Here is a 220810-nt window from a genome sequence, read left to right as displayed (position 1 = left end):
CGGCCGGCGCCCCGTCGGTCACCGTGCGCGAGATGTGCATGAACTCGCTCAGCGGCGGCGCCGTCGCACGCGCCGCGAAGCTGCTGCATGCCAGTGCCAGCAGGAAGGCTGTCAAGTACAGCAGGCGGCCAATGCCGGGGCGTGGAGTCAAGAGGTTCAGTCGAAAAGCAGTGAATGCTTGCAGGGCAAGGCCAGCGCCAGCGCGCCGAGGCTGCATTGTCCCCAATGCCGCGAAAGGCCTGCCACACTGCTGGCAAAGCACTGTCCGAACGACGCATGAACAAGCATCCCTGCACCCCACCCGCACCCGGCGACAACATCGCCGCCCTGCTCACGCCCGCCCTGGTCGTGGACCTCGACGCGATGCAGCGCAACCTGCAGTGCATGGCCGATTTCGCGCGCCAGCACCGCCTGCGCCTGCGGCCGCACGCGAAGATGCACAAGTGCGCCGCCATTGCCAAGCTGCAGGTCGCCGCCGGGGCGGTCGGCGTGTGCGTGCAGAAGCTCTCGGAGGCCGAAGCGCTGGCGGCGGCCGGCATCACGGACCTGTTCATCAGCAACGAGGTCATCGACCTGGCGAAGCTCGCGCGCGTGGCCGAACTCGCCGGCCGGGTGACGCTGGCCATCGCCGTCGACTCGAAGCTCGGCGTCGAGCGGCTGGCGCTGGCCATGCAGTCCGCCGGCAGCCAGATCGACGTGTTCGTCGAGGTCGATGTCGGCCAGGGCCGCTGCGGCGTGGCGCCGACTGCCGCCGGCGCGCTGGCGCAGCAGGTCGTCGCGCACGCTTCTGCAGGCCTGCGCTTCGCCGGCCTGCAGGCCTACCACGGCCGCGCGCAACACCTGCGCAGCGCCGCCGAGCGCGAGGCCGCGATCCACCACGCCGCCTCGCTGGCCCGCGCCGCACAGGCCACGGTCACCGCCGCCGGCATCCATTGCCCGCTCGTCACCGGTGCCGGCACCGGCAGCTTCACCTTCGAAGCCGCCAGCGGCCTGTGGGGCGAACTGCAAGCCGGCAGCTACCTCTTCATGGACCGCGACTACGCCGAGAACCAACTCGCCCCCGGCGCCCCGGTCTTCGAGCAGGCGCTGTTCATCAAAAGCCAGGTCATCAGCCGCGGCGCGGCCCACGCCGTCGTCGACGCCGGCCACAAGACCTACGCCATCGACAGCGGCCTGCCAACGGTCTGGCAGCGCAGCGACCTGACCGTCACCAACGGCGGCGACGAACACGGCATCCTGCATCCCGCGCCGCATGCTAGCGCCGATGTGCTGCCGCAGCTCGGCGACATCGTCTGGCTGGTGCCGGGCCACTGCGACCCGACGGTCAATTTGCATGACCACCTTGTCGCTGTGCGCGGGGGCTTGAGCGACGGGGTGGTCGAGGCGGTGTGGGCGGTGGATGCGCGGGGTTGTGTCACCTGATCCAGTACCTGAGCCGGGGCGCGCTTCGATGCACGGTCAAATGCTAAGAATCGTGAATTAATGCGCGACTTGGTGATTTTCTAGGCAGCCACCTCCCCAAAGTATGGGGGGCATGCCGCAAGCGCCGCCGCAGCGCCGATGCTAGATTTCGCCGCGCGCAGCCGTGCCGACACACAAAAACAACGGGTCAGAAAGCGCGCATTCATTCAAAAGGGGATGCCCTGCACTGCGTGTGCCATGGGCTTTGAGGGAGTTGAGATGAAGAAGTGCCTGTGGGCATGGCTGCTGTGCCTGCCGATGTTGTTGGTCGCCTGTGGCGGTGGGGGAGGTGGTGGGGGAACGTCCGCGCCCGCTGCGGTGTTGAGCATCAGCGCCCAGCCGATCGATCAGGCCGTCACCGAGGGCCAGCCAGTCCAGTTCAGCGTGACGGCCAGCAACGTGCAGGGCTATCAATGGCAGGTCAATGCAGGCCAGGGGTGGACAGACCTCACTGGCGCGAGTTCTTCGAGCTATCGGGTAGACAGCGCCACGATGGCCATGAACGGCCAGCAGTACCGCGTGACACTTACGGGACGCGATGGGCAACTGATCAGTTCCGCCGTGACGCTGCGGGTCAATGCAGCAGCGGTTGCGCCAACGGTCCTGGTGTCGCCCCTGCCTGCAACCGTTGTCGAAGGGCAGGGCACCACGTTCAACGTGACGGCGACCGGTACGTCTGTCTCCTATCAATGGCAGGTTTCCGCTGGCGCCGACGGCTGGACGCCGGTGAACGGCGCCACAGGTGCGCAGTTGCAGCTGGTGGACGTGACACTTGGCCAAAGCGGTGCGCTGTATCGCGTGGTGGTCAGCAACGTGCTGGGGACTTCGACGAGCGATGCAGCGTTGCTCACGGTGACGCCATTGCCCGTGGCGCCGAGCATCACTTCGCAGCCGGCCAGTGTGTCCATCAATGCTGGGCAGACAGGCACCTTTACGGTGGTTGCTGCCGGCACGCCAGTGCCTGACCTAGGCTGGCAAATCAGCACTGATGGCGGAAGCCATTGGACGAACATTGCTGGCGCTACTGGCGCCGCCTATTCACTGGCGAGTGCGACGCTGGCTGATGACGGCAAGCAATTCCGCGCCGTGGCCAGCAACAGCGTTGGCCAGTTGGCGAGCCAGGCTGCGGTGTTGACGGTGAAGCCAGTCCCGGTCGCTCCCACGTTCACACGTCAGCCCGAGAACGTTTCGGCATCGATCGGGAGCAGCGTGAGTCTGTCGGCCGAGGTTGCCGGCGCGCCATCGCCGTCCCTGCAGTGGCAGACCAGCGGCGATGGCAGCAACTGGTTCAATGTGAATGGCGCGACGAGCGCCAGCTATGCGCCGCCGACTCTGAGCGGCGCCGATAACGGTCGGCTGTATCGCCTGGTCGCGACGAACGGCACAGGAAGCAGCATCAGCAGTGTTTCTGCGTTGACGGTTGCTTCCTCGGCCAGCGGTGGTCCGGCCCTGTCCTTGTTCGCCGGCGCAATGGGCGGCTCAGGAGGGCTGGACGGTGCTGGCCCAGACGCGCGCTTGATCAGCGTGGCCGGTTTGGCCGTGACTCCGGGCGGCGAGGTGTTAGTGGCGGATGACTTCGGGCATACCGTGCGCAAACTTTCTTCCTCCGGCATGCTGAGCAGTTGGCTTGGTGTGTACAACCAGCCGGGGTACTTGGAAGGTGTCGGCGCTGCTGCCCGCTTCAATGCGCCCCAAGGACTGGCCATGGACTCGGCGGGCAATGTCTACCTTGCTGATCTCTTCAACAGTTCGATCCGCAAGATCACAAGTGCAGGGAGGGTGTCCACATTGGTCAGTGGTATCAGCGTCAGCTCGGTGGCCGTTGATGCCTCGGGTGTGCTTTACGCCGCTGGCTTGCAGGGCATCAATCGAGTGGCGCCTGATGGCAGTGTGACCCTGGTGCGAGGCAACGCCGTTTTCGTGGGGGGCATCGCGGGCATCGCCGTGGCAAAAAACGGCGATCTTTGGGTGACAGACAGCAGCGGCCACACCGTTCAGCACTTGACGGCTGCGGGCAATGTGGTGGAAGTGTTCGGTGCTCCGGGTATCTCCGGCAGCGCTGATGGCAACGCCGGCATGGCCCGTTTCGATCTCCCCCGGGCCATTGCTGTGGACAGTGCAACGGGCAGTGTGTTCGTAACCGATGCGGGCAACTGCACTGTTCGCAAGATCACTCCCATCGGCAATGTGAGCACCGTTGCTGGCCGCGCAGGGGTCGATGGCATTGAGGATGGGGCTGGAAGCGACGCGCACTTCAGTACCAACATGGGGGCACTGGCAGTTGCACCTTCCGGCGACATTTACGTGGGTGATGGCAATGCTGTCCGGAAACTCGGCGTTTCGGGAGGCTTGTATGTGGTGAGCACCGTGGCGGGTGCACCGCGCTACGGGGCTTCGTCGCCCATTGGGGTGGTTTCGGATGGTGCCGGCAATGTCTATGTTGCGGACAGCATGGCCCACGTCGTTCGCAAGTACACGCCGGACGGTGGCGAAGTTCTCGGCTTCGCGGGGAACGGCGTCGAGGGATCCACAGACGGCGCCAACACCAGCGCATCTTTCAGCGGTCCGAGTGGCTTGGCGGTCGATGTGGCTGGCAATCTCTATGTCGCCGACACTGGCAATCACACCATTCGCAAGGTGACTCCTGCGGGTGTGGTGAGTACGCTGGCCGGCCTCGCTGGGCAGGCGGGTGCTACGGACGGCATTCGCACTGCGGCCCGGTTTGCATCACCGGTGAGCGTGGCCGTCGACACGGCTGGCAATGTGTACGTCGCGGACGCGGGCAACCACAACATCCGCAAGATTCTGTCCAACGGCACGGTGAGCACTTTCAGCGGTGTGGCGGGGCAATCTGGCTACGCTGATGGCACGGCCCAGCAAGCGCGATTTGCCAGTCCCAATAGCATTGCGATAGATGGCGCCAATCGCGTTTTTGTCGCCGATGAAAACCGCGTGATCCGGCAACTCGATGCGAACGGCAAGGCCACAACGCTGGCTGGCCAGCCGTTGCCTTCCGGCAGTGTGGATGGCGTTGGCTCTGAGGCTCGCTTCGGGCGCAACCTGCAATTGGCTGCGGCGGGCAGCACGCTCTATATCGCAGACAACGACAACGGTCTGGTCCGCAGCTTGGACAGTTCGGGCAGGGTCTCCACCGTCGCGGGCCTTGCCGGGCAGGTTGGCATGCGCCTGGGAACCGATCCGCGCTTCAACTTCATCAGCGGGATGGCTGCGACAGGCGCTGGGAAGTTGCTGCTGACCAGCACCACCGAGCAGTCGGTGTTCGTCCTGGCGTTCTAGTCCTGCTGTCGGCGCTGCCGGGCTTTCGGGCGCGCTACCCCGAGATCGAGCTGGACCTGGGCGTGAGCGACCGTTCTGTGGACTTGATCGGTGAAGGGGTGGACTGCGTGATCCGCGCTGGCGCGCTGCCCGATTCATCGCTCATTGCGCGCCACCTGACCGACCTGGCCTGGCACCTGCGCCAGCCCGCGGTACCTGCAGGCGCGTGGCACGCCGAAGCATCCGTCCGAGCTGCTGCCAGCCGCCGCTGCACCGCGAGCGCTGGCTGGACATGGCGTGGCCGGCTACAGGGCCGCGCCCTACCTGCAGAGCGGGCAATTGCGCGAGGTGCTGGCGGACTGGAGCCGCCCGCTCACGCCGCTGCACCTGGTCCATCCCGGCAATCGCCAGCTGAATGCGAAGCTGCGTGTGTTCGTGGATTGGGCGGTCAAGATTTTTGCCGGGATGGACGTCGCCACACGCTGAAAAAAGCGGCAACAACCGTCCACAGCCGCTGTGGACAAGCTTGTGTCCAAGCCGTGACCAGTGGCGCCAAGTCCTTGTGGCTGTGGCGTTTTCCTTGCCGTGCTCCCGGTTTGAGCAGGGTCAGCTCGACACGTCCTTGGTTCGTGTGCGCGAGACGGCCGACATGATGCCGATGCCCAGCACGATCAGGCAGGTGATGCCGATGTACAGCGGCGCAATGCCCACTGCGACCATGCCCCAGGCCACGCCGGCCACCAGCAGCACGAGCCCGATCAGGAAGATTGCAAACGACATGGGGAACTCCTTTGAACGCCGGGGGCAGGGCACGGCTTGGACTTGCGCACTTTAGGGGCCCGCTCCCTGGCCGCGCATCAGCCAAGCGCGGAGGCTGGCGTAGGGCCCGACCTACGGCGGGCCCTCACTCGTCCTTGAAGCCGCTGGCCTTGACCCCGCCGGTCCAGCGCAGCGCCTCGGCCTTCACCAACCGGCCGCCGCTACCGTGCCTGGGCGCTTTCCCGCAATCGCAACCACAGCGCCACCAGCAGCCCGGCCGCCGCAGCCAGGCAGCCCACCAGGTACACGCTGGACAGGCCGGCGCTGTCCGCCAGCAGCCCGGCCAACGGCCCGGTGAGGCCGTAGGCCAGGTCCTGGAAGGCCGAGAAGCCGCCCATGGCCGTGCCGCGCAGCGGCGGCGCCACGCGCTGCACCACCTCGCGGCCCATGGCCGGGAAGATCATCGAGCAACCCAGGCCGGTCAGGAAGGCGCCGGCCAGCGCCAGGGCCGGCGTGGTGGCCTGCCAGATCAAACCCTGGCCCAGCGCTTCCACCACCAGCGAACCGATGGCCACTGGCAGCCCGCCGATGCGGTCCGGCAGCCGGCCGAACAGCACGCGTACCAGCACAAAGCCGGCACCAAACGCCGTCAGCCCCAGGCCGGCATGCGGCCAGTGGCGGTCCAGGAAACTCAGGCTGAAAAACGCGCCAATGGCCGCAAAGCCAATGCCCTGCAGGCAGACCACCAGGCCGTGGGCCCAGATCTGGCCCAGCACCTGGCGCAGCGAAGGCCGCTGCGCAGCGGACGGCACCGCCACCACGGGCAGGCCACGCACCGCCAGCCAGCCCAGTGCGGGCAACAGCGCACTCGCCGCCATTGCGCCCGCAAAGCCCACCTGCTGCTGCAGCACCAGCCCCAGCGGCCCGCCCACGGCCAGCGCCGCATAAATGGCCGCACCCACCAGCGCCAGCACCTGGCCCGAACGGGCCGGGCCGACGAGGGCGATGCCCCAGGCGATCACGCCCACCGCGACCAGGCTTTCGCCCAGCCCCAGCAACAGCCGGCCGGCGACCAGCACCGCGAACGCGCCCACGGCAGGCAGCGAAGCCATGCCGGCCGCCATCGAGGCCAGCGCACCGGCGATGTAGAACAGCAGCCCGCGCGACACCGCGAGCTTGGCGCTGCGCCGGTCCGCGATGCTGCCGGCGTGGCCGCGCGTCAGGATGGTCGCGAGGAAGGCGATGCCCACGGCCAGCCCGGCCCAGGCATGGCCGAGGCCCAGCCGGCCGGTAACAAAGACCGGCACCACCGGCAGGGCCATGCCCACGCAGAGGTAGGCCACGAAGAGCAGCGCGGTGAGCAGCAGCAGCTGGCGCTGCGCGGGGGCATCGGTCGAGAAAGAAGAGAAACGCATGGCATGCATGTCCAGTGGGTCTCGCGTCGACGGGATGCAGCAGGTGAAAGCACGGGCAAGCGCACACCCCGATCAGCGAGATCGGTGAGTGCGTTGACTGACGTGAACGCTTACGGCCAAGCTGGCTGGCGGCTGTCGATTTCCCTCGGCGCTGCAAGGGGCAGGAAGGTGGGTGTGACCGTGACGGTCTCCTTCGTCATGGCGCCGAGTGGCGGAATAATATGAAGAAACATTCAAGTTTTCCATTCGCGTTTGGAGCCATCGCCATGACCACCCGCCCCAGCGCCCCTATCGCCTCGCGCAGGCAGCCCAAGCAGGCCCGCTCGAACGACCTGGTTGCCGCCATCCTCGAAGCGGCCCTTCAGGTTTTGGCCAAGGAAGGCGCGCGCCGCTTCACCACCACGCGCGTGGCCGAGCGGGCCGGCGTCAGCATCGGCTCGGTCTACCAGTACTTCCCGAACAAGGCATCCATCCTGTTTCGCCTGCAGAGCGACGAATGGCGGCAGACCACCGAGATGCTGAGCCGCATCCTGGAAGGCACCCGGCAGTCGCCGTTGGAGCGCTTGCGGGTGCTGGTGCATGCCTTCATCCGCTCGGAGTGCGACGAGGCCGAGGTGCGCACCGCGCTGGCTGCCGCCGCGCCGCTGTACCGCGACGCACCGGAGGCGCACGAGGCCCGCGCGTCCGGCAACCGCACCGTGCAGCGCTTCATGGCCGAGGCACTGCCAAGCGCATCGAAGGCCACGCGCACGCTGGCGGCAGAGCTCATCACCACCACGCTGGGTGCGGTCGGCAAGGAGTTCTCGGAAAGCCCGCGCACGCCGAGGGAGATCAAGTCCTACGCCAACGCGATGGCCGACATGTTCTGCGCCTACCTGGGCCGCCTGTGAGCGGCTGATCTGGTGAAGACCATGACTTGACAAGGCCGAGGCCCTGGCTAAAACTAAACCAAATGGTTAACAGTGAAGCCGCCCAACTCGACCTGGTCTTCGCCGCGCTGTCAGACGCGACGCGGCGCAGCGTGCTGGTGCAGCTGGAGCGCCTGGCGCAGCAAGGCGAGGTCAGCTGCAGCGTCAGCGAGCTGGCGCAGCCGCATGGCATGTCGCTGCCGGGGTTCATGAAGCACCTGGCCGTGCTCGAAGCCGCGGGCCTGATTGCCCGCGCCAAGGCCGGGCGTGTGGTGCGCTGCGAACTGGATGCCGCGCCCATGCAGGCGGCGGCGCGCTGGATCTCCCGCTACGAGCGTTTCTGGACCGAGCGCTTCGACGCGCTCGATCGTTTTCTCCACCAACAGGAAGCATCGACGCCATGCCCGCTGCCCAGCCCCAATCCCGTGCCGCCGTCCTCGGCGAAGCCCCAGGCCAAGTCAGCCTCACGCGCCGCTACCGCGTCCCGCCCGAAAAAGTCTGGCGCGCCTGGACCGAGGCGCAAGCGCTGAGCCAGTGGTTCGGCCATCCGGGCGAGGACCGCGCGCCCACCGTGGCCGAGATCGACCTCAGCGTGGGCGGGCGCTACCGCATTGCGTTCGAAGGCGCCAACGGCGAGATGAACGAAGTCTCGGGCGTCTACCAGGAAGTCGAGCTGCACAGCCGGCTGGTCTTCACCTGGGCCTGGCAGAGCACGCCCGAGCGCGTCTCGCGCGTCAGCGTCACGCTGGCCGCGGTGGATGGCGGCGCAGGCACTGAAATGCATTTCGTGCACGACCGCTTCTTCGACGCCCAGGCCGCCACCAACCACGAGCGCGGCTGGCAGCCCGCCTTCGAGGCGCTGGGCGCCTTCCTGCAACGCAAACCTCAGGAGGCATGACATGCCCAGCACCGTGTACCAGGCCAGCTGCCACTGCGGCCGCATCAAGTTCGAGGCCGAAGGCGAGCTCACCTCGGTCATGTCCTGCAACTGCTCGATGTGCCAGCGCAAGGGCGTGCTGATGTGGTTCGTGCAGCGCAGCGCATTGCGCCTTTTCACGCCCGAGGAGGATACCAGCGTCTACCTCTTCAACAAGCACGTGATCCAGCACCGCTTCTGCCCCACCTGCGGCATCCATCCGTATGGCGAAGGCAAGGCGCCGAATGGCGACGAGATGGCGGCGGTCAATGTGCGCTGCATCGAAGGCATCGACCTCGCGGCCTTGCCTGTCACACACCACGACGGCCGCGCGATGTGACCATGTGAGCTTGCGAGCGCGCCTGCCTCAGGTGCCAGCGGCCTGGCGTGCCCGGCTTCGCGAGGCGTTCACCGCGAGCCAGATCGCCGAGATGAGGAAGTAGACGGCCCCCACGCCCGCGTAGCCCGCGAGGGTCACGATGGGCGGTGCCGACAGCGCGAACGACTGCTGGATGAAAAACGCGCCGGCCAGCGCAGATTGCGCGCCGCTCAGCACCGAGGCCCACTGGCCGCTGTGGCTCTTCCACCGGCGAACCGCGGTGGCGAGCTGCAACACGCCCGCGCCAATCGCCCAGGCGCCGAAGATCGCCAGCACCCAGCTTTGGCTGTGCTGCACTGCCGCGATCACCAGCAGCGTCGTCAAGGCGCTCACGGCGACATTGATCGCCTGCGTCGGGTTGCGCTTCAGGCCACCGCTGCGGATGGCGTCCAGGTAATTCGCCGCCGCATCCCAGGCGGGGTACAGGCACAACAGCACGGCGGCGATCATCGCGTCGTGGCGCCCCAGCGCAATGGCTGCGGCGACCCAGGCGAACGAGAACGCGGCGCGGGTGAAGCTGTAGAGGGTCAGCCAACGGGTGTCGGCGGCTCGCATGGACGGGGTAGGCATGAGGCTAGGTCTTTCGAGTGAAGGGCGTGCTACGCCGAAGGCGTGAGTCGCTGGAGGTGGGAGGACATGACCCTGCCGAACAGGCTGGGCTCGCCTGCGGCACGGGCGGTGAGCAGCGCCCCATGCACGGCGGCCATGAAGGTGTGGGCTTCCACTTCGATGGGTTGGCTCAGCCGCAGCTGGCCGCCGGCCGCGCCGTCCTGCAGCGCGGCCTGCAGCCATGCGACCAGGGCCTGGAAGTGGCCGCGCACCTCTGCCGCCACTTCCGGTGGCAGCGAAGGCAGCTCCGCGGCCAGCAGCGCGCAGAGGCAGAAAGGGTCGGTGTCCGTCGCCACGCAGCGTTCCCAGTAGCCTACGTAGGCTCGCAGCTGTGCGGCAGGATCCGCCACGTTGGCGCGAATCGCCGCCAGCCCGGCAGCGGCCGCTTGCCGGTAGTTCGCCACCAAGGTGCGCACCAGGGCCACCTTGCTCGGGAAGTGATGGTGGATGCTGGGCTTGCGAATGCCGACCTGGTCCGCCACGTCGGCATAACTGAAGCCATGAAAGCCGCGCTGCAGGATGAGCTGGTGCGCGGACCGAAGGATTCGGTCGAGGGTGGAATCGTCAGCCATGAATTGCAGTCTACCGACTAGTTGGTAGGTTGTCAATTTGACGCCGGGCTTTCCCTTGTCCAGCGATGAGCAAGCACGGCCGGAAGACGGCCTTGGCTTTGGTGGGTTGGTCTTATCTGATTAACCTACTGAAACTGATTCGTGGAGATTTCGCCGTTTCTTAGGGGATAACGCCATTAATTTGATTTAGTCATTGAAATAAATTTCGCTACGAGGCGACGCAGGCGCGGCGCCTGAACCTCATCGTTGGAGCCCTCGCCATGCGATCTTTTCCCTTTCTTGTCCTCCCCTCGCTGCTGGCCTCGGCCACGCTGTGTGCCTGCGGTGGCCGTGACCGTCCGATCGCGCGTTTGAGCCCGGCCAGCGCCGGCACGCTGAGCCAGTGCAGCACGCTGGTGGCCAGCTTCGGTTTTGCCAACACCACCCTGACCGCGGCCACCGATGTGGCGGCCGGGACCCTGACCGTGGCGGGTCAGCCCGTGCCGGCGCATTGCCTGGTCACTGGCACGATGAACGCCCGCACCGGTACCAACGGCAGCTATGCCATCGGCTTCGAGCTGCGCTTGCCAGTGGCCTGGAATGGCCGCTTCTATTACCAGGCCAATGGCGGCCTGGATGGCGCGGTGGTCACCGCGTTGGGCGGCCTCGGCGGCGGTCCATTGACCGGCGCGCTGCTGCAGGGCTTTGCGGTGCTCAGCTCCGATGCGGGCCACAGCAATGCGCAGAACGCGCCGGGTGCCGCCAACTTCGGCAATGACCCACAGGCCCGGCTGGACTATGGCTACCAGGCCGTGGGCACGCTCACGCCGATGGCCAAGCAACTCGTGCAGGCCAGCTATGGCCGCGCCCCCGACCGCGCCTACATCGGCGGCTGCTCCAACGGCGGCCGCCACACCATGGTGGCTGCGGCCCGCGATGCCGAGCAGTACGACGGCTACCTGGTAGGCGACCCAGGCTTCCACCTGCCGCGCGCCGCCATCGCCAACATCGCCGGCTACCAGCAGTACCTCACCCTGGCCAGCACCAGTGGCGATGCGTCCACCGGCTTCTCCCAGGCCGAACGTGCGCTGGTCAGCAATGCCGTGCTGGCCAGGTGCGATGCATTGGATGGCGCGACAGATGGTCTGGTGCAGGACGTGGCGGCCTGCCGCGGCGCCTTCAGCCTGGACCGCGACGTGCCCACCTGCGCCGGCACTCGGGACGGCACCTGCCTCAGCAGCGAACAGAAGGCGGTGATCGCGCAACTATTCGCTGGCGCCAAGGCGGGCGACGGCAGCCTAGTCTACGCGGCCTGGCCGTACGACGCAGGCCTGGCCACCAACGGCTGGGCCTCATGGAAGTTCTCTGCGCCCGCCACCCGCGATTCCGTGGCTGTCGGCCAGGTCTGGCAGGCCCCGCCAGAAGACGCCGCGACCTTCGTGCCCACCACCTTCGCCGCCACGGGCAGCATCGACCAGATGCTGGCCCGCGTGATGGCCACCACGGCCATCTTCACCGAGTCGGCCTGGCACTTCATGGTGCCGCCCAACGAGACCGAGCTGTCCACGCTGAAGTACCGTGGCGCCAAGATGCTGGTCTACCACGGTGCCTCCGACCCCATCTTCAGCCACGACGACACCTTGAACTGGTACCAGGCACTGGCCAAGGCCAACGGCGGGGACGCCAGCGATTTCGCACGGTTCTACAGCGTGCCCGGCATGAACCACTGTTCCGGCGGCCCGGCCACCGACCAATTCGACATGCTTTCGCAACTGGTGACCTGGGCGGAGCAGGGCCAGGCGCCGGGCGCCATCACCGCCACTGCGCGCGGCCCTGGCAATGCCGGCGGTGTCAACGCCGACGTGCCTGTCACCTGGTCCGCGACCCGCACGCGACCGCTGTGCCCGTCGCCCCAAGTTGCCCGCTACCAGGGCAGCGGCAGCCTGGATGACGCCGCGAACTTCAGTTGCCAGTGAGGCGCAAAGGGGGCGCAAAGGGGGCGCCGGCGCAAGAGGCCTGGAAGCCCGCGCGGCAGTCGTCGGTCCGCCGCTTCAGCCTCGCGCCCCCAACCTCATCACCACCGCCAACCCGCCTTCAGCAGGCGCATGCGCCTCGATGCGCCCGCCATGCGACTCGATCGCCCGCTTCGCAATCGTCAAGCCCAAGGCCGAAGCCTTCGAGGGGCGTCCTGGTGATTGGCGTGTGTGTTGCGTCCTGCAAAGTGTAGACATCGCTGCAGGAACCCTCTATGCGCACGAGCGTCGTGATTGACGAAAGGCTGATGGCGGAAACGCTGAAGGTGACAGGCATCTAGACCAAGCGCGAGGCCGTGCAGCAAGGCCTTCGAACGCTGTTGCCCCTGAAGCAGCAAACCGAATTGCGCAAGCTGCGCGTCAAGTACGAGCGGGAAGGCGACCTTGACGCCATGAGGCGTGACAAGTGAACCTGGTTGATTCCCGCGTCTGGATCGACTTCTTCCGCAACCAGCCGACGGTGCAGGCGGAATGGCTGGACCGGAAGTTGCGCAGCCGAGGCGTGACGATTCGCGGCACCGTCGACCTGCTCATTGCAACGCGATGCCTGAACGACGGCTTCCGCCTGCAGCACAGCGACCGCGACTTCGACGCCTTCGAGACCCATCTCGGGCTGCAGGTGGTGGATTGCGCAGACTGAAGCGGTGTGCCCCCACGTCGAATTTGGCAGGGGCATCGACCGTTGCTGACTCAAACTTCCGCCTCAAAGCGGCGTGCCGATGGCTGTATGCCGCAGTGACCAGGAGAGAGCCGAACCACACAGTCACCTGCCGGATTCAGGCCTAGGTCTGTACCTGGGCCAGTGCTTGCTCGAATGCCCAGATGCAGCCAGCGCGAAGCTCGGGCTCCTGGTCTTCGGCCGTTAGCCAGGACGCCATTGACTCAGCGTCAAGTTGCCACTTCCCTGGGCTCAGCGTTGCGGTGATCTGAGCATAGATGCGGTGATGGATTTCGTTGAGGATGCGCAGCGCCGATGGGTCGCGCACCCCCGGGGCTTGGAATTCATAGGCACCCCTGGCCAGGACGGTGAGCCAATGGCCCGCGAGCGCAAGGAAGCGCACGGACTCGTCGGGTGACATTGCTTCCAGTGCGGCTTCGCATTCGGCTTGTGTCAGGGGCATGGACGACGATTTTTGGACAGAGGGGGGTTGAGGTCACGACGCTCGCCGGATTTGTCCGCGTCATTGGTTTCAACAAAATGGACGAGCGCAAAACGTCCCCGAACCAGGGCACTGACACACCGAGTTCCAGAGATTCCGGCCACTGGCACCGGCTAGCTCGTCGACATTGCGGAGCGCAACTCCTGGAGAAATGCCTCGCCCATGCCCCGGATGACACCTGCAGCCAAGCTGTCTGCCCACACGGCGGGCGCCGACGCGAAGCTGGGCGCGGAGACCTGGGAGACGTAGGTCCCACCTTCACATTCGAGGAAAAAGGTGAACAGCGGCATTCGTGAAGACACCTCGTGGTTTGCCGTGGCCAATTGCATCGAGTTCGCTCGAAGCCTCAACCCGCGCCCGCTGGTTCGACCCAGTAGAGTTGCTTGTGACCACGGCCTTCGTACAGCGCCTGGTAATAGTTGGCGACACGTGGACTCTCGTAGGTGTGGATCAGAAACTTGTTGCCGTTGTCGTCCAGGCGAAAGAGCTGAGTGGGATTCAAGTCCTTGAAGAATGCCGGGCATCGGGTCCGCAATAGCTCGACCATGCCAGTGTTCAGATGGTAGGTGTGCCCTCGAAGATTCAGGTAGTCCAGTACCGCTTCCACTTCGAGTCGGTCCATGTAGATGTTCAACACGGGCACAGACAGATGGCACTCCAATGTGATTTGGAGACCCCAGGGCAATTCGTAGAACCAAAGCTCGACGGGACCAGGCGCGTCCCAGTCCGCAGGTTGATCCAGGTGCCGCGCACCAAACTTCTCGATGACGGCACCATGGGCCAGGTCCACCGACAGCACGATCTCGCCGACCTGGATGTCTTCCCGTGTGATTTGACGCATCGGGTGCGCTGGATTGAGTGGTGTCATTTCGTGGAGCGCCGGAGGAAATTGAGTGCTGCAACCGTGGCTTCAGTCCCACCATGTCACGACGGCCTGATGAAGACCAGCCGCGGCCGCGTAGAAATGCATGAGTGCCTTGGCGTGCCGCTGGATGTACACGGCGTAGTCGCCCGGAATTTCTTGGTCTGGATGCCGTGATCGGACCGCTGTTTCGGTGAGGCTCATCTCGGTGACGGGAAGTGCTTCGAGTGCCTCCGCGATTTGTACGACGACATCGGGCTCGTGGCTCCGAATGTCGTCGTAGACGAAGTACCCGTCAGCACCGGTCGGGAAGTCCGGGTTCAGCAGTTCGCCGCCGCACAGCGCCTGCGCCACTGTGGAAGCAAGGTCGACCTGTGCCAGCGCGAGCAATGCTCGCTCCAGGAAGACTGGCGACCAGTCCAGGTCTTCAAATGCTTCCTGAGCATCCACCTCAAAGGAAATGATGGACATCAGGGCATTCGCGTCCGACTTGGCGGCGCTGAATCGTTGAGCGCTGATGCGGGCAAGCTGTTGTGTGACGGCCATGCGCTCAGGTCGATTCGATTTGGCCACCCAAGACAAGGATCTCGTGATACCGCGCATAGGACATCCCTGCCGCGGCTTCATGCGCAATGGCATGGTCCAAGCCCACCTCGAATCCGATTCGTGGTCGTTGGGAACTGGTGCGGAACTGGATCCGCACAGGCAGCCCCAGCGTCGTGCCGTATGCCTTGATGTCGTTGGCAAGCCTGCCGCCCACCGTCGGTTCCTGCGTGCCGTCCGCATCGTAGAGCTGCACATAGCGTTCGAAAGCCGGCCGTTCAACTTCTGCCCAGGCGCCCCAGCCGTAGTAGTCTGGCTGATCGGTAAACGAAACCTGAAGGATGCAGCGGATGAAGAATCGCTCGCCCATCACACACAGGTCGTTGCCGAACTTGGCCTGCTCCGCGCGTTGGTCTTCCGGCAATGCCCAGACCACGTCGGGCAACGTGTAGCCGGTGTCCGTGGGTAGGCTGTCATGTGTGCCGCCGCAGCAGGAGCAGACGAAGGATGGCATTCGGGGCGTCCGTTCAAGTGAATGAAGCGCGGGGAACGATGCTGGTTTCTCCGTCGCAACGCGCCATTCTGCTTTGGGCCAGCGCCTCAGCCCACCCCCAAGCGCATCACCACCGCTAACCCCCCACCTTCCGGCGCATGCGCCTCGATGCGCCCGCCATGCGACTCGATCGCCCGCTTCGCAATCGTCAAGCCCAGCCCAAAGCCCTCGACGCCGGCCTCGCCCAGGCGCTCGAACGGTTCGAACATCCGGGTGCGGGCTTCTTCGGGGACGCCGGGGCCCTGGTCCTGGACGGTGATGAGCAGGGCGGTGCTGCTGGCTTCGGCGGTGACTTGCACGCTGGTGGCTTCACGGGTGAACTTGACGGCGTTGCGGACGACGTTTTCGAAGGCGCGGCAGAGCAGTTCGGCGTTGACTTCGGCGACGAAGCTGCCTTGGGCGCTGAACTGCAGGTCGCGGTGGGCTGCGCGGGCCTCGAAGCGGGCGTCGTTGCAGACCTCGGCCATCAGCGCGACCACGTCGATGGGCAGGCGCGGCGGCTGGGCCTGCGTGGTCTCCATGCGCGCGAGCGTGAGCACTTCGCCAACCAGCGCGTCCAGCCGCATGCATTCGCGCTCCACCCGCTCATGCATTGCCGGCATGCGCTCGGGCTGCTGGCGCGCCAGGCCGATGGCGGCCTGCATGCGCGCCAGCGGCGAGCGCAGCTCGTGCGACACGTCGTGCAGCAGCCGCTGCTGTGCGCCGACCAGCTGCTGCAGTTGCTGCGCCATGCGGTTGAAGTCCGCGCCGAGCTGGACCATTTCGTCGTCGTTTTCGGGACCGCGGCGGCGACGATGGCGACGACCTTGCGGCATCGGCACCCGCGTGTCGAGCTGCCCGTCCGCCAGGCGGCGGAAGGCGGCCTGCAGCGTGTGGATGCGATGCGACACATGCCAGGCGGCAAACGTGGCGAACAGGGTGCTGATCAGCAGCGTGGCCAGGATCGGGATCCACACCGGTGGTGGCGTTCGCTCCAGCGGTCCTTGGGTCGAACGCAGCGTGTCGGCCGGCATGAAGACGGTGATGGCCTGGCCGGAAGCGGTGGGCGTGTGCTCGATCAGGCCCAGGCTGTCGCCGCCATGTTTCAGGTCGGTCTGTTCGGGGGCGGCCAGGACCTTGGCCACCAGCTGCGGGTCCAGCGTGCGGCCGAGCAGGTCGTGGCCTTGTGCGTCCAGCAGATAGGGCGGCGGTTTGCCGGCGCGCTTGAAGAGTTCGGCCACGCGCTTGAGCCCCTCGGTGTCGTGCGAGGCCAGCAGCCCGCTGGTCACGCTCAGCACCACCTCCGCGCGCCGCGCCTCGGCAGCCGAGACGGGAATCAGGTCGAACCAGCGCGCCAGCCACACCCCGGCGGCCACCGAGCCCGCCACCGTCACCAGCGCGATCCAGAAGCCCAGGAAGAACTTCCAGAACAGCCGGCCCATCGCAACCTGCATCGCTTCAGTCTCGTGTGAGTTGATAGCCCATGCCGCGCACCGTCCTGATGGGGTCGGCGCCCGGCTGGCAGCTGGCCAGCTTCTGGCGGATGGCGCTGATGTGCACATCGATGCTGCGGTCGAAGCGCGCCAGCGGGCGGCCCAGTGCGCGCTCGGAGAGCTCGGCCTTGGTGACGAGCCGGCCGGCCTGGCGCATCAGTTCGGCCAGCAGGTTGAACTCGGCGCCGGTCAGGCTCAGCGGCTGGCCGGCCCATTCGGCGCTGCGCCGCTCCGGCCACAGCACACCAGCGCCCACGCGCAGCGCGGGTGGGCCGCCGGCCGCCTCGGCCACAGGGTGCAGCCGGCGCAGGATGGCGCGCAACCGGGCGGCCAGCTCGCGCGGCGAGCAGGGCTTGGGCACGTAGTCGTCGGCGCCCAGCTCCAAGCCCAGCACGCGGTCGATGTCGTCGCCGCGGGCCGTGAGCATCAGCACCGGGATGCGGCTTTGCGCGCGCAGCCGGCGCAGCACCTCGATGCCGGTCAGCCGCGGCATCATCACGTCCAGCACCACGATGTCGTGCTGCTGGCTCAGCGCCGCGGCCACCGCGCTTTCGCCGTCATGCGCCATCGAAGTGCGAAAGCCGTCCTGGCGAAGGTAGTCGGCCAGCAAACCGACGAGTTCCACGTCATCGTCGACAAGCAACACGCTGGGGGTCATGAAAGGCTCCGGCGAGGGAGCAAGGCAGGGCGGAACACGGCAGGCATCAACAGGTTGAGGGCTCGCATCTTCGCGCCGGGCCCGCGTGGCCGCGCACTTCCTTACGTTTCTTTAGACTTCCCGGACGCAGCTTGTCGGAGCCGCACTGCAGCATGGCGACATCGTCATCATGCCTTGCCCGATGCCTCCGGCCACCGTTTCTTCCCCTGCCTCTGCGAACCTCTGCCCCCGCTGGTTGGCGCGCAGCGTGACGGGCTTCACAGCCTTGCTGCTCGCAGCCTGCGCCGCGGTCGGGCCGGACTACCTGGCCCCGTCGCCGGACGACCTGACCGTGCCGGCTGATTGGCAGGCCGCGTTGCCGCACGGTGGCAGCACGGCTGGGCTGAAAGACTGGTGGTCCCGGCTCGGGGACCCGCTGCTGATCGAGCTTCAGGCCCAGGCGCTGAAAAGCAATCCGTCGATGCAGAAGGCCGCCGCGCAGATCGGCGCGGCGCGCGCCGCTTTGGCCAGCGCCGAAGCGGCCGAGGTACCCAGCCTGACGCTGGCGGGCAGCGGTTCGCGAGCCAAGGCCATGGGCGCGACCGGGGCCACCAGCGTCACCAACAGTGCCAGCCTGGCGCTGGACGCCAGCTGGGAGCTGGACCTGTTCGGCAGCGTGCGGCGCAATGTCGAGTCCGGCCAGGCCACGGCGCAGGCGCGGCTCGCGGACTGGAACGATACCCGCGTGTCGCTGGCGGCCGAGGTGGCCACCGATTACATCAACTACCGGGCCTGCGAAGCCACGCTGAAGCTGGCCCGGGCGGACGCTGCCTCGCGCGAGGCCACCGCCCGCATCACCGAGGGCAGCTTCCGCGCCGGGGCCAATGCCTCGTCTGACGTGGCGCTGGCCAAGGCCAGTGCCGCCAGCGGACGGGCCACCGTGTTGTCGCAGCAAGCCGAATGCCAGATCGACGTGAAAGGCCTGGTGCCACTGGTCGGCCTGCCTGAAGCCAGCTTGCAACAGTTGCTGGACCAGGGGGCAGCGCAGCCGCTGCAGCCGGCGCTGTTCGAGGTGCAACGGCTGCCGCTGGCGCTGCTGAGCCAGCGGCCAGACCTGGTCGCCAAGGAGCGCGCTCTGGCTGCGGCGAGTGCCAGCGTGGGCGTGGCCGAGGCCGGGCGTTACCCACGGCTGTCGCTGGCGGGCTCCATTGGCCGCAGCGGCGCCGACCTCGGCGGCGCCTCGCTGCTCAGCACGCCCTGGTCCTTCGGCCCCAGCTTGTCGCTGCCGGTGTTCGACGGCGGCGCCGCGCGCGCCAACGTGCGCTCGGCCGAGGCGAACTACGAGGTCGCGCTGGCGGCTTACCGGGACGCCGTGGGCACGGCGGTCAAGGAAGTCGAGCAAGGCCTGGTGCGGCTGGGCAGCGCCGAGGCCCGCGAGGCCGACCTGCGGCGCAGCGCCGAAGGCTACCGCCGCGTGGCCACCGCCACCGAAACCGCCTGGCGCGCCGGCAGCGAAAGCCTGCTGACGCTGGAGCAGACCCGGCGCGATGCGATCTCGGCCGAGCAGGCCCTGCTCGCCGTGCAGCGCGACCGCCTGCTCTACGGCGTGGCCCTCTACAAGGCCGTGGGCGGCGGCTGGGACACCAGCCTGCCAGACCCGCAAGCCACCACGGCAACGCTTACCCGTTGATTCCCATGCAGTTCACAAGACGACATCTCTCGATCACCGGTGCCACGCTGGTGCTGGCCCTGGTGGCCGCAGCCATCATGCTGTGGCCGTATGCCAACAAGGCCGAAGCCGCCAACCCACCCAGCGCCGCGGTGCCGGTGCTGGCGGTGGAAGCGGTGCAGGCCCAGGCCCGCGACTGGCCGGTGGACCTGAGCGCCTCGGGCGGTATCTTTGCGTGGCAGAGCGCCAGCGTGGCCAGCGAAGTGAGCGGCCCCCGCATCGAGGCCTTGCTGGTGGACGTGGGCAACGTGGTGCGCAAAGGCCAGCTGCTGGCCCAGCTTGCCAGCGACAGCCTGGGCGCCCAGCTGCGCGCCCAACAGGCCAGCGTGGCCGAGGCGCGGGCCAAGCTGGCCCAGGCCGAAGCCGAGGCCCAGCGTGCCCGCGTGCTGCAGGACAACGGCACGCTGTCCGAACAGAAGGTGCTGGACTACCAGGTCAGCGCGCAGACCGCCAGGGCCGCGCTGGACTCGGCACTGGCCACGCTGGACAGCCAGCGCATCCAGTTCGCGCACACCCGCATCGTCGCGCCGGACGATGGCGTCATCACCGCACGCAGCGCCTCGCTGGGCCAGGTCGTCAGCACCGGCACCGAGCTGTTCCAACTGGTGCGCCAGCAGCGCCTGGAGTGGCGCGCCGAGCTGAGCGGGCGCCAGCTCGGCCAGCTGCGCGTGGGCCAGCGCGCCGTGCTGCATTTGCCGGGCGGCCAGCCGGTCGAGGCCAGGCTGCGCCTGGTGGCGCCCACGCTGGACGCCAGCTCGCGCATTGGCCTGGCCTATTTCGACCTGCCGGCCGATGCGATGAAGCTTGGTGCCGCGCCCGGCCTCTACGTGTCCGGCGAGATCCACACCGGTGCCGCGCGAGCGAATGTGCTGCCGTCTTCAGCCATCACGCTGCGCGACGGAAACAGCTACCTTTTCGAGATTGGCGCCGATGCGCGCGTGCAGCAGCGCCAGGTGCAGACCGGCCTGCGCGTGGGCGACATGGTGCAGGTGCTGGACGCACTGCCGGCCGGCGCGCGCTTCGTCAATGGCGGCGGCAGCTTCCTGAAGGACGGTGACGTGGTGGAGGTCCGCGTGGCTTCCGCAGCACGTCCAGCTTCGGCCGGGAGCGCGCCATGAACGTTTCCGCCTGGTCCATCCGCAACCCCGTCCCGGCGCTGCTGCTGTTCCTGGTGCTGTGCGTGGCCGGCATGCTGGGCCTGCGCCAGCTCCCGATCCAGAACTTCCCGGACTTCGACACGCCCACCATCTCGGTCACCGCCACGCTGGAAGGCGCCGCGCCCAGCCAGCTGGAAACCGAGGTCGCGCGCAAGCTGGAAGACAAGCTGGCGACGCTGGGCCACATCGAGCACATCAGCACCACCGTCACCGACGGGGCCGTCAGCATCACGATCAACTTCGAGGCCGACACCGACCCCGAGGAAGACCTGAGCGCCGTGCGCAACGCGGTGGACAGCGCCCGCGCCGACCTGCCCAGCGACGTGGCGCCACCGGTCATCGCGAAGGTGACCCGCGCCGGCGACCCGCTGATCACCTACACCGTGCAAGCGCCGCACCTCAGCGAGGCCGACCTGTCCTGGTTCGTGGACAACGACCTCGGCAAGGCGCTGCGCGGCGTCAGGGGCGTGGGTGCGTTCACCCGGCTGGGCGGCGTGGAGCGCGAGGTCCATGTGCAGCTGGACCCGGCTGCGCTGGCCGGCATGGGCCTGAGCCCGGCCGACGTGTCGGCGCAGATCGCCGCAGTGCAGACCGATGCCTCCGGCGGCCGCGGCGAGATCGGCCGCAGCAACCAGAGCATGCGCACCATCGGCCGGCTGGAGACGCCCGGCGAACTCTCCGCGCTGGCGATTCCCGTCACCTCGGCCAGTGGCCACAAGTCCTCGGTGCGGCTGGACCAGATCGCGCGGGTGAGCGACACCACCGAGACCCGCTTCGCCTACGCCGCGCTGAACGGCACGCCCACCGTGGGCTTTCGCATCGAGCGCCTGCGCGGCGCCAGCGAAGTCTCGGTGCGACACGACGTGCGCGAAGCCGTGAAGGCGTTCGCCGCCGCGCACCCGCAGGTCAGGCTGACGGAAGCCTACAACTCGGTGCAGCCCACGCAGGACAATTACGACGCGTCCATGCACCTGCTGTTCGAAGGCGCGTTGCTGGCGGTCATCGTCGTCTGGGCCTTCCTGCGCGACTGGCGGGCCACGCTGGTCTCGGCCGTGGCGCTGCCGCTGTCCATCATCCCGACCTTCGCGGTGATGAGCCTGCTGGGCTACTCGCTGAACCTGATCACGCTGCTGGCGCTGTCGCTGGTGGTGGGCGTGCTGGTGGACGACGCCATCGTCGAGGTCGAGAACATCGTGCGCCACCTGCGCATGGGCAAGAGCCCGATGCAGGCCGCGCTGGAAGCGGCCGACGAGATCGGCCTGGCCGTCATCGCCACCACCTTCACGCTGGTCGCGGTGTTCCTGCCCACGGCCTTCATGGCCGGCGTGCCGGGCAAGTTCTTCAAGCCCTTTGGCGTGACCGCCTCGGTTGCGGTGCTGATCTCGCTGCTGGTCGCACGCCTGCTCACGCCGATGATGGCAGCGTATCTCCTGAGGCCGCATGTGGACCGGCACGCGGCAGGCGAGGACGGGCGCGTGATGCGCACCTACCTGAAGGCCGCGCGCTGGTGCCAGCAGCACCGCAAGACCACGGTCGCGCTGGCGCTGGTGTTCTTCATCTCCACGCTGGGCCTGATCGCGCTGCTGCCCACCTCCTTCGTGCCCGCGGCCGACCGCAGCCTGACCACCATCGCGCTGTCGCTGGAGCCCGGCACGCGGCTGGAGACCACGCGCGACATCGCCGAGCGCGCCACCTGGCTGGCGCGCCAGGTGCCGGAAGTGCGCCAGGTGTTCACCGTGATTGGCGACGCCGAGAGCGACGCCAGCAGCAGCGAAGTCAACAAGGCCACGCTGGTGCTGAGCCTGGTGCAGCGCGAGGAGCGCAGCCGCAAGCAGCCCGAGATCGAGCAGCAGCTGCGCACGCTGCTCAAGGGCCTGCCCGGCACGCGTGTTTCGGTACTGGGCATGGGCAACGGCCAGACGCTGGACATCACGCTGGCCAGCGACGATGCCGCCGCACTCACCAAGACCACGCAGGCCGTGCTGAAGGAGCTGCGCGGCATCCCGGGCATTGGCAATGTGTCCGACAGTTCGGCGCTGCAACGCCCCGAGGTTCAGGTGCACCCGGACCCGGTGCGCATGGCCGAGCAAGGTGTCACGACCGAGGCCATTGGCAAGGTGCTGCGCGTGGCCACGCATGGCGACTATTCGGCGCAGATGGCCAAGTTCAACCTCGCGCAGCGGCAGATCGCCATCCGCGTGCAGGTGGGTGACGGCACCCGAGACAGCCTGGAGGCACTGGGCCAGCTGCGCGTGGCCGGGCGCTACGGCGCGGTGCCGCTGTCCTCGGTGGCGGACCTGTCCATGGGCGGCGGGCTGGCGCAGATCGGCCGGCTGGACCGCATGCGCAATGTCACGCTGAGCATCGAGCTGGGCAAGTACGCCACCGGCGACCTGAACAAGCGGGTGCAGGCGCTCCCGTCCATGCGTTCGCTGCCAGCTGGCGTGCAGCAGCTTCAGACGGGCGACGCCCAGCGCATGGCCGAGCTGTTCACCAGCTTCGGCATCGCGATGGCCATTGGCGTGTTGTGCATCTACTGCGTGCTGGTGCTGCTGTTCCACGACTTCATGCAGCCGGCCACCATCCTGGCTGCCTTGCCGCTGTCCACCGGCGGCGCCTTTCTCGCGCTGTGGATCACCCGCAGCGGTTTCTCGCTGCCTTCGGTGATCGGCCTGTTGATGCTGATGGGCATCGTCACCAAGAACTCCATCCTGCTGGTGGAGTACGCGGTGGTGGCCTACCGCCAGCAAGGCATGAGCCGGCTGGACGCGCTGATGGACGCCTGCCACAAGCGCGCCCAGCCCATCCTGATGACCACCATCGCGATGGCCGCCGGCATGCTGCCGGTGGCGCTGGGCATTGGCAACGACAACAGCTTCCGCGGCCCGATGGCCATCGTCGTCATCGGCGGCCTGCTCACCTCCACCGTGCTCAGCCTGCTGGTGGTCCCGGTCGTCTTCACCTATGTGGACGACTTCCTGCTGTGGCTGAAGCATTTGGCCCAGCGCATGCACCTGATCGGCGCGGCCACACCGCCGTCCGCCACCGGCGCTTCTTCCCACTCTGCTACCTTCACCTCATGAAACCTCTGATCTGTCTCGCTGCCGTCATCGGCATGGCCGCACCCTTGCAAGCCGCGTTGGCCCAGGACATGCCTGGCGAACGCGACCCGAACACCACGCAGTGGGGCCTCGGCCTGGGCGTCGGCGTTGAAAACCGGGCCTATGAGGGCGCGGACCGCAAGGTGCGCGCGCTGCCCTTCCTGCTGTTCGAGAACCGCTACGTGCGCATGGCCGGCCCAGGCATCGACCTGAAGCTGCCGGACGCCGGCCCGGTCTCGTTCGCCCTCAGCGCGCGCTACATGGGCGCTGCCTACAAGAGCGGTGACGCGCCCATCCTCGAAGGCATGGAAGACCGCAAGGGCGGCGCCTGGCTGGGAGGGTCGGCGCGCTGGCATGCGCCCGAGTTCGAACTGCAGGCCGAGCTGCTGCGCGATGTGTCAGGCAACAGCGAAGGCCTGCAGGCCAGGCTGATGCTGTCCAGGGAATTCCGCGCCGGCCGCTTCATGTTCACCCCCGGCGTGGGCGCCACCTGGCTGGACAAGAAAGTGGTGGCCTACGACTACGGCGTGACGGCCGAAGAAGCGCTGCCGGGCCGCCCGCAGTACGACGGCAAGGCCACCGTCAACCTGGACCTGAACCTGCGCACCGCCTACCTGCTGGCCCCGCACCAGATGCTGCTGCTGGACGTCGGCGGCACGCATCTGGGCAGTGGCATCACCGACAGCCCGCTGGTCGGCCGCAACAACATTGCCCGCGCCAGATTCGGGTATCTCTATCGGTTCTGAAAGTCCGCCACCATCTTGCCTGGCGCGTGGCCCATCTGATTGCGGGCAATGGCTGCGGGAATCTCGGCAAAGCCCACCACCTCGGCCACCGTCGAGCGCAGCTGGCCAGCGGCAACCGCTCCGGCCAGCTCGGCCAGCCGTGCCGCGTCCGGCGTCATCATGAACCAGAGGCCACGCTGGCCGGCCGGGGCCCGGGCCGTCACATCCGGCGCCGCGGTGCTGACGATGGCGCCCCCGGCCGCCAGCACCTGCCACGAGCGGTCCAGCGTTTCACCGCCCACCAGGTCCAGCACCAGGTCCACGTCGCGCGCCACGTCCTCGAAGCGCTGCGCGTGGCGGTCAAACACCTCGTCCGCGCCCAGCGCCAGCACATGCGCCCGGCTGCCGGCAGAAGCGGTGGCCAGCACCGTGGCGCCGGCCGCCTTGGCCAGCTGCACCGCCATGCCGCCCACGCCGCCCGCCGCGCCGTGGATCAGCACCCGCTGCCCGGCGCGCAGCTCGCCGGTGGCGCGCAAGGCCTGCCAGGCCGTGAGCAACACGATGGGCAGTGCGGCAGCCTGCACGTCGCTCAGCGCGGCCGGCGTCAGCGCCAGCTTGGCCTCGTCTACCGCGACGAAGCGGGCATAGGCGCCCAGCCCACCCAGCGGGCCCATCACCCGGTCGCCCGGCTGGAAGCGCGAAGCGCCTGGGCCGACAGCCGCCACCACGCCCGCCAGCTCGATGCCCAGCGTGGCCGGCAGCGCCAGCTTGAAGACATCCTGCACATAGCCGGCGCGCACCTTCCAGTCCAGGCCGTTGATGCCGGCAGCCTTCACCGCCACCAGCACCTGGCCAGGGCCGGGCACCGGCGTGGGCACCTCGTCCTGCTGCATCACCTCCGGGCCACCGTAGGCATGGATGCGCATCGCCTGATTGGTCGTTTGGTTGATCGATTGTTGGGTCGTCATGTCGCTGCTCCTGAAAGAGAGTCAAAGGGGTGAAGTCAATGTAGGTCGTCCCATCAGCGAGCGAAAGCCATTGAAAATGGACAGGCTGTCTCACGGATGGATCAGTGAGTCGGCAACAACCGAAAGCCCGGCTCATGGACTGGCTCGCCCTCACCGACTTCAAGCAGGTGGCCCAGCACGGCGGTTTCGGCAAGGCCGCGCAGGCCAGCGGCCGACCCAAGGCCACGCTGTCGCGCCGCGTGATGGCGCCGGAAGAGAGCTTGGGCCTGCCGCCTGCTGGAGCGCGGCAGCCGCGCGTTCCGGCTGACCGAGGAAGGCCAGGCGCGCTACGCCCGCACCGAGCACCTGCTCGGAGAGATCGCCGAGATCGGCAAGGGCCTGGGCGGCGCGCAAGGCCGGCTGCGCGTCAGCCAGAAACCCTGCCCGACACGCCCACGCCAATGCCCGCCGTGCTACTGACTACCCGGCGCGAGCCAGGCGAATGGCGCGTGCAAGACGCCCAAGGCACCGAGCACCGCTTCCAACCCCAACCCCTGCTGCGCCTGTCGTCCATGCTCATGCAGCGCGACGCCGCCCGCGCCGCGCTGCTCCCCCAGTCCATCGCAGCCGAAGACCTGGCAAGCGGCCTGCTGGTGTACTGGGGCACCGTGCCGGGCAAGCCGGTCGAAGTCTGGGCGCTGCACACCTCCCGGCGGCTCGTCAGCGCGAAGGTGACGGCGTTTGTGCAGTGCCTGTGCGAGAGCTTTCCGGGTGGGACGCTGGCGTAGCGGCGGGAGCGGCAGATGGAGACTCGTGTTGCGGCAGATTGCCTGCAATGTCCGAGCTGCCGAAGGTGTGGGCGCTAGACTGGAAGCGGCCGAGCCGCTGGTTGCGAGCGACGGCGCTCGTTGACCAAAGACCTGCGCAGCCTTTGAGCCTCACACGCAATCGAGCTCACATATGACGCCTGTTGAATCTCCCATTGTGTTTGCCTCGTTTGCCGACTCTCGTGGCGTGAACATTTCGCGTTGCACTCCGCGACAAGGCATCGAGCTGATGTTTTCCTTCTACCAGTCTGTGAGGCCTCTCGGTTGCGCAGATCCCGACGGCGACATGCTTCTCTTCCAGTGGGGAACCTACGACTGGGGAACAGGACGTCACTTCAGTCTCAACATCACTCGGCAGTTCATGGAAGCGGGTCTTCAAGACGACGACGCGATCAGTCAGCTGCGGCTCGACTTCCGTTTCGAACCCAATGCAGAGTTGGAGGCTCTTGGCGCGGGCAATCGATGGTGCGATGGGCCGACAGAATTCGCCATCGTCAAAGAGTTTGCGTTGTCGTCGCCGTCGTTTCTAGCCGTGGCGGATCAAACCGTTGGCGTAGTCGAGCTTGATCATTCTTATGTGTAGGATGCAGCCATCCAACCCGTCATTCGAGCGCATACCTTCGGCGCCGCCGGACTCCTTCATTGAGGCATCTTTTTTTGAAATTCTCTTCACCTTGACGAACTTCCGATTCGGGTCGAGGAGCCGACAGCGGGTCAGAGTTCGCGCGCGGTGATTTTCGGTCGATAGCCGAAGGGCGTCTACGATCCTGATTTGGACATCAGTCGGCGACGTTCGCCGCCCGCCGGAAACCTCGCCGACCCCGCCTCCAGCGGCAAATCCAGCGCATTCGTCAGGTAGCTTACCGTGCGGTAGAAGCCGGGCAGCATCAGCACTTCCAGGATGGCCTCTTCGCTGAACCCGGCGCGCAGTGCTTGCCAGGCGGCAGCATCCAGCAATCGTCCTGCGGGCTGCGGTGCACGAGGGATACGGTCTGCGCTGCGGTGAAGCCAGCGTGCGGGCCGAAGGCGGTGATGTGCACGCCCCATTCGTACTCGGAGCCGCAGCGCGCGGTGATGCGGCAGATCGCGATTTCGCGTTGGCGCAGGGTGAGGTGGCCGGGGTCCAGCAGGCCGCCGGCGAAGAACTTGTGGAACAGCCGGTCCAGCCAGCCGGCCAGCGGCAGCACCAGCACCAGCCGCTGGAGAGAGTGTCCATGGCAGCGGCAGTGGCGGTGCAAAAGAGGGGCGACATTCGGTGGTCTTGTGATTTGAAAAAACAGCGTTGAAGTGCACTCAAGTGCGGCTTTTACGAAGTGAGGTCGGCATGCTGAATTTCCGCCATTTGTACTACTTCTGGGTCGTCACCAAAGAAGGCGGGTTCGCCCGCGCCGCGGAGCGGCTTGAAATGGCCGTGCAGACCATCAGCGCCCAGGTGCGCGAGCTGGAGAAGGCGCTGGGTCACCAGCTGCTCAAGCCCGCCGGGCGAGGCGTCGCCTTGACGGAGGCGGGCGAGGTCGCCTTCGCGCGTGCCGAGGCGGTCTTCCACATCGGGCAAGCGATTGCCGAAGAAGTGCGGGAGGCGGCCAATCACAAGGTGGTGCGCTTGTCCGTCGGCTTTTCGGATGGCATCTCCAAGCTGGCGGCGCATGCGATGCTCGCGCCGATTCTGGCCACGCCGTCGCTGCGGCTGGTCTGCCACGAAGGGGAGGTGAAGCAGTTGCTGGCCGAACTGGCGATGCACCACCTGGACCTGGTGCTGGCCGGCCAGTCCGCCCCCAACAGCTCGAACTTGCGGTTGACCAGCGAACGCCTCGTGCAATCGCCGGTGGCGTGGTATGGACCTGCCGCGCTGGTCCGAAAAGCCGAAGTGGCCGAGTTTCCGGAGTCACTCGGCCGGCTGCCGGTGCTCTTGCCAACCAGCCACTCGGCGCTGCGCTTCAGCCTGGACCGCTGGTTTGAAACCGAGGGCCTGCGGCCCCGGATCGTGGGCGAATTCGAAGACAGTGCACTGATGGCCGTCTTCGCAGCGCGTGGGCTGGGTGTGTTTCCTGTCAGCCAGCTTGGCGCCTCGGATCTGGCCCTGATGCACGGCTTGCGCTTGCTGGGCCACTCTCCTGGCGTGTCCGAGGAGATCCACGCGATCAGGTCGCGCCGCGGCCAACACCACCCGCTTGTCGTGCAACTGCTGGACAGCGCGCGCGGCTGACGGCGCCGGGGGGCACAGCCTGGGTGCAAATGCCGCGGAAGCGGCTTGTTCTTCAGGAAATGTGCTGCGCTGCGGGTTCGGTTTTTCCGAACTTCGCCTCACTGATTTGCTGCTTTTTCTGGATGGCAATGCGCCTTATCTTCGGTTCACACCTGAACCAAAGGAGCGCCGTGATGCAGGTTTTATTCAAATCCCGAGATCCGCAAGCCGACGAACTGCGGGATGTGGCGCAACGCCGTGCGCGCTTCGTCTTCCGTCGCCTCGGCTGGCTGGCACCAAAAGCCATCGTGCAGTTGTCAGATGTGAATGGCCCGCGCGGCGGCGTCGACAAGCGCTGCCAGGTCGAAATCCGGAGCGGGGTCGCCGGCACCGTGGTGGTGGCATCCGTGGCGCATGACTGGCGTACCGCCCTGGACAACGCCTTGTCGCGCGCTTTGCGCTTTCTCGTGCGCCAGTGGCGACGCGGGAATGACAAGAGAGCGCTGCGCCCACGCGCCATTTTTCTGAACCACGCTGAAGAGCAGCGTGGCTGAGTCAACGACGCCCGGAAACCGTGAAGGAGAAAGCATGAAGTGCCCTGTCTGTCCTGATTCCACGCTGCTGATGAGCGATCGCCAAGGCATCGAGATTGATCATTGTCCGCACTGCCGGGGTGTCTGGCTCGATCGAGGAGAGCTGGACAAGCTGGTCGAGCGGTCCGCCTATGCGGCACCTGCCAGAAGCGCCGGGATCGACCACGAGAGACAGCCCCGATTCGTCGACTCGGACCATGCGCATGGCCGAAGCCGAAGCCACTCCCGAAGGAAGTCGTGGCTCAGCGACTTCTTCGACTGAGCCCCATGCCCTCTTTCCCCCGGATGAACAACATGCGCTTCTATCACCCTGACAGTCCGCAGGCCGCCGCCCGCATCGTGGCATTGGCCGTGCTGGCAGACCGGGACATCGGCAGCTCCGAACTGGAACTGTTGGACCGCCTGGCTGTTCATGCACAGCTCGGCCTCGACCGCAACGAGTTGCACGCGGTGCTGGACAAATTCTGCGAAGACCTCTTGTCCAGTGAGCAACTGCAATGGTCCGACACCTGCCCGGTGGATGAGCGCACCTTGGCCGGCCTGATGGGCGACATCGAAGACCCGGCCTTGCGTCGAAAACTGCTGCACCTGTGCGTCGAGATCGCCGAGGCCGACACGAGAGTGACCGATGGCGAGGCGATCGTGCTGAAGGCCGCGGTCGAGCACTGGGGCCTGCACCGCGAGATGCTCAGGTGACCGGGTGGGGCGTGTTGTCCACCGGGGATATGGAAGCGCGCGTCTGCTGCATTGACATGGACAGAGGGATTGGAAGATGAAACGCGTTGCCTTGTTCTTGCTGACCAACCTGGCCGTGATGCTTGTCCTCGGTCTGGCCGTCAATGTGCTGGGCCTCAACCGGTTTCTCAGCGCCAACGGCCTGAGCGTGACGGGGCTTCTGGGGTTTGCGCTGGTGATGGGTTTCGGTGGCGCATTCATCTCGCTGTTGATCAGCAAGCCAATGGCCAAGTGGACCACCCGGCTGCAGGTGATCAACGGATCGACCGACCCTGAGCATGCGTGGCTGGTGGCCACGGTCGAACGATTTGCGCGGCAGGCGGGTGTGAAGACACCGGAGGTCGGCATCTACGAGGGCTTGCCCAACGCATTTGCCACTGGCGCATTCAAGAACTCGGCCCTGGTGGCGGTGTCCACAGGGTTGCTGGCGTCGATGCCGCGTGATGAGGTCGAAGCGGTCATCGGCCACGAGGTGGCGCACGTGGCCAATGGCGACATGGTGACGATGGCGCTGATTCAAGGCGTCATGAACACCTTCGTGGTCTTCTTGTCGCGAATGATCGGCTATGTCGTCGACAAGCTTGTCCTGCGCAACCAGAACGAAGGCCCGGGCGTGGGCTACTACGTCACGACCCTCGTGCTGGACCTCGTGCTGGGCGTCGTCGCTGCGTTGATCGTGGCCTGGTTTTCTCGGCAACGTGAGTTCCGCGCCGACGCCGGCGCCGCACGGCTCATGGGGCGCAAACAGCCGATGATCGATGCGCTCGCCCGGCTGGGTGGGATGGATCCGGGCGAGATGCCCAAGGCCATGCGCGCCATGGGCATCAGCGCCCGGCCGGGTGGCATGCTGGCCCTGTTCTCCAGCCACCCGCCCATGGCACAACGCATCGAGCGGCTGCGCCGCGCGGATTGAACGCGGGGTTGGCCCTCGTCAGCCCAGCGCCTCGATCGGCTGCAGCGCCAGCGCCTGGCGCACATGCCGCAGCGCGGACAGCGCGGTGACCAGCACGGTGGCCGCGGCCGCGCCCGCCAGCGGCAGGCCCAGCCCCAGCGCCAGGCTCACGCTGTCCTCGAAGCCCGAGAGGTAGAGCCAGCCCAGCCATGCGGCCAGCGGCAGCACCAGCAGTGCAGCAGCCAGCAGCGGCACGGCGAACTCGCGGGTGACTTGCCGGGCGATGGCGGCGGTGCCCGCGCCATGCAGCCGGCGCAGGATCAGTTCGGTGCGACGGCGGCGCAGCGTGTCGGCCACCAGTGCGTAGGCGCCCAGCATCGCCACGCCCACGGCCAGCAGCGAGACGGCCGCCACGGTGGTGGTGAGCTGCGCGTCCTGGCTGTAGACGGCGGCGCGCTGCTCGTCTGCCGTCTGCGTCTGGTGCAGCAGCGCCGGGCCGTGGGCTTTCCAGATGTCTTCCACTGCCTGGCGCAGCGCGGCCATGTCCGGCCCGTAGACGGTCAGGTCCCATTGCGGCTGGTCGCTCAGCAGGAAGGCCTGCGGCATGGCTGGGTCGCGGCCGGACTCCATCGTCACGTCTTTCACCACGCCCACCACGCGGCGCTGTTCGGTGCCGGCCTGCAGGAAACCGCCGCCGCCCAGCAGCACGCTGCCCACGGCGGCCTGCGGCGTGGCGAAGCCGAGCAGGCGCGCGGCCTTGGCGTCAATCACCACGTGCCGCTCGCCTGGCGAAAACTGCGGGCTGCCGGCCAGCAGCGTCATGCCCCAGGCGTCGAAAAAGCCGGGCGAAACGGTGGTCAGGCGCAGCACCTGGCGCTGGCCGCCGGGGCTCACATGCAGGTCGTTCACGCCTTCGGTGTCGCGCGCTGGCCGGGCGCTGCTGTAGGCCCAGTGCGTGATGGCCGGGTGCTGGCCCAGCGCGGCGGTGAACGGCGCCATGTCGGGCACCTGTTCGGGGTTGACCATCACGCCCAGCCACAGCCGGTTGTGGGTGTCGAAACCGCGGTCCACATGCAGCAGGTGCTGCTGCTGCACCGCCATCACGCCTGCCATGGCCAACAGCAGCAGCGCGCCGCCCAGCTGCAGTCCTAGCAGGCCCTGGCGCACGCGCCGGCCCCACGGGCCTTCGCTGGCGGTACGGCCTTGCAGCGCGGTGGCGGGTGTGCGGCGCAGCGCCGTCCAGGCCGGCAGCGCGAGCGTGAGCACCAGCAGCACCAGCACGCAGGCGGCCAGGCCCGCCAGCGCCGCCAGCGGCAGCGGGTCGGCCACCGGCTGGTTCGGCGGCAGGTCCAGCCAGTTGGCCACCGCCGGTGCGGCCCACCAGGCCAGCAGCAGTGCGCCGGCGGCGCTGGCCAGCAGTGGCAATAAGGCTTCCAGCGTCCACAGCCTCAGCAGTTGCGCGCCATTGGCACCCAGGCTGCGGCGCAGCGCGGTTTCGCGCTGGCGTTGCAGCAGGCCAGCGGCCTGCAGGTTCATCGCGTTGAACGCGGCCAGCACCAGCAGCAGCCCGCTGGCCGCGGCCACCACGCCCAGCATCTGCCACAGCAGCGCCTTGTCTTCCCCTTCGAACGGCAGTTCGCGCAGCGTGATGGCGCGGAAATACGCGGCCTCGCGGCCGGTGGTCCATTCGGCCGGCAGCTTGGCGTACAGCGGGCTGGCCTTGAAGGCTTGCTGCATCCAGCCACCCACCTGCTCGGCGGAGGTGCCCGGCCGCAGCCGGGCGAAGACCCGGCCGTTGGCCAGGAAGATGGCCTGGCGCTCTTCGTCGCTCATTGCATTGGCCTGCGAGTCGAAGCCGGCGATGACCAGCGAGCGGCCGACCATGGGGTTCGCGTCTCCGGCGCCAGGGCTGCGCGGATCGGCGTTCGGCACCACCGCGGTCACGGTGTAGGTCTTGCCGTCGACCTGGATGTGCTGGCCCAGCGCCTGCGCCAGCGGCAGCTCGCCCCAGAGCTTGCGCGCCAGGTCGGTCGAGACGGCCACCGCGTCGCGCTGGCCCAGCGTGGCCCGCAGGTCACCGGCCAGCGCCTGCAGGCCCAGCAGCGGCACCAGGTCCGGGTCGGCCAGCATCAGCAGCGCGGGTTGCAGCCGGCCGTCGATGTGGATGTCCATGCCGCCCAGGCTCGCCCGGCTGATCAGGTCCAGCGGCACCTGGCGTGCCTTCAGCATCTCGGCAAAGGCGACCGGCGAGCGGGTGAACCACGGGCTGGGGTGGCCGGGCGGGTTGCCGCGGAAGTCCAGCAGCACGACCTCGTCCGGGTTTGGAATCGAAGGGTCCGGCTCGGCCAGAGCGAGCATGAACAAGCCCACCAGCAGGCAGGCCGCCTGGGCCAGCATCAGCCCCAGCACGGTGACCGCGGTGGCGCGGCGCTGGCTGCGCAGGTGGCGCAGCGCGTCCATCCACATGGCCTTCATGCGAGCTGCTCCGCATGGGCGTCCACCAGCACGCGGCCGTCCAGCAGCCGCACGCTGCGCGAGGCCAGCGCGGCGTGTTCGGCGCTGTGGGTCACCATGACCAGCGTCGTGCCCTCGTCGTTCAGCTCGCGCAGCAGCCGCATGACCTCCTGGCCGTGGGCGCTGTCGAGGTTGCCGGTGGGCTCGTCGGCCAGCAGCAGGGCGGGGCGGGCGGCAATGGCCCGGGCAATCGCCACGCGCTGCTGCTGGCCGCCGCTGAGCTGGCTGGGGTGGTGCGCGGCGCGGTGCGCCAGGCCCAGGCGCTCCAGCACCTCGGCCACGCGCTTGCGCTGCACCTTCTCGTGCAGGCCGCCGTAGCGCAGCGCGAGTTGCACGTTGTCCTGCACCGTCATCTCGTCGACCAGGTTGAAGCTCTGGAACACAAAGCCGATGCGCCCGCGGCGGATGGCCGCCAGCTCGCGCTCGCTCTTGCCGGCCACGTCTTCGCCCTGCAGCTTGTAGCGGCCGCTGGTGGGCCGGTCCAGCAGGCCCAGCAGGCCCAGCAGCGTGGACTTGCCGCAGCCCGAAGGCCCGGTGATGGCCACGTATTCGCCGGCTTCGATCTGCAGGTCGATTGCGTCCAGCGCGGTGGTCTCGATGTCGCCCGCACGGTGGCGCTTGGTGAGCTGTTGGAGTTCGATCATGGCAAGGCAAGCCGCTCGGCGTCGGCTGGGGGTTGGGAGATGAGGACTTCCTCGCCAGCGCGCAGGCCGGCGAGCACTTCGACCAGGCCGGCGGCGCGCCGGCCCAGTTGCACCGCGCGGCGCCGCAGCACATGGCTGCCGTCGCCTTCGCGCACATAGAGCTGGCTCTGCACGCCCGGCCCTTCGGCCAGCAGCAGCGCAGGGGCGGGCGGGCTGAGTTGCAAGCGCAGGTCTACCGCCTGGCCGGGCCGCAGCGCGGCGGGCATCGCAGCTTCAGGCCAGCGCAGCAGCACGCGCACCTTGCCGGCCTGCACCTGCGGCAGCGCCTGCGCCAGCCGCAGCTCGCCGCTGGCGCTGCTGGCCACCTGGCCGACCTGCAAGCGCGGCAGGTAGAACTCGTCCACATCGACCACCAGCTGCACGCCGCTGGCCGGGTCGTCGATGCGGCCCAGCCGGTCGCCCGGCCGCACGCTGGCGCCCACCTGCAGCTGGAAGCCGCTGAGCTGGCCGGCCATCGGCGCACGCTGCTGCAGCCGCTCGCGGCTGCGTTCCAGCAGTTGCAGGCCGCGCTGCAGGCCTTGCACCGCGCGACCCATCTCGGCCAGCGACTGGGCGCGGATCTCTGCTTCCACCTTCTGGTCCGCCTCGGCCTGGGTGAACAGCCGGCGCGCAAGGTCAAGCTGGCGCCGGGACTGGTCCAGTGCCGAGGCCGACACAAAGCCTGCCGCGGCCAGTTGGGTTTGCCGCTGGTGGTCGGCTTCAGCCTGCTGCAGCGAGGACTGCAACTGCGCCAGCTCGCGCCGGTTCTGCGCCAGGCTGGCTGCCTGCGCGCTGCGTTCCACCGACACGTTGACCATCTGCTGCGCCACCTCGGCGCTGCGCTGCATCAGCAACTGCTCCTGCTCGGCGCTGCGCAGCCGGTACAGCGGCGCGCCCGCGGCCACCAGTTCGCCGTCATGCGCCTGCACTTCTTCCACGCTGCCGGCCTCGGCCGCATCCAGCTGCACCGAGCGCAGCGGCTCCACGCGGGCGCGCAGCGCCAGCTCGTCCCTGAACTCGCCGCGCTGCACCGTGGCCAGCTGGGCCGAGTCAACCACTTTCAGCCGTGGTGCGCGCTGCGAGGCGAACAGTCCCGCAGCCAATGCCACGGCGGCCAGCGCAGCCGGCAACAGCCAGCGACGGCCGCGCGGCGGCAACGCGCGGTCCATTGCGGCACCGCTGGTCGTCGGCTGGGGAGGCAGGTCGTCTGGCTTCACGCTTCGCAGCTTCGCGGCCCGTGCGGCTGGCGCCAAGCCTGCTGTCCGCTTCCGGACAGTCCCCTGGTGCCCGCGGGCACGAGGCTGCGAAGATGGCGGCTGTGCCTGAAGCCGCCATCCTCCTGCTCGACGACGACCCTGACGTGGGCCTCGCCGCCCAACTGCTGCTGCAGCGCCGCGTGGCGCCGCTCAGCTGCCTGCGCCGCCCGGCCGAACTGCCCGCGGCGCTGGACCAGCTGCGCCCGGCGCTGCTGCTGCTGGACCTGAACTTTGGCCCTGGCCGCACCGACGGCGCGCAAGGCCTGCGCCTGCTGGCCGAAGTGCTGGCCCGGGCGCAGCCGCCAGTGGTCGTGGTGATGACGGCCTATGCCGACATCGAGCTGGCGATCCAGGCCCTCAAACGCGGCGCCTTTGACTTCATCACCAAGCCCTGGGACAACGTGCGCCTGGTCGCCACCTGCCGCGAGGCGCTGCAGCGCGCATTGCCGGCCGCGGAGCGCGAAGCGGCGCCCGCGGCGGTGGCCGAGCCCGCGCGCTCGCTGGCCGCGCAGGAGCGTGCCGCCGTGCTGGCCGCCATGGCCGAGGCCGAGGGCAACCTCAGCGCCGCGGCGCGGCTGCTCGGCCTGTCCCGCGCCGCGCTGTATCGCCGGCTGGACAAGCATGGCCTCTGAAGCGGGTCGCCTGCTTGCTGCCGCCGTGCTGTGGCTCGCGGCCGGCGCCCTGGCGCATGCGGCGGGCGCATCGGCCCGCGGCCTGTCTGGCGGGGTGTTGCTCGCGCTCGCCGGCGTGTGGGTCGCCTGGCCCTTGACCCGTCGGCGCGCATCGCCTGCACCGCAGCCCGAACCCGCACCGCCACCGGACACGCGCCAGCTCGCGGTGCTGCAGGCCCAGGTCGAGCTGCTGCCGGTGGCGGCCTGGGTGCTGGAGGCCGACCGCCTGCAGGCCCTCACCAGCCGTGCCCGCCGCCTCGCCGCACCCGGCGGCGCACGCGACCTGGCTGCGCTGCACACGCTGCTGCGCAGCGCCCAGCGCAGCGGCCCGGTGGTGCTGGAAACCGAGCGTGGCAGCGAGCGCTGGCAGCTGCGGCGGCAGACGCTGGCGCTGGACGGCCGCGAGCAGGCGCTGCTGGTGCTGGTGCCGCTGGAAAACGAGCTGGAGGCCGAGTCCCTGCTGGCCTGGCAGCAGCTGGTGCAGGTGCTGACGCACGAGATCATGAACTCGCTCACGCCGATCAAAAGCCTGAGCCAGCTGGCCGTTTCGCTGGCCGACGAACAGGGTGCTGAAGCTGAACTGCACACCGCCTTGGACGCGATTGCCCGCCGCGCCGAAAGCCTGGCGGGTTTTGTCGCCACCTACCGCCGCGTCAGCCAGTGGCCCGCGCCGGTGATGGCACCGGTGGACCTGGGCCCGTTGCTCGCACGCCTGGCTCAGGCCGTGAGCCCTGGCTGGGCGCAACGCGGCGGCCAAGCCAGCTTCGAGCTCGCCTCGCCCAGCCTGCGCCTGCAAGCCGACGAAGGCCAGTTGGAGCAGGCCTTGCTGGCGCTGCTTCGCAATGCCGAGCAGGCCACAGCCGACCAACCCGCGCCACGCCTGTGGGTGCAGGCCCGCCAGGGCCGCGGCGGCCGGCTGCAGATCAGCGTGCGCGACAACGGAAGCGGCGTCCCGCCTGGCCTGGAGCGGCAGATCTTCCTGCCGTTTTTTAGCGCCCGCGAAGGCGGCCAGGGCATCGGCCTCACCGTCGTGCGCCAGCTCGTCAACGGCATGGGCGGCCGCGTGCGCCATGTGCGGCCGCTGGAGGGCGGGGCGGCGTTTGTGTTGAGCTTCTAGCCAAGGGCGAACGCTTGCGGCGCAGCACCGGTCCGGTTTGCCCGCACGAATCCGTACGTTGAATCAAGGACCTTCCGCCAGCGGCGGGGCGTGTCCGTCGGTTCACCGAACAGAGGATTCGAGATGCGTGGATTCATCGTCATGTTGCTGGTGGTCGCGGTCCTGGCTTTCTCGGGCTACGCCACCTTCGGCGAGACCGGACCCATCGGCTGGCTCAACGCCGCGCAGGCCAGCCGCGACGGCAGCTATTCGCGCGCGATCAGCGCCATCGTCCTGCTGCTGGCGATCTGCCTTGTCGTCCTGGGCGTGCTGCAGGTGCTGACCTTCTTCCAGAACATCTGGCGCGCTCGCAGTGGCCAGGCCGCGCCGCCTGCTGTGCCTGCCCCGGTTCGGATTGCTCCCGCTCCCGCTGCGGCAGCCGCCGCGCCAATGGCGCCCGTGGTGCCGAAGCCGGCACCCTCAGGCTGGCGCATGGGCTTGACGGTGTGGGCCGCCTGCATCGCATTGACCTGGATCTGCGTCTTCGCCTGGTACGGCTGGGACTGGCACTTGCGCCGGGCCGACGTCGTGAGCGCGTACGCCCCGCTGCAAATGAGCCGCGGCGGGGACCCGGTGCACCCGGGGAGCGGCAGCCACCTTGCGCTTCAAGGGGGCCTGCTGTGGGATCACGCGCTGACGCGCCGCTCCAGCAAAAGCGGCGGTGCGGTCCAGGCGATCTTCGTGCCGGTGGCCGCCGCCGACTGGCGCCAGGGCGACCGGGTGGATTTCGTCGCGCAATTCGACAGCACCCAGCAGCTCTACGACTTTCAGCGCAGCTCCGGTGCTGCTGACTCCTCCGTGCTGGTGCGTGTCGACGGCGCGGTGCCCGCTGCGACGCGGCCCGTCTTCGAACGCGATGGCGTGCTGGTCGCGGACAACGCGGTGCTGGTGACCGCCGTCGCGTCGCAAGCCGGCCGGCCGGCCGAAGCGGATCTGGCCTTCAACTGGACCTACACGAACCTGATCGGCGGCATCGTTTCGGGCTGTCTGACCTTGCCGCTCCTTGCCGCGGTGCTTGGCCTGAAGCGGGAGGCGTGGATGGAACGCCGGCGCGCGGCGCGAGCGGCACGCAAGTCGAGCTGAACCGCCTTCGGTGCGCAAGGCCCGCGCTCTTCAATGGCATGCTGGGGCTACAACCGCTTCCCGCTGGCCTTGATGGCGTGTCCGGAGGCTTGTGTCGCGGTTCAACGAATTCGGACACCGAAGCAGGGTGACCTTGCCTCGCGAACCATCGTTCGGGTCGGACCTCTCGGTCGGTGTTGCCGAGATCTCGGTGGGGCGGGCGAGTCCGCTACTTGCCCTGAAGCGCCTTCGCTGCCTGAGCTCGCTGAACGTACTGCTGATACGCCGGCAACGCAATCGCCGCCACCATGCCGATCCCCAATACCGCCCAAATTCCGAAGGCTGCGATCTTGACGCCGATGCCATTGGGCGGCGGCGGCGGGCCAAATTCGTTCGCAGTCGCGTCGCCAGCCTTGAAGACCCAGATCAATCCCGCCAGCGGAATGATGGCCAACAGCACGCTCCAACCTGGCCAACCCATGTCGTGCGAACGCCGGATCATGGTCATGACCCAGAACACCATGTAGGGAATGAAAGAAACCCAGAAGACGATGCCAAGCAAGGCGGCGTTGCGGTTGTGAGAGATGGCCGACGGTATCGCGATGGCGCTGACCAGCAGCATGAAGACGAGGTACGCCACGGCGCCATACGCCAGAAAACGCAGACGACCCAAACGGCCTCGCCATCCCCAAATCCTCATCTCCTGGAATGCGCCCTGATGGGCGTTGTCTACGTCCGCGACCTCGGCCTGAGGCGCGGTGTACGGATTGCTGATTGCCATGCGGAAACTCCCTCTGTGTCTTGGCCAAATTGTGGTGCCGAAGGATGATCGTCCTTCGGCGAAAAATGCTGCTGAGTCGCACCCGGCGGTCGACGAACCAAACAGCCCCTCAGACGCTGCGCACGCCCTTGCAAGCCGGGTAGGCTTCACAGCCCCAAAACTCCCGCCCTGCGTTCGCGCCCTTGCGCGCCGTGCGCCTGAGCATCGGCTTCGCACAGGCCGGGCAGGGCGGCGTGGCGGTCGCTGGCTTCTGCTGCAGCTGAGCTTGCGGGGCCGGCGGCAGCGGCATCGTCGCGGAAGCGCCCCGAACGTTCGCCGCCCCACGTACCGCACACGCTTCCTTCCGCGCCCGCTCCACCTGCCGGATCAAGCCCTGCAGCTGCAGCCCGTCGACCAGCCGAACATTGCGCCCTTCGGCAAACGCCTCCGCCTCGCGGCTGAAGTGGCCGGACGTGACGACGAAGCCGCCGGCGGCGCCCTGGGCGGCCATCACGCCGTAGAGCTCGCGCACCACGTCCACGCCGACCTTGTAGGCCTTCCATTGCTTGCACTGCACCAGGTGCTTCTCGCCGCTGCGGCGCAGCACCAGGTCCACGCCGCCGTCCGGGCCGCCGCGGCCGGTTTCCTGGACATTGAAGCCTTGCAGCCGGAAAGCTTCGCCGACCAGGCGTTCGAACTGTTGCCAGCTCATGCCGTTCAGCGCGTCGGCCGACGCGCTTTGGGTGACCTGGGTGACGAGCTTGCGGCGCTCGTGCTGCTTGAAGGCGGACATGGCCGCACCTACCAGGCAGATGAAGGGCAGCAGGTACTGGCCGATGGTGGCGGCGCTTCTGCCCAGCGAGTGGGCGACCGCCTGGGTGACGTCTGCGGGCTTGGCGACGACGGCCGCCGCACCGGGCTGTGCCAGCGTGTGCAGCACCAGGTAGAAGCCCAGCGCCGCGGCCACGCCGGCCCACCAGGGCATCAGCGAAACCAGATCCGCCAGATCGTCCATCGCGCTGCGTTTGCCTCTGCTTCTGGCCATGGCTGCGTCTCCCGAGGTTGATTGTTCTGTGCATTCGGCCTGCGCGATGCGGCCTCGCCAACGAGCCAGGCCCGTCGCCCCACGCGATCCATTTTTCGCGTGGGGTTCGCTCGCGGTTTGTGACTTCTGCACGTTTGCACAGCCGGAACCGGGTGCTGGATGTGAATTTGTTGGCACTTGGTGCGCGGGCGCACGCGGGCAGGTGGTTGTGGATGGTGGATGTAGGTGGTGGATGTGGGGGTGGCGGCGCCTGCCGTGTTTGTCGCCTTGTGCAGCGAGCTTGCCAGGCCCACACTGGCGATGCAGTCCGCCAGCGCGCACATCGCCGCCGGCCTCGCGTTGCAGCGCCACGGCCTGCAGCGCCGCGGGCCTGGCCGGGGCTGTGCACCTCGACAACGAAGTTTTCACCAAGGGGCCAACCAACATGGGCCGAACTTTCGAAGTTGTGCGTGCGCGCTGCCGCGTGCGCCTTGTCGCACCACTGCTGCTGATGGCGGCCGCGTGCACCGTCGCCACCGGGGCCTTGGCGGCCGGCAGCTACCGCTTCACGGCGCTGGCGCCCATCACCGGGGCCAGCCAGAGTTTTGGCGTGGCCTTGAATGACCTGGGCGTGGCGGCCGGCACCAGCGATTCGGGCGAAGGCGGCGGTCCCAACGGTGCCACCGTCTGGCTGCGTGGTGTGCCCACTGCGCTGCCGCCGCTGGGCGGGCCGGGTGCCTACAGCAGCGCGCAGGGCATCAACAACCTGGGCCAGGTGGTGGGCGACAGCACCACGACGGAAGGCCCTGGCCATGCCACGCGCTGGACCGGCGGCACGCCGGTGGACCTGGGCACGCTGGGCGGCGGCCACTACAGCATTGCCTTGGCGATCAACCACCGGGGCCAGGCCGTCGGCTACAGCGACGTGCTGGTGGGCGGTGTGAGCACCACCCATGCGGCGCTGTGGCAGGGCACGACGGTGACCGACCTTGGCACGCTGGGTGGCAGTTACAGCTCGGCCCGCAGCATCAACCGCTGGGGCCAGGTCGTGGGCAGCAGCACCGGGCCTGGCAATGCCAGCGTGCGGGCCGTGCTATGGCAAGCCGGCAGCTTGACGGACCTGGGCAGCGGCTACGCACTCTGCATCAACGACGCCGGCCAGGTCGTGGGCACCGACGGGCAGGTGGCCACGCTGTGGAGCGATGGCGTGCAGACCAGCCTGGGCACGCTGGGCGGCTCGCTCAGCAGTGCCGCGGGCATCAACAACGCCGGCCTGATCGTCGGCAACAGCCTGCTGGCCGGTGACGTGACGGGCCATGCGGCGATGTGGCAGGGTGGCGTGGCGGTCGACCTCAACACCTTGCTGGACGATGCGACCCGCGCCGCCGGCTGGGTGCTGCTGGACGCCAACGGCGTCAACGAACGCGGCGCGATCATCGGCACCGCGTACAACAGCGTGACTGGCGAGCAGCGAGGCTATGTGCTGCGGCCGCTCGGCAACTGAGGGCACGGGGGGTTTCAGACCATCACCGGCGTCAGGTCCGGTGGCACAAACGAGGCTTCGGTCGTGTACTGCTTGAACAGCTCGGCTGCCTTGGTGTTGTCCATGCCCATGTGCACGCTCAGCGCCAGGCCTTCGAGCTTGCTGTTCAGGTCATGGGCCTTGGCCAGGTTGGCGCTCAGGTTGTGGGTCTTGTGCAGCGTGGTGGAGATCAAGGCAAGCAGCGAGCACAGCATGGCGGCCAGGCACAGCAGGCGCCAGATGGACGAATCGCTCTGCGCGCCGACCAGTTGCCGCATGAACTCGGTGAACTGCTCGCCCCCAAAGGCCGGCGCAGCGGTGAAGGCGGCGGCCACGGCGCTGAAGATGATGCCCTGGTTGGTCAGGCGCACCGAGCGCGGTTCCATCTTGCGCAAGAAGGCCGAAATGCAACGGCGCTTGCCTTCGATTTGCTGCACCAGGTATTGACGCGATTCATCATCGTGCGACATTTCGCTCCTCCGCAGGCAGGCGTGCGCCGTCACCTTTGAACAAGGCAAACAGGGCGGGACTCTTTGGCTTCGGGCTTGGCCTGTCGGGCGCCGCGGCATGGGCGGGGACCCTGGGCCGGTGCGCAGCGTACTCTCCTGCAAACCGGCGTCAAGTGGGCGGTCGAGAGGCGGCCGAGGGCTTTGGGCGTCGGTCGGAAATGGAATCGGTTCCGTTTGGCGGGCCGATGCCGGCGCGGTGGCTTCGGTGGGCGAGGCGATGGGTTTGGTCCGGCCTAAACTCCCCCGATGATCAATGCCAAACCGCGTGGCGGCGCCTCCGCCGCGCCCAAGCCCAGCCCCGGGCAGTGCGCCCACGTGACGGCCGTGGCCTGCCACCGCGTGAGCACCTTGACCATGCGCGACGACGCGGTGGTCGTCGTCAAGCAGGGCCGCAAGACGCTGCTGGCGGCTGGCGCCGAAAGCGTGGTGGCCGAGCGCGGCGACGGCATGCTGGTGGCGCGCGGCACGCATTGGGACGTGATCAACGACCCCGCGGGACATGGCCGCTACGAATCGCTGGCGCTGTTCTTCGGCGACGAGCTGGTGCGAGAGCACCAGGCCCAGGCCACGCCGGCTGGTGCTGCGGTGCCGGCCGCGCAGTTGCTGGTGGTGGACGAGGAGCTGCGGGAGGCGATGCAGCGCGCGGCCTCGTTCCTGCAGGCCAAGGCGGTGTCGGTTGCGGTGCAGCGGCACCGGCTGCTGGAGGTCCTGCTGCTGCTGGCCGAACGCGGCCACCACTTCCGCGCGGTGGACGAGCTGGGCTGGGACGAGCGGGTGCGCCGGCTGGTCGCGCAGCGCCCGCATGCCGACTGGAGCGTGGACGCTGTCGCCTCGGCCTTCCACATGAGCGCTTCGACGCTGCGCCGCCGCCTCAGCGAAGCCGAGGGCGACCCATCGCTTGCGGCGCTGGTGCGCGAGGTGCGGCTGGAAACCGCGCTGGGCCTGCTGCAAACCACCAAGCTGCCAATTGGCGAGATCGCGCAGCGCTGCGGCTGGGAGTCCCACAGCCGTTTCTCGGCGATGTTCCAGGAGCGCTGGGGCTTCGTGCCTTCGGTGCTGCGCGCCGGCATGACGCAAAGCGCGCAACGAATGGCGCAGGGCGGCTAACGCGCCAAGCTCCCGCGCGGGGACCATGCAGGCATTGCCAACGAACTGGAGCCGTGCCATGAAACACCCCCGTCCCTTGATCCTCTGCGCCACCTTGCTGGCCTTGCCGCTGCTGGCTTCGGCCGCGGGTTTCGAGCTCAGCAGCCCGGACATCGCGCCCGGCGCCAGACTGGCAGAGGCCCAGGTGTTCAAGGGCTTTGGCTGCGACGGCGGCAACCGCTCGCCCGCGTTGAGCTGGCAGGGCGCGCCAGCCGGCACGCAGAGCTATGCCGTGACTGTCTATGACCCGGACGCACCCACCGGTTCCGGCTGGTGGCACTGGGTCGTCTACAACCTGCCCGCCGCGACCACCAGCCTGCCCGCCGGCGCGGACGACACCGCCAAGCCAATGCTGCCAGCCGGCGCCACGCAAGGCCGCACCGACTTTGGCAGCACCGGCTTTGGCGGCGCCTGCCCGCCGCCCGGCGACAAGCCGCACCGCTACATCTTCACCGTGCACGCACTGGGCGTGCCGAAGCTGGCGCTGCCGGCAGACGCCACAGCGGCCATGGTCGGCTACATGATCCAGGCCAACCGGCTGGGCAGCGCGACGCTGGAGGCGACCTACGGGCGCTGAGCCGGGGCTCGCCACCCAGGCCACCGGCGCTTCTCGATCAAGCCACCTTCTTGACCGACACGCCGCTGGCAGCGAGCGCCTTGAGCGTGCGCGCAGGCGTGGCGGCCGGCACCAGCAACTGGCTGATGTCGGCCAGCGGCGCGACCAGGAACGGTGACGCGGTCATCAGCTTTTCGCTGGAAGCCAGCACCACGGTTTCGGCGGCGCGGGCATGCAACGCGCGCTTGACAGCAGCCTCTTCATCGTCACCGGTGCTCAGGCCTGTCTCGGGATGCACGCCGGTCACGCCCATGAAATAGAGGTCGGCCCGCAGCCGGGACGCGGCCTCGATCACCGTGGCGCCCACGTTCACGCCCGAGTGGCGGAACAGCCTGCCGCCCAGCATCAGGATCTCCACCAGCGGCTGCTTCGCGGCTTCCAGCGCCACGGCCGGGCTGTGCGTGACGAGGGTGGCGCGCAGCGTGGGCGGCAGGTGGCGGGCGAGCTGCAGCGCGGTGGTGCCGCCGTCGAGGATCACCAGCTGGCCGGGCTGGATCAGCGCGGCGCCGGCCTTGCCCAGCGCCACCTTGTCGTCAGGCGACAGCGCGGCGCGCGCCTGCAGGTCGCCCATGGCCGGCGAGGCCGGCAGCGCGCCGCCGTGCACGCGCTGCAGCCTGCCGGCCTGGGCCAGCTCGCGCAGGTCGCGGCGGATGGTGTCTTCCGAGGTGCCGAGTTCGGCCGCCAGGTCCTTGGCGACCAGGTGGCCATCGGCCGCGAGGCGGGCCAGCAGCAGCTGCTTGCGGTGCGTGGTGAGCATGTGGGCGGGATTCTGCAGGGGCTTGCGGGCATTCGGATATTTGCATGATACTGCACGAAATTGCATGAATTGAGAAAGGCCCGAATGAACCCGATGCTCTCCGCCACCACCCGCCCGCCCGACAGCGCGCAGGTCCGCATCGTTGAGCAGCGCGTGCTGGCCGACGACTGGTTCGTGCTGAAGAAAACCAGCTTTGAATACCGCCGGCGCGACGGCAGCACGCAGATGCTGAACCGCGAAACCTATGACCGCGGCAACGGCGCGGCGCTGCTGCTGTTCAACGCCGAGCGCGGCACCGTGGTGCTCACGCGCCAGTTCCGCTTCCCGGCCTATGTGAACGGCTGCGCCGACGGGCTGCTGGTCGAAGCCTGCGCCGGGCTGCTGGACGGCGAGGATGCGGAGGCCTGCATCCGTCGCGAGGCGCAGGAGGAAACCGGCTTTGTGGTGCGCGCGCCGCGCAAGGTCTTCGAGGCCTACATGAGCCCCGGCTCGGTGACCGAGAAGCTGCACTTCTTCGTCGCCGAATACGAGGACGCCGACCGCATCTCCAACGGCGGCGGTGAGGTGGCCGAAGGCGAGGACATCGAGGTGCAGGAATGGCCGCTGGCCGATGCGCTGCAGGCGATGGCCGACGGCCGCATCCAGGACGGCAAGACCATCATGCTGCTGCAGCACGTGGCGCTGGCCGGGCTGCTGCGATGAGCCAGGCCCGGAACGCCGCGGCGGCCGGCGGTTCGGCCACGCCATCACGCGCCACCAGCGCATAGGTGAACGGCGAGCGCAGCGTGTGCCGCGGAAACGGCGCGAGCAGCGTGCCGGCGGCCAGGTGCTGCGCCACCATGGGCTGCGCCGCCAGCGCCACGCCCACGCCGGCCAGCGCCGCTTCGATGGCCAGCGTGGAGTTCGAGTAGCGCCGGCCTGGCGCCAGCACAGGGTGCGGCACGCCGGCCGCTGCCAGCCAGTGCAGCCAGCCGCCGGCTTCGCCGCCGCGGCCGGCGCCGGCCAGGGTTTCGTCGTGGATCAGCGTGGCGCAGCACAGGTCGGCCGGCTCGGTCAGCGGCGGGGCAGCTTGCAGCCAGCCGGGTGCGCAGACCGGCAGCAGCTCGGGCACCAGCAGCGGCGCCACCCGGTGGCCGGCATAGCGGCCGCTGCCGTAGACGATGGCCAGCACGCTGCCGGCGTGGCCGCTGGCATTGGGAGGCGGATCCAGCGCGGCCAGCACGGTGGCGGCGCCGGCCTGGTCCACGGCCTCCGGGCTGCTGACCAGCCGCAGGTCCACGGCCGGGTGCAGCGCATGGAAGGCCGGCAGCCGCGGCACCAGCCACTGGCTGGCAAAGCCGGGCGGCGCCCACACGGTGAGCTGGTCCTGCGCTTGCTGCGCCGTGCCGGTCCTGGCCAGCTGCACGCCGCGCGCCAGCGCCTCGAAGGCTTCGCGCACGGGGCCGCGCAGGGCCTCGCCTTGAGGCGTGAGGCGCAGCGCGCGCGTCAGCCGCTCGAACAGCGGCTGGCCCAGCTGGTCTTCCAGCGCCTTGATCTGCTGGCTGACCGCGGCCGGCGTGACATGCAGCTCCGCCGCCGCGAGCTTGAAGCTGAGGTGGCGGGCGGCCGCTTCGAAGCTGCGGAACAGGGGCAGGGCGGGCAACCGGTCTTGCATGGTGAAGCAGAGCTAATGCATCGCATCATAAAGACTCGTTTGTCGACCGCCGGGCTGGCGGCCTAGAGTGCGCGCGCCGCCGGGCTGGTCCGGCAGGCATCCTTTTTCCGCCGCAGCCCCATGCCACACGACAGCCGAATCCTCCATCCCGCCCTGCGTGGCCGCCTGATGTGTGCCGACGATGCCGCGCGGCTGATCCTGCCGGGCGACACCGTGGGCATGAGCGGCTTCACCGGCGCGGGTTACCCCAAGGCGGTGCCGGCCGCGCTGGCGCGCCACATCTCGGCGGCGCATGCGGCCGGCCAGCCGTTCAAGGTCAGCGTGTGGACCGGCGCCTCCACCGCGCCCGAGCTGGACGGCGCGCTGGCCGCGGCGGACGGCGTGGAGCTGCGCCTGCCCTATCAGTCCGACCCGGTGTGCCGCCAGCGCATCAACGACGGGCGCATGGAATACCTGGACATGCACCTCTCGCACGTGGCGCAGTTCGCCTGGTTCGGCTTCCTGGGCAAGCTGGACGTGGCGGTGGTGGAAGTGGCGGCCATCCTGGAAGATGGGCGGCTCGTGCCCTCGACCTCGGTGGGCAACAACAAGACCTGGCTGGACCAGGCCGACAAGATCATCCTGGAAGTTAACAGCGCTGCGCCGGCCGGGCTGGACGGCATGCACGACCTCTACTACGGGACCCAGCTGCCGCCGCACCGCAAGCCCATCCCGCTGGTCCGCCCGAGCGACCGCATTGGCGAGCCCTACCTGCGCTGCAACCCGGACAAGGTGATCGCCGTGGTGCAGACCGACGCGCCCGACCGCGACACCCGCTTTGCCGCGCCAGACGAAGCCTCGCGCCGCATCGCCGGCCACATCCTCGAGTTCTTCGCCCACGAGGTGGCCAAGGGCCGGCTGCCGGCCGAGCTGCTGCCCTTGCAGTCGGGCGTGGGCAACATTGCCAATGCGGTGCTGGCCGGGCTGGGTGACGGCCCGTTCGAGAACCTGACCGCCTTCACCGAGGTGCTGCAGGACGGCATGCTGGACCTGCTGGGCAGCGGCAAGCTGGCCTTCGCCTCGGCCACCGCGCTGTCGCTCAGCAGCCAGGCCCGCGAGGCCTTCAACGCCGATCTCGCGCGCTACCGCTCGCGCATCCTGCTGCGCCCGCAGGAGATCAGCAACCACCCGGAGCTGGTGCGCCGGCTGGGCGTGATCGCGATGAATGGCATCATCGAGGCCGACCTCTATGGCAACATCAATTCCACGCATGTGATGGGCACGCAGATCATGAACGGCATTGGCGGCTCGGGCGACTTCGCGCGCAACGGCTTCCTGTCCATCTTCATGACGCCTTCCACCGCCAAGGGCGGCAGCATCTCCTGCATCGTGCCCATGACCCCACACGTGGACCACACTGAGCACGACGTGCAGGTCGTCGTCACCGAACAAGGCCTGGCCGACCTGCGCGGCCTCTCGCCCAAGCAGCGCGCCAGGCTCATCATCGAGCGCTGCGCCCACCCCGACTACCGCCCCGCGCTGCGCGACTACTGCCAGCGCGCGCTGGACGGCTCGCCAGGCAAGCACACGCCGCACCTGCTGGAGGAAGCCCTGTCCTGGCATGTGCGCTACCTGCGCAACGGCAGCATGGCGGCGCAAGCCTGAAGCGATGATCGTCCGACCCCGGCCGCACTGGCTGCGCCTGCTGTTCGTGCGGCGGGGCTCGCTGATCCGTCTCATCCTGCCCCAGCAGCTCTTCACCGTCGGCCTGGCCTGCCTGGTGGTGCTGGCGCACGGCCAGCTGTTCCACTGGAAGGTGACGCTGACCGCCAGCCCGTTTTCGCTGATGGGCGTGTCGCTGGCCATCTTCCTGGGCTTTCGCATCAACGCCAGCTACGACCGCTACTGGGAAGGCCGCAAGCTCTGGGGCGCGCTGCTGGTGGACTCGCGCAACCTGGCCCGCCAGGCCCTCACGCTGACGGCGCCCGGCACCGACGTGCGCCCCTTCGTGCTCGGCCTGGCCGCGTTCTCGGCCGCCACGCGCAACCAGCTGCGCGACCAGGCACCGGAAACCGGTCTGGCCGGGCTGCTGCCGGCGGAGGTCCTGGCGCAGGTCACGCAGCGGCGCGGCGTGCCGGTGGCCATCGCGCTGTGGCTGGGCGGGCTGATGCGCGAGTGGCGCGAGCAGGACCGCCTGGTCCCGCAGCTGGCCGAGCGCATGGAACAGTCGCTGGACCAGCTGATGGCCGCGCTCGGCGGCTGCGAGCGCATTGCCAACACGCCGCTGCCCTTCACCTATTCGGTGATCCTGCACCGCAGCGTCTACGGCTACTGCATGCTGCTGCCGTTTGGCCTGGTCGACACCATCGGCTGGATGACGCCGCTGGTGGTGGCCTTTGTCTCTTACACCTTCTTCGCGCTGGAGGCGCTGAGCGACGAGATCGAGCAGCCCTTCGGCCTGATGCCCAACGACCTGGCGCTGGACGCCCTGGCCGCCGGCATCGAAGCCAGCTTGCGGGAGATGCTGGGGGAAGTACCGCCGCCGCTGCCCGTGCCCGACGCCGACTTCCAGCTGCGCTGAAAAAGCTTCAGTGGCCCGCGGGCTGCGGGCCGGGGTGCAGGCCCTGGCGCAGCACCTCGCCCATGCCCTGGCTGGGCAGCGGGTGGCTGAACAGGAAGCCCTGGTATTCGTTGCAGGCCAGCTCGTCCAGGCTGGCCCGCTGGCCCTCGGTCTCCACGCCTTCGGCGGTGACCTGGATGTTCAGCGTGCCGGCCAGCGCGACGATGGCCGCGGCAATCGCCGCGTCCTCGCTGTTGTGCGCAATGCCGCTGACGAAGCTGCGGTCGATCTTCAGCTTGGTGGCCGGGAAACGCTTCAGGTGGCTGAGGCTGGAAAAGCCGGTGCCGAAGTCGTCGATGGCGATGCCGAAGCCCAGCGCGCGCAGCTCGCCCATCAGCGTGGCGGCGCGCTCGGGGTCGCTCATCAGCATGCTCTCGGTCAGTTCCAGCTCGATGTGGGCCGGGTTCACGCCGGCTTCGAGCGCAATGTCGCGCACCTGGGCCACGAAGTCGGCCTGGCGGAACTGGCGCGCCGAGACGTTGATGCCCATCACCCCGGGCTGCAGGCCTTCGAGGCGCCAGGCTGTGTGCTGTGCGCAGGCCGTGCGCAGCACCCAGGCGCCCAGCGGCAGGATCATGCCGGTCTCTTCGGCCACCGGAATGAAGTCGCACGGCCCCACGGCGCCCAGCTCGGGGCTGTGCCAGCGCAGCAAGGCTTCCATGCCGACCGGCTGCTTGCTCCGGGCCGAGACACGCACCTGGTAGTGCAGCGTGAACTCGTTGCGCTCGATGGCGTGCCGCAGCGCGTGTTCGATCGCCAGCTTGCTGCGCGCCGAATGGCCCATGCGCTCGGAGTGGAACTGGAAGCCGTTGCGGCCCTCGGCCTTGGCGTGGTACATCGCGAAATCGGCCTGCCGCATCAGCTCGCCAATGTCGGCGCTGTCGCGCGGCGCAATGGCAATGCCCAGGCTCAGCGTGCAGTGCAGCTCGGCCGTGCCCACCTGCAGCGGCAGCCGGAATCCTTCGACCAGTTTGGCGGCGATGGTGGCCACGTCTTGGACCTGCTCGATGTCTTCGAGGATCACGGTGAACTCGTCGCCCCCGATGCGCGAGACCACGTCGGTCTGGCGCAGCAGCCCGGTCATGCGTTGCGCCACCTCCTGCAGCACCCGGTCGCCCACTTCATGCCCCAGCGAATCGTTGATGGACTTGAAGCGGTCCAGGTCGACAAAGATCAGCGCCACCAGCTTGCCGGTGCGGGTGCCGCGCTGCATCGCATGCGCCAGCCGGTTCAGGAACAGGCTGCGGTTGGGCAGGCCGGTCAGCGGGTCGAAGCGCGCCATCTGTTCGAGCTGGCGTGCCATGCGCAGCCGTTCGGCCAGCTCGCCATCCAGCCGCTGGTTGGCTTCCTGCAGCAGCGCGGTGCGCTCCTGCACGCGCTGCTCCAGCCCGTCGTGCGCCGCCTGCAGTTGCTGCTGCGCAAGCTGGCGCTCGGTCATTTCCTGCTGCACCGCAGCTTGCGAGCGGGCCAGGTGGTCCACCATGCGGTCGAACGAACGCGCCAGGTCGCCGACCTCGTCCTGCGTGTACTCGCCAATCTTCGCGCTGTGCTGGCCGCTGGCCAATGCCGCGGTGGCGGCTTGCAGCCGGGCAATGGGCCGCAGGATGCGGCGCGCTCCCCAGGCCGAGGCCCACAGCAGCAGCAGGCCGACGGGCAGGGCGAGCAGCAGCAGCGTGTGCGCCGCGCCGTCGGCGACACCCGCCATCTCGTCCAGCAGCGAGGTGTATTCGAGCACCAGCGCGCCTACGCTGGCACCGTTCGCGGACTTCAGCGCGACGACGGTCTGGTGGCGGCCCGGTTCACCGGCCTTGCCGGGTTCGACGAAGTAGCGCGGCTGGCCGTCATGCAAGGTGGCGGCCACCGCGGCGCCCATGTCGCCTGCCAGCGTGTGGCCGATGTCCTTGTGGTCCGCGTCGGCCACGATGCGCAGGTTCGCGTCCACCAGTTCGAGGTCACGCCGCCCCTCGCTGTGGATGAAGTCGACCAGCTGCTGGGCGGCAAGTACGGACAGCGGCGTGTCGCCTGGCAGCTGGGCATGGCTGGCCTGCTGGATCTGCAGCGCCAGCGAGGACGCCACGTGCGCGGCCAGCAGCCGGGCCGCGTCGGCCGAGGCGCCATGCAGCCGCACGATGCTGAGCACCATGATGCAGACCGCGGCCACGAAGCCAGCCAGCGCCAGCCCGGTGAGCTGCAGGCGCAGCGAGGGCCTGGCCCAAAGCCGAAGCTGGGCCGCGGCAGACAGCGGCGGGCGGGGCGGGTTCATGCAGGCTTCCGTGCGGCACCGGGCGGGGCGCGGCCACGAAGCGAGGACGCGAGCAGCGCGATCCGGCGCCTTGCTGTGTTATCGGCCAGCCCCGGCGCAACCTGATGGCGGGTGAGCTCAGGGTTTGCCGGGCAACACCAGCACGGCAGGCAACGGCGTCAGCGGGCCCTGGGTGGCCCAGCCGGCGGCCAGTGAACCGGTTTGCACCGCCTGCACCCGGGCCTCGGTCAACGGATGGCTGCGCAGCAGGGCAAATGGCACCGCGTTGGCTTCGGCGCTGTCGCGCAGCCGGTCGAACAAGGCCTTCACGCCGGCGGTGTGGCCATAGAGTCCGGCCACGGCCTTCAGCGCGTCGGCATCGGCCTGCGACTCCTGCTCGCGGTTGTAGCCCAGCATCACCACGCCGGCCGTCTGGCCCAGCATGGCCTGCACGGCGCGGGCGCCCGCGTCGGACGACAGCAGGCTCAGCAGCAAGGCCATCGACAGGCCCTGGCCCAGGTTGGCCGCCACGTGGCGGTGCTGCACGTGGGCGATCTCGTGGGCCAGCAGCGCGGCCAGCTCGTCTTCGCTGCGCAGCCGCCGCAGCAGCCCCTCGTGCACGCGGATCCGGCCGCCCAGCGTGGCATAGGCGTTGACCAGCTCGCTGGCGTCGCTGCGCACCTGCAGCGGCATGTCGGCCGGCAGGCCCATCTGCCGCGCCACCCGGTCGGCCAGGGCTTGCAGCGCGGCGGAGCGTGCGGCCCGGCCCGTGTCTTTTTCGGGTGGCTCTGGCAAGCGGTCTGCCAAGGCCAGCTCGGCCGAAAACGGCACATGCGGCGCCAGCCAGCGCGAGGCCCAGCCCAGCAGCAGCGCCACCAGCACCAGCGCAGCCACGCTGGCGCCGACCACCCAGGCGAACTCGCGCAGCGGGTGCTCGGTGCTGCTGTTGATGCCTTCGGCGGGCAGCCGGTTCTCCAGCGTCGGGCCGGCAGGGCGCGGTGGTTCCGAAGACTCGGTCATCGGCAGCTCAGTCGGCGCGCGTGTCCAGCGCGGTGCCGTAGGCCATCACTTCCATTGCCGGGGTCTGCCTGCCGGCCACGCGCGTGGTGTGGAAGCGCACGCCAATGACCAGCGTGCAACCGGCGTCACGGGCTTGCTGCTTCATGCGCAGCAAGGCTTCGCGCCGCCCACGTTCCAGCAGCGACTCATAGCCCCGCATGCGCCCGCCCACCAGGTTGCGAAAGCCGGCCACGAAGGTCTTGAAATGGTCGGACGAAACGACCACGCCACCGCTCACAAGCTGCGAGCCATGGGCCTTGACGCCTACCGGCACGAAGCGCGTGTTCAGCGCGATGACACCTTGCAGCGCGCGCTCGCGTTCACGGATCGACGCATAGTGGCGTTGCTCCAGCGCCCGGCCAACGACGTAGCCGATCACGATCAGCAAGATCGGCAGCCCCAGGTTGAGGATGAGGTCCAGCGGCATGGGCTCAGATCCGCTCTATCGTCACCGCCGAGCCGTAGGCCAGGATCTCGGCCGCGCCGGTGGTGATGGCCGTGGTGACGAAGCGCACGTTCAGCACCGCGTTGGCGCCCATGCTACGGGCTTCGTCGGTCATGCGCTTGATGGCCTCTTCCCGCGCTTCCTGCATCAGCTCGGTGTAGCCCTTCAGCTCACCACCCACGATGTTCTTCAGGCCAGCCATCAGGTCCCGTCCGGCGTGCTTGGCCCGCACCGTGCTGCCCTGCGCCAATCCCAGGTGAGCGACCACTCGGTGCCCCGGCGCCATTTCCAGATTGCTGACCAACATCCGATTTCTCCCTCTGTGTTGCGATATTTGTGGATTGGAATCGGCGCCATCATTTCACATCCCGGATGACACCCGACCGCGGCGCCAGGCACCGTTGGGTTTGCGGTGCCGCACCGCCTGTCGGCTCCAGCTCAGTGCCCCGGGATGCGCTGCATAACATCGCGCCTGCACGTTGGGAATGAACAAGAGATGAGCCTGGAAGTACCTGAAGACCAGCGCCGCCGGCGGCTGCTGGGGTTTGCATTTGCCACCGCGGCCGTGATGGCCGGCTGTGGTGGTGGCGGCGGCGGGGGTGACACCAGCCCCGCGCCACCTACAAGCCCTGGCTCACCGCCGCCGGCATCCCCACCTCCTCCGCCACCCCCACCACCCGCGCCGGCCACCAAGAGCGCCAAGCGCGGCCTGGCCTATGACCTCGTGTCGGACGCGGACCTCGCTGCGCTCGCCCCCGGCGTGAGCTGGTGGTACGACTGGAGCCTGAACCCTTCCGCCTCGCTGCCGGCTGACGCGCAGACCACGCACGCGATGGACTTCCTGCCCATGCTGTGGAACGGCAACTTCGACGACGCGCAGGTCACCGCCAAGCTGCTGGCCGACACGTCCATCAAGTACCTGCTGCTGATGAACGAGCCCAACCTGACCGACCAGGCCAACCTCACGCCGCAGCAGGCCGCGGACCTCTGGCCACGCTACGAGGCCATTGCCACGGCCACCGGCGTCAAGCTCGTCGGCCCGCAGATCACCTGGGGCACGATGAGCGGCTACGCCGACCCCGTCGCGTGGCTGGACGCCTTCTACGCCGCCTACCAGGCCGCCCACGCCGGCCGCTCACCACAGATCGACTACCTCGGCTTCCACTGGTACGACTACGGCCTGGCCGACCAACTCGACCGCCTCGCCAAATACGCCAAGCCCTTCTGGGTCACCGAAATGGCCAACTGGCACAGCCAGACTGACGGCGCCCAGATCGACACCCTGGCCAAGCAGCAAGCCCAGATGACCGAGATGGTCGCCACCTGCGAAACCCGCAGTGACGTCTTCCGCTACGCCTGGTTCACCGGCCGCCTGAACACCGACCCGCACTACAGCAGTCTGCTGGCGGGTGATGGGGTGTTGAGTGGGTTGGGGCAGACCTACATCGCGTTGCCTTACTGACCTTCTGGTTCTTCGGCCTTTGTCAGCCCGAGGAAGTGATCCAGCATGTGGAAGTGGTCGTCGTGGAACTGGTCTTCCATTGAGGTGAGGTCGGCGATGGGGACCCAGGCGACGGATTGGGCGTCGTCGTCGGCGCAGACTTCGGGGAGTTCGCGGTCGCCGAGGTCGAAGTGGTGGGCGTGGGTGATCGTTCGGCCGCGCTGGCTGCGGTCGGGGTGGTCGAAGACGGCGCTGGCTTTGAGGGCCTGCTGCATCGTGGTGTCCAGCAGGTGCAGGTGGGTCTCTTCGGCGAGTTCGCGCAGCGTGGACTGGTAAGCCGTTTCGCGTTGTTCGATGAAGCCGCCGGGCACGGCCCACAGGCCGACGCCGGGTGGGTGGGCGCGGCGGATCAGCAGCACGTGCTCTGCGCACTGAACCACGGCGTCCACCGTGACGAACACCGGTGCATACGGTGCCTGGGACCAGGCTTCGTGGTAGCGCTTGAGCGCAGCCCATTCGGCGGCCAAGGCGTTGAAGAAGGGCAGCGAGATCCAGCTGCGCAGGAAGGCCAGGGTGCTGTGCGGCAGCACGGCGGTCAGTGCACCGAGTGCAGCGCGGCGGTCGTCTGCGCTGGCCAGTTCGGCGCTGGCGAACAGTGCGTCGCGCACCTGCTGCGCGTCCGGCGTGCCGGGTGCGCGTTCGGCGGCGATCAGCTGCCAGGGCTCGAAGCGGCGCAGGTAGCTGCTGGTGGCGTCCTTGAAGTGGCCGATCAGTGCGACGGACGGGGCCTTGCGGTCTTCTGCGGTTGCCAGCAGCCTGGCCACGCCGGCCTTGACTGCGGCGACCCAGCGCGTCTCGTCATAGAAATCGCGCAGCGGCAGGAACTGGATGCGCGCGGCATCCGCCTCGCCTACCGCCAGGCGGATCAGCTCGGCGCGTTCTTCCCAGGTGAACGGGTTCTTCGGCGTGCGCGCCTGGAAGCTGGAGCCGAGCACGACGATGACCCGCGGCGCGGTGGCCAGCGCCTGGCGCAGCAGCACGAGGTGGCCGTTGTGCAGTGGCTGGAAGCGGCCGATGAACAGCGCGGCTTCGTGTGTGGTGGCAGGGATTTCGGGCAGGGTTCGCATGAGGTGCTGGGTGGGGTTCAGTCGGGATGCACGGCGGCGATGGGCATGCGGCGGCCGCTGCCAAAAGCCTGGGCGCGCAGGCGGATGATGGGCGGCGCCTGGCGGCGTTTGTACTCGTTGCGCCAGACCATGCGGCGGATGCGGGCGATCAGCGCCGCGCCCTCGGGCTGCAGCTGCAGCGCAGCGACCATCGCGCTGGCCTGCGCCTGTTCTTCGGGCGAGAGGCGTTCACCCTCGATCATCAGCTTCAGCACCTCGTCCAGCACGGGGTAGGGCGGCAGGCTGTCGCTGTCCTGCTGGCCGGGCGCGAGTTCGGCAGAGGGCGGTTTGTCGATGATGGCCCGCGGGATCAGCTCACGGCCGGCGGCTTCGTTCAGGTGCCGCGCCAGCGCAAAGACTTCCGTCTTGTACAGGTCGCCGATCAGGCCCAGGCCGCCATTGGTGTCGCCATACAGCGTGCAGTAGCCCACGGCGATCTCGGACTTGTTGCCGGTGGTCAACAGCAGCTGGCCGAACTGGTTCGAGTGCGCCATCAGCACGGTGCCGCGGATGCGGGCCTGCAGGTTTTCCAGCGCCAGGCCTTGCAGCGGCGCGCCGGTGCTGGCTTCGAACTGCGCCGCGTGCTGGTCCACTGTGGCCTGGATGGGATACGTCAACAGCTTCACGCCGAGGTTCGCACACAGCGTGGCCGAGTCGTCCACCGAGCCTGTGGACGAGTGCCGCGATGGCATCGTGATGGCGAGCACGTTCTCCAGCCCCAGCGCCTCGGCGGCAAGGGCGAGCGTGACGGCGCTGTCGATGCCACCGGACGCGCCGACGACAGCCTGGCGGAAGCCGCAGCGGCGCGCATAGTCCTGAAGGCCGAGCACGATCTGCGCGCGATGGAAGGCGGGCGCGGTCATGGCTTGTGCGACCGGCGGCAAGGCGCCGCCATCGGCCGCGCAGAAGCGGCCCTGGTCGAAGCCCAGCGTGCAAAGGTCCTCGGCGAAACGGCGGGCCTCGAAGCACACGCCGCGTTGCGGCTCGGCGCAGAAGGAGGCACCGTCGTAGACCAGCTCGTCATGCCCGCCGACCTGGTTCACATAGACCAGCGGCAGGCCATGGCGCTGGGCCGCGGCGGCCACCACCGCATGGCGGCGCTGGCGCTGGCCCAGGTCCGAAGGGCTGGCGTTGATGGACACCACCAGGTCCGGCGCGGCTTCGCGCATGCGGGCAAACGGGTTGACCGCATAGGCTTGGCCGTCGTCGTTCCAGCCGTCCTCGCAGATCAGGAAGCCGACGCGTGCATCGCCCACGCGCAGCACCGGCGCGGCGTCCGGGCCGGGCTCGAAATGGCGCTTGTCGTCGAAGATGCCGTAGGTGGGCAGCAGCTGCTTGGCGTAGCGCAGCAGCACTTCGCCGTTGCGCAGCACCAGCAGCTGGTTGTGCAGCGGCTTGCCAGTGCCGGACCGTCGAACAGGTGCCCCAATGACCCAGGCCAGCTGCGGCAGTTCGCGCGAGGCTTGAAGCAATGCTTCGATGCCCGCTGCCACCTGTTGCAGGAAGGCCGGCTCGGCCAGCAGGTCGCCGGGGAAATAGCCGGTGAGCGACAGCTCGGGGAAGACGACCAGCTGCGCGCCTGCGTTGCGGGCCTGGCGGGCCGCGCGCCGCATCGCGGCGACATTGCCTTCGATGTCGCCCAGCGTCGGGTTCAGCTGGGCAAGGGTCAGGGTCAACATCATTGCTGCACCTCTGGCGGCTGGATGTGGAAGACCTGGCGCAGGTAGGCGAGGAAGGTCTCGTCGTCGCACAGTGTCTTGCCAGGTGAGTCGGACAGCTTGGCCACCGGCTGGCCGTTGGCGGCGGTGAGCTTCATCACGATGTTGATCGGCGTGAGGCCCACGTCGTTGGTCAGGTGCGTGCCGATGCCAAAGCCCAGCTGCGTGCGGTCGGCGAAATGGCGGTAGAGCGCAAATGCGGTCGGCATGTCCAGGCCGTCGGAGAAGACCAGGCGCTTGGTGTGCGCATCGATGCGCAGCCTGGCGTAATGGGCCAGCGCTTTTTCGCCCCAGGTGATGGGGTCGCCGGAGTCGTGGCGCAGGCCGTCGAAGAGCTTGGCGAAGTAGAGGTCGAAGTCGGCCAGGAAGGCGTCCATGCCGACCACGTCGGTCAGCGCAATGCCCAGGTCGCCGCGGTATTCCTGCACCCAGTCTTCGAGCGCCGCCTGCTGGAAGTGCTTGAGCCGCACCTCGTGGGCCTGGAAGGTCTGCAGGTACTCATGCGCCATGGTGCCGATGGGCACCAGGTTCAGCGCCTTGGCCAGCATCACGTTGGAGGTGCCCTTGAACCATTGCGAAAGCTCGCGCTGGAACGCGCTGACGACCTCGCGCTGCCAGGCGCCGGAGAAGCGGCGTCGCACGCCGAAGTCGAAAAACTCGAAGGGATGGGTGCGGGCCGGCTCGGTGCCGAACGCTTTCACGGCCTCGATCTTGGCCTGCAGCCGGCGGCGGCCTTCGGCCAGCGCCGGTTCGGCGTCGAAGCGGCGGAAGTACAGCTCGTTGACGATGGCCAGCACGAAGATCTCGAAGCCCGTCACATGCACCTGCGGGCCGTGGGCGACGATCTGCAGCGTGTCGCCCGCTGTGCTGACCTCGATGAAGGCGCGCTGGAACTGGAAGATGCGCAGGAAGTCGATGAAGTCCGACTTCATGAAGCGCAGGCCCTGCAGGTAGCTCAGTTCTTCGGAGGCAAAGCGCAGCTGGCAAAGCGCGTCCAGCTGCTGGCCCACTTCGCCGGCCAGCTCGGCCAGTGGATAGGCCGGTGTGTTGCGGCAGACGAAGCGGTATTCGGCCTGGGTGGACGGGTGCCGGTGCAGCATGGCCTGCCACATCGTGAACTTGTAGAGGTCGGTGTCCAGCAGGCTGGTGATCACGGGGGTCATGGTGGGTTCGAGCCTTCACTGGAAGTTGGCGGTGAGCAGCGGCAGTGCCTGGTCGCAGGTGGCCAGTTGCACGCCGCGGGAACGCATGTCGGCCAGGAAGCCTTGGGCGTTCGCCTCGAAGCCGCCCACCGGGCTCATCGCATCGGTCAGCAGCATGACACGCGTGGCGGCCTCGGCCGGCAGGTTCGCGACGATGTGTTCGGTGGTCGCCTTCACGCAGTGGCTGCTGGCCTGGCCGGCGATCAACAGCAGGTCGGCCTGGGCGAGCTCGGCCAGCAGCGAGCGGTTCAGCTCGGTGGCCGGGTCGGTGCCGTCCGGCACTTCGGCCTGCATTGCGCTGTAGTGCTCGGTCCACGGGTTGCTGCCCTTGAGCACCAGGTTCAGTTGCGTCAGCTGCGTGGTTTCCCAGTCGCCCAGCGCGGCCTTCAGGTCGGCATGCAGGTTGTGGCCCCAGGTGCCGATCTCGCAGTGCACCGGCCAGACCATCAGCGTGTAGCGGCCGCGGGCTTCGAGCTCGTCCAGGTAGGACAGGGTTCTTGGCAGCGCGGCCGGGTCGCGTGGCGCGAACTCGCCGGCGCGCACCTGCTGCGCGGTGATGGGCGTGAACGGCGCGACGGCGCTGCCGTCGCCTTGCTGCCAGAAGCCGGGGTGGGCGATGTCGATGCGGTGGTGCGAGTCCAGCGTCACGGTGATCTGGCCGATGCCCTGGCCGCCGGCACGGACCAGCGCCGCGACGCGTTGCAGGTCGGCATGGGCGCCGGTGACGGGCAGGGCCGGGGCGGTGCGCTGGCCGCTGACCGGGTTCAGCGGCCACCAGTCTTGCGGCAGGTCGCAGAAGTCGTTCTGCGGGTCGATGATGAGCAGCTGGATCTTCTGGCGGGTCATGGACTTCCTCGGGTCTTGAAGCATCGATGAGCCGCACTGTAGATGACTTTGTTTAACGTTGCAACTATCTATTCCGCACGGCCGGACGGGCTTGGTTGCTAGACTGAACAAAGTCCTTCCCCTCACCGAGTTCGTTTTCTTTCATGGCCCTCAAGCCAAGCTCCCCAGCTTCCACGACCGAGTTCCCCGCCGTGATCTGCACTGTCGACGTGGTGCTGCTGACGCTGAAGGACCAGGCCCTGCACGTGGTGCTGGTGGACCGCGACCGGCCGCCGTTTGCCGGCGTGCCAGCCCTGCCGGGCGGCTTCGTGCATGTGCAGGAGGACGCGACCGCCTGGCATGCAGCGGCGCGGGCGCTGCAGGAAAAGGCCGGCATCGTCAGCCCCTACCTGGAGCAGTTGGCGACCTGGTCCGGCGCGAAGCGCGATTCGCGCGGCTGGTCGGTGTCCATCGTCTACTACGCGGTGGTCGCGTTTGAACTGCTGCCGGCGGACCGGCCAGGGCTGCGCACCGCGCCCATCGACAGCCTGCCCAGCCTGCCGTTCGACCACGGCGAGATGGTGGCGACCGCAGTGGCGCGGGTGCGCACCAAAAGCCAGTATTCGTCGCTGCCGATCTACCTCTGCGGCGAGCGCGTGACGCTGCCGCAGCTGCAGGCGGTGTACGAGGCGGTGCTGGGCGAGCCGATCAACAAGGTGAGCTTTCGCCGCAAGATCGAGGAACTGGGCATGCTGGAGCCGATTGCCGGCGAAACGACGATGGCCGGCGCGCACCGTCCGGCCCAGGTCTACCAGCTGCGGCCGCAGTACCGCCGCAAGCTCTCGGTGGTGCCGCGCGGCATCAACGCGCTCGGTTAGCGCTTTCGTCGGCGCATGAAAAAGGCCGGCGTGTTGCCGGCCTTGTGTCGTCGCGAAACAGTCTGTCGTTTCAGGCGAAGCGCGCGGTCGTGGTGGCCAGGCGCTGGCCGAAGGCCTTGGCGGTGGCGATGTCGCCCGGAACCATTTCGTCGGCCGAAGCGTCCGACGGCGTGGCGGTCATCAGGCCGCCGAACGAGGCGACGTAGTTGATGTCGTTGCGCGTGGCGGCCTTGCTGTTGGACGGCATCATGCCGGTGCCCACCCACAGGCCGCTGTGCTGCATCGCCAGCGTGGTGAGGTAGTGCAGCGTGCTGAGCTTGTCGCCGTTCATCGAGGCCGAGTTGGTGAAGCCGGCGAACAGCTTGTCCTTCCAGCCTTGCGTGAACCAGACCTTGGAGCTGGCGTCGGCGAACTTCTTGAACTGCCAGCTCACGGTGCCCATGTAGGTCGGCGAGCCGAAGACGATGGTGGTGGCCGCGGCCAGCTGTTCCCAGCCGCCTTCGGGCAGGTTGCCTTCGGCGTCGATGGCCAGCAGGCTGGCGCCGCTGCCAGCGCCTTCGGCGACGGCCTCGGCGATCTTCTTGGTGTGGCCGTAGCCGCTGTGATAGACGATGACGATGGATGCAGACATGGCGAGCCTTGGGGCGAGGGGTTGAGGGAGTCAGCAGAAGCGCTGGATTGGGCTCGATTTTGAGAACCCCCGGGGCTCGCGTGGTTCATGCGCTTCGACTGCATCGTTCTGCGGATTCGAATGGTCAGCGGTGTTTCGAGTCAGGAACAGTCAACGGTCCGGCGATGTTTCGGCAATGTGCGCCAGCAAGCCGCTTTGGCCCGGCGCCACTTGTTCGGCCAGCGCGTGCCCGTCCGGGTAGTCGCCGCCGTTCTGCGGGCGAAAGGCGATTGGCGCGTCACTGAACAGGCCAGTCAGTCGCGCTTGCCAGGCCAGCCGGGCCGCGGCGACACGCGCCTCGTCCATCCGGCCGGTGCCGTAGACCGCATGCGTGGGCAGCACCGCCATGCCGGGGAAAAACAGCGTGCCATGCGTGATGGGGAACAGCAGCTGCTCCAGCGGACCGTTGATGCCACGCGGCGCGTAGTCTTCGACCGGCCCGCCGACGGTGACCGACAGCAGCGCGCGCTTGCCCTGCAACCCGCCTTCGCCATAGCGGTAGCGGTTGCCAGCGCCCTGCCAGCCATAGGCCAGGCCGTAGGCGAACACGCGGTCCACCCAGCCCTTGAGGATGGCCGGCATGCCGAACCACCACAGCGGGAACTGCAGGATCAGCGCATCGGCCGCGAGCAGCTTGCGTTGCTCTTCTTCGACGTCCGCCGTCTGCAGCCCGTTCGCAAACGCGTGGCCGGATTCGGCGATGAAGTCCAGCCGCTCGGCGTTGGCCCGGCTGGGGAAGTCCTGCGCGTCGAACACCGCCTTCCAGCCCATCGCATGCAGGTCCGACTGCATCACCTCGTGGCCTTGCTGTTGCAGCGTCGACACCGCCTCGTCCACCAGCTGGCGGTTCAGCGAGCGGGGCTCGGGATGGGCATGGACGATCAGCACGCGGCGGCTCATGGGGATGGCTCCTGAAGGGGGAAGGCCGCCAGTCTGGCCGGCCTCGAGCCATCCGTGAAATCACCAGATCGATTGGCTACCATCCACCGCATGGATGGCGAAAAGCGACTCGACCTGAACCTGCTGGCCACGCTGGAGGCCTTGCTGGCCGAGCAGAACGTGACCCGGGCCGCTGCGCGGCTGCACCTGAGCCAGCCGGCGGTCAGCGCCCAGTTGAACCGGCTGCGCACGCTGTTCGACGATCCGCTGCTGATCCCCGCGCCGCGCGGCATGACGCCCACCGCCAAGGCGCTGGAGCTGGTGGCGCCGCTGCGCCAGGCGCTGGACCAGGTGCGCCACACGGTGGTCAGCCACCGCCATTTCGACCCGGCGACCGCCAGCCTGACCCTCGCCATCGCCTGCACCGACTACATGCAGGTCGCGGTGGTCAAGCCGCTGGCCATTGGGCTGCGCAGCCTGGCGCCCGGCGTGCGCATCGCGCTGCATCAGCTGGACGCACCGCAGCTCGAAGCGCAGATGGCGCGCGGCGATGTGGACCTGGCGCTGATGACGGCGCACAGTGCGCCGCCCGGCCTGCGCAGCCGGCTGCTGTTCGACGAGCACTATGTGCTGATCGGCCGGCACGGCCATCCGAAGCTGCGGCGCGGCCTGTCGGTCGCGGCGTTTGCGAAGCTGGAGCATGTCGTCGTTTCGCCGAATGGCGGCGGCTTCAGCACGCCGGTGGACGATGCGCTGGCGGCCCTCGGACACCGTCGCCGGGTGGTGCTGTCGGCCGCGTCCTTCCTGTTCGTGCCGGAGATCGTCGCGCAGTCTGACTTCGTCGCGCTGGTGCCTGAACGGCTGGTGCGCGACCGCGCGGGCCAACTGCAACTGCTGGACTGCCCGTTCCCGGTCGAAGGCTTCAGCGTTCGCATGCTGTGGCACGAGCGCGGCCACGGCCACAGCGGCCAGCGCTGGCTGCGCGAGCGATTGCTGGCGCTGGTGCAGGCGGGCCACGGCGAGCCGCCGCATCCCTAAAGCGAAGCTGCGCGCAGCGCAGGCGGCGGCGTCAAATCCGCGTCACCTTGCAGGCTCAGGATCGGCTTTCCGATCCCAGCCCGCTTTTCCTTGCCTGCCCGCCGGAGTACCCCATGCAAAACGATCACGACGACCCGTCTTCTGCGTCCCCCCAGGATCCGCAGCGCCGTCGCTTGCTTGCGGGCATGGCCGCCTCGGGTGCTGCCACCACCGGCGCGCTGCTGGCGCAGCCGGCGTTGGCGGCGTCCGCCGAGTCTGCCAAAGGTCCGTCCACCCAGCCACTGCCGGCGCCCGAGGACTGCGGCATCGACCACTTCGTCATCGTGATGATGGAGAACCGCTCGTTCGATCATTTCCTCGGCTGGGTGCCCGGCGCCGAAGGCCGCCAGGCGGGCCTGAGCTTTGCCGACACCGCGGGCCACTGGCGGCAGACGCACGACCTCGCGCCCGACTTCCAGAACTGCAGCAGCGCCGATCCCGACCACAGCTACGGCGCCGGCCGCGGCGATGTGAATGACGGCGCGATGGACGGCTTCCTGAAGCCGCAGCCCGCGGGCGACACCTTTCCCATCGGCTACTACACGGCAGGCAGCCTGCCCTTCTACGCCGGCTGCGCCCAGCACTGGACCATCTGCGACCACTACTTCAGCGGCATCCTGTCCTGCACCTTCCCGAACCGCATCTACATGCACGCCGGCCAGACCGACCGCGTGACCAACACCTTTGCGATCTCCAAGCTGCCCACCATCTGGGACCGTCTGAAGGCCGCCGGCCTGCGCGGCCGCTACTACTTCAGCGACGTGCCGGTCACCGCGCTGTGGGGCGCCGCGCAGCTGGACATTTCGCGCCGCTTCAGCGAGTTCAAGCGCGACGCCGCGGCCGGCCGGCTGCCGGCGGTCAGCTACATCGATCCGGCGCTGCTGGGCACCGGCATGGGCATCTCGCGGGACGACCATCCGTATGCCGACATCCGCGACGGCCAGGCCTTCCTGAACGACATCTACGACACGCTGCGCGCCAGCCCGAACTGGGAACGCACGCTGATGATCGTCAACTACGACGAGTGGGGCGGTTTCTTCGACCACGTCGCGCCGCCCTTCGGCCCGGTCTCGCCCGAGGAGTTTGCCGCCACCGGCAATGATGGCCGGCTGGGCATTCGCGTGCCCTGCGTGGCCATCGGCCCGAAGGCGCGGCGTGGGCATGTCGAGTCGACACCGTTCGACCCCAACGCCATCCTCAACATGCTGGCCTGGCGCTTCGGCTTCGAGCCGCTGGGCGTGCGCGGCAGCACCTCCACCAACTTCGCCCACGCGCTGGACTTCAGCGCCCGGCACCACGCCGCGGCGCCTGCGTTCGACGTGCCGCCCGGCCCGTTTGGCACCGCCTGCGTGCTGCAGCAGCGCGGCACCGGCCCGGGCGCGGACAAGGGCTTCGCCGAAGTCGTGCGCCGGCGCGACGAGCACCTGGCCGAGCTGCAGCAGCTGCGCGCGCTGGCGGACCGGCACGGGTTCCGCTGATCAGCCGCGCGGCGCTGGAAAGACCACCGCCTGCTGGCTTGGCAACTTGGTCATGCAGGCGGCGAAAAGCGCGCTGTCCAGCCAGGCGGCCAGCCAGGCTTGCAGCGCCGGCCAGGGCTGTGCGCTGAACCACTGCGGTGCCACGGCCGCGAACTGGCGCACGAACGGAAAGATCGCCAGGTCGGTGGCACAGGGCTGTTCGCCACCCAGCCAGCGCTGGTCCTGCAGCCGAGCCTCCAGCGGCAGCAGCAGGGCCGCCACCGCATCGGCGCGCACGGCCTCGCGAGAGCGAGGCTCATCGAGGAAACGTTCGGGGTACTTGTAGCGGTCCAGGTCGCGCTTGAACACACCGTCATTGCACTGCAGCAGCGCAAGGTTGGGCGGCGACTGGGCTGCCTGCCACCAGTGTGGGTCGTCCGCGGTCGCCAAGGCCCACCGCATGATGTCCCAGCTCTCGTCCAGCACCTCGCCACCTGGCAGGCGCAGCACCGGCACCGTGCCCTTGGGCGACAGCTGCAGCAGCGCGGCCGGCTTGTCGCGCAGCACGATCTCGAAGGCCTCGAACGGCCGCCCGGCCTGCAGCAGCGCCATGCGGGCGCGCATCGCATAGGGGCAGCGGCGGTAGCTGTAGAGCAGGGGCAGGGGTGACGGTGTCATCTGGCCAAAGAGGGGTTGGCGTGTAGGCGAAGGCTGGCTGCGCGGCGGCGCGCTTCGCAGTATGGTGCCGAGCGTCCCCACCGCGTTTCAATCCTCCAGGGAGTCCCCGCATGAGCCAGAACCCATTGCAGATCGCCGTGATCCTCGGCAGCCTGCGCAAGCAGTCCATGAACCGCCAGCTTGCCACCGCGCTGGCGCGGCTGGCGCCGGTGGGCGTCGAGTTCAACCAGCTGGAGATCGGCGACCTGCCGCTGTACAACCAGGACGACGACGCCCAGCAGGCCGCCACCGTGCAACGCTTCAAGGCCCAGGTCAGCGCGTCGCACGGGCTGCTGTTCGTCACGCCGGAATACAACCGCTCCATCCCCGGCGTGCTGAAAAACGCCATCGACCACGGCTCGCGCCCCTATGGCCACAACAGCTGGACCGGCAAGCCCGCCGGCATCGTCGGCCTGTCGCCCGGCAGCACCGGCACCGCCATGGCCCAGCAGCACCTGCGCAACGTGCTGGTCGCCGTTGGCGTGGTGACGCTGCCGCAGCCCGAGGTCTTCCTTCAGCACAAGGAAGGCCTGTTCGACGCCAACGGCGACGTCGGCGAGGCCAGCAAGGGCTTTCTGCAGGGGTGGATGGCGACCTACGTTGGCTGGGTGCGGCAGTTCACGGGTTGAGTGGCGCCGCGGTGTCCCCAGATCAGGCGATGCGACCGCGCCGTGCGAGGTGTGACCGTTGCCGCGCGGGGGGGGCCGGCGTATAAGCCTCGGCAGCCCTACCACCACTGCGCCGGGAGCTTTGTCGATGCGCATGTTGACGTCTCGCCGTGACCTGATCTGCGCGTTGCTGGGCATGCTCTGGTTGGGATCCGCGTGTGCGGCGAAGTCTTCGCCGGGGCCGCTCAGCAGCCCGGCCGCCAGCGGCGCTGCGTCCGACGCTTCGGCGCCGGTGCTGTTGAACTGTGGGCAGCAGACCGGCCCGCGCAAGCCGACCGTGGTGGTGGGCACCAAGCAGGTTCAAGTGCAGGTGAGTTGTGCGCCACCGGTATTGCCCCCCGGTGCCGCGTCCGCTGCCAGCCAGCCGGGATCGCCGGCTTCCGCAGCGGCTTCCGCGCCGCCTGGCGATGCAAAGCCCAAGGACGCCAAGGTCGACGTGCCAGCGGTGGCCAACGCTGCGCCGTCGACCGTGCGCGACCAGTTGCTGCTGATAGCAGGCCTCGTCGCCTGTTTGCTCTGCGTGGCTGGCCTGGGCTGCGTGCTGGCAGCGCTTGGACTGTGGCCCTTCTTGCCGTCCTTGCCGGGAAACCGTCTGCAGGCCAGCCAGGCGCCACCCGAGTTGCGAGCGCCGCGCAACGAGGGCTTCAGCTTCCGCCGTCACTGGGGCAGCTTTGGCAGCGAAAGCACGGGCTGGAACCTGTCACCCGCGCTGATGCGCCTGCTGATCGGCTTGCTGTTGCTGTGCATGGGCCTGTGGTTGCTGCTTGGCTTGCTGGGAGGCCCGGGGCCATCAGGTTTGGAGCCGGCCACGCCGGGGCCTGCTGACAAGCCTGCGTCCGCCGCTTCGGCTTCGGCTGTGGCTTCAGCCAGCGCCAAGGGCTGAAGGCCGCCATGGCGCTCCGCATCCGCCGTGCCCCGGACCCGCTCAGCGACCAGTCGGCCGCGCTGGGAGAGGAAGGCCGGGTCTACACCGCGCAGTCCAGTGCCAGTCGCATCCTGAAGCAGGAACTGCGGCGCTATTGCGACGGCCACATCCAGGGTCGCTCGTTCCTGATCTCGGGTCACCGCGGCGCCGGCAAGACGACGATGGTGGCCGACGTGCTGAGCAGCGTCGTCAAGCTCAGCCTGGGTGGTGAGGTCGGCCTGCGGCCCTTGCCGGTGATGCTGCATGGCCCCAGCCTCTTCCGCGCCTTGCCAAGCGACGTGCGGCGGGCCGAGGCGAAGCAGGCCAAGGCCCAGGCGCCGGCCGCGCCAGTTGCGACTCCGGCGCCGGCTGCCGCAGCGCCCGCGCCCGCGCCCGGCCGGCAGGCTGCAACACCGGCAGTTGCAGCAGCCCCTGCAGCGCCTGCGCCGCCAGCGCTGGACCAGGACAGCAAGGTTGAGTTGCAGGCGCAACTGGCGCTCAAGCAGATCATCCTCGGGCTGCATCGCGCGGTGTTGCGCGAATACGCCTCGGCCTACCGGCGCGCGCTGCTGTCCGATGCCGGGCTGGGTCAGGCGATACCGCTTGAGGAGCGTGGTGAGCTGGCGGCACAGTTTGAACTGGAACTGATGGAAGACCCGCCGGCTTCACGGCTGCGCGAGCTATGGGACCGCATCGGCGCGCTGGAGCGCGGCGTGTTGCAGCCTGTGCGTGCGCCCGTGGACCAGGGCAGCCGCGAGCTGGTCGCGCTGAATGGCATCTGCAATGCGCACCAGCGCATCTCGGGGGAACTCAGCGGCGAGACCAAGCAGAGCAGCGAGACCGGCCGCAACACCGAACAAAGCAGCGGGCTGGACGCGAAGTTTGCCGACGCCTTGAAGCCGGCTGCGGCGCTGTTGTCCGGTGCTGCGGTGGCCGGCGGTACGCTGGCCAGCGGGCCTGGCCATGGCGCGAGTGCACTGGCGCTGGGGCTGCTCACGGCGATGGCCTCGTCGTTGGCCTTCAAGCGCACGACCAGCAACACCGGCAAGCGCCAGCGCCATGTCGACAAGACCTTCATCCCTGACCTCAGTCTGCGCACGCTCGACCGAGTGCTGCCGACGCTGCTGGAGCGGCTGCGGGCCGCAGGCTTGGCGCCGGTGTTCGTGATTGACGAGCTCGACAAGGTCGACGGCTTGTCCGAACGCATCATGGCGATGGTGCACTACCTGAAGAAGCTGGTCGCCGAGAGCGTCTTCACCTGCTTTCTGACCGACCGCGGCTACATGGAATTCCTGCGCCTGGCCGCGCGCGAGAAGGCCTACGGCGTGGCCTCGTCGTATTTCTCGCACCCGTTGCTGATCGCCTATGAACCGGCCGACCTGGATGCTTACCTGGAGCTGGTGCTGGAACTGCCGCCCGTTGTGCCCGGCAGCAATGTCTCGAATGCCGACGCCGCCGATAAAGAGATTCTGAAATGGGTGCTGCGACACCGCTCGCAGATGCACGCGTTGAACCTGACACGTGAACTGGCTGCGCTGCGCACCGAAGCCGGCGATCTGAACCTGCTGCCCGGCACGGTGCGCGACACCGTCTTCTACCGGATCGACGTGACGCTGCAGGTTGTCATCGAATACTTCCTCAACACGCCGCGCGTGGTGGGTTGGTCGCTGCAGCGGCCGGACATGCGCCAAACCCTGCTGGATGCGCTGTACTTCATCACCCGTGAATGGCTGCTTGGCAAGACCGAGCTGGACCTGCGGGATGCGCAACGGGAGGAGTTCCGCAGCGCGCTTTACCAGCGCATGAACCTGGGCGAGGTCTTTGTCTGCGAGGAGGATCCGGACGGCGAACCCGGTCGTGCGACCGGTGTACCGGTCGATGCGGAGGACAAGCTGGTATCCAAAGACGATCTGGTGCTGCTTTTCGGCACTGTGAACGAGATGGCCGCATTGCTGGCTGGCAGCGAGCTTGTGCAGCAGGTGGAGCAACGCTGGCCGCTGAATCCTCACGAGCGGGTGGGCGCACCACGCACACCCAAGCCCGAGCAGGCCGTGCGTGAGGTACTGCTGCAAGGCGGCTTGTCCTTTCTGGAGCCGCGAGAGGGCATGGCTGGCGTCTATGATTTTCGCTACTGGCAGTCCGGCGAGACGCGCGCGCCGGTGGTTGCAGCTGCCAGCCCGGCACCGCTCGACCCAAAGGCCTCGCACGAGCAAGCCAAGACTGCGCTGGACCTCGTGACGACGCTGGAGATCGATCTGGCCAGCGTGCTCGCCGGCAGCCCGCACCTGCCGTCGCCTACGCATGCCGATCTGCAGCTGCTGATCGATGAAGCCCTGGTGTTGCCGCAAAGCCCGCCATGGCAGCAAGCCATGGAGTCGCACCAGGCTCTCTTGATGGCGCGCGACGGCACGGGCAACGTGGCCGAACTGGCGCGACACTTGGTGCGGCTCGAAGCATTTGCGCAGATGCTGCGCGACAGCGCGCCCGCGTTGGCGCCTGCGCTGCAGATGGCGGGCTTTCTCGCGGGCCTCGTTCCAGGGCCGCAGCCCGATCCCCGGGCGGCAATGGCGCAAGCCTTGCGCTTGCTGGCCCAGGGCCTGGGTTTTGCGAGACTCAAGCCAGAACAGGTGCGCAGCGTGTTGGAAGGATTGCGGGTGCAGATCGAACCGTTGCTGGCCGAACCCCTGGCCGCAGCGCCCGAATTCCGATGGTCAAACGACGGCCGGCTCCGGCCGTTGACGGACGCGCTGCAGCGTGTGGCCCAGGTGCGTTCTCAGGGCGCGCGACTGCGCATCTCGCACGACTGGGCGCTTCGTGAAGCGCCGGCCTGGAAACAGTTGCTGGCCCGGTTGGATGCGCAGGATCGCAGGCAACCCGAGGTTGCTGCCGGGCCGGACGAGATTCTGTGTGCGATGCGGGGCGTCGGCCCAGAACGCTTGTTACCCGGAATGGCGGGGCTGGCCACACTGGCGCATTGGAGCCACCTGCTGGCCTTGTTGTTGTCGCCGGGCGAAGAAGGGCCGGGCGCCCTGTTGCTGCTTGACCCTGCGCTGCGGTTCCCATTGCTGCGCTCGGTCCTGCTTCGGCTTGGCCTGGGTCGCGCCGAGCCGCAGTGGTTGGGAGGCTTTTGCGAGGGTGTGCAGCGGTTGACCCAGGCGTCCGACGAAGCCCGACATCAGCTGCAGCGCGAGCTGCAGGAATTCGGTGCGCTGTACCCTACGAGCAGCGCGCCCAGTGGTTGCCTGGTGGTCCTGCCCAAGGCCCGCGGCTCAGTCACTGCGGCGTGGACCGACGCGCCGACCCGCGCCCTATGCCTGGTGCTGGCACCGGAAGACCTTGGCGTGCGGCACCGGCGTGCGCCGCAGCACAAGGCCGTAACCCCTGAGTTGGCAAAGCCTCCCCATTGGCTGTCCCTGCTCCCGTCGCCACTGCACCTGGTCTGGGAAGACGAGGCAGAGCCGCCGCCGCGCCAGCTCTACCAGTTCGCGCAGGACACCGGGCAGACCGTGCTGCCGCTGGACAAGCTGCTGCCCCCATCGGCTCGCAGTCAGGCCTTGTACGGTGCGCGAGGCGCCGACGAACTCGTGGCCCTGCTGCGTGACCGCGGTTCGGGCATGGCTTGAAGGGGCGACCCGGCTGGATGTCGGGAGCCGCCCAGCTTCCTGCTCTGGCACCTTCATAGCGACTTTGATGTGATACCCACCAGGATCGATGAGGAAAGCAGCTTGGCAATTCGGGCTGTAGTGCAGCCGCATGCCGGGCGCGCCATTGTCCGGTCCGCCCACCGCCAGGGCCGCCGGGATCGCGGCAACGATGGTGCGGCAGTCAGCCCCTCGCTTGCTGCAACAACGCCCGCACCTCCTCATCCTCCGTCTGCCCGAAGCCCTCGTACCAGCGGCTCACGCTCTGGAAGTCTGGCGGGGTGCTGAGGCAGAGGACTTCGTCGGCGCGCTGGCGCAGCGCGGCCACGGCGTCTTCGGAGCCGACGGGGACGGCGACGATGATGCGGCTGGGCGGGTGTTGCTGGGCGGCGAGGGTCTGCACGGCCGCGAGCATGCTGCTGCCGGTGGCCAGGCCGTCGTCGACGACGATGACGGTGCGGCCGGCGAGCGAAGGCAGGGGGCGGCCGCCGCGGTAAAGGGTTTCGCGGCGGGCGAGTTCGCGCTGCTCGGCGTCGATGACTTCGGCGACGGCCTGGTCCTTGACGTTCATCAGCTGCAGGATACGGCGGTCCAGCACCTGCACCGGGCCGGCGGGGCCGCTGGCCAGCGCGCCCATCGCGTACTCCGGTCGACCTGGCAGCCCGAGCTTGCGCACCACCAGCACGTCCAGCGGCGCGCCCAGCGCCTGCGCCACTTCGAAGCCCACCGGCACGCCGCCTCGCGGCAGTGCCAGCACGGTCACGTCGCTGCGCTGGTGGTAGGCATACAGCAACTCGGCGAGGGCCAGGCCGGCCTCGCGGCGGTTCTTGAACACGGTTTCCATCGCACGCTCCTCGGGGGTGAGTGGTTGGTAGCAGACTGCGGCAAGCCACGTGCCCTTGCCAGCAGACAAACCCGGGTGGCGCTGCACAGCCGCGGCGCTGCGCTTCTACAGCGCAACGGGGCGCCCTGCGCGGGCCGGTGGGCTTGGTCGCATGCGGACCAAGGGCTTTGGGAGGCGGACACGGCACTGCGCGGCGGCGGAACAGAATCGAACTGGTTTTGCCTCCTCATCGAAAAGCACATCTGCCATGACCGCACTTGCCGACTACCAGATCACCCACAAGTGGCCCGCCCAGCACCCCGAGCGGCTGCAGCTGTATTCGCTGCCCACGCCCAATGGCGTGAAGGTTTCGATCCTGCTGGAGGAACTGGGCCTGCCTTACGAGCCGCACCTGGTGAACTTCGCGACCAATGACCAGCTGACGCCGGAGTTCATGTCGCTGAACCCGAACAACAAGATCCCGGCCATCATCGACCCGGACGGCCCTGGCGGCCAGCCGCTGGCGCTGTTCGAATCCGGCGCGATCCTGGTCTACCTGGCCGAGAAGACCGGCCGCTTCATTCCCGCCGATGCCCACGGCCGCTACCAGACGCTGCAGTGGGTGATGTTCCAGATGGGCGGCATCGGCCCGATGTTTGGCCAGCTCGGCTTCTTTCACAAGTTCGCCGGCAAGGACTATGAAGACAAGCGCCCGCGCGACCGTTACGTGGCCGAGAGCAAGCGCCTGCTGGGCGTGCTGAACCACCACCTGGCCGGCCGCGAATGGCTCATGGGCGACGAGTTCACGATCGCCGACATCGCCACCTTCCCGTGGATCAACAACCTGATCGGCTTCTACGGCGCCGGCGAACTGGTGGGCTTCGACGAGTTCACCGAAGTGCAGCGCGTGCTGAAGGCCTTCGTGGCCCGCCCGGCCGTGGCCCGCGGTTTGCAAATCCCTGCGCGGCCGGCAGCCTGATCCTTTTGGCTGATCGGGTTTGATTGCATGGCCGCGGCGGCGGCGCTGGTCACAATCGTGGCTTCCTTTCGCGCTCCGGGCCTTGCATGCACCTGTTCTCCCGTCTGCTGTGCGCCGTGGCGATGTGGGCCACGGCAGGCGCCTTCGCCGCACCGGTGGAAGACAGCATGGCCCAGCGCGTGCAGGCCTGCACCGGCTGCCACGGCGCGCAGGGCCAGGCCACGCGCCAGGGCTACTTCCCGCGCATTGCCGGCAAGCCGGCCGGCTACCTCTACAACCAACTGCTGAGCTTCCGCGCCGGCACGCGGCACAACGAAGCGATGGGCTACCTGCTGGCCCAGCTGTCGGACGACTACCTGCGCGAGATTGCGGGCCACTTCGCTTCGCTTGACCTGCCGTACCCGCCTGCGCCGCCCATCCAGGCGACGGCCGCCACGCTGAGCCGCGGCGCGGTGTTGGCCACGCAAGGCGACGCGGCGCGCGGGCTGCCGGCGTGTGCGGCCTGTCATGGCGCGCAGCTCACCGGTGTGCAGCCGGCCACGCCCGGCTTGATCGGCCTGCCGCGCGACTACCTGGTGGCCCAGCTTGGCGCCTGGCAAAGCGGCCAGCGCCAGGCCCTGGCGCCGGACTGCATGGCCAGCGTGGCGCGCAAGCTGAGCGTCGATGACCTGAACGCCGTCTCGTCGTGGCTGGCCACGCAAAGCCCGCCAGCGCATGCGAAGCCGGCCGCGGCATTGGCAGCGCCCGCGCCGCTGCGCTGCGGGAGTGGCGCGCCATGAAACGTGTCGCATGGCGGATCTTGCTGGCGCTGTTGGTGTTGAGCGTCAGCGGCGCGGCACTGGTCGCCTGGCTGAACCAGCGCGGCGAGGCACCCGTCTCCAGCGAACGCCCGGCCACGCTGGACGCCGCCCTGGTCGCGCGCGGCGCCTACCTGGCGCGCGCCGGCAATTGCGTGGGCTGCCACACCGAACGCGGCGGCGTTGAATATGCTGGCGGCCGCCGCGTGGACACGCCGTTTGGCGCGCTGTTCGCACCCAACCTCACGCCAGATGACCAGACCGGCCTGGGCCGCTGGTCCCCTTCCGAATTCTGGCGCGCGCTGCACCATGGGCGCGGGCGAGACGGTCGCTTGCTCTACCCGGCCTTCCCGTACCCCAGCTACACGCAGGTGACGCGCGAGGACAGCGATGCCTTGTGGGCCTACCTGCAAAGCCTGACGCCGGTGCGCCGCGCGAACACGCCGCATGCGCTGCGCTTCCCGTACAACCAGCAGGCGGCGCTGGCTGTGTGGCGCGCGCTGTACTTCCGCGCCGAAAGCTTCGTGCCCGACACGAACCGCAGCGCCGAATGGAACCGCGGTGCCTACCTGGTGCGCGGCCTGGGCCATTGCGTGGCCTGCCACGCCGCCCGCAACGTGCTGGGCGCCAGCCGCGGCGAGTTCGAGCTGGGCGGCGGGCTGATCCCGATGGAGAACTGGTACGCGCCATCGCTGGCCGCGGCCGACGAAGCCAGCGTGGCCTCCTGGCCCGCCGCTGACGTGGTGGCGCTGCTGCAGACCGGCGTGGCACCGCACGGCCTGGCCACCGGGCCGATGGCCGAGGTCGTTTACCGCAGCACGCAATACCTCAGCGCGCCTGACCTGCAGGCCATGGCCGGCTACCTGCAGGCGCTGCCGCAGGAAGCGGCCGACCCCACGCCGGCGCCGGCCGCCGAGGCCACGGTGCTGCGCCAGGGCGAGCAGCTCTACGGCCAGCATTGCGCCAAATGCCATGGCGAGCAGGGGCAGGGCGTGGCCGGCATCTACCCACCGCTGGCCGGCAACCGTGCGGTCACGCTGCCGGCTTCGGTGAACCTGATCAAGAGCGTGCTGCATGGCGGCTTTGCGCCAGCCACCGCGGGCAACCCGCGGCCCTTCGGCATGCCGCCGTTTGCCCAGCAGTTCAACGATGCCGAGCTCGCCGCGCTGCTGAGCTACCTGCGCCAGGCCTGGGGCCACCAGGCCTCGGCGGTTTCGCTGCTGGACGTGCAGCGGGCACGCTGAACTGGACGCGCCGCAGGCAGGCTGATAGCGTCGCTCGCCGCGAGGCCCGCTTCGGCCGCGCCATGCGAGATGCCAGCCCCTGCACCTTCCCCCGCCTCCGCCGCCGCGCCCGCCTACCGTTTCCAGCCGCACGAGCGGCCGTTGATGCCGGGCTCGCCCGCCACGCCTTCGCACCCGGTGGCGCGGCGCGTCGCCTACTTCCTGATCGGGGCGCTGCTGGCGCTCACCAGCGGCTTCAGCAACGCCTTGCTGGTGGCCAACCTGCCGCAGATCCAGGGCGCGCTCGGCCTCACCAGCGTCGAAGGCGCCTGGCTCACCGCGGCCTACTCGATGAGCAACATCTGCATGAGCCTGTTGCTGATCAAGCTGCGCCAGCAGTTCGGCGCCGGCTGGTTCATCCGCCTGTTCCTGCCGGCTTTCGTGGGCGTGGCGCTGCTGCAGTTCTTCGTGCACAGCTATTCGCTGGAACTGGTGGCGCGCGCGCTCAGCGGCGTCACCGCCAGCGCGCTGTCCAGCGTGGCGCTGTTCTACGTGATGCAGGCCATGCCGGCCTCGGCGCGGCTGGCCGGCATGGTCATCGGCACCGGGCTGTCGCAGGTGGCGCTGCCGTTGGCGCGCGTCATCTCGCCCACGCTGCTGGAGGGCGACGAGGTGCAGCTCCTGTTCCTGCTGGAGCTGGGCCTGTCGCTGCTGTGCATGGCCGCCGCCGCGCTGCTGCGCCTGCCGCCCAGCGAGACGGTGGACGCCTTCGAGCCGCTGGACTTCGTGACCTTCCTGCTGATGGTGCCGGGCATGGCGCTGCTGTGCGGCGTGCTGTCGGTCGGGCGCATCGTCTGGTGGCATTCGCCGTGGGTGGGCTGGTCGCTGGCGGCGTCCATCGTGCTGGTGGCCGCGGCCTTGCTGATCGAGCACCACCGCGCCAACCCATTGCTCAACACGCGCTGGCTGGGCAGCAGCCAGATCCTGCAGTTCGGCTTGATGGCGGCGGTGATGCGGGTACTACTGTCCGAGCAGGGCTTCGGCTCCCTCGGGCTGCTGACGGCCGTGGGCATGGGGCAGGAGCAGCTGGTGACGCTGTACGTCGTCGTCACGCTGGCCACGCTGGCCGGACTGGTGGCCAGCGTGCGGGCGATGAACCCGAACGACCTGCTGCGGCCCATCCTGGTCTCCACGGTGCTGATCGCCATTGGCGCGTGGATGGACTCGGACGCCAGCAACCTCACCCGCCCGGCCCAGTTCTACATCAGCCAGGCGCTGATCTCGTTTGCCGCCATCCTGTTCCTCGGGCCGCTGATGATGGTGGGCATCGTGCGGGCGCTGGCGCAAGGGCCCAGCCACATCGTCAGCTTCTCGGCCATTTTCGGCATTGCGCAGACGCTGGGCGGCCTGGGCGGCTCGGCGCTGCTGGGCAGCTTCCAGATCATCCGCGAGCGCTGGCATTCGGAAGTGCTGACGCAGAACCCGCTGGCCGGCGACCCGCTGGTCAGCGGGCGCATCGACGCGCTCAGCGCCTCGTACGGCCGGGTGTTGGTGGACGCCGCGCAGCGCCGCCTGCAGGGCAACACGCTGTTCGGCCAGCAGCTCACCCGCGAGGCCAACATCCTGGCCTACAACGACGTCTTCCTGCTGATCGCCGTGCTGGCCGCGCTGGCCAGCCTGATCGTCGGCGCGCGCTGGCTGTGGCTGCGCAGCCGCGGCATCAACCCGCTGGCCGCCGAACTCGCCGCGATGGCCTCGATGCGCGCCCGCCAGGCCGAAGGCAAGTGAGCCCATGAACCTCTCCACGCACAGCATCCCATGAGCGAAGCCCCGCCACCCGCCGCCCCCGTTCCTTCGCCGGCTCATGCGGAGCGCCTGAGCGACCCGGTGGAGCTGCGCGATCCGGGCGCCTTGCCCGGCGGCGCGCCGGCAGCTGCAGGCCCGCCGCCGGCCGAACCACCTGCCACGCCAAAAGGCTGGGCGCCTCCCACCGGCGGCCTGCGCAGCACGCTGATCTTCGCCGCCATCGCCGTGCTGGGCGCGCTGCTGGTGCTCTACGTGTGGGACCTGCCGCCGTTCTCAGGCGCGGTGCAGGCGACCGACAACGCCTATGTGCGCGCCCAGACCACGGTCATCAGCCCGCAGGTCAGCGGCTACGCGAACGAGGTGCTGGTGCAGGACTTCCAGGACGTCAAGCAGGACCAGCCGCTGGTGCGCATCGACCACCGCATCTACGAACAGAAGACGGCCCAGGCCCGCGCCGCGCTGGCTTCCGCCCAGGCCAGCCTGGCCAACTTCACGCAGAGCCAGCGCAGCAGCGCGGCTTCCTTGCAGGGTCAGGCGGCAGCGGTGAGCAATGCGCGCGCGCAGCTCACCCGCGCCCAGGCCGACATGGCGCGGGTGAACGAGCTGGTCGAGCAGCGCTCGGTCTCGCTGCGTGAGCGTGACCAGACGCTGGCCGCGCTGCGCCAGGCCGAGGCCGCGGTGCTGCAGGCCGAGGCGCAATACCGCGTGGCCGACGAGCAGACCCGCAGCGTGGACGTGGGCCGCGCCGGACTCGAGGCTGCAGTGGCCAATGCCCGCGCCGCGCTGGCGCTGACCGAGATCGACCTGGCCAACACTGAGATCCGCGCGCCGCGCGACGGGCGCATTGGCGAGGTCAGCGTCCGCCAGGGCCAGTACGTGACGGCCGGCACGCAGCTGTTGTTCCTGGTGCCACCCACGCTGTGGATCGTTGCCAACTTCAAGGAAGCGCAGACCTCGAAGATGCAGCCCGGCCAGCCGGCGTGGATCCTGGTGGACGCGCTGGACGGCGCCCGACTGAACGGCCGCATCGAGCGCATTGCGCCGGCGACAGGCAACGAGTTCGCCGTCATCAAGCCCGACAACGCCACCGGCAACTTCGTCAAGGTCTCGCAGCGCCTGGCCGTGCGCATTGCGCTGGACCCGGGCCAGCCGCTGCTGTCGCGGCTGCGGCCCGGCATGTCGGTGGTCGCGCGAGTGGACACGGCCAAACCCGGCCAGGCGCCGGTGTTCGTGCCGGTGGCCGCACCCTCGCAGCCGCAGGCGGCCAGCGTGCCAGCGTCAGGGAGTTCGCAGTGAGGCGTGTTGCGTGGATGCTGGCCTTGAGCGTGATGGGCGGTTGCGCGCAGCCGCCGGCCGTCTCGCCGGCTGTCACCGAGGTGCCGCTGCCGCCCGCCTGGCAGACCGTGTTGAACAGCCCAATGGCCGCCCAGCAACAGGACTGGTGGCGCCAGTTCCAGGACCCGGTGCTGGTCGACTGGGTGAACCGCGCACTGGCCCGCAACACCGACCTGGCCACTGCCGTGGCACGGCTGCGCGAGGCGAGGGCGCAGGAAAACCTGGCCCGCGCCGCGCTGTCACCCACGTTGGACTTCTCGTTGCCGGCCCAGCGCGCACGCAGCGTCAACGCCTTTGGCCAGGGCAGCACCAGCAGCGTGGTCCAGCCGCAGTTCCAGGCCGCCTACGAGCTGGACCTGTTCGGCCGCGTGGACCAGCAGGTGCGCGGCGCGCAGGCCAGCACGCTGGCCTCCGAACACGCGCTGGCGGCCATGCGCCTGAGCGTGGCCGCGGCCACGGCCAGCGGCTATCTCACGCTGCGCACGCTGGACGCGCGGCTGCTCATCCTGCAGGACACGCTGGTCTCGCGCGCCGAGGCGCTGAAGCTGGCCCAGGGCCGCGCGCAGGCCGGCTACACCTCGGACCTGGAACTGCGCCAGGCCGAGGCCGAATACGAGGCCACCGCGCAATCCATCCCGCCGGTGCAGACGGCCATCGCGCGCCAGGCGCACGCGCTGAGCCTGCTGGCTGGTGAGCCACCCGGGCCAGCCGCACGGGGGCTGGCGCTGGCCGCGCTCGTGGCCCCGCCAGTTCCCGAAGGCCTGCCCAGCGAGCTGCTGCGCCGCCGGCCCGACATTGCCCAGGCCGAGGCCACGCTGGCCGCCAGCGACGCATCGCTGGCCGTCGCGCGCGCCCAGTTCATGCCGCAGTTCCGTCTCACCGGCAGCGCCGGCCGGGTCTGGTCCAACCTGCTGGATGCGCAGGTCAACATCTGGTCCCTGGGCGCCAGCGTGCTCGCGCCCATCTTCGAAGGCGGCCGGCTGCAAGCCCAGGCCGAGACTGCGCTGGCCCGCCGCGACCAGGCGGCGCTGGCCTACCAGCGCAGCGTGCTGGGCGCGCTGCGCGAGGTCGAGGACGCGCTGGTCAGCCTGAGCCAGCTGGCCGACCAGCGCGCCCACCTCGAAGCCCAGCGAAGGGCGCTGGCCGAAGCGCTCAAGCACGCCACCAACCGCTACCACGCCGGCTACAGCCCTTACCTCGAACAGCTGGATGCGCAGCGCAGCCTGCTCAGCACCGAGCTGTCGCTGGCCCAGACCGTGGGCGACCAACTGACGGCTGCGGTGGCGCTGCAGCAGGCCATGGGCGGTGGTTGGGAAGGTGATGCTCGGCGCTGAGCTTGGGTGTTGCCGGGGTTCAGCCTGCGAGCAGCAATAGGCCAAACACCAGCGAAAGAAACCCGGTTATCAGTTGGAGCAGCACCAGGAAATGCTTGATCTCTCCGACCTGATGGCCGTCCCGCAAGACCACTTGCTGAACCCACGGTGAGCTGCGTGTCGCCGTGGCTGCAGCGAAGGCCAGCAGCAGGGCCAGCAAGGCGCCAGCGCTGGGGCCTGGCTGCGGAGGTTTGAACTCGAACGAAGACGACCCTGACAGGAACAACACGTTCCAGAGCACGACCGCGGCGACCAGAACACGCCACTTCACCGCAAAACCGGGTGGCCGTTTGGCGGTCTCGCCTTGGGGCTCGAAGCCATTGCGCCGGATGCCGTCCAGCACCTTTTCCCGGCTGCCGAGGCACCAAAAAATCATGGTTTCCGGGTAGTCCATCCGGTTATGCCCGATGCGGATGCCGCGGGCCAGGACCGGGATTGAACCGTGCGGCTCGATGGTCACCACGTCCTCAGGTTTGAAGGTGTAGCTGCCCAGGCAAGTCAGTGTCAGTTGCCGGGCCTCGACGCTGAGCTTGCCGAAGGGCCAGGAGGCATTCACCCAACCGATTTTTGCGCCACCTCTGAATGACTGCAGTGTCATGGAATGATTTTGGTTACCCAAGCATCAGCGCTTCTCGCCTCGCAGCGTCGCCACTATCTTGTCTGCGTGTTCCTCGATCAAACCCCTGGACGTGAACAGCGCCGTGGGGTTTTTGGACTCCACTTTGAATTCCGACAGGACTTTTCCGGTTGCGGTGTCCTTGAGCCTGACCGTGCTCTGTATGTTGTCCGAGCCGGCCATCACCCCCACCAAGGCTCTCGCAGCACCGTTGCTGCAGCTTCTGACCTACCCGAAGCGACGAGCTGTTCAACTCAGGTCGAGCTCGCCGCCTTGGTCCGCGTCGAATGCAGGAAGGCCACGCGCCAGCCAGTGGCGTCGCGGCGCAGCAGCACGCTTTCCAGCCAGGTCAGTGGGGTTGGTTCTGCACCCGCGGTTTCGGTGATGCCGCCGACGTTCACATAGACCACCGCGCCGAAATCGCCGCTGAGTTCGACGCGGGGTTCGGTGACGGACCAGCGCATGCGCTTGCCCTCGGCGTAGTCGCCGCTGAGCAGGTCCCAGAGTTCGTCGCCGGGCATGTGCACGCCGTTTTCGAACACGTGGAAATCCGGGGTCAGCATGGCATGGACGCCTGCGCGGTCGTCGATGCTGGCGGCTGCGTACATCGCTTCGATGGCGGCGACCATCGCCTGGGCGTCAGCGTTCATGTCGGCTCCTTGGGGTGGCCGATTCTGAGCGCAGGCATGGCGTGGAACCAACAAGATTCTGCGGGCCGCGGCGTCGCTGTCATGTGTTCGTCATCAAACCGTCGCACATTGCGAAGCAGGAAGAGAGGATTCACACTCAACACAACCGAAGGAGGCAAACATCCCAAATCAGAACCCGCGCGATTCGCGCAGTTCGTCAAGCAGTTCGAGTTCTTTCCCGCCGGCCAGCAGGCGCAGTCCTGAGCCGGCGATGCAGCCACCCACCGACCGGGCCCGCGGTTGGCCGATGCCGTCGCCCGCATGGGCACTGGGCCTGGGGCTGGCCGGCGGCTTGGTTCTCATGGCCTTGCGCCATCCCGGTGCCGGCATGGTGCTGATCGCCCTTGGCCTGGTGCTCTACGGCTGGCTGCGAAGCCGCCTGGCCCGCCGCCGCGCGCTGGTGCTGGCGCAACCGCTGCCCAGCTTCCTGCGGCGCAAGCTGCAAGCCCACTATCCGCATCTGAACGAACGCCAGTTGGCGGACGTGGAGCGCGGGCTGAAGCAGTTTTTCAAGGCCTGCCTGAAGGCCAGGGGCCTGCACGTGGCCATGCCGTCCAAGGCGGTGGACGCGCTGTGGCACGAGTTCATCCTCTACACCCGCGGCTACGAGCGCTTCTGCCAGCAGGTGTTTGGCAAGACGCTGCACCACACGCCGGCCGAAGCCATGCCGCCAGAGGCGCAGCGCCAGGGCACACGTTTCCACGGCCTGCGGCGCGCCTGGCGCTGGGCCTGTCTGGATGAGTCGCTGAACCCGCTGAAGCCGGCAAGGCTGCCGCTGCTGTTCGCGCTGGACGGCCTGCTGGCCATCGAAGGCGGCTACCGCTACGGCCTGGATTGCACCAAGCCGGGCGCAGCCTCCCTCGCCAGCGATGCCAGCTTCTGCGCCACCGACTTCGACCGCAGTTCGTCAAGCGGCTGCGGCTCTGGCGGCTGCGGCAGCAGTGACGGTGGGGACGGCGGCGGCAGCGATGGGGGCTGCGGCGGGGACGGCGGCGGTTGCGGCGGGGGATGTGGCGGCGGAGGCGACTGAGTCGCCTGGCCGCTCACATGCTCAGCTCAGCTTAGCGACGATTGCCGCCACCGCTGGGCGGCGGGCCCGAACGGTTCAGGTGGCGGAAGGTGATCCGGCCCTTGCTGAGGTCGTAAGGCGACAGTTCGAGCGAGACCTGATCGCCGGCCAGGATGCGGATGTGGTGCTTGCGCATCTTGCCCGCGCTGTAGGCGACCAGCTGATGGCCGTTTTCCAGCGTCACGCGGAAACGCGAATCCGGCAGCACTTCGTCTACCTTGCCCTTCATTTCGATCAGTTCTTCTTTTGCCATGCGGGGTTCTCTCAGGAGGATGTGTGGGACATGCAGCGCGAAGCGGCCGGGGTGCGTTCGTGCACCCAGGCCAGGCCTTCGCGGAGGGCATAGGACAGCGCGTCGTCGCTGCTGTTGAACAACGGGAGCAGGCGCAGCACGCGGTCGTGCGTGGCGCGGCCCTGGCCGCTGCGGATGGAAACGGATGCGGTGTAGCGCGCGTCAGGCGTGCGCTTGCTCAGAGGCGATACGAGGTATTTGCCGATCTCGAGCGAGGAAGTGGAACGATTGATACAGACTTTCAGGTCCGGCCGAAATTGGGAAGGCCGGGTGGCCTTGGAGGCGCGAGGCCAGGCCGGGAGAAGGCGATCCGCCACACTGGGCAGGGCGCCGGGGCCTGCCGGGCGGCTCACCATGGGTGGGCTGCGGGCAGGAAACGGAGGTCAAACAGGAGAAAAGACAGGTGGCGGGCGCAGGCCAAGCCAGTGTCTCGTGGACCGTCCGCAGCGCACATGGTACAGCTTTGTGCGAGGCCTTCGGTTTTGCGGGCCCTTGGCGCGGCAGGCAAGCCGGGCAAAAGTCCGTTCTGGACCGCGCTTCAGAACCGGATTGCGGATCACCCGAATCGGCATTTGCGGGCGGCAACGGCATATGCAAGCCGTTATTCCTTCGACGCCAACCCGGCCGCGGCTGCCTAGCATCGCTGCATCCTGCTCTCCGAAGGTGTCACGATGCCCGCTGCACAAACCGCTCTCGACGACGACTTCCAGCACCTGCAGGTGCGCCGCATTGCCGGCCGCATCGGCGGCGAGGTGCTGGGCCTGACGCTCACGCCCGACCTGGACGCGGCCGTGATCGCCGACATCGAGGCCGCGCTGGTGCGCCACAAGGTGCTGTTCTTCCGCGGCCAGGTCCAGCTGGACGACGAGCGGCACCAGGCCTTTGGCGCGCGCTTTGGCCGCACGGTGGCCCACCCGACCGTGCCCGCGCGCGAAGGCACCAAGCTGTTCGAGCTGGACGCTTCCAAGGGCGGCGGCCGGGCCGATTCCTGGCACACCGATGTGACCTTCATCGAAGCCTTCCCGAAGATCTCCATCCTGCGCAATGTGATCGCGCCAGCCTACGGCGGCGACACCGTCTGGGCCAACACTGCCGCGGCCTACCAGCACCTGCCCGAAGACCTGAAGCTGCTGGCCGACCGGCTGTGGGCGGTGCATGGCAACGACTACGACTACGGGGCAGAGCGCGCGCAGGTCGAGGAGCAGCGGCTGCGCCACCACAAGGAAGTCTTCGTCTCGGACGTCTTCGAGGCCGAGCATCCGCTGGTGCATGTGCACCCGGTCAGCGGCGAACGTGCGCTGCTGCTGGGCCACTTCCTGAAGAAGATCATCGGCCTGTCCAGCACCGAGTCGGCCCGGCTGTTCGAGCTGTTCCAGAACCGCGTGACGCGGCTGGAAAACACCGTGCGCTGGCAGTGGCAGGCTGGCGACATCGCGATGTGGGACAACCGCGCGACCCAGCATTTCGCGATCAACGACTACGGCAACCAGCCGCGTCTGGTGCGCCGCGTGACGATCCACGGCGAGGCCGCGGTTTCGGTGGACGGCCGCCGCAGCCGCACCCGCATCCGCCCCGAGGCTTCGAACGACGGCCAGCTGGACGCGGTGATCGCTGCCAGCCGCTGAGTCAAAACCGCAGGCTGCCCGACACGCCCGCCCACCAGGTGCGCCCTGGCGCCGGCTCGAAGAAGCGGCTGTTGCCTTCGTTGACGATCACCGAGCCGACGTAGCGGCGGGCAAACAGGTTGTCGATGCGCGCGAAACCGTCCAGCTGCCAAGCGCCGGCTGTCACGGCATAGCCAGCGTTGACCGCTGCCGTCGCATAGCCTGGCGCTGCGTCGCTGTTGGCATCGTTGACAAACACGCGACTCACGTAGCGGGCCTCCGCGCCGCCATGCCAGCCTTGCAAAGGCGCCCAGCTCACGGCGGCAAACGCGGTGTTGCGGGCCAGGCCGGGCAGCCGGTTGCCTGCGGGGATCTGCAGCGTGGCGCTGCTGCAGGGTGTGGCGGCGCAGGTCGCAAAGCTGTCGCGGTAGCGGGCGTCCAGCGTGCTGAGCGCCACCTGCGCGCGCAGGTCGCCGAAGAAGCGTTGCGACCAGCCCAGCTCCAGCCCGCGGCGGCGCGTGGCGCCGGCGTTCTGGTAGGTCGCGCGGCCGCCCTGGTTGGTCTGCGTGACGATCTCGTTGGACGTGCCGGTGCGGAACAGCGCGGCGGTGAACTCGCCAAGCCCATCCACGCGCGCCTTCACGCCAGCCTCCACGCTGCTGCTGCGCGCCGCGCCCAGGCCGAAGTTCAACCCGGTCTGGCCGCCGCTGCGATAGGCCAGTTCGTTGAGCGTGGGCGTCTCGAAGCCGCGGCCGGCGGTGGCGTAGAAATGCAGCTGCTCGCTGGCAGCGAACATCAGGCCCAACACCGGCAGCGTGGCCGTGTAGTTGGCGCCGCCGCTGTCGTCCGGGTTCGTGCCGCCGATGTAGTCGTCCCTGGATTCGAAGCGCACCCGGCTGTGGCGCAGGCCGGCGTTCAGCGTCCAGCTCGGCGCAAAGCGCCAACTGGCCTGCAGGTATTCGTCGAGGTTGTTCACGTTGTTGCGCTCGTCGCGCCGCAGCGCACCACGCACGCCGGTCACCAGGTCGTCGCCGCTGCCGGTGAAGTTCTGGTAGCCCTGGCGGTGCTCGGCCAGCGTGTCGTAAGCCAGGCCGGCCACCAGGCTCAGCGGCCCGCCCAGCGCCTCGGTCTGGTGGGTCCAGCGCAGGTCGCCGCCGCGGTAGTCGCGGCCGAGTTCGATCACACCGCCCGGGTGCAACGGGTTGGCCTGCGTGGCGACCGGAATGGACTGGAACTGCTCGGTGCCGCGGTGGCCCAGGTAGGCCATCAGCTGCAGTGCGTTGGCCGGGTCGATGCGCTGTTCGTAGGTCAGGCCGCCCTGCGTCTGGTTCATGCGCTTGCGCGTGTCGAAGCTGAGCGCCACCGGGTCCACACCACGCGGGTCGGCCTCGTACTGCGCCCGGGTCATCCCCAGCGGGTCCTGCGCCCGCGGCAGCGCCACGCTGTTGAGCACCAGCGTCAGCTTGCGGTCCTGGTCCGGCTTCCAGCTCAGCTTGGCATTGCCCAGCAGCCGCTCGGTGGCGCTGTGCTCGCGGTAACCGTCGGTCGTGAAGCGGCTGGCGCCCAGCACGTAGCCCAGCGTGCCCTCGGACCCGCTGGCCGACACGCCCACGCGCCGCGCGCCATCGCTGCCCGCACCGGCTCTGAAGCCCACGCGGGGCGGCCCGGCGCCGTCGTCGGTGAAGACGTTGATCACGCCGCCTGCCGAGTTGCCATACAGCGCCGAAAACGGCCCGCGCAGCACCTCGATGTGGCCCACCGAGCCCAGCTCCACATTGCTGATCTGCCCCTGTCCATCGGGCAGCGTGGCCGGAATGCCGTCCACATACAGCCGCACGCCGCGGATGCCGAAGGTCGAGCGCGCGCCAAAGCCGCGCATCGAGATCTGCGTGTCCTGCGCATAGTTCTGCCGGTCCCGCGCCTGCAGCCCCGGCACCGCGCCCAGGCTTTCCGACAGGTTCACCTGCGCACGGCCCAGCCGCAGGCCATCGCCTTCGATGCGGTCGATTGATGCAGGCACGTCAAACGGCCGCTGCTCGGTGCGCGTCGCGGTGATGACCACCGTTTCAACCGGCGCAGCAGGCATGGCCTCGGTCACCTGTTGCGCCAACACTGCGACCGGAGCGGTGGCCAGCAGCCAACCGGCATGTCGGGGGAAATTCGGACGCAGGGCTCCACGGCCCGCAAGCAAGTGACGAGGCATCGCGCCATTGTGCCGCTGAGTCGCTCAGCCGCCCAGCAGCGTGTCAGCCAACAGCGCATCCAGTGGTGCGAGCGAGCGTTGCACCAAGGCTGGTTGCAGCTCGGCCATGCTGGTCAGCATGCGGTCCATGAAGGCATTCAGCATGGGTCGCGCCGGCAGCCAGTCCTGCTCGCCGGCCTGGCGCTTGAGCACCAGCAGTTCGGCAACCTCGGCACGCAGGGCCGCGTCGGGCACCATCGCCTCGAATAGCGCCTCGAAAGCCATCGGCGGCGCATCGTCATGCGTCAGCACCCATTGCGCGGCCAGCAAGGGCCTCAGCACGTACAGGTATTTCTTCGCCCGCACCAGGTCACCGTGCAGGTAGTCGCGGTAGTTGCCGCGCGCCATCGCGTGGTAGTGGTGGAAGGAGCGCACCGGCTGGTAGACCGCGGCCGCCGCTGCTCGCAGCCGCTGCACGAACGCTTCGTCCTGCCGGTACACCACCGGCGAGCTCAGCCATTCGACTAGCGTCGCATTGCCCTTGGCCAGCAACTGCAGCGCCTTGCGCAAGTCCCAGCCGTTCACATCGAACACCGGCCCCGGCACCTCCTCGATCACGTCCCGCGGCTGCGCCAGCTGCAGGTAGTCGCGCACCGGCCGCGCGTAGACGAAGCGCACGTCGTAGTCCGAGTCCGGCGAAGCGAAGCCCCAGCCCCGACTGCCGGATTCGCAGGCATACAGCACCCGCACGCCATGCTCGGTTTCAACCGCGGCCAGCTTGGCCATGATCTGCTCGCGGATCAGCGGGTCGATCGGATGGGAGTTGTCGGGCAAGGGCAAAGGCATGGTCGTGGGACTTGAGTTGTCGCGGGGTGGCGCTGTGGGAGACTGGCCGGCGGCATGTGCCAGCAGGCTTTCCGGGAGCGGCATGATCAAACCGATTTTGATGGCAACGCTGGCAGCAGCGACGCTGGCGGGCTGCGGCAGCGCGCAGCTTGCCGTCGCGCCTCAAGTGCAAACCGTGGTGCCGGCACCTCAGCCCTACGCCGCCATCGTCGAGCGCCATCGCCTTGCGCATGGCTTCAATGGTGTGGTGCTGGTGGGGCAGGGCACGCAGGTGCTGGCGCTGGTGAGCACTGGCGTGGCCGACGCGGAAGCTGGCCTGCCGGTCACCGCGCAGACGCGCTTCGAGACCGGCTCGATGTCCAAGTGGGTCGCGGCCATCGTCGTGATGCGGCTGGTGGACCGCGGGCTGCTGTCGCTCGATGCGCCGATTGCCCGGTACCTGCCCACCTACCGGCCGGACACCGGCGCACGCCTCACGCTGCGCCACCTGATGAGCCACAGCAGCGGCGTGCCGAACGACATCGCGGCCGCGCGCAAGGCCGATCCATCGGTGGCCACGCAGGTCATGACGCAGGCCGAAGCGGTGCGCCGCTATGCCAGCGGCGACCTGGCCTTCGCGCCCGGCACCCAGTGGGACTATTCGCACTCGAACTGGCTGATCGTGCAGGCCATCGCCGAGCAGGTCGGCGGCAAGCCATATCCGCAACTGGTGCGCGACGAACTCACCGGCCCGCTGGGCTTGGAGGGCAGCGGCATCTTCTCCGGCGACTCGGCCCAGGTGCCCGGCATGGCTCGTGGCTACAGCGCCTTGAAGCCCGGGCCGCAAGCGCGCATCAATCCGATTCCCGCCTACATGGCCATGGCCGGCGGCTTCTACAGCACCGCGCCCGACCTGCTGCGACTGCTGCAAGGCGTGCTCGCCGGCCCGCTGCTCAGCCCTGAAGCTCGCCGCACGCTGATGACCACCCAGATGCCCGATCAGCACTACGCCCTCGGCGGCCGCATCCGCACCGAAACCATTGCCGGCCAGCCCCGCGAAATCGCCTGGGAAGACGGTTCCAACGGCGGCTTCCGCGCCATCGCCCGCCGCGTCATGGCCGATGGCCACAGCGTGCTGGTGCTCAACAACAGCAGCGATGACCATTTGCTGCTGGGGCAGATGGCCGACGAACTGCTGGCGCAGAGCTACGCGGCAGCGCCCTGACGCAAGGGTGCTGGAAGACTCACAAGGAAACGCCGGGCCGTCCCAAGTTTCCTTGACCCCTCGAGGGCATGACGCGAAGTCGCAGGTCTGAAGGCGCTCACAACGCCGAAGGCATCAGCACCGCCAGCGGCCAGTCTCCGAATGCCACTGGCAACTGGATTGCTGCGGGTCCATCGTCTGCTGACGGCGCGGTCAGCGTGGCATCCGGGATCAGGCGGCCGGTGATGGCGTCTTGCCAGGTGCTCGGGGGCTTCAGCGTGGCGGGGAGGTGGACGGAGGTGGCTTGCCAAAGGGCAGGCGCCAGCTTCGCCGGGTCTTCTCCAGCCAGGCCACACAGCAGCCGCGGTGCCAGCACGATGAGGGTGTCGCCATCCAGTTGGCGGACGAAGGCAGTGACGTGGTTGGCCGCCGGGCCTGTGACATCCAGCGGCAGGTAGTGGCCGCGCTCGAACAGCAGCGGGCGGGCGTCGCGCAGCGCGAGCAGGCGCTGGGTCAGCAGCATCTTCAGGCGACCGTCCGGCAGGGTGGCGCGCATCGCGGCGGCGGCGGTGGGTGGGAGCTGGCCTTCGATGAAGGCTTCTCGGACCTGTGTCAGCAAGGCTTGCAGTGCATCGAAATCGACTGGGCGGCGGTTGTCGGGGTCGACCAGGCTGAAGTCCCAGCGTTCCTGGCCTTGGTAGATGTCCGGCACGCCGGGTGAGGTGAGTTTGAGCAGCAGCTGGCTCAGGCTGTTCCAGCAGCCGAAGGCCTGCACCGGCGCGAGCCAGGCCTGGAAGTCGCTGAGGAAGGGGTTGGGATCTAGGGTGCCCAGCAGCAGGTCCACGAAGCGCGACAGCCTGGCTTCGTAGGCCTCGTCGGGTTGCAGCCAGCTGCTGTGCTGCTTGGCTTCGCGCACGGCCTTCTGCATGTAGGCCTGCATGCGCTGGCGCAGCTCGGCCAGCCGAATGTCGTCGAGCGCCTCCTCAAGCGGCCAGATGCCGACCAGCGTCTGGTAGAGCAGGTACTCGTCGTTGCGCGAGATGGCGGCCTCGGCGCGTTCGGCGCGCGGGCGGTTCAGCGCGGCCCAGCGCTCGGCGGCGGCGCCCCAGCGGGCCGGCATTTCGGACAGCACGGCCAGCCGCGCGCGCACGTCTTCCGAGCGCTTGGTGTCGTGCGTGCTGGTGCCCAGCAGCGTGTGCGGATGGTGGCGCGCGCGGGCCTGGTTCGCGGCGTGGAAGGCGGCCACCGAGCTGCCGAAGTGGCGCGGGTCGCCGCCCACGTCGTTCAGCGAGACGAGGCGGTGGTAGCGGTAGAACGCGGTGTCTTCCATGGCCTTGGCCATCACCGGCGAGGTGAACTGCTGGAAGCGTGAGGCGAAGGCCAGGGCCTGCGTGCGGCGTGCCGGGTCCGGCAGCGTGGCTGCATCGAGCAGCACCTGGCGCAGGAAATCGATGGTGTTCTGTTCGGCCGTGGGGCTGTGGCGGCGCGCATCGGCACAGGCCCAGTCCAGGTGCTGGCGGTCGGCGTCGCTGGGCGGGTTCGGGCCGATGTAGGTGCGATAGACCGGAAAGCCGGCGGCCACTGCCATCAGCGCCTGGCGCAGCCCGTTGCGGGTGAAGTCGCAGCTGCGCCGGTCGGACTGGGCGATGCGGTGCAGGGCCTCGGTGAGCCACTGCAGGTCACTGGCCAGCGAGCGGGTCATGACCAGGCGCTTGGCCTCGCGCAGCGTGCGCTCGAAGTCCTGCGTCTGGCCGGTGAACTCGTCGTAGAGCTGCGTGAACGCCGCTTCGTTGCCGCTGTCCACGCTGAGCTGATGGACCTGCACGGCGAAGCGGTAGCCGGTGCCGCCGTGCACGCGCCAGTCCTCCGGCAGGTGCTCGTGCTCAGCGAGGATCTTCTCGACCGAGAGGTACAGCGCGCGCGGCGGCAGGCCTTGCTGCTGGCGCAGCTGCTGGTAGCGGCGCTGCAGGCGCTCGAAGTAGCCGCGCGGGTCGCTCAGCCCGTCCGGGTGGTCCACGCGCAAGCCGGACAGCCGGCCCTCGCCCAGCCAGCGCAGCACCAGCGCATGCGTGGCCTCGAACACGTCCTCGCGCTCCATGCGCAGCGCGGCCAGCGTGCTGATGTCGAAGAAGCGGCGGTAGTTGATCTCGTCACCGGCCACGCGCCAGAAGGCCAGGCGCCAGGGTTGCTGCTGGATCAGCAGGTCCAGCGCGTCGAAGCTCGCGGGCTCGCCGGGCTTGCCGTTGAGGCGCTGCAGCTGGTGCTGGATCCAGGTTGCCAGGCCAGGATGCCGCGCCGCAGCGCCGGCCAGTTGCTGCTGGTAAAGCAGCTTCTCGCGCCGGCGGATGGCGATGCGCGCCGGCTCGCGCACGTCGCGCGGCGGCAGTCGGGCGAGGTCGTCCAGCAGGCCGGACAGCATGCTGGCGGCGGCGGCCGGCATGGCGTCGGCCGGCGGCGCGGCATGGCCCAGCACCTGCGGATAGGTGCGCGGATCCAGCGGGAAGCGGTGGTCGAAATAGGCCAGCTCGAAGCGGCCGTGCGCGGCGTCGAACTGCAGCTGCAGCTCGTCGGCTTCCAGCACCCGGCCGTAGTGGTCGCCCAGCACCGGCAGCAGCAGCTTGCCGGTCAATTCCGCGGCCTGCGGCTGCCAGTCGATGTCGAAGAACTGTGCATGGGGCGACGCGCCGCCGCATTCCAGCACATCCTGCCACCAGGCGTTTTCGGAACCCGGCACGCCCGTGAGCACGCCCATGTGGTTGGGCACGATGTCCAGCAGTTGCTGCAGGCCGTGGTTGCGCAGCGCGGTGCAGAGCTGGTCGAACTCCTGCGGGCTGCCGATCTCCGGGTTCAGTTCGCCGTGGGCGATCACGTCATAGCCATGCGTGCTGCCAGCGCGCGCCTTCAGGTAGGGCGAGGCATACAGGTGGCTGACGCCCAGCGCCTTCAGGTAGGGCACGCGGCGCGCCACCTCGGTGAAGCGCATGCCGGCGTGGAACTGGATGCGGTAGGTGGCGCGCGGGATCTCGGCGCTGTCCAGCGGCGGCAGCGCGAGGTCTTGCACCAGCGCTGGCGCGGTGCTGGTGGGTTGCAGCGGCCTGGCCAGGCGCAGCAGCCTGGCCACGGCCTGCCAGTGCGGGTCGTGCGCCAGTTGTTCCAGCGTCAGCGGCAGCTTCACGCGCCAGTTCGGGCGCTGGTCCTCGGTGCTGCCCGGCACGTTCACAGCCTGCAGCTGCTGCATCACGTCTTCCCAGGCCACGCCCACCAGCTGGGTGCGGCTGCGGGCCAGCCAGGCGTAGACGGCTTCGAGCAGGCGCGGGTCGTCGTCGGCCAAGTCGTTGGGCGACAGGCGCGGCGGCAGCAGGCCGGCATCGGCCAGCGCCGTGAGCAGCTGGCGGCGCTGCAGCGCGCGGCGCTGGTGCGCGGCTGCCATCAACGCGGCCGTGGGCGACAGGCCCAGCTCGGCTTGCGCCTTCAGGTCTTCGCCGCGCCACCAGGCGCGCAGCGTGGGCAGGTCGTGCGTGCCGGCTACGGCCAGCGCCTGCAGCATGCCCTTGTTGGGTGGCGGCAGGCCGGTCGCATCGTCGAAATCGAAATACATCGGCCGGTACGAGAGTACGCCGCCGGCCTGCAGCCGCTCGCGCAGGCCATCCGGCACATTGCCCAGGTCCTCGGCGATGACCAGGCAGCGCTGGCGCACGCTTTCGAGCGCCAGCAGGCTCAGTTGGTCGTCCAGCGGGTAGTCCACATAGCTGCCCACCGGGACCTCGCCCGTCGTGTCGGGCAGCACCCAGAACAGCCGCTGCAGCGCCATGCCGTGGTCCAGCCGCAGCGCGCCGGCGTGGCGCATGTTGGCGCGCAGCAGCGCGATGAAGCTGGCGTAGCCCTGCTGCTGCAGTTGCGCCGGCAGCGGTGGCGCCAGGCCCCAGCTTTGGCCGCCGGGGTACTGGTCTTCCGGCGGCGCGCCGATGCTGGCTGCCGTGCTGTGCAAGTCGCCTGCGGCCCAGACTTCGGCCGAATCGGCCGGTGCGCCAACTGCGAGGTCGCGGTACAGGCCCAGCGGCATGCCCAGCGCGCGGGCACGTGCAGCGGCGGCGCCGAGTTGCTGGTCCGCCAGCCACTGCAGGTACTCGGCCTGCTCGACGGCTTCGATCTGCTCTGCCGCGAACAGCGCCAGCTCGGGGCTGCCGGGCGGTGGCATCGGCGGCGCGTCCGCCTGCGCAGTCCACACCTCGTGCACCGCCAACTGGCGCAGCGCCGCGCCGCTGCCACGCTGGAAGGCCCGGAAGGACAGCGCACGCGCGGTGGCGCGGGCCAGCTCCTGCGAGCGGAAGCGCTGGTACAGCAGGGCCAGCACCTCACGCTTGGCGGCGGCCACGCCGCGGTAGTCGACCAGCGGCGCATCGCGCAGCTGCTGCAGCCGCAGCTGGAAATCCGCCCCGCGCACCAGTTCGCGCGCGGCGCTGCAGTGCGCGAAGTCGGGCACGGCCTGCACGTCCAGGTACAGCGGGTTCAGCCAGCGCCGGCTGGTCGGGCTGTAGGGGCTGGCGCGTTCGGGTTGGCCGGGGGGGAGTGCATGCAGCGGGTTCAGGCCGACAAAGGCCGCACCTTGCGCAGCGGCCAGCGATACCGCGTGCATCAGGTCGCTGAAGTCGCCAATGCCCCAGTTGCCGGCCGAGCGCAGCGCGTAGAGCTGCAGCGTCACGCCCCACCAGCGCTCGCCTTGCGCAAGGCCGGCGGGCGCGAAGCCGCGCGGCGGGCAGACGGCCACGGTCGTCTCGCCCGCAGGCAGGCCGCGCACGCGCAGCCGGTGGTAGCCCAGCGGCAGCTCGGGCGGCAGCGCGATCAGGCCGTGGCCTGGCGTGGCGCCGGCCAGCACCACGCCGCGGAAATGCTGCCCGTCTTCGGCCAGCAGTTGCCAGCCCATGCCCACGCTGCCGGGGTGTTGCAGGCGCAGTGGCGAAGGAGCCGATTGTTGGACGACGTGCATGGCCGGCAGCACCTGGCGCGCAGCCTCGTCGGCCAGCCGCTGTCGCGTGGCCTCGGCCTGCGTGTCGTCCGCCGCGGGCAGGCCCATCGCGGCGAGCAGCGCGCGCAGTGCAGCGTCATCCAGCGGCTGGGTCTTGTGCCAGTAGTCCTGGTAGGAAGTGGCGAGTCCCGCGCGTTCGCACAGTGCCAGCAAGACTTCGCTCATGTCAGCCCCTCGTCCGCGGAGTACCGCAGACCATCCCCCGAGGGGATGCGGGCCGGCTTGGGAGCGGCCCGGCGCTCGGCCCGCTCAGTGTTTTCAAGGGTGGATGATTCATTCGGTCTCGTCATGCGCCCAGCGCCAGCGGCCGGCCCAGGGGCCGAGCAGGGTTTCGGTTTGTTCGCCCAGCGTGAAGCCGTCGCCGGCGTAGTGGTTGTCGCCCAGGGCGGCAATGGGGGGCAGCGCCAGCGGCACGGCGCCGAGGTTGGCGGCCATCAGCAGCTCGGCACCGTCGTCGAAGCGCCAGCGCAGCAGCAGGCCCTGGCCGCCGAGCAACTCTGCTTCGTGCTCGCCATGGCGCAACTGCGGCAGGCGCGGCGTGAGCACGCGGGCGCGCCAGGCCAGCAGGCGCTGGTGGAACAGCCACCAGGCTTGCGCGGCGGGCTGCTGCGGCACGGCGGCCGGGTCCAGCTGGCAGCGGCGCGGCGTGGCTTCGTCGCAGGGATCGGGAATGCGGGCGCGGGTCGCGGCGTCGGCAAAGGCGGAGAAGTGCGCGAACTCGCGCCGCCGGCCTTCGCGCACGATGTCCTGCAGCTCGCCCTGCCAGTCGGCGAAGTAGAGGAAAGGCGTGTCGCTGCCCCATTCTTCGCCCATGAACAGCAGCGGCACCGGTGGGCTCAGCAGCAGCAGCCCGGCGGCCAGGCGGCGCGCGGCTTCGTCCGGCACCAGCGTGGCCAGGCGCTCGCCAAAGGCGCGGTTGCCGATCTGGTCGTGGTTCTGCAGGAAGTTGACGGTGGCCGGCAGCGGCACCGGCTCGGTCGCGTCGCGCCGCGGGTTGGCAGCGCGTGCCTCCTCCGCATTCAAGTGCGGCTCGCCGACGCGCGCAAAGCCCAGCGACAGGCAACGCGCCAGCTGCGTCAGCGGCTTGTCCTTGTACTCGGCGTAATAGCCCTCGGTCTCGCCGGTCAGCAGCACATGCAAGGTGTGGTGGAAGTCGCCGCTCCACTGGCCGTCGTAGGTGCCGGGCTGCGGCAGGCCGGGCAGGCGGCGCGCGTCATTGCTGTCGTTCTCCAGCACCAGGTGCACCTGCCGGCCGGCGAACTGCTCGCGCACGCGCAGCGAGAGTTCTTCGAGGATGTCGGGCGAGCTGTCGTCCTTCATCGCGTGCACCGCGTCCAGCCGCAGGCCGTCGAGGCGGAATTCTTCCAGCCAGTAGAGCGCGTTGTGGATGAAGAACTCGCGCACCGGGCCGCTGTCTTCTCCGTCGAAGTTGATGGCCTTGCCCCAGGCGTTGTGGTGGCGCTCGGTGAAGAAGCCGGGCGCGTACAGCGGCAGGAAATTGCCGGAGGGGCCGAAGTGGTTGTAGACCACGTCCAGCATCACCATCAGCCCCAGCGCGTGCGCAGTGGCGACGAAACGCTTCAGCGCCTCCGGCTCGCCGTAGGTCGGGTGTGGCGCATACGGCAGCACGCCGTCGTAGCCCCAGCCAAAGCGGCCGGGTGCGCTGGCCAGCGGCATCAGCTGCACGCAGCTCACGCCAAGCGACTGCAGCCGCGGCAGCTGCGCCGCGGCGCTGTCCAGCGTGCCTTCGGGCGTGAAGCAGCCGGGGTGCAGCTCGTAGCAGACGGCCTCGAACCACGGCCGGCCGCGCCAGTCGGCCTCGGTAGCGGGCCAGTCGAAGGCCAATGGGTCGCACAGCACGGAGGGCTCGAACACGCCTTGCGGGTTGCTGCGAGAGGCCGGGTCGGGCACGGCCTGCTCGCCGTCGTCCGCACGCACCAGCCACTGGTAGCGGTCGCCGGCCTGGGCCTCGGGCAGCACCAGCTCGCGCCAGCCGTCGGCACTCACCGGTGCGGCCACGCGCAGTGCCGCGGCCTGGCCTTCGAAGCGCAGCGAAACCTCCAGCGGGGCCGGTGCCCAAAGCCGAAAGCGCGCGCCACCGTCCGGCAGCAGGTTCGCGCCGAACGGCATGCTGTGTTCAAACCCGAGGCGAGGCTGCGCCGCCGGCCCGGGTGCCGTGTCAACTCGGGTGTCGTCTTCGATCATGCCGGCCGGCGGAAATGGCCACGCGGCACCACCACCACGCCGCTGGGGCTGACGTGGAAGCGCATGCGGTCGTAGGCTTCGTCATGGCCGATGCGCTCGCCCGGCGGGACGTGGTTGTCCTGGTCGACGATGACCCGGCGCAGCGAGGCGCCGGCGCCGATCACGCAGCGGTCCATCACGATGCAATGGTCCAGCTCGGCGCCGGGCTGCAGGTGCACCGCGCGGCGCAGCGTCGCATGGTCCAGCCGCGCACCGTCGACCACGCAGCCGGAACCGACCACCGAACGGCGGATCAGCCCGGCCTCGATCTGGGCCGACTCCGACGCATCCTGCGAGCCGTAGATCGGCCACTGCGGATTGGTCATGCGAAAGCGCGGCTGCACGCCCAGCGTGTCCAGGTGGGCTTCGAAGTACGCGTCGATGGTGCCCACGTCGCGCCAGTAGGCGGGCTCCTCAAAGGCGTGCGTGCCGGGCACCTGGTTCTCCGCGAAGTCGTAGGCCAGCAGGCGGTGGCCCTTGACCAGGCGCGGCAGCAGGTGGGTGCCGAAATCGGTTTCGCCGGCTTCTGCGCCGCGGCGCAGCTCACGCAGCAGCACCTCGGTGGAAAACAGGTAGTTGCCCATCGAGGCCAGCGCATGCGTGGGGCGGGAGGCCATGCCGCGCGTCTGCTGCGGTTTCTCGCGGAAGTCGGTGATGCGCAGCTGCGCGTCGGTCTCGACGATGCCAAAGCCGCTGCAGTGCTCGCACGGCACCGGCACGGTGGCGACCGTCACGTCGGCCCGGTCGCGCACATGGGCGTCTAGCATCTGGCGCAGGTCCATGCGGTAGACGTGGTCGGCACCGAACACGGCCACGTGATCCGGCGCGGCCTCTTCGATCAGGCGGATGTTCTGCCACACCGCGTCAGAGGTGCCCAGGTAGCCGTGTTCGCTGGTCGGCGCCGGCGGCACCAGGTTGACGAAGTGCGGCGGCAGGTAAGGCGCCGAGCTCCACGCCTGGCGCACATGCTCGACCAGCGACTGCGCCTGGTACTGCACCAGCAGGTGCACCGAAGTCAGCCCGGAGTTCAGCAGGTTGCTGAGCACGAAATCCACCAGCCTGTGCTTGCCGTTGAACGGCACCGCCGGCTTGCAGCGCTCATGTGTCAGCGCATGCAAGCGCGTGCCCTGGCCGCCAGCCAGGACAATGCCCAAGGTCTTGTGTATCGATGCCATGTCGCTCCCCGCGAGGGCCGTTGAAAGAAAGGGGGTTTCAACGGAGACGGCAATCGGCATGCCGTTACAAGTGGGCGGCCTGCGGGCTTCCTCAAACAGGGTGAGCCTGTGACGTTCGGCGCTCGGCAGGTCGCTACTACACTTCGCCGTCGCACCTGTGCGTGTGCCCCAACCTTCGGACCCTGCATGCTCAAGATTCTCTTCACGGCCCTGGCTGCGTTGCTCTTTGCGGGTCATGCCGCTGCCCAGAATTCGCGTGGATTTGACGACAGCGCATCCAACCTGATGGTGGTACTGCGTGAATCGCAGGGCCAGTCCAGAGCGGAGGATTCGCTGATGCCTTTTGGCAAAGGCAAGGTCAAGCTGCAGGATGGCAAGGAGGTCGAGGTCGACCCAGGTTGGTTTACCTACATCGGTGACTTGCACATTCGCTTTGTTTTCGACACGCCTACGAGCATGCCGGGGGCTTCGCCGCAAGATTTGGAACGCCTTCGCCTGACGCCTGAGGCGGCTGTGGCACTGGCTGTCCGGAACATCAAGCGCGTCTACGGCGAGCCGACGGTGAAGGCCTGGGATGACTGGCTGCAGGTGGAAAGCAAATCGCCCGACCTCATCAGCAGCTATTTCCTGGACAAGGACTTCTGGCGTGCGCAACTCAAGCGTTACCCGGAAGGGGTGGTGGCCATGTTGCCAAAACGCGGTGCACTGGTGTTTGCGCCACTGGCCGACACCAAAGCCATTGAAAGCATGAAGAGGTCGGTAGCCGCGCTGTTTATCAGCAGCAAGCAACTGCGGGTGTCCTCGGCTTTGTACCTTTTCAAGGACGATCACTGGACGCTGTTCCAGCAGCCCGTGGGCGCGCCGAAACAGACCTGAGGGCAGCGTTTTCGCGTTCGGCTTCAAGTCTGCAGCTGCCGCGCAGGGCGCTGCTCAGCGTTGACTGGCGGTGGAAGCGCCCAGCGCGCGTTGCGCCAGCAGGTAGGTCGCGGCATTCCAGCTCTGGCCCAGCATGCCCATCGGCGCCAGCGTCTGGCCGTGCAGCCATTCGGTGAAGCGCCAGTCGTCCATGCGGTTGACCTCGGCCAGGCGGACCAACGCATCTCGCGCTGCCGAGGCCTGGCCGAGCTTGGCCAGGGCCATGACCCAGAAGCCACCGACGAAGGGCCAGATGCCGCCGTTGTGGTACTGGTGCGGGTGGTTCTGCTGGTGGCGGCCCATGTAGGCGCGCCAGAGTTCGTCGTCTTCGGCAATCGGCGTGGTGACCACCCGAACCGGGTACGGATCGGCCACGCCGGCCTGCTGCAGCGCGCGCAGGATTTGCTGCGCCATTGGCCGGTTGGCCAGGCCGTACAACACGGCCAGCAGGTTGCCGAACACGTCGCCCTCGTCACCGGCAAACGAGAGGTTCACGAAGCTGAGGTACAGCTCGGGGTGCTGGCGCTCGCGCCGGGCGTAGTGGCTCAGCAGCCGGGCGCGGCGGTAGTCCGGCAGGTCGCCCTGCTGCGGGTGGAACAGGTGGTTGAAGTGGTAGCGGGTTTCACTCAGTTGCGGCAATCCGTACAGCGTCTTGACCTGGAACCACAGGGCGTTGGTGTACAGCACGAAACCCGAGCGCGGCATGATGTCGGCCCAGTCGCTGGCCTCGTTCTGCTGCAGCAGGAAAAAGCGCTGGTGCTCCTGGGCCTGCAGCCACTGGATGGCGAGTGCGACCTGCGGCGCCCAGGCCTCGGTCTCGTGTGCCAGCGGGCTGGTTTGTCGCACATGCTGCAGCGCGATCAGCCACCACAGCGTGGCGTCGATGCAGCCGAGGTACCAGAAGTCGGCGTCCCGGCCTTCCGGGTCCACGTACTTCGGGATCTGCCCGTTGGGCGCCTGGAACTGCACCAGCGAGGCCAGGCTGTCCACAGCGGCGCGCTCCAGCGCCGGCAGGCCGCTGCCGGCCATGGCCAGCACGCAGATGGCGGCGTCCCGGCCGAAGATGCGGGTGTAGCTGCGCGCCTCGGCCGCGGCGGTGCGGCTGGCTGCCAGCACGCCTTGCGGCGACAGGTTGCGTTCCAGCAGTTGCCACGAGCGGCGAGTGCCTTCATCGATCAGTGCGTGGCCGGTGAGCGGCGGGGACGGGCTGGTCGTGAGCAACACGGGGGCGGTCCTTTCGTTGAGCGGCCTGTCAGCCGGCCGAAGCTTGTTCGACCAGGCCCAGCATGCCTTGCAATGGGATGCAGGCCCAGTCGGGCCGGTGGTCCAGCTCGTAGCGCAGTTCGTAGAAGGCTTTCTCCAGCTCGTACAGCCCGAGCAGGCCCTGGCCGGGCAGCAGCGCATGGTCGTACAGGGTCAGGCCGCCGGCCGAGGTGCTGGAGCGGGCCGCTTCATCGTAGCCGGCCAGGAAGGCGGTGCGGGCTTCGCTTTCCCATTGTTGCGAGAGCGGCGCCAGCTGGGCCATGTGTTCGCTGGTGGTGGCTGCGGCGCGCAACGCGGCCAGGCGGGCGTAGCTGAACGAGCGCAGCATGCCGGCCACGTCGCGCAGCGGCGAGTCCTTGGCCCGGCGCTCGTCCACGCTGCGACCGGGCTCGCCTTCGAGGTCGGTGATGACGAAGTCGTCCTTGGTCAGCAGCACCTGGGCCAGGTGGTAGTCGCCGTGGTAGCGGGTCTTCCATGCTGCGGGCGGCTGGGTGGCATGGGCCGTGAGGCGCTCCAGCAGGTGCTCGCGCAGCGCCAGCACGCCGGCCACCTCGTTGCCGCAGGCGCCGGTGAGTTCGCCCTGGCGCGCCTGCAGCTTGTCCAGCACGGCTTCGCCTTCGGCGGCCAGGCGCTGCACATGGGCCTGCAGGTCCGTGGCGGTCAGCGGCTCGGGGTCGAAGGCCGGGTCGCCGGTCGGTTTGGCCAGGGCCTGGTGCAGCTCGGCCGTGCGCTGGCCCAGCGTGCGGATCAGCGCCAGGTAGCCGGCGTGGCCTTGCGGCGGCTCGCCGCTGGCCATGCACAGCTCCAGGTAGCGCTGCAGGTAGTGGGTGCTGTAGGCCCAGCCGTCGCCCTGGTTGACGACGTAGGCCTGCAGGCAGGCCAGCGTGGTGCAGCGGCCTTCGCTGTCCACATGCTCCAGCGTGCCGGCCAGCGGCACGCAGTTCGGGAACTGCGCGACCTCGGTCAGGAAGCGGCCCATCTCGACTTCCGGGTTCTGCCCGGCGCGCGCGCGGCGGTAGCCCTTGAGGAACAGCCTGTCGCCCAGCGTGACGATGGTGTTGCTGGTCTGCGCCTTCACGCGGGTGACGGCCAGGCTGCCGACTTCCTCGCCGCCCAGTTCGGCAAAGGCGCGCGTGGCGCGGAAGCGGAACTCGCCCACTTCGCCGGCCGCGTCCAGCCCGGCGCCCATGGCCGCGACGACGGCGCGGCAGAAGCCTTCGTCGGCATAGGCGTCTGCCATCACGCCGACGCGGCCTTGCTGGCGCACACGGGCGATGGCGGCGGGTGACAGCTGGCGCCAGCGGTCTTCGTCGCCACCATCTTCCCAGGCCAGCGACAGCGGCACGAAGTAGCGCGGCGGTTCGGCTGCGGTGGCCGGCTGCGCGGCACTTTCCACCGTGACCAGCGGCAGCAGCCAGCGCTCGCCGCGCGCCACCAGGGCGGCCACGCCATCCGCCGGGCCAGGCGCCCAGACACAGCGTTCGGCGAGCTTCGCGCTGGCAATGGCCTCGCCATGCGCGGCGTACCAGCGCTGGCCTTCGATGTAGCGCGGCAGCGTGTCATTCTCCAGCCGCGCGCGGATCTTCTGGGCCAGGCCGGTGCGCGAGGGCAGCACCTGCTCCGGGAACAGGCTGCGCCAGCCATCGAACATCACCAGCAGCGGCCGGTCGTCCGACAGTGGCGTGGTGTGCCAGGCGGGCACCGGTGCGTTCTCGGCCAGGCGGAACCAGAAGAAGCCGTAGGCCGGCAGCGTCAGCAGGTAGGGCAGGTCCGAGACGGGCGGGAACGGCGTGCGGCCTATCATCTCCACCAGCACGCGGCCGCGGTACTTCGCGAGGTCCAGCTCCACCGGCTGCGCGCTGCGCGCCAGGTTGGCCACGCAGAGGATGGTCTCGCCTTCGTACTCGCGCAGGTAGGCCAGCACCTTGCGGTTGCCCGGCGTGAGGAAGACCAGCTCGCCGCGGCCGAAGGCGCGGGTGCTCTGGCGCACGCTGAGCAGGCGGCGCATCCAGTTCAGCAGCGAGGAAGGGTCGCGCGTCTGCGACTCGACGTTGACCGCCTGGTAGCCATAGATCGCGTCCATGATGGGTGGCAGGTACAGGCGCTGCGGGTCGGCTCGGCTGAAGCCGGCGTTGCGGTCCGGGCTCCATTGCATGGGGGTGCGCACGCCGTTGCGGTCGCCCACGTAGACGTTGTCGCCCATGCCCAGCTCGTCGCCGTAATAGATGATGGGCGAGCCGCGCATCGACAGCAGCAGGCTGTTCATCAGCTTGATGCGCTCCTGGTCGTTGTCCAGCAGCGGCGCCAGACGGCGGCGGATGCCGACGTTGATGCGCGCCCGCGGGTCGGCCGCGTAGGTGCTGTACATGTAGTCGCGTTCCTTGCTGGTCACCATCTCCAGCGTCAGCTCGTCGTGGTTGCGCAGGAAGATGGCCCACTGGCAGCTGTCGGGGATGTCCGGCGTCTGCTGCATGATCTCGACCACCGGGAAGCGGTCTTCCTGCGCGATGGCCATGTACATGCGCGGCATCAGCGGGAAGTGATAGGCCGCGTGGCATTCGTCGCCGTCGCCGAAGTATTCGCGCACGTCCTCCGGCCACTGGTTGGCCTCGGCCAGCAGGAAGCGACCGGGGTAGTCGCGGTCAATCGCCGCGCGCAGCTGCTTGATGATGGCGTGCGTCTCGGGCAGGTTCTCGCTGGTGCTGCCTTCGCGCTCGACCAGGTAGGGAATCGCGTCCAGCCGGAAGCCGTCCACGCCCAGGTCCAGCCAGAAGCGCATGATCTTCAGGATGGCTTCCAGCACGGCCGGGTTGTCGAAGTTCAGGTCCGGCTGGTGGCTGAAGAAGCGGTGCCAGAAATACGCGCCGGCCACCGGGTCCCAGGTCCAGTTGGAGGTCTCGGTGTCGGTGAAGATGATGCGCGTGCCGAGGTACTTCTGGTTGGTCTCGCTCCAGACGTAGAACTCCCGCTCGGGCGAGCCGGGCGGCGCACGGCGCGCGGCCTGGAACCAGGGGTGCTGGTCCGAGGTGTGGTTGATGACCAGCTCGGTGATGACTTTCAGGTCCCTCTTGTGAGCCTCGGCCAGCATCAGCTTGAAGTCGTCCAGCGTGCCGTATTGCGGGTGCACGTCGGTGTAGTAGGCGATGTCGTAGCCGTCGTCGCGCAGCGGCGAGGGGTAGAAGGGCATCAGCCACAGCGTGTTGACACCCAGCTCCTTCACATAGTCCAGCCGGCTGGCCAGGCCGAGGAAGTCGCCCACGCCGTCTTCGTTGGAGTCGACGAAGGCCTTGACGTTGAGCTGGTAGACGACCGCGTCCTTGTACCAAAGCGCCGGATCGGTCGGCACCGGGGTGATGGCGCCAGCGTCCAGCGTGGCGGTGCCGGCCGGGACCAGCGCGGGCTGGGCCGTTTGCTGCAGGTCCGGGGTGTCGAGCTTGGGGGTCAGCGGGGCGTTCATGCGAAGTCCTTGAAGTCCAGCTCGTTGCGCGGATGCGGGCGGACATGGAACACATGGGCCGGTGTGCGCGCCGGGTCCAGGATCACGAAGTTGTGCGGCCCTTGCCACAGGAAGTGCTGGTCGTTGAGCAGGTCGTCGACACGGAACGGCCTGTCCGCGGCCAGCTGCATTGCCGCCAGGTCCAGGTCCACCCAGCCGACCTGGATCTGCTGCGGGTCCAGGTTCAACACCACCAGCATCAGGTCGCGCCGCGCGTGGTCGTGCTTGGACCAGACGAGCAGCTTGTCGTTGTCGCTGGCGTGGAAGCGCAGGCCGGCGTTGTCCTGCAGCGCGGGGTGCTCGCGGCGCAGGCGGTTGAGCCTTGCGATCAGGTTGCGCAGGCTGTCCGGTGCGTCGAGCTGCCAGTGGCGCAGCTGGTATTTCTCGGAGTCCAGGTACTCTTCGCTGCCGGGTTTTGCGGGGCGGTTCTCCAGCAGCTCGTAGGCCGGGCCGTAGAGGCCATAGCTGGCGGCCAGCAGGCTGGCCAGCACCAGCCGCAGCGAGAACATCGCGCGGTTGGCGCCGTGCAGCTGCTCGCTGAGGATGTCCGGCGTGTTGGGCCACACGTTGGGCCGGAAATAGTGGCGGCCGGGGCCTTGCGAGAGCTCGGTGAAGTAGTCGGTCAGCTCCTGCCGGCTGTGGCGCCAGGTGAAGTAGGTGTACGACTGCGTGAAGCCCAGCTTGGCCAGCCGGTGCATCACCTTGGGCCGGGTGAAGGCCTCGGCCAGGAAGATCAGCTCGGGCCGCGCCTGGCGCAGCTCGGCGATCACCCATTCCCAGAAGGCAAACGACTTGGTGTGCGGGTTGTCGACGCGGAAGATCGTCACGCCTTGCGCGATCCAATGCTCGAACACGCTTTTGAGCGCCTGCCACAGGCCGCGCCAGTCCTGGCACTCGAAGTCGAAGGGGTAGATGTCCTGGTACTTCTTGGGCGGGTTCTCTGCGTATTGCACGCTGCCGTCCGGGCGGTGGCGGAACCAGTCCGGGTGTTCGGCGACCCACGGATGGTCCGGTGCGCACTGGAAGGCGATGTCCATCGCCAGGTCGATGCCGCGTTCCTTGGCGGCGTTCACCAGGCGGCGGAAGTCGTCCGCCGTGCCCAGGGCCGGCAGGATGTCCAGGTGCCCGCCTTCGGCCGCGCCGATGGCCCAGGGGCTGCCCACGTCGCCGTCCTCGGCCTGCAGCGTGTTGTTGCGCCCCTTGCGCCGCTCGCGGCCGATCGGGTGGATGGGCGGCAGGTACAGCACGTTGAAGCCCATCTCGGCGATGTAGGGCAGGCGGGCTTCGACGTCGGCAAACGTGCCGTGCCGGCCCGGCTCCGGCGAGGCCGAGCGCGGGAACAGCTCGTACCAGCTGCTGTAGCGGGCGCGCAGCCGGTCGGCCACCAGCGGCAGCGGTTCGGCGGGGTGCACGAGCTGCAGCGAACGGTCGGGGTGGCGGTCGGCCAGCTGGGCCAGCGTGGCATCCAGCGCCAGGGCCTTCAGCGCGACCGGGTCACTGGGCGCGGCGCCGCCGGCCTGCAGCGCCTGCGCGCTGGCGAGCAAGGGCGCCACGTCCGGCCCTGGGCCGGCGCGCTCGGCTGCGTCGGCCAGCAGCCGGGCGCCGACGCGTGCCGCGGCCTGGATGTCTTCCGGCTCCACGCGCCGGGCCAGCTCGCGGCGCCAGGACTGCAGCGCGTCCACCCAGGCGGCCACGCGGTAACGGTAGCGGCCGGGTGCGGGCGGCACGAAGCAGGCGGTCCACTCGTCGTTGCCGGCGGCGCTCATTTCCACTTCGCGCCAGGCGCCGCCGTCGTCCTGCCGTTCGGGCCGCCATTGCAGCCTGGCGCGTACCTGGTCGTGCCCGTCAGTGAAGACGTGGGCGCTGACCTCGAAGGGCTCGCCGGCCACGCATTTGGCAGCAAAGCGGCCGTCGTCGATGCTGGGTTGCACCGCGGCCATGACCACGCGTACGCGGCCATCGGCCGGAAGTTCAGGGCCAGCAAGGAAACGGGTTTCGGCGGCAACATCGGACATGCCGCCGGTGTCGGCAATCGGCATGCCGATGCGCCCCCGGCGGCCGGTGCCGCGCCGCAGGGCAGGGGCTCAGGCGCTCACGGCACCGAAGGTGCTGGCCGCACGGGCAGCGTGGATCGCCGGCATCCTGCCGCCTGTGTTGGCACGCTTGGGCGGGTCCTGTTTCAAGACACCCCGTGCCAGCAGGCAGCGCATCAGCGAGGTGGACACGCTCGCCACGCCCGGCCCCGCGTCGTCCACCCAGCGCAGCAGCATGCGGCGCTGGCTTCGCTCCAGCGTGCAGGGGCCGGCGGGGATCAGCAGCATTTCCTCACCCGCGCGCTCTTCCAGCCCCAGGCTGCAGGTGAGCAGGGCCTTGGTGCTGGGTGGCCGGCGGGTGCGCTGGGCCGGCGCGAGAGCGAGGGCGGGGGCGGGCGTCTGCAACACGACAGGGGCGAGGGCGGACAGGTCGATCATCACGGGGCACTTTCCTGCCCGCAGCGCTTGGGCATGACTTGGACAACAGGGCCTGCCGCCCGAAAACCTCGGGACTGCAAGCCACTGAGTCCGCCCTGGCAATCGGCGTGCCGGCGGCCGCGCCAGCCCACGCCTCCGGCGCAGGCTGGCGCGGCATTCATCAGCGTTGCTGATCGTCAGAGCCGGGCTGGCGCTTGTCACCTTGCTGGTTGGCATTGTTCTGGTTGCGCTGTTGCGGGTCCTTGGGGTTTTGCTGGCCCTGCTGGCCCTGGGTGCCGCTGCGTTGCTGCTGTTGCTGCTGCGGGTCCAGCGGGCGTTTCTGGCCGCTGCCCTGGCCTTGCTGGCTGGCTTCCTGCTGCTTTTGCTGCGGTTCGTTGGGGCGGTTTTGTTGACTCATCATGGTCTCCTTGGATGATGGCTTCGATACAAACGCCGACGGTGTGCCGACGCCGCCTCCGCGGCAATCACCGTGCCCAGGCAGCCCTCTGCAGGCAGGCCGGCGGGGCCCCGCGCCGCGCGCTGCAGAAATTGCCGCAGCGGTGACCGCCGCGCCGCGGATGTAACAGGCTTCGTGCCACCCCTCATTTCCGCCGAAGACACGGAGCAGGCTGGCCCTAAGGTTGCGTGCAATGCGTCGTGGAATGCCGGAGATGCCTGTGAAGCAGTCTTTGTGGGCCCGGGGGTGGGCCATTGTGAGCCTCGGTCTTGTGCAGAACCTGGCAGGCTTGCCGGTCGCTGCAGCGGAGCTGACGGCCCTGGAAACCAGCTGGATGAAGGCTGTATGGCCGGTCGTTGCCTTTGCCAAGGAAAGCCGGCTGCCGCTGGACATCGTGGTGCAGCCGCAGCCCGGTCCCGGTGCGGCGCCGATCGCGATGGCTTTTGTCGAAGGCCGCTGCAAGCTGGTCTTCACGCTGCGCGGCAACCCCGAAGCCCAGGCCACGCTGGACCGTCTGGCCCCCGAACTGCAGAACCCCGCGCTGGAGCTGATGGCCGCGCACGAGCTGGCCCACTGCCGCCGTCACCTGGACGGCGCCTGGTACGGCCTGCCCGCAGGCCTGTCGTGGCAGGAGCCGCAAGGCCTCGCGCCGGAGCTGCAGGCCGACTACCGCGAGATGAAGGCGGTGCGCCGCGAGGAAGGTTATGCCGACCTGGTCGGCCTGGCCTGGGCCCAGCAGCACCATCCCGAGCTCTACGTTCGGCTGCACACCTGGCTGATGACCGAACGCTCGACCGACCGCGTGCCCGGCACCCACCACGACACCGTCGCCTGGCTGCGCCTGGCCAGCCACGACGCCGGCCCGGCCGACCGCTCGATCTTCGTGGCGCCCGAGGCGCTCTGGGAAACCGGGCTCAACGCCGAACCTTGAGCGAGACGCCGAGAACGGCATGCGCTCAGGGCCTTTCGGGGCCCTGAGCGCATGCCCGGGGGTCACGCGGGGCGCAACGCTCAATGGGCCGCGCCAGCCTGGGCTTGCGGCGACAGCTTGAACACCGCCACGGCCTGCACCAGTTGCTGTGCCTGGGCCTTCAGGCTCTCTGCGGCAGCGGCGCTCTCTTCGACCAGCGCGGCGTTCTGCTGGGTGGCCTGGTCCATCTGGCTGACGGCCATGCCCACCTGCTGCACGCCATGGCTCTGCTGCGTGCTGGCCGACGTGATCTCGGCCACGATGCTGCTGACGTGCTGAATGGCGCTGACGATCTCGCCCATGGTCACGCCGGCCTGATCGACCTGAACAGTGCCTTGCTCGACCTGCGCCATGCTGCGACCGATCAGGGACTTGATCTCCCTGGCCGCCTCGGCGCTGCGCTGCGCCAGGCTGCGGACTTCGGAGGCCACCACCGCGAAGCCGCGGCCCTGCTCACCAGCGCGGGCGGCTTCCACCGCCGCGTTCAAGGCGAGGATGTTGGTCTGGAAGGCAATGCCGTCGATCACGCCGATGATGTCGCCGATCTTGCGGCTGCTGTCGTTGATGCCCTGCATCGTGGTGACGACCTGGCCGACGACGTCGCCGCCTCGCGCGGCCACGGCACAGGCGCCATGCGCCAGCTCATGGGCCTGCTTGGCGCTGTCGGCGTTGTTGCGCACGGTGCCGCCAAGCGCTTCCATCGTGGAGGCGGTCTGCTGTAGCGCGCTGGCTTGCTGTTCGGTGCGGCCCGACAAGTCCTGGTTGCCCAGGGCGATCTGCCCGCTGGCCGTGGCCACGCCTTCGGCCGAGCTGCGGACCATCGCCACGGCGTTCGCAAAACTGGCGGTCATCTGCGTCAGCGCGGCCATCACGCTGCTCGAATTCGCCTTGCCATGGATGGGGCTCAGGATCAGGTTGCCCTGCGCAATGCTGTTCATCGCGCCAACGACGGCATCCGGCTCGGCACCCAGCCGGCGCTGGATCCAGGACCGCGCGTAGAACAGGGAACCGATTGCCGACACGATCACCAGCGCAAGGCTGGCCAGCGCCGCTGCGTACCAGCGCTGGCGCAAGGCGTTGGCGTCAGCCACCGCCGCCGCCGTGCGCTGGTCCAGCATGCCGAAGAACTCGTCGACCGGCTTCATGATCTTGGCCTTGTAGCGGTGGTAGTCGGCGTTGTGCATCAAGGCCTGGGCCTGCGCCCGGTCGGGCTCGCCGGTCTTGCTGAAGCCGCCATTGCCGTCCGCGTATTGGCCCTTCACCATGTTCATCGCGATGGTCTCTGTCTTGACCAGGTCGTCAGAGTTCGCCGCGGCTTCCTTGAGCTTGGCGAACTCGGCTTGCGTGAAGCCAGCCGCTTTCATGCTGTCCAGCAGTGGCACGCTGGTGCCGCTGCCTTCATGGCCCGGCCCGGAGGGCACGATGCCGGCCGCGCGGAAGTCCCAGTAGATTCTTTCGTAGCCGGGCGGGCGCGGCTTCTTGCCATTGCGGATGTCCAGCACTTCGAAGTACTGCTGTTCCCACATCGGGTCGCCGCTGACGACGTAGGTGCGCGCCAGGCGGGTCAGGTCATCGGAGCTTTGACGCAATTCGTCGGCCAGCAGTGCAGACACGTGGCGCGACTCGTGCGCGGCCGACAGCCTGTCGCTCGCTGCGCCCACCTGATAGATCGACATGACGAGCAACAGCGTGGCGATGGCCGTGCTGATCAGTGCGGTTCCGAACAACTGCTTGATGGATCTCATTCTGCTTCTGCCTTGTGACGTCTGGAATAGACACACTCACGCTTGGGTGAGCCCTCGGCAGTGATATCGGAAAGCGCGCAGCAAAGTTGACTGGCCTGTTCCTTCGTCGTTCAGGCCGCCGAGGCCGGCAGGCCGAACACCGCGTCGAAGGCCCAGTTCATCAGGTAGGTGTAGACCAGGAAAAAGGCGATCAGGCCGACTTCCAGCGACACCGCGTGCCAGAAGCTGATCTGCAGCAACAGCATCATCACCGGCACCAGCAGCAGCGTCAGTCCACCTTCGAACAGCACCGCGTGCGCCGCCCGGCGCGCAAAGCTGCGGCCGCGTGTTGTCTGCCGCGCTTCCCAGCGCTCGAACAGCGTGTTGAACACCATGTTCCACAGCACCGCCGCGACCGAGGCCGCCACCGCCACGGCCCCAGCCGCCGGCAGCGGGTGGCCCAGCGCCCGCATGATCAGGCTGTTGGCCGCGATGGCACCCACCTCGAAGAGGGTCACGTAAAGCACCCTGCGGCGCAGCCCTTGCAATCCTGGCCCATTCATCGGGGCACCTCTTCCAACATGCGAAAAGCCGCGAGCGTAGTGTTGCCGGCTGAAAGCTGCCAGTCGGCTGCTGTCAGTTAAGCTGACAGCATGTTCAACAGCGAAGCCGTGCGCGTGTTCCTGGCCGTGGTGGATCACGGCTCGTTTTCGGCCGCGGCCCGCGCTTTGGGCCGCATGCCTTCGGCTGTCAGCATGGCTGTTGCCCAGCTGGAGGCCGAGCTGGACCTGCAGTTGTTCGAGCGCCAGCCTCGCAGCACGCCGCTCACGCCGGCCGGCCGTGCGCTGCTGCCGCAGGCCAGGCTGGCCGCCAGCCACCTGCAGCGCCTGGCCGCGCAGGCGCTGACGCTGCACGAGGCGCCACAGCCGCGGCTGTCATTGGCCATTGCGCCCGAGCTGGTGGGGGCCCGCTGGCATGCGCCGCTGGCTGCGCTGGCCCAGGCCTTCCCGCCGCTGGAGCTGGACGTGCGCGTGCTGCCCCAGGCCGAGGCCATGGCCTTGCTGCGCGAAGGCGAGGTGCAGCTGGCGTTGGTCTTCGAGCGGCATGCGCTGGAAGCCTGGGAAGGCTTCGAGGAGCTGGGCTGCGAGGTGCTGGTGGCCGCGGCCTCGCGCAGCTGGCTGGCGGGCCTGGACGGCAGCGCCCCGCTGCGCAGCGAAACGCTGCAGGAGACGCGCCAGATCTTGGTCGGCAGCAAGGCCGGCGGCCACGACCCGCGCCTGGTGCACTCGGCCAACCGCTGGGAAGCCGGCAGCCACATGGCGGCCGTGCGCTTGGTCGAAGCCGGCCTGGGCTGGGCCTTCCTGCCCCGCTCCATGCTGCCGCCCGCCGGCCAGGGCGAACTGGTCGAGCTGGCCTTCGACAACATGAGCAACCAGGTCTCGCTGTGGGTGGACGTGGTGTGGCACCGCGAGCGCCCGCTGAGCAGCGTGGCGCAGCGTTACCTGGCGCTGCTGCGGGACGGTCTGCGGAGCGAGCCGCCCCTATGATGCGACGCTTCTGTCGCTTCACCGGTCCGCCTGATGTCGCCGCTGCACGCCCTCGAAACCGCCGCCTTCGCCGCCTGGCCGAGTCTCGAACACGAGGACGTATTCGGCTGGCACTTGCGATACGCCCAGGGCTACACCAAGCGCGCCAACTCGGCGAATGCCACGGCCGCTGCGCAGGACCTCTCACCCGCGCAGATCGAAGCCATCGAGGCGCGATTCACGGCACGCGGCCTGCGCCCCATCTTCCGCCTCACGTCGTTCGCCGCGCCTGAAGACACGGATTCAACCCTCGCCAGCCTCGGCTACCAGTTCACCAACCTTTCGCTGGTGATGACCATTGCCGGCAACCTGCCCGCATCTCCCAGCGCCGGTCCGCTCACCCTTACTGACCCCACCACTTGGCTCACCGCCTTCCAGCAAATTTCCAGCAAGCTCGGCCCGGACCAGGCCGTGCACCTGCAGATGCTGCAAGCCGTCCGCCACCCCAGCGCCTTCGCCGTGCAGGCCAACGCGGCCGGCGAGCCGGTCTGCTGCGGCCTGGCTGTCCTGGTCGATGGCCAACTGGGCCTGTTCGACCTGGCCACCCACCCCGACCACCGCCGCCGGGGCCTGGCCGCGTCGCTTTGCCATGCGCTGCTGGCCTGGGGAAGTGAGCGAGGCGCGTCCGGTGCGTACCTGCAGGTGGTGGGGGCCAACGTGGGCGCGATTCGCCTTTACGAAACGCTGGGGTTTCGAAGGGCGTATCACTATTGGTATCGGGTGAGGGTGTGACCGCAGGGGAGTTGAGGCCAGGCTTTTCCGCTTCGAAGGCGTGCATCCGAATACGGGCAAGCCTCGGAACTTGGGCACAGTGAGAGTGAGGCTTCAGCACGATTACATTCCCGTCACTCCCATCCTGTCTGAGTCCACCTGTACTGCGGGCTCAGATTCAGCCTAGAGCTTCTGGCATCGTGAAACATCACTTCATCCAATCGCTGCTCGCCTTCGCAGTCATGGCCTTTTCTGGATGCGCCAGCATTGCGCCGCCGCTTGTTCCGACGGCTTCGCCGGAAGAGTCAATGGGCTACATCGCGGGTGCGTTCAGCAGGCAGGGCGGCGGTGGTTTTGCGTTTGTCCTGCTGAACCTGGAGACGAAGCGCGAATACGGCCTGTCTCTTGGCGAGGATGTCCTTCTGTCGAGGGATGTGGGCGATCAGGTGAGCATGATCAAAGTACCGCCGGGCCGGTATGTGGTGGCCAACTGGTATACCTACGGCACCTTGAACAAAGCGAAGAACGGCACCTTTCCCATCCGAAACCAGCGCCTCGCCCAGCCTTTTGAGGTCGGCGCGAAGTCGGTCGTCTTCCTTGGGAAATTTGCCGCATTGACCACCGTTCAAGGCACCGTGATCAACTGGTCCATCAAACCATGGCCGATCACTCCCGCCGAAGCCAGCCAGGCACTGTCCGCCACGTATCCATCCTTCACTGGCCTTGACCTCCAATGCCATCTTTGCTCGATCTGATGGTGACCACGACTGGCGCGCGTTGCCTCATGCGCTCGCTTACCGGAGACAGGTCATGCCCAGAACGTTGTCACCCAATCGCTCCATCCCCGACGCCGCGGTGATCCCCATGCTGCACCATCCCAGCGTGCCGGAGGCCATGGCCTGGCTGTGCAGCAATTTCGGGTTCACCGAGCGGCTGCGGATCGGCACACATCGCGTGCAATTGAATGCGCCGATGGGCTCGGGCTCGGGCGTGGTGGTGGGGGCAGATGGGGAGTACGTGGAACCGGAGACGCGCCAATGACTTTGCTCGCCATCATGTCTGGCCTGGTGGCTGTTCTTGCCGCGATCGCCTTGTGGATTCTTGCGATCGCGAGTCAACGCGAGGTCATGCAGAGATCCCCGGATTACGGTGAGCAAATCTACCGACCACGGCGACCTGTCTTCCAAGAAGGACCTGTCCGCGTGTTTCGCGTCATGCTGGTGCGAGCACCTGTGGAAGCGGGTCCTGTGGCGCAAGTCATGAGGGCGCTCGCTGCGGTGAGCTGCCTTGGTTCACTGGCCGCTGTCATCTTCAGCCTGCTTTCATGAACGGAAGGCACTGATTCTGCGAGTCGTTGGTGACGCTGCTGCGCTGCCGGGCGGCTCTTGAAACGCCCGGCGTGAAGCTTCTGGTCTGAGGGGGCGTTCAGCGTTTGCCGATGACACGGTACACACCGGCCCCGATCAGGGCGCCAGCGATCGGGGCGAGCCAGAAGGCCCACAGTTGCTCGACTGCCCAGCCGCCCACAAAGAGCGCCACGCCGGTGCTTCGCGCGGGGTTGACCGAGGTGTTGGTCACGGGGATGCTGATGAGGTGGATCAGGGTCAGGCACAGGCCGATGGCGATGGGTGCGAATCCCTTGGGTGCGCGTTCGTCGGTGGCGCCGAGGATGACGATCAGGAACAGGGCCGTCATGACCACTTCGCACACCAGCGCGGCGAACAGGGAGTAGCCCCCTGGCGAGTGCTCGCCGAACCCGTTGGATGCGAAGCCGCCAGCGACGTCAAAGCCGGCCTTGCCGGACGCGATGAGGAACAGCACGCCGCCTGCGACCACGGCGCCCAGCACCTGGGCCACGATGTAAGGCATCAGCTCGCGCGCCGAGAATCGGCCGCCCGCCCACAGCCCGATGGAGACGGCCGGATTCAGGTGGCAGCCGCTGATGTGGCCGATCGCATAGGCCATCGTCAACACCGTCAAACCGAAGGCCAGCGACACCCCCAAGAGCCCAATGCCCACCCCTGGAAACGCGGCAGCCAGCACCGCACTTCCACAACCGCCCAGCACCAGCCAGAACGTGCCCACAAACTCTGCGGCGTACCTTTGCATATCGACCTCCTCAATGAATTTCACGGATGACTTGCCGCAACCCGAATGGGCAGCAAGGGTGCGGTTTGTAGCTGCAGGCCGCCTGCGTTTGGTGGTTCAAAAAGCAGTTGCGTGACCCATCGCACGATCACCGTCACCCATTGGAAGCAAGCCAACAAGACCGTGAACCAGTTCACGGGCTGGCGCCACCCTCCGCCCACTGTGTGCGCCGCATCGAGGCGCCTGCCGGGATGGTTGGATTTGGCAGCATGCGAGATCCAAGGGTCAGGTGGTGCTGCCGACAGAAATGCGTCGCCGGCTCGGGCTCAATCCTGGCGCACGTTTGGAAGTGACGGAGGAAGCCGACGGTCTCCGGCTGCGTGTGCAGCGCGCCGTGCCGCAGGGCGCTGTCTGAGGGAACTGACCCGCCTCTACCGAATGGCATTCATGCACATCAATTCCACCGCCATGAACCCGAATTTCTTGTGCGGGCCGAAGCCGAAGCCCACGGACTTGTAGTCGTCCTTGAACAGGTTTTCGCGGTGGCCGCGGGTGGGCACGCCGTCGTCCACCACGAATTGGATGACGACGTCGCGCGGCGTGGGCATGCCGTAGCTGATGTTTTCACCGCAGTAGGCGGTGCCGGACAGGTGGCGGGTGGCGCGGTCCGAAGGGCTGGCACCGTTTGCGCTGTAGTGGCCGGTGGCGCCTTCGGGGCCTTGTTCGGCCACGTGGCCTTGCGCGGCGTTGGACAGGCAGTTCGACAGCACCAGTGGCTTGACCGGCTGTGCCTTCCTGAGGAACGCGATGGTTTCCGCCACGGCGGTGCGGCCTTCCACGCTGGCGTAGGACACGCCCTCCGATTTGTAGAAGCCCTGCGCGTCCATGTTGCGCAGCCGCTCCTCGACGAATTTGGCGTATTCCCTCGGGTTGGTGCGTAGGAGGTTCACCTCTTCGAGCAGCGGCTGGGCCATGGGGCCGGGCTTTCCTCTTTCTGCACAGCTGACGGTGATGTCCTGGGCTCGGGCTGGGGCGGTGAGGGTGGCGCAGAAGGTGAGTGCCGCGGTGGCCAGGAGGCGGGGATGGAGGCGCATGTGATCAGCTGGGGGACTTCGGATGTGGGTGCGGGGCGATTGTCGATTCCCCCGGCGCCGGGCGGGTGTTGCTGTTCGAGAAGGATGTAAGGGACCTTGGCGTGATCGCGGCGCCGTCCTACGTCCGGCCCTTTGGCGGAAGACTAGGCTGGCGCAGTTTCACTGCCGAGGAGCCGCGCATGACTTTGCCTGCCGCTGCGCACGCCACACACGATTCGACGCTGGATGACCCCAAGCTGCCGGATCCGTTCACGCTGCAACCGTTGCGTTACCAGCCCTCGTTCGAGTTCCTGGAAGAAGACGAGGAGAAGACCGGCGAGGCGCTGGTCGCGGCGATGCGCGGCATCAGCGAGAAGGTGCTGAAGGATGAAGGCCACGCGTACCGCTCGGTACATGCCAAGAGCCACGGGCTGCTGCTGGGGGAAATGGAAGTCCTGGACAAGCTGCCGCCGGCTTATGCACAGGGCGTGTTCTCACAGCCGGGGCGCTATCCGGCGGTGATGCGGCTGTCGACCATTCCGGGCGACCTGCTGCATGACGCAGTGTCCACGCCGCGCGGTTTTGCGCTGAAGCTGGTGGGCGTGCCGGGGGACCGGGTGCCGGGCTCGGAGGGCGACACCACGCAGGATTTCCTGATGGTCGACAGCCCGAACTTCAGCGCCAAGAGCGCGCGCCAGTTCCTGCGCAGCGTGAAGCTGGTGGCCGCCACGACCGACAGGCTGCCCAGCCTGAAGCAGGCGCTCTCGGTGGTGTTGCGCGGGCTGGAGCGCTGGGCCGAGAAGGCCGACACCGAGCTCAACTCGCTCAAGGCGCTGGGCGCGCATCCGCCCACGCACCCGCTGGGTGACCGCTACTACGGCCAGTTGCCGGTGCTGTGGGGCCCTTACATGGCCAAGTTCTGCCTGGTGCCGGTGGACGATTCGCTGCTCGCGCTGCGCCAGCACCCGGTCGACCTGGACGCCCACCATGACGCGCTGCGGCTGGCGGTGGAGGCGCATTTCGCCCGCGAGGGCGGCGCATGGGAGCTGCGCGTGCAGCTGTGCACCGACCTGGCCCGCATGCCGCTGGAAGATCCGTCCGAGCCGTGGTCCGAGGTGCTGAGCCCGTATGTGCCGGTGGCCATGCTGCGCGCCGGGCCTCAGCCGGGCTGGAGCCGGGAACTGTCGGTGGCGATCGACGATGGCATGTCCTTCAGCCCCTGGCATGCGCTGGCCGCGCACCGGCCGCTGGGCGCCATCATGCGCATCCGCCAGGCGGCCTACCGCATGGCCGCCGAATTCCGCGCGGCGCACAACCCCACACCTGTCGTCGAGCCGCGTTCGCTCGCGGCGCTGAAAGCCCTGCTCGGTGAAGCCGGCCAGCAGGCCTGGCCGAGCGAAGGCATGGCGTTGCGTGGTGCCGAGCCGCCGGGAAATTTTTCGCGGCCGGTGGAATAAACCCCGCGCCGGGCCCGTCTGCGTCAAAGTGAGCGGCTGCCGCGCCATGGGGGCGGGGCGGTTCACTCACCGATGGGAGACATTCTGATGACGCAGATTCGCATGCAGACCACTTGGCGCCTGGTGTTCACGACCGGGCTGATGAGCAGCCTGATGGCGTTGGCCGGCCTGGCCCAGGCGGCCGCACCGGCTTTCAGCAAGGGCGCGCTGGTCGGCCCGAACGGCATGACGCTCTACACCTTCGACAAGGACACCGCCGGCAGCGGCAAGAGCGTCTGCAACGGCCCTTGCGCCAAGCTCTGGCCGCCGCTGGTGGCCGCAGCAGGCGACACGCCCAGCGGCGACTACACGCTGGTGACGCGCGACGACGGCGCAAAGCAATGGGCCTTCAAGGGCAAGCCGCTGTACTACTACGAGGCCGACAAGGCCGCCGGCGAGCGCAGCGGCGACAAGTTCAAGGACGTCTGGCACATCATTCCGGAATGATCCTGGACGGCCGCGCCCGCACGTGCAGCACGACGACCCGCAGCAACTGCTGACCTGGCTGCCGCGCCTGCGCCGCTATGCGCGGGCGCTGGCCGGCAACCGTGACGATGCCGACGACCTGGTGCAGGACACGCTGGAGCGTGCCTGGGCCAAGGCCGGGCTGTGGCGCGGCGTGGCCGACATGCGGGCCTGGCTGTTCAGCCTGATGCACCACCTGCACGTGGACGGCCACCGCCGCGGCCGGTTGAACATCGTGGCACTGGCCGAAGGCGAGGCGCTGCCGGAGCAGGCCGAGCCAGCGCGTCAAACCGAAGGCCTGGCATTGCGGGACCTGGCGAGCGCGCTGGCCCAATTGCCGGCCGAGCAGCGCGAAGTGCTGCTGCTGGTGGCGCTGGAAGACATGGCCTATGCGGACGTGGCGCAGGCGCTGGGCCTGCCGATGGGCACGGTGATGTCGCGCCTGTCGCGGGGCCGCGAGCGGCTGCGGCAGCTGATGAACGAACCGGTGCTGTCCGCGGCTGCTGTCGCGGGTCGGCCCACCTTGAAGGTCGTCAAATGAGGCCCGAAGACGCGGACACGCCGGTCACCGAAGCCGAGCTGCACGCCTGGCTGGACGGCCAGCTGCCGGCCGCACGTCAGCGGGAGATCGAGGCCTACCTCGCCTCACGCCCGGAAGAAGCCGCGCGCCTGGCGGACTACCGGGGCCAGAAGGCCGCGCTGCGCGCGCTGTTCGACCCGGTGCTGGACGAAGCCGCGCCGGCCCGGCTGCTGCGCGCTGCGGCGCCGCGCCAGCCTTGGTATGCGCAGCGCTGGGTTGCGGGCCTGGCGCTGCTGTTGCTGGGCACCGGCGCCGGCTGGGGCATGCGCAGCGCACTGCCGGCAGGTGGCGATGCGACCGCGCTGGCGCTGGCCGCCGCCCGTTCGCCCGAAGGTTTCGCCCGCCGCGCCGCGGTGGCGCATGCCGTCTTCAGCCCGGACCAGCGCCGCGCTGTGGAGCTGGACGCTGCGCACGAGGAACAGCTCAGCACCTGGCTCTCGCGCCGCATGGGCGCGGCGATGAGGCCGCCGCATCTGCAGGCCCAGGGCTACGCGCTCGAAGGCGGCCGGCTGCTGCCCGGCGGGCAGGGCCCGGTCGCGCAGTTCATGTACCGCGACAGCGAAGGCCGCAAGCTCACCGTCTACGTCTCCAACGAACTCGGCCCCGCCGGCGCGGCCTCGGCGCCGGCTCACGCCGGTGTGCCCGCCAGCGCCATGTCCACCACTGCCTTCCGCTTCGCCCGCGAAGGCAGGGTCAATGTCTTTTACTGGGTGGACGGCGCCTACGGCTACGCGATCACCGCCGACGCCGGCCGGCAGGTGCTGGCGGATGTGTCGAATGAGGTGTATCGGCAGCTGGTGAGTGAGTAGACCCGGGGGCGCGAGTTTCTTGGGTGCGTGGCACCTTCGCCAATCTACGCAAATGGGGTCAGAGTCAATTTATCTCGGCACACGTGCGACTTCGCATTGAGGTATTTCAAGATAAATTGACTCTGACCCCATTTGTTTGCTGACCCCATTTGTTTGCCGGATCAAACGGGTGCTGCTGCCGCCGTTGGTGGCGGGCCGGCCTTGGCCAGCGACAGGCAATAGTCAATCAGCGCATCGATCTCGTTGGACTTGTCGAACACCCGGTCGGCGCCGAGTTTCAGGCACTCGCGCCGCATGTCCGGCGTTGCGTAATTCGTCAGCACCACACAGCGCGCATGCCGGCCCGGGCCCTTGCCGCAGGCCGCACGCAGGACACCCAGACCCGAGCCTTGTTGCAGCATCAGGTCGATCAGCACCAGGTCCAGTTCATGGTCTGCCGGCGCGGCGCTCAATGCCGCCAGCGACGCGACCGCCTTGGACTCACCCTCGGCCCAGCCCACGATCCTCACCGCCGCCATTTCTTCGAGGGCAGCCGTCAGGTTCTCGCGGATCAGGCGGCTGTCCTCGACCAAATAGGCGTTCAGGGTGTGGGGCATGGTGGGCAGTGCGGGCTGCCCTAGGCACCCTGATCCCAGTGTGGCAAAGCGGGGGCCACCTCTGCCAGGGATCGGCAACCCGGCCTGCTGTAAGACCTGTCTGACAGGGCGATGAGCCGAACTAGAAGCCGATCAGGTCGCCATGCAGCGGCATCACCCCTCGCATGCCGACCGGGTGGTCGAGTGAGGCGTCCTTCGACAGGTCCAGCATGTCGCCTTCGCTGCCTCGGCCCGTCAAGGTGAAGCGCTCGAAGACAAACGGCAACCCTTGTGACGGGGCGAATCCCGCCGAGCTGGCCACCTGGAAATGCAGATGGGGCGCCCCGGCACTGCCGGACACGCCCAGCCGTGCCAGTGGGGCGCCCCGCTTGATGCGTTCGCCGGTCTTCACGCGCAGGCTGCCCTGGCGCAGGTGCGCGTAGTGCACGAAGACGTGGGGTGCAATCTCCAGGATCACGAAATTCCCGTACAGCGCCTCCGCCGTCATCTCGGTGGGCTGTTCCATCGGCGCCAGTGGCCGGTGGTCCGGCACGCCGTCGCGCGCGTTGCGCACCACGCCGTCTGCCACCGCCACAACCTCCGTATCGAAGCCGGTCCAGTCGCCAGGCAGGCTGCTCGCCAGCTTGTCTGACGGCACGGTGATGGCGTGGCCCTTGGCATCCAGGCCGAAGAAGTCGATGGCATGGCGTTGAGGAATCGTCAGGCGCCCGTTTTCCGCCACCAGGCTGCCCCAGTGGTGCGACTGCGCATGGCCCGGGCCTTCATCGACCAGCCACTGCACGGCCTTGGCGTTGGACCGCAGCGGTGCCCCGATCACGACCGGCCGCGTCGAGTTGACTGCCACCGGCACGTCCGTGGCCACCTGCGTCTGGCCTTTTGCAGTCTTGAACACCAGGCGGTGCTGCAGCAGCGCCGGCAGGGGTTGGGTCTTGGGCAGCGTGAGCCAGACGAAAAGCACGGCATGCATGCCGGCCTCTATGGGCAGGCTGTTGTCGGCGTCCAGTGCCTTGCCCGGGCCCAGCAGCCCGGCCAGCGCTGCGCCGCTGAAGCTGGCCAGGGGCTTGCTGGCCCCGTTGGCAAAGACCTCCAGCAGGCCGAGATTCAGCGGGCCGGTGCCGGCATAGAAGTTCGTGACATCCAGCTCATAGGCCAGGTGCACAAAGCCATCGCTGCCCGGCACTGCCTGCGGCGTGAACACTGCGTGCGCCTCTATCGGTGCGGGCTCCTCCGCTGCCGTTGCGGCTGCAGCCAACAGCAGCAACGAACTCCAGGCCATCACCACTGACATCCGGCGTCGCCAGGTCCGCACCGGGTGCGCGCTGGGGTGGGAGCTTCTCATTCGATCCTTTCGGGTGTGGGCGCATCGGCAGCGCCGCGCGGTCTTCGGCGCGGAGTTTAGCCATGCGCTTTCGTAGGTCCTGGCCTACGCCAGCTCTGCCGCTAGGCCGCTGGCGTGTGGCGCCGGCCTTGGCCAGCATGCAGGCTCTGGGGCCGCACTGGCCGCTGCACGGGCCCCGTCGGCCCCTGAGGAGCTTGGCATGGCACGGGTGATCTGGAAAGGCGCCATCAGCTTCGGGCTGGTGCATGTACCGGTGGGGCTGTACCCCGCCTCGCGCGAAGACGACATCGACTTCGACTGGCTGGACAAGCGCAGCATGGACCCGGTGGGCTACAAGCGCGTCAACAAGCGCACCGGCCGCGAGATCAGGAAGGAAGACATCGTGCGCGGCGTCAAGCTGGAAGACGGCGACTACGTGCTGCTGTCCGACGAGGAGATCCAGGCCGCCTACCCTCAGAGCACGCAGACGATTGCCATCGAGGCCTTTGTCACCGCGGTCGAGATTCCGTTCCTTTACCTTGAGAAGCCGTATTACCTGGCGCCCATCGGCAAGGCTGGCAAGGTCTATGCGCTGCTGCGCGAGGCCATGCTGAAGGCCGGCTGCATCGGCATTGCGCGCGTGGTCATGCACGCCAAGGAGCACCTGGCCGCGCTCATTCCCAGCGGCGAGGCACTGATGCTCAACACGCTGCGCTGGCCCAACGAGATCCGCCCGGCCGAGGAACTGGCCTTTCCGCCCGAAGGCGCGGCGGCCAACAAGCTGGCCGCCGGCGAGATGAAGATGGCCGAAGCGCTGATCGCCGACATGACGATGAAGTGGAAGGCCGAGGACTACGCCGACCAGTTCCGCGCCGCGATCATGGCGCTGATCCAAAAGAAGTCCGAAGCCGGCGACACCGAGCGCGTCACGCCGCTGGAAGCGGCTGCCGACAGCAGTGCGCCGAGCAACGTCGTGGACCTGACCGAACTGCTCAAGCGCAGCCTGGGCGGGCGCGGCAAAGCAGGCGAGAAGGCGAAGGCCGAGGCCGAGGCCGAGGAAACCGCGGCCGCCAAGCCCAAGCCAAAGCGCGGCGCAGCGGCCAGGCCAAGCACCAAGTCTGTCGCCAAGCCCGCGCGGCGCAAGGCGGCCTGAGAGGTTGTTCATGGGCGACGACCAACACCGCAGCGACCCGCTGCAGGACTACCGCAAGAAGCGGGACTTCGAGCTGACCCGCGAACCCTCGGGCGAGCACATCCCGCGCGCGAAGCAGGTCGCGCTGCCCTTCGTGATCCAGAAGCACGCCGCCCGCGCGCTGCACTACGACTTCCGCCTCGCGCTGGACGGCACGCTGAAAAGCTGGGCGGTGCCCAAGGGTCCCAGCCTGGATCCCCACGACAAGCGCATGGCCGTGCAGGTCGAGGACCATCCATTGGCCTACGCCGGCTTCGAGGGCACCATCCCGGCAGGCCAGTACGGTGCCGGCAGCGTCATCGTCTGGGACCGTGGCAGTTGGACCCCGGTGGGCGACGCCCGTGCCGGCCTGCGCGAAGGCAAGCTCAAGTTCCAGCTGCACGGCGAAAAGCTCAGTGGCGGCTGGACGCTGGTGCGCCTGCGCGGTCGGGCCGACGAGACCAAGGCGCCGTGGCTGCTGATCAAGGAACGCGACGATGCGGCCCGGCCCGCGGCCGAGTTCGACGTGGTCAGCGAGCAGCCCGACAGCGTGCTGAGCGGCGATGCGGTGGGCGCTGGTCCCGCACCTGCGGCCAAGGCGGCTACGAAGAAGATCACCCGGGCCGCCAAGGCAGCGGCAACGGAGTTGCCGCTGTCCCTCGCGCCGCAGCTGGCCACCTTGGCCAGTGCCGCGCCAACCAGCGGCGACTGGCGCTGGGAGATGAAGTTTGACGGTTACCGCCTGCTGGCCCGGCGGGACGGCGACGATCTGCGCCTGTTCACCCGCAGCGGCCACGACTGGACCGCCAAGCTGCCCCACCTGAAGCGCGCGCTGCTGAAGCTGGACCTGGCCAGCGGCTGGCTGGACGGCGAGATCGTGCAGGCCGCGGGCGAACACGGCGCACCGAGCTTCCAGGCGCTGCAGGACGCCTTCGAGTCGCGCAAGCTCGGCGAGGTCGTCTACTACCTGTTCGACGCGCCATTCCTGAATGGCGAAGACTTGCGCGCGTTGCCGCTGCTGCAGCGCCGCGAGCGCCTGCGCACGCTGCTGGCCGGCCTGCCTGGCGACGGCCCGCTGCGCTTCAGCGAGGACTTCGACGCCGCGCCTGGCGAACTGCTGCACACCGCCTGCCAGCTGCGCATGGAAGGGCTGATCGGCAAGCGGGCCGACGCGCCGTATGTCTCGCGCCGTTCGGCCGACTGGCTCAAGCTCAAGTGCACCCAGCGCCAGGAGTTCGTCATCGTCGGCTACACCGACCCGCAGGGCAACCGCAGCGGCTTCGGCGCGCTGCTGCTGGCGGTGCACGACCGCGAAGGCAGGCTGCAATACGCCGGCAATGTCGGTAGCGGCTTCAACACCGCCACGCTGAAGAAGCTCGCCGCGCAGCTGCAGGCCCTGGAAAGCACGCGTTCGCCGCTGTTGCTGAGCGCGGCCGAGTTGAAAGAGGCGGGCATCAAGGCCGGTGTGCACTGGGTGCGGCCCAAGCTGGTGGCCGAGGTCTCGTTCAGCGAATGGACCGGCCAGGGCCGGGTGCGCCACGGCGTGTTCCACGCGCTGCGCAGCGACAAGCCGGCAGGCGCCATCGTGCACGAGCAGCCGGTGGCGGTGAAGGGCGGCAAGCTGGCGGCCGCTGCGCCGGAGAAAACCTCCGAGCTGCCGCCACCAGCCAGTGGCCGTGCCTGCGGGAAGCTGCCTGCCGGGCTGAAGCTCACGCATGCCTCGCGGGTGATCGACGCCAAGAGCGGCACCACCAAGCAGCAGCTGGCGGAGTTCTATGCCGCCGTCGCGCCGCGACTGCTCAAGCTCTGCGAGGACCGCCCGCTGGCACTGGTGCGCGGCCCCGAAGGCGTGGGCGGCCAGCTGTTTTTCCAGAAGCACGCAGCCGGCCTGAAGATCCCCGGGCTGACCCAGCTGGACCCGTCGCTGGACCCGGGCCATGCGCCGCTGGTGACCATGGCCAGCGCCCGCACCTTGCTCGGCGCGGTGCAGATGAACGTGATCGAGCTGCATGCCTGGAACGGCCGCGTGCGCAGCGTCGAGGGCCAAGCTTCCATTGCCCAGCCGGACCGCCTGACTTTCGACCTCGACCCCGGCGAAGGCGTGGCCTGGCCGCAGGTTCAGGAAGCCGCCCAGCTGGTGCATGCCATGCTGGACGAATTGAAGCTCACCGCCTTCCTGAAGACCAGCGGTGGCAAGGGCCTGCACGTGGTCGTGCCGTTCCAGCCGGACCTGGGCTGGGAAGCGGTCAAGGCCTTCTCCAAGGCCATCGTCCAGCACCTGGCCAGCACCCTGCCGCAGCGCTTCGTCGCCAAGAGCGGGCCGAAGAACCGCGTCGGCAAGATCTTCGTGGACTACCTGCGCAACGGCTTCGGCGCCACCACTGCCTGCGCCTGGTCCGCCCGCGCCCGGCCGGGGCTTGGCGTGTCGGTCCCCGTCGACTGGGAAGAGCTGCCGACCTTGACCGGCGGCGACCACTGGACAGTCCCCACCATCGCCGCCCGCCTGAAGGCGCCGGACCGCTGGGCCGGCATGGCGCGGCACGGTCGGCAGAAGCTGCAGCCGGCGATGCAGGTGCTGGGGCATTTGCCGTGAGGAGCGGCCTGTGAAAGACCCGCCTTGCCGCTGTCAAAACCTGCTCGTTCATGCATGACATGCATAATCAAGGCACGGCTGCGATGACGCGGCCTTTTTTTGTGTCCACGGAGCAGAGCATGCAAGACGACAAAGGGCTGGCGTGGGTACTGCGCCAGCACGAAAGCAAGATTCTGCAGGACTGGACTGGCGCGCTGCAGGAAGTGCGGCGTCATGGCAGTCCCGGCAGCGGCGACACGCAAGCGCAAGCGCGCAGCTTCCTCGCCGCCTTTGCGGCGGCCATCCGCAGGTCCAGCGACGCCGACATGGCGGGCACCGAATGGGACGACGTGCGGGCGCTGTTGACCGACCTGTCGCGTGACCGCGCCGTGGCCGGCTTCAGCCCCACCGAAACCGCCACCTTCGTCTTCTCGCTGAAGCAGCCCTTGTTCGTGGCGCTGCGCGAGTCGCTTGCGGACGACCCGAAGCGGCTCAGCAGTGAACTCTGGGCCGTCTCGCTGATGCTGGACAAGCTGGGCCTGTTCAGCATCGAGGCGTACCAGAACGGCCGGGAGCAGGTCATCGAGCGGCAGCACCAGGAGCTGCTGGACCTGTCGACGCCGGTGGTCGAACTCTGGCAGGGCATCCTCGCGCTGCCGCTGATCGGCACGCTGGACAGCGAGCGCACCCAGACCGTGATGGAGAGCCTGCTGGAGGCCATCGTCGAGAAGGAAGCGACCGTGGCGATCCTGGACATCACAGGCGTGCCGACCGTTGACACGCTGGTCGCCCAGCACCTGATGAAGACGGTGGCGGCCGCCCGGCTGATGGGGGCCGAATGCATCATCAGCGGCATCCGCCCGCAGATCGCGCAGACGATTGTTCACCTCGGGGTCAACCTCGACGGTGTCATCACCAAGGCCACCCTGGCCGGCGCGCTGCAGACGGCCTTGCGCAAGACCGGGCAGAGCGTGCAGCGCGCCGAGCCGCTGAAGGCCGGCAACTAGAGGCCGCGCCCGGTGGACCACATTCCCATCCTCAAGGTCGACAGCTTCCTGCTGGTCTCCATCCAGGTCGAGTTGCACGACGAGCTCGCGATGAGCCTGCAGGACGACCTGACCCAGAAGCTGCTGAAGACCAACTCGCACGGCGTGCTGATCGACATCTCGGCGCTGGAGATCGTCGACTCCTACATTGGCCGCATGCTGTCGCAGATCTCGGCCATCGTGGGCATCATGGATGCCACCATGGTGCTGGTCGGCATGCGACCGGCCGTGGCGATCACGCTGGTCGAACTCGGCATGACCATGGCCGGCGTGCGCACGGCGCTGAACGTGGACAAGGGCCTGGCACTGCTGCGGCGTTCTCTGGACGAGCCCGGAAGGATCGTCGCCGCACCGTGACCGACGCTGTCGTGGTCGAGATCCGCACGTCTGAACAAGTCAGCGCGGCCCGCAGGTTGGTGCAGGCGCGTGCGATGGCCATCGGCCTGTCGACGCTGGAGATGACCAAGTTCGTCACGGCGGCCAGCGAGCTCGCGCGCAATGTGCTCGTGCATGGCGGCGGCGGCACGATGACCATGCGTGACCTGCAGCGCGACGGCAAGCCAGGCCTGCAACTCGATTTCGAGGACCAGGGGCCTGGCATTGCCGACGTGCAGCAGGCGCTGCGCGACGGCTACACCACCGCCAACAGCCTGGGCCTGGGGCTGGGCGGTGCCCAGCGCCTGGTCAATGAATTCGAGATCGTTTCCCGCCCAGGCGCGGGCACGCATGTGCGGATCGTGCAGTGGAAACGACGGTAACCGTCGACGACCACAGCCGCATTGCGGAGGTGCGTCGTGCCGCGGCCCTGCTCGGCCAGACGATGGGCCTGAGTCCTGAGTTGATCGCGCAGGCATCGCTGGTCACGTCCGAGCTGTGCACCAACATCCTCAAGTACGCAGAGCGGGGCGAGGTCTGGCTGAGCACGCTGTCGGCCAATGGCATGGCCTACGGGCTGGACATCGTCGCGCTGGACCGCGGCCCGGGCATTGCCAACTTCACAGCCGCGGCCAAGGATGGTTTTTCCACCGGTGGCAGCCTGGGCATCGGGCTGGGCACCATGCGCCGCGCCGCCGCGCTGTTCGATGTCTACACCGCGCCCGGGCTGGGCACTGCCGTGCTGGTGCGCTTGCAGGAAAAGAGGCTTGCAGCGCCAGGGGACGATGGTTTTGTCGTCGGCAGCCGGATGACGCCGATACGCGGCGAGATCGTGTCGGGCGACAGCTGGTCCTGCCTGCGGTTTGGCCCGTCCATCGCGGTGACGGTGGTCGACGGCCTTGGCCATGGCCCGAAGGCGGCAGAGGCGGCGCACGCCGCGATCGAAACCTTCCACCGCTGCGTGCGCGACGTCGGTCCGGCCCAGGTCGTGCAGCTGGCCCATCAGGCCTTGTTGTCGACACGCGGTGCGGTGATGGCGGTGGCCTGCATCGATGGCGATGCGCAGACGCTGCGTTTTGCCGGCCTGGGCAACATCAGTGCGGTGGTCCACACCCAGGGCGTGGCGGTGCGCCTGAGTTCGAGCGATGGCACGGTCGGCTACGGCGTGCAGAGGGCGCGCGAGTCTTCGGTCGCCTGGGTGCCCCGCTCGACGCTGATCCTCAACACCGATGGCCTGAGCTCCCGCTGGAGCCTGGCCAGGCATCCCGGCCTGCTGGCCTGCCATCCCTTGCTGATTGCGGCCGTGCTGCACCGGGACTTCGCTCGCAACACGGACGACGCCACCGTCGTCGTCATCCAGGGCCAATGATGCAGATCGCTGTTTTGACCGTCAGGATCCAGACCAACCAGAGCCTGGTGATGCTGCGGCATCGGTGTCGCCAGGTCGGCGAGTTGTTCGGCCTCGAAGCCCTGCAGCGCACGCGCCTGACCACGGCCGTGTCGGAGATTGGCCGCAATGCGCTGCAGCATGCCGGTGCCGCCACGGTGAGCTTTCTGGTCGGCGATTCGGCCACCTTGCCGGGCGCGCAATCGGTGCTGATCCGGGTCGCGGACAAGGGCCCCGGCATGCCGGCTTCGATCTGGGCCGATGGCGAGATCGGCGCGCTGCACAGGGCCGGCGGCCTGCACGGCAGCCAGCGCCTGGTGGACGCCTTCTGGATCGAGACCCCGCCCGGCGGTGGGGCCAGCGTGTCGATGGAAATGCTGCTGCCGCGCACGGCGCCCAGGCTGGCGGCCGCCGACATCGGCCAGCGCATCGATGAGCTGCTGCGCTCCCAGCAGCAGAGCCCGCACGAGGAGCTTGAGCAGCAGAACCGCGACATGCTGCACGCGCTGGACGAGTTGCGCCAGCGCAAGCACGACCTGGAACTGGCCGATCAGCGCAAGAACGAATTCGTGGCGATGCTGGCCCATGAGTTGCGCAACCCGCTCGCGGCGATCTCGATGAGCATCGAGGTGATGCGGCGCAAGCGCGACCTCAGCATGGCCGAGGTCGGGAAGTACCGCGACACCATCGGCCGTCAGGCGACCCAGCTGACCAAGCTGGTCAACGACCTGATGGACGTCTCGCGCGTCTCGCGCGGCAAGGTCGAACTGGAGCGCGCCGTGGTCGGCGTCGGCTCGCTGGTATTCGAGGCCATCGAGATGACGCGGGCCTTTGTCGATGCGAAGCAGCACCGGCTGCGCGTGCCGGCCCTGGACGACGTGGCCTTTGTCGATGTCGACCTGGTGCGCATGAAGCAGGTGATCAGCAACCTGGTGCACAACGCCGCGCGCTACACGCCCGAAGGCGGCCTGATCGAGATCGGCATCACGCCGGCCGACGCGGTGGTGCACATCAGCGTCAAGGACAACGGCGTTGGCATCGATGCACCGATGCTGCCGAAGATCTTCGAGCTGTTCACGCAGGCACCGAACAGCCTGGCGCGAGAGGACGTCGGCCTGGGCATTGGCCTGACCATCGTGCAGCGCATGGCCGCGGACCACGGCGGCAGCATCCGTGCAAGCAGTGCCGGGCTGGGCCTGGGCAGTGAATTCATCCTGACGCTGCCGACCGTTGCCAAGCCCGCTGTCGCAACCGAGGAGCCGCCGTTGTTCACGCCGGCGCCGGAGACCGCCCCGCGACAGCGGCGGCTGCTGCTGGTGGACGACAACGCCGACGCGCTGCAGGCCATGGCCGAGTTGTGCCGGATGCACGGCTACGCCTGCACGGTGGCCAGCGACGGGCCGCAAGGCCTGGCCGCCGCCATCGACCAGCCGCCCGAGATCGCCATCGTCGACATCGGCCTGCCCGGCCTCGATGGCTTTGGCCTGGCGAGCGAGCTGCGCCAACGGTACGGCCCCGACATGACCCTGATCGCCATCAGCGGCTACTCGACGCAGGACACCCGGCTGCGCGCCAAGCAAGCCGGCTTCGACGATTTCCTGGTCAAGCCAATCGACATGCATGCCTTGCTGCTGCGGCTGCAACAAGCGCTGGCCACGGCACCGGTCAGCCGATGAGGTGAGGTGGCCGGCGCGCCAGGGGCTCTTGTGCCAACACAGGCAGGCCGCATTGGTACGCGGGGGCATCTGCGCGGGTTTCGGAGATGACCTCTGGCGGTTACGAGCTGATCAAGCGCCCGCGCCCCCATCCGCATGCCCCAGGAGCGCGAATACCCCGGCAGGGTGTCCGGCACGCAGCTGGTGAATCCGGACTTCGTCGCCTTCGCCTACAAGCCTTTGTCGCGCATGCCGAGCGCATCGAACACGAGGTGGACTTCCCCGCGGCATTCGCGCGCGCCAAGGCCTCAGGCAAGGCCGCGATGATCGAGCTGGTGACCGACCGGCTGCAGCTCGGGCCGCAGTCGCGCATGAAGATCGCCTGTTGCCGTCACAGCTGCTTGGCCGCGAAGGTGTCGCAGGCGCCGGGGTCGCCCTTGTCGTAGCCGGTGCTGAACCACTTCACGCGCTGGGCGGAGCTGCCGTGGGTGAAGGCGTCGGGCACGACGTGGCCGCGGGACTGTTGTTGCAGGCGGTCGTCGCCAATGGCCGTGGCCGCGCGCAGGGCGGATTCCAGGTCGCCCGGTTGCAGCCAGTGCAGGCGCTGCTGGGCATTGTTGGCCCAGACGCCGGCGTAGCAGTCGGCCTGCAGTTCCATGCGCACGGACAAGCCATTGGCGCCTTCCATGCGGGCGCCGCGCTGGCGTGCCTGGTCGACCTTGGCGGAGGTGCCGAGCAGGCGCTGCACATGGTGGCCGACTTCGTGGGCAATCACGTAGGCCCGCGCAAAGTCGCCGGAGGCCGCGAAGCGGGTTTCCATGTCGTGGAAGAAGCTCAGGTCCAGGTACACGCGCTGGTCGCCCGGGCAGTAGAACGGGCCGACCGCCGACTGGGCGTAGCCGCAGGCGGAGTTCACGCCGCCGTTGAACAGCACCAGCGTCGGGTCGCGGTACTGCTTGCCGCTGGCGCGGAAGATCGCGCCCCAGGTGTCCTCGGTGTCGCCGAGGATGGCGCGCACGAACTCGGTCTGCGGGTTCTTCGCAGCCGGCGAGGTGTGGGCTTCGCGCGGTGGCGGCGCCTGGTGCTGCACGCTGCTGCCGCCGGACATCTGGCCCAGCAGCTGCAGCGGGTTGATGCCGGTGAACAGGCTGATGACCAGCACCACGGCTACGCCGCCAATGCCCAGCCCGGTGCCGCCACCCACGCGGAAGCCGCCACCGCCGCCGTTGCCACCATCGTCATCGGCCTCGACCACGTTGTCGCTGCGCCGGCCTCGTTCCCACTCCATCGCGTTCTCCGGTAACCGGCTGCGCGGGGCGCCTGCCGGTGGATCCATCCAGCCCGCATTTTGCGGCAAGGCCGGACATGACAAGGCCCGCGAAAGCGGTCAGTCGCTCGCGCGGGCCTTGGGGTCGGACTGCCGGGCCTGCCGGCAGGCGGTGCGAGAGGCTTACACCTTCATGGCCCGTGCCTGGTCGCGCAGCGCGCGGATCTGGTCATGGTTGCGCTGGGCGCCGTCGGCCTGGCGCTGGACCAGCATGCGGATGTCCGCCGGCAGGTCTTCCTTCAAGGCCTTGCGGTACGCGCCCAGGGCCACGTCCTCGCCGCGCTCGGCTTCTTCGAGCAACGCCAGGTCGGTGTAGCCGGCCAGCGTGCCCTTCACGGCGACCCAGCCGCGGTGCATGGCGCCGCCGGCGGTGCCGCCGTCTTCCGGCGTTTCGCCCATGGTGCGGATCACGCTCTGCAGCTCGGAGGCCGCCTGGCGGCAGTCGGCCGCACGGGTCAGGAAGCTCTGGCGCAGCGCCGCGTCCTTGGCGTGTTCGGCGCAGGCCTGGAAGCCGAATTCGCCGTCCTTGCTGGTTTCAACGAGGCGATCCAGGGTCTTGGTGATGTCGTTCTTGTCCATGATGTCCTTCCGGTTTTCGGTTGCGAGATTGCCCGTTGCGGGCCGCTGTCCCAGGTTCGGCAAGCCGTGTGCCCATCGGCTGCAGGTTGGGGATGGCTGTGGTTCTGAAGGTGTTTTCGGTGGTGTTGGGCGCAGATGGGGCGTGGAATGCTTTGCCGCAGTGCTTACCGCCGGGTTTCGCGCTGCGTTGCTTTTTCTGCCATGGCCCGGCGCAGCGCGGCCAGCAGCGGGCCGGGTGCGCAGGGCTTGCGCAGCACGATGAAGTCCTGCACTTCGGCCAGCGCCGCGCTGTAGCCGCTGATCAGCACCACCGGCAGCGTTGGCCGCTCGCGCCGCAGCATGCGCGCCAGCGTCAGCCCGTCAATGCCGCCCGGCATCACCACGTCGCTGAGCACCGCGTCGAAAGGCTCGTCTTCCAGCTTCTGCAGCGCCTCGGCGGCATTCGCGGCCCAGCTCACTTCGCAGCCATAGCAGCTCAGCAGCAGGCCGGTGGTCTGGCCGAGCTCCTCGTTGTCGTCCACCACCAGCACCCGGGTGCCGGCCATGGGCTCCTCGGTGCCGCCGCGGCGGGCCGGCGCTGCGGCGGCGGTGCGGGCGGCCGGCAGCAGCAGCGAGACGGTGGTGCCCAGCCCCGGCGTGCTGGCCAGCCGTGCCAGCCCGCCGCTTTCCGCGCAAAACGCCTGCACCTGGGTCAGGCCCAGCCCTGTGCCTTCGCCCAGCGGCTTGGTGCTGAAGAAGGGCTCGAAGACACGTTCGGCCAGCGCTTCGTCCAGCCCGCAGCCGTCGTCGTCCAGCGTGATCAGCACCGCCCGCGTGGCGCTGGCCGGCAGGCCTGCGCAGTCCTGCGGGCCGGCGTTGCGCGCGCGCAGCCACACGCTGCCTTGCTGGGCCACCGCGTCGCGGGCGTTCAGTGCCAGCTGCACCAGCGCGAGTTCGAGCTCGTCGGGGTCGACCTGCACGGGCCAGGTGCCGGCGGCCACGCTGCAGCGCAGCGTGATGCGCCGGCCCAGCACGCTGCGCAGCACCTCGCCGGATTCGTCCAGCTGCCGCGCCAGGTCCACTGGCAGCGGCTGCAGCGGGTGGCGGTCCGACAGGTGCAGCAGGCGCTGGGTCAGCCGGCTGCCGCTGTCGACCGAGCGCAGGATGGCCGCCAGCGGCTGTGCCACCGGGCTCTGCGGCGGCGCCAGCCGGCCGATCAGGTGGGCGCTGTTGCTGATCACGCCCAGCAGGTTGTTCACGTCGTGCGCCACGCCGGCAGCGAGCCGGCCCAGCGTGTCCAGCCGCTGGCGCTGGGTGGCCCGCTGCTCGGCTTCGCGAGCAAGGGCTTGGGCAGCTTCCAGCCTTTGCTGCAACTGTTGCTGAGCCTCCCGCGAGGCTGCGGCGGCCAGGGCCAGCGCGCCCAGTTGCTCGTCCAGCGCGGCCAGGCCGGTGCCGCCGGCCGGCAGCGGCAGGCCGGCCTGCAGCGCGCGCAGGCTGGCCTGCAGCCGGCGCAGCGGCTGCGTCAAGCGCCGCTGGCCCCACCACGCCAGCCACAAGGCCAGCGCCATCGCGGCCAGCGGCCAGTAGATGGCGGAGTGCTTGCCGGCGGAAAGGCCAGGCGGGCCGGCCGCGGCGCTGGCGCCCATCCACCAGGTCAAGGCCAGGCCTGCGGGCAGCAGCAAGGCGCCCAGCAGCCACCAGGGTCGGTTACGGATCAACGGAAACAGCATGGCGCTTGGACTTTCCCAGCCAGGTCTCTGCAGCGGGGCCGGCGTGCGTGCGCAGCCCCTGGCTTGCCAGGGCGAACGGCGTGCCTGCGTTGCCGTCGCCCAAAGCGTGGTAAACCCCGCCCCGATGACCCGCCCACCGCCGCCTTTGCCGCCCTGCGCCGACCCTGCCCGCGAAGCACCGCCGCCACCGGTGTTGCCTGCCGGGCCGCTGCTGGCGCTGCTGGGCCACGAGTTGCGCGGCCCGCTGGGGGTGATTTCGAACACCGCCCACCTGCTGGACCGCGGCGGCGAACAGCCTCGGCTGCGGGCCGACGCGGTGGCGCTGCTGCACCGCCAGACAGCCCGGCTGCAAGCCTTGCTGGACGAATTGCAGGCGCTTGGCGATTTGTGCAGCCAGGCGCCGCCCTCCTCGGCCCCCGAGCCGCGGCCGCCACCAGTGGCACTGGCCGAGGCGGTGCAGGCGGTGCTGGCGAGCCTGCAGCCGCTGGCACACCCCCTGGTGCTGGCCTTGCCGGCGGAAGCCCTGTTGCTGCGGGTGGCTCCCGGCCGGCTGGCGCTGATGCTGGGCAACCTGCTGCGCCACGCATTGCAGGGCGCCACCGGCCCGGCGCGGCTGGGCGCCAGCACGCTGCAAGGCCAGGCCTGCATCGTGCTGCAGGTGCAGGCTGGCCCCGGCGGCGCCGAGCCGTCCCTGGCCTTCGACTGGGCCGGCAGACCCGCGGCGACAGGGCTGGCAGCCGGCAGCGGCGTTGCCCAGCGCCTGGGCCTGCCGCTGGTGCGCCACCTGGCGCAGGCCGAGGGCGGCAGGGCCGAGGCCGAAGCAGGCCCGCAGGGCACCTGCTTCAGGCTCTGGCTGCCGCTGGGCTGAGCCGGGCGTCATCGGGCGTCGTCGGGCTTCTGGCCGCCCTGAAGACGCGTTCCCCGCCTACAAGCCGCGGGGCCAAAGCCGCGTAAAAAACGGGTTGTGCATCCCCAGATGCAGCGTGGCCGTGCGTGGCGACGCTGCCCATGGCGCAACCTTGCACGCCGGTAGCGCCCCTTGTTTTCTTGAGAGCGACCCCCCGTGGCCCATGTCCTGATTGTTGATGACGATGTAGACGCCGCGACCTCGCTGCGCGCGCTGGTGGCGAGCGAACACTTCACCGTTTCGCTGGCGCATTCGCTGGCCGAGGCGCGGCGCCAGCTGGCGCTGCAGCGGCCCGACATCGTGCTGCTGGACCTGCAGCTGCCCGACGGCAGCGGCCTGGAGCTGTTCAGCTCCGATGCGCAGCTGGTGGCGCGCTCGGAAGTGGTGCTGGTGACCGGCCACGCCAGCCTGGACACCTCCATCCAGGCGCTGCGCGTGGGCGCGGCGGACTACCTCGTCAAGCCCATCGGCATGAAGCAGTTGCAAGGCGTGCTGTCTCGTTACATGAAGCCGGCGGTGCTGCAGGCCGAGGTGGCCGACCTGAACGACGAGCTGGCCCGCAGCGGCCATTTCGGCAGCCTGTGGGGCCGCTCGCCGGCCATGCAGCGGGTCTACCAGCAGATTGCCCGCGTGGCCGGCACCGGCATCACCGTCTTCGTGACCGGCGAGAGCGGCACCGGCAAGGAAGTCGTGGCGCAGACGGTGCATGAGCTGAGCCGGCGGCGCAAGAAGCCATTCCTGGCGGTCAACTGCGGCGCCATCTCGCCCACGCTGTTCGAGAGCGAGATCTTCGGCCACGAGAAGGGCAGCTTCACTGGCGCCGAGCGCCAGCATCAGGGCTTCTTCGAGCGCGCCAGTGGCGGCACGCTGTTCCTGGACGAGATCACCGAGATGCCGATGGAACTGCAGGTCAAGCTGCTGCGCGTGCTGGAGACCGGGCGCTTCATGCGCGTGGGCGCCACCCAGGCGCAGGAGACCGATGTGCGCGTCATCGCCGCGTCCAACCGGCCGCCGCTGCAGGCCGTGGCCGAAGGCAAGCTGCGCGAAGACCTGTATTACCGGCTCAACGTGTTCCCGATCGCGCTGCCGCCGCTGCGCGAGCGGCTGAGCGATGTGCCCTTGCTGGCCGAGCAGTTCCTGGCCCGCATCGGCGAGGAAGAAGGTGCGCAGCGCCGCTTCACGCCGCGGGCGCTGGAGCGCCTGTCCGCCTACCGCTGGCCGGGCAATGTGCGCGAGCTGCGCAACGTGGTGCAACGCGCCTATGTGATGGCGCTGGACGAGGACATCGACGAGGAATGGCTGCCGGCCGCCGATGCGCCCACGCCGCACGCGCTGGCCGATGTCGTGCCGGCCCCGTCTGCCGCGCTGCTGCACGACCCGGCTGCTGGCGAGCAGATCGTGGTGCCGGTCGGCAGCTCGATGGCCCAGGCCGAGAAGGCCTTGATCCTGGCCACGCTGCGCCACTTCCACCACCACAAGGAACGCACCGCGGCCGTGCTCGGCATCAGCCTGAAGACGCTTTACAACCGGCTCAAGGACTATGCGGCCGAGTCCGGTGCCGCTGCCGGTTCACCGACCGCCGACAAGGCCGAGCCTTCGACTGCGGCAGAAGCGGTGGCGGCCGACACCGAGCCGGCGGACGAGGACGACGGCTCGGCCGCGTTGCGCGCCTGAGCCTGCAGCAGCATGGCAGCCACCCGCTCCAGCCGGCCCGGGCGCGCGGCTGGAGAGCGGGAACAGGCGGATGCCTGCCAGCTGTGCTGGGTCAGCGACACCATGCCCGGCCTGCGCCGCGAAGGCGTGGCCGGCCGCTTCCGCTACCGCGACGCAGAAGGCCGCCTGTTGCGCGACAAGACCAGCCTGGCGCGCATTGGCAGCCTGGCCATTCCGCCGGCCTACCAGGACGTGTGGATCTGCCCGCTGCCTGAAGGCCATCTGCAGGCAACCGGCCGTGACGCGCGCGGCCGCAAGCAGTACCGCTACCACCCGCAATGGCAGCGCGAGCGTGGCGAGTCCAAGTACGAAGCGCTGCAGCTGTTCGGCATGGCGCTGGGACAGCTGCGCGACAAGGTGCGGCGCCGGCTGGGGGGCGACGACACGCCCACCCGTGAGCGTGTGCTGGCCACGCTGGTGCGGCTGCTGGACACGACCTGGGTGCGCATTGGCAACGAGGCCTATGCACGCGACAACGGCTCCTACGGCCTGACCACGCTGCAGAACCGCCATGCCCGGCTGCAGGGCGACGCACTGCGCCTGAGCTTCCAGGGCAAGAGCGGCGTGCGCCATGCGCTGGCGCTCAGCGACCCGCGCGTGGCCCGCATCGTGCGGCGCTGTCGCGAGCTGCCGGGCCAGGAGCTGTTCCAGTACCTGGACGAGGCCGGGGAGCCGCACCGCGTCGGTTCTGCCGATGTCAACCGCTGGCTGCAGGAGGCCACGGGCGGGGCCACCAGCGCGAAGATCACTGCCAAGAACTTCCGCACCTGGCATGGCAGCGTGCTGGCGCTGCAACTGCTGCTGGCGCACTGCCATGCCGAAGGCTGCCTGCCGCGCGGCACGCTGGGCGCGGTGGTGGCCGAAGTGGCCGCGCGGCTGGGCAACACCCCGGCGGTCTGCCGCAAGAGCTACGTGCACCCCGCGGTGCTGGCGCTGTGCGAAGCCGAGGCTGCATGCGAGCTGTTGGCGAGCGACTGGCTGCAATCGCCCCCGCCGCAGCGTGGCCTGAGCCTGGCCGAGCGGCAGTTGATGGCCCTGCTGGCGCATGAGGCAGCGCCACTGAAGGGCCAGGCCGGCACATCGCTTGCCCGGCACAAGGGCAAGCTTCGCCGTAGAAAGGGCAGGACATGAGCACCACCAGCAGCACGAGCAACACCGAGCATCCCACCAGCTTTGGCGTCTTCAAACCGGTGGGCCATGTCGTGATCTCGTTTCCTTCTGCCGACCAGGCCCAGGCCGCGCGCGCGGCCATCGAGCAGACCGGGCTGCCGCCAGGCGATGTGCACTTCTACACCGCCCGCGCGATGCTGCAGCAGATCGAGCACGACCTGGCCTGCGCCAGCAGCATCGCCGCCATCGGCCAGGAGCTGAACCTGATCAAGGCCCACCAGGCGCTGGCCGAGCGCGGCTACCACTGGCTGGTCGTCAAGGCCAAGGGCACGGACCACGCCCGCGAGATCGCGGACCTGGTCAAGCCCCTGGGCGCAGAGCGGGCCCAGCTCTATGGCCGTTTCATCATCGAAGAGATGATCGAACACGAGGGTGACATGCCGCAGGTGGCCGAGTCGCCCGACCGCGGGCTGGACGCGCAGACGCCTTCTGGCAACGAGCGCGAGCGTGCCGCGATGCGCCCGGCAGAGCCGGCATTGGCCAAAACCGGAGATCGCTGATGGCGCATGTCGAAGTGCCGGATGACGCCTGGGCCGCTTCTGGTGCCGGTCCTGCTGCTGCAGGCGTGCCGCGGCTGCTCCCGTTGGCGCTCGGTGCCGCGGCGGCGCTGGGCACTTTGTGGCTGTGGCAGCGCCAGGCCCGGGCTGAGACACCTGCGAGCGCCGGCGCGGCCAGCGGCGAGCCAAGCAGCCCGCCGGCCATCGCGGTGCGCAGCGTGCCCTCGGTCGACCTCAAGCGCTACCAGGGCACCTGGTACGAGGTGGCGCGGCTGCCCCTGGCCTTCGAGGCCAGCTGCGTGCACCAGCCCACTGCGAACTACCGCCTGGAAGGTGAGCGCGTGGTGGTGTTGAACCGCTGCGCGGGCGCCAACGGCGAGCTGCGTGAAGCCCTGGGCGTGGCCAGGGTCGTGCCTGGCACTGGCAATGCGCAGCTCAAGGTCAGCTTCGCGCCGGGCTGGCTGCGCTGGCTGCCCATGGTCTGGGCCGATTACTGGGTGCTGGAGCTGGACGCGGACTACCAGGTCGCGCTGATCGGTACCCCTTCGCGCGACCACCTGTGGGTGCTTGCGCGCCAGCCGCAAGTTTCGCAGGCGGCATTGCAGGCGCTGACCCGCCGGGCCAAGGCCATGGGTTTTGCCACCCATCAGCTGCAGTACGCCACCGCACCCTGAACCGCGCGCAAGAGGCGCTCGAATCTTTCGCATCGGCCGAGAGGCCAAGGAGACACACATGGGACGCAGCAGCTTGCTGGGTGTTGAACAAGCAGATCTTGAGTCCGAAGGACACGACAACGCTGCGCTGGGCCCGAGCGACAGCTCCGACAGCGGCAGCGACATGGTCGGCGTGGATGAGCTGGGCGACGGTGATCCGAACGAGCCGGTGGACGTGGCGCTGGGCCGCGACCTCGAACGCCCGTTGATGCCGGTCGACAGCCTGAGCGGCGCCACCAGCGACCGCGGCGGCTCGGGTGAGCGCCGCAGCGCCGGCTCCGATGCCGGCGAGGAGGCCAGCGACATCTCGGTCGACCGTGTCTTCAGCACTGGCGACGCCAGTGACGCCGATCAGGACGACGCACTCGAAGACGCGCTGGACCAGGCCGTCTACGAAGACGTGCTGGACGACGAAGACGGTGCCGACGAAGAGGACGAGGCCATCGCCAACGAGGACCTGGCCATCATTGCCCGCAGCGAGCGCGAGATGATGAGCGAGGGCAAGGAGGACGAATCTGCCGACCCGGTGGGCGATGGCCACTCCGATGCCGAAGCCGCCGCGAAGACCGCGCCGCATGCCAAGCCGGCACAAAAGCCGCTGCCGGCCAAGGCCGCGGGCGGCAAGCCATTGAAGACGAAGAAGTGAGCCAGGGCTGAAGCGGCCGCGCAGGGCGCTTCAGCGGGCCCGCGTCACCTCACATCGCGTGGCGCTCGCCCGCATGCTGCAGGCAGGCCTGCGCGCAGAGCTTGCAGGCCTCGCGGCAGCGGATGCAGTGCTCGTGCTCGTGCTTGCCGCATTCCTCGGCGCAGGCCGTGCACACATGGGCGCACAGCGCGCAGAAGTCGCCGTGGTGCACCGAGCCCCGCGCCAGCGCGCCCAGCGTGGCGCTGCAGATCGCCGCGCAGTCCAGGTTGATGAGGATGCAGGCGGCCATCATCGGGTCGCCGTCGCGTGCGTCTTCCGCGGCGCAGTTTTCGCATGCACGGCGCGCGGCCTCGCAAGCCGTGATGCAGGCGCTCAGGTCCTCGCTCGGAGGGGTCAGGGGGTCGACGGTGGGCATTGCTTGTTCCTCGAAAAGCCAGGGAGATGGCTTGGAGCTGGCAAGCGATGTGCCCCGAGGTGGCTTCAGGCCTGGGCGGCCATTGGAAGGGTCGGAAGGGTCGGAGTGATGTGGCCCAGCGCCTGCTTCACATAGCTGTCTTTCTCACCCACCGGTGCCACGTAGTGCAGCGCACTCGCTGCCGCGTCCAGGCCTTCGCTGCGCGCAATGACCCAGGCTGCGAGATAGGCCGAGGCCATGCAGCCGCCAGCCGTCGCCAGGTTGCCCTGTGCGGTGAACGCCTGGTTCAGCACTTCTACGCCGGCCGCCTGCACCCAGGGCTTGCTGGTCAGGTCGGTGCAGGCCGGCACCCGGCCCAGCAGCCCCAGCCTGGCCAGCACCAGCGTGCCCGAGCACTGCGCGCCCAGCAGCTGGCGGGCAGGGTCCAGCTGCAGCGAGGCCATCAGCGCCGCGTCTTCCACCACTTCGCGGGTTTTCATGCCGCTGCCCACCAGCACCGCGTCGGCCGCATTGGCCTCTTCCATCGTGCACTGGCGGTGCAGCGTCACGCCGTTCATGGAGGTCACGGTCTGCGTCGGGCTGGCCAGCGAGACACGCCAGCCGGGCCGCTTCACGCGGTTCAGCAGGCCAAGTGCGATCAGCGAATCCAGCTCGTTGAAGCCGTCGAAAGTGAGGATGGCGATGTGCATGGGCGCAATCTAGCCGATGGGCGCAGGCCGGCCCAGACACAGTGGCCGCCGCCTCGCACCGGTACAGCGAGGTTTGCTGCTCAGGCGGCCAGCAGTTGCCGCCACTCCGCCGGTTCGCGGAACAGGTGCTGCGGCTGCTCGGCCGCCAGCTCCGCGTGCGAGCCGTGGCCCCACAGCACGCCCGCACCATGCAGCCCGTTGCGCCGCGCGGCGATCAGGTCCACCGCCCGGTCGCCCACCATCACTGCCGGGCCGCGGATCACCCCGCGCTCGCGCAGCGCGGCGATCTGCTGCCACTTCTGCACGCCGATGTCGCCACCGCTGACAAAGCCGAAGAAGTGCCGCAGCCCGAACATCTCGAGGATCTGCTCGGCAAAGTCCACCCGCTTGGAGGTGCACACACCCATGGCCACGCCCGCATCCGCCAGCACCTGCAGCGCCTCGGGCACGCCGGCGTACAGCGTGTTCTCGGCATAACCCAGCTCGCCATAGCGCTCGCGGTACTTCGCCACCAGGCTGGCCACCAGCGCAGGGTCCGCGCCACCCGGCAACCTGCCGAAACTCTCGTCCAGCGGCGGCCCTATCCAGGCCGGCACCTCGTGGGGCTGCAGCGGCGCATGGCCGTGGTGCAGCAGTGCATGGTTGATCGACCGGCCAATGCCCACCGCCGGGTCGCTCAGCGTGCCGTCAAGGTCGAACAGGATCAGGTCGTAGGGCATGTGTCCTGGCTTTCAGGCGGACTTCTGCGCCAGCTGCTGCGCCGCGCGCAGGCGCCGCATGATGGGCTCGTTCAGCTCGCGCGCCATCTTGTTCCAGCGCTGGGTGATCTTGTCGAGCTCGGTCTGCAGGCGGGCGGCGGTCGAGGCGTCGCCAATGGCGAGGGTCCAGATCATGTATTCGGCGTAGGCTTCGAAGGTGCCGTGGGTGGTCACGGCGTTTTCGAACTCGCTGCGGGCTTCGCTGGCACGTGCGGTGCCGGCCAGGCAGCGCGCGGTGAGCAGGGCGACCTGGTCGCGGCGGAAGCCGGCGTCGCGCTGGCGGATGTCCGCCAGGTGCGCCAGCGCTTCCGGGTAGCGCTGGCATTCGGTGAAGGCCCGCGCGGCGCCGAACTTGATCTCCAGGTCGGAGGCAAACGGGCCCTTCAGGCAAGCTTCGTAGAGCTTGGCGGCCTCCTCGGCCTGCTCGTTGTCCAGCAGCGCGGCGGCCAGGCGCATCTGGTTCTGCGCGGTGGGCGTCTCTTCCAGCCGGGCGCGGGCTTCGCGCACTTCGCGCGTCGGGTCCAGCGCCCTGGCGGCAGCGGACACGGCCCGCATTGCGCCGCGCTCGAGCCGTGAGTTCGGCAGGTAGACCGCGAACAGGTAGACCAGGCTGCCCAGCAGCGGGAACGCGAACAGGATGAACAGCCAGTACAGCTGCTGGCCCGAGCGGACCACGTGGTAGGCGCAGAAAAGCGCCAGCAGGATGTGCAGGCCCAGACCGGCAAATGGCATTGAAGACTCCCTCGAAGGCCCGCGGTGAGCGGCGGGCCTGGCTTTCATGGTGGCGGCAACAGGTCTGAGCCTGCCTGAATCCGTGCGAGTCCCGCGCATGCGCGCGAGACGGCCGCGATTTTGCGGCATTCCACCACCTGCGCCGATCCCCAAGCCGAGGGAGGCCTGGCCGGCGCCTGGTTCAGCGCAGCGGCGTGCGCGCCAGCCGCTTGGCGTTGGCCACCGCCTTGCGGTGCACCGGCCGCAGGCCCTGGCCCAGCACCGAGAGGGCTGCACCGTGCATCTGGCTGGCCAGTGCGCCCATCGAGGCCTGGCCCCAGCCAGCGGGCGACCACATGCCCATCACCGAGGTGGCCAGCGCCTGCTGGGTACGGATGCTTTCCATGGCCATGGCCGACCAGGAGGCAAAAAATGCCGTGCTCTTCTCGCTCATCATCTGGCTCATCTCGCGCTGGTCGCGCGCCGAAGGCGAGGGGCCGGCCAGCGCCATGCGGGTCAGGCGGTGCGCCATCACCTGCGGCACCGCCATGGCCAGCTCCGCGGACTGGGTGGCCAGGGAGTGGGTCTTGCGACTGTGGCGGGTGTTCATGGCGGCGGCTTTCTGAAGTGAGCGGGGCAGCGCCCGGTTCAATGCATGCTATGCCATCGCCGCATGGGCTGCTGGGCGAGATGAACCGGCGCCAGGCTGCCATGGCAAGCGGCGGGCCGGCGGCGGTTGTGCCAGCCGCCGAAGTGCCAAGCCAGTCTCACACGTCCAGCCGGAAACCCAGGTCCAGCTCGCTCGCTGGCACGCCCCGCAGCCCCCAGTTGTCCATCGGTGGCTCCTTCAGAACGACGGCCACGTCGGCCGGTGCAACGCCCAGTTCGCCAAAGCGGCGGGTGATGGCCTGGTAGAGCGCACGTTTGGCGTTCAGCGAGCGGCCAGGGAACATCTGGATCTCGACCAGCGTGTAGTTCTCGGTCTTGGGCGGCGCCACCGAGAAGTGTTCCGGCCGGTGCTCGACGTAGCGAATCTGCCTGTCATCTTCCGGCACCTTCAGCGCCTCGCGCAGGGCTTGGTACACAGCCTCGATCAAGGCTTGCACTTCCTCAGGGGGCCGGCTGCGGCGAACTTCGATCTTGGCGAATGGCATGTTGCGAGACAGCGCGAAGTTGTGATGCGCCCGGCATGTTGGCTCATTTTTTGTTGACGTGTGAGGCGCTTTCCTACAGCCGGATGCGGCGCGCAGGTGGCGGCGAGTGCGGAGTGGCTGGCCAGAATGCCGGCATGAGCATCGTGCCAGCTTTCTCATCGACCCTGGGCACGAACCCGGAGGTCAGCGCGTTGCCGCTGGCTGTGGTCCTCAATCCGCGCTCCGGTCGCGAGCCCTTGGCGCAGCGGCTGTCGGTGCTGCGTCGGCTGTTCGCCGAGGCGGGGCGACAGCATGCGTTTTTCATGGCCGAGCGGGGTGCGGACCTGCCCAGGCAGGCCGCGCTGGCGCTGGGCTGGGCCAAGGCGCGCCAGGGGGCCGTGATCGCGGCCGGCGGAGACGGCACGATCAACTCGGTGGTGCAGACGGTGCTGCCCAGCGGCTTGCCGTTTGGCGTGCTGCCGCAGGGCACCTTCAACTACTTTGGCCGGGCGCATGGCATTCCGGCCAACACCGAGCAGGCGGCTCGGCGGCTGCTGCAGGCCCAGCCGCGGCCCATCCAGGTCGGCCTGCTGAACGACCGCGCTTTCCTGGTCAATGCCAGCCTGGGCCTCTACCCGCGGCTGCTGGAAGACCGCGAGGCCTACAAGCGGCACTATGGGCGCAACCGCATCGTGGCGCTGTTTGCCGCGCTGGCCACGGTGCTGAGCCGGCGTGGGCAGTGGTTGATCGAGATCGAGCAGGGCGGCCAGCGCCGCAGCGCGCGCACCAGCACGCTGTTCGTCGGCAACAACCGGCTGCAGCTGGACCAGGTCGGCATCGAGGAAGGCGCGCTGCTGGACCAGGACCGGCTGGCCGCGGTGATGGTCGACCCGGTGGGCCCGCTGGCGCTGCTGGGCCTCGGTCTGCGTGGTGCGCTCGGCCGGCTCGGTGGTTCCGACCACGTTGGCAGTTTCGGTTTCCGCCAGCTGACCGTGCGACCCGCGCGCGGCAGCGGCAAGGCGCGGCTCAAGGTGGCGATCGACGGCGAGGTGATGCACATGCAGACGCCGCTGGTCTTCCGCGTGAGTCCGCAGCCCCTTCGGTTGCTGTGGGACGGCCAAGGGCCGGCGTCATGATCGTCCCGACATGACCGTCTTGCTGCAGATTTCCGACCCGCACTTCGGCACCGAGGTACCCGCGGTGGTCGCCGCGCTGCAGCGCTTCGTGCACCAGCTGGCGCCGGACGCGATGATCTGGTCCGGCGACATCACGCAGCGTGCGCGCCGTGCGCAGTTCGAAGCGGCGCGCCTGTTTGCCGACGGGCTGAACGTGCCGCAGCGCCTGGTCATTCCCGGCAACCACGACATCCCGCTGTTCAACCTGGTGGCGCGTGTTGCATGGCCCTACCGCGGCTTCGAGCGTGCGTTCGGCGCGTTGCCGGTGGCGCCGCTGGCGCTGCCCGGCGCGTTGATCATCGGCGTGAAGACAACGCGGCGCTGGCGCCACAAGCATGGGCAGCTGTCGGCTGAACAGGTGGCCGAGGTGGTCGTGCAGCTGCACCAGGCCCGGCCAGGGCAGCTGCGCATCGTGGTGCTGCACCAGCCGCTGCATGTGGGCGAAGGGCATGACCACAACAACCAGATCCGCGGCGCGGCGGCGGCCATCGAAGCCTGGTCTGCCGCCGGGGCAGACCTGGTGCTGGGTGGCCACATCCACCTGCCTTACCACTGCCAGGTGAAGGACGGCGTGCGGCCGCTGTGGGTGGTGCAGGCCGGCACCGCGCTGTCGTCGCGGGTGCGGGCCGGTGCGCCGAATTCGGTCAATGTCCTGCAGCATGACCCGGCGCGGCTGCCCGGCTTCTGCTGGCTCGCGCGCTGGGACTACAGCGCCGAGGCCGACGAGTTCAAGCAGCTGGAGCGGGTGCCGCTGGCGCTGGACCGCGGCGGTCGCAGCGTGCCCTAGGTCCGGCGCTGCACCAGCAGCCGCAATGCCAGAGCACCCAGCACAACACCCATGAGGTAACGCTGCACCGCCAGCCAGACCGGCCGCGCGGACAGCCACACCGAAATGCGCGCGGCCGAAAGCGTCAGCAGCAAATTGACCGTCGCGCCGATCAGCACCTGCAGCGTGCCGAAGGCCAGGCTTTGCGCCAGCACCGAACCATGTTCGGCCGAGACGAACTGCGGCAGCACCGAGAGGTAGAAGATCGCCACCTTGGGGTTCAGGATGCTGGTCAGCAGCCCCATGGTGAACAGCTTGCGCGGCGACTCCTCTGGCATGGCGCGCGGCTGGAATGGCGACGACGCGCCCGGCCGCAAGGCCTGCCAGGCCAGCCACAGCAGGTACAGCGCGCCGCCGAGTCGCAGCAACTCGTAGCCCATGGGCACCGCCAGGAAGAGGGCGCTCAGGCCGACCGCAGCCGAGCACATGTGCACCGTGAAGCCCAGCACCACGCCCAGCCAGGAGGTCACCCCGGCGCGCCGGCCCTGGCACAGCGAGCGCGACACCAGGTAGGCCATGTTCGGCCCGGGCGTGAGCGCCATCAACAAGGCGGCGCCAGCGAACAGCATCAAGGTGGCGATGGGCGGCATGGGGCAGGCTTCTCCGTCGGGTGGCTGGCGATCATCGCATTGCGACGTTGGCTTCGCTGCCAGGCTTCAAGGCTCGCCGTCCCAGTAGTCCAGCTCGTCGCCGCGCCGCCGCGTGGCCTCGAAACTCGTTCCGGCGTCGGTCGACACGTCGGCCTGGAACTTGTCCGAATCCGGGTATTCGCAGACCTCGACCTTGCAGCGGTTGCTGATCGCCAAGTAAGCCAGCGGCTGGTCCGAGGTGTTGATGATCTGGTGCGGGTACTCGGGGCCGGGTGGGATGAACACCACATCCCCTTCGACCAGCGGCAGCATCTCGCCGGCCACCCGCAGCGTGCCACTGCCCGAGACGATGATGAACATTTCCTCCTCGGCATGGTGCAGGTGGTAAGGCGACGCCCGCTTGCCCGGCGCCACCGTCACCACCGACAGGCCCAGCCCCTGCGCGGCCGTGCCCCGCGCCAGCCGCACGCTGTGGCTGTCATACAGTGGCTCGCGCACGCGGTGCTGCAACTCGGCTTGGCGGAAGTTGCGGATCAGCTTGCCGGCCAGCGCGGTGGCCGCCGAACCGTCATTCGAGTTGCCCATGGGTTCTCCTGATTGGGAACCGGCATTGGGCCACGAGGCGCGCGGCCGTCAAAGCGCTCAGGGCGACTTCACAGGCAGCGCGACGTGGGCCAACACGTCACCTGTGTCGAGGTTGTAGATCGCCAGCGAGGTTGCGTCTTGGAGTCGTCGCAGTTCAACCTGCACCTCAAGGTCCAGGGCATATTCGTCCTTTGTGCTGAGTGGGCTGCTCGCTTCGTGCGTGCCGATGTTCAGCGTGACGATGCCGTTATGCGGGAGACCGATCCACGGCGCTGGGAAGTCACCGTTGCGATAGAAGAAGTCACGCACCTTGATTCGCAGGTGATCACTCTCTGCCGTGACCGAGACGCCGCTCCCGGTGTTCGCGTCAGGTTTTCGCTCTTTGAATGACAGCAGGTGCACGCCCGTGGCAAAGGTGAAGGTGTTGGCATCTGGCCGCGTGTCGGGTGAGCAGGCGCTCACCAGGATGATGAAGGCCAAAGCGAGCCAGTTTCTGCCCCGCAGACATGGCGCAATGGATGGCGTTGGCCGATGGGCAGGAGCGGGTGGCATTCGTGGAGCCTACCTCGCTGGCCAATGTTCAAGAAGCCTTGTTCCGCTCCACGAGTTCGTCCACCACCTTCATCGCCTGCCGCACGTCCGCACCAGTCTGCTGGCGGTGGCAGCGCATCGCTTCGATGCGCTGGCCGGCGGCGGCCAGGGCCTGGACTTCGGCGGAGGGGCGGGCTGGGTCGCCCTTGGCGGGCATGCCGAAGATGGACAGCAGGTCATCCATCCTGGCTTCGATGCGGTGCAACTGCGAGATGATCCACAGGATCATGGCCAGGGCGGAAAGGGTCAGCAACAGCTCGAACGACATCGCGGCCTCCAGGAAGCAAATTCGTGGAGGCGAAAGGTAGCTTTGCGCTCAATCGGGGGACATCCCCCTGAAGGGGGCGAGGACCCCGTGAATTTTCCCGTCGGCGGCGTTACACCGCCCCGGTCACCCGCCAGATCGCGTTGCCCACGTCATCCGCCACCAGCAGGCCGCCGCGTTTGTCGACGGTGACGCCGACGGGGCGGCCTTGGGCCTTGCCGTTGCGGTCCAGGAAGCCGGTGAGCAGTTCGACCGGGGGGCCGCTGGGCTTGCCGGCCTGGAAGGGGACGAAGATGACCGAGTAGCCGGTGCGGATGCGGCGGTTCCAGGAGCCGTGCAGGCCGGCGAACATGCCGTGCTGGAAACGGTCAGGCAGGGTGGTGGCGCCTTCGGTGGTGCACAGGCCCAGCGGGGCGACGTGCGAGCCGAGCGTGTAGTCGGGCTTCAGCGCGCGCGCCACCATGTCGGGCCGCTGCGGTTTCACCCGCGGGTCCACGTGCGGACCGTGGTAGCTCCAGGGCCAGCCGTAGAAGCCGCCGTCCTGCACCGAGGTGAGGTAGTCGGGCACCAGGTCGTCGCCGAGCTCGTCGCGTTCGTTGACCACCGTCCACAAGGTGCCGGTGGCGGGTTCCCAGACCAGGCCGTTGGGGTTGCGCAGGCCGCTGGCGAAGATGCGGTGCTCGCCGTTCTTCAGGTCGATCTCCCAGATCGCGGCCCGGCCGGCTTCGTTGTCCAGGCCGTTTTCGCCGACATTGCTGTTGGAGCCGACGGTGGCGTAGAGCTTGTCGCCGTCCTTGCTGGCCAGGATGTTCTTGGTCCAGTGGTGGTTGATCGGGCCGCCGGGCAGGTCGCTGACCTTGACGCCGGGCTGGTCGATCGCGGTGCTGCCTTCGATGTAGGTGTAGCGCATCACCGAGTCGGCATTCGCGACGTAGAGCTGGTCGCCGACCAGCGCCATGCCATAGGGCGAATACAGGTTGGCGAGGAAGACGCGGCGGGTCTCGGCAATGCCATCGCCATCGGCATCGCGCAGCAGCGTGATGCGGTTGGCGCTGGGTGTGCCGGCACCGGCGCGCGCCATCACCAGGCCCATCACGAAGCCCTTCAGGCCGCCGCCAGCACCTTCGCCCTTGGGTGGCGCATTGCTTTCGGCGACCAGCACGTCGCCGTTGGGCAGCACATAGAGCCAGCGCGGATGGTCCAGTCCCTTGGCGAACGGCCGCACCTGGGTGCCGGGTGCGGCCTGCGGCTTGGCGTCGCCGGCCCAGCCGGTGGCCTCGGCGATGTTGACGGTGGGGATCAGGCTGGCCTGCGGCGCGGGCAGCGCCGGATCCGGGCCCACGCCTCGCGAGGTGTCGTCGGCGGCCAGGCCAAGGTTGGTCAGGCCGTCGACGCAGCCCGTCAGGCCAGCCACGCCGACCGCGATGGCCACCGCCGCCATCGCCAGCGTGGACAGGATGGGCACCCGTCCTTGCTGCAAATCTGCCGGGGTCTGGTGACCTTCCTGGGCTCCCTCGTCCTGCGTCATGGCGTCTCCTCCGGGCTGATCTGGATGTGTGCAGACGACAGGACACTGCCGTGCAGCAGGTTCGCGCCAGCATTGTCGAAAGCCTGCCCAGCGCCAGGGGCAATCGGTGTGCGCAGGGCCGCGGGCGCTGGCGCTTCATCGCCCGGTGGCGCCAGCAGCACGAAGCAAGCCGCCTCGGCGGCGCCGGCCAGGTCAATCGCCTGGTGCGCCTCGACCCGTCTTGCCCCCGGCCGCGCAGCCAGCTCGGCATGCACGGCGGCCTCGTGGGCGCAGACGACGATGCGGTGTGTGCGCTCGCCCAGCCGCACGCTGACCTCGGCCTTGTCCCAATGCGGCGGCAGGCAGGGCGACACCACGGCCTTGCCGCCGGCCAGCACCACGCCGCAGATCGACTCGACCGCGGCGCGCAGCAGCCAGCCGGCCGAGCCGGTGTACCAGCTCCAGCCGCCGCGGCCCACGTAGGGCGCGTGGGTGTAGATGTCGCCGGCCATCACATAAGGCTCGATCGCGTAGGTCTCGCCGCGCCGCGGGTCGGCCCAGCGGTGGGCCGGGCTCAGCGCGCAGAAGACCTGCCAGCTGCGCTCGCGTTGGCCCAGCCGGGCCAGCGCCATCAGGGCCCAGACGGCGGCGTGGTTGTACTGGCCGCCGTTCTCGCGCACGCCGCGTGGGTAGGCCTGGATGTAGCCGGCGCTCGGGGCTGCATGCTGCAGCGGCGGGTCCAGCAGGCGCACCAGCTGGTTGGGTGTGTCCAGCAGGTGCACGCTGGCGCTGGCCATCGCCTGGCGCGCATGGGCTTCGTCGCCGGCCCCGGTCAGCACCGCCCAGGCCTGGGCGATCAGGTCGATCCTGCACTCGGGGTTCTGCGCGCTGCCCAGTGCCGAGCCGTCGTCGAAGAAGCCGCGCAGGTACCACTGGCCATCCCAGGCCTGGGTGTCCAGCGCCTTGACCCAGGCGTCGCGTGCGGCCAGCCAGCGGCGTGCGCGCTGCCCTTCGCCGCGGGCGGTGGCAATCGGCGCGAAGTCGGCAATCACCTGGCACAGGAACCAGGCCAGCCACACCGACTCGCCCTTGCCGTGGTGGCCCACGCGGTTCATGCCGTCGTTCCAGTCGCCGGTGCCAAACAGCGGCAGGCCGTGCACGCCATTGGCCAGGCTGCAGTCGATGGCGCGGGCCGCGTGTTCGTACAGGCTGGCACGCTCGGGCGTGACGGTGGGGCTCTCGTAGATGTCCTCGGCGCCGGCCGGCACTGGCTGGCCTTGCAGGAACGGGGCTTCTTCGTCCAGCAGCGCGCGCTCACCGGTGCGCTCCACGTAGTGCGCCAGCGCCAGCGGCAGCCACAGCCGGTCGTCGGAGAAATGGGTGCGCACGCCTGCGCCGCCCGGCTCGTGCCACCAGTGCTGCACGTCGCCCTCGGGGAACTGGCGCGCGGCGCTGGTGCGGATCTGCGCGGCCAACAGCTGCGGTGCGCGTGTGACCAGCGCCATCGCGTCCTGCAGCTGGTCGCGGTAGCCAAAGGCGCCGCCGGCCTGGTAGAAGCCGGCGCGGGCCCACATGCGGCAGCCCAGCGTCTGGTAGGGCAGCCAGTGGTTGACCAGCGCGTCGAAGCGCGCGTCCGGCGTGCGCACCTGCACATTGCCCAGCATCTCGCGCCACTGCTCGCGCTGGCCGGCCAGCCGCGCGGCCGGGGCCACGCGCCAGGCGCTTTGCAGCAGCGTGCGCGCATCGCCCGGGTCGCGCCCGTGGCCCAGCAGCACCGTCAGCTTTGCGGGTTGGGCCGGGGCGATTTCCAGCTGCGCGGCCAGCGCGGCGCAGGCGTCCAGCCCGGCGCCGCTGTCCTGGCCCAGCTGCACCGGCAGGATCAGCTGGCCGGCGGTGTTGAAGAACTCGCGCCGGTCGCAGGTCCAGTCCTGCGGCAGCAGGCGCACATTGGCCTGATCGGCGCTGAGCTTGGCGGCGCCTGGCTCGTCGCCAGGCTGCGGCGGGCGGATCGCCAGGAATGCCGTGGCATTGCCAAAGCCGCCCAGGTGATCCAGCTGCGTGGCCTGCAGCGTCAGCACGCGCTGCGGCTGCGGCAGGCCGGCGCCTTCGGGGCCGGTGGCCAGCCAGTCGGGCCGGGTGGCCACCGAGATGCGCTCCTGGCGCGCGCTGCCCATCTGCCATTCGGCCATGGCCACCAGCCGCAGCCGGCGCCGCGGCGAGCTGGCCACCACGGTCTGCTTGGCCGGGCCGCCGGTGCCCACCAGCGCCAGTTCCACCTGCACCTGCTTGACGGCGGCACGCGGGTCCACGCACCAGGTCAGCGTGACTTCGATGTCGTCCAGCCGCTGGCGCAGCCGGGTGTAGCCAATGCCGTGCTCGACTTCGCCGGGCGATTCGTGCGAGAGCTGGCGGCCCAGCGCCCAGATGCGGCCGCGGTCCAGGTCATGCAGCAGCAGCCATTCGCCGGCCGGGTCGGACAGCGCGTCGTTGGACCAGCCGGTCAACTGGTGCATGCGGCTGTTGCCCGCCCAGGTGTAGCCGCCGGCCAGTTCCGAGACCTGGCAGCCGAAGTCCGGATTGGCCAGCACATTGACCCACGGCCGCGATGGATGCTGGGCCGGCGAGCGCTCGAACACGAAGGCGCCGCTGGCCGCGTCGAAGCGACCCTCTGGCGCCAGCACCGCGTGCCGCACCGGGCCCGCCAGCGGCAAAGGCAGCGGCACGACCGCATGCTTGACCGCGCTGCGCTCGGCATGCGCGCGCTGCTGTTCCTCGGCCCAGCGCGACAGCTGCTGGGCCAGCGAGCGGCCGTCGGCCAGCAGGCGCAGCCGCGACAAGGTGTGCAGCGTGATGCGTTCGTCGGCGCTCAGCTCCGGCTCGCGCAGCACGTACATGGCCGCGCAGAGGTGGCTGGGCCGGCCGTGGTGCTGGGCGTGCAGGCGGGCCTGCAGCGTCTGCAGCGCATGCAGCACTGGCGACAGGTAGGACACCGGCTCGTCATTGCTGACCACCAGGTCCACCACCAGCCCGGCGGTGGACCACATGCGCAGCGCGCGCTTGAGCGTCTGCACCAGCTCCAGGCCTTCTTCGCCGCTGATGCTGACCCAGATCAGCGGCCGGTCGCCCGAGATGCCGTGGCGCCACAGTGCCCGCCGGTCGCAGCGCGCAGCCACCGGCACGGGCCCGCGCTGGGCCGCGCCTTCGGTGCGCGTGGCCTGGCCGGTCACCAGCGTGTTGAGGTTCAGCAGCGCGGCCCAGGTGTCGGGCTCGAACTGCAGCTCGCGCAGGCGGATGCCGGCCATGGTGTACGACATGCTCGCCGCCCGCTCCACGTGGCTGGGCTGGCGGTACTTGTCGATCAGCGCACTGAGCGTGTCGGCCTCGCGCGCGGCGGCGGTGCAGAAGGTCAGCGTGACGCTGGCGCCCGGTGCGATGCGCAGGCGCACCAGCAGCCCGGCGATCGGGTCCAGCCCGGTGTCCACCAGCTGGCCTGCGCCGCCCTGCGGGTCGGCCGGATCGGTGGGGATGAACTGCGCGCCGCCGTCGCCCAGCGGGCGCGCGCTGCTGCCGTAGCGGCCCAGCCAGCGCGCCCGGTCGGCGCAGGGCGTGACCGATTCGATGATGCCTTCGGCGCCGGCCAGGAAGTGCACCGCGCGCATTGCCGCCTCGTCCGGCAGGCGCGGGTTGCGCACCATGTGCAGCGCCAGCTCGGATTCGTCCCAGCGGGTCTGGATGAACAGGTTGGAGAAGGCCGGGTGGGCCTCGTCGCCGCGTTGCGGCGCCAGCGTGGCCTCGAAGCAGGAGGCCAGCGTCAGCGCCATGGCCTGCGGGCTGGCGTTGGTCAGCACCACCTGGCGCATCTCGCAGTCGTCTTCCGGGCTGACCCAGACGGTGCAGCTGCTGTGCAGGTCGCTCCAGCGGGCATCGAAGATCACGCGTTCGGCCTGCAGCCGGGCGCTGTAGCGCGCGGCTGGGTCGGGGGCTGGATGGGCGGTGATGGACTGCCAGTTCGGCAGGCCCTCGCGCTGCAGGTAGAAGAAGCTGCCGTAGGCGCCGCGCAGCAGGTCGTCGCGGAAGCGGGTGATGCCCACGCCGTCCCAGCTGCTGTAGCCTGCGCCGTGGCTGCGTAGCACCACGGCGTAGCGGCCGTTGGTGAGCAGCTGCGTCAGCGGCACGGCTTCCTGCAGTGGCCGGCTGTCGCGCAGCATGCGGGCACTGCGCGGGCCACGTAGCTTGGGTGCCGGCAACGCAGCGGGCAGCGCCGCCACTTCGCGCGGCGCGCGCTCGTGCAGCAGCGTGCTGACCGCGCGCAGGTGCGGGTCGGCCTGGGCCCAGTGGCGCGGCGCCTCGTCGGCCAGCACATTGGTCAGCGCCAGCATCGCCATGCCCTGGTGGTGGGCCATGTAGGTGTGCACCAGCGTGAAGCTGCTGCCGGCGGTCTGGCGCCGCGGCGTGTAGTCCACCGCCTCGATGAAACCCATGGTGCGGCGCGCGCCCAGCTCCTGCAGCGCACGCAGGTTCTCGACCGCGGCGACCGGGGCCACCACGGTGGCCATCAGCGTCGCGTAGGGTGCGAGCACACGCTCGTCGGCCGGCAGCCGGCTCAGCGCCAGCCGGGGTGCGCCCTGCGGGCCGTACTGATAGGCCAGCGTGTGGTCCTGGCCGGCGATGGCCGACTCCGAGATGCCCCAGGGCGTGCCCTTTTCGCGGGCTTCGGCGCGCTGCTCGGCCACCGCGCTGCGGGTGGCCTGGTGCAGCACGCTGCCAATCGGTTCGGCCAGCACCAGCGAAGGCATCAGGTACTCGAACATCGAGCCCGACCAGGACTTCAGCGCGATCTCCTTGCCACAGGCGAAGAACGGCCGGCCCAGCGCCGCCCAGTGCGCCACCGGCAGGTCACCCTTGGCAATGCCGACCAGGCTGGTCAGGCGCGACTCGCTGGCCAGCAGGTCGTAGTGGTTGTCGTCGAGCTGGTGGGTGTCGGTGCGGCAGCCGATGTGCAGCAGCTGGCGCTCGCGGTCGTAGAGCGCCGCGTAGTCGGCCTCCAGCCCCATCTTGCGGGCGCGCTGGGCGAGGGTGCGCAGCTGGCTGCGCAAGGCGTCGCGGTCGGCCAGCCGGTCGCGCACGGCGGATTCCAGCGTGACCACCATGTCATGCATCAGCCACAACGAGCGGCGCTCGTCGGGGTCGCCCAAGCCCTGTTGCGCCAGGTGCAGCGTGTCCAGCTCCATGCGGGCCAGGCGCACCTGCGCGCTCAGCGCCTGCGCGGCAGCCAGGTCGGTCGGCCAGGCTTGGCCTTGCTGGGCCAGCAGCGCGAGCGTCTGCAGCGAGGGGGCATTGGCCAGCGCCGAGTGCAGCGCCTTCATGCGCTGGCGGGCCCGCTCCAGCGCGACCTGCAGCGGCGCCTCGGCCTGCTCGTCGCTCAAGGCCGCAGCGGCTTCGCAGGCCTGGGCCACGACCAGAAGGTGGCCCGAGCAGTTGCCGCTGTCGACTGCCGAGACATAGGCCGGCGGCAGCACCGCACCGCTCTGCGTGTCGTACCAGTTGTAGAAGTGGCCGCGCCAGCGGGGCAGCGTGTCCAGCGAGTCCAGCGTGGCCTGCAGGCGCTCGGTCATCGCCGCCAGGCCGATGAAGCCCAGCTCGCGGGCGCAGGCCACGGTCAGCAGGTACAGGCCGATGTTGGTCGGCGAGGTGCGGTGGGCAACGATCTGGTAGGGCGTCTGCTGCACGTTGTCGGGCGGCAGGTGGCGGTCGGACGCGGTGACGTGGCTCTCGTAGTAGCGCCAGGTGTCGCGCGCCACGCCGTGCAGGTAGTCGCGGCCGTCTTCGTCCAGCTGCTGCGCATGGCCGTGCAGCGGGCGGGCGGCCAGCCAGGTCCACAGCGGCGAGGCAGCCCACACCAGCAGCAGCACGGCGGCAGCGCCGGCCTGCACCGGCGCGCCCAGCGCGGCGGCCACGGCCAGCAGCAGGCCCAGCCCCAGCGCAGCGGCTGGCACGCGCCAGTGCTGCAGCAGCAGCGGCCGCAGCGCGGTCCGGGCCGAGGCTTCGGCCGCGGCCGCGGTGGTCCAGGCCAGCAGGTGGCGGCGCGAGACGAGCTGGCGATAGAGTGCGCGCACGATCGCGTCGCCATACAGCCAGGCCAGCTGTAGCAGCTGGCCGATGTGCCACACGGCCAGCGCCAGCGCACGCAGCACGTCGGCCCCGGCGCGGCGGTAGAACAGGCCCAGCGCGATGTCGTCTCGCGAAGGTGCGAGGCCAGCCACGGCGCCGATCAGCGGGCCGGTGCAGAAGGCCGCGGCGACGACGGCCAGCGCCATGCCCAGCGGCATCGCGCCGGTCGCCAGCACCCACAGCAGCAGCGCCAGCGACAGCGGGGCCACCAGCGAGCGGCGCAGGTTGTCCAGCATCTTCCAGCGGTTGATGCTGACCAGGCCCCAGGCCGAGCCATGGCGCAGGAAAGGGAGCAGTTGCCAGTCGCCGCGGGTCCAGCGGTGCAGCCGCGATGCGGCGACGTCCGGGTGCACAGGCGCGGCTTCGAGCAAGGTCACGTCGCTGACGCCGGCGCAGCGCGCCACCGAGCCTTCGAGCAGGTCGTGGCTGAGCACCTGACCCTCGGGCAGGCGGCCGGCCAGCAGGCTGCGGAAGGCCTGGACATGCAGCAGGCCCTTGCCGCTGAAGGTGCCTTCGCCAAACAGGTCCTGGAAGATTTCCGAGCTGGCGATGCTGTACGGGTCGATGCCGCACTGGCCGCTGAACAGCCGGTGGTACGGCGTGGCGGTGCCGGGGTTGGGCAGCGGTGTGGAGACACGCGGCTGCAGGATGGCGTAGCCCGACAGCAGGCGCCTGCCACTGGCATCCAGCCGCGGCCGGTTCAGCGGGTGCGCGGCATTGCCGACCAGGCGGCGCAGGCGGCCCGGGGGCATGTCGGTGTCGGCGTCCAGCGTGACGACGTAGCGGGTGTCCGGCGCCAGGCGCGACAGCGCGCCCAGGTCGGCGAATGGCGAGGGCGAGGTGGCCATGCCTTCGGGCGGCATTTCACTGCTGTGCCAGGCCAGTTGTTCGACCAGCGCTTCGAGCTTGCCGCGCTTGCGCTCCCAGCCGATCCAGCGCTGCTCGGTTTCGCTCCAGCGGCGGGCGCGGTGCAGCAGCAGGAAGCGCGGCGGCGCCGTGTCGCTGTCGTCGCCATCGTCCGCGCCCTCGGCTTCGATGTGCGGATAACGGGCGTTGAGGCGTTCGATCTCGCGCTGGGCGCGGGCCAGCAGGCCGCCGTCTGCCGGGCTGTGCTCGGTTTCGGCATCGGCGAAGTCGCTCAGCAGCGCGAACTGCGCATGCGGTTCGGCATTGGCCAGGTAGTGCTGTTCCAGCTGTGCGGCATGCGCGGCAATCGCGGCTTCGCTGGTCAGCATCACCGGGATCACCACCATGACCTTTTCACTGGCCGGCAGGCCCAGCGGGAAGGCCAGCCGCGGCAGCCGGGCCGGGCGGGCCGATTCGCTGATCAGCCGGTTCACCAGCGCAACCACGGCCTCGCTGACAGGGCCCAGCAGCAACAGCCCGGTGACCACCAGCAGCGCCACCGGCAGCGCCGGCGGCGTGGCGAAGTGCAGCAGCCAGGTGATGGCCAGGGCCGTCAGCAGCATCAGGCCGGCCAGGTAGGCGGCGGTGTTGAGCTGGCGACGGGCGGCGCTGTCGCGCGGCGGCCAGCGCGAGGCTGGCAGGTCCAGCGCGGCCAGCAGCCTGGCCTGGCCGGGGCCGCGCCACCAGTAGGCGGGCGCGGCCTCGGGCGCCGCCAGGTCCGGCTGGCCCTCGGCGAGTTCGACGATCAGCCGCGCCACGTCGGTCTCGCTGTGGTGGGCCGAGCGCCGCGCCAGCCGTTCGACCGCGTGCAGCGTGTCGTCCTGCGTGGTCTCGGCCTCGGCGGCGTACACCGGCGAGACCTGCAGGATGCGCATCACCGCGCTGGCATCGGCAATCAGCTCGCGCCAGTTGGCGCGGGCGATGAAGCGAAGCGTGGTGATCGCGTTGCGGATGCTTTGCTGGTCCTTGGTGGCCTCGTTCTGCTGGCGCGCCAGCGCGCCTGCCGGGTCGGGCAGGCGGGTGCTGAGCCAGGCATTGAGCGCGGCGCTCATCTCGGGCGAGAGCTCCTCCACCCGCTGGTCCAGCTGCAGCAGGAAGGCTTCGCCAACGCCGCGGGCGGCCATCTGCGGCGCCAGCGCGTCGAGCTGGGCCATGTTGATGGCGTCGGCCTGCTGGTCCAGCCATTGGTGGGCGGCGTCGCGCGCGGCCTGCAGCGTGGCGGCGCGCTCGGCCAGCCGGCGCAGGTTCTCGACCAGCACCACGCGCAGCGTCGTCGGCAGGGCCCAGAGCTCGGCCAGCGAGAGTTCGCGCTCGCCCTGGTAGGCCCTCAGGTAGGTCTTCAGCAGCTCGGTGTCGAAGCCGCTGTCGGTGTGGGCCACCCAGGCCCAGGCCACGCCGTAGATGCGCGGCAGCCCGGCCAGCGGCTCGTCGCGCAGGCGCGGCAGCAGGCGGAAGAAGTTGCGCGGCAGGCTGCGGCGGATCTCGTGCAGCTGCTCGTCGATCAGCGCAGCGTTGTCCAGCAGCCAGTGGGCGGCCGGGCCGAGGTGGCGCCCGTCCACCGCGCGGCGCTCCAGCAGATGGCGGGCCTGCTGCAAGGCCTCGACGTTTTCGCGCAGGCGCGGAAAAAAGGTCGAGCCGTGGGTCTGGCTGGGCACGACTTCGTGCGCCTGCGCCAGGCTTTGGCCGTGCTGCTCGAAGCGGGCCGGGCCAAACAGCACCGAGCGGATGGCGGGCTCCAGCGGGCCCATGGCCGGGCTCAGCAGCGTTTGCTCGTTGAGCACGCCTGTGCGTGCTGCGCTTTCGCGCAGCGTGCGGGGGGCGGAAGAAGGGGGCGAGCTGTCTGACGAGTCGTCGGCGGCGTCCTGCCGATCATCGGCAGCGCCGGGGTTCCCTTTCACCACCAGCCGCCGGCCAGTGTCAGGCCCAGCGCCAGCAGGGCCACGGTGGTGGCGAATCGTGGGGCAACCAGGCTATGCAGCCGCTCGGCGACCTGGGCTGCGACAAACCACGGGCCGCGCGCCTGCTCACACTGCTGCAGGTGCCGACCCAATGCGGCGGACTGGTCATGCGGCAGACGGGCGGCAATGGGGGCGGCAGCGGTGGTCATGGCGTTGTTCTCGGTAGGGGTGCGGGGGACGCGATTAGAGTCCTAATCTACCGACGCCCTCCCGCAGGGTCTTTCAGACGCCCCCGCGATCGCCTGTGGGCCCTGTCCTACGCGGGTCAGGGCAGGCCGCGTGCCAGCTGCTGCGCGAGCTGCCAAAGCGCCAGCCGGTGGGCGTCCACCAGCTGGCCGGGGGCCGGGCCGGCGCTGGGCGCCAGCAGGTCGGCCTGGCCTACCTGCGGCGGCTGCTTGTTCAGCGGGTCCACCAGGCTCCAGCGGGCCGACAGGCGCACGCCGTTGCGCTCGGGCGTGGCTTCAAGTGCCAGCAGCTCAAGCTTCAGGGTGCCGGCCACGGCGACGCCGGTGGGTGCGCTGCCGCTCCAGACTTTGTCGGCCCCCAGCAACTGCGCCAGGTCATGGCGCAGCAGGCGTGGCACGGCCTCGCGCAACGGCTCGGCCCAGCGCTGGTCGGGCAGCGGGGTCAGGTCGCTGCCGCCGGTGGGCAGCCACAGCGCGTCTCGCTCCAGGTACTCCGGCATGCGCACCGGCAGTTGCAGCAGCCAGGCACCGGGGCGTGGGGCCGCGGCCGGCGCGAGGGTGGCGGCGGTCGGGGTGTCGAGTGCCAGGCGGTAGAAGCGCGGCGGTGGCGCGCTGCTCGCGCAGCCGGCCAGCCAGGCGCTCAGCAGCAGGGCGGAAAGCGCGGAAAAAGCGGGGGTCGGCCTGGTCATGGGCGCACCTCGGTGGCGGAAGTGGATGGCGGTGGTGGCGGCGGCGAGGCAGACTTGCCGCGGATCAGCGACGAGGGTTGCTGCTCCAGCGAATCGGCCAGCTCGCGCACGGCACGTGCGGCGCGCGAGAGGTCCTGCATTGCCTGGCCGGCGTTCTGCACCAGGCCGCCGTCGTCGCCGACCTGCTGGCGCAGCGAGGCGGACAGGGCGGACAGCTCGTCGGCGGTGCTCTGGATGCGCTGCAGCAGCGGCGAGTCCGGCGCGACCAGGGCCTTGTAGCGGTCGGCCGCGCTGCCGACGCGGTTGGCTGTGTCGGTGACCCGCTCTGCGGCCGGGCCGATGCGCTCGGCCGCCTGGCGTGCGGCGCTCAGCGTGGCGTTGGCGTTGTCGGCCAGCGGGCCGATGCGGCCGTCGACCTGCTCGGTGATCTTGCGCAGGTGCTCGGTCATCTTGGCGATGTTGTCCAGCGCCTCCTTCAGCTGCGGGCCGCTGACCAGGCCGCGGGCCGACGCGGCAATCGCCGAGACGTCGTCGACCAGGCGACGGAAGTCCATGCCGTCGAGCTGATTCTTCAGGTTCTGGATGGTCGTGACATTGGTCGGGATCTCCAGCCCGTCGTTGTTGTCTCGGCGGTTGGCCGGCTTGCCGGGCCGCAGGTCCAGGTCCACGTAGAGTTGGCCGGTCAGCAGGCTTTGCATCGACAGCTGGGCCGTCAGCCCGCGGGTGATCAGGCCTGGCAGCACCGGCTGGGGCCGCTTGTCGTCGTCCTTCTGGTCGCCCAGGCCGCGGATCGCCTCGGGCTCCAGGTCGGCCTTCACGGGGATCAGGAAGTCGCCATGCGGCTGGTCGTAGACCAGGCCGATGGAGGTCACGCTGCCCAGCCGCACGCCGCGGAAAACCACCGGCGCGCCAACCTGCAGGCCGTAGATCGAGCCGGTGAAATACATCACCACGTGCTCCTTGCGTGCGAACAGCTTGCCGCCGCCGGCCAGGATGATCCCGACCAGCACCAGCGCGATGCCGACGACGACAAACGCGCCGATCAGCGTTGCGTTCCCTCTTTTCATGCTGCTTTTCCTCTGCGCAAAAACGTCTGCACTTTTTCGGGCCCGTGTTCGAGCAATTCGCGTGGCGGTCCGAGTGCGGTCATGGTCTTGTCCTGCGCGTCCAGGAACAGCGCGCGGTCGGCGACCGCGAAGATGCTGGCCAGTTCGTGCGAGACCATCACGATGCTGCGCTGGTGCTCGTCGCGCAGCTGGCGGATCAGCTGGTCGAGCTGGTCCGAGGTGATCGGGTCCAGCCCGGCGGAAGGCTCGTCCAGGTAGAGCAGCGGCGGGTCCAGCGCCATCGCGCGGGCGATGGCGGCGCGCTTGCGCTGCCCGCCGCTGAGCGAGGATGGCTCGGCGTCGAACTGAGCCGACAGGCCGACGAGTGCGAGCTTCTCCTCGGCGCGCTGGTGGCGCTGCTCGGCGCTGCCGGCGTCGTGTGCACCCGGGAACAGCTCCATCGGCAGCATCACGTTTTCGCCCACCGTCATCGAGCTGAACAGCGCGCCGGCCTGGAACATCACGCCAAAGCGCTGCCGCAGCTGGGCCTGCGCCTCGGCGCTGACGGTGGCAATGTCCTGGTCCCCTTGCGGGCCGGTGTACAGCACGCGGCCCTTGGCGGGCACCTGCAGGCCGATCATGTGGCGCAGCAGCGTGCTCTTGCCGCAACCGCTGCCACCGACGATGACCAGCACCTCGCCGCGGCGCACGTCGAAGTTCAGGTCGCGCTGGATGAGCTTGCGGCCGTAGGCCATGGTCAGGTCCTCGACGCGCAACAGCATGTCGTTCATCTTCACCAGCCCAGGCGCTGCAGCGCCACTGTCAATGCCGATGCGGCGACGACGATCCAGACGATGGCCTGGACCACGGACTTGGTGACGGCCTCGCCGACCGCCTCGGCGCTGCGGCCGGCGTTCAGGCCCTGGCGGCAACCCGCCAGCGCCACCAGCAGGCAATACACCGTGCCCTTGGCCAGGCCCACGTTGACGTGCGTCAGCGTCAGCACCTGGCTGGACTTGTAGATGTATTCGGCCGGTGCCACGCCGAAGATGGCCACCGCGATCAGCCAGCCGGCCGCCACCGCGACGATGGCGGCATAGGCCGTCAGCAGCGGCGCCACCAGCGTCAGTGCCAGCAGCCGCGGCAGCACCAGGTGATCGATGGGGTTCACGCCCATGGCCTTGAGCGCGTCGATCTCTTCATTGGCCTGCATGCTGGCCAGCTGCGCCGCATAGGCCGCGCCGATGCGGCCCGACAGGATGATGCCGGTCATCAGCGCGGCAACCTCGCGTACCGCGCCAATCGTCACCAGGTCGGCGATGTAGGTCTGCGCACCAAAGCGCTGCAGCTGCACCGCGCCCATGTAGGCCAGGATCACGCCGACCAGGCCGCTGACCAGCGAGACGATGGCCACGCTGCGCGGCCCTGCCTGGTCGATCTGGTAGACCAGGTCGCTCAGGCGCATGGTGCTGCGCCCGCGCAGCAGGCGGCCCAGGCCCAGCAGCACGTCGCCGATGAACTCCCAGGTGCAGCGTGTGCGTGCGCCCGCTTCGGCCACCCGGGTGCCCAGCGCCGTGACCCAGTGGGGCCGCGGCCTGGGTGCGCGCCGCGGGCGTTTGGCGGGGTCGGTTGGCGGTGGCGCTTCGGGTTCGGGCATCGCAGGGCTGCTGGGTGTCTCGTTCAAGGGGGCCGGAATGGGGTGACTGGACGCGTCACGAAGAGGCGTCGACAAGGCGCTGCAACAAGCGGGCCCACCTTGGCAGTCTTGCATTGCAGTGTGCCGTGTCGGCACCTGGCTGCCATCGGCTGCCAGCGGGTTCGGCTGTGGGACACGGCTGACAGTGTGTCAAGCGCAGCTCCCACGGCCTGGCAGCCGGGCGGGTTGGATGATGCCGCATCGCTTCAATGACCCCAAGAGGACTTCCATGGGAACCATCCATCCCGCGACACGGCTGAACGCCCTGCCTGACGAGTTGTCCCTCGCCCCGGCAGTGATGGCCACGCCCTTGGGTGCCGTGTCCTGGCCGGCGGTCTTCGCTGGTGCGACCGGCGCTGCGGCACTGTCGCTGATCCTGCTGATGCTCGGCTCCGGGCTGGGCCTGTCCGCCGCGTCGCCCTGGGCGCAGCACGGTGCCGATGTCGGCACGCTGGGCGTGGCGGCCATCCTGTGGATCATCGTGACCAGCCTGGCCGCCTCGGCGCTGGGCGGCTACATTGCCGGCCGGCTGCGCAGCCGCTGGCGCGATGCGCAAGGCGATGAAGTCTTTTTCCGCGATACGGTGCACGGTTTCCTGTCCTGGGGCCTGGCGACGCTGGTCAGCGCCGCGGTGCTGGGCGGCGCGGCCTCCAGCATTATCGGCAGCGGCGCCAAGGCGAGTGCTGCGGCACTGGTGGGCGGCGGCTCGGCCGTGGCTGCGGCGGACCCGACGCGCTATGCGGTGGACAAGCTCTTCCGCACGCCTGACGGCATCGCGCCCCAAAGCACCGACACCGCGGTGACCGCGCGCAATGCCGCTGCGGCGACGGCCACTGCGGCCGCGGCCAACGCGCTGCCAGGCACCGTCACGGTGGTGCCCACCGTGATGCCCGTCAGCGGCAGCCTGGACCGCTCGAACGACCGCGCGCTGGCCGCGGAAGCCACGGCCATCTTTGTCGCCAACCTGCGCAGCGGGGCGTTGCCGGCAGACGACCTGCGCTACCTGGGCCAACGTGTCTCGCAACAGACCGGGCTGGCGCCGCAGGACGCCGAGAAGCGGGTTTCGGATGGCTATGCGCGGCTGCAGGCCCAGTTGGCCGAGGCCGACAACGCCGCACGCGTTGCGGCCGACCAGGCCCGCGGCGCCTCGGCCAAGACCTTGCTGTGGCTGTTCATCTCGCTGCTGATCGGTGCGTTCGCGGCCACGCTGGCGGCGACCTACGGCGGGCGCGAACGCGACCGGGCCTGAAGCCATTCGTCACACGCGGCTGTCCACCGACTGGACGCGCCACACGTTGAACCTGCAAGCACGAAGAAGGAGTTCCACCATGCGTTCCTTGCTGCTCTGGGCGCTGGGCGTGCCCATTCCCATCATCATCCTGATCGCTCTGATCCACTGACCACCCGGTCCCGGTCCCCCTGCCGGTGCGGCGATTCGAAATCGCCGGCAAATCAGGTGCCTCTATTACCTGAAGTCTGGAGAAGTCCAATGAAAAAATCCCTGATCAATTCGCCGCTCAAGAAGCTGCTCGCCGCTGCCGGCATCCTGGTGCTGGCAGCGCCTGCGATGGCGCAAGTGACCTTCTACCAAAATGATCGTTTCCAAGGCCGCTCGGTCAGCGTGCAGACCCGCGTCGATGACCTGCACCGCTATGGCTTCAATGACCGCGCATCCTCGGTCGACGTGCGCGGCGGGCGCTGGGAAGTCTGCGAGGACTCGAATTTCCGTGGCCGCTGCGTGGTGCTGCGCAGTGGCAGCTACCCGTCGCTGCGCGACATGGGCCTGAACGACCGCGTCACCTCGGCGCGGCTGTTGCGCAGCAATGACCGGATCGACGAGGCGCGCTATGCACCGCCGCCGCCGCCCGCCTACAACTACTACCGCCGCGGTGGCGAGCGTCTGTACGAAGCCCAGGTCACGCAGGTCCGGGCCGTGATGGGCGAGCCGAACCAGCGCTGCTGGATCGAGCGCGACCGTGTTGTGCGCCAGGACCAGCCGAATGTGCCGGGCGCGCTGGCTGGCGCGGTAATTGGCGGCATCCTGGGCCACCAGATCGGCGGCGGCAATGCCGGCACCGCAGTGGGCGTGGTCGCGGGTGGCGCACTGGGTGCCAACATCGACCGCGGCCAGCAGCAGTCGGTGCAGAACGTGCAGCGTTGCCAGAACGTGCCCGACCGCACGCCGGACTACTACGACGTGGTCTACCGCTACAACGGCATCTATCACCACGTTCAGACGACCAATCCGCCTGGCCCGACCATCACCGTGAACGGCCGCGGCGAACCGCGCAGCGCGTGATGCTGTGAAGCGCTCGTGCCTGGCACGAGCGGCCAGAAAAAAAGGGCGACCCTCGGGTCGCCCTTTTCGCGTCTGCCGCAACGGCAGCGGGTCATGCCCGGCCTGGGCTCATTCCCAGTAAGGCGGGCGGCTGTAGTAGCGGTGCACCTGCACATGCCACTCGCGATCAGCTTCGCTGGGCCAGCTGTCCTTGTCGAAGCCTGGCGCGTGGTCGAATTTTTCCTTGCTGGCATCCAGCACGAAGCACTTGCGGTCGGCGTCCAGCGTCAGTGCGCTCCACGGCAGGGCGAACAGCTTTTCGCCCAGGCCGAGGAAGCCGCCCGAGGCCATCACCACGTAGGCGATGCGGCCGGACGACATGTCCAGCATGATCTCCTCGATGGTGCCCAGCGTCTGTTCCTGCAGGTTCAGGACTTTGTCGCCGGTGATGGTGCTGGCCGTCAGCAGGCCCGGCCCCGGGCCGTTGGGCACGGGGGTCACGGTGCCGGGCGGCAGGCCGGGGTTGACGAGTGCCGGGTCGCGCAGGTCGGCGCTGCCGGGGAAGGTGTCGAGCATGGCCATGGTTTGCCTTTCTTGCGGCGTGGGCCGCAGCGAAGAAGGTAGAGACAAGCGCAGCGGGCGGGCCGTTGCGCACTTGGTCTGGTCACGGCAAGTGGTGTGCCGCGGAATGCCGCTCAGCGGGGTGGATGTTCCGGGTCGCGCTTGCCCTTGGGCCCGGGCGCCGATGGCGGCAGTCGGCGGTTCAGCGCTTCCAGCACCGGCCCCTTGTCGGTGTCGACCTTGCCGCTGACCACGTCCTGGTGGGCCTGGCGCATCACCGGGTCCGGCTCGGCTGCGGTGTCGGCCGATTCATCCCGCTCGTGCGGCAGCTGGGGCTTGGCCTGCCCTTGCTGGTTGGCCGTGGTTTGCGCATGGGGCGCTTGGGTCTTGGTCGGGTTGGCGGTGCGCATGAAGGCAACTCCTGGTGGTGGGGGTTGCCTTGCATGGGCAGGTGCCATGCCCACGCGCCTGCTCAGGCTGGCGTGCGGCGGTTGGCCGGTGCCAGGTGCATGAGCTGGCGGTACTTGGTGACCGTGCGGCGCGCCACGTCCAGGCCCTGGCTGGCGAGCTGGCGGGCAATCTCGGCGTCCGACAGCGGGGCCTGCGGTTGCTCGTGCTCGATCATCTGCTTGACCAGGTCGCGGATCGCGGTCGGCGAGCAGGCGCTGCCGTTGCGGCTGACCATCGCGCGCGAGAAGAAATGCTTGAGCTCCAGCACACCGCCGGGCGTGGCCATGTACTTGTTGTTGGTCACGCGCGAGACGGTGGATTCGTGCATGCCCAGTTCGTCGGCAATTTCGCGCAGCCCCAGCGGCTTCATGGCCATCGGGCCGTAGTCGAAGAACTGGCGCTGGCGGTCGACGATGGCCTGGGCCACGCGCGCAATGGTGGCAAAACGCTGGGCGACATTGCGCATCAACCAGCGCGCTTCCTGCAGGTGAGAGCTCAGCTCCGCATGCGGGCTGGGCTGGCGGCCCAGCATGTCGGCGTAGGTGTGGTTGAGCCGCACGCGCGGCACGATGGACGGGTTCAGCGTGGCGGTCCAGCGGCCGCGCAGCTTGCGCACCACCACGTCCGGCGTCACGTACTGGATGCGGCTGCCGCCGACACGCCAGCCCGGCCGCGGGTCCAGCCGGCGCAGCCGCGCGCAGGCGGCTTCCACGTCGTTCTGCGTGGCGCCCAGGCGGCGCGCCATGCCGGCCAGGTCACGCTTGGCCAGGCCTTCCAGTTCTTCGCAGACGATGCGCGTGGCCAGTGCCTGCAACTCGGCTCCGACGATGGAGGGCAGCTGCAGCAGCAGGCATTCCTGCACCGTGCGCGCACCGATGCCCAGCGGCTCCAGCGACTGCACATGGCGCAGCGCGATGCGCCACTCCACGTCCTGCACCGGCGGCTCGTCGCTGAGCGGCGGCAGCAGGTCGTCCATGGGCTGGCGCAGGTAGCCGTCTTCGTCCAGCGAGTCGATCAAGGTGCGGGCCAGCAGCAGGTCGCGCTCGGACAGCCGCATGCATCCCAGCTGCCGGTGCAGGTGCTCGGCCAGCGTGGTGGCCTCGGGCACGAAGTCCAGTGCGCTGGCCTCTCCCCCTTCGGCGTTGCGCTGGCGCGCCTCGGGCAGGTCGTTCCAGTCACCGGGCTCGGGCGCGTCGGAGGCGTTTTCCAGCGGCGGCGTGTCCAGCCCGCTGGCGCCCTCGGGCAGCGGCTCGCCCGCCTGGCTGTCGTCGCTGTCCAGCGCCTGGGTGTGGGCTGCCGCGTCGTCGCCGCCGTCGTGGTGGTCGCGCACGGTGGCGGCCACGCCGTCCGACCGGTCTGCCGCCGCCGCATCCCCTGCTTCATCGGTGTCGAGGAAGGGGTTGCGGTCCAGCAGTTCGGAGACCTCGTGATTGAAGTCCAGTGACGACAGCTGCAGCAGGCGCACGGCTTGCTGCAAACGGGGCGACAAGGTCTGTTTCTGGCGAAGTTCGCCGCGCAGCGTCAGGGTGTTCATGACAAGCGCTTGCGCAATGTCCATGCCTGGCCGGGCGGGCGCGGAGCTGTTGTCTTTTCCGGTGAACTGCCGCCTATCTTGTCGCAACTTTCGCCACCAGGTCGTACCTGGCGGTGCCGGGCGATGCTGGCCTGTCAAAACTACACATGCCGGCCGGCGGCTTTGCGGCAAGCAATCCCGGCGCTGTCGGAGGCGGCTGACGGCGGCGCACGGATCCCGTCCGATGCCGCCCTCGCGCCCGCCGCGATGCGCGGCATGGGGCTTGCCTGTCCTGCGCTGCATGGACATGTCGCTGTTGTGCGCGAGCTTCTTGCTGGTCGGGGCCGTGCTGGTGGCCATGGCCTTGGCCGAGCCGTGGGTGAGGCGGCTGCCGCTGTCGCCGGCGCTGATCTATCTCATCGTCGGCTGGGTGATGGCGACCGTGGCGGTGCCGCCGCTGCCCGGGCTGGACCTGGCGCACAAACATGCCGGGCTGGTGCGGGTGCTGAGCGAGCTGGCGGTGCTGCTGTCCTTGTTTGCCATCGGGCTGAAGATCCGCATTCCGGCGAACTGGCAGGCCTGGCGTGCCCCCGTGCTGCTGGCCACTTCCGGCGTGGTCTGGACCTGGCTGCTGGGCGGCGCGCTGGCCTGGCTGCTGTTGCCGCTGAGTTTGCCGATGGCCTTGCTGCTGGCGGCCATCCTGGCGCCGACCGACCCGGTGCTGGCCTCGGACGTGCAGGTGCATGACGCCAGCGACCGCGATGCGCTGCGCATGTCGCTGACGGTCGAGGGTGCGCTGAACGACGGCACCGCGGCGCCGCTGGTGCTGCTGTCGCTGGGCTTCCTCGGCCTGCACGAACTGGGCGACCACGCCTTGCGCTGGGCGCTGGTGGACACGGCCTGGTCCTTGTGCGGCGGCGTGGCGCTGGGGGCGGCCTGCGGGCGCGGCATCGGCCACCTGATGCTGCGCCGCGTGCGCTCGGGTTCGTCGACCGAATGGGACGAGCTGCTGTACCTGGGCACCATCGGGCTGACCTCGGGCCTGGCCCAGTGGCTGGAGGTTTCGGGTTTCCTGGCGGTGTTTGCCGCGGGTGCGACGCTGCTGCGCCACCACCCGGCCGCATCGCCCGCGCCCGAGGCCGAGCCGCTGGGCCATCAGCTGCGGGCCTTCGGTGCGCGCTGCGAGCGGCTGGTCGAGGTGCTGATGGTGTTGCTGATCGGTGCGGCGATGACGCGGGTGCAGTGGAGCCTGGGGGTGCTGCTGTTCGCGCTGGCGATGCTGGTCGTCGTGCGGCCGGTGAGCGTCGTGCTGGGGCTGCTGCCGCGGCCCTTGCCGCGCGGCCAGCGCGGGCTGGTGGCCTGGTTCGGCATTCGCGGCGTCGGCTCGCTGCTGTACCTGGCGATGGCGCTGCAGATGGGCGTGAAGGGCGAGGCCGCCGAGCGGCTGGTGTCGGCCACGCTGGCCTGCATTGCGCTGTCCATCGGCGTGCACGGCGTCTCGGCCACGCCGCTGATGGGCAGTTACCAGCGCCGCCGCGAGCAATGGGACCGGCGGCGTGACCGGCGATTGCAGATGGGCCGCGCGGTGCCCGCCAGTCCGCTGGACGTCGAGGAAGATCCAGGCCGCCTACCGCCGCGCTGAGCTGTTCCGCGCCGCGCAACAGCCGGCCACCCCCGGCCACCCCCGGGCTCGCGCTGTGGCACAGTGAATGCGTCCCTTCCATTCCAAGGCATGCCTTCCGTGAACAAGCGCAGCACCGCGACCGCCACCATCCATGACGTGGCCCGCCTGGCCCAGGTTTCGATCAAGACGGTTTCGCGCGTGGTCAACCAGGAGCCTGGGGTGCGGGAAGACACCCGCGAGGCGGTGCAGCGGGCCGTGGCCGAGCTCAACTACCGGCCCAAGCAGTCGGCCCGCAGCCTGGCCGGTGCCCGCTCCTTCCTGATCGGGCTGCTTTACTACGATCCGAGCGCGGCCTTCGTCGGCGGGGTGCAGCAGGGCGCCACGCTGCGTTGCCGCGAGGCCGGCTATCACCTGGTGGTGGAGTCCCTGCATGACGACGCGCCGGACTTGGCAGAGCAGGTGGATCGCATGGTCTGGGCCTTGCGGCCCGACGGCATGATCCTGACGCCGCCGCTGTGCGACAACCCGCAGGTGCTGGCAGCGCTGCGCGACAGCGCCACGCCCTGCGTGCTGATCTCCCCCGCCCGCGACCTGCCGGACATGCCCAGCGTGCGCATGGACGACACCCGTGCGGCCGAGGAGATCACCAACCTGTTGATCAGCCTGGGCCATCGCCGCATTGCCTTCATCCAGGGGCCGAAGAACCAGGCCGCGTCCGGCCTGCGTTACCAGGGCTACCTGCGGGCGATGAAGGCCCACCGCCTGGCCGTGGACCCCGAGATGGTCTACCGCGGCGACTTCTGCTTCGACTCGGGCGTTGACGCAGCGCACCACCTGCTCAGTCGCAGGCAGCGGCCGACCGCCGTCTTTGCCGGCAACGACGACATGGCGCTGGGCGTGCTGGCGGCCGCCCAGCGCCTGGGGCAGATCGTGCCGGACGATCTGTCCATCGCCGGGTTCGACGACTCCGCCGCAGCCAGCCTGGTCTGGCCGCCGCTGACCACCGTGCGGCAGCCGATGAACGAGATGGCGCACGAGGCGGTGCAGATGCTCACCGTGTCGCGCCACGACGATGGCGAGACCGGTCCGCCGCACCGGGTCCTGCCCTATGAACTGGTGGTGCGCGACTCGACCAGCGCCCCTGGCGGCAAGGCGGAGCTTGGGCTTGCGCCGCAAGCCGCGCCACGGCCAGCGGCGAGGGCCGCTTCGAAGGCTGGCACCAAGGCAGTGGTCAAGCGCGCACGTTGACAGGCTCGCGCTCGGCGGCACGCCCGCACAGCGCCGTCACCAGGGCCCGGTGGTCTGGCAGGTCGGCCACCGCATGTGGTGCCAGCGAGCGCAACTGGCGCATCTCGGCCAAGGCCGCCGCGAGCGGCTGGCCCGCTTGCCAGGCCGCGTGGCGCTCGGTCTCGAAGCCCATGCCGTAGAGCACGTACTGCCAGCTGGACGGCGGGTACATCTCCACGTCGGTGATGAAGTCCAGCCGGTGCGGCGGGCGGCAGCGCCACATGGCCAGTTGTTCGCGCAGGTGCGGGCTGAAGCTGGCGGGGTCGCGGTTGTCGCGCCAGAAGGCGCTGTCCTCGCGCTGGCTCAGGCCGTAGTGCAGCTTGATGAAGTCCACGATGCGCTCGTAGCGCTGGCGCATGAACTGGTTGAAATGCCGCGCCACCGGAGCCATCTGCCCGTCGTACGGGAACAGGTGGGCGATCAGGTAGGCGGCCGTCTCGATCAGGCCGATGCCCGAGGCCTCCAGCGGCTCCAGGAAGCCGCTTGACAGGCCCACGGCCACGCAGTTGTGCTGCCACTGCAGTTCACGGTAGCCCAGCGGCAGCTGCAGCGAGCGCACCGGCAGTCCGTCCGCCGTGGGGCCGGCATAGGCGCGCAGCACCCGCTCGGCCTGCGTGGCGTCGGTGTGGCGGCTGGAGAAGACATGGCCGATGCCGCGGCGCTCCTGCAGGCCGATGTCCCAGATCCAGCCGGCTTCCTGCGCCGCGGAGATGGTGCAGGAGGCAATCGGAACGTCGGCGGCGGGGTAGGGCAATTGCAGCGCCAGCGCGCTGTCGACGAACAGCTGGTCGCTCACCGACTTCAGCGGCACGCCCAGGCTGCGGCCGATCAGCTCGGCGCGCAGGCCGCTGCAGTCGATGTACAGGTCTGCCTCCAGCTGCTGGCCGCAGCGGGTGTGAACGGCGGCAATGCCGCCATCTGCGCGCAGCGCCACACGTTCCACCTGGGCGAGCTGGTGCTGCACGCCCAGCTCGCGGGCGCGGCGGCCCAGCAGGCCGGCGAGTTTGCCGGCATCGAAGTGGTAGGCGTAGTTCATCGCGCCGCTGAAGTCGCCGTCGCCCGGCCGCTTGGGCCCGCGCCGCGCGGCCACCACCGCGGCCTGCAGCGTCACCGCGTCGGCCAGGGCCACGCCGGGCGCCGCGCCCGCCACCCATGCGGGCACCAGCTCGGGCGCACCCGGGCGCTGGCTGGGCGTGCTGAAAGGATGGAAGTAGGAGCGAGGCTGCGTCGTCGCGGTCCCCGGCGCGTGCTGCCAGTCGTCAAAGCGGATGCCTTGCTTGAAGGTGGCGCCGCATTCGCGGATGAAGCGGGCCTCGTCGATGCCGATGGCCGCAAGCGTGCCGCGCATCGAAGGGAAGCTGCCTTCCCCGACGCCAATGATCGGGATGTCGCTGGCCTCGACCAGGCGGATGCGGATGCCCCCCGGCTGGTCGCTGCACAGGTGGCGGGCCAGGTAGCAGGCGGTGAGCCAGCCGGCCGTTCCGCCGCCGAGGATGAGGACGTTCCGGACCGGTGGTGTCTGTGTGGACATGGCAGCTTCCATGACGAGGTGGGTGGCGCGTGTGCGCGCCGGGAGACACCGCGGCGTGCCCCTCTGGCGCGGCCGTCCAGCGAGCCGAGGGTTCTCACTGAGTGTCTGGAAAACATCATAGAACGATCTTTGACACCGCTGTCATTTGTACCGTTGACAGCGCTGTCATCGCGTCGTTAGGATCCGGCCCATCGGCACTTCGAGGCACAGCCCTCGAAGGCCGGGAGCTGCTGGCTCGAACAACGAGCCAGTCCGCAGGAGAGCATGCGCAGCCTTCGCTGACGCGGCCCGTGCCCATGACAGGAGACAAGATGACCCATGTTGCCCAGCCAGCGCGCCTGGCCTTGAAGACCCCCATCGTCCTGGCGGTGCTGAGCCTGTTGGCCGGCACCGCCCACGCGCAGGCCGCCGATCCCGCTGCACCCAAGCCGGCCCCGGAAGCCGAGACCAGCGTGAACGCGCTGTCCCAGGTGGTGATCACCGCCACCAAGCGCAGCACGCCGCTGCAGCGCACGCCGGTGGCCGTCACGGCCATCAACTCGGCACAGCTGGACGACAACCATGTCCAGACCATTGCCGACATGGTCAACCTGGTGCCGAGCTTCCAGGCCACCACCCAGGGCGACCACGGGGTCATCACGATGACGCTGCGCGGCATTGGCAATGACAGTGCCAAGACCGAGTACGCCGACCCTGAGGTGGCGATGTTCGTCAACGGCATCTATGCGCCCCGTGCCGAAGGCGCTGCGGCGCTGATGTTCGACCTGGAGTCGGTGGAAGTCCTGCGGGGGCCGCAGGGCACGCTGTGGGGCCGCAACTCGACGGTGGGCGCCGTCAACATGCAGACGGCCAAGCCGGTGCTGGGCAAGCTGATGGGCAGCGTGGAGGGCGGGCTGGGCAACTATGGCCGCATTGGCGTGCGCGGTGCGATGAACTTGCCGCTGAGCGACGACATGGCCTTGCGCGTGGCGCTGGTGCACGAGCAGCACGACGGCTTTGTGGCTTACCAGCGTGCGCCGCAGCTTTCGCTGGCCAGCCAGCAGGCCGCTGCGGCGCCGGTGATCGACGCATGGAACACCGCCCATCCGGCCAACCCGATCGCCTTCCAGCCGTTGAACCCGAACATCTTCGTGCAGGGCGGCCCTCGCTACAGCGCACAGGACCAGACGGCCGGCCGCCTGAGCCTGCTGTGGAAGCCCAGCGAGGCCATGAGCATCGACCTGTCCTACGAGAAATTCCTGGACCGCGGCACGCCCAGCATGAACCTGATGCAGACCCCGCGCGAGGGCGAGAGCTTCTGGTCTGCGCTGATCGACACCGCGCCGGCCATGCACCGTGACAGCAACACCTTCCGCAGCCGCATCGACTACGCGCTGAGCCCCGACCTGGCCCTGGCCTACATCGGTGGCTGGTCGCGCTTCACCGGCTCGGCGGACTACGACCAGGATGGCGGCGCCAAGGTGCCCACCAGCTTCACCACCGGCGCCACCTACCAGCAGAACCGCACCAACTGGTCCAGGTACACCAATCACAGCCACGAGCTGGAGCTGCTGTCCACCGGCAAGCACGAGATCGACTGGATCCTGGGCCTTTACTACGCGGCCGAGGACAACGGCATCCGCTTCGACATTCCCATCATGAACGGCACCCAGCAGGGCACGGTGGGCTGGCAGGGCTCGTTCATCCAGCCCAAGGAAACCGTCAACTCGCAGGCGGTGTTCGGCCAGGCCACCTGGAACCTCAGCGAGGCGCTGCACCTCACCGGCGGCGCCCGCTACACCCACGACGACCGCAAGAACATAGGCGGCACCAACAACGGCTGGACCGGCGACGCCACGGTGCCACAGGTACCTCTGGATGCGGGCAGCGATCCGCTGGCGGCGGGCTCCGGTTTCTCCAGCTACCAGAAGAACGATGGGCACTACAAGGGCGACAAGGCCACCTACCTGGGTCGCCTGAGCTACCAGGTCGACAAGGACACCTTGTTCTACGGCAGCGTGTCCACCGGCTACAAGTCCGGCGGCCTGCAGGACGGAGGCCGCCCATATGGCATGGAGACCCTGACCAACTACGAGGTCGGCAGCAAGATGACGCTGGCGGGCGGCTCGGTAAGGTTCAACAACGCGATCTACTACGAGAACTTCAAGGACTTCCAGTTCAGCGCGCCGGTCACCAACCCGGACGGCAGCCACTCGCTGGCCACCTCGAACGCCGAGGGCGCCAAGGTCTACGGCGTCGAATCCGAACTGGCCGCCAAGCTGACCGAGGCCGACCGGGTGCAGCTCTCGCTTGCCTACGCGCACACCCGGCTGGGCAAGCTGCTGGCGGGCAGCAACGACTACGCCTTGCCGGCCTGCCCGGATCCGCTGATCAGCAACTGCCTGGACGTCACCGGGCACGAGCTGCCGCACGCCCCGCGCTTCTCCGCTCAGGTGCAATACCAGCACACCTTCGGCTTTGACAACGGCGGCACCTTGACACCGCGCATCGCGCTGCACTACGAGACCGCCAGCTGGCTGAGCGTCTTCAACCTCGGCGACGGGGACAAGCAGAAGGCCTACACCCGGACCGATGTGGGGCTGCGCTACAGCGCGGCCAAGGGCTGGTGGACGGACCTGTGGGTGCGCAACATCGAGAACGCCAAGGTCAAGACGAATGCGCAGAACGCCTTTGGCGCGTGGCAGTCGCAGTACCTGCCGCCGCTGACCCTGGGCGTGAACGCCGGCATCGAGTTCTGATGACCCTCGCTGACAAGTTCCCCTCGGATTTCCTCTGGGGTTCGGCGACCAGTGCCGCCCAGATCGAGGGGGCCGCCCGGGAGGACGGCCGTGGCCCTTCGATCTGGGACCGCTTCTGCGCCCAGCCCGGCCGCATCAAGGATGCGTCCACCCCCGAGGTCGCCTGCGACCATTACCACCGCTATGCCATGGATGTCGGCCTGATGCGCTGGCTGGGCCTGGGCGCGTACCGCTTTTCGCTGTCCTGGTCCCGCCTGCAGCCGCAGGGGCGCGGTGCCTGGAACGAGGCCGGGTTCGACTTCTATGACCGCCTGCTCGACGAGTTGCTGGCCGCCGGCATCCAGCCGCTTGCAACGCTTTATCACTGGGACCTGCCAGCGGCGCTGGAGGACAGCATCGGCGGTTGGCTGAGCCGAGACATCGCGCCGCTGTTTGCAGACTATGCGGCCGAGGTGGCGCGCCGCTTCGGTGACCGCCTGCACTCCATCGCCACCCTCAACGAGCCCTGGTGCGTGGCCACGCTGGGCTACGAGACGGCGCAGTTCGCGCCCGGCCACACCAGCCGTGCCGAGGCCGCGCAGGTCTCGCACCATCTGCTGCTGGCCCATGGCCAGGCCATCCAGGCCATGCGGGCGGTCTGCCGCACGCCGCTGGGCATCGTGCTCAATCACACGCCGTCCTTTGCGGCGGCGCCCAACGAGGCGGACCGCATCGCCACCCGCATCGATGACGGCCTGAACGTGCGCTGGTACATGGACCCGGTGTTCCGCGGCACCTACCCAGCCGATGTGCTGGCGTACCTGGGCGCGGATGCGCCGCGCGTCCAGCCTGGCGACATGGCCACGATCCAGCAGCCGCTGGACTTCCTGGGGCTGAACTTCTACACCCGCAGCATCATCAGTGCGAGCCCGCCGGCACCGCCCGCGCCCGGCCTGCAAGGCTTCACCGACATGGGCTGGGAGGTGGTGCCGGAGGTGCTCACGCAGCACCTGGTGCGGCTGACCCGCGAATACGCGCCGCCGCCGATCTTCATCACCGAAAACGGCATGGCCAATGCGGACGAACTCCGCGAAGGTCGCGTGGCCGACACGCCCCGCATCGCCTACCTGCAGAGCCACCTGCAGGCCCTGGCCAGGGCGATGCAGCTCGGGGTGGACGTGCGCGGCTACTTCTACTGGAGCCTGCTGGACAACTTCGAGTGGAACTCGGGCTACGCCAAGCGTTTCGGCCTGTTCCATGTGGACTACGCCACCCAGCAACGCACTGCCAAGGACAGCGCCCATTGGTACCGGCAGTTCATTGCAGCGCAGGCGGGGCCATGAAGCTGGGCAAGGTGCTCGCCGCCGCGCCGGCTGCGGTGGTGGACCGCAGCGCCATGCGCAATCCCATGCGCAATCGTTACCTGGCGGAGTTCCTGGGCGCGCCGCGCCTGGTCTATTTGCCTGTGCGTGCCTCGCGCACGGCGGATGGGCGCCTGCTGCTGCAGGCTGGCGAAGCGGGGCAGGCGGTCTGGCCCGAGCCCTTGCCTGTCCTGCCCGCCGAAGCCGTCATCGCGCTGGGCCTGCGGCCCGCCAGGCTGCAGGTGCTGAGGGAGGCCACCGAACGGCGCGCCGCAGGCCTGGTGCTGCAAGCCCGGGTGCTGCAGATGGTGCAGCTCGGTGGCCGAAGCCTGGTCCAGCTGCTGCTGCCTGGCCATGTCGAGGCCTTGAGCCTGGAGCTGGGCGAGTGTCAGCAAGGGCTGCCGCTGGCGGGGGATCACGTCGACCTGGGTGTTGGCGAGGCCGGCCTGTATGGCCACGACGGCCAGTTGCTGGCCGGCTTTGCAGCGACCGAAAAGGGCGGGCGCCAGGCCTGGTTGCCGTCGGGCCGGACCCGCCTGGTGAGCCGCCGACCCGAGCGGGTGCCGGACATGAAATGGCCTTGAAGCCGGGCTGAAACAAGGTACGCTGGCGGCGACTTTTTCCTTGCCGCCGCCTTGTCCCATCCTGCTTCTCCCCCACCCGGCATGCCGGGCACCGCCGCCGCACCGACTCGCCGCGACTGGCTGGGCCTGATCGCCCGGGCCGCCGGCAGCGGTGCGATGCTGCAGGCCATGAGCGGCCTGGCCCAGGCCCAACCTTCGGGCTACGCCGGCCCGCCGAAACTGCAGGGCGCGCCACGCGGCGCCAGGGTGCTGGTGCTGGGCGCCGGCATGGCCGGGCTGGTCTCTGCGCTGGAGCTGCGTGCCGCCGGCTACCAGGTGCAGGTGCTGGAGTACCAGCAGCGCGCCGGTGGCCGGGCCTGGACGCTGCGCGGCGGCGACCGCTACACCGAGCTGGGCGGCGCCACGCAGCACTGCCAGTTCGACCCGGGCCTGTACTTCAATCCCGGCCCCTGGCGCATTCCGCACCACCACCATGGCGTGCTGGACTACGCCAAGCGCTTCCAGGTGCCGCTGGAGCCGTTTGTGCAGGTCAACCACAACGCCTACCTGCACAGCCCCGACGCGTTTGGCGGCAGGCCGCAGCGCTTTCGCGAGGTGCAGGCGGATTTCAACGGCCAGATCGCCGAGCTGCTGGCCCGGCTGGCTCCGGCTGCGAAGCTGGACGCCGCGGTCAGCAAGGACGACCTGGACCAGCTGCGCGAGGCCTTGCGGGGCTGGGGCGCACTGGACAAGGACTTTCGCTACACGGCGGGCTTCCACAGCGCCGACCGGCGCGGCTGGCAGGTGCCGCCGGCCGGCGGGTTGATGCCGGCGCCGGTGCCTTCGCAGCCTGTGGCGCTGAGTGACCTGCTCAAGAGCGGGCTGTGGCGCGGGCTGGCCGATGGCCATGGCTACGAGTACCAGACGACGATGTTCCAGCCGGTCGGCGGCATGGACCGCATTGCGCAGGCGATCTACCGCGAGGTGGCGCCGCTGGTCACGCTGGGTGCCAAGGTCACCGGCATTGCGCAGGACGGGCGTGGCGTGACGGTGCGCTATTTGCGCGACGGTGCGAGCGAGCAGGTCGCGCAGGCCGACTGGTGCGTCTGCACGCTGCCGCTGTCGGTGCTGGGACAGTTGGCGCTGCAGGTGCAGCCGGCGCTGCAGGCCGCCATCGAGGCGGTGCCGTATGCAGCGGCTGTGAAGGTGGGGCTGCAGTTCCGCCGCCGCTTCTGGGAGGAAGACGAGCGCATCTTCGGCGGCAACACCCGCACCGACCTGCCGATCACGCAGATCGGCTACCCGTCGACCGACTTCAACCGCGGCGGCAAGGGCGTGCTGCTGGGCGCCTACGTGTGGGGCCCCAACGCCTTCGAGTTGAGCGGCATGGCGCCGGACCAGCGCGTGCGCATTGCGATGGAACAAGGTGCCCGCATCCACCCGCAGTACCCGGCCGAGTTCGAGAACGGGATGTCGGTCGCCTGGCACCGCATGCCGGCCACGCTGGGTTGTTTTGCCGAGTGGCGCGACGAGCTGCGCGCGGCGCACTACGCGAACCTGTGCGCCGTCGACGGCCGGGTTGTGCTGGCCGGCGAACACGCTTCGCTGCTGCCGGCTTGGCAGGAGGGCGCGGTGCTGTCGGCGCTGGACGCGGTGGGCCGGCTGCATGCCAAGGCGGTGGCCACACCATGATGAACAAGCTCGTTTTTGCGCTGCTGCTCGCGGCGTCCTCGCTGGCCAGGGCCGATTCGGTCGACCCGCTGCTGTCGCAGGGCTGGACCTTCCAGCAGCGCGATGGCGCGGCGCTCTACCGCGCCGCCTGCCAGGGCTGCCACATGGACCAGGGGCAGGGCGCACAAGGCGCGGGTGCCTACCCGGCGCTGCGCGGCAACGTGCGCGCCGGCATGGCCGAATACGTGATCCACAACGTGCTGCACGGCCGCAGGGCGATGCCGCCCGTCGGCGAGTTCATGGAAGACGTGCAGGTCGCGGCGGTCGTCAACTTCGTGCGCCAGCAGTTCGGGCCAAGGCCTGCGGCTGGCGAGCCCTTGCCGCTGCCTGTCACGGCCGCGGACGTGAAGCGCCAGCGCTGAATTCGAATTGGAGAACCTCATGCCCAAAGCCCCCCTCTTCGCCGTCGCCGCATTGCTGCTGGCGGGCGCCACGCAGGCCGCCGAAGTCATCCGCTACAAGATCCCGAACTCCGACTTTCCGATTGCCCGCGCGGTCGAAGTGCCGGCCGGCGTGACGATGGTTCACCTCAGCGGCGCCGGCCCGACGGTGGCCGATCCGGCCGCAGCGCCCAACAGCGTGGCCTCGTTTGGCAATACCCGCGTGCAGACCGTCAGCACGCTGAAAGCCATCGAGGCCACGCTGGCTGCGCTGAAGCTGGGCATGAAGGACGTGGTGCGCATGCAGGTGTTCCTGGTCGGCGACCCGGCGCTGAATGGCGCGATGGATTTCGACGGTTTCATGGACGGCTACCGCCAGTTTTTCGGCAGTGCAGCCCAGCCCAACCTGCCGGTGCGCTCGACGGTCAAGGTCGCCGGGCTGGTGAACCCGGGCTGGCTGGTGGAGATCGAGGTCAGCGCGGCCAGGCCCTGACAACGCCAGGGGATGAGAAAATGGTGCTGCAGCCTGCATCTTCTTGTGAGCGCTGACACATCGGAAAGAGGTTGATCATGAAGCGATGGATGGCCGGGTGGGGCCTGACCGCCGCGCTGTGCACCGGGGCCGGTGCCGGTTTGCTGGGGGGCTGCGGCAGCGCGCCGACGGCCAGTGGCGCCAAGCCGCCCGTCTCGACGCCAAGCGCATTGCACGAGCTGGTCGGCAGTCGCTGGATCGCGATCAGCCTGGACAGCAGTGCCACGCCTGGCGGCGGCCTGCCGTCGCTGCAGTTCATCAGCGCCACGCAGGTCAGCGGCTCGGGCGGCTGCAACGGCTTTGGCGGCAAGCTGCAGATCGAAGGCGAGCAACTGCGCTTCGGCCCGTTGGCCGCCACCCGCAAGCTCTGCATGGGCACGCCGGTGATGGAAAACGAAGACCAGTTCCTGCGCCTGCTGGAGCAGACCCGTTCGGGTGTGCTCGAAGGGGACGTGCTGGTGCTGCGCGGTGAGTTGGGCGCGGCTCTGCTCCGCCTGCGACGCGCCGCTTGAGCTGAGGCGCCCGGTCCCGCGAGTACGCGAGACCACCCGCCAAGCGGGTTGCGCAGCCGCTTGGGGCGGCCCGGCGCCGGCTGCTGGCTCGCTAGGCTGCGGCCAGGTTGACGTCGCCATCATGGCGATCCCGGCGCAACGCGCGATGCGTCGCGCGGGCGTGGGGCACCCAGGCTTGCTTGGCCCAGCGGCGCCACATCAGCAGGCCGCGTATCCATTCGTCGCAGGCATAGGCCAGCCACAGGCCCGGCAGGCCCAGGCCGAGGTGCACGCCCAGCAGCCAGCTGCCGCCGGCCAGCACCAGTACCAATGAACCGGTGCCGGCGATCACCGGGTAGCGGGCGTCGCCGGCGGCGCGCAGCGCGTTGATGACCACCAGGTTGAAGGTGCGGCCGGGTTCGACCAGCACCGTGAGCCACAGCAGCAAGGCGCCGTTGCGCAGGATCTCCGCATCTTCGGTGAACAGGCCCAGCAGTTGGCGGCCGGCCAGTGCGGCCAGCAAGGCCAGGCACAGGCTGACGACAATGCCCCGGCCCAGCGCCTTGCGCACCAGTTGGTGGGCCTCGTGCAGCTGGCCGGCGCCAATCAGGTGCCCGACCACGATCTCGACCGCGAGGCCGGTGGCTGCGCCAAACAGCAGCAGCCAGTACATGACCTGCATCACGTAGGCATGGGTGGCCAGCGCCTGCGCGCCCATGTGGCCGGCCGCGGCCACGCTGGCCATGAAGCACAGCCGCCAGCTCAGGTTCTCGGCGGCGCCGGGCAGTCCGATGCGCAGGATCGCGGCCAGCTGGCGGCGCGGCGGGTGCCACCAGTCGCGCCGGGTGGGCACCAGGCCCAGGCGCACTTTCCACAGCAGCAGGTGCAGCGCCACACCCAGCAAGCGCGCGCCCAGCATGGCCAGTGCGTAGCCGGGCAGGCCCAGCGCCGGCACCGGGCCCCAGCCGCGCATCAGTGGCACGGCCAGCAGCAGGTGCACCAGGTGCATCGTGATGATGACGAACAGCGCCTCGCGGGCGTGCAGGTGCGAGCGCATCACGCTGGCCATCGAGGCATTCCAGGCGTCCAGCAGGATGCAGGGTGCCAGCGTCATCAGGAAGGGCACGGCGACGACCAGCACCTCGGCCGGGGCATTCACCAGACCCAGCATGCCGCGCGCGCCGACCAGCGCCATCACGGCCGCTGCGGCGCCGATCCAGGTGGCGGCACCCAGCGCGGCACGCGCCACGGCGTCGGCCTGGTCACGGCGCTGGCTGCCCAGGCATTGCGTGAGCACCACGCTGATGCCCGCGCCAATGACGCGGAACAGCATGAACAGCGTGGCGAACACATGGTTGGCCAGCGCAAAGCCGGCGCCTGCTTCGTCGGACAGCCGGGCAGCCAGCGCGGTGCCGATCAGGCTCACGGCCATGCCGAGACCGAGTTCGAGGAACAGCGGCCAGACGAGTTTCAGCAAACGGGGAGGGTGGGGCATGACGTCCGCCAGTCTGGCCCGGCCCGCATCCCTTCAATGCCCTGAAAAGCGGGTGTGTACCCAAAAAGAAACCGCGGACAGTCCATCGACCTGGCGACGCGCTGTCTCAAGGAAACGCCGGGTCGCCCCAAGTTTCCCTGACCCCCTCGGGGGGCGGACGACGCTGGCGTCGGCCCGGGGGCGCTCTCACAATCCAGTGGTGGCGCGGAACAGGCCTTCGGAGCAGGCGGCGCAGGTGGGCTGCTCGCCGGTCGGGTCCATCGCCGGGTTGAACTTGTTGTAGAAGACCACCACGCCGTTCTGGGTGGTGATGAAGACTTCAGGGTCGATGCGCTCGTGGCCATCGGCGTCGTCGCTGACCTTCCACAGCTTGGTGGCGGCAGTGGGCGAGACCGCGGCGATGTAGATGGCCGTCGGGTAGGTGTAGGGCTCGCTCTTGACCGCCAGCACCACGTAGGACTTGCCCAGGTAGACGAAGGGCTCGGGCGAGGCCACGGTGCTGCCGGCAGGCAGCATGATGCTGTTGATGACCGCCCACTTGCCCGAGCCGTCACCCTTGTAGAAGCGCAGCTCGTTTTCGTTGACGGTGCTCAGCAGCACCAGCTTGTTGTTGTATTCGGGCGCGCGCCACATCCAGGGCACCGTGCGCACGTCCTTGGCGCCGTCGTCGCTGGTGATCTGGGTCAGCTTGCCGGTGTCGAGCTGTTCCATGAACACCTGATTGGTGCCGTTGACGTCCTGCGAATAGACCAGGCCGTTGTTGCCCTTGGTGAAGCGCACCGAAACCGGCTTGGGCGTGCGCGCCATGCCCAGCACTGGCGCTTCCGACGCGACGTCGTACAGGTAGCGCCAGTAGTGGTTGTTCTTCGCATCGACATAGCTGATGCGCGGTTGCGTGTCGCCAGTGTCATCGCTGGCATACGGCGCGTTGCGGCCCGCATTGGGCCCCAGCATGATGGGTGCGCCCCAGGTCGTGCCGTCGGCACTGCCTTCGACCAGGGCCAGCCGGGCGGCCGAGGGCTTGGCCGGATCGGCCACGAACTTGGTGTAGACGACGTGGTCGCCAGTGGAGGTCGACACCCACTCCGGCCCGTTGGTCGTGATGCTCATCTCCTGCGGCGTGATGGCATCGGTGTCCAGCAGCTTGTAGGTCGGCTTCAGGATGTTGCCGGTCGCAGGGTCCAGCGTGCCGACCCACAGCTGGCCGTTCTTGTCGCACCAGGTGAACATGCTGCGCGAGGGGCTGAACTCGAGGTCCAGCAGGTCCTTGCGCGGCGCGGCCTGGGTTTCATTGGGCGCGAAGTCAGGTTTTAGCGCTTGGGCATGGGCCGCAAGCGGCGCGAGCAGGGTCATGCCGGCCAGCGTCAATGCAGTCAGTGGGCGTGTACTCACAAATTACCTCTGGAGACGAAACAGACAAAACAACGCCTGGACCTGCGCTGCCACGGGCCGCATTGTGAATGCAGCGCATGACAGGTCACCAGATGTAACGTGCACTTTGATGCGCTTGCTGCGCCTTGAAGTGCGGGCCCCAACGTTCGCTGAGCGAAGCATGAAGCTTGCCAGCAGGGTCTGTTCCGGGAAGCACTTTGCAATGCTTCACCCCCCATGCGGCAATGTGCACCTGGGCGGCGAGCAGGCGGTCTGGCGTCAGCGTCCTGTCAGCCAGGCGGCGCGTGTGGCCCAGCGCAGCTGCCAGGCGTCCAGCTCTTCGGCCGGCATGGGCCGGGCAATGAAATAGCCCTGGGCCAGCTGGCAGCCAGCCTGGCGCAGCAGCTGCCAGTCGGCCTCGTCTTCCACGCCTTCGGCCACGGTGCTCATGCCGAGCTGGCCGGCCAGGCCCAGGCTGGATTCGACGATGCTGCGCAGCGAGGCATCGCGCCAGGCGCCGTGCACGAAGCTGCGGTCGATCTTCAGCTCGTCGAACGGGATGTCGCGCAACTGCGTCAGCGACGAGTGGCCGGTGCCGAAGTCGTCGATCGCGACGCTGACGCGCTTGAGCCGCAGGCGGGTCAGCGCGTCCACCGTGGCCAGCGGATGCGCCATCAGCCGGCTCTCGGTGACTTCCAGCACCAGGCTGGACAAGGCCACGCCGGCGGCGGCGGCCTCGGCGGCGATCTGGTCCGGGAAGTCCAGTGCCGACAGGCTGTCCATCGAGATGTTGACGGCCACCTGCAGGTGGCGCTGCTGCGAGGTCCATTCGCGTGAATCGCGCAGCGCCCGGCGCAGCACCTGGCGCGTCAGCTCGCCGATCAGGCCTTGCTCCTCGGCCAGGCCAATGAACTGGTCCGGGCTCACCAGGCCGTGCACCGGGTGCTGCCAGCGCACCAGGGTTTCGACGCCGACCCAGCGCCCGGTCGCCAGTTCGACCTTGGGCTGGTAGTGGTTGACGAACTCGTGCTGCGCCAGCGCGCGTGGCAGCTCGTCGGCCTGCACCTTGCTGGGCCGCGGGCTGTTGGCGTGGCGCGGCGGTGCCGGTGTGCGCGGGCCGTCCAGCAGCTGGCGCAGTTGTTCGGGCGAGACCGGCTTGTCCAGGGCGCCCAGCACGCTCAGCCCGTGCGCGCGGGCCAGCCGCACCGCCGTCTGCACGATGCGGGGCGCCTCGCCGCTGATCAGCACCAGGTCGCCCTGGTAACCGGCTTCGCCGAGGTGGCGGATGAATTCGACGCCGTCCATGTCGGGCATCTGCAGGTCGCAGAAGACCAGGCCTATGGGGGCGCCGGCGGGCGTGGCTGCGCCGTCGGCGGACGGGATCTCGGGCAGCGGCGGCGCGGCGCGCAGCAGCGCCAGCGCCTCGGTCGCGCAGCCGACGGCGACGACCCGGCGCGCGCCCAGATTCTGCAATTGGCGGGTCAGCAGCTTGAGCACAAACGGCTCGTCGTCCACCACCAGCACCGTGTGTTCGAGTCTTGTCATGACGGCCATGCCTCCTCCTGCCCTCGGGCCTGTCCCAGCGCCGTGGCCAGCGCCTGTTCCAGTGCTGCAAACGCCTGTTCGAATCCGGCCAGGCCACGCGTCAGCGCGGCTGGGTCCAGTCGTCGCCCCTGCTGCTCCAGCGTGGCGCAGAGCTCGCCGAGCGCCAGTGCGCCCACCGAGCGCGATGAAGACTTCAGCTTGTGCGCCAGCGCGGCCGCCTGCTTGGCATCGCCCGCGGCGTGAGCCAGGCGCAGCTCATGGGCCAGCGTGCGCGCCGAGCTGCGGAAATCGCGCAGGAATTCATCGACGACTTCGGGGGCATCGCCAATCAGCGCGCGCAGCACGTCCAGCCGCAGCACCGGCAGCACCTCGGGCAGCAGGCTGGCTGGCACCAACGGAGCCGACGTGGCCGATGGCGCTGGCGGCGGCTCCGCGGGCGGCGTGGCTTCGTGGCGCGGCGGCAGCCAGGCGTCCAGCGCAATGCGCAGCGCGCGCAGCGGCACCGGCTTGGTCAGGTAGCCGTCCATGCCGGCGGCCAGCGCGCGCTGCTCTTCGCTTTTCAGCGCGTTCGCCGTCAGTGCCACGATGGGCATGTGCTGCCCGGGCGATTCTTCGCGCCGCAGCTGGGTGGCCAGCGAATAGCCGTCCAGCTCGGGCATGTGCAGGTCGGTCAGCAGCAGCGCATGCTGGCCTTCGCGCCAGCGCTGCAAGGCCTGGCGGCCGTCGTCGACCACTTCGGCCGTGTGGCCCAGCAAAGCCAGCTGGCGCTGGATGACCTTCTGGTTCACAGGATCGTCTTCGGCGACCAGGATCAGCCGGCCGCGGGCGCGCGCCTCGGCCACGCTGAGCGGCGGCGGGGCTGGCGGCTGCTGCGGGTCGTCGGCAATGCCGGGCCGGACCAGCGAGTGCGCCCCTGGCGCCGGCACCGGCGTCAGGCCGAGCGCGGCTGCGCTGATGACGTTGGCGCGCAACTCTGGCGAGGCACGGCCGGCCATCATGGCCACGCCGCGCAACAAGGCCTGGCGCCGCAGCACGCCCAGCGCGCCAACATTGGGTGCCACCAGCTGGGCCGGGCCCAGGCGGCCACCACCGATCAGCAGCTGGCGCAGGTCGCCGGGCATGCCGGGCAGCGGGCTGCGCCATTCGGGCGGGCTGTCGTCCGCTGCGTCCACCAGCACCACCGGCCCGGCGTGGGCCGCGGCCAGATCCTGGGCCTGGGTCAGGCTGTCGACCCGCTGCACGCGAGCGCCGGTGGGCACCAGATAGGCGGCCAGGTCGTCGGTGGGCAAGGCGCCGTGAGCCATCAGCAGCACCGTCAGCCCATGCAGCTCGGGGGTGGCGCTGGGCTGCCAGGCGGGCTCGGGCAGCACAGGCGCCGGCGCGAGCCGGTCGCCATCCTGGCCTGGCAGGTGGCTGTCGCGGTGGCGGGTGGCCAGGGCCGGATCGGCCGCGGGCAGCGGCAGGCCGACCTCGAAGGTGGTGCCCAGGCCGGGTTCGCTGCGAACCTGGATCCTGCCGTCCAGCAGGCTGATCAGGCGCTCGCTGATGGTCAGGCCCAGGCCGGTGCCGCCGAAGCGGCGCGTGGTCGAGACCTCGGCCTGGGTGAAGGGCAGGAAGATGCGGTCGATGGTGGCCGGGTCCATGCCGATGCCGTTGTCGCTGACCTCGAAGCGCACCTGGCCGGGCTGCGCGCAGTCGGGCTCCACGCGCAGCGCCACGCGGCCGCGCCGTCCGGGCAGGCCGGCGGAGAACTTGATCGCGTTGCTGAGCAGGTTGTTGACGATCTGGCGCAGCCGCACCGGGTCTGTCATCACCAGCTCGGGCAGCTCGGGCGAGCAGAACAGCTGCAGCTCGACCTGGCGCGCGGTGGCCACCGGCTGCAGCGCGTCGCACAGGCGCTCGACCAGCGCGGCCAGGCGAACCGGCGTGCGCTCCAGCACCAGGTGGCCAGCCTCGATCTTCGAGAAGTCCAGGATGTCGTCGATCAGCCGCAGCAGCGAGCTGGCCGAGTCGCGCATGGTGTGCACGGCGTCGGCCTGCTCCTCGGTCAGCGCGCTCTGCGCCAGCAGCTCGGCCATGCCGATCACGCCGTTCATCGGCGTGCGGATCTCGTGGCTCATGGTGGCCAGGAAGGCCGACTTGGCGCGGTTGGCGGCCTCGGCCTGCTGCGTGGCCGCGGCCAGCTGGGCCTCGATCTGCTTGCGCGCGCACACGTCCATCAGCATGCCGTACCAGACGATGCCGCCGTCCTCGCGGCGCGTGGGCAGCGCATCGACCGCGATCCAGCGCCAGGCCTCGCCCACGCGCAGCCGGAATTCGCTGCGCAGCGGCGTCAGGTCGCGGCTGGAGGCGTTCATGTCCTCGTTCAGGCCAGGCAGGTCGTCGCCGTGCACATTGCGGTAGAGCTGGTGGCGGTCGGCCAGCAGCTCGGCCGGGGTCAGGCCCAGCACGCTGGCGGCCGAGCCACTGAGGAACACAAAGCGCGATTCACCCTGGGCCGGCCGCTCGAATTCATAGACCACGCCGGGCAGGCTGGCGAAGATGGTGTCGGTGCGCAGGCGCTGCTCGGCCAGCTCGGCCTCGTGGGCCTTGCGCTGGCTGATGTCGATGTGGGTGCCGGCGGCCCATTCGGGCAGGCCTTCCGGCGTGCGCGAGACGAACTTGGCACGCGACTGGGTCCAGATCCAGTGCCCCTGCTTGTGGCGCACCCTCTGTTCGACTTCGTACAGCGTGACCGTGCCGGCCCGGTGCGCGCGGCCCTGTTCCAGCATCGGCGGCACGTCGTCCGGGTGCACCATGGTGCAGAAGTTGGCGAAGCTGAAGGACTGCACCTCGTCCAGCGTGTAGCCGAACATCGCCGCCCAGCGTGCATCGGCGCGCAGCTCGCCGGTCTGCGCATTGACCTCCCAGCTGCCCGCGTCGCTGCCATCGAGCACGTGCTCCAGCCGCTGGCGCTCGCGCTGCAGCGCCTGGTTGGCCTGGCGCACCGCGGTCACGTCGGTGTCGATGGCCATGAAGCCGGTCAGCAGGCCTTCTGCGCTGCGCAGCGGACGGACTTCGGTGCGGGTCCAGTAGACCTGGCCGTCGGGTCGCCGGTTTTCGATCTCGCCATCGAAGTTGTCCCCGGCGGCATAGGCCTGGGCCAGCGCGGCCTTCGCCTCGGACGTGCCCAGGTTGGACCGCATCAGCGCATGCGGCAGCTGGCCAAGCGCCGCTTCGGCACTGTGGCCGGACATCGTGCTGAACGCCTGGTTGGTCCAGACGATGCGGCCCTGGGCGTCCATCACCATCACGGCGCTGGAAGTGCGCTCTGCCACTTGCGAGAGCCGGTCCAGGTCGGCCGTCATGCTGGCGGCCAGCGCCAGCGCGCGGGCCCGCGCCGAGGCCATGGCCCAGATGCTGCCGGCCAGCAGCAGGCTCAGCAGCAGACCGCTGGCGGCCTGCAGCGACAGCGCCCGCGTGTGCTGCTGCTCGGCGTCGAAAGCCGGCGTGCTGCTGGCCGACAGCCGCAGCGGGTGCTGGCCGACCAGCAGGCCGCGCTCGGCCAGGAAAGCTGGCATGGCGCCTGGGCTGTTGGGCCGGCTGTAGATCGGCAGGTCGCTGGCGCCGCCTGCGCCGTCGCGCAGCGAGAAGGCCAGTGGCGTTTCGCCGGCACTGTCCAGTCCGGCCAGCAGGCCGTTGGCGCTGATCGAGGCCACCAGCATGCTGCGCAGTGCATCCTGGCGCTGGCCTGGGGTCACGGGGTCGGTGCCGCGGCGGTACACCGGCATCAGGTAGCTGAAGCCTGCCTGGCCCTGTGCGCTGCCTGGCGGCAGATGGGCGGCCAGCGTGGGGTGGCCGCTGGCAACGGCCAGCTGCAGCGCGGCGCGCAGGCCGGGCTCTTCTGCCAGGTCCTGGCCCCAGGCCTCGAAATGCTCGGCCAGCGGTGCGACCAGGCCCATGGGCCACAGCACCGGCTGGCCACCGTCGCTGCGCAGTGCGAAGCCAGGCGTCAGCTCGCGCTGGTGCACGATGAACTCGGCCAGCCGCCCGCGGCGCACTGGTTCGGCCTGGCCGAAGCTGATCAGGCCCGGCAGGGTGCCGTTCAGTGCCCAGTCGCCAACAAAATGCTCGAATTCGGCGGCTTCGACCTCATGGCTGGCGCTGTGCAGCGCCTGCAGGCTTTGCAGCCCGGCGGCAATGCCGTCGAAGCGATGCGCGATCTCGCCCGCCAGCCGGTCCACCCGGTGCTGGTAGCGGGCGTTGGCCTCGCCCGCCAGCTGGCCCTGGCGCTGCCACACGGCGGCGGCCGTGACCAGCAGGCCGGCCAGCAGCGTGGCCAGCGCCATTGCGCTGGCAGCGGACAGGGAAAAAGGCCGCCAGAGGCGGATGAGCAAGGCGTGCATGGCGACGGGTGACGGCGGTTCCGCCCAGGGGGACGGGTCTCCAACCGCACATATCGGCCATGCCGCCCGGCAACTGGAGCGCCGCCGCCGCGCGGATTACAGTGCGGGCATGAAATACCTGCACACCATGGTGCGCGTCACGGATCTGGACGCGTCGATGCGCTTTTTCCGCGACGCGCTGGGGCTGGAAGAGGTGCGCCGCACCGAACACGCCCAGGGCCGCTTCACGCTGGTCTACCTGGCCGCCCCGGGCGACCACGACGCCCAGATCGAGCTGACCTACAACTGGGACCCGGAGGTTTACACCGGTGGCCGCAACTTCGGCCACGTGGCCTTCGCGGTGGACGACATCTACGCCACCTGCGAGCGCTTGCAGCAGCATGGCGTGACCATCCTGCGCCCGCCGCGCGACGGCCACATGGCCTTTGTGCGCTCGCCGGACCAGATCTCGGTCGAACTGCTGCAGGCCGGCGGCCGGCTGCCACCGGCCGAGCCCTGGGCCAGCATGCCCAACACCGGCAGCTGGTGAGCGGAGCGCTGTTGTGGACTATCCCCGCTATGACCCGCAATCGGCCAACACGCCGCTGAGCGACGAAGAACTTCAGGCACTGGACGACCTGCTGCACGCGCTGCCGCTGGACGGCGCGATGAACATCGAAGGCCTGGACGGCTACCTGACCGCGCTGCTGGTTGGCCCGCCGCTGCTGGACAAGCTGGCCACCGCTGATTGGTTGCCGCTGGTCTGGGGCGGTGACGCCGAAGGCGAAAGCCATGCACCGTTCCCCAGCGGACGCAAGCGCAAGCAGGCGACGGTGTGGGTGCTGCGCCACCTGCAAAACCTGGCCTGCCTGCTGCGCGACAAGCCCGACGACTGGCAGCCGATCTTCAGCGTGGCCGAGCAGGGTGAGAAGGAATACGTCAGCGCGCAGGACTGGTGCGCCGGCTTCCTCAGCGCCGTGGACCTGGACCAGGAAGCCTGGTCACCGCTGTTCGACGACCCGGCGCTGGGACCCCTGCTGGTGCCGGTGGCCCTTCTGGGCGGCGACGCGGACCAACTCAGCCCTGCCGACGCCGAGCGGCTGCAGGACATCGAGGTGGTGGACGAACTGAGCCGGCAGGTTGCCGACATGGTGGGTGTGCTCTGGGCCCACCGCCACCAAGACTGATCAAAGGCCCCCAAAACGATCCGGGGTCCGGCCGGCTGTGGCGTGGGCTTCGCTCAAGGCGGGTGCGATGTACGGGTTGCGGCTCAGCACCACGCCCTGGTCCACGTCCAGCCGGTAGAAGCCGGTCTGCGGGCGCTCGGAGAAGTCGTACAGGCTGCCCGGCTCCAGCCGCCAGACCTTGTAGCCGGTGTAGGTCACCGGGTCGTTTTCCTGGCGGCAGCCGTAGCCGGGCCGGTCGGCCAACACGACGAAGGCGGTGTCGCCGTAGACCGTGCCCTTGCCGTCGCGGTCGATCAGCACGGCCGTGCCTTCGTTGATGCCCAGGCCCCAGGCTTCGTCCACCTCGCGGCTGCCGAGCTGGCGGCACAGGAAGGCCAGCAGCCGGCCCATGCGGTCGCGCTTGACGAAGTGGCTGTCGGTCAAGGTGCTTTCGAGACCCGGCCAGTTGAACAGGTTCTCGGTGAAGCTGACGCTGTTGCGGTACGGGTCGGCCAGCGCCAGGGAAGAATTGACGCTGCCGCGGCAGCCGTCATAGACCGCCAGCGAGCCCTGGATGGCCAGGCCCGCACTGCCGCCGCCGGTGCCGCCCCCACGTTCCACCACGGCCTGCACGGCGGCCGGGATCGGGCTGTTGCGCCACTGCACGAAGTTGCATTGGTCGCCGCCGCGGAAATAGACCACCTCCGCCTGCTTGATCGCGGCCAGCACTTCCGGGTCGGCCGCGTCGCGTGCGTCGCGGATCACGATGGTGGTGCAGGAATTGACATTGGGCAGCGCGTTCAGCGTGCGGCATTCGCCTTCCCAGTCGCGATAGCTCGCGCCCATCACTACCACGTCGACCGGCTCGTGGGAGAGCTGGTCCACGAAGGCCTCGAAGGAACGTGCCTCGGGCGCGCCGTCGCCCTTCAGGTAGAAGGCCGGGCCCTGCAGCCTGGGCTGCACGTCGTCGGTGAAGCCCAGCCGGCTGATGCTGACCGAAGGCGCGGTGGCCGCCGCGGGGCCGGCCAGGGTCATCAGCCCGGTGGCCGCTGCCAGCGCACCGGTCCACGCGGCCAGGCGCCGGCGCAGGGGCCGGTGTGGCGGGAGGCTCGGCGATCCAGGCATTGGCAATCCTTTCTCAGCGGCGGCGGGCAACGCGGGGGTAAGGCGCGTCGGCAGTCATCGTTTTGCAAATATCGGGCCCGCGGCATGTGAGGTCGCGTGCATTGGCCTGAGCGAGCCGTCAAATGAAAGAAAGGTTCCATTTTGTACGCCTGCCTTACATCTTTGCCACGCCACAAATCACAGCTTCTGCGCTGCAGGTGCCTCGATGCGCACGTCACCCAGTGGTTCGGCCACGCACGGCAGGATCAGCCCTTCTGCCCGTTCTTCGGCGCTGATGCCTGGCCATTCGACGCGGTAGCGCACTTCGCCGGCCAGCAACTGGCAGCGGCAGGCGCGGCAGGTGCCGTTGCGGCAAGAGCGCGCCAGCCGCACGCCGGCCTGCTGCGCCGCCTCCAGCAGGCTCAGGCCCGGCGGCAGCGGCAACCGCCAGCCCTGCGGCTGGATCTCCAGCCAGCGCGCGCTGGGCGCGTCTGCGGTGGGGGGCGAGGCTTCGCTGCTCATGCACGATTCTGGCCCTGCGCGCCGCTTATGAGGGCAAACCCCAGGTCGGCGGCCGACCCCAGGCCCCGCTTGGGGGCGCCGCTTCCGTAGACTGCCGCCATGCTTGCCGATCCCTCTTCCACCACCGCCCTGCAACACCCGCCCGGCGGCCCGCTGGGCGCGGACCCGGACCTGCAGGGTGCCCGCCGCGCCGCCACGCTGATCCTGCTGCGCGACGGCGATGCCGGCCCCGAGGTGCTGCTGATGCGCCGCGCCGAGCGCAGTGGCGACAGCCGCAGCGGCGTCTGGGTCTTCCCCGGCGGCGCGCTGGACCCGGCCGACGCCGGCATGCAGGCGCTGTGCGAGGCAGCTGATGAAGCGGCCTGGAACCAGCGCCTGGACCTGCCGTCTGGCGGGCTGGACTACGCCGTGGCCGCGCTGCGCGAGAGTTTCGAGGAGGTCGGCCTGCTGCTGGCGCACGGCACGGCCGAGGCCATGTCCTCGGTGCAAATGCAGCGCTCGCAACTGCAGACCGGCGCCGCCTTCGCCGAAGCCTGCCGTGGCGCCGGCCTGCGCCTGGCGACCGACCAACTGCGCTACTTCAGCCACTGGCTGACGCCGCCCGGCATCAAGCAGCGCTTCGACACCCGGTTTTTCATCGCCCGCATGCCGGAGGGCCAGACCGCCGTGGCCGATGCCGCCGAAGCGCTGGAAGTCGCCTGGCTGCGGCCGGCCGATGCGCTGGCCGCCGGCCTGAAGCTGCTGCCGGTGACCGAGCGCACGCTGCAGCAGCTCAGCCGCCACGCCAGCGTGCAGGCCGCGCTGGAGGCCACCGATGCGCAGGCCGCCGTGCGCCGCACCATGCCGCGCCTGGGCCGGGACGCCAAAGGCACCCGCCCCCTCCTGCCCGACCACTGGGCCTGGGCCGAGATCGGCCGCCTGGACCCGACCGGCCGCGGCGACGTGTTCGCCGACCTGTTGCCGCTGCGCGCGGTGGCCTTGTCCGAGCGCGTGACGCGTGTCTCCTGCAACAACGGCAGCGTGATGACAGGCCCCGGCACCAACACCTATCTGCTGCGCGCGCCGGGCGGCGATGAAGTGGCGGTGCTGGATCCCGGCCCGGACGATGCCGATACCGAGGCCCACCTGCAGGCGGTGCTGGCCGCAGCACAGCCGGGCCGCATCACCCGCATCCTCGTCACGCACACCCACACCGACCATTCGCCCGCTGCGCGCCGGCTGCAGGCGCTGACCGGCGCCACGCTGGTCGGTCGCGTCGCCTCGCACCCGATGTGGCAGGACGCCACGTTCGTGCCTGACCATGTGCCCGTCGACGGCGAGCGCCTGTCGCTCGGCGAAGGCTGCACGCTGCGCGCGGTGCCCACGCCGGGCCACGCATCCAACCATGTGTGCTGGCTGCTGGAGGAAGAGCGGCTGCTGTTCACCGGCGACCATGTGATGCAGGGCTCGACCGTGGTCATCAACCCGCCGGACGGTGACATGGCAGCCTATTGCGCGGCACTCGAAAGCCTGCTGGCGCTGGACCTGGATTGGTTTGCACCCGGCCACGGCTTCCTGATCGCCGAGCCGCAGGCCGAGGTGCGCCGGCTGCTGGCGCACCGCCAGGCGCGCGAGGACAAGGTGCTGGCCGCGCTGCGGGCGCAGGCCGCGCCGGTGACGGTGCAGGCGCTGGTGCCCGAGGTCTATGGCGACGTGCCGGCCTCGCGCCATGGCATTGCCGCCCGCTCGCTGAGTGCGAACCTGCTGAAGCTGGCCGCGCAAGGCCAGGCGAAGGTGGACGACGAAGCCCGCTGGGAAGCGGCCTGAAGACAGGAGCAGAGAACACCTGCTTACAAGTCTCCGTGAAGAAAGTCGCATCCGGCTTTGTGTCGGCTGCGTAAAGGCCTGAGTCGTCGGAAGGGTTGAGGGTCATCGCAGGCCCCCCTTCGCCGGCTCCGCCCAACCGCCGGCCTCGCGCTGGCGCACTTTCTTCCAGGAGACTTCCATGTTGCGTTCCCCTCTGCGTCTGCTGCCCCTGGTGGCCGCGGCCATGCTGGCCGTTGCCGGCACCGCCCAGGCCTCCAGTCACCGTGAAGCCCCGTTCATCACGACTTCGCCCAAGGTCGACGCCTCGGACTTCTACATGTTCCGCAGCTACGAGGCCGGCCGTGACGGCTACGTCACGCTGATCGCGAACTATCAGCCGCTGCAGGACGCGTATGGCGGCCCGAACTACTTCTCGATGGACCCGAACGCGCTCTATGAGATCCACATCGACAACAACGGCGACGCGGTCGAGGACCTGACGTTCCAGTTCCGCTTCAAGAACACGGCCGCCGGCATTGCGCTGACGGTGGGCGACCAGAGCGTGGGCATTCCGCTGATCCAGGCCGGCCAGGTGGCCAATGTCAACGACACCAACCTCAACGTGGCCGAGAGCTACAGCGTTAGCGTGGTGCGCGGTGACCGCCGCAGCGGCAGCACGCAGGTCGTGACCAATGCCAGCGGCGGCGCGAGCACCTTCGCCAAGCCGGTGGACAACATCGGCGTGAAGACGATTCCGGACTACGCCGCCTACGCTGCCAAGCACATCTACAGCGTCAACATTCCGGGCTGCAGCACGGCGGGCAAGATGTTCGTCGGCCAGCGCCAGGACCCGTTTGCGGTCAACCTGGGCACCATCTTCGACCTGGTCAACGCACCGGTGTCAGTCATCACCGACCCGACGCTGATCGGCGCGGTGCCCAACCAGCTGGCCGACAAGAACGTGACCACGCTGGCGCTGGAAGTGCCGATCAGCTGCCTGACCAATGGCACCGAGACGGTGATCGGCGGCTGGACCACGGCCAGCATGCGCCAGGCCCGCCTGCTGGATCCCAGCCCCAAGCCGGGCGTCCAGACCACCGACAAGAATGGCGGCGCCTGGACCCAGGTCTCGCGCCTGGGCATGCCCCTGGTCAACGAGGTGGTGATCGGCCTGAAGGACAAGGACCGCTTCAACAGCTCCAAGCCCAAGGACGACGCGCAGTTCGCCAAGTACGTGACCAACCCGACGCTGCCCAAGCTGATCGAGATCGCGCTGGCGCTGCCGAACACCGCGCCGACCAACTACCCGCGCAACGACCTGGTCACCACCTTCCTCACCGGCATCGGCGGCCTGAACCAGCCGAAGAACGTGGTGGCTTCGGAGGAGCTGCGGCTGAACACTGCCATTGCGCCGGTGCCGTTTGCGCAGCAGAACCGCCTGGGCGTGGTGGGCAACATCCTGGCCGGTGGCAACGACTTCGCCGGCTTCCCGAACGGCCGCCGACCGAAGGACGACGTGGTCGACGTGTCGCTGGTCGCGGTGATGGGTGGCCTGTGTATGGCCAATGGCGACACCGACGCGCTGAAGTTCGGCGCCGCGTGCAAGCCTTCGGCCGTGCCGCTGGGCGAAACCTCGCTGAAGCTGCATGACGCGGTGGACCAGGCGGTCGTGCCCTTGATGGCCGGCTTTCCGTACCTGAACACGCCCATCGGCGGCACCAAGTAAGGAGTGGCCATGAAGCGCGTTCATCTACTGACGCTGGCGGCCAGTGCGCTGGCGCTGCTCACTGCCTGCAATGGCGGCAGTGACGACGGCAACTCGGACTCGCAGGGCGGCAGCATCCCTTCTTCCGCACTGGCGTCGCCCGAGGCCTACACCGACTACACCGCCAAGCTGCCCGCCAGCGAGACGGAAGAGCCGGTCAACCTCGACGCGGTGGACCAGCCACCGACCAGCGACACCGCAGAGCCGGTGGCGCTCAACTGAGCGCTCTGATCACGGCCCCCTCGCCGTGACGCACGGGGCGGCACATCAACGTGCCGCCCCTCGTTCCCCTTCTTCTCGTCGGTTTCCCCACCATGTCCCCTTGGCATCCCGCCCCCCTGGCCGCGGCCTTGCTGCTCAGTTGCCATGCCCTGCTGCAGGCTGCGCCGTTTGTGCCGGCCAACGATGCGACGGTGGTCGAATCCTTGCCGACCCGTGTCGGCGGCCAGGCCGAGCGCCGTGCCGAGCGGGCCCAGCGCGCCGCGTTGCGCGAGACACCGGCCTCGCTGCCGCTGGCGTTGAACATTGCCCGCCAGGCCATCGAACGCAGCCGCCGCAGCGGCGACCCGCGCGAACTCGGCCAGGCCCAAGCCGCGCTGGCCACCTGGTGGGCACTGCCCGCGCCGCCCGCGCCGGTGCGCCTGCTTCGCGCCACCATCCTGCAGCGCAACCACCAGTTCGCCCCCGCGCTGCAGGACCTGGCTGCCTTGCTGGCCGACCGCAACACGCCGCTGCCCTTGCAGGCCCAGGCCGAGCTGACCCGCGCCGCGGTGCTTCAGGTCACCGGCGACTGGGCCGCGGCGCGCGCTGGCTACGAACAACTCGCCGGCCCGCGCTATGCCGCGCTGGGCCGTGCCGTCAGCGAGCCCGCCCTGGCGGCGCTGGCCGAACTGGACAGCCTGCAGGGCCAGCAGCGCCGCGCATCGGCCGCCTTGTCCAGGCTGCTGCAAGCCGGGCCGGACGATGCCTGGCTGTGGCTGCTGCGCGCCGAGATGGCCCAACGTCAGGGCGATGCCAGCGCCGGCAAGCACTTCAAGCAGGCGCTAGCATTGAACGACGACGTCTACACCCGCGCCGCCTATGCCGACTGGCTGCTGGACCACGGCCAGGCCGCGCAAGTCGTGCAACTGCTGGACGGCCAGGAGGCGTCCGACACCTTGCTGCTGCGACTGGCGCTGGCTTGGCGCGCGCTGAACGACCCGCGTGCGGACGGCGCCGTGCGCGACCTCGGCGAGCGCTACGCCGCCGCCGCACTGCGCGGCGATCCCAGCCATGCGCGCGAGCAGGCCCGCTGGGCGCTGGACCTGATGCGCCAGCCGGCGCAGGCGCTGGAACAGGCGCAGCTGAACTGGTCGCACCAGAAGGAGCCGGCCGATGCCTGGCTGCTGGTGCGCACGGCGCAGGCCGCCGGCCAGTCGCAGGCGATGGCGCCGGTGCTGGCCTTTGCGAAGGCGCAGGGCTGGCAGGATGCGACGCTGGCTCGGCTGTCGCGCACCGTGGGAGTTGGCGCATGAGCCGGGTTCTGCTGGCGTCGCTTTTGCTGATTTGCAGCGGCCTTGCCCAGGCGCACAAGCCCAGCGATGCCTATTTGCAGATGACCGTGAGCGGTCAAACGGTGCAGGCCCGCGTGGACGTGGCGCTGCGCGACCTGGACCGCGAGCTGGTGCTGGACCAGAACGACAACGGCGAGCTCAGCTGGGGCGAGGTGCGGCCGCGCTGGGCGCAGATCGACGTGCTGGTGCAGTCCAGGCTGCAACTCAGCGTGGGCGGCGAGGCCTGCGTGCCCGGCCCTGCCGGCCCGCCGCAGCTGGAGCATCACAGCGACGGCGTCTACGCGGTGCTGACGCGCCAGTGGCAATGCCCGCGCGAGGCCAGTGCACTGCAGGTCGGCTACCAGCTGTTTGCTGACAGCGACCCGACGCACCGCGGCGTGCTGCGTCTGATCTCGCCCACCGGCGAGCGGCTGCAGGTGCTGGTGCCAGGCGCGGCACCGGCCGCTGGGGCGGCTTCTGCGGCTTCGGGCGTGGCGGCCGAGCCGGCCAGCGAAGCGCCTTCCGGCTTCTTCGGCTTTGTCATCGAAGGCATGCACCACATCCTGATCGGCACCGACCACGTGCTGTTCCTGCTGTCGCTGCTGCTGCCTTCGGTGCTGCTGCGCGTGCGGCGCAATCCGCCGATGGTGCTGCGCAGCGAGTGGCAGCCGGCGCCGGACGGGCGCGAGGTGCTGCTCGGCGTGGCCAAGGTGGTGACGGCCTTCACCGTGGCGCACTCGATCACGCTGGCGCTGGCGGTGCTGGACGTTTTCAACCCGCCAACCCGCTGGGTCGAATCGCTGATTGCCGCCAGCGTCATCGCCGCCGCGCTGAACAACCTCTGGCCCTTGCTTGGTGCCCCCAAACCTGCCGCTGCGCGTCAGGCCCCCCGAGGGGGTCAAGAAGACTTGGGAGCGGCCCGGCATCTTCTTGAGGGCCAGGACCGCTGGAAGATGACGTTCGTCTTCGGCCTGGTGCACGGCTTCGGCTTTGCCAGCGTGCTCAAGGACATGGGGCTGGGCAAGGGTGCGCTGGTCAGCTCGTTGCTGGGCTTCAACCTGGGCGTGGAACTGGGGCAGGCGGCGGTGGTGGCCTGTGTGCTGCCGCTGGCCTGGTGGCTGCGGGCCACGCGCTTCTACCGCCGCGGCGTGCTGCCGGTGGGCTCGGTGCTGATCGCCATCGTGGCCGGGATCTGGCTGGTCGAGCGGGTTTTTGACCTGAAGCTGCTCGGGTCTGGCTGAACTGGGGCGACACTGGCGGGCTTGAAAAGCGACAGCGCGGCCCCAGATGGCCGCCAAACCCCCGCTGAGCCTTGGCTCGTGGGGGCGTTTTGCCAACCCCTTTTCCCGTTCGCGACCCATGAGCAAGCAGACCCATTCCTTCCAGGCCGAAGTCAAGCAGATCCTGCACCTCGTCACCCACTCGCTGTACTCGAACAAGGAAATCTTCCTGCGCGAGCTGGTGTCCAACGCGTCCGACGCCTGCGACAAGCTGCGCTACGAAGCGCTGGACCATCCGCAGCTGTTCGAGGACGCGCCCAACCTCGAAGTGCGCGTGCTGTTCGACGCCGAGGCCAAGACGCTGACCATCCGCGACAACGGCATTGGCATGAGTGCCGAGGAAGCCACCGCCCATCTGGGCACCATTGCCAAGAGCGGCACGCGTGAGTTCATGGCCAAGCTGGACGGCGACCAGAAGAAGGACGCGCAGCTGATCGGCCAGTTCGGCGTGGGCTTCTACTCCGGCTTCATCGTGGCAGACCGCATCACGGTCGAGACCCGCCGCGCCGGCCTTCCCGCCGACCAGGGTGTGCGCTGGAGCTCCGAAGGCACCGGCGAGTTCGAGCTGGAGACGATTGACAAGCCGCTGCGCGGCACCGACGTCATCCTGCACCTGCGCGACGAGGAAACCGAGTTCCTGTCGACCTGGCGCCTGAAGTCCATCATCAGCAAGTACAGCGACCACATCTCGCTGCCCATCCTGATGAAGAAGGAAACCTGGGACGCGGAAGCCTCCAAGCAGATCGTCACCGACGAATGGGAAACCGTCAACAAGGCCGCCGCGCTGTGGAGCCGCAGCAAGAGCGAGGTGACCGACGCCGAGTACCAGGACTTCTACAAGCAGATCAGCTACGACAGCGAGCCGCCGCTGGCCTACACGCACAACCGCGTCGAAGGCCGCAGCGAATACACGCAGCTGCTGTACATCCCCGCCAAGGCGCCGTTCGACCTGTGGAACCGCGACAAGCGCGGCGGCGTGAAGCTGTACGTCAAGCGCGTGTTCATCATGGACGACGCCGAGACGCTGCTGCCGGTCTACCTGCGCTTCGTCAAGGGCGTGATCGACTCGGCCGACCTGCCGCTGAACGTGAGCCGCGAACTGCTGCAGGAAAGCCGCGATGTGAAGGCGATCCGCGAAGGTTCGACCAAGCGCATCCTGTCCATGCTGGAAAGCCTGGCCGACAGCGACAGTGCCGACGACAAGGCCAAGTACCAGAAGTTCTGGGGCGAGTTCGGCAATGTGATGAAGGAAGGCATTGGCGAGGACTTCCAGAACCAGGAGCGCCTGGCCAAGCTGCTGCGCTTCTCGTCCACCCATGCCGACGAAGGCGTGAGCCTGGCGGATTACGTTTCGCGCATGAAGGAAGGCCAGGACGTGATCTACGTGATCACAGCCGATTCGCTGGCCGCCGCCAAGAGCAGCCCGCAGCTGGAGATCTTCCGCAAGAAGGGCATCGAGGTGCTGCTGCTGGCTGAGCGTGTGGATGAGTGGATGCTCTCGCATCTGCACGAGTTCGAAGGCAAGCAGCTGCAAAGCGTGGCCAAGGGCTCGGTGGACCTGGGCAAGCTGCAGGACGAGGAAGAGAAGAAGAAGGCCGAGGAAACCGCCGAGGCCTTCAAGCCGCTGGTCGAGAAGCTGAAGACCGCGCTGGCCAGCCGCGCCAAGGACGTGCGCGTGTCAAACCGGCTGGTCGATTCGCCTGCCTGCGTGGTGGTCGAGGAAGGCGACATGAGCGGTCACCTGGCGCGGCTCTTGAAGCAGTCTGGCCAGGAAGCGCCGGAAACCCGGCCCATCCTGGAAGTGAACCCGGAACACGCGCTGGTCAAGCGCATGCTGGACGACCCGCGTTTCGACGACCTGGCGCAGATCCTGTTCGACCAGGCGGTGCTGGCCGAAGGTGGGCAGCTGGAAGATGCGGCGGCCTATGTGCAGCGTGTGACCAAGCTTCTGTCGGCCTGACCCGTTCAGTCCGGAACAAAGGCCGCGGTGCTGCAAGGCGCCGCGGCCTTTTTCAATCCAGGTCGCTCATGCGCTCGACCTGCTCCTGCAGCTCGGTGGCCTGCTGGTTCCAGTAGGACGGGCTGGCAAACCACGGGAAGGCGATGGGGAAGGCCGGGTCGGACCAGCGCTCGGCCAGCCAGGCGCTGTGGTGGATCATGCGCAGCGTGCGCAGCGGTTCGATCAGCAGCAGCTCGCGGTCGTCGAAATCGGCGAAGTTGCGGTAGCCGTCCAGCAGGTGATACAGCGCGGTTTCGATCGCACCGCGCTCGCCCGGTAGCATCATCCACAGGTCCTGCACCGCGGGGCCCATGCAGCAGTCGTCGAAGTCCACGAAGTTCGGCCCGGCGTACTGGCCTTCCTCGCGCCACAGCACGTTGCCGGTGTGGCAGTCGCCATGCAGGCGGATCAGGCGCAGGTTGTCATGCCGCGCAAAAGCCTGGTCCACCAGTGCCAGCGCGCGCTCGCTGGCGCGCAGCCACACGCCTTCGGTGTCCGGGTGCACGAGGCCCAGCGCCTGCAGCCGTGTGCGCGCTGCGTGGCCGTAGGTCTGGGCGTTCAGCGTGCGGCGGTGCGCAAACGCGCTGCGCTTGCCGACCGCGTGCAGCCGGCCCAGCAAGCGGCCCAGCCAGCTCAGCGTCTCGGGCTGTTCCAGCTCCGGCGCTCGGCCCACGCGGCGCTCGCTGACGGCGATGCGGAAGGTCGCGCCGTTGACCTCGGCAATGCCTAACGTCGGCACGCCGTCCACCAATCTGAAAGCCGGGTCTTCCCACTGGGGCGCCAGCACCAGCGGTGGCACGACCGGCAGGTCGGCCTCAGCCAGCTCGGCGGAAAAAGCGTGTTCCTCGGCCAGCTGCGCGTCCGTCCAGCGCTCGGGCCGGTAGAACTTCGCGATCACCACGCGGCCGTCGTCCAGGTGCGCCTGCCAGACGCGGTTTTCGTAGGAGTTCAACTGCAGCAGCCGGCCATCGGCCGGCAGGCCGGCCAGCGTCAGCGCCTGCAGCACCGCTTGCGGGTCGAGTGTTGCAAACGGGGAAGTGGCGGGGGAGACGGCAGGGGAGTCCGAGGGAGAAACAGGCATCGGGGCATGGTACGCCCGCGCCGTCCGCCGCTCAGGCGCCGGGCTTGGGCGGATCGTGGGGCGCGTCCAGCTCGCTGTTCGCGGCCGGCGCCTGCTTGCGGCTGCGCAACAGGCCGAAGCTGAAGAAGTTGACCAGCCGGTCCATGTGCTGGGCATTGCTCTTGAAGCGGTAGTCCAGCTCGGCCGCCTGGCTTTCGACCAGCGCTTCCACACGCGAGGCCAACGAGTCGCCCGGCAACTGCAGCCTGGCCTCGGCCTCGCCGCCGTCGCGCACCACGGTGGCGCCGGCATTGCGGGCAATGCGCAGCATCGCGGTGTTTTCGCTCAGCGCATGGATGATCAGCTGGGTCACGCCGCGGTTGCGGGCGTGCAGCACCGAGTGGTCGAACAGCCGGGCGCCGTAACCCCGCCCGCGCGCACTTACGGCCACCGACACGCCAAACTCGGCCATGTGCCGGGAGGACGCAGCCACCCCTGGCATGCCCTCGCTCAGGTAGGCCAGGTGGGCCATGGCAATGAGCTGCAGCCGGCGGTTGAAGATGCCGAAGATTTCGTCGCGGCGGAAATCCAGTCGCTCGACGTAGCGCTTGATCTGCTCGTCGCTGGCCATGTAGCCAAAACGCAGGTAACGGTCCTCCGCGCTCAGCGCGAGCAGGTGCGACAGCACCCGCCCGCGATGGCGTGAGACCAGCGAGCGGATCGGAATCCAGCGGTAGGGCGTGGGGGGTTGAGGCGTTTGCGCCTGGACCGGGTCAGCCATGCGCGCTCCCAAGTGAGGGGTGGTCAATGAGAACCAAGGGAAAACCCTAGTATAACCGCGATGCCGGCCACCGAAGCCCGGAGCTGCAGGGGGATTGCGGACCGCGGCCTGTTTGCGAGCACTGTGGTTTCGGCTATACTCGTCGGCTTTCCCGCAATCGGCGGGGAGAACGGGTCATGCTTTTGCAAAGTTCTTGCAATGTTCAGCCAGCAATGACTGAACCTGAAAGAACTCAAGAGAGGCAGGGCAACCGGAAGCCTGAGAGGCCGCCGGCTGCAAGCATCCCAGTCTGCCACGTGCTTCACGTGAGCGGCGGGGTGAAGGCAGTCTCCAAGTGGTTCCGATGGTGAATGGCCAGCCGTTCGAACAGCCGTTTCCTCTCTTTCAAAGAGAACCTCTCATGAAGACCTTCAGCGCCAAGCCGGCCGAAGTGACGCACGAGTGGCTTGTGCTCGACGCCACCGATCTGGTGCTCGGACGTGTTGCCAGCGAAGTGGCACTCCGACTGCGCGGCAAGCACAAAGCCATCTACACGCCTCACGTCGACACCGGTGATTTCATCATCATCCTGAACGCCGACAAGATCCGCGTCACCGGCAACAAGGCCAACGACAAGGTGTACTACCGTCACTCGGGCTTCCCGGGCGGTATCTACGGCACCAAGTTCAAGGACATGCAAGCCAAGCATCCGGGCCGCGCCCTGGAAAAGGCCGTCAAGGGCATGCTGCCCAAGGGCCCGCTCGGCTACGCGATGATCAAGAAGCTGAAGGTTTATGCCGGTGACCAGCACCCGCACGCCGCGCAGCAGCCCAAGCCGCTGGCAATCTGAGGAGCGCTGAATGATCGGTAATTGGAACTATGGCACCGGCCGTCGCAAGTCGTCGGTTGCTCGCGTCTTCATCAAGAAGGGCACTGGCCAGATCGTCGTCAACGGCAAGGCCGTCGGCGAATACTTCGGCCGTCAGACCTCGATCATGATCGTGCGCCAGCCGCTGCTGCTGACCGGCAACAACGAGACGTTCGACATCCAGGTCAACGTGCACGGTGGCGGCGAGTCCGGCCAGGCCGGCGCAGTGCGTCACGGCATCACCCGTGCGCTGATCGATTACGATGCGGCGCTCAAGCCTGACCTGAGCCACGCCGGCTTCGTGACGCGCGATGCGCGTGAAGTCGAACGTAAGAAGGTCGGTCTGCACGGCGCGCGTCGCAGGAAGCAGTTCAGCAAGCGCTGATCCATCCGACACGTCTTTCCCGGTGTCCCTGGGAAAGCCGAACAGCAAAGGCCGCTTCATGCGGCCTTTGTCGTTTCTGGGTGCGCCATGCGGAAAAGCTGCCAGGGAGCATGGGCTGAAGTGCCGATGCCGTTCCACTTTGTGCTTGTCGCGGTGAGTGTTGTATGCGCTGGAAACTGATTCGCCGCCGTTTGTCGATCTCGTCGCCACGCATGACGGTGCGCAGCCAGATGGCCTGGCCCTTGCGCTGGGTCGCTGCTGCGGTCGTGCTGGGCTTCTCGGCGGCGATTGCGCTGTGGGCCTTCGAGTTCGGCAAGGAGATCGCCGGGCTGGACCGCGGCGCCCAGGCCGAGCTGGTTCGGCTGCGCAACGAGCTGAGCCAACTGCGCGAGGAGCGCGAACACGCCCAGTCCATTGCCAACACGGCAGAGAGCCTGCTGAAGACCGAACGCGCCGCCGAGGAGCGCCTGGTCGAGCAGTTGAAGCAGTCCGAAGCCGAGAAGATGAGCCTCAAGGCCGACCTGGGCTTCTTCGAGCGCCTGCTGCCGACAACGGCCAGCGCCGGCGCGGAGTCGCTGCAGGTGCGCGGCCTGCAGGTCGACCAGGAGTCGCCCGGCCACTGGCGCTACCAGCTGCTGGTGATGCAGAGCGGCCGCCAGGCGCAGGCTTTCAGCGGCCATTACGAGCTGACCTTTTCCGGCACCGAGGACGGCAAACCCTGGACCCTGACGCTGCCCGGTGGTGCGCAGCCGCTGCAGGTCAAGCAGTACGTGCGGGTGGAAGGGCGGGTCGACGGCCCGGCGCATGCCGTGGTCAAATCCGTCGTCCTGCGGGTGACGGACAGCGCGGGCGGCGTTCGCGCCACGCAGACGCTGAAACTCTGAGCACGCTTCGTGCATCCGTTGGCACCACGCGTTGGGCAGTTCACGGGACAGGCGACCCACATCCGCCGGCCGGGGCTGAAGACTAAAACACTGCTAAGGAGTGTCAGTTCATGTTGTTCGGCAAGAAGAAGCAGCCCCCGATCCGCAGCTTGATCGGCGAGGGCAACATCGTTTCGGGCGAGTTGCGCTTCAAGGATGGCTTGCGCATCGATGGCGAAGTCCACGGGGACGTGGTCGCCGATGGCGAAGGCCCCAGCCTGCTGGTGATCAGCGAAAATGCCCGGGTCATGGGCAAGGTCAATGCTGGACACGTCATCATCAACGGGCAGGTGCACGGTCCCGTGCATTCCAGCGAGTTGCTGGAACTGCAACCCAAGGCCAGAATCGTCGGTGATGTGCGTTATGAAGCCCTTGAAATGCACCAGGGTGCCACCATCGATGGAGAATTGAGGCCTCGGTCTGCCGTAGAAGACAAGCCGACCCTGAAGCTGGCGGCCTCGAACGAGGTCTGAGAACCGCTCTACCCGTTCCCGCCCAGCCGCCCCGCTTAGATTTTTTCCAAGGATTTGCCATGAACGCCGTCGCCGAAACCCTCGTCCCTGTTGCTGATGCCACCAGCGACATGCCGGCCCCCATCGTCTTCACCGACAGCGCGGCATCCAAGGTCGCCGACCTGGTGGCCGAAGAAGGCAATCCGGACCTGAAGCTGCGGGTGTTCGTGCAGGGTGGCGGCTGCTCCGGCTTCCAGTACGGCTTCACCTTCGATGAAATCGTCAACGACGACGACACGCAGATGAGCAAGAACGGCGTGACGCTGCTGATCGATGCGATGAGCCTGCAGTACCTCAGCGGTGCCGAGATCGACTACAAGGAAGACCTGCAAGGCGCCCAGTTCGTGATCAAGAACCCGAACGCCACGACCACCTGCGGCTGCGGCTCCAGCTTCTCGGTCTGAGCGAACGCCGCTCCCAAACAAAAGCCGCCTTCGGGCGGCTTTTTGCTGGGTGCTCCGTTCTTACGCTGCCGCCGCCGGGTCGTCCCAAGGCGGCAGCGTTAGTCCGGGTGCAAACAAACGCTGCCGGCGCCGGGCCGCCCCAAGCTGGCAGCGCAACCCGCTCGGCGGGTGGGCTCGCGTACCCGCGAGCCCGGGTGCGTCATGTCTAGCCGTGCAAGCGGCTGCTGCGCGGGACGCTTGCGAGCAGGAACTCCATCTGGTCGGCCACGATGCGCCGGCCGCGCAGGATCATGTCCTCGTGCAGGCTGGGCACGTAGGGCAGGTAGAGCAGGCCCATGCGGGCTTCTTCGGGCAGGCGGTTGCCCTTGTGGCCGTTGCAGCCGCGGCATGCGGTGATGCAGTTCATCCAGCTGTCCTGCCCGCCGCGAGACACCGGGATGATGTGCTCGCGGGTCAGTTCGTCGAATGCGAAACGGTGGCCGCAGTAGGCGCACACGTGGCGGTCGCGGGCAAACAGCTTGGGATTGGCCAGCGCCGGCGCCTGGCGCCAGGCGCGGGAGGGAATGGCGCCGCGCACGGCAATGATGGGGTGCAGCTCGATGCGAGACTGCAGGCCGGTGGTGCGCTGCATGCCGCCGCGCATCACATGGAAGGCATCGCCCAGGGTCCAGGCAATGGCGTTGCTGGCATAGAGAACGGCGGCTTCCTTGACCGTCATCCACGCCTGCGGGCGACCCGAGATGTCCAGCTGTAGCACCTCCATGATGTGGCGCACTCCTTAACCGTTAAGCATAACTTGCCCGGCGTGTGGCTGCCAGCGTCGCGCTGTGACGTAGTCGCCGTCGCGACGGTTGCGGGTAAACCCGAAATTCGCGAGCGTCTCCGGGCAAAACGTGAAGCGCTGGGCTGCTGGCAGCGCTTCTCCCCAAAAAAAATGGGACAAGGGCTCGCGTGCTGGCGCCGATTTCTGCAAAATAGCACGATCGTTCGTTTCATTCCGATCCGACACCCAGCCGCAGTCCCCCACCGTGCTCAGTCAGCCAGCTCCTCGCCGCGCCAGCGCCCGCACCATGCAAAAAGGTCAGCAGACCCGTGCCGCCATCCTCGATGCGGCGCTGGGCCTGGCCTCGAACATGGGGCTGGAAGGCCTGTCCATCGGCGCGCTGGCGGAGGTCACCGGCATGAGCAAGTCGGGTGTGTTCGCCCACTTTGGCTCGCGCGAAGAACTGCAGATCTCGGTGATCAAGGAATACCACGCGAAGTTCGAGGAAGAGGTGTTCTTCCCGGCCATCCGCGAGGCACGTGGCCTGCCGCGCGTGCGAGCGTTGTTCGAGAACTGGGTCAAGCGGGTGGCGGTCGAAATCGACTCCGGTTGCATCTACATCTCTGGCGCCGTCGAGTTCGACGACCGGCCCGGCCCGGTGCGCGACGCGCTGGCCGGCATGGTCAAGGCCTGGCAGGCGGCAATGGAGCGGGCCATCCGGCTGGCCATCGAAACCGGCCACTTGCGGACCGACACCGACCCGAGCCAAATGTTGTTCGAGGTGCACGGCCTGATCCTGGCGCTGCATCACGACGCCCGTTTTCTTCGCCACCCCGGTGCCGTGGAGCGTGCCCGCTCCGGCTTCGCCCGCATCGTTCGCGATTACGCCGCCTCGCCCGAATCGGCCGAGGCCACGCTTTCCCCTCTGGCGCCGCGCGCGGCCCATCGTTAATCGACGTCCATCAGGAGACTTCCATGCCCCAGTACAACCCACCCGTGCGCGACATGCAGTTTGTGCTGCACGAGCTGTTTGATGTCGCCAGCGAGTTCAAGCAGATCCCGGCCTTTGCCGAGGTGGACGTCGACACCATCAATGCGGTGCTGGAAGAAGGCGGCAAGTTCGCCTCGCAGGTGATCTTCCCGATCAACCTGAGCGGTGACGCCGAAGGCTGCACGCTGGACAAGACCACGCACGAAGTCAGCGCGCCCAAGGGCTTCAAGGAAGCCTACAAGCAGTACGTCGAAGGTGGCTGGCCCGCGCTGTCGTGCGACCCGGCATACGGCGGCCAGGGCTTGCCGCACACGGTCAACCAGTGCCTGTACGAGATGCTCAACAGCGGCAACCAAGCCTGGACCATGTACCCCGGCCTGTCGCACGGCGCCTATGAAGCGCTGCACGCACACGGCACCGACGAGCAGAAGCAGACCTACCTGCCCAAGCTGACCAGCGGCGAATGGACCGGCACCATGTGCCTGACCGAACCGCACTGCGGCACCGACCTGGGCCTGCTGCGCACCAAAGCCGAACCGCAGGCAGACGGCAGCTACAAGATCACCGGCGCGAAGATCTTCATCTCGGCCGGCGAACACGACATGGTGGACAACATCATCCACCTGGTGCTGGCCCGTCTGCCGGACGCACCCGTCGGCTCCAAGGGCATCTCGCTGTTCGTCGTGCCGAAGTTCATGGTCAATGCGGATGGCTCGCTGGGCGAGCGCAACGGCATCTATTGCGCCGGCCTCGAACACAAGATGGGCATCCACGGCAACGCCACCGCGCAGCTGGTGCTGGAGAACGCTGTCGGCACCTTGGTCGGCCAGCCGAACAAGGGCCTGCAGGCCATGTTCGTGATGATGAACGCCGCCCGCCTGGGCGTTGGCAACCAGTCGCTGGGCCTGACCGAAGTGGCCTACCAGAACGCCGTGGCCTATGCCAAGGACCGCCTGCAGATGCGCGCGCTGTCCGGCCCCAAGGCACCGGACAAGCCGGCCGACCCCATCATCGTGCACCCGGACGTGCGCAAGATGCTGCTGACCGCGCGTGCCTATGCCGAAGGTGCCCGCGCGCTGGCCACCTACACCGTGGTCCAGCTGGACAAGGAACTGCATCACCCGGACGAGGCCGTGCGTGCCGAAGCGGCCGATGCCGTGGCATTGCTGACGCCCATCATCAAGGCCTTCATCACCGACAACGCCTGGATTGCCACCTCGCATTGCATGCAGGTCTACGGCGGCCACGGTTTCATCCACGAATGGGGCATGGAGCAGTACGTGCGCGACGCCCGCATCAACATGATCTACGAAGGCACGAACACCGTGCAATCGCTGGACCTGCTGGGCCGCAAGATCCTGGGTGACAACGGCAAGAAGATGAAGAAGCTGGGCAAGATGGTGGCCCAGTTCGTGGAAGACGAAGGCATCTCCGAAGAGATGCAGGAATTTATCAACCCGCTGGCTGACCTGGGCGAGAAGGTCACCAAGCTGACGATGGAAGTCGGCATGAAGGCCATGGGCAATGCCGACGAAGTGGGCGCCGCGGCGGTGGACTACCTGCGCGTCGTCGGCCACCTGGTGTTCGCCTACATGTGGGCTCGCATGGCCAAGGTCGCGCTGGAAAAGCAGAACTCGGGCGACCCCTTCTACAAGGCCAAGCTGATCACCGCGCGCTTCTACTTCGCCAAGCTGCTGCCTGAAACGGCCAGCCTGATCCGCACCTGCCGGGCCGGCTTGGCCCCGCTGGAGATGGACGAGGCCCTTTTCTAAAGTCACAGGTTCCAGAAGCCACCGAGCGCCGCCGCAGAGCGGCGCCGCATCACCCCCGGCCACCGTGCCATTGTCCTGGAGACAAACCGATGAAGAACACCCTGATCGCCCTGTCACTGGCCGCCTTTGCGGCGGCCGCATCCGCACAGGCCACGCCGGCCGGTTTGTGGAAGACCATCGACGACGAAACCAAGACCGAGAAGTCGCTGGTGCGCGTGACGGACAACGGGGGAATCTTCAGTGGCAAGATCGAGAAGCTGATGGATCCGGCCAAGGCCAACGCCGTCTGCGAGAAGTGCAGCGACGAGCGCAAGGACCAGGCCATCATGGGCATGACCATCATCCGAGCCGTCAAGCACAACCCGGATGACGCCGAGCTGTGGGACGGGGGCGACATCCTCGATCCGAACAACGGCAAGGTCTACAAGGTCCGGCTCAAGCCCGTCGACGGTGGCAAGAAACTGGAAGTCCGGGGCTACATCGGTGCGCCGCTGTTCGGCCGCACCCAAACATGGATTCGTGTCGAATAAGACACACAAGGAGAAGCAATGAGCAGGTTCCAGGTTCGCAAGGTTGCCGTGCTGGGCGCCGGCGTGATGGGCGCGCAGATCGCCGCCCATCTGGTCAACGTCAAGGTGCCGGTCGTGCTGTTCGACCTGCCGGCCAAAGAGGGCCCTAAAAGCGGCATCGCGCTGAAGGCGATTGCCAATCTCGCCAAGCTGAAGCCGGCGCCGTTGGGCGTGCCGGAAGACGCGGCCCGCATCACGCCGGCCAACTACGAAGAGCACCTTGACCTGCTCAAGGAATGCGACTTGGTGATCGAGGCGATCGCCGAGCGCATGGACTGGAAGCTGGACCTGTACACCAAGGTTGCGCCCTTCATCGCGCCGCACGCCATCGTCGCGTCCAACACCTCTGGCCTGTCGATCACCAAGCTCAGCGAAGCGCTGCCTGAAGAGATCAAGCCGCGCTTTTGCGGCATCCATTTCTTCAACCCGCCGCGCTACATGAGCCTGGTCGAGCTGATCCCCACGCCGACCACCGTGGCCAGCTACCTGGACCAGCTCGAAGGCTTTGTCACCAGCACGCTGGGCAAGGGCATCGTGCGCGCCAAGGACACGCCCAACTTCATCGCCAACCGCGTGGGCATCGCTGGCATGTTGGCGACCATCCATGAAGCCGCGCAGTTCGGCCTGTCGTACGACGTGGTCGACGACCTGACCGGCAAGAAGTTCGGCCGCGCCAGTTCCGGCACCTTCCGCACCGCGGACGTGGTCGGCCTGGACACCATGGCCCACGTCATCAAGACCCTGCAGGACAATCTCAAGGACGATCCGTTCTACGGCAGCTACGCCACGCCGCCGGTGCTGGCCAAGCTGATCGAGCAGGGCGCGCTGGGCCAGAAGGCCGGCGCCGGCTTCTACAAGAAGGTCGGCAAGGACATCCTGCGCCTGGACCCGGTCAAGGGCGAATATGTGCCGGGCGGCGGCAAGGCCGACGCCATCGTCGACCGCATCCTCAAGAAGCCGGCCGCAGAGCGCCTGAAGCTGCTGCGTGAGTCGACCAACCCGCAGGCCCAGTTCCTGTGGGCCATCCTGCGCGACGGCTTCCACTACGCCGCGGTGCACCTGAAGGACATCGCCGACTCGGCCCGCGAGATCGACTTCGCGATGCGCTGGGGCTTCGGCGCCAAGCAAGGCCCGTTCGAGCTGTGGCAGGAAGCCGGCTGGCAGCAGGTGGCCGGCTGGATCAAGGACGACATCGAAGCCGGCAAGGCGCTCTGCAAGGAGCCGCTGCCCGCCTGGGTGTTCGACGGCCGCACTGGCGTGCACACGCCCGAAGGCTCGTGGTCGGCTGCGCAATCAACCTACCTGCCGGTCTCCAAGCTCGCGGTCTACGGTCGCCAGCACTTCCCCGAAGCCGTGCTGGGCAGCGGCGCGGTGGACCCGCTCAAGAGCGGCACCGAGCTGTTCAAGAACGACGAAGTGCGCGTTTGGACGCTGGACGGCGAAGTCGTCATCGCCAGCATCACCGCCAAGCTGCACCTGATCAGCCCGACCGTCACCGAAGGCCTGCTGAAGGCCGTCGAGCTGGCCGAAGCCAGCTACCAGGGCCTGGTGATCTGGTCGCCGGACGATGTGTTCTCCGCCGGCGCCAACCTCGAAGCCCTGATGCCGGTCTTCATGGCCAAGGGTGCCAAGGGCATTGCACCGGAAGAGAAGAAGCTGCAGGACATGATGCTGCGCATGCGCTACGCCAGCGTGCCGACGGTTGCGGCAGTGCGCGGCATCGCGCTGGGCGGCGGCTGCGAGCTGGCCGTGCATTGCAGCCAGCGCGTGGTGGCGATGGAAAGCTACATGGGCCTGGTGGAAGTCGGCGTGGGCCTGATCCCTGGCGGCGGCGGCCTGACCTACATCGCGCGCCGTGCCGCTGAAAACGCCGTCGCCGGAGCCGGCGCGGACCTGCTGAACTTCCTGAAGGAAGGCTTCCAGGCCGCGGCCATGGCCAAGGTCGGCACCAGTGCGCTGGAGTCCAAGAAGCTGGGCTACCTGCTGGACAGCGACATCGTCGTGCCGCACAAGGACGAGCTGCTCTACATCGCCATCAGCCAGGCCAAGGCCATGGCCAACGCCGGCTACCGCGCCCCGGTGGCCAAGCCGATCCCGGTCGCAGGCCGCATGGGCATCGCCACCATCAAGGCCCAGCTGGTCGGCATGCGCGACGGCGGCTTCATCAGCAAGCACGACTTCCACATCGCCAGCCTGATCGCCGACGTGGTCTGCGGCGGTGAAGTGGACGCCGGCACGCTGGTGACCGAGGAATACCTGATGGCGCTGGAGCGCAAGCACTTCTGTGCGCTGCTTGAGCACCCGAAGACCCAAGAGCGAATCATGGGCATGCTCCAAACCGGCAAGCCGGTTCGGAATTGAAGAAGCTACTGCGCGACTGCCATGCGTCGTTGCGCGGTGCTCGGGATCCTCACGTACAGGAAGTACGTTCCGGTCCCTGTGCGCCGTGCGCCTAGCCTGGCAGCCGCTCGCTACGCTTCTTCAACACCGAACCCAGTGCACCGAACACACCATTTCGAAAGGGTCAAATCATGACCAAGCAAGTGCAAGACGCCTACATCGTCGCCGCCAGCCGCACCCCCATCGGCAAGTCCGGCCGCGGCTACTTCAAGAACACCCGCTCCGACGACCTGCTGGTGCGCGCCATCCAGTCGGCCCTGGCCCAGGTGCCCAACCTGGACCCGGCGCTGATCGAGGACGCGGTCATTGGCTGCTCCTTCCCCGAAGGCGAGCAGGGCATGAACATGGCCCGCATCGCCGTGGCCCTGGCCGGCTTGCCGCACACGGTGGGTGGCATCACCGTCAACCGCTTCTGCGCCTCGGGCATCAGCGCGATCCAGATGGCTGCCGACCGCATCCGCGTTGGCGAGGCCGACGTGATGATCGCCGGCGGTGCCGAGTCGATGAGCATGGTGCCCATGGGTGGCAACAAGCCTTCGTTCAACCCCGAGATCTTCACCAAGGACGAGAACGTCGGCATTGCCTACGGCATGGGCCTGACCGCCGAGAAGGTCGCGGACCAGTGGAAGGTCAGCCGCGAAGACCAGGACGCGTTTGCGCTGGCCTCGCACCAGAAGGCGCTGAAAGCCCAGGCCGCCGGCGAATTCACCGACGAGATCTGCCCGGTCGACGTGATCGAGCGCGTGCCCAACCTGGTCACCGGCGAGATCACGAAAAACGTGCGCACCGTCAGCCTGGACGAAGGCGCCCGCCCGGACACCTCGCTCGAAGGCCTGGCCAAGCTGCGCCCGGTGTTCGCCGCCAAGGGCAGCGTCACGGCTGGCAACAGCTCACAGACCTCCGACGGTGCCGGCGCGCTGATCCTGGTCTCGGAAAAGATCGTCAAGCAGTTCGACCTGAAGCCGCTGGCGCGCTTCGTCAGCTTCGCCAGCCGCGGCGTGCCGCCGGAGATCATGGGCATCGGCCCGATCGCCGCGATCCCCGCCGCGCTGAAGAACGGCGGCCTGAGCCTGTCGGACATTGGCTGGATCGAGCTGAACGAAGCCTTCGCCGCGCAATCGCTGGCTGTCATCCGCGACCTCGGGCTGAACCCCGATGTCGTCAACCCGATGGGCGGCGCGATCGCGCTGGGCCATCCGCTGGGCGCCACGGGCGCGATCCGCGCCGCCACCGTGGTGCATGCACTGCGTCGCCACAAGCTGAAGTACGGCATGGTGACCATGTGCATCGGCACGGGCCAAGGCGCCGCCGGCATCTTCGAGGCGCTCTGATCGACTGACTTCTCCCTCGGGCGACCTACAGAGGTCGCCCTTTTTGCTTCTGACTCGCAGGAGACGCATCTATGAGCATCAAGACCGCCATCGTGGACGGCGTGGCCACCATCGAGATTGCCCGCCCCGAAAAGAAGAACGCGCTGACCCAGGCCATGTACCAGGCCATGGCCGACGCGATCAACGACGCGCAGCTCGACAGCACCGTGCGCGCCATCCTGATCACCGGCCAGCCCGGCATCTTCACCTCGGGCAACGACATCGAGGACTTCATGCAGCGCCCGCCGCAAGGCCTGGACTCGCCGGTGTTCCAGTTCATGCAGTCGCTCGAAGCCTGCGAGAAGCCGGTCATCGCCGCCGTCACCGGTGCCGCGGTTGGCATCGGCACCACGCTGCTGCTGCATTGCGACCTGGTCTACGTCAGCGACGAAGCCCGCCTGGCCATGCCGTTTGTCAGCCTGGGCCTGGTGCCGGAGTACGCTTCCAGCCTGTTGGTGCCGCAGCTGCTGGGTCATGTGAAGGCGGCCGAGAAGCTGCTGCTGGGCGACCCGTTCAACGGCGCTGAAGCGGTGGAGATGGGCATTGCCAACGCCGTGCTGCCAGCCAGCGAAGTGCTGGCCCATGCCCGCCGCATGGCCGAGCGCTTCAACGCGCTGCCGCCCGGCGCCGTGCGCGACAGCAAGCGCCTGATGAAGGCCGGCCAGCGCGCGCTGGTCAAGCAGACCATGGCCACCGAAGGCGAAGTCTTCGGCCAGCGCCTGCGCAGCCCCGAAGCCGCCGAAGCCTTCCAGGCCTTCTTCCAGAAGCGCAAGCCGGACTTCAGCAAGTTCTCTTGAACTGAGGCACCCGGCTTCGCGAGCACCTGAAGCCACTCGCCGGGCGGTCTTGCCTCGCCCGCCTAGAATCGGCTGATCATGGAAGCACAGCGCATCACGCTCGCGTTGGTAGACAGTTCTGCCGGCTATGAGGCCAGGCCGGATCGTGTGCGCCTGGGCGATCTGGCCCGCTTTGCCGATGATGTGCAGACCTTTCTTCGTGGCAATGGCCGCGAAGTGGACACGCAGCAACTCGAAGTGGCGATTCGGGACGGCTCGCTCGCCATCGAGACGGCACCGCTGCCGGCCGCCCCCAAGCTCTTCCAGGACCTGCAAGCGCTGCTGACAGGTGAGTTGCTGGATGGCCTGGACGCCCGGCGCAAGGAAGTGGTGGAGCGCTGGCAGAAGGCGGCACGCAAGAGCCGGGCGCTGGCCTATCGGATCTCTGCACCGTTTCTGTCGCAGCCCGTCGTCGTGAGTGCCCAGACGGACTACCGTGCCGACGATGCCGATCAATGGGTTCAGGTCGAGCGCTACATCCGCGGCGAGATCCAGGACCTGGGCGGCGCCAACAAGGTCAACGCCCATGTGCGCTTGCCCGACGGTTCCACATTGACTGTGAGCACCGAAAAAGACTTGCTGCGTGACGACAAGGTCAATCGCCTTTACAAGACTGCCATGCTGCGTGTGAAGGCCGAATACAACGTGCTGACACGCGAGCTGCGCAACGCACGCCTGTTGGCGTTCGTCGAATACGCCTCGACAGTGGACGAGGAGCAGTTGGCCCGCTTGGCTCAACGCGGCGCTGCGGCCTGGAAGGACGTTGCAGATCCGGTGGCCTGGGTCGACGAACTGCGCGGGGGCGAGTCTTGAACAGCGTGCTGTTGGACACCAGCTTCCTGATCACGTTTGCCAATCCTCAGCGGCCTCATCATGAGGTGGCGATGCGCTACTTTCGTGAATGCGTGCAGCGGCAGGTGCCGATGTACCTCTCCAGCATCGTGATCTCGGAATTCCAGGTCAAGCAGGCCATCAACGATTTGCCACTGCGCAACTTTGTCGTGCTGCCGTTCAATGTTGATCACGCGATGCGTTGCGGCATCCTGGTGCGGCAGTTCCAGCGTGATGCCGAGGACGACCGCGTGCGGGTGAAGGACGACTTCAAGCTGATCGCGCAGTGCGATTGCGAAGGGATCACCCATTTGCTGAGCGAGGATGCCGGTACGCTCGTGAAGTACGTCGCGAGGTCCCAGGTGCCCGGGGCGCCGTCGACAAGAACCGTGCTGCTCAAGGACGGTTTCGACACCGCCTGGTTCGAGAACGGCCAGCGACCCTTGCTGGGCGAAAGCTAGACACCCACGGACGGATTGCCCGGCAGCGGCTCGGCGGCCGTCGCTTCCGGCTGCGCTCCCAGTCCGCAGCTCGGGCAGTAGCGGAAGAACACGTTCTTGCGGGTGCTGCAGCCACCGCAGCGGTTGAACAGCGTGAGGCCGCAGTGCACGCAGAAGTCGGGCTTGACGTCGCCGGTGGTAAGGATGGCGCGTTCGCAGGCGGGGCAGACGTTGGCGGCCATCTTCTTCAGCGCTTCCTCGGGCGCCAGCGTCTGGCGGCGCTGCACCTCGGTCTGCTGCTCGGCGGCGGCACGGCGCGCCAGGTAGCGGCGCATCGCGCGGATCGCGTAGTGGCCGCCCAGGCCGGTCAAGAGGATGCCCACGCCGTAGCGCACATAGCCGCCGTAGCTGGGCAGGTAGGGCACCAGCTCGAAGAAAAACGCGAAGGCGGCGAACAGCACGAAGCCGCGCATCAGCGGCCAGTGGTCGCTGCGGCGCTTCTTCAGCACCAGCCAGGCGGCAATGACGAGCAGCGGCAGCGTCAGCGCCAGCCGCAGGCCGAACACGCGCAGCTCCTGGCGGAACATGGCTTGTTCGTAGGCGCCGCTGGCGTCGTGCAGCAGTGTGTCGAGCCGGCGCTGGTGCGCGTCTCGGGCCTGCTGCAGGTCCAGCGTTTCCTGGTTCAGCTTTTCCTGCTTCTGCTGGCTGCTACGCTCGGCGTCCTTCAGCCGGTCCAACTCGGCCACGCGGCGTTTCACTTCGGGGTCCTGGCTCGCGTCGCCGGTCACTTGCCGGCTGGCCAGCCAGTTCTGCTGCGCATTGCGGGCCGACTGGTAGGCGCTGTTGGCGGCCGTCATCTGCAGCCGCACCTGCTCCGCGTCTTCGCCCAGCGCGCGCTCACGCTCGTCCAGGTCCTTGATCTGCTCGCGCTCGGCGGCCAGCGTGTTGGCGTCGGCAAACTGCTCGACGCTGAGGCTGGGCTCGACCTCCGGCAGGTCGCCTATGAGCTTGCCACCCAGGCCGATCAGGAAGCTGGCGAAGACCAGCGACACGATCCACATCAACAGCGCAAACGCGCGCTCCGGAACTCGCAGGCTCTTGAACATGGGGTGTCTCGTGTTGGTTGTGCAGCGTCAGTGCAGGATCATTCGGCCAGCGGCTTGGGGATCTCGCGCGGTTGGCCGTTCATGTCGATGGCCACGTAAGTCAGATTGGCCTGGGTCACTTTCACCACCTGCAGGTTGCTGGGATTGCGCTCGGCGAACACCTCCACGCGCACCGTCACCGAGGTGCGGCCGATGCGCGTCACGGTGGCGTAGAAGCTCAGCAGGTCGCCCATCGAGACCGGCTGCTTGAAGATGAACTCGTTGACCGCCACCGTGGTGATGCGGCCCTTGGCAATGCGCGCCGGCAGCACCGAGCCGGCCAGGTCCACCTGGGCCATGATCCAGCCGCCGAAGATGTCGCCGTTGCCATTGGCATCGGCAGGCATGGGCATCACACGCATGACCAGGGTTTGATCGGTCGGCAAGCCCGGCGTGCCGGCCTGGGGCACACTGGAAGGCGTGGGAGCTGCGCTCATGCAAGGTTCCTTTGAATCGACATACATCTCGCTGGATTGTTTCACGATGCGCCGCGCTTCCTCTGCCCTGTCGGAACCCCCTGCACCTGCGGCCGGTGCAGCCCCGGAGCGCTCCGACTGGGCCACGCTCAAGCGCCTGCTGCCCTACCTGTGGCAGTACAAGCTGCGGGTGGTGCTGGCGCTGGGCTGCCTGATCTCGGCCAAGGTGGCCAACCTGGGCGTGCCGCTGCTGCTCAAGCACATGGTCGACAGCCTGTCCATTCCGGCTGGCGACCGGCGCGCGCTGCTGGTGGTGCCGGTGGCGCTGCTGCTGGCCTATGCCGGGCTGCGGCTGGCAACCTCGGTGTTCGGCGAGCTGCGCGAGTTGGTGTTCGCCAAGGCCACGCACGGCATCTCGCGCCAGATCGCGCTGCAGACCTTCCGGCACCTGAATGCGCTCAGCCTGCGTTTCCACCTGGAGCGGCAGACCGGCGGCATGACCCGCGACATCGAGCGCGGCACGCGCGCGCTGCAGTCGCTGATCTCGTATTCGCTCTACACCATCCTGCCCACGCTGGTGGAGCTGACGCTGGCGATGGTGCTGCTGGGCACGCAGTTCGACGCCGGCTTTGTCTGGATCACGCTGGCGGCGCTGGCCAGCTACATCGTCTTCACCGTCAGCGTCACCGAATGGCGCACCCAGTACCGCCGCACGATGAACGAGCTGGACTCCAAGGCCCAGAGCCGGGCGGTGGACGCGCTGCTGAACTACGAGACGGTGAAGTATTTCAACAACGAGGACTTCGAGGCCGAGCGCTACGACCGCGGGCTGGACGCCTACCGCCGCGCGCAGATCAAGTCGCAGACCACGCTGTCGATGCTGAACACCGGCCAGCAGCTGATCATCGCGACCTCGCTGCTGGCCATGCTGTGGCGGGCCACTTCCGGGGTGGTCGACGGCCACCGCTCGCTGGGCGACCTGGTGATGGTCAACGCGCTGTTGATCCAGCTCTACATTCCGCTGAACTTCCTGGGCGTGCTGTACCGCGAGGTCAAGCAAAGCATCACCGACCTGGACAAGATGTTCAAGCTGCTGGAGCGCGAGCGCGAGGTGCAGGATCCGCCGGGCGCGCAGGACCTGCAGGTACGCGGCGGGGCGGTGCGCTTCGAGAACGTGCGCTTTGCCTACGACCCGGCGCGGCCCATCCTGCACGACCTGAGCTTCGAGATCCCGGCCGGCAAGACGGTGGCCGTGGTCGGCGCCAGCGGGGCCGGCAAGAGCACGCTGGCGCGGCTGCTGTACCGCTTCTACGACGTCAGCGAGGCGGGCGGCGGGCGCATCACCATCGACGGCCAGGACATCCGCACGGTCACCCAGGACAGCCTGCGCCGGGCCATCGGCATCGTGCCGCAGGACACGGTGCTGTTCAACGACACCGTGGGCTACAACATCGGCTATGGCCGCACCGGGGCGACGCAGGAAGAGATCGAGGCGGCGGCGCGTGCGGCCCACATCCACAGCTTCATCGCCGCGCAGCCCAAGGGCTACGAGACGACGGTGGGCGAGCGTGGACTCAAGCTTTCCGGCGGCGAGAAGCAGCGCATTGCCATCGCCCGCACGCTGCTGAAGAACCCGCCCATCCTGATCTTCGACGAGGCCACTTCGGCGCTGGATTCGGCCAACGAACGCGCCATCCAGGCCGAGCTGAAGAGCGCTGCCGAGGGCCGCACCACGCTGGTCATCGCGCACCGGTTGTCCACTGTGGTCGACGCGCACGAGATCCTGGTGATGGAGGCCGGCCGCGTGGTCGAGCGGGGCCACCACGAAGCGCTGCTGGCCCAGGGCGGGCGCTATGCCCGCATGTGGACGCTGCAGCACCGCAGCGAGGCAGCGCCGGTGGTGCTCTGAAGGTTTTCGGTTTCTGTCCCTTTTTCAATTGGAGTGAGCGGAGCGATGCAACCCGTTGTGCTGATGCTGAATGCCCTGTCCGACGCGCACCGCGCAATGATCGCGGCGCACTGCGAGCTGATCTACGCGCCCGGTGCCAAGCGCGCATCGGCCATTGCCGAACACGGCGGCCGCATCAACGCGGTGCTGACCATCGGCACCATCGGCCTGACGGCCGAGGAAATGCAGGCCATGCCGCACCTGGAACTGGTCTGCGCGCTGGGTGTGGGTTACGAGCGCATCGACTTGGCAGCGGCCCGCGCGCGCGGCATCGCGCTCGGCCACGGCGCCAACACCAATGCCGACTCGGTGGCCGACCAGGCGATGGCCTTGCTGCTGGCCTGCGTGCGCCAGCTGCCGCAGAACGACCGCGCTGCGCGCAGCGGCGTGCGCCGCGAGAGCCTGCCCATGCTGCCGCAACTCACCGGCAAGAAGCTGGGCCTTGTGGGCCTGGGCGCCATCGGCAGCACCATTGCCAAGCGCGCCAGCGGCTTCGACATGCCCGTCGGGTACCACGCGCGCCGCCCGCGCGAAGGCCTGGCGCACCGCTTCTTCGACAGCCCGCTGGCGCTGGCCGAATGGTGCGACGTGCTGGTGCTGGCCGCGCCCGGCGGGCCAGAGACGCACCACATGGTCAACGCCGAAGTGCTGGCCGCGCTGGGCCCCCAGGGCTACCTGGTCAACATCAGCCGCGGCAGCCTGGTCGACACCGAGGCGCTGGCCGCTGCGCTGCGCAGCGGCGGCATTGCCGGCGCCGGGCTGGACGTCTACGAGAGCGAGCCCGAGCCGCCGCAGCCCTTGCTGGACCTGCAGCAGAACCTGGTGCTGACGCCGCACGTCGGCGGCCAGTCGCCCGAGTCCGCGCTGGCCATGGTGGACCGCTTCATTGCCAACCTCAACGGGCATTTCTCCGGGCAGGGCGTGGTGACGCCCATCCCATAATCGGCCATGGACACCAAGTGGCTCGAAGACTTCGTCAGCCTGGCCGAAACCCGCAGCTTCTCGCGTTCGGCCCAGCTGAGGCATGTGACCCAACCGGCGTTTTCGCGCCGCATCCAGGCGCTGGAAGCCTGGGCCGGCATCGACCTGGTGGACCGCTCGGCCTACCCGACGCGGCTGACCCCCGCCGGCGAGACCTTCCATGCCCAGGCGCTGGAAGTGCTGGGCTCGCTGCAGGCCACGCGCAACATGATGCGCAGCCACCAGGTGGCCGGGCAGGACATGATCGAGTTCGCCGTGCCGCACACGATGGCCTTCACCTTCTTCCCGCATTGGCTGATGGAGTTGAAGCAGCACTTCAAGGGACTGAAGAGCCGGCTGATCGCGATGAACGTGCACGACGCGGTGATGCGCCTGACCGAAGGCAGCTGCGACCTGCTGATCGCCTACCACCACGCCACCCAGCCGCTGCAGCTCAGCTCCGAGCGCTACGACATGCTGAGCCTGGGCCACGAGACCGTGGCGCCCTATGCCAAGGCCGGGCCGGACGGCCAGCCCCTGTTCCGCCTGCCCGGCACCGCGCGCGAGCCGGTGCCTTTCCTCAGCTACGCCTCCGGCGCCTACCTGGCGCGCCTGGTCGAGCAGATCATCAAGCACGCGCCGCAGCCGCCGCACCTGGACCCGATCTACGAGACCGACATGGCCGAGGGCCTGAAGGCCATGGCCGCCGAGGGCCACGGCCTGGCCTTCCTGCCGGCCAGCTCGGTGCGCAAGGAAATGCGCTCGCGCCGCCTGGTGGCCGCCGGCAGCAGCGACTTCGAGCTGACGATGGAAGTGCGCATCTACCGCGAGCGGCCGGCCTCGGCCCGGCATGTGAAGCCGGCGGCCGAGGAGTTGTGGTCCTTCCTGAAAGACCGGGCCGGGCGCAGCGGCTGAGCCACCGGTGAGCGCACCCGCCCCGCAGCTGAATGCCGCGCAGCGCCGCGCCGCCGCGCGGCCGGTGCTGCTCACGCTGCTGTCGCTGGCCATCGTGGTGCTGGCCGGCTGGGCCGGCTTCAGTGCCAGCGTGCGCCAGGGCACCGAGGCCTTGCGGGCCGAGTCCAACCACCAGCTGGACCTGTTCGCCTCGGTGGTGCAGGGCATGGTGCGGCAGCTGGAATACGTGCCGGCCACGCTGCAGCTGCACCCCGAGGTGCTGGCGCTGCTGCGCCAGCCGGGCGACGGCGCCCGCGCCGCGCAGGCCAGCAGCTACCTGCGCCGGCTCAATGCCCACCTGGGCAGCGCAGCGGTCTTCGTGCTCGGCGAGCGCGGCCAGGTGCTGGCCGCCAGCGAGCCGGCCGTGCTGGGCGAAGACCTGTCGTTCCGGCCGTATTTCCTCGAAGCCTTGGCCGGCCGCGTGGGCCGGCATTTCGCCATCGGCGTGCGCGACGGCCGGCCCGGCTACTTCGTCTCCCACCCGGTGCACGACGGCGCGCGCGTGCTCGGCGTGGCCGTCATCCAGATCAGCCTGGAGCCGGTCAACCAGGCCTGGTCATTGCTGGGTGCGCCGGCGCTGCTGGCGGATTCGAACCAGGTCGTCGTGCTCTCCTCGCGCCCTGAGTGGCGCTACACCGCGCTGACCGACCTGGCGCTGGACCGCCGGGTGGACCTGCAGCTGACGCGCCTCTACGGCGAGCAGCGCATCACCCGCTTTCCGCTACAGGTGGACCTGCGGGTGGACGAGGACAGCCAGATCGTCGAAGGCGTGCTGCCCGAAGGCCTGGGCCAGGCGGGCGCGCGCAGCCGGCCCGGCGCCACGCGCGGCGTGCTGGTGCTGGGCCGCACGCTGGACGGCATGGACTGGCGGCTGTTGATGTTCTCCGACCTGCAGGTGGTGCGGCAGGACGCCGTGCGCGCCAGCTTCCTCGCGGCCGTCAGCGCCGGTTTCCTGCTGCTGCTGGGTGTGCTGGTCAACCAGCGCCGGCGCATCGTGCGGCAGAAGCTGATGGCCAACCGCGAGCTGGAGGAAAAGGTGCTGCTGCGCACCCAGGCGCTGAGCGACGCCAACCGCCAGCTGCGCAAGGAAGTGCGCGACCGCGAGCAGGCCGAGCGCACGCTGCGCAACGCGCAGGACGAGCTGGTGCACGCCGGCAAGATGGCCGCGCTGGGTCAACTCGCCACCGGCATCACCCACGAGCTCACGCAGCCGCTCGGGGCCATCCGCACGCTGTCGGCCAACGCGGTCGAATTCATGCGCCGCGGCGAGCTGGAGACGGTGGGCAGCAACCTGGGCATCCTGGCCCGCCTGGCCGACCAGATGGGCGCCATCATCGAGCCGCTGAAAGGCTTCGCGCGAAAGTCGCAGGCCCGCCCTGGCCGCACCGACGTGGCCGTGGCGCTGGGCAATGCGCTGTTCCTGTACGACCAGCGGCTGCGCAAGGAGGGCGTGCAGGTGCTCAACAGCACCGCGCCCGGCCAGGTCTTCGCCTGGTGCGACCCGAACCGGCTGGAACAGGTGCTGATCAACCTGATCGGCAATGCGCTGGATGCGATGCGCGATGCACCGGAACGTGTGCTGCGGCTGGCCGCGGGCGTGCAGGGCGAACAGGCCTGGGTCACCGTGCACGACAACGGCAGCGGCCTGGCCGAGGCGGTCAAGGCACGGCTGTTCGAACCGTTTTTCAGCACCAAGGAAGCCGGCGTCGGCCTGGGCCTGGGGCTGGCCATTTCGCGCGACATTGCCCGCGAGGCCGGCGGCGAGCTGGAGGCGGACAATCACGCCGACGGCGGCGCCTGCTTCCGCCTGTCCCTGCCGTTGCCGCCTGACGATACCCCATGACCGCGCCCCTCACCGTTTTGCTGGTGGAAGACGACCTGCCGATGCAGCTGGGCTGCCAGCAGGCCCTACAACTCGCGGGTTTGCGCGTCGAGGCAGTTGAATCGGCCGAAGCCGCGCTGCCGCGGCTGCAGCCCGGCTTCGAAGGCGTGGTCGTCACCGACATGCGGCTGCCCGGGGCCGATGGCCTGTCGCTGGTGCGCCGCTGCCACGAGCTGGACGACGACCTGCCGGTCATCATGATCACCGGCCATGGCGACGTGACGCTGGCCGTCGAAGCCATGCGCAGCGGCGCCTACGACTTCATCCCCAAGCCGTTTTCGCCCGAGGTGCTGGTGGAGGTGGTGCGGCGCGCGCTGGAAAAGCGCGCGTTGACGCTGGAGGTGCTGTCGCTGCGCCAGGCGCTGGCGCGCAAGGAGGGTGGGGTGGCCAAGCTGGTTGGCCGCTCGCCGCAGATGGCCGCGGTGCGGCAGCTGGTCTCGCGCGTGGCCGGCTCGGCGGTGGACGTGCTGGTCAAGGGCGAAACCGGCACCGGCAAGGAGCTGGTGGCGCAGGCGCTGCATGAGCTGTCCGGCCGGCAGAAGGCACCGCTGGTGGCGCTGAACTGCGGCGGCCTGCCCGACAGCATCATCGACAGCGAGCTCTTCGGCCACGAGGCCGGCGCCTTCACCGGCGCAGCCAAGCGCCGCATCGGCAAGATCGAGCATGCCCACGGTGGCACGCTGTTCCTGGACGAGGTGGAGAGCATGCCGCTGGGCGTCCAGGTCAAGCTGCTGCGCGTGCTGCAGGACCGCGTGGTCGAGCGCCTGGGCTCGAACGAACGCGTGTCGGTGGACTGCCGCGTGGTCGCCGCGACCAAGGACGACCTGCTGCAGCGTGCGAAACAGAACACCTTCCGCAGCGATCTCTATTACCGGCTCAACGTCGTCACCATCGAGCTGCCGCCGCTGCGCGAACGCCGCGAGGACATTCCGCTGCTGCTCGAACATTTCCTGCTGCTGGCCGCCAGCCGCTACGGCCTGCCGCAGCCAGAGGTGAGCCCGGCGCAGTTGCGTGCCTTGATGGCGCATGACTGGCCCGGCAATGTGCGCGAACTGCGCAACGTGGCCGACTGCCTGGTGCTGGGCGTGCACAGCGAAGTGCTGGGCGGCGTGGCGGCCTACCAGCTCCAGCCGCCGCAGAGCCTGTCTCTTGCCGAGACGGTGGAGGACTTCGAGCGCAGCCTCATTCGCGAGGCGCTGCAGCGCCAGGGCGGCCACATCGCCCGCACCGCCCAGGCGCTGCGCGTGCCCAAGACCACGCTGAACGACAAGATCCGCAAGTACGGCTTGAACAGCGAGCCGTCGGCCGAATGAGCCTGAGTCGGTTGAACCTGGCCTGGTCGGCGATGAGTCCATGGCGGCGGCGCAGTGGGATGGCGTGCGGCCTCATGGCCATCCTGCTGGGCTTGTGGGTGTTCCTGCCGCAGCAGCCCGGCCTGCCGCCGCGCTGGCTGTGCGATCTCTGTGCTGCCCTGGCTGCAGGCATCGCGGTCTTGGCGCTGGTCTCGCCGGAACCGGCGGGCAGGCGCTGGCACCTGGGCTGCGCCTTGCTGCTGCTCGTCACCGCGGTGGAATTGCAACTCAGCGGCTGGCTGCTGCTGCCAACCAAGCCGGATGGGGCGGCACTCATGGCCTTGCTGCAGGGGGCCAGGCCCTGGCGGTGGCGAGCCTGCGCTGGGTGGCGGGTGTGCCGGGCTGGCCGTGGCTCTTTTGGTGGCTGCTGTTGCCCTTCATCGCCATCACGCTGATCGCGCAAAACGTGCAGCCCGCGCTGCGCCCCGGATGCGGCGTGTCGCGGGCCTGGGCGCCTGGCTGGCACTGTTGGCGCTGGGCTTGCGATTGGGGTACTTCTTTGCGCAGCCCGCCGGCCTGGCGCTGCCGGTCTGGGGGCTGGCCGCCATGCTGGTGATGGGTGTGCTGTTCGGCCTTGGCTCCTGGGGCTACGCTGCGCTGCCCATCCTCGCCGGTTCGGTGTTCGGTTTGCTCGGCCGTGTGCTGGACACCTGGCAGCTCGGCGCGCCGCTGCTGGCCGGCTGCACCGCACTGGCACTGGCCGTCACCGCCGCCTGCTGGCTGCACTGGTGGCTGCGCTTGCCGGCCATCGTGGCGGAGGCGCAGGTCAGCCGGGCCGCGGCCGATGCGGGGATGGCGGCGGCGCAGGCGGCACGTGCCGCCGCCCCGCCAGCCAGCGCTTCCGACCTGCAGGCCTACCTGGACGCACAGGCAGCCCAGGAAGGCGCTGACAAGTACACACGGGAATGAGCACCACGCTGTCGCCGGAGCAGCAGTGGCGCGAGCTGACCTCGCCAGCGCGCCTGCCCGGGCTCACGCCGTCCGGCGAGGCCATGCTGCGACGTCTGCGCGCGCATCCCGCCGCGCCGGTCTTCCGGGACTTCAGCGGCCACCGGCTCACCCCCGCCGTGCAATGGGCGCAGCGCGCGCGCCATGCCTTCCTGCGCCATGCGGGCGTGCAGCCGCGTGTGCACGGCGCGCCGCCCGCCTGGCTGTGGCCCTGGTGGCTGCGACAGCAGGCGTCGGTGGCGGCCTGGCCGTCGCTCGCGGCGCTGCGCCACGGCTGGCAGGCGCTGCCCACCACCTCGCGGGCGGACCTGCAGGCCGACCTGGCGCGTCACGTCCCGCGCCACCTGCAGTCCCCGGACCTGATCTGCTTCACCACCAGCGGCAGCACAGGCCACCCGATCCGCGTGCCGTCCACGCCCGCCACCGCGGCCAGCTACGCAGCCCTGCACGAGCGCGCATTGGCGCTGCATGGCGTGCGGCTGCAGGCCGGGCAGGGCGACGTGGGCGTAGTGCTGGCCGGCTTCCAGCAGCGTTGCTTCACCTATGTCTCGGTGAACCCGCTGCGCGGCGAATGCGGGCTGGCGAAGATCAACCTGCATCCGGGCGAATGGCACCACGCGTCCGACCGAGCGACCTACCTGGATGCGATGGCCCCCGAGCTGATCTCGGGCGACCCGGTTTCCCTGGACGAGCTCGCCACGCTGGCCATGCAACACCGCCCGCAGGCCTTGCTGTCCACGTCAATGGCCATGTCCGACGGGCAGCGGAACCGCCTGGCCGCACGCTTCGGCTGCCCGGTGGTGGACGTCTATTCGATGAACGAGGCCGGGCCGATTGCTGCGTTTGTCCAAGCCGCGCAAGGCTTTGTGCTGCTGCAACCGCGGCTGTTCGTCGAGATCCTGGACGAGGCCGGCCGCGCGCTGCCCCCGGGCGAGTTCGGCGAGGTGACGCTCAGCGGTGGCTTCAACCCCTGCCTGCCGCTGCTGCGCTACCGCACCGGCGACCATGCGCGCCTGATCATGACCACCCTCGGTCCCACGCTGCGCGACCTGCAGGGCTGCCCACCGGTGCGCTTCCTCGCCCGCAGCGGCGCGTGGGTCAACAACGTCGAGCTGACGCAGGCGCTGCGCCCCTTCGACCTTCAGCGCTACGCCCTTCACCAGGCGGCCAACGGCGGGTTGTGCCTGCGTGTGGCCGGCCCGACAAGCCCCGAACTGGCGCCCACCATCGCCGGTCTGCTCGGCGACTGGCCCTTGACCGTCCTGCCACTGCAAGCAGAGGACAAGGTGCGTCAATACACCAGCGAACTCTCACCCCCATCCCGATGAACCTTGCCGACCTCTCGCCGCTGGAATGGGCGGCCAACCTCGTCACCGCGCTGTCGGTGCTGCTGGCTGCGCAGGCCCGCGTGGCCACCTGGCCCACCGGCATCATCGGCAGCGCGCTGTTTGGCTGGCTGTTCTGGCAGAACCAGCTGTATGCGGACCTCACGCTGCAGCTGTTCTTCATCGCCACCAGCGCTTCGGGCTGGTGGCAATGGCAGCGCGCCGGCGGGCCTGCCGCCACCCAGCAGCGGCAGGCGCTGGCAGGCCGCAGCCTGCTGGGCATGGTGCTGGCCGGTCTCGTGGTGGCGCTGGCCTATGGCGCGCTGCTGCAGCGCTTCACGCAGGCCTACGCGCCGTTCTGGGATTCCGCCGTGCTGGTGACCAGCGTGATCGCGCAGGTCCTGCTGATGCGCGGCCATCACCAGACCTGGCCCGTCTGGCTGGTGGTCAACACGCTGTCGGTGCCGCTGTACCTGAGCCGCGGGCTATTCCTCTCAGCCGGCCTCTACACACTGTTCTGGCTCAACGCCTGGTACGGCTGGTGGCGCTGGCACCGGCTGCAGCATCGCGCCCCGGCTTTGGCATGACGAGGTTCCGACTCGGCCTGGTGGTCGGCAAGTTCTCGCCGTTGCACCTCGGGCATGAACTGGTGATCACGCGTGCGCTGGCCCGATGCGAGCAGGTGCTGGTGCTGGGCTACAGCGAGCCGGTGCCGGCTGGGTGCGACCGGGCGCGGCGCGAGCGCTGGCTGCAGCGGCGATTTCCGCAAGTGCTCAACATCCAGCTCGACGACGAGGACGTGCAGCGTCGCTGCCAGGCGCGCGGCCTGCCGTTCCAGCCCATGCCGGGCAACGCCGCGGCCGATGCTGTGCAGCAGGCCTACCTGGCCTGGCTGCTCACCGGCCCGCTGGACCTGCGGCCCGACGCGATGTTCGCCAGCGAGGCCTACCTGCAGCCCTGCGCGGCGGTGCTCAGTCAGGCGCTGGGCCATGCGGTGGCGCCAGTTTCTGTGGACCTGGCGCGCAGTGCGCGGCCGATCAGCGCGACCCGCATCCGCGCCGACGTGCATGCCCACCGGGAGTGGCTGCACCCGCAGGTCTACCGGGACTTCGTGCAGCGCGTGGTGTTGCTGGGTGGCGAGTCCACCGGCAAGACCACGCTGGCGCAGGCGCTGGCCGAGCGGCATGAGACTCGCTGGGTGCCCGAATACGGCCGCGAACGCTGGCTGGCCTGCGGCGGCGAGCTGGCGCTGCAGGACTTGCAGGACATCGGCCGCATCCAGGTCGAGCGCGAAAACGAGGCGGCGGGCCATGCCAACCGCCTGCTGTTCTCCGACACCTCGCCGCTGACCACGCTGGGCTACGCCGGCTGGATGTTCGGCGCGCAACCGCCAGCGCTGCAGGCGCTGGCCGGGCGCCGCTATGCGCTCACGGTGCTGTGCGAGCCGGACATTGCCTTCGAGCAGGACGGCACGCGCCAGCCGGCCGGTTTCCGGCTGCAGCAGCAGGCCTGGTACGAGGCGCGCCTGGCCAAACAGTCGGGGCCATGGCTTCGCGCCAGCGGCAGCGTCGCGCAGCGCCTGCAGCAGGTGGATGCAGCCCTCGCTTCCCTGGCTTGAGCGCCGGGCCGGCGGCGTCACGCCGCTGCCACATTGCCTCGCTAGCCTCGCCGGGTTCTGTTGCACGGCAGCCTGGAGCCCATCCCATGACCACATCCGCCACGCACGCCGGCCTGCCCGCCGCCCCCAGTGCCAAGCCGCACCTGGACCACAAACCCGGCCCGGTGACAGCCATCGTCTTCATCGGCTTGCTGGCCGCCGGGCTGTTGTTCACCGGCTACAGCCTGACGCGCGACGTGACCGAGGCCCGTGCGGTGGCGACGACCTGGGTGCCTTACCTGCTGCTGGGCGTGGCGCTGCTGATCGCGTTGGGCTTCGAGTTCGTCAACGGCTTCCACGACACCGCCAACGCGGTCGCCACGGTCATCTACACCCACTCGCTGCCGCCCAACGTGGCGGTGGTCTGGTCGGGCTTCTTCAACTTCCTCGGCGTGCTGGTTTCCAGCGGCGCGGTGGCGTTCGGCAT

General features: G+C 68.8%; 203 protein-coding genes and 4 pseudogenes (2 of these 207 only partly in view). 117 read left to right on the top strand and 90 right to left on the bottom strand.

The genetic code is table 11. The features are described 5' to 3' along the window. Positions 1-151, bottom strand: the beginning of a protein-coding gene (locus AC3WR5_RS16895; RefSeq protein WP_492485844.1) for a sensor histidine kinase. 2969 nt of this gene lie to the left of the window's left edge; only the first 151 of its 3120 coding nucleotides appear in the window; its start codon is at positions 149-151; its stop codon lies off the left edge, out of view. A 125-nt stretch (positions 152-276) separates the two neighbouring features. Between AC3WR5_RS16895 and AC3WR5_RS16890 the strand changes: the two genes are divergently transcribed. The 4 genes and pseudogenes from AC3WR5_RS16890 (at position 277) to AC3WR5_RS16875 (ending at position 5223) form a co-directional block, all read left to right on the top strand. Next, the gene (locus AC3WR5_RS16890; RefSeq protein WP_492485843.1) at positions 277-1422 is read left to right on the top strand and encodes a DSD1 family PLP-dependent enzyme; all 1146 of its coding nucleotides are present in this window, start codon (positions 277-279) and stop codon (positions 1420-1422) included. A 138-nt stretch (positions 1423-1560) separates the two neighbouring features. Beyond that, the gene (locus AC3WR5_RS16885) at positions 1561-4758 is read left to right on the top strand and encodes an NHL domain-containing protein (protein ID WP_492485842.1); all 3198 of its coding nucleotides are present in this window, start codon (positions 1561-1563) and stop codon (positions 4756-4758) included. Positions 4759-4760: 2 nt separating this feature from the next. Next, positions 4761-4877 (top strand): annotated as a pseudogene (locus tag AC3WR5_RS16880) (LysR family transcriptional regulator); the annotation flags it as partial. A 157-nt stretch (positions 4878-5034) separates the two neighbouring features. After that, positions 5035-5223: a hypothetical protein gene (locus AC3WR5_RS16875; protein ID WP_492485841.1), complete on the top strand. Its 189-nt coding sequence runs from the start codon at positions 5035-5037 to the stop codon at positions 5221-5223. Between the two features lie 120 nt (positions 5224-5343). Here AC3WR5_RS16875 and AC3WR5_RS16870 read toward each other — a convergent pair whose 3' ends face one another. Next, a complete protein-coding gene (locus tag AC3WR5_RS16870) occupies positions 5344-5517 on the bottom strand; it encodes a hypothetical protein (RefSeq protein WP_170201035.1) in 174 nt (57 codons plus the stop codon). Positions 5518-5717: 200 nt separating this feature from the next. Further along, complete coding sequence (locus AC3WR5_RS16865; protein WP_492485840.1) at positions 5718-6911, bottom strand: arabinose transporter; 1194 nt, start codon at positions 6909-6911, stop codon at positions 5718-5720. A 221-nt stretch (positions 6912-7132) separates the two neighbouring features. Between AC3WR5_RS16865 and AC3WR5_RS16860 the strand changes: the two genes are divergently transcribed. The 4 genes from AC3WR5_RS16860 to AC3WR5_RS16845 all read left to right on the top strand — a co-directional run bounded on the left by AC3WR5_RS16860 (position 7133) and on the right by AC3WR5_RS16845 (position 9075). After that, on the top strand, positions 7133-7801 hold the full coding sequence (locus AC3WR5_RS16860) for a TetR/AcrR family transcriptional regulator (RefSeq protein ID WP_492485839.1): 669 nt from the start codon (positions 7133-7135) through the stop codon (positions 7799-7801). Between the two features lie 62 nt (positions 7802-7863). Next, positions 7864-8349, top strand: a complete 486-nt coding sequence (locus AC3WR5_RS16855) for an ArsR/SmtB family transcription factor (protein ID WP_492485838.1) — start codon at positions 7864-7866, stop codon at positions 8347-8349. Further along, the gene (locus AC3WR5_RS16850) at positions 8346-8717 is read left to right on the top strand and encodes an SRPBCC family protein (RefSeq protein WP_141288442.1); all 372 of its coding nucleotides are present in this window, start codon (positions 8346-8348) and stop codon (positions 8715-8717) included. Before AC3WR5_RS16855 ends, AC3WR5_RS16850 begins: the two co-directional genes overlap by 4 nt. 1 nt (position 8718) lies before the next feature. Next, the gene (locus AC3WR5_RS16845; protein ID WP_492485837.1) at positions 8719-9075 is read left to right on the top strand and encodes a GFA family protein; all 357 of its coding nucleotides are present in this window, start codon (positions 8719-8721) and stop codon (positions 9073-9075) included. A gap of 27 nt (positions 9076-9102) precedes the next feature. Here AC3WR5_RS16845 and AC3WR5_RS16840 read toward each other — a convergent pair whose 3' ends face one another. Further along, positions 9103-9684, bottom strand: a complete 582-nt coding sequence (locus AC3WR5_RS16840) for a DUF308 domain-containing protein (protein ID WP_492485836.1) — start codon at positions 9682-9684, stop codon at positions 9103-9105. Between the two features lie 29 nt (positions 9685-9713). Continuing rightward, positions 9714-10295: a TetR/AcrR family transcriptional regulator gene (locus AC3WR5_RS16835; protein WP_492485835.1), complete on the bottom strand. Its 582-nt coding sequence runs from the start codon at positions 10293-10295 to the stop codon at positions 9714-9716. Positions 10296-10555: 260 nt separating this feature from the next. Between AC3WR5_RS16835 and AC3WR5_RS16830 the strand changes: the two genes are divergently transcribed. Together AC3WR5_RS16830 and AC3WR5_RS16825 are read left to right on the top strand one after the other, a co-directional pair. Continuing rightward, the gene (locus AC3WR5_RS16830; protein WP_492485834.1) at positions 10556-12250 is read left to right on the top strand and encodes a tannase/feruloyl esterase family alpha/beta hydrolase; all 1695 of its coding nucleotides are present in this window, start codon (positions 10556-10558) and stop codon (positions 12248-12250) included. A gap of 463 nt (positions 12251-12713) precedes the next feature. Further along, positions 12714-12947: a PIN domain-containing protein gene (locus AC3WR5_RS16825; RefSeq protein WP_492485833.1), complete on the top strand. Its 234-nt coding sequence runs from the start codon at positions 12714-12716 to the stop codon at positions 12945-12947. A 142-nt stretch (positions 12948-13089) separates the two neighbouring features. Here AC3WR5_RS16825 and AC3WR5_RS16820 read toward each other — a convergent pair whose 3' ends face one another. The 6 genes from AC3WR5_RS16820 to AC3WR5_RS16795 all read right to left on the bottom strand — a co-directional run bounded on the left by AC3WR5_RS16820 (position 13090) and on the right by AC3WR5_RS16795 (position 17555). Beyond that, complete coding sequence (locus tag AC3WR5_RS16820; protein ID WP_492485832.1) at positions 13090-13428, bottom strand: hypothetical protein; 339 nt, start codon at positions 13426-13428, stop codon at positions 13090-13092. 385 nt (positions 13429-13813) lie between these two features. Beyond that, positions 13814-14335, bottom strand: a complete 522-nt coding sequence (locus AC3WR5_RS16815; RefSeq protein WP_492485831.1) for a hypothetical protein — start codon at positions 14333-14335, stop codon at positions 13814-13816. Positions 14336-14377: 42 nt separating this feature from the next. Continuing rightward, positions 14378-14875: a hypothetical protein gene (locus AC3WR5_RS16810; RefSeq protein WP_492485830.1), complete on the bottom strand. Its 498-nt coding sequence runs from the start codon at positions 14873-14875 to the stop codon at positions 14378-14380. Between the two features lie 4 nt (positions 14876-14879). Then, on the bottom strand, positions 14880-15386 hold the full coding sequence (locus AC3WR5_RS16805; RefSeq protein WP_492485829.1) for a DUF2199 domain-containing protein: 507 nt from the start codon (positions 15384-15386) through the stop codon (positions 14880-14882). A gap of 86 nt (positions 15387-15472) precedes the next feature. Next, positions 15473-16858, bottom strand: coding sequence for an ATP-binding protein (locus tag AC3WR5_RS16800; protein WP_492485828.1), 1386 nt, complete (start codon positions 16856-16858; stop codon positions 15473-15475). A 4-nt stretch (positions 16859-16862) separates the two neighbouring features. Next, positions 16863-17555 (bottom strand): response regulator transcription factor, encoded by a 693-nt coding sequence (locus tag AC3WR5_RS16795; RefSeq protein WP_492485827.1) that lies wholly within the window; start codon positions 17553-17555, stop codon positions 16863-16865. A gap of 247 nt (positions 17556-17802) precedes the next feature. Here AC3WR5_RS16795 and AC3WR5_RS16790 point away from each other — a divergent pair, with 247 nt between their 5' ends. From AC3WR5_RS16790 to AC3WR5_RS16775, 4 genes are read left to right on the top strand one after another with little or no spacing between them, the layout of a single operon-like run. Continuing rightward, the gene (locus tag AC3WR5_RS16790) at positions 17803-19224 is read left to right on the top strand and encodes an efflux transporter outer membrane subunit (RefSeq protein WP_492485826.1); all 1422 of its coding nucleotides are present in this window, start codon (positions 17803-17805) and stop codon (positions 19222-19224) included. 5 nt (positions 19225-19229) lie between these two features. Next, positions 19230-20381: an efflux RND transporter periplasmic adaptor subunit gene (locus AC3WR5_RS16785; protein WP_492485825.1), complete on the top strand. Its 1152-nt coding sequence runs from the start codon at positions 19230-19232 to the stop codon at positions 20379-20381. Then, the gene (locus AC3WR5_RS16780) at positions 20378-23503 is read left to right on the top strand and encodes an efflux RND transporter permease subunit (protein ID WP_492485824.1); all 3126 of its coding nucleotides are present in this window, start codon (positions 20378-20380) and stop codon (positions 23501-23503) included. The genes AC3WR5_RS16785 and AC3WR5_RS16780 overlap by 4 nt, the downstream gene beginning before the upstream one ends. Beyond that, entirely contained in the window at positions 23500-24267 is a 768-nt protein-coding gene (locus AC3WR5_RS16775; protein WP_492485823.1) for a MipA/OmpV family protein, read from the top strand. Before AC3WR5_RS16780 ends, AC3WR5_RS16775 begins: the two co-directional genes overlap by 4 nt. On the opposite strand, the gene AC3WR5_RS16770 is transcribed toward AC3WR5_RS16775, so the two are convergent. Beyond that, on the bottom strand, positions 24255-25214 hold the full coding sequence (locus AC3WR5_RS16770) for an NADP-dependent oxidoreductase (RefSeq protein WP_492485822.1): 960 nt from the start codon (positions 25212-25214) through the stop codon (positions 24255-24257). The genes AC3WR5_RS16775 and AC3WR5_RS16770 overlap by 13 nt on opposite strands. Before the next feature lie 134 nt (positions 25215-25348). On the opposite strand from AC3WR5_RS16770, the pseudogene AC3WR5_RS16765 reads away from it, so the two are divergent. The 3 genes and pseudogenes from AC3WR5_RS16765 to AC3WR5_RS16755 form a co-directional block, all read left to right on the top strand. Continuing rightward, positions 25349-25429: pseudogene (locus AC3WR5_RS16765) on the top strand (hypothetical protein); the annotation flags it as partial. Between the two features lie 234 nt (positions 25430-25663). Beyond that, positions 25664-25981, top strand: a complete 318-nt coding sequence (locus tag AC3WR5_RS16760) for a LysR substrate-binding domain-containing protein (RefSeq protein ID WP_492485905.1) — start codon at positions 25664-25666, stop codon at positions 25979-25981. 172 nt (positions 25982-26153) lie between these two features. After that, positions 26154-26603 (top strand): hypothetical protein, encoded by a 450-nt coding sequence (locus AC3WR5_RS16755; RefSeq protein WP_492485821.1) that lies wholly within the window; start codon positions 26154-26156, stop codon positions 26601-26603. Between the two features lie 304 nt (positions 26604-26907). On the opposite strand, the gene AC3WR5_RS16750 is transcribed toward AC3WR5_RS16755, so the two are convergent. Beyond that, positions 26908-27213 carry a hypothetical protein gene (locus AC3WR5_RS16750; protein WP_492485820.1) on the bottom strand — a complete coding sequence of 102 codons (306 nt, stop codon included), beginning with the start codon at positions 27211-27213 and terminating at the stop codon, positions 26908-26910. A 131-nt stretch (positions 27214-27344) separates the two neighbouring features. On the opposite strand from AC3WR5_RS16750, the gene AC3WR5_RS16745 reads away from it, so the two are divergent. The 5 genes from AC3WR5_RS16745 to htpX all read left to right on the top strand — a co-directional run bounded on the left by AC3WR5_RS16745 (position 27345) and on the right by htpX (position 30446). After that, positions 27345-28226 carry a LysR substrate-binding domain-containing protein gene (locus tag AC3WR5_RS16745; protein ID WP_492485819.1) on the top strand — a complete coding sequence of 294 codons (882 nt, stop codon included), beginning with the start codon at positions 27345-27347 and terminating at the stop codon, positions 28224-28226. A gap of 173 nt (positions 28227-28399) precedes the next feature. Continuing rightward, positions 28400-28759, top strand: a complete 360-nt coding sequence (locus tag AC3WR5_RS16740) for an HPF/RaiA family ribosome-associated protein (RefSeq protein WP_141287419.1) — start codon at positions 28400-28402, stop codon at positions 28757-28759. A gap of 34 nt (positions 28760-28793) precedes the next feature. Next, a complete protein-coding gene (locus AC3WR5_RS16735; protein WP_492485818.1) occupies positions 28794-29060 on the top strand; it encodes a TFIIB-type zinc ribbon-containing protein in 267 nt (88 codons plus the stop codon). 5 nt (positions 29061-29065) lie between these two features. Then, positions 29066-29494 (top strand): tellurite resistance TerB family protein, encoded by a 429-nt coding sequence (locus AC3WR5_RS16730; RefSeq protein WP_492485817.1) that lies wholly within the window; start codon positions 29066-29068, stop codon positions 29492-29494. A 76-nt stretch (positions 29495-29570) separates the two neighbouring features. Then, positions 29571-30446: a protease HtpX gene (gene htpX, locus AC3WR5_RS16725; protein WP_492485816.1), complete on the top strand. Its 876-nt coding sequence runs from the start codon at positions 29571-29573 to the stop codon at positions 30444-30446. 18 nt (positions 30447-30464) lie between these two features. On the opposite strand, the gene AC3WR5_RS16720 is transcribed toward htpX, so the two are convergent. The 3 genes from AC3WR5_RS16720 to AC3WR5_RS16710 are packed head-to-tail and all read right to left on the bottom strand — an operon-like array spanning position 30465 to position 34839. Further along, positions 30465-32900: an FtsX-like permease family protein gene (locus tag AC3WR5_RS16720; protein ID WP_492485815.1), complete on the bottom strand. Its 2436-nt coding sequence runs from the start codon at positions 32898-32900 to the stop codon at positions 30465-30467. Then, positions 32897-33583: an ABC transporter ATP-binding protein gene (locus tag AC3WR5_RS16715; RefSeq protein ID WP_492485814.1), complete on the bottom strand. Its 687-nt coding sequence runs from the start codon at positions 33581-33583 to the stop codon at positions 32897-32899. The genes AC3WR5_RS16720 and AC3WR5_RS16715 overlap by 4 nt, the downstream gene beginning before the upstream one ends. Next, a complete protein-coding gene (locus AC3WR5_RS16710) occupies positions 33580-34839 on the bottom strand; it encodes an efflux RND transporter periplasmic adaptor subunit (RefSeq protein ID WP_492485813.1) in 1260 nt (419 codons plus the stop codon). The genes AC3WR5_RS16715 and AC3WR5_RS16710 overlap by 4 nt, the downstream gene beginning before the upstream one ends. Before the next feature lie 92 nt (positions 34840-34931). Between AC3WR5_RS16710 and AC3WR5_RS16705 the strand changes: the two genes are divergently transcribed. The 3 genes from AC3WR5_RS16705 to AC3WR5_RS16695 all read left to right on the top strand — a co-directional run bounded on the left by AC3WR5_RS16705 (position 34932) and on the right by AC3WR5_RS16695 (position 37788). Then, positions 34932-35510 carry a response regulator gene (locus AC3WR5_RS16705; protein WP_492485812.1) on the top strand — a complete coding sequence of 193 codons (579 nt, stop codon included), beginning with the start codon at positions 34932-34934 and terminating at the stop codon, positions 35508-35510. Next, entirely contained in the window at positions 35500-36666 is a 1167-nt protein-coding gene (locus AC3WR5_RS16700) for a sensor histidine kinase (protein ID WP_492485811.1), read from the top strand. Before AC3WR5_RS16705 ends, AC3WR5_RS16700 begins: the two co-directional genes overlap by 11 nt. A gap of 123 nt (positions 36667-36789) precedes the next feature. Continuing rightward, complete coding sequence (locus tag AC3WR5_RS16695) at positions 36790-37788, top strand: hypothetical protein (protein ID WP_492485810.1); 999 nt, start codon at positions 36790-36792, stop codon at positions 37786-37788. Positions 37789-37996: 208 nt separating this feature from the next. Here the strand turns inward: AC3WR5_RS16695 and AC3WR5_RS16690 are convergent, their stop codons facing one another. Then, the gene (locus AC3WR5_RS16690) at positions 37997-38548 is read right to left on the bottom strand and encodes a DUF805 domain-containing protein (protein ID WP_492485809.1); all 552 of its coding nucleotides are present in this window, start codon (positions 38546-38548) and stop codon (positions 37997-37999) included. A gap of 109 nt (positions 38549-38657) precedes the next feature. Beyond that, positions 38658-39572: a restriction endonuclease gene (locus AC3WR5_RS16685; RefSeq protein WP_492485808.1), complete on the bottom strand. Its 915-nt coding sequence runs from the start codon at positions 39570-39572 to the stop codon at positions 38658-38660. A 424-nt stretch (positions 39573-39996) separates the two neighbouring features. Here AC3WR5_RS16685 and AC3WR5_RS16680 point away from each other — a divergent pair, with 424 nt between their 5' ends. Then, the gene (locus AC3WR5_RS16680; protein ID WP_492485807.1) at positions 39997-41055 is read left to right on the top strand and encodes a hypothetical protein; all 1059 of its coding nucleotides are present in this window, start codon (positions 39997-39999) and stop codon (positions 41053-41055) included. A 14-nt stretch (positions 41056-41069) separates the two neighbouring features. Here the strand turns inward: AC3WR5_RS16680 and AC3WR5_RS16675 are convergent, their stop codons facing one another. Next, the gene (locus AC3WR5_RS16675; RefSeq protein WP_492485806.1) at positions 41070-41543 is read right to left on the bottom strand and encodes a hypothetical protein; all 474 of its coding nucleotides are present in this window, start codon (positions 41541-41543) and stop codon (positions 41070-41072) included. Between the two features lie 285 nt (positions 41544-41828). On the opposite strand from AC3WR5_RS16675, the gene AC3WR5_RS16670 reads away from it, so the two are divergent. Beyond that, positions 41829-42689 carry a helix-turn-helix transcriptional regulator gene (locus AC3WR5_RS16670; protein WP_492485805.1) on the top strand — a complete coding sequence of 287 codons (861 nt, stop codon included), beginning with the start codon at positions 41829-41831 and terminating at the stop codon, positions 42687-42689. Between the two features lie 58 nt (positions 42690-42747). After that, on the top strand, positions 42748-43305 hold the full coding sequence (locus tag AC3WR5_RS16665; protein ID WP_492485804.1) for a YbhB/YbcL family Raf kinase inhibitor-like protein: 558 nt from the start codon (positions 42748-42750) through the stop codon (positions 43303-43305). A 37-nt stretch (positions 43306-43342) separates the two neighbouring features. Here AC3WR5_RS16665 and AC3WR5_RS16660 read toward each other — a convergent pair whose 3' ends face one another. Then, positions 43343-44101: a DeoR/GlpR family DNA-binding transcription regulator gene (locus tag AC3WR5_RS16660; RefSeq protein ID WP_492485803.1), complete on the bottom strand. Its 759-nt coding sequence runs from the start codon at positions 44099-44101 to the stop codon at positions 43343-43345. 93 nt (positions 44102-44194) lie between these two features. Here AC3WR5_RS16660 and AC3WR5_RS16655 point away from each other — a divergent pair, with 93 nt between their 5' ends. Beyond that, positions 44195-44803, top strand: coding sequence for an NUDIX domain-containing protein (locus tag AC3WR5_RS16655; RefSeq protein WP_492485904.1), 609 nt, complete (start codon positions 44195-44197; stop codon positions 44801-44803). Here the strand turns inward: AC3WR5_RS16655 and AC3WR5_RS16650 are convergent. Continuing rightward, positions 44760-45743 (bottom strand): LysR substrate-binding domain-containing protein, encoded by a 984-nt coding sequence (locus AC3WR5_RS16650; RefSeq protein WP_492485802.1) that lies wholly within the window; start codon positions 45741-45743, stop codon positions 44760-44762. The genes AC3WR5_RS16655 and AC3WR5_RS16650 overlap by 44 nt on opposite strands. Before the next feature lie 132 nt (positions 45744-45875). On the opposite strand from AC3WR5_RS16650, the gene scpC reads away from it, so the two are divergent. Beyond that, complete coding sequence (scpC, locus tag AC3WR5_RS16645; RefSeq protein WP_492485801.1) at positions 45876-47399, top strand: succinyl-CoA:acetate CoA-transferase ScpC; 1524 nt, start codon at positions 45876-45878, stop codon at positions 47397-47399. Between the two features lie 4 nt (positions 47400-47403). Then, the gene (locus tag AC3WR5_RS16640; protein ID WP_492485800.1) at positions 47404-48315 is read left to right on the top strand and encodes a bestrophin family protein; all 912 of its coding nucleotides are present in this window, start codon (positions 47404-47406) and stop codon (positions 48313-48315) included. 7 nt (positions 48316-48322) lie between these two features. Here the strand turns inward: AC3WR5_RS16640 and AC3WR5_RS16635 are convergent, their stop codons facing one another. The 4 genes from AC3WR5_RS16635 to AC3WR5_RS16620 all read right to left on the bottom strand — a co-directional run bounded on the left by AC3WR5_RS16635 (position 48323) and on the right by AC3WR5_RS16620 (position 52407). Next, a complete protein-coding gene (locus AC3WR5_RS16635; protein ID WP_492485799.1) occupies positions 48323-50617 on the bottom strand; it encodes a putative bifunctional diguanylate cyclase/phosphodiesterase in 2295 nt (764 codons plus the stop codon). Between the two features lie 117 nt (positions 50618-50734). After that, positions 50735-51616 carry a M48 family metallopeptidase gene (locus tag AC3WR5_RS16630; RefSeq protein WP_492485798.1) on the bottom strand — a complete coding sequence of 294 codons (882 nt, stop codon included), beginning with the start codon at positions 51614-51616 and terminating at the stop codon, positions 50735-50737. A gap of 7 nt (positions 51617-51623) precedes the next feature. Continuing rightward, complete coding sequence (locus AC3WR5_RS16625; protein WP_492485797.1) at positions 51624-52082, bottom strand: YbjQ family protein; 459 nt, start codon at positions 52080-52082, stop codon at positions 51624-51626. A 4-nt stretch (positions 52083-52086) separates the two neighbouring features. After that, on the bottom strand, positions 52087-52407 hold the full coding sequence (locus AC3WR5_RS16620) for a YbjQ family protein (protein ID WP_141288265.1): 321 nt from the start codon (positions 52405-52407) through the stop codon (positions 52087-52089). 189 nt (positions 52408-52596) lie between these two features. On the opposite strand from AC3WR5_RS16620, the gene AC3WR5_RS16615 reads away from it, so the two are divergent. Further along, positions 52597-53562, top strand: coding sequence for a glycosyl hydrolase (locus AC3WR5_RS16615; RefSeq protein ID WP_492485796.1), 966 nt, complete (start codon positions 52597-52599; stop codon positions 53560-53562). On the opposite strand, the gene AC3WR5_RS16610 is transcribed toward AC3WR5_RS16615, so the two are convergent. Genes AC3WR5_RS16610 through AC3WR5_RS16595 form a run of 4 tightly spaced genes read right to left on the bottom strand, consistent with a single transcriptional unit; the run spans position 53556 to position 58473 of the window. Next, positions 53556-54668 (bottom strand): bifunctional nicotinamide-nucleotide adenylyltransferase/Nudix hydroxylase, encoded by a 1113-nt coding sequence (locus AC3WR5_RS16610; protein ID WP_492485795.1) that lies wholly within the window; start codon positions 54666-54668, stop codon positions 53556-53558. The genes AC3WR5_RS16615 and AC3WR5_RS16610 overlap by 7 nt on opposite strands. A 17-nt stretch (positions 54669-54685) precedes the next feature. Beyond that, complete coding sequence (locus AC3WR5_RS16605) at positions 54686-56386, bottom strand: NAD+ synthase (RefSeq protein WP_492485903.1); 1701 nt, start codon at positions 56384-56386, stop codon at positions 54686-54688. After that, complete coding sequence (pncB, locus tag AC3WR5_RS16600) at positions 56386-57588, bottom strand: nicotinate phosphoribosyltransferase (protein ID WP_492485794.1); 1203 nt, start codon at positions 57586-57588, stop codon at positions 56386-56388. Before pncB ends, AC3WR5_RS16605 begins: the two co-directional genes overlap by 1 nt. 15 nt (positions 57589-57603) lie before the next feature. Beyond that, a complete protein-coding gene (locus AC3WR5_RS16595; protein ID WP_492485793.1) occupies positions 57604-58473 on the bottom strand; it encodes a cysteine hydrolase family protein in 870 nt (289 codons plus the stop codon). 143 nt (positions 58474-58616) lie between these two features. On the opposite strand from AC3WR5_RS16595, the gene AC3WR5_RS16590 reads away from it, so the two are divergent. Then, positions 58617-59330 carry an NUDIX hydrolase gene (locus AC3WR5_RS16590; protein ID WP_141290871.1) on the top strand — a complete coding sequence of 238 codons (714 nt, stop codon included), beginning with the start codon at positions 58617-58619 and terminating at the stop codon, positions 59328-59330. Positions 59331-59400: 70 nt separating this feature from the next. Here the strand turns inward: AC3WR5_RS16590 and AC3WR5_RS16585 are convergent, their stop codons facing one another. Beyond that, complete coding sequence (locus tag AC3WR5_RS16585; RefSeq protein WP_492485792.1) at positions 59401-59961, bottom strand: flavodoxin family protein; 561 nt, start codon at positions 59959-59961, stop codon at positions 59401-59403. 150 nt (positions 59962-60111) lie between these two features. After that, a complete protein-coding gene (locus AC3WR5_RS16580; RefSeq protein ID WP_492485791.1) occupies positions 60112-60900 on the bottom strand; it encodes an NAD(P)H-dependent oxidoreductase in 789 nt (262 codons plus the stop codon). Between the two features lie 90 nt (positions 60901-60990). On the opposite strand from AC3WR5_RS16580, the gene AC3WR5_RS16575 reads away from it, so the two are divergent. Both AC3WR5_RS16575 and AC3WR5_RS16570 read left to right on the top strand, forming a co-directional pair. Next, positions 60991-61917 carry a LysR family transcriptional regulator gene (locus AC3WR5_RS16575; protein WP_492485790.1) on the top strand — a complete coding sequence of 309 codons (927 nt, stop codon included), beginning with the start codon at positions 60991-60993 and terminating at the stop codon, positions 61915-61917. Positions 61918-62030: 113 nt separating this feature from the next. After that, a complete protein-coding gene (locus tag AC3WR5_RS16570) occupies positions 62031-63434 on the top strand; it encodes an alkaline phosphatase family protein (RefSeq protein ID WP_492485789.1) in 1404 nt (467 codons plus the stop codon). Here the strand turns inward: AC3WR5_RS16570 and AC3WR5_RS16565 are convergent, their stop codons facing one another. Further along, complete coding sequence (locus AC3WR5_RS16565; protein WP_492485788.1) at positions 63435-64091, bottom strand: glutathione S-transferase; 657 nt, start codon at positions 64089-64091, stop codon at positions 63435-63437. Between the two features lie 110 nt (positions 64092-64201). Between AC3WR5_RS16565 and AC3WR5_RS16560 the strand changes: the two genes are divergently transcribed. From AC3WR5_RS16560 to AC3WR5_RS16550, 3 genes are all read left to right on the top strand, one after another. After that, positions 64202-64759, top strand: a complete 558-nt coding sequence (locus AC3WR5_RS16560) for an NADPH-dependent FMN reductase (protein ID WP_492485787.1) — start codon at positions 64202-64204, stop codon at positions 64757-64759. Between the two features lie 127 nt (positions 64760-64886). Then, on the top strand, positions 64887-65681 hold the full coding sequence (locus tag AC3WR5_RS16555; protein ID WP_492485786.1) for a hypothetical protein: 795 nt from the start codon (positions 64887-64889) through the stop codon (positions 65679-65681). Positions 65682-65689: 8 nt separating this feature from the next. Then, the gene (locus tag AC3WR5_RS16550; RefSeq protein WP_492485785.1) at positions 65690-69325 is read left to right on the top strand and encodes a hypothetical protein; all 3636 of its coding nucleotides are present in this window, start codon (positions 65690-65692) and stop codon (positions 69323-69325) included. Between the two features lie 202 nt (positions 69326-69527). On the opposite strand, the gene AC3WR5_RS16545 is transcribed toward AC3WR5_RS16550, so the two are convergent. Beyond that, positions 69528-70187 carry a phosphoribosyltransferase gene (locus AC3WR5_RS16545; RefSeq protein ID WP_492485784.1) on the bottom strand — a complete coding sequence of 220 codons (660 nt, stop codon included), beginning with the start codon at positions 70185-70187 and terminating at the stop codon, positions 69528-69530. 247 nt (positions 70188-70434) lie between these two features. Between AC3WR5_RS16545 and AC3WR5_RS16540 the strand changes: the two genes are divergently transcribed. The 6 genes from AC3WR5_RS16540 (at position 70435) to AC3WR5_RS16515 (ending at position 77640) form a co-directional block, all read left to right on the top strand. Continuing rightward, positions 70435-71145: a glutathione S-transferase N-terminal domain-containing protein gene (locus tag AC3WR5_RS16540; protein ID WP_492485783.1), complete on the top strand. Its 711-nt coding sequence runs from the start codon at positions 70435-70437 to the stop codon at positions 71143-71145. 86 nt (positions 71146-71231) lie between these two features. Beyond that, positions 71232-71924 (top strand): c-type cytochrome, encoded by a 693-nt coding sequence (locus tag AC3WR5_RS16535; RefSeq protein ID WP_492485782.1) that lies wholly within the window; start codon positions 71232-71234, stop codon positions 71922-71924. Beyond that, the gene (locus AC3WR5_RS16530) at positions 71921-73186 is read left to right on the top strand and encodes a c-type cytochrome (RefSeq protein WP_492485781.1); all 1266 of its coding nucleotides are present in this window, start codon (positions 71921-71923) and stop codon (positions 73184-73186) included. Before AC3WR5_RS16535 ends, AC3WR5_RS16530 begins: the two co-directional genes overlap by 4 nt. A gap of 69 nt (positions 73187-73255) precedes the next feature. Next, a complete protein-coding gene (locus tag AC3WR5_RS16525) occupies positions 73256-74953 on the top strand; it encodes an MFS transporter (protein WP_492485780.1) in 1698 nt (565 codons plus the stop codon). A 30-nt stretch (positions 74954-74983) separates the two neighbouring features. Further along, entirely contained in the window at positions 74984-76267 is a 1284-nt protein-coding gene (locus AC3WR5_RS16520) for an HlyD family secretion protein (RefSeq protein ID WP_492485779.1), read from the top strand. Continuing rightward, positions 76264-77640, top strand: a complete 1377-nt coding sequence (locus AC3WR5_RS16515; RefSeq protein ID WP_492485778.1) for an efflux transporter outer membrane subunit — start codon at positions 76264-76266, stop codon at positions 77638-77640. Before AC3WR5_RS16520 ends, AC3WR5_RS16515 begins: the two co-directional genes overlap by 4 nt. A gap of 19 nt (positions 77641-77659) precedes the next feature. Here the strand turns inward: AC3WR5_RS16515 and AC3WR5_RS16510 are convergent, their stop codons facing one another. The 4 genes and pseudogenes from AC3WR5_RS16510 to AC3WR5_RS16495 all read right to left on the bottom strand — a co-directional run bounded on the left by AC3WR5_RS16510 (position 77660) and on the right by AC3WR5_RS16495 (position 79287). Next, the gene (locus AC3WR5_RS16510) at positions 77660-78277 is read right to left on the bottom strand and encodes a hypothetical protein (RefSeq protein WP_492485777.1); all 618 of its coding nucleotides are present in this window, start codon (positions 78275-78277) and stop codon (positions 77660-77662) included. Between the two features lie 24 nt (positions 78278-78301). Beyond that, positions 78302-78496: pseudogene (locus tag AC3WR5_RS16505) on the bottom strand (hypothetical protein); the annotation flags it as partial. Positions 78497-78549: 53 nt separating this feature from the next. Further along, positions 78550-78945, bottom strand: a complete 396-nt coding sequence (locus tag AC3WR5_RS16500; protein WP_492485776.1) for a nuclear transport factor 2 family protein — start codon at positions 78943-78945, stop codon at positions 78550-78552. Between the two features lie 168 nt (positions 78946-79113). Further along, positions 79114-79287: a hypothetical protein gene (locus AC3WR5_RS16495; protein WP_492485775.1), complete on the bottom strand. Its 174-nt coding sequence runs from the start codon at positions 79285-79287 to the stop codon at positions 79114-79116. Here AC3WR5_RS16495 and AC3WR5_RS16490 point away from each other — a divergent pair. After that, positions 79286-80014 (top strand): glycine-rich domain-containing protein, encoded by a 729-nt coding sequence (locus AC3WR5_RS16490; RefSeq protein WP_492485774.1) that lies wholly within the window; start codon positions 79286-79288, stop codon positions 80012-80014. The two genes, AC3WR5_RS16495 and AC3WR5_RS16490, sit on opposite strands and share 2 nt — an antisense overlap. A gap of 31 nt (positions 80015-80045) precedes the next feature. Here the strand turns inward: AC3WR5_RS16490 and infA are convergent, their stop codons facing one another. Continuing rightward, entirely contained in the window at positions 80046-80306 is a 261-nt protein-coding gene (gene infA / locus AC3WR5_RS16485) for a translation initiation factor IF-1 (protein WP_141289654.1), read from the bottom strand. A gap of 11 nt (positions 80307-80317) precedes the next feature. Continuing rightward, positions 80318-80701 (bottom strand): hypothetical protein, encoded by a 384-nt coding sequence (locus AC3WR5_RS16480; RefSeq protein WP_492485773.1) that lies wholly within the window; start codon positions 80699-80701, stop codon positions 80318-80320. A gap of 315 nt (positions 80702-81016) precedes the next feature. Between AC3WR5_RS16480 and AC3WR5_RS16475 the strand changes: the two genes are divergently transcribed. Next, positions 81017-81970 carry a TauD/TfdA dioxygenase family protein gene (locus AC3WR5_RS16475; RefSeq protein WP_492485772.1) on the top strand — a complete coding sequence of 318 codons (954 nt, stop codon included), beginning with the start codon at positions 81017-81019 and terminating at the stop codon, positions 81968-81970. A gap of 1 nt (position 81971) precedes the next feature. Here AC3WR5_RS16475 and AC3WR5_RS16470 read toward each other — a convergent pair whose 3' ends face one another. Both AC3WR5_RS16470 and AC3WR5_RS16465 read right to left on the bottom strand, forming a co-directional pair. After that, positions 81972-84152, bottom strand: a complete 2181-nt coding sequence (locus AC3WR5_RS16470) for a TonB-dependent receptor family protein (RefSeq protein ID WP_492485771.1) — start codon at positions 84150-84152, stop codon at positions 81972-81974. Between the two features lie 24 nt (positions 84153-84176). Continuing rightward, positions 84177-84977: a nucleotidyltransferase domain-containing protein gene (locus AC3WR5_RS16465; RefSeq protein ID WP_492485770.1), complete on the bottom strand. Its 801-nt coding sequence runs from the start codon at positions 84975-84977 to the stop codon at positions 84177-84179. An 82-nt stretch (positions 84978-85059) separates the two neighbouring features. On the opposite strand from AC3WR5_RS16465, the gene AC3WR5_RS16460 reads away from it, so the two are divergent. Beyond that, positions 85060-86181, top strand: a complete 1122-nt coding sequence (locus AC3WR5_RS16460; protein WP_492485769.1) for a serine hydrolase domain-containing protein — start codon at positions 85060-85062, stop codon at positions 86179-86181. A 97-nt stretch (positions 86182-86278) separates the two neighbouring features. On the opposite strand, the gene treY is transcribed toward AC3WR5_RS16460, so the two are convergent. The 3 genes and pseudogenes from treY to AC3WR5_RS16445 form a co-directional block, all read right to left on the bottom strand. After that, entirely contained in the window at positions 86279-91351 is a 5073-nt protein-coding gene (treY, locus tag AC3WR5_RS16455; protein WP_492485768.1) for a malto-oligosyltrehalose synthase, read from the bottom strand. 108 nt (positions 91352-91459) lie between these two features. Further along, the gene (gene treZ / locus AC3WR5_RS16450) at positions 91460-93316 is read right to left on the bottom strand and encodes a malto-oligosyltrehalose trehalohydrolase (protein ID WP_492485767.1); all 1857 of its coding nucleotides are present in this window, start codon (positions 93314-93316) and stop codon (positions 91460-91462) included. After that, a pseudogene (locus AC3WR5_RS16445) lies at positions 93313-94605 on the bottom strand (glucose-1-phosphate adenylyltransferase); the annotation flags it as partial. The pseudogene AC3WR5_RS16445 and the gene treZ, both read right to left, overlap by 4 nt. Positions 94606-94791: 186 nt before the next feature. Between AC3WR5_RS16445 and AC3WR5_RS16440 the strand changes: the two are divergent. Beyond that, entirely contained in the window at positions 94792-95481 is a 690-nt protein-coding gene (locus AC3WR5_RS16440) for a hypothetical protein (RefSeq protein ID WP_492485766.1), read from the top strand. A 54-nt stretch (positions 95482-95535) separates the two neighbouring features. Here AC3WR5_RS16440 and AC3WR5_RS16435 read toward each other — a convergent pair whose 3' ends face one another. The 5 genes from AC3WR5_RS16435 to AC3WR5_RS16415 form a co-directional block, all read right to left on the bottom strand. Next, positions 95536-96744 carry an amylo-alpha-1,6-glucosidase gene (locus AC3WR5_RS16435; RefSeq protein ID WP_492485765.1) on the bottom strand — a complete coding sequence of 403 codons (1209 nt, stop codon included), beginning with the start codon at positions 96742-96744 and terminating at the stop codon, positions 95536-95538. A 28-nt stretch (positions 96745-96772) separates the two neighbouring features. Continuing rightward, a complete protein-coding gene (gene treS / locus AC3WR5_RS16430; RefSeq protein ID WP_492485764.1) occupies positions 96773-100240 on the bottom strand; it encodes a maltose alpha-D-glucosyltransferase in 3468 nt (1155 codons plus the stop codon). Next, positions 100237-102318, bottom strand: coding sequence for an alpha-1,4-glucan--maltose-1-phosphate maltosyltransferase (locus AC3WR5_RS16425; protein WP_492485763.1), 2082 nt, complete (start codon positions 102316-102318; stop codon positions 100237-100239). Before AC3WR5_RS16425 ends, treS begins: the two co-directional genes overlap by 4 nt. Positions 102319-102363: 45 nt before the next feature. After that, entirely contained in the window at positions 102364-102750 is a 387-nt protein-coding gene (locus tag AC3WR5_RS16420; RefSeq protein ID WP_492485762.1) for a hypothetical protein, read from the bottom strand. Positions 102751-102910: 160 nt separating this feature from the next. Continuing rightward, positions 102911-103147: a hypothetical protein gene (locus AC3WR5_RS16415; RefSeq protein WP_492485761.1), complete on the bottom strand. Its 237-nt coding sequence runs from the start codon at positions 103145-103147 to the stop codon at positions 102911-102913. Between the two features lie 373 nt (positions 103148-103520). Here AC3WR5_RS16415 and AC3WR5_RS16410 point away from each other — a divergent pair, with 373 nt between their 5' ends. Then, entirely contained in the window at positions 103521-104117 is a 597-nt protein-coding gene (locus AC3WR5_RS16410; RefSeq protein WP_492485760.1) for a hypothetical protein, read from the top strand. Between the two features lie 80 nt (positions 104118-104197). Here AC3WR5_RS16410 and AC3WR5_RS16405 read toward each other — a convergent pair whose 3' ends face one another. Next, positions 104198-105901 carry a methyl-accepting chemotaxis protein gene (locus AC3WR5_RS16405; protein WP_492485759.1) on the bottom strand — a complete coding sequence of 568 codons (1704 nt, stop codon included), beginning with the start codon at positions 105899-105901 and terminating at the stop codon, positions 104198-104200. A 110-nt stretch (positions 105902-106011) separates the two neighbouring features. Beyond that, positions 106012-106443, bottom strand: a complete 432-nt coding sequence (locus AC3WR5_RS16400) for a PACE efflux transporter (protein ID WP_492485758.1) — start codon at positions 106441-106443, stop codon at positions 106012-106014. A gap of 90 nt (positions 106444-106533) precedes the next feature. Here AC3WR5_RS16400 and AC3WR5_RS16395 point away from each other — a divergent pair, with 90 nt between their 5' ends. The 5 genes from AC3WR5_RS16395 to AC3WR5_RS16375 all read left to right on the top strand — a co-directional run bounded on the left by AC3WR5_RS16395 (position 106534) and on the right by AC3WR5_RS16375 (position 109505). Continuing rightward, the gene (locus AC3WR5_RS16395) at positions 106534-107427 is read left to right on the top strand and encodes a LysR family transcriptional regulator (RefSeq protein WP_492485757.1); all 894 of its coding nucleotides are present in this window, start codon (positions 106534-106536) and stop codon (positions 107425-107427) included. 33 nt (positions 107428-107460) lie between these two features. Further along, entirely contained in the window at positions 107461-108198 is a 738-nt protein-coding gene (locus tag AC3WR5_RS16390; RefSeq protein ID WP_492485756.1) for a GNAT family N-acetyltransferase, read from the top strand. A gap of 179 nt (positions 108199-108377) precedes the next feature. Beyond that, positions 108378-108932, top strand: a complete 555-nt coding sequence (locus AC3WR5_RS16385; RefSeq protein ID WP_492485755.1) for a hypothetical protein — start codon at positions 108378-108380, stop codon at positions 108930-108932. Positions 108933-108987: 55 nt separating this feature from the next. Next, positions 108988-109218 (top strand): VOC family protein, encoded by a 231-nt coding sequence (locus AC3WR5_RS16380; protein WP_492485754.1) that lies wholly within the window; start codon positions 108988-108990, stop codon positions 109216-109218. Further along, complete coding sequence (locus tag AC3WR5_RS16375; protein WP_492485753.1) at positions 109215-109505, top strand: hypothetical protein; 291 nt, start codon at positions 109215-109217, stop codon at positions 109503-109505. The genes AC3WR5_RS16380 and AC3WR5_RS16375 overlap by 4 nt, the downstream gene beginning before the upstream one ends. 97 nt (positions 109506-109602) lie before the next feature. Here the strand turns inward: AC3WR5_RS16375 and aqpZ are convergent, their stop codons facing one another. After that, a complete protein-coding gene (gene aqpZ / locus AC3WR5_RS16370) occupies positions 109603-110286 on the bottom strand; it encodes an aquaporin Z (RefSeq protein ID WP_492485752.1) in 684 nt (227 codons plus the stop codon). Positions 110287-110554: 268 nt separating this feature from the next. On the opposite strand from aqpZ, the gene AC3WR5_RS16365 reads away from it, so the two are divergent. After that, positions 110555-110680 carry an AbrB/MazE/SpoVT family DNA-binding domain-containing protein gene (locus AC3WR5_RS16365; RefSeq protein ID WP_492485751.1) on the top strand — a complete coding sequence of 42 codons (126 nt, stop codon included), beginning with the start codon at positions 110555-110557 and terminating at the stop codon, positions 110678-110680. Positions 110681-110696: 16 nt separating this feature from the next. Here the strand turns inward: AC3WR5_RS16365 and AC3WR5_RS16360 are convergent, their stop codons facing one another. After that, positions 110697-111239 carry a CAP domain-containing protein gene (locus AC3WR5_RS16360; protein ID WP_492485750.1) on the bottom strand — a complete coding sequence of 181 codons (543 nt, stop codon included), beginning with the start codon at positions 111237-111239 and terminating at the stop codon, positions 110697-110699. Between the two features lie 299 nt (positions 111240-111538). Here AC3WR5_RS16360 and AC3WR5_RS16355 point away from each other — a divergent pair, with 299 nt between their 5' ends. The 4 genes from AC3WR5_RS16355 to AC3WR5_RS16340 all read left to right on the top strand — a co-directional run bounded on the left by AC3WR5_RS16355 (position 111539) and on the right by AC3WR5_RS16340 (position 114688). Then, positions 111539-112795, top strand: a complete 1257-nt coding sequence (locus AC3WR5_RS16355) for a catalase family protein (RefSeq protein ID WP_492485749.1) — start codon at positions 111539-111541, stop codon at positions 112793-112795. 87 nt (positions 112796-112882) lie between these two features. Next, entirely contained in the window at positions 112883-113281 is a 399-nt protein-coding gene (locus AC3WR5_RS16350) for a COG4315 family predicted lipoprotein (RefSeq protein WP_492485748.1), read from the top strand. A 22-nt stretch (positions 113282-113303) separates the two neighbouring features. Then, the gene (locus AC3WR5_RS16345) at positions 113304-113840 is read left to right on the top strand and encodes an RNA polymerase sigma factor (RefSeq protein ID WP_141287941.1); all 537 of its coding nucleotides are present in this window, start codon (positions 113304-113306) and stop codon (positions 113838-113840) included. Continuing rightward, a complete protein-coding gene (locus tag AC3WR5_RS16340; protein ID WP_492485747.1) occupies positions 113837-114688 on the top strand; it encodes an anti-sigma factor family protein in 852 nt (283 codons plus the stop codon). The genes AC3WR5_RS16345 and AC3WR5_RS16340 overlap by 4 nt, the downstream gene beginning before the upstream one ends. A gap of 161 nt (positions 114689-114849) precedes the next feature. Here the strand turns inward: AC3WR5_RS16340 and AC3WR5_RS16335 are convergent, their stop codons facing one another. Both AC3WR5_RS16335 and AC3WR5_RS16330 read right to left on the bottom strand, forming a co-directional pair. Next, on the bottom strand, positions 114850-115284 hold the full coding sequence (locus tag AC3WR5_RS16335; protein WP_141289868.1) for a response regulator transcription factor: 435 nt from the start codon (positions 115282-115284) through the stop codon (positions 114850-114852). 121 nt (positions 115285-115405) lie between these two features. After that, positions 115406-116572: a peptidoglycan DD-metalloendopeptidase family protein gene (locus tag AC3WR5_RS16330; RefSeq protein ID WP_492485746.1), complete on the bottom strand. Its 1167-nt coding sequence runs from the start codon at positions 116570-116572 to the stop codon at positions 115406-115408. Between the two features lie 250 nt (positions 116573-116822). Here AC3WR5_RS16330 and ku point away from each other — a divergent pair, with 250 nt between their 5' ends. From ku to AC3WR5_RS16295, 7 genes are all read left to right on the top strand, one after another. After that, on the top strand, positions 116823-117755 hold the full coding sequence (gene ku, locus AC3WR5_RS16325) for a non-homologous end joining protein Ku (protein ID WP_492485745.1): 933 nt from the start codon (positions 116823-116825) through the stop codon (positions 117753-117755). A 10-nt stretch (positions 117756-117765) separates the two neighbouring features. Next, positions 117766-120366, top strand: a complete 2601-nt coding sequence (gene ligD / locus AC3WR5_RS16320) for a DNA ligase D (RefSeq protein ID WP_492485744.1) — start codon at positions 117766-117768, stop codon at positions 120364-120366. 119 nt (positions 120367-120485) lie between these two features. Continuing rightward, positions 120486-121352, top strand: coding sequence for an STAS domain-containing protein (locus tag AC3WR5_RS16315; protein ID WP_492485743.1), 867 nt, complete (start codon positions 120486-120488; stop codon positions 121350-121352). 12 nt (positions 121353-121364) lie between these two features. Beyond that, on the top strand, positions 121365-121748 hold the full coding sequence (locus AC3WR5_RS16310) for an STAS domain-containing protein (RefSeq protein ID WP_141288070.1): 384 nt from the start codon (positions 121365-121367) through the stop codon (positions 121746-121748). Beyond that, positions 121745-122149: an anti-sigma regulatory factor gene (locus tag AC3WR5_RS16305; protein ID WP_231010142.1), complete on the top strand. Its 405-nt coding sequence runs from the start codon at positions 121745-121747 to the stop codon at positions 122147-122149. Before AC3WR5_RS16310 ends, AC3WR5_RS16305 begins: the two co-directional genes overlap by 4 nt. Then, on the top strand, positions 122134-123135 hold the full coding sequence (locus AC3WR5_RS16300) for a SpoIIE family protein phosphatase (protein WP_492485742.1): 1002 nt from the start codon (positions 122134-122136) through the stop codon (positions 123133-123135). The genes AC3WR5_RS16305 and AC3WR5_RS16300 overlap by 16 nt, the downstream gene beginning before the upstream one ends. Next, a complete protein-coding gene (locus AC3WR5_RS16295) occupies positions 123135-124829 on the top strand; it encodes an ATP-binding response regulator (protein WP_492485741.1) in 1695 nt (564 codons plus the stop codon). Before AC3WR5_RS16300 ends, AC3WR5_RS16295 begins: the two co-directional genes overlap by 1 nt. Before the next feature lie 370 nt (positions 124830-125199). Here AC3WR5_RS16295 and ypfJ read toward each other — a convergent pair whose 3' ends face one another. The 3 genes from ypfJ to AC3WR5_RS16280 all read right to left on the bottom strand — a co-directional run bounded on the left by ypfJ (position 125200) and on the right by AC3WR5_RS16280 (position 128423). Beyond that, a complete protein-coding gene (ypfJ, locus tag AC3WR5_RS16290) occupies positions 125200-126096 on the bottom strand; it encodes a KPN_02809 family neutral zinc metallopeptidase (protein ID WP_492485740.1) in 897 nt (298 codons plus the stop codon). 162 nt (positions 126097-126258) lie between these two features. Next, positions 126259-126714: a PA2169 family four-helix-bundle protein gene (locus AC3WR5_RS16285; protein WP_170200897.1), complete on the bottom strand. Its 456-nt coding sequence runs from the start codon at positions 126712-126714 to the stop codon at positions 126259-126261. 164 nt (positions 126715-126878) lie between these two features. Further along, the gene (locus tag AC3WR5_RS16280; protein ID WP_492485739.1) at positions 126879-128423 is read right to left on the bottom strand and encodes a response regulator; all 1545 of its coding nucleotides are present in this window, start codon (positions 128421-128423) and stop codon (positions 126879-126881) included. A 124-nt stretch (positions 128424-128547) separates the two neighbouring features. Here AC3WR5_RS16280 and AC3WR5_RS16275 point away from each other — a divergent pair, with 124 nt between their 5' ends. The 6 genes from AC3WR5_RS16275 (at position 128548) to AC3WR5_RS16250 (ending at position 134069) form a co-directional block, all read left to right on the top strand. Further along, positions 128548-129291: a sensor histidine kinase gene (locus AC3WR5_RS16275; protein ID WP_492485738.1), complete on the top strand. Its 744-nt coding sequence runs from the start codon at positions 128548-128550 to the stop codon at positions 129289-129291. A gap of 195 nt (positions 129292-129486) precedes the next feature. Further along, entirely contained in the window at positions 129487-131004 is a 1518-nt protein-coding gene (locus tag AC3WR5_RS16270; protein ID WP_492485737.1) for a sigma-54-dependent transcriptional regulator, read from the top strand. A gap of 12 nt (positions 131005-131016) precedes the next feature. Then, positions 131017-132174, top strand: a complete 1158-nt coding sequence (locus AC3WR5_RS16265) for a DNA topoisomerase IB (protein WP_492485736.1) — start codon at positions 131017-131019, stop codon at positions 132172-132174. Next, positions 132171-132713 carry a hypothetical protein gene (locus AC3WR5_RS16260; protein ID WP_231010147.1) on the top strand — a complete coding sequence of 181 codons (543 nt, stop codon included), beginning with the start codon at positions 132171-132173 and terminating at the stop codon, positions 132711-132713. The genes AC3WR5_RS16265 and AC3WR5_RS16260 overlap by 4 nt, the downstream gene beginning before the upstream one ends. Then, positions 132713-133384, top strand: coding sequence for a lipocalin family protein (locus AC3WR5_RS16255; protein WP_492485735.1), 672 nt, complete (start codon positions 132713-132715; stop codon positions 133382-133384). The genes AC3WR5_RS16260 and AC3WR5_RS16255 overlap by 1 nt, the downstream gene beginning before the upstream one ends. Before the next feature lie 58 nt (positions 133385-133442). Beyond that, entirely contained in the window at positions 133443-134069 is a 627-nt protein-coding gene (locus AC3WR5_RS16250; RefSeq protein ID WP_492485734.1) for a hypothetical protein, read from the top strand. 49 nt (positions 134070-134118) lie between these two features. Here the strand turns inward: AC3WR5_RS16250 and AC3WR5_RS16245 are convergent, their stop codons facing one another. The 6 genes from AC3WR5_RS16245 to AC3WR5_RS16220 all read right to left on the bottom strand — a co-directional run bounded on the left by AC3WR5_RS16245 (position 134119) and on the right by AC3WR5_RS16220 (position 137796). Continuing rightward, the gene (locus AC3WR5_RS16245) at positions 134119-134484 is read right to left on the bottom strand and encodes a four-helix bundle copper-binding protein (RefSeq protein ID WP_141290319.1); all 366 of its coding nucleotides are present in this window, start codon (positions 134482-134484) and stop codon (positions 134119-134121) included. A gap of 65 nt (positions 134485-134549) precedes the next feature. After that, positions 134550-135173: a DJ-1/PfpI family protein gene (locus AC3WR5_RS16240; RefSeq protein ID WP_492485733.1), complete on the bottom strand. Its 624-nt coding sequence runs from the start codon at positions 135171-135173 to the stop codon at positions 134550-134552. A gap of 80 nt (positions 135174-135253) precedes the next feature. After that, entirely contained in the window at positions 135254-135892 is a 639-nt protein-coding gene (locus AC3WR5_RS16235) for an HAD family hydrolase (RefSeq protein ID WP_492485732.1), read from the bottom strand. 12 nt (positions 135893-135904) lie between these two features. After that, the gene (locus AC3WR5_RS16230; RefSeq protein WP_231010149.1) at positions 135905-136663 is read right to left on the bottom strand and encodes a hypothetical protein; all 759 of its coding nucleotides are present in this window, start codon (positions 136661-136663) and stop codon (positions 135905-135907) included. Between the two features lie 181 nt (positions 136664-136844). After that, entirely contained in the window at positions 136845-137252 is a 408-nt protein-coding gene (locus tag AC3WR5_RS16225) for a polyhydroxyalkanoate granule-associated phasin (protein ID WP_141288634.1), read from the bottom strand. A 157-nt stretch (positions 137253-137409) separates the two neighbouring features. After that, the gene (locus AC3WR5_RS16220; protein ID WP_492485731.1) at positions 137410-137796 is read right to left on the bottom strand and encodes a tautomerase family protein; all 387 of its coding nucleotides are present in this window, start codon (positions 137794-137796) and stop codon (positions 137410-137412) included. Positions 137797-137930: 134 nt separating this feature from the next. Between AC3WR5_RS16220 and AC3WR5_RS16215 the strand changes: the two genes are divergently transcribed. Then, positions 137931-138911, top strand: a complete 981-nt coding sequence (locus tag AC3WR5_RS16215; protein ID WP_492485730.1) for a diacylglycerol/lipid kinase family protein — start codon at positions 137931-137933, stop codon at positions 138909-138911. 10 nt (positions 138912-138921) lie between these two features. After that, on the top strand, positions 138922-139737 hold the full coding sequence (locus tag AC3WR5_RS16210) for a metallophosphoesterase family protein (RefSeq protein WP_492485729.1): 816 nt from the start codon (positions 138922-138924) through the stop codon (positions 139735-139737). Here the strand turns inward: AC3WR5_RS16210 and AC3WR5_RS16205 are convergent. The 11 genes from AC3WR5_RS16205 to AC3WR5_RS16155 form a co-directional block, all read right to left on the bottom strand. Further along, positions 139734-140366, bottom strand: coding sequence for a LysE family translocator (locus tag AC3WR5_RS16205; RefSeq protein ID WP_492485728.1), 633 nt, complete (start codon positions 140364-140366; stop codon positions 139734-139736). The two genes, AC3WR5_RS16210 and AC3WR5_RS16205, sit on opposite strands and share 4 nt — an antisense overlap. 66 nt (positions 140367-140432) lie before the next feature. Further along, on the bottom strand, positions 140433-140951 hold the full coding sequence (locus tag AC3WR5_RS16200; protein ID WP_141288629.1) for a cupin domain-containing protein: 519 nt from the start codon (positions 140949-140951) through the stop codon (positions 140433-140435). Between the two features lie 57 nt (positions 140952-141008). After that, positions 141009-141431: a hypothetical protein gene (locus AC3WR5_RS16195; RefSeq protein WP_492485727.1), complete on the bottom strand. Its 423-nt coding sequence runs from the start codon at positions 141429-141431 to the stop codon at positions 141009-141011. A gap of 100 nt (positions 141432-141531) precedes the next feature. Then, on the bottom strand, positions 141532-141810 hold the full coding sequence (locus tag AC3WR5_RS16190) for a hypothetical protein (RefSeq protein WP_141288627.1): 279 nt from the start codon (positions 141808-141810) through the stop codon (positions 141532-141534). Positions 141811-141919: 109 nt separating this feature from the next. Beyond that, positions 141920-143248, bottom strand: a complete 1329-nt coding sequence (locus AC3WR5_RS16185; RefSeq protein WP_492485902.1) for a PQQ-dependent sugar dehydrogenase — start codon at positions 143246-143248, stop codon at positions 141920-141922. A gap of 83 nt (positions 143249-143331) precedes the next feature. Then, positions 143332-152289, bottom strand: coding sequence for a GH36-type glycosyl hydrolase domain-containing protein (locus AC3WR5_RS16180; RefSeq protein ID WP_492485726.1), 8958 nt, complete (start codon positions 152287-152289; stop codon positions 143332-143334). Beyond that, positions 152286-152498: a hypothetical protein gene (locus AC3WR5_RS16175; RefSeq protein ID WP_231010152.1), complete on the bottom strand. Its 213-nt coding sequence runs from the start codon at positions 152496-152498 to the stop codon at positions 152286-152288. Before AC3WR5_RS16175 ends, AC3WR5_RS16180 begins: the two co-directional genes overlap by 4 nt. 116 nt (positions 152499-152614) lie before the next feature. Beyond that, positions 152615-153223 carry a PqiC family protein gene (locus AC3WR5_RS16170; protein ID WP_492485725.1) on the bottom strand — a complete coding sequence of 203 codons (609 nt, stop codon included), beginning with the start codon at positions 153221-153223 and terminating at the stop codon, positions 152615-152617. Then, positions 153220-154290, bottom strand: a complete 1071-nt coding sequence (locus tag AC3WR5_RS16165; RefSeq protein ID WP_231010154.1) for an MlaD family protein — start codon at positions 154288-154290, stop codon at positions 153220-153222. Before AC3WR5_RS16165 ends, AC3WR5_RS16170 begins: the two co-directional genes overlap by 4 nt. Then, entirely contained in the window at positions 154287-155060 is a 774-nt protein-coding gene (locus AC3WR5_RS16160) for an ABC transporter ATP-binding protein (RefSeq protein ID WP_492485724.1), read from the bottom strand. Before AC3WR5_RS16160 ends, AC3WR5_RS16165 begins: the two co-directional genes overlap by 4 nt. 2 nt (positions 155061-155062) lie before the next feature. After that, positions 155063-155926, bottom strand: coding sequence for an MlaE family ABC transporter permease (locus tag AC3WR5_RS16155; protein WP_231010155.1), 864 nt, complete (start codon positions 155924-155926; stop codon positions 155063-155065). Between the two features lie 268 nt (positions 155927-156194). Here AC3WR5_RS16155 and AC3WR5_RS16150 point away from each other — a divergent pair, with 268 nt between their 5' ends. Beyond that, a complete protein-coding gene (locus tag AC3WR5_RS16150) occupies positions 156195-157214 on the top strand; it encodes a hypothetical protein (protein WP_492485723.1) in 1020 nt (339 codons plus the stop codon). Positions 157215-157454: 240 nt separating this feature from the next. After that, complete coding sequence (locus AC3WR5_RS16145) at positions 157455-158264, top strand: beta/gamma crystallin-related protein (protein ID WP_310733347.1); 810 nt, start codon at positions 157455-157457, stop codon at positions 158262-158264. Positions 158265-158372: 108 nt separating this feature from the next. Here the strand turns inward: AC3WR5_RS16145 and AC3WR5_RS16140 are convergent, their stop codons facing one another. From AC3WR5_RS16140 to rpoN, 3 genes are all read right to left on the bottom strand, one after another. Then, the gene (locus AC3WR5_RS16140) at positions 158373-158825 is read right to left on the bottom strand and encodes a PRC-barrel domain-containing protein (protein ID WP_492485722.1); all 453 of its coding nucleotides are present in this window, start codon (positions 158823-158825) and stop codon (positions 158373-158375) included. A 113-nt stretch (positions 158826-158938) separates the two neighbouring features. Beyond that, complete coding sequence (locus AC3WR5_RS16135; protein ID WP_492485721.1) at positions 158939-159214, bottom strand: hypothetical protein; 276 nt, start codon at positions 159212-159214, stop codon at positions 158939-158941. A gap of 62 nt (positions 159215-159276) precedes the next feature. Beyond that, positions 159277-160788, bottom strand: a complete 1512-nt coding sequence (rpoN, locus tag AC3WR5_RS16130; protein WP_492485720.1) for an RNA polymerase factor sigma-54 — start codon at positions 160786-160788, stop codon at positions 159277-159279. Positions 160789-161068: 280 nt separating this feature from the next. Between rpoN and AC3WR5_RS16125 the strand changes: the two genes are divergently transcribed. After that, on the top strand, positions 161069-162409 hold the full coding sequence (locus tag AC3WR5_RS16125) for a cation:proton antiporter domain-containing protein (RefSeq protein ID WP_492485719.1): 1341 nt from the start codon (positions 161069-161071) through the stop codon (positions 162407-162409). A gap of 90 nt (positions 162410-162499) precedes the next feature. Continuing rightward, a complete protein-coding gene (locus AC3WR5_RS16120) occupies positions 162500-163639 on the top strand; it encodes a LacI family DNA-binding transcriptional regulator (RefSeq protein ID WP_492485718.1) in 1140 nt (379 codons plus the stop codon). Here the strand turns inward: AC3WR5_RS16120 and AC3WR5_RS16115 are convergent. Then, positions 163623-165209: a tryptophan halogenase family protein gene (locus tag AC3WR5_RS16115; RefSeq protein ID WP_492485717.1), complete on the bottom strand. Its 1587-nt coding sequence runs from the start codon at positions 165207-165209 to the stop codon at positions 163623-163625. The genes AC3WR5_RS16120 and AC3WR5_RS16115 overlap by 17 nt on opposite strands. 311 nt (positions 165210-165520) lie before the next feature. On the opposite strand from AC3WR5_RS16115, the gene AC3WR5_RS16110 reads away from it, so the two are divergent. From AC3WR5_RS16110 to AC3WR5_RS16080, 7 genes are all read left to right on the top strand, one after another. Beyond that, a complete protein-coding gene (locus AC3WR5_RS16110) occupies positions 165521-167947 on the top strand; it encodes a TonB-dependent receptor (RefSeq protein ID WP_492485716.1) in 2427 nt (808 codons plus the stop codon). Then, positions 167947-169269: a GH1 family beta-glucosidase gene (locus tag AC3WR5_RS16105; RefSeq protein ID WP_492485715.1), complete on the top strand. Its 1323-nt coding sequence runs from the start codon at positions 167947-167949 to the stop codon at positions 169267-169269. Before AC3WR5_RS16110 ends, AC3WR5_RS16105 begins: the two co-directional genes overlap by 1 nt. Continuing rightward, a complete protein-coding gene (locus AC3WR5_RS16100) occupies positions 169266-169871 on the top strand; it encodes a hypothetical protein (RefSeq protein ID WP_492485714.1) in 606 nt (201 codons plus the stop codon). The genes AC3WR5_RS16105 and AC3WR5_RS16100 overlap by 4 nt, the downstream gene beginning before the upstream one ends. An 81-nt stretch (positions 169872-169952) precedes the next feature. Then, complete coding sequence (locus AC3WR5_RS16095) at positions 169953-171542, top strand: flavin monoamine oxidase family protein (protein ID WP_492485901.1); 1590 nt, start codon at positions 169953-169955, stop codon at positions 171540-171542. Then, entirely contained in the window at positions 171542-171943 is a 402-nt protein-coding gene (locus AC3WR5_RS16090; protein WP_492485713.1) for a c-type cytochrome, read from the top strand. Before AC3WR5_RS16095 ends, AC3WR5_RS16090 begins: the two co-directional genes overlap by 1 nt. 19 nt (positions 171944-171962) lie before the next feature. Further along, entirely contained in the window at positions 171963-172454 is a 492-nt protein-coding gene (locus AC3WR5_RS16085) for a RidA family protein (protein ID WP_141291427.1), read from the top strand. Positions 172455-172531: 77 nt separating this feature from the next. Next, the gene (locus AC3WR5_RS16080) at positions 172532-173005 is read left to right on the top strand and encodes an META domain-containing protein (protein WP_492485712.1); all 474 of its coding nucleotides are present in this window, start codon (positions 172532-172534) and stop codon (positions 173003-173005) included. Between the two features lie 91 nt (positions 173006-173096). Here the strand turns inward: AC3WR5_RS16080 and AC3WR5_RS16075 are convergent, their stop codons facing one another. The 4 genes from AC3WR5_RS16075 to AC3WR5_RS16060 form a co-directional block, all read right to left on the bottom strand. Beyond that, positions 173097-174479: an MATE family efflux transporter gene (locus AC3WR5_RS16075; protein WP_492485711.1), complete on the bottom strand. Its 1383-nt coding sequence runs from the start codon at positions 174477-174479 to the stop codon at positions 173097-173099. Between the two features lie 186 nt (positions 174480-174665). Further along, complete coding sequence (locus AC3WR5_RS16070; protein ID WP_492485710.1) at positions 174666-175871, bottom strand: hypothetical protein; 1206 nt, start codon at positions 175869-175871, stop codon at positions 174666-174668. Between the two features lie 258 nt (positions 175872-176129). After that, entirely contained in the window at positions 176130-177395 is a 1266-nt protein-coding gene (locus AC3WR5_RS16065; protein WP_492485709.1) for an EAL domain-containing response regulator, read from the bottom strand. Next, positions 177392-181780: a PAS domain-containing protein gene (locus AC3WR5_RS16060; RefSeq protein WP_492485708.1), complete on the bottom strand. Its 4389-nt coding sequence runs from the start codon at positions 181778-181780 to the stop codon at positions 177392-177394. The genes AC3WR5_RS16065 and AC3WR5_RS16060 overlap by 4 nt, the downstream gene beginning before the upstream one ends. Positions 181781-181889: 109 nt before the next feature. Between AC3WR5_RS16060 and AC3WR5_RS16055 the strand changes: the two genes are divergently transcribed. Continuing rightward, positions 181890-182309, top strand: coding sequence for a VOC family protein (locus AC3WR5_RS16055; RefSeq protein WP_141291025.1), 420 nt, complete (start codon positions 181890-181892; stop codon positions 182307-182309). A gap of 13 nt (positions 182310-182322) precedes the next feature. Beyond that, the gene (locus tag AC3WR5_RS16050; RefSeq protein ID WP_492485707.1) at positions 182323-182946 is read left to right on the top strand and encodes a UPF0149 family protein; all 624 of its coding nucleotides are present in this window, start codon (positions 182323-182325) and stop codon (positions 182944-182946) included. Here AC3WR5_RS16050 and AC3WR5_RS16045 read toward each other — a convergent pair whose 3' ends face one another. After that, the gene (locus tag AC3WR5_RS16045; protein WP_492485706.1) at positions 182947-184050 is read right to left on the bottom strand and encodes a cyanophycinase; all 1104 of its coding nucleotides are present in this window, start codon (positions 184048-184050) and stop codon (positions 182947-182949) included. A 177-nt stretch (positions 184051-184227) separates the two neighbouring features. Continuing rightward, positions 184228-184551: a 2Fe-2S iron-sulfur cluster-binding protein gene (locus tag AC3WR5_RS16040; RefSeq protein WP_231010166.1), complete on the bottom strand. Its 324-nt coding sequence runs from the start codon at positions 184549-184551 to the stop codon at positions 184228-184230. A 99-nt stretch (positions 184552-184650) separates the two neighbouring features. Between AC3WR5_RS16040 and AC3WR5_RS16035 the strand changes: the two genes are divergently transcribed. The 6 genes from AC3WR5_RS16035 to htpG all read left to right on the top strand — a co-directional run bounded on the left by AC3WR5_RS16035 (position 184651) and on the right by htpG (position 192873). Next, the gene (locus AC3WR5_RS16035; RefSeq protein ID WP_492485705.1) at positions 184651-186357 is read left to right on the top strand and encodes an MBL fold metallo-hydrolase; all 1707 of its coding nucleotides are present in this window, start codon (positions 184651-184653) and stop codon (positions 186355-186357) included. Between the two features lie 178 nt (positions 186358-186535). Next, the gene (locus AC3WR5_RS16030; RefSeq protein WP_492485704.1) at positions 186536-188062 is read left to right on the top strand and encodes a DUF4331 domain-containing protein; all 1527 of its coding nucleotides are present in this window, start codon (positions 186536-186538) and stop codon (positions 188060-188062) included. A 9-nt stretch (positions 188063-188071) separates the two neighbouring features. Next, the gene (locus AC3WR5_RS16025; RefSeq protein ID WP_492485703.1) at positions 188072-188323 is read left to right on the top strand and encodes a hypothetical protein; all 252 of its coding nucleotides are present in this window, start codon (positions 188072-188074) and stop codon (positions 188321-188323) included. A 92-nt stretch (positions 188324-188415) separates the two neighbouring features. Continuing rightward, entirely contained in the window at positions 188416-189615 is a 1200-nt protein-coding gene (locus tag AC3WR5_RS16020) for a tetratricopeptide repeat protein (RefSeq protein ID WP_492485702.1), read from the top strand. After that, complete coding sequence (locus AC3WR5_RS16015) at positions 189612-190874, top strand: HupE/UreJ family protein (RefSeq protein WP_492485701.1); 1263 nt, start codon at positions 189612-189614, stop codon at positions 190872-190874. Before AC3WR5_RS16020 ends, AC3WR5_RS16015 begins: the two co-directional genes overlap by 4 nt. 118 nt (positions 190875-190992) lie before the next feature. Beyond that, positions 190993-192873 (top strand): molecular chaperone HtpG, encoded by a 1881-nt coding sequence (htpG, locus tag AC3WR5_RS16010; RefSeq protein WP_492485700.1) that lies wholly within the window; start codon positions 190993-190995, stop codon positions 192871-192873. A 52-nt stretch (positions 192874-192925) separates the two neighbouring features. Here the strand turns inward: htpG and AC3WR5_RS16005 are convergent, their stop codons facing one another. Together AC3WR5_RS16005 and AC3WR5_RS16000 are read right to left on the bottom strand one after the other, a co-directional pair. Then, entirely contained in the window at positions 192926-193993 is a 1068-nt protein-coding gene (locus AC3WR5_RS16005) for a serine/threonine protein kinase (protein WP_492485699.1), read from the bottom strand. A gap of 31 nt (positions 193994-194024) precedes the next feature. Next, positions 194025-194753 carry a GNAT family N-acetyltransferase gene (locus tag AC3WR5_RS16000; RefSeq protein WP_141285732.1) on the bottom strand — a complete coding sequence of 243 codons (729 nt, stop codon included), beginning with the start codon at positions 194751-194753 and terminating at the stop codon, positions 194025-194027. Positions 194754-195153: 400 nt separating this feature from the next. Between AC3WR5_RS16000 and rplM the strand changes: the two genes are divergently transcribed. The 5 genes from rplM (at position 195154) to erpA (ending at position 197824) form a co-directional block, all read left to right on the top strand. Further along, on the top strand, positions 195154-195582 hold the full coding sequence (gene rplM / locus AC3WR5_RS15995) for a 50S ribosomal protein L13 (RefSeq protein WP_141285734.1): 429 nt from the start codon (positions 195154-195156) through the stop codon (positions 195580-195582). Positions 195583-195592: 10 nt separating this feature from the next. Beyond that, complete coding sequence (gene rpsI, locus AC3WR5_RS15990) at positions 195593-195985, top strand: 30S ribosomal protein S9 (protein ID WP_141285736.1); 393 nt, start codon at positions 195593-195595, stop codon at positions 195983-195985. A 164-nt stretch (positions 195986-196149) separates the two neighbouring features. Further along, positions 196150-196869 carry a DUF6776 family protein gene (locus AC3WR5_RS15985; protein WP_141285738.1) on the top strand — a complete coding sequence of 240 codons (720 nt, stop codon included), beginning with the start codon at positions 196150-196152 and terminating at the stop codon, positions 196867-196869. 113 nt (positions 196870-196982) lie between these two features. Next, positions 196983-197381, top strand: coding sequence for a bactofilin family protein (locus AC3WR5_RS15980; RefSeq protein WP_141285740.1), 399 nt, complete (start codon positions 196983-196985; stop codon positions 197379-197381). A 59-nt stretch (positions 197382-197440) separates the two neighbouring features. Continuing rightward, complete coding sequence (erpA, locus tag AC3WR5_RS15975; protein ID WP_141285742.1) at positions 197441-197824, top strand: iron-sulfur cluster insertion protein ErpA; 384 nt, start codon at positions 197441-197443, stop codon at positions 197822-197824. A 205-nt stretch (positions 197825-198029) separates the two neighbouring features. On the opposite strand, the gene AC3WR5_RS15970 is transcribed toward erpA, so the two are convergent. Further along, positions 198030-198587, bottom strand: a complete 558-nt coding sequence (locus AC3WR5_RS15970; protein WP_141285744.1) for an HNH endonuclease — start codon at positions 198585-198587, stop codon at positions 198030-198032. Positions 198588-198894: 307 nt separating this feature from the next. Between AC3WR5_RS15970 and AC3WR5_RS15965 the strand changes: the two genes are divergently transcribed. The 8 genes from AC3WR5_RS15965 to AC3WR5_RS15930 all read left to right on the top strand — a co-directional run bounded on the left by AC3WR5_RS15965 (position 198895) and on the right by AC3WR5_RS15930 (position 207817). Next, on the top strand, positions 198895-199539 hold the full coding sequence (locus AC3WR5_RS15965; RefSeq protein WP_141285746.1) for a TetR/AcrR family transcriptional regulator: 645 nt from the start codon (positions 198895-198897) through the stop codon (positions 199537-199539). Between the two features lie 23 nt (positions 199540-199562). Then, positions 199563-201350 carry an acyl-CoA dehydrogenase C-terminal domain-containing protein gene (locus AC3WR5_RS15960; RefSeq protein ID WP_492485698.1) on the top strand — a complete coding sequence of 596 codons (1788 nt, stop codon included), beginning with the start codon at positions 199563-199565 and terminating at the stop codon, positions 201348-201350. Positions 201351-201439: 89 nt separating this feature from the next. After that, positions 201440-201880, top strand: a complete 441-nt coding sequence (locus AC3WR5_RS15955; protein WP_141285750.1) for a DUF2147 domain-containing protein — start codon at positions 201440-201442, stop codon at positions 201878-201880. A gap of 18 nt (positions 201881-201898) precedes the next feature. Then, entirely contained in the window at positions 201899-204280 is a 2382-nt protein-coding gene (locus AC3WR5_RS15950; protein WP_492485697.1) for a 3-hydroxyacyl-CoA dehydrogenase/enoyl-CoA hydratase family protein, read from the top strand. A 170-nt stretch (positions 204281-204450) separates the two neighbouring features. Beyond that, positions 204451-205650, top strand: a complete 1200-nt coding sequence (locus tag AC3WR5_RS15945; RefSeq protein WP_492485696.1) for an acetyl-CoA C-acyltransferase — start codon at positions 204451-204453, stop codon at positions 205648-205650. A 71-nt stretch (positions 205651-205721) separates the two neighbouring features. Further along, the gene (locus AC3WR5_RS15940; protein WP_492485695.1) at positions 205722-206486 is read left to right on the top strand and encodes an enoyl-CoA hydratase; all 765 of its coding nucleotides are present in this window, start codon (positions 205722-205724) and stop codon (positions 206484-206486) included. 78 nt (positions 206487-206564) lie between these two features. Further along, positions 206565-207338, top strand: coding sequence for a hypothetical protein (locus tag AC3WR5_RS15935; RefSeq protein ID WP_141285758.1), 774 nt, complete (start codon positions 206565-206567; stop codon positions 207336-207338). Between the two features lie 71 nt (positions 207339-207409). Then, on the top strand, positions 207410-207817 hold the full coding sequence (locus AC3WR5_RS15930) for a hypothetical protein (protein ID WP_141285760.1): 408 nt from the start codon (positions 207410-207412) through the stop codon (positions 207815-207817). On the opposite strand, the gene AC3WR5_RS15925 is transcribed toward AC3WR5_RS15930, so the two are convergent. Together AC3WR5_RS15925 and AC3WR5_RS15920 are read right to left on the bottom strand one after the other, a co-directional pair. Continuing rightward, the gene (locus AC3WR5_RS15925; protein WP_492485694.1) at positions 207814-208902 is read right to left on the bottom strand and encodes a serine endopeptidase; all 1089 of its coding nucleotides are present in this window, start codon (positions 208900-208902) and stop codon (positions 207814-207816) included. The genes AC3WR5_RS15930 and AC3WR5_RS15925 overlap by 4 nt on opposite strands. A 38-nt stretch (positions 208903-208940) precedes the next feature. Further along, a complete protein-coding gene (locus tag AC3WR5_RS15920) occupies positions 208941-209378 on the bottom strand; it encodes an acyl-CoA thioesterase (RefSeq protein ID WP_141285765.1) in 438 nt (145 codons plus the stop codon). 46 nt (positions 209379-209424) lie between these two features. Here AC3WR5_RS15920 and AC3WR5_RS15915 point away from each other — a divergent pair, with 46 nt between their 5' ends. The 11 genes from AC3WR5_RS15915 to AC3WR5_RS15865 form a co-directional block, all read left to right on the top strand. Continuing rightward, the gene (locus AC3WR5_RS15915) at positions 209425-211266 is read left to right on the top strand and encodes an ABCB family ABC transporter ATP-binding protein/permease (RefSeq protein WP_492485693.1); all 1842 of its coding nucleotides are present in this window, start codon (positions 209425-209427) and stop codon (positions 211264-211266) included. A 45-nt stretch (positions 211267-211311) separates the two neighbouring features. After that, complete coding sequence (locus tag AC3WR5_RS15910) at positions 211312-212247, top strand: 2-hydroxyacid dehydrogenase (RefSeq protein ID WP_492485692.1); 936 nt, start codon at positions 211312-211314, stop codon at positions 212245-212247. A 6-nt stretch (positions 212248-212253) separates the two neighbouring features. Continuing rightward, positions 212254-213180 carry a LysR substrate-binding domain-containing protein gene (locus AC3WR5_RS15905; RefSeq protein WP_231010172.1) on the top strand — a complete coding sequence of 309 codons (927 nt, stop codon included), beginning with the start codon at positions 212254-212256 and terminating at the stop codon, positions 213178-213180. 7 nt (positions 213181-213187) lie between these two features. Then, positions 213188-215062, top strand: a complete 1875-nt coding sequence (locus AC3WR5_RS15900; RefSeq protein WP_492485691.1) for an ATP-binding protein — start codon at positions 213188-213190, stop codon at positions 215060-215062. Beyond that, positions 215059-216414, top strand: a complete 1356-nt coding sequence (locus AC3WR5_RS15895) for a sigma-54-dependent transcriptional regulator (protein ID WP_492485690.1) — start codon at positions 215059-215061, stop codon at positions 216412-216414. The genes AC3WR5_RS15900 and AC3WR5_RS15895 overlap by 4 nt, the downstream gene beginning before the upstream one ends. 74 nt (positions 216415-216488) lie before the next feature. Next, the gene (locus AC3WR5_RS15890; protein ID WP_492485689.1) at positions 216489-216848 is read left to right on the top strand and encodes a hypothetical protein; all 360 of its coding nucleotides are present in this window, start codon (positions 216489-216491) and stop codon (positions 216846-216848) included. A 34-nt stretch (positions 216849-216882) separates the two neighbouring features. Continuing rightward, the gene (locus AC3WR5_RS15885) at positions 216883-217362 is read left to right on the top strand and encodes a hypothetical protein (protein ID WP_492485688.1); all 480 of its coding nucleotides are present in this window, start codon (positions 216883-216885) and stop codon (positions 217360-217362) included. Continuing rightward, complete coding sequence (locus AC3WR5_RS15880) at positions 217359-218729, top strand: AMP-binding protein (protein WP_492485687.1); 1371 nt, start codon at positions 217359-217361, stop codon at positions 218727-218729. The genes AC3WR5_RS15885 and AC3WR5_RS15880 overlap by 4 nt, the downstream gene beginning before the upstream one ends. Beyond that, positions 218726-219313 (top strand): nicotinamide riboside transporter PnuC, encoded by a 588-nt coding sequence (gene pnuC / locus AC3WR5_RS15875; protein WP_492485686.1) that lies wholly within the window; start codon positions 218726-218728, stop codon positions 219311-219313. The genes AC3WR5_RS15880 and pnuC overlap by 4 nt, the downstream gene beginning before the upstream one ends. Continuing rightward, on the top strand, positions 219310-220344 hold the full coding sequence (locus AC3WR5_RS15870; protein WP_492485685.1) for an AAA family ATPase: 1035 nt from the start codon (positions 219310-219312) through the stop codon (positions 220342-220344). Before pnuC ends, AC3WR5_RS15870 begins: the two co-directional genes overlap by 4 nt. An 86-nt stretch (positions 220345-220430) precedes the next feature. Continuing rightward, positions 220431-220810: the 5' end (the start) of an inorganic phosphate transporter gene (locus AC3WR5_RS15865; protein ID WP_492485684.1), read on the top strand. It continues 1234 nt past the right edge of the window; only the first 380 of its 1614 coding nucleotides appear in the window; the start codon lies at positions 220431-220433; its stop codon lies off the right edge, out of view.

Source organism: Ideonella sp. FW305-24 (assembly GCF_058788035.1).
Note: the sequence above shows the minus strand (reverse complement) of the source record. Positions and strands in the feature narration are given on the sequence as shown.

Excerpts from the sequence above, each read along its gene's own strand:
- AC3WR5_RS16890 (WP_492485843.1), top strand. The coding sequence starts at position 277 with ATGAACAAGCATCCCTGCACCCCACCCGCACCCGGCGACAACATCGCC.
- AC3WR5_RS16885 (WP_492485842.1), top strand. The coding sequence starts at position 1,561 with ATGCTAGATTTCGCCGCGCGCAGCCGTGCCGACACACAAAAACAACGG.
- AC3WR5_RS16870 (WP_170201035.1), bottom strand. The coding sequence starts at position 5,517 with ATGTCGTTTGCAATCTTCCTGATCGGGCTCGTGCTGCTGGTGGCCGGC.
- AC3WR5_RS16865 (WP_492485840.1), bottom strand. The coding sequence starts at position 6,911 with ATGCGTTTCTCTTCTTTCTCGACCGATGCCCCCGCGCAGCGCCAGCTG.
- AC3WR5_RS16860 (WP_492485839.1), top strand. The coding sequence starts at position 7,133 with ATGAAGAAACATTCAAGTTTTCCATTCGCGTTTGGAGCCATCGCCATG.
- AC3WR5_RS16855 (WP_492485838.1), top strand. The coding sequence starts at position 7,864 with ATGGTTAACAGTGAAGCCGCCCAACTCGACCTGGTCTTCGCCGCGCTG.
- AC3WR5_RS16845 (WP_492485837.1), top strand. The coding sequence starts at position 8,719 with ATGCCCAGCACCGTGTACCAGGCCAGCTGCCACTGCGGCCGCATCAAG.
- AC3WR5_RS16840 (WP_492485836.1), bottom strand. The coding sequence starts at position 9,684 with ATGCCTACCCCGTCCATGCGAGCCGCCGACACCCGTTGGCTGACCCTC.
- AC3WR5_RS16835 (WP_492485835.1), bottom strand. The coding sequence starts at position 10,295 with ATGGCTGACGATTCCACCCTCGACCGAATCCTTCGGTCCGCGCACCAG.
- AC3WR5_RS16830 (WP_492485834.1), top strand. The coding sequence starts at position 10,556 with ATGCGATCTTTTCCCTTTCTTGTCCTCCCCTCGCTGCTGGCCTCGGCC.
- AC3WR5_RS16820 (WP_492485832.1), bottom strand. The coding sequence starts at position 13,428 with ATGCCCCTGACACAAGCCGAATGCGAAGCCGCACTGGAAGCAATGTCA.
- AC3WR5_RS16815 (WP_492485831.1), bottom strand. The coding sequence starts at position 14,335 with ATGACACCACTCAATCCAGCGCACCCGATGCGTCAAATCACACGGGAA.
- AC3WR5_RS16810 (WP_492485830.1), bottom strand. The coding sequence starts at position 14,875 with ATGGCCGTCACACAACAGCTTGCCCGCATCAGCGCTCAACGATTCAGC.
- AC3WR5_RS16805 (WP_492485829.1), bottom strand. The coding sequence starts at position 15,386 with ATGCCATCCTTCGTCTGCTCCTGCTGCGGCGGCACACATGACAGCCTA.
- AC3WR5_RS16800 (WP_492485828.1), bottom strand. The coding sequence starts at position 16,858 with ATGCAGGTTGCGATGGGCCGGCTGTTCTGGAAGTTCTTCCTGGGCTTC.
- AC3WR5_RS16795 (WP_492485827.1), bottom strand. The coding sequence starts at position 17,555 with ATGACCCCCAGCGTGTTGCTTGTCGACGATGACGTGGAACTCGTCGGT.
- AC3WR5_RS16785 (WP_492485825.1), top strand. The coding sequence starts at position 19,230 with ATGCAGTTCACAAGACGACATCTCTCGATCACCGGTGCCACGCTGGTG.
- AC3WR5_RS16780 (WP_492485824.1), top strand. The coding sequence starts at position 20,378 with ATGAACGTTTCCGCCTGGTCCATCCGCAACCCCGTCCCGGCGCTGCTG.
- AC3WR5_RS16775 (WP_492485823.1), top strand. The coding sequence starts at position 23,500 with ATGAAACCTCTGATCTGTCTCGCTGCCGTCATCGGCATGGCCGCACCC.
- AC3WR5_RS16770 (WP_492485822.1), bottom strand. The coding sequence starts at position 25,214 with ATGACGACCCAACAATCGATCAACCAAACGACCAATCAGGCGATGCGC.
- AC3WR5_RS16755 (WP_492485821.1), top strand. The coding sequence starts at position 26,154 with ATGACGCCTGTTGAATCTCCCATTGTGTTTGCCTCGTTTGCCGACTCT.
- AC3WR5_RS16745 (WP_492485819.1), top strand. The coding sequence starts at position 27,345 with ATGCTGAATTTCCGCCATTTGTACTACTTCTGGGTCGTCACCAAAGAA.
- AC3WR5_RS16740 (WP_141287419.1), top strand. The coding sequence starts at position 28,400 with ATGCAGGTTTTATTCAAATCCCGAGATCCGCAAGCCGACGAACTGCGG.
- AC3WR5_RS16735 (WP_492485818.1), top strand. The coding sequence starts at position 28,794 with ATGAAGTGCCCTGTCTGTCCTGATTCCACGCTGCTGATGAGCGATCGC.
- AC3WR5_RS16730 (WP_492485817.1), top strand. The coding sequence starts at position 29,066 with ATGCCCTCTTTCCCCCGGATGAACAACATGCGCTTCTATCACCCTGAC.
- htpX (WP_492485816.1), top strand. The coding sequence starts at position 29,571 with ATGAAACGCGTTGCCTTGTTCTTGCTGACCAACCTGGCCGTGATGCTT.
- AC3WR5_RS16720 (WP_492485815.1), bottom strand. The coding sequence starts at position 32,900 with ATGAAGGCCATGTGGATGGACGCGCTGCGCCACCTGCGCAGCCAGCGC.
- AC3WR5_RS16715 (WP_492485814.1), bottom strand. The coding sequence starts at position 33,583 with ATGATCGAACTCCAACAGCTCACCAAGCGCCACCGTGCGGGCGACATC.
- AC3WR5_RS16705 (WP_492485812.1), top strand. The coding sequence starts at position 34,932 with ATGGCGGCTGTGCCTGAAGCCGCCATCCTCCTGCTCGACGACGACCCT.
- AC3WR5_RS16700 (WP_492485811.1), top strand. The coding sequence starts at position 35,500 with ATGGCCTCTGAAGCGGGTCGCCTGCTTGCTGCCGCCGTGCTGTGGCTC.
- AC3WR5_RS16695 (WP_492485810.1), top strand. The coding sequence starts at position 36,790 with ATGCGTGGATTCATCGTCATGTTGCTGGTGGTCGCGGTCCTGGCTTTC.
- AC3WR5_RS16690 (WP_492485809.1), bottom strand. The coding sequence starts at position 38,548 with ATGGCAATCAGCAATCCGTACACCGCGCCTCAGGCCGAGGTCGCGGAC.
- AC3WR5_RS16685 (WP_492485808.1), bottom strand. The coding sequence starts at position 39,572 with ATGGCCAGAAGCAGAGGCAAACGCAGCGCGATGGACGATCTGGCGGAT.
- AC3WR5_RS16680 (WP_492485807.1), top strand. The coding sequence starts at position 39,997 with ATGGGCCGAACTTTCGAAGTTGTGCGTGCGCGCTGCCGCGTGCGCCTT.
- AC3WR5_RS16675 (WP_492485806.1), bottom strand. The coding sequence starts at position 41,543 with ATGTCGCACGATGATGAATCGCGTCAATACCTGGTGCAGCAAATCGAA.
- AC3WR5_RS16670 (WP_492485805.1), top strand. The coding sequence starts at position 41,829 with ATGATCAATGCCAAACCGCGTGGCGGCGCCTCCGCCGCGCCCAAGCCC.
- AC3WR5_RS16665 (WP_492485804.1), top strand. The coding sequence starts at position 42,748 with ATGAAACACCCCCGTCCCTTGATCCTCTGCGCCACCTTGCTGGCCTTG.
- AC3WR5_RS16660 (WP_492485803.1), bottom strand. The coding sequence starts at position 44,101 with ATGCTCACCACGCACCGCAAGCAGCTGCTGCTGGCCCGCCTCGCGGCC.
- AC3WR5_RS16655 (WP_492485904.1), top strand. The coding sequence starts at position 44,195 with ATGCTCTCCGCCACCACCCGCCCGCCCGACAGCGCGCAGGTCCGCATC.
- scpC (WP_492485801.1), top strand. The coding sequence starts at position 45,876 with ATGCCACACGACAGCCGAATCCTCCATCCCGCCCTGCGTGGCCGCCTG.
- AC3WR5_RS16640 (WP_492485800.1), top strand. The coding sequence starts at position 47,404 with ATGATCGTCCGACCCCGGCCGCACTGGCTGCGCCTGCTGTTCGTGCGG.
- AC3WR5_RS16635 (WP_492485799.1), bottom strand. The coding sequence starts at position 50,617 with ATGAACCCGCCCCGCCCGCCGCTGTCTGCCGCGGCCCAGCTTCGGCTT.
- AC3WR5_RS16630 (WP_492485798.1), bottom strand. The coding sequence starts at position 51,616 with ATGACCGAGTCTTCGGAACCACCGCGCCCTGCCGGCCCGACGCTGGAG.
- AC3WR5_RS16625 (WP_492485797.1), bottom strand. The coding sequence starts at position 52,082 with ATGCCGCTGGACCTCATCCTCAACCTGGGGCTGCCGATCTTGCTGATC.
- AC3WR5_RS16620 (WP_141288265.1), bottom strand. The coding sequence starts at position 52,407 with ATGTTGGTCAGCAATCTGGAAATGGCGCCGGGGCACCGAGTGGTCGCT.
- AC3WR5_RS16615 (WP_492485796.1), top strand. The coding sequence starts at position 52,597 with ATGAGCCTGGAAGTACCTGAAGACCAGCGCCGCCGGCGGCTGCTGGGG.
- AC3WR5_RS16610 (WP_492485795.1), bottom strand. The coding sequence starts at position 54,668 with ATGCGAACCCTGCCCGAAATCCCTGCCACCACACACGAAGCCGCGCTG.
- AC3WR5_RS16605 (WP_492485903.1), bottom strand. The coding sequence starts at position 56,386 with ATGTTGACCCTGACCCTTGCCCAGCTGAACCCGACGCTGGGCGACATC.
- pncB (WP_492485794.1), bottom strand. The coding sequence starts at position 57,588 with ATGACCCCCGTGATCACCAGCCTGCTGGACACCGACCTCTACAAGTTC.
- AC3WR5_RS16595 (WP_492485793.1), bottom strand. The coding sequence starts at position 58,473 with ATGACCCGCCAGAAGATCCAGCTGCTCATCATCGACCCGCAGAACGAC.
- AC3WR5_RS16590 (WP_141290871.1), top strand. The coding sequence starts at position 58,617 with ATGGCCCTCAAGCCAAGCTCCCCAGCTTCCACGACCGAGTTCCCCGCC.
- AC3WR5_RS16585 (WP_492485792.1), bottom strand. The coding sequence starts at position 59,961 with ATGTCTGCATCCATCGTCATCGTCTATCACAGCGGCTACGGCCACACC.
- AC3WR5_RS16580 (WP_492485791.1), bottom strand. The coding sequence starts at position 60,900 with ATGAGCCGCCGCGTGCTGATCGTCCATGCCCATCCCGAGCCCCGCTCG.
- AC3WR5_RS16575 (WP_492485790.1), top strand. The coding sequence starts at position 60,991 with ATGGATGGCGAAAAGCGACTCGACCTGAACCTGCTGGCCACGCTGGAG.
- AC3WR5_RS16570 (WP_492485789.1), top strand. The coding sequence starts at position 62,031 with ATGCAAAACGATCACGACGACCCGTCTTCTGCGTCCCCCCAGGATCCG.
- AC3WR5_RS16565 (WP_492485788.1), bottom strand. The coding sequence starts at position 64,091 with ATGACACCGTCACCCCTGCCCCTGCTCTACAGCTACCGCCGCTGCCCC.
- AC3WR5_RS16560 (WP_492485787.1), top strand. The coding sequence starts at position 64,202 with ATGAGCCAGAACCCATTGCAGATCGCCGTGATCCTCGGCAGCCTGCGC.
- AC3WR5_RS16555 (WP_492485786.1), top strand. The coding sequence starts at position 64,887 with ATGCGCATGTTGACGTCTCGCCGTGACCTGATCTGCGCGTTGCTGGGC.
- AC3WR5_RS16550 (WP_492485785.1), top strand. The coding sequence starts at position 65,690 with ATGGCGCTCCGCATCCGCCGTGCCCCGGACCCGCTCAGCGACCAGTCG.
- AC3WR5_RS16545 (WP_492485784.1), bottom strand. The coding sequence starts at position 70,187 with ATGGAAACCGTGTTCAAGAACCGCCGCGAGGCCGGCCTGGCCCTCGCC.
- AC3WR5_RS16540 (WP_492485783.1), top strand. The coding sequence starts at position 70,435 with ATGACCGCACTTGCCGACTACCAGATCACCCACAAGTGGCCCGCCCAG.
- AC3WR5_RS16535 (WP_492485782.1), top strand. The coding sequence starts at position 71,232 with ATGCACCTGTTCTCCCGTCTGCTGTGCGCCGTGGCGATGTGGGCCACG.
- AC3WR5_RS16530 (WP_492485781.1), top strand. The coding sequence starts at position 71,921 with ATGAAACGTGTCGCATGGCGGATCTTGCTGGCGCTGTTGGTGTTGAGC.
- AC3WR5_RS16525 (WP_492485780.1), top strand. The coding sequence starts at position 73,256 with ATGCCAGCCCCTGCACCTTCCCCCGCCTCCGCCGCCGCGCCCGCCTAC.
- AC3WR5_RS16520 (WP_492485779.1), top strand. The coding sequence starts at position 74,984 with ATGAGCGAAGCCCCGCCACCCGCCGCCCCCGTTCCTTCGCCGGCTCAT.
- AC3WR5_RS16510 (WP_492485777.1), bottom strand. The coding sequence starts at position 78,277 with ATGACACTGCAGTCATTCAGAGGTGGCGCAAAAATCGGTTGGGTGAAT.
- AC3WR5_RS16500 (WP_492485776.1), bottom strand. The coding sequence starts at position 78,945 with ATGAACGCTGACGCCCAGGCGATGGTCGCCGCCATCGAAGCGATGTAC.
- AC3WR5_RS16490 (WP_492485774.1), top strand. The coding sequence starts at position 79,286 with ATGGCCTTGCGCCATCCCGGTGCCGGCATGGTGCTGATCGCCCTTGGC.
- AC3WR5_RS16495 (WP_492485775.1), bottom strand. The coding sequence starts at position 79,287 with ATGAGAACCAAGCCGCCGGCCAGCCCCAGGCCCAGTGCCCATGCGGGC.
- infA (WP_141289654.1), bottom strand. The coding sequence starts at position 80,306 with ATGGCAAAAGAAGAACTGATCGAAATGAAGGGCAAGGTAGACGAAGTG.
- AC3WR5_RS16480 (WP_492485773.1), bottom strand. The coding sequence starts at position 80,701 with ATGGTGAGCCGCCCGGCAGGCCCCGGCGCCCTGCCCAGTGTGGCGGAT.
- AC3WR5_RS16475 (WP_492485772.1), top strand. The coding sequence starts at position 81,017 with ATGCCCGCTGCACAAACCGCTCTCGACGACGACTTCCAGCACCTGCAG.
- AC3WR5_RS16470 (WP_492485771.1), bottom strand. The coding sequence starts at position 84,152 with ATGCCTCGTCACTTGCTTGCGGGCCGTGGAGCCCTGCGTCCGAATTTC.
- AC3WR5_RS16465 (WP_492485770.1), bottom strand. The coding sequence starts at position 84,977 with ATGCCTTTGCCCTTGCCCGACAACTCCCATCCGATCGACCCGCTGATC.
- AC3WR5_RS16460 (WP_492485769.1), top strand. The coding sequence starts at position 85,060 with ATGATCAAACCGATTTTGATGGCAACGCTGGCAGCAGCGACGCTGGCG.
- treY (WP_492485768.1), bottom strand. The coding sequence starts at position 91,351 with ATGAGCGAAGTCTTGCTGGCACTGTGCGAACGCGCGGGACTCGCCACT.
- treZ (WP_492485767.1), bottom strand. The coding sequence starts at position 93,316 with ATGCCGTTCGGCGCGAACCTGCTGCCGGACGGTGGCGCGCGCTTTCGG.
- AC3WR5_RS16440 (WP_492485766.1), top strand. The coding sequence starts at position 94,792 with ATGCTCAAGATTCTCTTCACGGCCCTGGCTGCGTTGCTCTTTGCGGGT.
- treS (WP_492485764.1), bottom strand. The coding sequence starts at position 100,240 with ATGAACGCCCCGCTGACCCCCAAGCTCGACACCCCGGACCTGCAGCAA.
- AC3WR5_RS16425 (WP_492485763.1), bottom strand. The coding sequence starts at position 102,318 with ATGCCGATTGCCGACACCGGCGGCATGTCCGATGTTGCCGCCGAAACC.
- AC3WR5_RS16420 (WP_492485762.1), bottom strand. The coding sequence starts at position 102,750 with ATGATCGACCTGTCCGCCCTCGCCCCTGTCGTGTTGCAGACGCCCGCC.
- AC3WR5_RS16415 (WP_492485761.1), bottom strand. The coding sequence starts at position 103,147 with ATGAGTCAACAAAACCGCCCCAACGAACCGCAGCAAAAGCAGCAGGAA.
- AC3WR5_RS16410 (WP_492485760.1), top strand. The coding sequence starts at position 103,521 with ATGAAGGCTGTATGGCCGGTCGTTGCCTTTGCCAAGGAAAGCCGGCTG.
- AC3WR5_RS16405 (WP_492485759.1), bottom strand. The coding sequence starts at position 105,901 with ATGAGATCCATCAAGCAGTTGTTCGGAACCGCACTGATCAGCACGGCC.
- AC3WR5_RS16400 (WP_492485758.1), bottom strand. The coding sequence starts at position 106,443 with ATGAATGGGCCAGGATTGCAAGGGCTGCGCCGCAGGGTGCTTTACGTG.
- AC3WR5_RS16395 (WP_492485757.1), top strand. The coding sequence starts at position 106,534 with ATGTTCAACAGCGAAGCCGTGCGCGTGTTCCTGGCCGTGGTGGATCAC.
- AC3WR5_RS16390 (WP_492485756.1), top strand. The coding sequence starts at position 107,461 with ATGTCGCCGCTGCACGCCCTCGAAACCGCCGCCTTCGCCGCCTGGCCG.
- AC3WR5_RS16380 (WP_492485754.1), top strand. The coding sequence starts at position 108,988 with ATGCCCAGAACGTTGTCACCCAATCGCTCCATCCCCGACGCCGCGGTG.
- AC3WR5_RS16375 (WP_492485753.1), top strand. The coding sequence starts at position 109,215 with ATGACTTTGCTCGCCATCATGTCTGGCCTGGTGGCTGTTCTTGCCGCG.
- aqpZ (WP_492485752.1), bottom strand. The coding sequence starts at position 110,286 with ATGCAAAGGTACGCCGCAGAGTTTGTGGGCACGTTCTGGCTGGTGCTG.
- AC3WR5_RS16360 (WP_492485750.1), bottom strand. The coding sequence starts at position 111,239 with ATGGCCCAGCCGCTGCTCGAAGAGGTGAACCTCCTACGCACCAACCCG.
- AC3WR5_RS16355 (WP_492485749.1), top strand. The coding sequence starts at position 111,539 with ATGACTTTGCCTGCCGCTGCGCACGCCACACACGATTCGACGCTGGAT.
- AC3WR5_RS16350 (WP_492485748.1), top strand. The coding sequence starts at position 112,883 with ATGACGCAGATTCGCATGCAGACCACTTGGCGCCTGGTGTTCACGACC.
- AC3WR5_RS16340 (WP_492485747.1), top strand. The coding sequence starts at position 113,837 with ATGAGGCCCGAAGACGCGGACACGCCGGTCACCGAAGCCGAGCTGCAC.
- AC3WR5_RS16335 (WP_141289868.1), bottom strand. The coding sequence starts at position 115,284 with ATGCCCCACACCCTGAACGCCTATTTGGTCGAGGACAGCCGCCTGATC.
- AC3WR5_RS16330 (WP_492485746.1), bottom strand. The coding sequence starts at position 116,572 with ATGTCAGTGGTGATGGCCTGGAGTTCGTTGCTGCTGTTGGCTGCAGCC.
- ku (WP_492485745.1), top strand. The coding sequence starts at position 116,823 with ATGGCACGGGTGATCTGGAAAGGCGCCATCAGCTTCGGGCTGGTGCAT.
- ligD (WP_492485744.1), top strand. The coding sequence starts at position 117,766 with ATGGGCGACGACCAACACCGCAGCGACCCGCTGCAGGACTACCGCAAG.
- AC3WR5_RS16315 (WP_492485743.1), top strand. The coding sequence starts at position 120,486 with ATGCAAGACGACAAAGGGCTGGCGTGGGTACTGCGCCAGCACGAAAGC.
- AC3WR5_RS16295 (WP_492485741.1), top strand. The coding sequence starts at position 123,135 with ATGCAGATCGCTGTTTTGACCGTCAGGATCCAGACCAACCAGAGCCTG.
- ypfJ (WP_492485740.1), bottom strand. The coding sequence starts at position 126,096 with ATGGAGTGGGAACGAGGCCGGCGCAGCGACAACGTGGTCGAGGCCGAT.
- AC3WR5_RS16285 (WP_170200897.1), bottom strand. The coding sequence starts at position 126,714 with ATGGACAAGAACGACATCACCAAGACCCTGGATCGCCTCGTTGAAACC.
- AC3WR5_RS16280 (WP_492485739.1), bottom strand. The coding sequence starts at position 128,423 with ATGCTGTTTCCGTTGATCCGTAACCGACCCTGGTGGCTGCTGGGCGCC.
- AC3WR5_RS16275 (WP_492485738.1), top strand. The coding sequence starts at position 128,548 with ATGACCCGCCCACCGCCGCCTTTGCCGCCCTGCGCCGACCCTGCCCGC.
- AC3WR5_RS16265 (WP_492485736.1), top strand. The coding sequence starts at position 131,017 with ATGGCAGCCACCCGCTCCAGCCGGCCCGGGCGCGCGGCTGGAGAGCGG.
- AC3WR5_RS16260 (WP_231010147.1), top strand. The coding sequence starts at position 132,171 with ATGAGCACCACCAGCAGCACGAGCAACACCGAGCATCCCACCAGCTTT.
- AC3WR5_RS16255 (WP_492485735.1), top strand. The coding sequence starts at position 132,713 with ATGGCGCATGTCGAAGTGCCGGATGACGCCTGGGCCGCTTCTGGTGCC.
- AC3WR5_RS16250 (WP_492485734.1), top strand. The coding sequence starts at position 133,443 with ATGGGACGCAGCAGCTTGCTGGGTGTTGAACAAGCAGATCTTGAGTCC.
- AC3WR5_RS16245 (WP_141290319.1), bottom strand. The coding sequence starts at position 134,484 with ATGCCCACCGTCGACCCCCTGACCCCTCCGAGCGAGGACCTGAGCGCC.
- AC3WR5_RS16240 (WP_492485733.1), bottom strand. The coding sequence starts at position 135,173 with ATGCACATCGCCATCCTCACTTTCGACGGCTTCAACGAGCTGGATTCG.
- AC3WR5_RS16235 (WP_492485732.1), bottom strand. The coding sequence starts at position 135,892 with ATGCCCTACGACCTGATCCTGTTCGACCTTGACGGCACGCTGAGCGAC.
- AC3WR5_RS16230 (WP_231010149.1), bottom strand. The coding sequence starts at position 136,663 with ATGCCATTTGCCGGTCTGGGCCTGCACATCCTGCTGGCGCTTTTCTGC.
- AC3WR5_RS16225 (WP_141288634.1), bottom strand. The coding sequence starts at position 137,252 with ATGAACACCCGCCACAGTCGCAAGACCCACTCCCTGGCCACCCAGTCC.
- AC3WR5_RS16220 (WP_492485731.1), bottom strand. The coding sequence starts at position 137,796 with ATGCCATTCGCCAAGATCGAAGTTCGCCGCAGCCGGCCCCCTGAGGAA.
- AC3WR5_RS16215 (WP_492485730.1), top strand. The coding sequence starts at position 137,931 with ATGAGCATCGTGCCAGCTTTCTCATCGACCCTGGGCACGAACCCGGAG.
- AC3WR5_RS16210 (WP_492485729.1), top strand. The coding sequence starts at position 138,922 with ATGACCGTCTTGCTGCAGATTTCCGACCCGCACTTCGGCACCGAGGTA.
- AC3WR5_RS16205 (WP_492485728.1), bottom strand. The coding sequence starts at position 140,366 with ATGCCGCCCATCGCCACCTTGATGCTGTTCGCTGGCGCCGCCTTGTTG.
- AC3WR5_RS16200 (WP_141288629.1), bottom strand. The coding sequence starts at position 140,951 with ATGGGCAACTCGAATGACGGTTCGGCGGCCACCGCGCTGGCCGGCAAG.
- AC3WR5_RS16190 (WP_141288627.1), bottom strand. The coding sequence starts at position 141,810 with ATGTCGTTCGAGCTGTTGCTGACCCTTTCCGCCCTGGCCATGATCCTG.
- AC3WR5_RS16185 (WP_492485902.1), bottom strand. The coding sequence starts at position 143,248 with ATGGCGGCGGTGGCCATCGCGGTCGGCGTGGCTGGCCTGACGGGCTGC.
- AC3WR5_RS16175 (WP_231010152.1), bottom strand. The coding sequence starts at position 152,498 with ATGACCACCGCTGCCGCCCCCATTGCCGCCCGTCTGCCGCATGACCAG.
- AC3WR5_RS16170 (WP_492485725.1), bottom strand. The coding sequence starts at position 153,223 with ATGACCAGGCCGACCCCCGCTTTTTCCGCGCTTTCCGCCCTGCTGCTG.
- AC3WR5_RS16165 (WP_231010154.1), bottom strand. The coding sequence starts at position 154,290 with ATGAAAAGAGGGAACGCAACGCTGATCGGCGCGTTTGTCGTCGTCGGC.
- AC3WR5_RS16160 (WP_492485724.1), bottom strand. The coding sequence starts at position 155,060 with ATGAACGACATGCTGTTGCGCGTCGAGGACCTGACCATGGCCTACGGC.
- AC3WR5_RS16155 (WP_231010155.1), bottom strand. The coding sequence starts at position 155,926 with ATGCCCGAACCCGAAGCGCCACCGCCAACCGACCCCGCCAAACGCCCG.
- AC3WR5_RS16150 (WP_492485723.1), top strand. The coding sequence starts at position 156,195 with ATGGGAACCATCCATCCCGCGACACGGCTGAACGCCCTGCCTGACGAG.
- AC3WR5_RS16145 (WP_310733347.1), top strand. The coding sequence starts at position 157,455 with ATGAAAAAATCCCTGATCAATTCGCCGCTCAAGAAGCTGCTCGCCGCT.
- AC3WR5_RS16140 (WP_492485722.1), bottom strand. The coding sequence starts at position 158,825 with ATGGCCATGCTCGACACCTTCCCCGGCAGCGCCGACCTGCGCGACCCG.
- AC3WR5_RS16135 (WP_492485721.1), bottom strand. The coding sequence starts at position 159,214 with ATGCGCACCGCCAACCCGACCAAGACCCAAGCGCCCCATGCGCAAACC.
- rpoN (WP_492485720.1), bottom strand. The coding sequence starts at position 160,788 with ATGAACACCCTGACGCTGCGCGGCGAACTTCGCCAGAAACAGACCTTG.
- AC3WR5_RS16125 (WP_492485719.1), top strand. The coding sequence starts at position 161,069 with ATGGACATGTCGCTGTTGTGCGCGAGCTTCTTGCTGGTCGGGGCCGTG.
- AC3WR5_RS16120 (WP_492485718.1), top strand. The coding sequence starts at position 162,500 with ATGCCTTCCGTGAACAAGCGCAGCACCGCGACCGCCACCATCCATGAC.
- AC3WR5_RS16115 (WP_492485717.1), bottom strand. The coding sequence starts at position 165,209 with ATGTCCACACAGACACCACCGGTCCGGAACGTCCTCATCCTCGGCGGC.
- AC3WR5_RS16110 (WP_492485716.1), top strand. The coding sequence starts at position 165,521 with ATGACCCATGTTGCCCAGCCAGCGCGCCTGGCCTTGAAGACCCCCATC.
- AC3WR5_RS16105 (WP_492485715.1), top strand. The coding sequence starts at position 167,947 with ATGACCCTCGCTGACAAGTTCCCCTCGGATTTCCTCTGGGGTTCGGCG.
- AC3WR5_RS16100 (WP_492485714.1), top strand. The coding sequence starts at position 169,266 with ATGAAGCTGGGCAAGGTGCTCGCCGCCGCGCCGGCTGCGGTGGTGGAC.
- AC3WR5_RS16095 (WP_492485901.1), top strand. The coding sequence starts at position 169,953 with ATGCCGGGCACCGCCGCCGCACCGACTCGCCGCGACTGGCTGGGCCTG.
- AC3WR5_RS16090 (WP_492485713.1), top strand. The coding sequence starts at position 171,542 with ATGAACAAGCTCGTTTTTGCGCTGCTGCTCGCGGCGTCCTCGCTGGCC.
- AC3WR5_RS16085 (WP_141291427.1), top strand. The coding sequence starts at position 171,963 with ATGCCCAAAGCCCCCCTCTTCGCCGTCGCCGCATTGCTGCTGGCGGGC.
- AC3WR5_RS16080 (WP_492485712.1), top strand. The coding sequence starts at position 172,532 with ATGAAGCGATGGATGGCCGGGTGGGGCCTGACCGCCGCGCTGTGCACC.
- AC3WR5_RS16075 (WP_492485711.1), bottom strand. The coding sequence starts at position 174,479 with ATGCCCCACCCTCCCCGTTTGCTGAAACTCGTCTGGCCGCTGTTCCTC.
- AC3WR5_RS16065 (WP_492485709.1), bottom strand. The coding sequence starts at position 177,395 with ATGACAAGACTCGAACACACGGTGCTGGTGGTGGACGACGAGCCGTTT.
- AC3WR5_RS16060 (WP_492485708.1), bottom strand. The coding sequence starts at position 181,780 with ATGCACGCCTTGCTCATCCGCCTCTGGCGGCCTTTTTCCCTGTCCGCT.
- AC3WR5_RS16055 (WP_141291025.1), top strand. The coding sequence starts at position 181,890 with ATGAAATACCTGCACACCATGGTGCGCGTCACGGATCTGGACGCGTCG.
- AC3WR5_RS16045 (WP_492485706.1), bottom strand. The coding sequence starts at position 184,050 with ATGCCTGGATCGCCGAGCCTCCCGCCACACCGGCCCCTGCGCCGGCGC.
- AC3WR5_RS16040 (WP_231010166.1), bottom strand. The coding sequence starts at position 184,551 with ATGAGCAGCGAAGCCTCGCCCCCCACCGCAGACGCGCCCAGCGCGCGC.
- AC3WR5_RS16035 (WP_492485705.1), top strand. The coding sequence starts at position 184,651 with ATGCTTGCCGATCCCTCTTCCACCACCGCCCTGCAACACCCGCCCGGC.
- AC3WR5_RS16030 (WP_492485704.1), top strand. The coding sequence starts at position 186,536 with ATGTTGCGTTCCCCTCTGCGTCTGCTGCCCCTGGTGGCCGCGGCCATG.
- AC3WR5_RS16025 (WP_492485703.1), top strand. The coding sequence starts at position 188,072 with ATGAAGCGCGTTCATCTACTGACGCTGGCGGCCAGTGCGCTGGCGCTG.
- AC3WR5_RS16020 (WP_492485702.1), top strand. The coding sequence starts at position 188,416 with ATGTCCCCTTGGCATCCCGCCCCCCTGGCCGCGGCCTTGCTGCTCAGT.
- AC3WR5_RS16015 (WP_492485701.1), top strand. The coding sequence starts at position 189,612 with ATGAGCCGGGTTCTGCTGGCGTCGCTTTTGCTGATTTGCAGCGGCCTT.
- htpG (WP_492485700.1), top strand. The coding sequence starts at position 190,993 with ATGAGCAAGCAGACCCATTCCTTCCAGGCCGAAGTCAAGCAGATCCTG.
- AC3WR5_RS16005 (WP_492485699.1), bottom strand. The coding sequence starts at position 193,993 with ATGCCTGTTTCTCCCTCGGACTCCCCTGCCGTCTCCCCCGCCACTTCC.
- AC3WR5_RS16000 (WP_141285732.1), bottom strand. The coding sequence starts at position 194,753 with ATGGCTGACCCGGTCCAGGCGCAAACGCCTCAACCCCCCACGCCCTAC.
- rplM (WP_141285734.1), top strand. The coding sequence starts at position 195,154 with ATGAAGACCTTCAGCGCCAAGCCGGCCGAAGTGACGCACGAGTGGCTT.
- rpsI (WP_141285736.1), top strand. The coding sequence starts at position 195,593 with ATGATCGGTAATTGGAACTATGGCACCGGCCGTCGCAAGTCGTCGGTT.
- AC3WR5_RS15985 (WP_141285738.1), top strand. The coding sequence starts at position 196,150 with ATGCGCTGGAAACTGATTCGCCGCCGTTTGTCGATCTCGTCGCCACGC.
- erpA (WP_141285742.1), top strand. The coding sequence starts at position 197,441 with ATGAACGCCGTCGCCGAAACCCTCGTCCCTGTTGCTGATGCCACCAGC.
- AC3WR5_RS15970 (WP_141285744.1), bottom strand. The coding sequence starts at position 198,587 with ATGGAGGTGCTACAGCTGGACATCTCGGGTCGCCCGCAGGCGTGGATG.
- AC3WR5_RS15965 (WP_141285746.1), top strand. The coding sequence starts at position 198,895 with ATGCAAAAAGGTCAGCAGACCCGTGCCGCCATCCTCGATGCGGCGCTG.
- AC3WR5_RS15960 (WP_492485698.1), top strand. The coding sequence starts at position 199,563 with ATGCCCCAGTACAACCCACCCGTGCGCGACATGCAGTTTGTGCTGCAC.
- AC3WR5_RS15955 (WP_141285750.1), top strand. The coding sequence starts at position 201,440 with ATGAAGAACACCCTGATCGCCCTGTCACTGGCCGCCTTTGCGGCGGCC.
- AC3WR5_RS15950 (WP_492485697.1), top strand. The coding sequence starts at position 201,899 with ATGAGCAGGTTCCAGGTTCGCAAGGTTGCCGTGCTGGGCGCCGGCGTG.
- AC3WR5_RS15945 (WP_492485696.1), top strand. The coding sequence starts at position 204,451 with ATGACCAAGCAAGTGCAAGACGCCTACATCGTCGCCGCCAGCCGCACC.
- AC3WR5_RS15940 (WP_492485695.1), top strand. The coding sequence starts at position 205,722 with ATGAGCATCAAGACCGCCATCGTGGACGGCGTGGCCACCATCGAGATT.
- AC3WR5_RS15935 (WP_141285758.1), top strand. The coding sequence starts at position 206,565 with ATGGAAGCACAGCGCATCACGCTCGCGTTGGTAGACAGTTCTGCCGGC.
- AC3WR5_RS15930 (WP_141285760.1), top strand. The coding sequence starts at position 207,410 with ATGCGCTACTTTCGTGAATGCGTGCAGCGGCAGGTGCCGATGTACCTC.
- AC3WR5_RS15925 (WP_492485694.1), bottom strand. The coding sequence starts at position 208,902 with ATGTTCAAGAGCCTGCGAGTTCCGGAGCGCGCGTTTGCGCTGTTGATG.
- AC3WR5_RS15920 (WP_141285765.1), bottom strand. The coding sequence starts at position 209,378 with ATGAGCGCAGCTCCCACGCCTTCCAGTGTGCCCCAGGCCGGCACGCCG.
- AC3WR5_RS15915 (WP_492485693.1), top strand. The coding sequence starts at position 209,425 with ATGCGCCGCGCTTCCTCTGCCCTGTCGGAACCCCCTGCACCTGCGGCC.
- AC3WR5_RS15910 (WP_492485692.1), top strand. The coding sequence starts at position 211,312 with ATGCAACCCGTTGTGCTGATGCTGAATGCCCTGTCCGACGCGCACCGC.
- AC3WR5_RS15905 (WP_231010172.1), top strand. The coding sequence starts at position 212,254 with ATGGACACCAAGTGGCTCGAAGACTTCGTCAGCCTGGCCGAAACCCGC.
- AC3WR5_RS15895 (WP_492485690.1), top strand. The coding sequence starts at position 215,059 with ATGACCGCGCCCCTCACCGTTTTGCTGGTGGAAGACGACCTGCCGATG.
- AC3WR5_RS15890 (WP_492485689.1), top strand. The coding sequence starts at position 216,489 with ATGGCCATCCTGCTGGGCTTGTGGGTGTTCCTGCCGCAGCAGCCCGGC.
- AC3WR5_RS15885 (WP_492485688.1), top strand. The coding sequence starts at position 216,883 with ATGCGGCGTGTCGCGGGCCTGGGCGCCTGGCTGGCACTGTTGGCGCTG.
- AC3WR5_RS15880 (WP_492485687.1), top strand. The coding sequence starts at position 217,359 with ATGAGCACCACGCTGTCGCCGGAGCAGCAGTGGCGCGAGCTGACCTCG.
- pnuC (WP_492485686.1), top strand. The coding sequence starts at position 218,726 with ATGAACCTTGCCGACCTCTCGCCGCTGGAATGGGCGGCCAACCTCGTC.
- AC3WR5_RS15870 (WP_492485685.1), top strand. The coding sequence starts at position 219,310 with ATGACGAGGTTCCGACTCGGCCTGGTGGTCGGCAAGTTCTCGCCGTTG.